At 68.6% G+C, this 225280-nt stretch carries 206 protein-coding genes and 19 pseudogenes (1 of these 225 only partly in view); 118 read left to right on the top strand and 107 right to left on the bottom strand.

The genetic code is table 11. The features are described 5' to 3' along the window. Positions 1-81 carry the 5' portion of a histone deacetylase family protein gene (locus M6G65_RS16330; RefSeq protein WP_238195208.1) on the bottom strand. Its footprint begins 849 nt before the window's first position, so the window shows 81 of its 930 coding nt (coding positions 1-81); the start codon lies at positions 79-81; its stop codon lies off the left edge, out of view. A 183-nt stretch (positions 82-264) separates the two neighbouring features. On the opposite strand from M6G65_RS16330, the gene M6G65_RS16325 reads away from it, so the two are divergent. The 11 genes and pseudogenes from M6G65_RS16325 (at position 265) to M6G65_RS16285 (ending at position 6879) form a co-directional block, all read left to right on the top strand. Then, positions 265-843 carry a L,D-transpeptidase gene (locus M6G65_RS16325; RefSeq protein ID WP_238195209.1) on the top strand — a complete coding sequence of 193 codons (579 nt, stop codon included), beginning with the start codon at positions 265-267 and terminating at the stop codon, positions 841-843. A gap of 162 nt (positions 844-1005) precedes the next feature. Beyond that, positions 1006-1446, top strand: coding sequence for a hypothetical protein (locus M6G65_RS16320; RefSeq protein WP_250104184.1), 441 nt, complete (start codon positions 1006-1008; stop codon positions 1444-1446). Between the two features lie 100 nt (positions 1447-1546). Continuing rightward, positions 1547-3372: pseudogene (locus M6G65_RS16315) on the top strand (acetyl-CoA carboxylase biotin carboxylase subunit). After that, complete coding sequence (locus tag M6G65_RS34015; protein WP_430929566.1) at positions 3369-3548, top strand: acyl-CoA carboxylase biotin carboxyl carrier protein subunit; 180 nt, start codon at positions 3369-3371, stop codon at positions 3546-3548. The pseudogene M6G65_RS16315 and the gene M6G65_RS34015 overlap by 4 nt, the downstream one beginning before the upstream one ends. Before the next feature lie 18 nt (positions 3549-3566). Next, complete coding sequence (locus M6G65_RS16310; protein ID WP_238195211.1) at positions 3567-3797, top strand: hypothetical protein; 231 nt, start codon at positions 3567-3569, stop codon at positions 3795-3797. After that, positions 3794-3916 (top strand): hypothetical protein, encoded by a 123-nt coding sequence (locus tag M6G65_RS33490; protein WP_283214834.1) that lies wholly within the window; start codon positions 3794-3796, stop codon positions 3914-3916. The genes M6G65_RS16310 and M6G65_RS33490 overlap by 4 nt, the downstream gene beginning before the upstream one ends. A 31-nt stretch (positions 3917-3947) precedes the next feature. Further along, the gene (locus M6G65_RS16305; protein WP_250104183.1) at positions 3948-4379 is read left to right on the top strand and encodes a gamma-glutamylcyclotransferase family protein; all 432 of its coding nucleotides are present in this window, start codon (positions 3948-3950) and stop codon (positions 4377-4379) included. 146 nt (positions 4380-4525) lie between these two features. Next, positions 4526-5371: a formate/nitrite transporter family protein gene (locus tag M6G65_RS16300; protein WP_238195213.1), complete on the top strand. Its 846-nt coding sequence runs from the start codon at positions 4526-4528 to the stop codon at positions 5369-5371. Positions 5372-5428: 57 nt separating this feature from the next. After that, positions 5429-5713: an acylphosphatase gene (locus tag M6G65_RS16295; protein ID WP_238195214.1), complete on the top strand. Its 285-nt coding sequence runs from the start codon at positions 5429-5431 to the stop codon at positions 5711-5713. A gap of 105 nt (positions 5714-5818) precedes the next feature. After that, positions 5819-6580 (top strand): DUF599 domain-containing protein, encoded by a 762-nt coding sequence (locus M6G65_RS16290; RefSeq protein WP_250104182.1) that lies wholly within the window; start codon positions 5819-5821, stop codon positions 6578-6580. Beyond that, positions 6577-6879, top strand: coding sequence for a DUF3253 domain-containing protein (locus M6G65_RS16285; RefSeq protein WP_238195216.1), 303 nt, complete (start codon positions 6577-6579; stop codon positions 6877-6879). The genes M6G65_RS16290 and M6G65_RS16285 overlap by 4 nt, the downstream gene beginning before the upstream one ends. Here the strand turns inward: M6G65_RS16285 and M6G65_RS16280 are convergent. The 5 genes and pseudogenes from M6G65_RS16280 to epmA all read right to left on the bottom strand — a co-directional run bounded on the left by M6G65_RS16280 (position 6822) and on the right by epmA (position 11039). Next, complete coding sequence (locus M6G65_RS16280; protein ID WP_238195348.1) at positions 6822-7643, bottom strand: YdcF family protein; 822 nt, start codon at positions 7641-7643, stop codon at positions 6822-6824. The two genes, M6G65_RS16285 and M6G65_RS16280, sit on opposite strands and share 58 nt — an antisense overlap. 5 nt (positions 7644-7648) lie before the next feature. After that, entirely contained in the window at positions 7649-8296 is a 648-nt protein-coding gene (locus M6G65_RS16275) for an RraA family protein (RefSeq protein WP_238195217.1), read from the bottom strand. Positions 8297-8382: 86 nt separating this feature from the next. Next, a complete protein-coding gene (locus M6G65_RS16270) occupies positions 8383-8994 on the bottom strand; it encodes a glutathione S-transferase family protein (RefSeq protein WP_238195218.1) in 612 nt (203 codons plus the stop codon). A 16-nt stretch (positions 8995-9010) separates the two neighbouring features. Beyond that, a pseudogene (locus M6G65_RS16265) lies at positions 9011-10053 on the bottom strand (lysine-2,3-aminomutase-like protein). Continuing rightward, the gene (gene epmA, locus M6G65_RS16260; protein WP_373323675.1) at positions 10050-11039 is read right to left on the bottom strand and encodes an EF-P lysine aminoacylase EpmA; all 990 of its coding nucleotides are present in this window, start codon (positions 11037-11039) and stop codon (positions 10050-10052) included. Before epmA ends, M6G65_RS16265 begins: the two are co-directional and overlap by 4 nt. A 283-nt stretch (positions 11040-11322) precedes the next feature. Here epmA and efp point away from each other — a divergent pair, with 283 nt between their 5' ends. Next, positions 11323-11946, top strand: a complete 624-nt coding sequence (gene efp, locus M6G65_RS16255) for an elongation factor P (protein WP_250104254.1) — start codon at positions 11323-11325, stop codon at positions 11944-11946. Between the two features lie 39 nt (positions 11947-11985). On the opposite strand, the gene M6G65_RS16250 is transcribed toward efp, so the two are convergent. Beyond that, positions 11986-12999 (bottom strand): heparan-alpha-glucosaminide N-acetyltransferase, encoded by a 1014-nt coding sequence (locus tag M6G65_RS16250; RefSeq protein ID WP_238195349.1) that lies wholly within the window; start codon positions 12997-12999, stop codon positions 11986-11988. 351 nt (positions 13000-13350) lie between these two features. On the opposite strand from M6G65_RS16250, the gene M6G65_RS16245 reads away from it, so the two are divergent. The 8 genes from M6G65_RS16245 to M6G65_RS16210 all read left to right on the top strand — a co-directional run bounded on the left by M6G65_RS16245 (position 13351) and on the right by M6G65_RS16210 (position 18590). Continuing rightward, entirely contained in the window at positions 13351-13956 is a 606-nt protein-coding gene (locus M6G65_RS16245) for a cold-shock protein (protein ID WP_250104181.1), read from the top strand. A gap of 142 nt (positions 13957-14098) precedes the next feature. Further along, positions 14099-14587, top strand: a complete 489-nt coding sequence (locus M6G65_RS16240; RefSeq protein WP_238195222.1) for a DUF192 domain-containing protein — start codon at positions 14099-14101, stop codon at positions 14585-14587. A gap of 118 nt (positions 14588-14705) precedes the next feature. Continuing rightward, positions 14706-15107: a hypothetical protein gene (locus M6G65_RS16235; protein ID WP_238195223.1), complete on the top strand. Its 402-nt coding sequence runs from the start codon at positions 14706-14708 to the stop codon at positions 15105-15107. 82 nt (positions 15108-15189) lie between these two features. Further along, positions 15190-16062: a dienelactone hydrolase family protein gene (locus tag M6G65_RS16230; RefSeq protein WP_250104180.1), complete on the top strand. Its 873-nt coding sequence runs from the start codon at positions 15190-15192 to the stop codon at positions 16060-16062. 188 nt (positions 16063-16250) lie between these two features. After that, on the top strand, positions 16251-16706 hold the full coding sequence (locus M6G65_RS16225) for a response regulator (protein WP_192707739.1): 456 nt from the start codon (positions 16251-16253) through the stop codon (positions 16704-16706). Positions 16707-16785: 79 nt separating this feature from the next. After that, positions 16786-16986, top strand: coding sequence for a hypothetical protein (locus M6G65_RS16220; RefSeq protein WP_238195225.1), 201 nt, complete (start codon positions 16786-16788; stop codon positions 16984-16986). Positions 16987-17130: 144 nt separating this feature from the next. Then, positions 17131-18300, top strand: coding sequence for a poly(ethylene terephthalate) hydrolase family protein (locus M6G65_RS16215; protein ID WP_238195226.1), 1170 nt, complete (start codon positions 17131-17133; stop codon positions 18298-18300). Between the two features lie 89 nt (positions 18301-18389). Further along, entirely contained in the window at positions 18390-18590 is a 201-nt protein-coding gene (locus M6G65_RS16210) for a hypothetical protein (RefSeq protein ID WP_238195227.1), read from the top strand. 73 nt (positions 18591-18663) lie between these two features. On the opposite strand, the gene M6G65_RS16205 is transcribed toward M6G65_RS16210, so the two are convergent. The 7 genes and pseudogenes from M6G65_RS16205 to M6G65_RS16175 form a co-directional block, all read right to left on the bottom strand. Then, complete coding sequence (locus M6G65_RS16205; protein ID WP_238195228.1) at positions 18664-19620, bottom strand: YncE family protein; 957 nt, start codon at positions 19618-19620, stop codon at positions 18664-18666. Next, the gene (locus M6G65_RS16200; RefSeq protein WP_192707744.1) at positions 19617-20150 is read right to left on the bottom strand and encodes an SRPBCC family protein; all 534 of its coding nucleotides are present in this window, start codon (positions 20148-20150) and stop codon (positions 19617-19619) included. Before M6G65_RS16200 ends, M6G65_RS16205 begins: the two co-directional genes overlap by 4 nt. A 21-nt stretch (positions 20151-20171) precedes the next feature. Beyond that, the gene (locus tag M6G65_RS16195) at positions 20172-20762 is read right to left on the bottom strand and encodes a DUF447 domain-containing protein (RefSeq protein ID WP_238195229.1); all 591 of its coding nucleotides are present in this window, start codon (positions 20760-20762) and stop codon (positions 20172-20174) included. Between the two features lie 4 nt (positions 20763-20766). Further along, positions 20767-22328 (bottom strand): annotated as a pseudogene (locus M6G65_RS16190) (DUF6513 domain-containing protein). After that, positions 22325-22900, bottom strand: coding sequence for an amino acid kinase family protein (locus M6G65_RS16185; protein WP_238195231.1), 576 nt, complete (start codon positions 22898-22900; stop codon positions 22325-22327). Before M6G65_RS16185 ends, M6G65_RS16190 begins: the two are co-directional and overlap by 4 nt. Next, positions 22897-23599, bottom strand: a pseudogene (locus M6G65_RS16180) ((5-formylfuran-3-yl)methyl phosphate synthase). The gene M6G65_RS16185 and the pseudogene M6G65_RS16180 overlap by 4 nt, the downstream one beginning before the upstream one ends. Before the next feature lie 27 nt (positions 23600-23626). Next, entirely contained in the window at positions 23627-24145 is a 519-nt protein-coding gene (locus tag M6G65_RS16175) for a DUF3280 domain-containing protein (protein ID WP_373323676.1), read from the bottom strand. A 192-nt stretch (positions 24146-24337) separates the two neighbouring features. Between M6G65_RS16175 and M6G65_RS16170 the strand changes: the two genes are divergently transcribed. From M6G65_RS16170 to M6G65_RS16130, 9 genes and pseudogenes are all read left to right on the top strand, one after another. Then, entirely contained in the window at positions 24338-25573 is a 1236-nt protein-coding gene (locus tag M6G65_RS16170; protein ID WP_238195234.1) for an ABC transporter substrate-binding protein, read from the top strand. Between the two features lie 121 nt (positions 25574-25694). Further along, positions 25695-26678, top strand: coding sequence for a YVTN family beta-propeller repeat protein (locus M6G65_RS16165; protein ID WP_238195235.1), 984 nt, complete (start codon positions 25695-25697; stop codon positions 26676-26678). A 68-nt stretch (positions 26679-26746) separates the two neighbouring features. Further along, positions 26747-27182: pseudogene (locus M6G65_RS16160) on the top strand (cupredoxin domain-containing protein). After that, a complete protein-coding gene (locus M6G65_RS16155; RefSeq protein WP_238195350.1) occupies positions 27182-27424 on the top strand; it encodes a hypothetical protein in 243 nt (80 codons plus the stop codon). The pseudogene M6G65_RS16160 and the gene M6G65_RS16155 overlap by 1 nt, the downstream one beginning before the upstream one ends. Further along, a complete protein-coding gene (locus M6G65_RS16150) occupies positions 27421-28170 on the top strand; it encodes an ABC transporter ATP-binding protein (RefSeq protein WP_238195237.1) in 750 nt (249 codons plus the stop codon). The genes M6G65_RS16155 and M6G65_RS16150 overlap by 4 nt, the downstream gene beginning before the upstream one ends. Beyond that, positions 28167-29060: an ABC transporter permease gene (locus M6G65_RS16145; protein WP_238195238.1), complete on the top strand. Its 894-nt coding sequence runs from the start codon at positions 28167-28169 to the stop codon at positions 29058-29060. The genes M6G65_RS16150 and M6G65_RS16145 overlap by 4 nt, the downstream gene beginning before the upstream one ends. Before the next feature lie 14 nt (positions 29061-29074). Then, entirely contained in the window at positions 29075-29713 is a 639-nt protein-coding gene (locus M6G65_RS16140) for a hypothetical protein (protein WP_192707754.1), read from the top strand. 256 nt (positions 29714-29969) lie between these two features. Further along, a complete protein-coding gene (locus M6G65_RS16135; protein ID WP_250104179.1) occupies positions 29970-32540 on the top strand; it encodes a TonB-dependent receptor domain-containing protein in 2571 nt (856 codons plus the stop codon). Between the two features lie 212 nt (positions 32541-32752). Further along, positions 32753-33106: a hypothetical protein gene (locus M6G65_RS16130; protein WP_238195240.1), complete on the top strand. Its 354-nt coding sequence runs from the start codon at positions 32753-32755 to the stop codon at positions 33104-33106. Between the two features lie 47 nt (positions 33107-33153). On the opposite strand, the gene M6G65_RS16125 is transcribed toward M6G65_RS16130, so the two are convergent. The 4 genes from M6G65_RS16125 to M6G65_RS16110 form a co-directional block, all read right to left on the bottom strand. Continuing rightward, positions 33154-34674: an undecaprenyl-phosphate glucose phosphotransferase gene (locus M6G65_RS16125; RefSeq protein ID WP_250104178.1), complete on the bottom strand. Its 1521-nt coding sequence runs from the start codon at positions 34672-34674 to the stop codon at positions 33154-33156. 144 nt (positions 34675-34818) lie between these two features. Continuing rightward, a complete protein-coding gene (locus M6G65_RS16120) occupies positions 34819-36018 on the bottom strand; it encodes a glycosyltransferase family 4 protein (protein ID WP_238195242.1) in 1200 nt (399 codons plus the stop codon). A 130-nt stretch (positions 36019-36148) separates the two neighbouring features. Beyond that, positions 36149-36832 carry a PAQR family membrane homeostasis protein TrhA gene (trhA, locus tag M6G65_RS16115; protein ID WP_238195243.1) on the bottom strand — a complete coding sequence of 228 codons (684 nt, stop codon included), beginning with the start codon at positions 36830-36832 and terminating at the stop codon, positions 36149-36151. 150 nt (positions 36833-36982) lie between these two features. Beyond that, positions 36983-38086 carry a COX15/CtaA family protein gene (locus M6G65_RS16110; protein WP_238195244.1) on the bottom strand — a complete coding sequence of 368 codons (1104 nt, stop codon included), beginning with the start codon at positions 38084-38086 and terminating at the stop codon, positions 36983-36985. Positions 38087-38273: 187 nt separating this feature from the next. Here M6G65_RS16110 and M6G65_RS16105 point away from each other — a divergent pair, with 187 nt between their 5' ends. After that, entirely contained in the window at positions 38274-38480 is a 207-nt protein-coding gene (locus tag M6G65_RS16105) for a DUF2842 domain-containing protein (protein ID WP_238195245.1), read from the top strand. A gap of 86 nt (positions 38481-38566) precedes the next feature. Next, positions 38567-38929, top strand: coding sequence for a hypothetical protein (locus tag M6G65_RS16100; protein ID WP_373323683.1), 363 nt, complete (start codon positions 38567-38569; stop codon positions 38927-38929). A 15-nt stretch (positions 38930-38944) separates the two neighbouring features. Here the strand turns inward: M6G65_RS16100 and M6G65_RS16095 are convergent, their stop codons facing one another. Further along, positions 38945-40006, bottom strand: coding sequence for a polysaccharide deacetylase family protein (locus M6G65_RS16095; RefSeq protein WP_250104177.1), 1062 nt, complete (start codon positions 40004-40006; stop codon positions 38945-38947). Between the two features lie 249 nt (positions 40007-40255). Between M6G65_RS16095 and M6G65_RS16090 the strand changes: the two genes are divergently transcribed. Beyond that, positions 40256-41440: a GNAT family N-acetyltransferase gene (locus M6G65_RS16090; RefSeq protein WP_250104176.1), complete on the top strand. Its 1185-nt coding sequence runs from the start codon at positions 40256-40258 to the stop codon at positions 41438-41440. 108 nt (positions 41441-41548) lie between these two features. Here M6G65_RS16090 and M6G65_RS16085 read toward each other — a convergent pair. Further along, positions 41549-43773, bottom strand: a pseudogene (locus M6G65_RS16085) (GumC family protein). 188 nt (positions 43774-43961) lie between these two features. Here M6G65_RS16085 and M6G65_RS16080 point away from each other — a divergent pair. Next, on the top strand, positions 43962-44540 hold the full coding sequence (locus M6G65_RS16080) for a polysaccharide biosynthesis/export family protein (RefSeq protein WP_192707826.1): 579 nt from the start codon (positions 43962-43964) through the stop codon (positions 44538-44540). Positions 44541-44556: 16 nt separating this feature from the next. On the opposite strand, the gene M6G65_RS16075 is transcribed toward M6G65_RS16080, so the two are convergent. Further along, positions 44557-45171, bottom strand: coding sequence for a hypothetical protein (locus tag M6G65_RS16075; protein WP_250104175.1), 615 nt, complete (start codon positions 45169-45171; stop codon positions 44557-44559). A 207-nt stretch (positions 45172-45378) separates the two neighbouring features. Then, positions 45379-45627 carry a hypothetical protein gene (locus M6G65_RS16070; RefSeq protein WP_192707766.1) on the bottom strand — a complete coding sequence of 83 codons (249 nt, stop codon included), beginning with the start codon at positions 45625-45627 and terminating at the stop codon, positions 45379-45381. A 268-nt stretch (positions 45628-45895) separates the two neighbouring features. On the opposite strand from M6G65_RS16070, the gene M6G65_RS16065 reads away from it, so the two are divergent. Beyond that, entirely contained in the window at positions 45896-46111 is a 216-nt protein-coding gene (locus tag M6G65_RS16065) for a hypothetical protein (protein WP_238195251.1), read from the top strand. A 19-nt stretch (positions 46112-46130) separates the two neighbouring features. Here the strand turns inward: M6G65_RS16065 and M6G65_RS16060 are convergent, their stop codons facing one another. After that, positions 46131-47192, bottom strand: a complete 1062-nt coding sequence (locus M6G65_RS16060; RefSeq protein WP_373323677.1) for a hypothetical protein — start codon at positions 47190-47192, stop codon at positions 46131-46133. A 16-nt stretch (positions 47193-47208) separates the two neighbouring features. Further along, entirely contained in the window at positions 47209-50244 is a 3036-nt protein-coding gene (locus M6G65_RS16055; RefSeq protein WP_250104174.1) for a penicillin-binding protein 1A, read from the bottom strand. Between the two features lie 157 nt (positions 50245-50401). Here M6G65_RS16055 and M6G65_RS16050 point away from each other — a divergent pair, with 157 nt between their 5' ends. The 4 genes from M6G65_RS16050 to gyrB all read left to right on the top strand — a co-directional run bounded on the left by M6G65_RS16050 (position 50402) and on the right by gyrB (position 56393). After that, entirely contained in the window at positions 50402-52069 is a 1668-nt protein-coding gene (locus tag M6G65_RS16050; protein ID WP_238195253.1) for an alpha-amylase family protein, read from the top strand. 88 nt (positions 52070-52157) lie between these two features. Beyond that, positions 52158-52802, top strand: coding sequence for an MBL fold metallo-hydrolase (locus M6G65_RS16045; protein WP_250104173.1), 645 nt, complete (start codon positions 52158-52160; stop codon positions 52800-52802). Between the two features lie 5 nt (positions 52803-52807). Beyond that, positions 52808-53770 (top strand): aldo/keto reductase, encoded by a 963-nt coding sequence (locus M6G65_RS16040; protein WP_250104172.1) that lies wholly within the window; start codon positions 52808-52810, stop codon positions 53768-53770. 178 nt (positions 53771-53948) lie between these two features. Next, positions 53949-56393 (top strand): DNA topoisomerase (ATP-hydrolyzing) subunit B, encoded by a 2445-nt coding sequence (gyrB, locus tag M6G65_RS16035; RefSeq protein ID WP_250104171.1) that lies wholly within the window; start codon positions 53949-53951, stop codon positions 56391-56393. A gap of 423 nt (positions 56394-56816) precedes the next feature. Here the strand turns inward: gyrB and M6G65_RS16030 are convergent, their stop codons facing one another. The 15 genes and pseudogenes from M6G65_RS16030 to M6G65_RS15960 all read right to left on the bottom strand — a co-directional run bounded on the left by M6G65_RS16030 (position 56817) and on the right by M6G65_RS15960 (position 71248). Then, the gene (locus M6G65_RS16030; protein ID WP_250104170.1) at positions 56817-57650 is read right to left on the bottom strand and encodes a Uma2 family endonuclease; all 834 of its coding nucleotides are present in this window, start codon (positions 57648-57650) and stop codon (positions 56817-56819) included. 105 nt (positions 57651-57755) lie between these two features. Then, positions 57756-58534 (bottom strand): annotated as a pseudogene (locus M6G65_RS16025) (COG4705 family protein). Between the two features lie 29 nt (positions 58535-58563). Further along, positions 58564-59346: a COG4705 family protein gene (locus M6G65_RS16020; RefSeq protein WP_050733498.1), complete on the bottom strand. Its 783-nt coding sequence runs from the start codon at positions 59344-59346 to the stop codon at positions 58564-58566. Positions 59347-59375: 29 nt separating this feature from the next. Beyond that, positions 59376-59783 carry a histidine kinase gene (locus M6G65_RS16015; protein WP_250104169.1) on the bottom strand — a complete coding sequence of 136 codons (408 nt, stop codon included), beginning with the start codon at positions 59781-59783 and terminating at the stop codon, positions 59376-59378. Positions 59784-59851: 68 nt separating this feature from the next. Further along, positions 59852-60628: a COG4705 family protein gene (locus tag M6G65_RS16010; protein ID WP_050733499.1), complete on the bottom strand. Its 777-nt coding sequence runs from the start codon at positions 60626-60628 to the stop codon at positions 59852-59854. A gap of 92 nt (positions 60629-60720) precedes the next feature. Further along, entirely contained in the window at positions 60721-62013 is a 1293-nt protein-coding gene (locus tag M6G65_RS16005) for a sensor histidine kinase (protein WP_250104168.1), read from the bottom strand. Continuing rightward, positions 62010-62669: a response regulator transcription factor gene (locus M6G65_RS16000; RefSeq protein WP_050733500.1), complete on the bottom strand. Its 660-nt coding sequence runs from the start codon at positions 62667-62669 to the stop codon at positions 62010-62012. The genes M6G65_RS16005 and M6G65_RS16000 overlap by 4 nt, the downstream gene beginning before the upstream one ends. A 67-nt stretch (positions 62670-62736) precedes the next feature. Next, positions 62737-63174, bottom strand: coding sequence for an EamA family transporter (locus M6G65_RS15995; RefSeq protein ID WP_050733501.1), 438 nt, complete (start codon positions 63172-63174; stop codon positions 62737-62739). A 129-nt stretch (positions 63175-63303) separates the two neighbouring features. Continuing rightward, on the bottom strand, positions 63304-63912 hold the full coding sequence (locus M6G65_RS15990; RefSeq protein ID WP_007563927.1) for an MFS transporter: 609 nt from the start codon (positions 63910-63912) through the stop codon (positions 63304-63306). A gap of 184 nt (positions 63913-64096) precedes the next feature. Then, entirely contained in the window at positions 64097-64375 is a 279-nt protein-coding gene (locus M6G65_RS15985) for a hypothetical protein (RefSeq protein WP_124262910.1), read from the bottom strand. A 225-nt stretch (positions 64376-64600) separates the two neighbouring features. Next, on the bottom strand, positions 64601-65542 hold the full coding sequence (locus M6G65_RS15980; protein WP_250104167.1) for a cation diffusion facilitator family transporter: 942 nt from the start codon (positions 65540-65542) through the stop codon (positions 64601-64603). Positions 65543-65582: 40 nt separating this feature from the next. Continuing rightward, entirely contained in the window at positions 65583-66140 is a 558-nt protein-coding gene (locus M6G65_RS15975; protein WP_007563933.1) for a hypothetical protein, read from the bottom strand. 5 nt (positions 66141-66145) lie between these two features. After that, a pseudogene (locus M6G65_RS15970) lies at positions 66146-69393 on the bottom strand (efflux RND transporter permease subunit). 11 nt (positions 69394-69404) lie between these two features. Continuing rightward, positions 69405-70756 (bottom strand): annotated as a pseudogene (locus M6G65_RS15965) (efflux RND transporter periplasmic adaptor subunit). A 120-nt stretch (positions 70757-70876) separates the two neighbouring features. Continuing rightward, a complete protein-coding gene (locus tag M6G65_RS15960) occupies positions 70877-71248 on the bottom strand; it encodes a hypothetical protein (protein WP_039902985.1) in 372 nt (123 codons plus the stop codon). Between the two features lie 229 nt (positions 71249-71477). On the opposite strand from M6G65_RS15960, the gene M6G65_RS15955 reads away from it, so the two are divergent. Together M6G65_RS15955 and M6G65_RS15950 are read left to right on the top strand one after the other, a co-directional pair. Next, positions 71478-71714, top strand: coding sequence for a hypothetical protein (locus tag M6G65_RS15955; RefSeq protein WP_007563940.1), 237 nt, complete (start codon positions 71478-71480; stop codon positions 71712-71714). Positions 71715-71886: 172 nt separating this feature from the next. After that, on the top strand, positions 71887-72126 hold the full coding sequence (locus M6G65_RS15950) for a hypothetical protein (RefSeq protein WP_250104166.1): 240 nt from the start codon (positions 71887-71889) through the stop codon (positions 72124-72126). A gap of 213 nt (positions 72127-72339) precedes the next feature. Here M6G65_RS15950 and M6G65_RS15945 read toward each other — a convergent pair whose 3' ends face one another. The 7 genes and pseudogenes from M6G65_RS15945 to M6G65_RS15915 form a co-directional block, all read right to left on the bottom strand. Beyond that, complete coding sequence (locus M6G65_RS15945; protein ID WP_007563945.1) at positions 72340-72603, bottom strand: hypothetical protein; 264 nt, start codon at positions 72601-72603, stop codon at positions 72340-72342. Positions 72604-72702: 99 nt separating this feature from the next. Then, on the bottom strand, positions 72703-73530 hold the full coding sequence (locus tag M6G65_RS15940; protein ID WP_250104165.1) for an ATP-binding protein: 828 nt from the start codon (positions 73528-73530) through the stop codon (positions 72703-72705). A gap of 143 nt (positions 73531-73673) precedes the next feature. Then, positions 73674-74036, bottom strand: a complete 363-nt coding sequence (locus tag M6G65_RS15935) for a hypothetical protein (protein WP_250104164.1) — start codon at positions 74034-74036, stop codon at positions 73674-73676. Beyond that, positions 74033-74778: pseudogene (locus M6G65_RS15930) on the bottom strand (response regulator transcription factor). Before M6G65_RS15930 ends, M6G65_RS15935 begins: the two are co-directional and overlap by 4 nt. Positions 74779-74790: 12 nt before the next feature. Further along, on the bottom strand, positions 74791-75477 hold the full coding sequence (locus tag M6G65_RS15925; protein WP_007563950.1) for a ZIP family metal transporter: 687 nt from the start codon (positions 75475-75477) through the stop codon (positions 74791-74793). Positions 75478-75484: 7 nt separating this feature from the next. Then, positions 75485-76471 carry a cation diffusion facilitator family transporter gene (locus M6G65_RS15920; protein WP_250104163.1) on the bottom strand — a complete coding sequence of 329 codons (987 nt, stop codon included), beginning with the start codon at positions 76469-76471 and terminating at the stop codon, positions 75485-75487. 47 nt (positions 76472-76518) lie between these two features. Then, the gene (locus M6G65_RS15915; RefSeq protein ID WP_050735098.1) at positions 76519-77274 is read right to left on the bottom strand and encodes a cation efflux transmembrane domain-containing protein; all 756 of its coding nucleotides are present in this window, start codon (positions 77272-77274) and stop codon (positions 76519-76521) included. 67 nt (positions 77275-77341) lie between these two features. On the opposite strand from M6G65_RS15915, the gene M6G65_RS15910 reads away from it, so the two are divergent. Next, entirely contained in the window at positions 77342-77887 is a 546-nt protein-coding gene (locus M6G65_RS15910) for a MerR family transcriptional regulator (protein ID WP_347710489.1), read from the top strand. A 145-nt stretch (positions 77888-78032) separates the two neighbouring features. On the opposite strand, the gene M6G65_RS15905 is transcribed toward M6G65_RS15910, so the two are convergent. Beyond that, complete coding sequence (locus tag M6G65_RS15905; RefSeq protein WP_007563956.1) at positions 78033-78458, bottom strand: MerR family transcriptional regulator; 426 nt, start codon at positions 78456-78458, stop codon at positions 78033-78035. 365 nt (positions 78459-78823) lie between these two features. On the opposite strand from M6G65_RS15905, the gene M6G65_RS33485 reads away from it, so the two are divergent. Continuing rightward, positions 78824-78949 carry a hypothetical protein gene (locus tag M6G65_RS33485; RefSeq protein ID WP_284042382.1) on the top strand — a complete coding sequence of 42 codons (126 nt, stop codon included), beginning with the start codon at positions 78824-78826 and terminating at the stop codon, positions 78947-78949. Next, a complete protein-coding gene (locus M6G65_RS15900; protein ID WP_007563961.1) occupies positions 78949-79173 on the top strand; it encodes a GDCCVxC domain-containing (seleno)protein in 225 nt (74 codons plus the stop codon). Before M6G65_RS33485 ends, M6G65_RS15900 begins: the two co-directional genes overlap by 1 nt. A gap of 129 nt (positions 79174-79302) precedes the next feature. Here the strand turns inward: M6G65_RS15900 and M6G65_RS15895 are convergent, their stop codons facing one another. The 12 genes from M6G65_RS15895 to M6G65_RS15840 all read right to left on the bottom strand — a co-directional run bounded on the left by M6G65_RS15895 (position 79303) and on the right by M6G65_RS15840 (position 88935). Next, positions 79303-79533 carry a MerR family transcriptional regulator gene (locus M6G65_RS15895; RefSeq protein WP_230364969.1) on the bottom strand — a complete coding sequence of 77 codons (231 nt, stop codon included), beginning with the start codon at positions 79531-79533 and terminating at the stop codon, positions 79303-79305. 372 nt (positions 79534-79905) lie between these two features. Further along, positions 79906-81210 carry an ABC transporter ATP-binding protein gene (locus M6G65_RS15890; RefSeq protein ID WP_250104162.1) on the bottom strand — a complete coding sequence of 435 codons (1305 nt, stop codon included), beginning with the start codon at positions 81208-81210 and terminating at the stop codon, positions 79906-79908. 66 nt (positions 81211-81276) lie between these two features. Next, positions 81277-82074, bottom strand: a complete 798-nt coding sequence (locus M6G65_RS15885; RefSeq protein ID WP_050735099.1) for a GNAT family N-acetyltransferase — start codon at positions 82072-82074, stop codon at positions 81277-81279. A 121-nt stretch (positions 82075-82195) separates the two neighbouring features. Then, a complete protein-coding gene (locus M6G65_RS15880; RefSeq protein ID WP_050735100.1) occupies positions 82196-82906 on the bottom strand; it encodes a transglycosylase SLT domain-containing protein in 711 nt (236 codons plus the stop codon). After that, entirely contained in the window at positions 82906-83616 is a 711-nt protein-coding gene (locus M6G65_RS15875; protein ID WP_250104161.1) for a copper-binding protein, read from the bottom strand. The genes M6G65_RS15880 and M6G65_RS15875 overlap by 1 nt, the downstream gene beginning before the upstream one ends. Positions 83617-83691: 75 nt before the next feature. After that, positions 83692-83982, bottom strand: a complete 291-nt coding sequence (locus M6G65_RS15870) for a copper-binding protein (protein ID WP_050735102.1) — start codon at positions 83980-83982, stop codon at positions 83692-83694. 163 nt (positions 83983-84145) lie between these two features. Continuing rightward, positions 84146-85564, bottom strand: a complete 1419-nt coding sequence (locus M6G65_RS15865) for a multicopper oxidase family protein (protein WP_043380886.1) — start codon at positions 85562-85564, stop codon at positions 84146-84148. A gap of 41 nt (positions 85565-85605) precedes the next feature. Beyond that, positions 85606-85935 carry a hypothetical protein gene (locus M6G65_RS15860; protein ID WP_488600468.1) on the bottom strand — a complete coding sequence of 110 codons (330 nt, stop codon included), beginning with the start codon at positions 85933-85935 and terminating at the stop codon, positions 85606-85608. A 128-nt stretch (positions 85936-86063) separates the two neighbouring features. Then, the gene (locus tag M6G65_RS15855) at positions 86064-87137 is read right to left on the bottom strand and encodes a TolC family protein (RefSeq protein ID WP_250104160.1); all 1074 of its coding nucleotides are present in this window, start codon (positions 87135-87137) and stop codon (positions 86064-86066) included. Positions 87138-87184: 47 nt separating this feature from the next. Continuing rightward, the gene (locus M6G65_RS15850; protein ID WP_250104159.1) at positions 87185-87481 is read right to left on the bottom strand and encodes a hypothetical protein; all 297 of its coding nucleotides are present in this window, start codon (positions 87479-87481) and stop codon (positions 87185-87187) included. Between the two features lie 168 nt (positions 87482-87649). Beyond that, on the bottom strand, positions 87650-88087 hold the full coding sequence (locus tag M6G65_RS15845) for a hypothetical protein (RefSeq protein WP_064774651.1): 438 nt from the start codon (positions 88085-88087) through the stop codon (positions 87650-87652). Positions 88088-88323: 236 nt separating this feature from the next. Beyond that, positions 88324-88935, bottom strand: coding sequence for a DUF2231 domain-containing protein (locus M6G65_RS15840; RefSeq protein ID WP_050735106.1), 612 nt, complete (start codon positions 88933-88935; stop codon positions 88324-88326). A 522-nt stretch (positions 88936-89457) separates the two neighbouring features. On the opposite strand from M6G65_RS15840, the pseudogene M6G65_RS15835 reads away from it, so the two are divergent. The 7 genes and pseudogenes from M6G65_RS15835 to M6G65_RS15805 all read left to right on the top strand — a co-directional run bounded on the left by M6G65_RS15835 (position 89458) and on the right by M6G65_RS15805 (position 97903). Further along, positions 89458-90013 (top strand): annotated as a pseudogene (locus M6G65_RS15835) (sigma-70 family RNA polymerase sigma factor). Then, the gene (locus M6G65_RS15830; RefSeq protein WP_050735107.1) at positions 90010-90660 is read left to right on the top strand and encodes an NrsF family protein; all 651 of its coding nucleotides are present in this window, start codon (positions 90010-90012) and stop codon (positions 90658-90660) included. Before M6G65_RS15835 ends, M6G65_RS15830 begins: the two are co-directional and overlap by 4 nt. 1178 nt (positions 90661-91838) lie before the next feature. Beyond that, positions 91839-92243 (top strand): annotated as a pseudogene (locus M6G65_RS15825) (hypothetical protein); the annotation flags it as partial. An 89-nt stretch (positions 92244-92332) separates the two neighbouring features. Continuing rightward, complete coding sequence (locus M6G65_RS15820) at positions 92333-92737, top strand: FixH family protein (RefSeq protein ID WP_250104158.1); 405 nt, start codon at positions 92333-92335, stop codon at positions 92735-92737. Further along, positions 92734-94257: an efflux RND transporter periplasmic adaptor subunit gene (locus tag M6G65_RS15815; RefSeq protein WP_050735109.1), complete on the top strand. Its 1524-nt coding sequence runs from the start codon at positions 92734-92736 to the stop codon at positions 94255-94257. Before M6G65_RS15820 ends, M6G65_RS15815 begins: the two co-directional genes overlap by 4 nt. Next, positions 94254-97406, top strand: a complete 3153-nt coding sequence (locus M6G65_RS15810) for an efflux RND transporter permease subunit (protein ID WP_250104157.1) — start codon at positions 94254-94256, stop codon at positions 97404-97406. The genes M6G65_RS15815 and M6G65_RS15810 overlap by 4 nt, the downstream gene beginning before the upstream one ends. 20 nt (positions 97407-97426) lie before the next feature. Then, positions 97427-97903: a DUF411 domain-containing protein gene (locus tag M6G65_RS15805; RefSeq protein ID WP_050735156.1), complete on the top strand. Its 477-nt coding sequence runs from the start codon at positions 97427-97429 to the stop codon at positions 97901-97903. A gap of 242 nt (positions 97904-98145) precedes the next feature. Here M6G65_RS15805 and M6G65_RS15800 read toward each other — a convergent pair whose 3' ends face one another. The 5 genes and pseudogenes from M6G65_RS15800 to M6G65_RS15780 form a co-directional block, all read right to left on the bottom strand. Continuing rightward, complete coding sequence (locus tag M6G65_RS15800) at positions 98146-99306, bottom strand: MFS transporter (protein WP_050735111.1); 1161 nt, start codon at positions 99304-99306, stop codon at positions 98146-98148. A gap of 7 nt (positions 99307-99313) precedes the next feature. Beyond that, positions 99314-100609 (bottom strand): arsenic transporter, encoded by a 1296-nt coding sequence (locus tag M6G65_RS15795; RefSeq protein ID WP_050735112.1) that lies wholly within the window; start codon positions 100607-100609, stop codon positions 99314-99316. 35 nt (positions 100610-100644) lie between these two features. Beyond that, complete coding sequence (gene arsC, locus M6G65_RS15790) at positions 100645-101070, bottom strand: arsenate reductase (glutaredoxin) (RefSeq protein WP_050735113.1); 426 nt, start codon at positions 101068-101070, stop codon at positions 100645-100647. Continuing rightward, positions 101070-101597, bottom strand: coding sequence for an arsenate reductase ArsC (locus tag M6G65_RS15785; RefSeq protein WP_050735114.1), 528 nt, complete (start codon positions 101595-101597; stop codon positions 101070-101072). Before M6G65_RS15785 ends, arsC begins: the two co-directional genes overlap by 1 nt. After that, positions 101590-101948, bottom strand: a pseudogene (locus M6G65_RS15780) (ArsR/SmtB family transcription factor). The gene M6G65_RS15785 and the pseudogene M6G65_RS15780 overlap by 8 nt, the downstream one beginning before the upstream one ends. Before the next feature lie 50 nt (positions 101949-101998). Here M6G65_RS15780 and arsH point away from each other — a divergent pair. The 9 genes from arsH (at position 101999) to M6G65_RS15735 (ending at position 110284) form a co-directional block, all read left to right on the top strand. Beyond that, entirely contained in the window at positions 101999-102745 is a 747-nt protein-coding gene (gene arsH, locus M6G65_RS15775; protein ID WP_050735116.1) for an arsenical resistance protein ArsH, read from the top strand. A 35-nt stretch (positions 102746-102780) separates the two neighbouring features. Then, the gene (locus tag M6G65_RS15770; protein ID WP_124262909.1) at positions 102781-103086 is read left to right on the top strand and encodes a hypothetical protein; all 306 of its coding nucleotides are present in this window, start codon (positions 102781-102783) and stop codon (positions 103084-103086) included. 131 nt (positions 103087-103217) lie between these two features. Next, the gene (locus M6G65_RS15765) at positions 103218-103430 is read left to right on the top strand and encodes a heavy-metal-associated domain-containing protein (RefSeq protein ID WP_050735117.1); all 213 of its coding nucleotides are present in this window, start codon (positions 103218-103220) and stop codon (positions 103428-103430) included. A 94-nt stretch (positions 103431-103524) separates the two neighbouring features. Then, a complete protein-coding gene (locus M6G65_RS15760; protein ID WP_050735118.1) occupies positions 103525-104001 on the top strand; it encodes a hypothetical protein in 477 nt (158 codons plus the stop codon). A 371-nt stretch (positions 104002-104372) separates the two neighbouring features. Next, entirely contained in the window at positions 104373-104705 is a 333-nt protein-coding gene (locus M6G65_RS15755) for a four-helix bundle copper-binding protein (protein WP_250104156.1), read from the top strand. Then, positions 104663-105259, top strand: a complete 597-nt coding sequence (locus tag M6G65_RS15750) for a DUF305 domain-containing protein (RefSeq protein WP_236961632.1) — start codon at positions 104663-104665, stop codon at positions 105257-105259. Before M6G65_RS15755 ends, M6G65_RS15750 begins: the two co-directional genes overlap by 43 nt. Before the next feature lie 84 nt (positions 105260-105343). After that, positions 105344-107785, top strand: coding sequence for a heavy metal translocating P-type ATPase (locus M6G65_RS15745; RefSeq protein WP_430929565.1), 2442 nt, complete (start codon positions 105344-105346; stop codon positions 107783-107785). Positions 107786-107793: 8 nt separating this feature from the next. After that, positions 107794-108528: a DUF4396 domain-containing protein gene (locus M6G65_RS15740; RefSeq protein ID WP_050735121.1), complete on the top strand. Its 735-nt coding sequence runs from the start codon at positions 107794-107796 to the stop codon at positions 108526-108528. 637 nt (positions 108529-109165) lie between these two features. Continuing rightward, positions 109166-110284, top strand: coding sequence for a DNA-binding protein (locus tag M6G65_RS15735; RefSeq protein WP_050735158.1), 1119 nt, complete (start codon positions 109166-109168; stop codon positions 110282-110284). A gap of 464 nt (positions 110285-110748) precedes the next feature. Here M6G65_RS15735 and M6G65_RS15730 read toward each other — a convergent pair whose 3' ends face one another. The 3 genes from M6G65_RS15730 to M6G65_RS15720 all read right to left on the bottom strand — a co-directional run bounded on the left by M6G65_RS15730 (position 110749) and on the right by M6G65_RS15720 (position 113534). Then, positions 110749-112071, bottom strand: coding sequence for a hypothetical protein (locus tag M6G65_RS15730; protein ID WP_050735159.1), 1323 nt, complete (start codon positions 112069-112071; stop codon positions 110749-110751). Between the two features lie 188 nt (positions 112072-112259). Continuing rightward, positions 112260-112574: an ArsR/SmtB family transcription factor gene (locus tag M6G65_RS15725; RefSeq protein WP_050735123.1), complete on the bottom strand. Its 315-nt coding sequence runs from the start codon at positions 112572-112574 to the stop codon at positions 112260-112262. A 627-nt stretch (positions 112575-113201) separates the two neighbouring features. Further along, a complete protein-coding gene (locus M6G65_RS15720) occupies positions 113202-113534 on the bottom strand; it encodes a hypothetical protein (RefSeq protein ID WP_050735124.1) in 333 nt (110 codons plus the stop codon). A 1560-nt stretch (positions 113535-115094) separates the two neighbouring features. On the opposite strand from M6G65_RS15720, the gene M6G65_RS15715 reads away from it, so the two are divergent. The 15 genes from M6G65_RS15715 (at position 115095) to M6G65_RS15645 (ending at position 132478) form a co-directional block, all read left to right on the top strand. Continuing rightward, positions 115095-116123 (top strand): hypothetical protein, encoded by a 1029-nt coding sequence (locus M6G65_RS15715; protein WP_007565570.1) that lies wholly within the window; start codon positions 115095-115097, stop codon positions 116121-116123. 574 nt (positions 116124-116697) lie between these two features. Continuing rightward, entirely contained in the window at positions 116698-117489 is a 792-nt protein-coding gene (locus tag M6G65_RS15710; RefSeq protein ID WP_250104155.1) for a metallophosphoesterase, read from the top strand. A gap of 84 nt (positions 117490-117573) precedes the next feature. Further along, positions 117574-118005 carry a hypothetical protein gene (locus M6G65_RS15705; protein ID WP_250104154.1) on the top strand — a complete coding sequence of 144 codons (432 nt, stop codon included), beginning with the start codon at positions 117574-117576 and terminating at the stop codon, positions 118003-118005. Beyond that, positions 117906-119516 carry an AAA family ATPase gene (locus tag M6G65_RS15700; RefSeq protein ID WP_250104251.1) on the top strand — a complete coding sequence of 537 codons (1611 nt, stop codon included), beginning with the start codon at positions 117906-117908 and terminating at the stop codon, positions 119514-119516. Before M6G65_RS15705 ends, M6G65_RS15700 begins: the two co-directional genes overlap by 100 nt. After that, positions 119513-120493: a metallophosphoesterase family protein gene (locus tag M6G65_RS15695; protein WP_050735129.1), complete on the top strand. Its 981-nt coding sequence runs from the start codon at positions 119513-119515 to the stop codon at positions 120491-120493. The genes M6G65_RS15700 and M6G65_RS15695 overlap by 4 nt, the downstream gene beginning before the upstream one ends. Positions 120494-120561: 68 nt before the next feature. After that, positions 120562-121440 carry a 3'-5' exonuclease gene (locus tag M6G65_RS15690; protein WP_250104153.1) on the top strand — a complete coding sequence of 293 codons (879 nt, stop codon included), beginning with the start codon at positions 120562-120564 and terminating at the stop codon, positions 121438-121440. Between the two features lie 503 nt (positions 121441-121943). Next, on the top strand, positions 121944-123350 hold the full coding sequence (locus tag M6G65_RS15685; RefSeq protein ID WP_111473126.1) for a serine/threonine-protein kinase: 1407 nt from the start codon (positions 121944-121946) through the stop codon (positions 123348-123350). Between the two features lie 528 nt (positions 123351-123878). Beyond that, positions 123879-124379 carry a hypothetical protein gene (locus tag M6G65_RS15680; RefSeq protein ID WP_250104152.1) on the top strand — a complete coding sequence of 167 codons (501 nt, stop codon included), beginning with the start codon at positions 123879-123881 and terminating at the stop codon, positions 124377-124379. 472 nt (positions 124380-124851) lie between these two features. Continuing rightward, complete coding sequence (locus M6G65_RS15675) at positions 124852-125022, top strand: hypothetical protein (protein ID WP_160320619.1); 171 nt, start codon at positions 124852-124854, stop codon at positions 125020-125022. 92 nt (positions 125023-125114) lie between these two features. Beyond that, positions 125115-126314, top strand: a complete 1200-nt coding sequence (locus tag M6G65_RS15670; RefSeq protein ID WP_050735133.1) for a hypothetical protein — start codon at positions 125115-125117, stop codon at positions 126312-126314. Then, positions 126314-127009 carry a TnsA endonuclease N-terminal domain-containing protein gene (locus M6G65_RS15665; protein WP_050735134.1) on the top strand — a complete coding sequence of 232 codons (696 nt, stop codon included), beginning with the start codon at positions 126314-126316 and terminating at the stop codon, positions 127007-127009. Before M6G65_RS15670 ends, M6G65_RS15665 begins: the two co-directional genes overlap by 1 nt. After that, a complete protein-coding gene (locus M6G65_RS15660; protein ID WP_250104151.1) occupies positions 127006-127227 on the top strand; it encodes a hypothetical protein in 222 nt (73 codons plus the stop codon). The genes M6G65_RS15665 and M6G65_RS15660 overlap by 4 nt, the downstream gene beginning before the upstream one ends. Next, positions 127209-129470, top strand: a complete 2262-nt coding sequence (locus M6G65_RS15655; protein WP_250104150.1) for a DDE-type integrase/transposase/recombinase — start codon at positions 127209-127211, stop codon at positions 129468-129470. The genes M6G65_RS15660 and M6G65_RS15655 overlap by 19 nt, the downstream gene beginning before the upstream one ends. 10 nt (positions 129471-129480) lie before the next feature. Next, positions 129481-130608, top strand: coding sequence for an ATP-binding protein (locus M6G65_RS15650; protein ID WP_050735137.1), 1128 nt, complete (start codon positions 129481-129483; stop codon positions 130606-130608). 10 nt (positions 130609-130618) lie between these two features. Beyond that, on the top strand, positions 130619-132478 hold the full coding sequence (locus M6G65_RS15645; protein ID WP_050735138.1) for a TniQ family protein: 1860 nt from the start codon (positions 130619-130621) through the stop codon (positions 132476-132478). A gap of 784 nt (positions 132479-133262) precedes the next feature. On the opposite strand, the gene M6G65_RS15640 is transcribed toward M6G65_RS15645, so the two are convergent. Continuing rightward, entirely contained in the window at positions 133263-133478 is a 216-nt protein-coding gene (locus M6G65_RS15640; RefSeq protein ID WP_050735139.1) for a DUF1289 domain-containing protein, read from the bottom strand. Between the two features lie 87 nt (positions 133479-133565). Here M6G65_RS15640 and M6G65_RS15635 point away from each other — a divergent pair, with 87 nt between their 5' ends. Beyond that, positions 133566-133844 (top strand): metal/formaldehyde-sensitive transcriptional repressor, encoded by a 279-nt coding sequence (locus M6G65_RS15635; protein ID WP_050735140.1) that lies wholly within the window; start codon positions 133566-133568, stop codon positions 133842-133844. Between the two features lie 13 nt (positions 133845-133857). Further along, positions 133858-134982: a nickel/cobalt efflux transporter gene (locus M6G65_RS15630; RefSeq protein ID WP_050735141.1), complete on the top strand. Its 1125-nt coding sequence runs from the start codon at positions 133858-133860 to the stop codon at positions 134980-134982. A gap of 299 nt (positions 134983-135281) precedes the next feature. Here M6G65_RS15630 and M6G65_RS15625 read toward each other — a convergent pair whose 3' ends face one another. Further along, the gene (locus tag M6G65_RS15625) at positions 135282-136616 is read right to left on the bottom strand and encodes an MFS transporter (RefSeq protein WP_250104149.1); all 1335 of its coding nucleotides are present in this window, start codon (positions 136614-136616) and stop codon (positions 135282-135284) included. Positions 136617-136624: 8 nt separating this feature from the next. Next, positions 136625-136897 carry a metal-sensing transcriptional repressor gene (locus M6G65_RS15620; protein WP_050735142.1) on the bottom strand — a complete coding sequence of 91 codons (273 nt, stop codon included), beginning with the start codon at positions 136895-136897 and terminating at the stop codon, positions 136625-136627. Between the two features lie 107 nt (positions 136898-137004). Between M6G65_RS15620 and M6G65_RS15615 the strand changes: the two genes are divergently transcribed. The 4 genes from M6G65_RS15615 (at position 137005) to M6G65_RS15600 (ending at position 141912) form a co-directional block, all read left to right on the top strand. Further along, positions 137005-137316 carry a hypothetical protein gene (locus tag M6G65_RS15615; RefSeq protein ID WP_050735143.1) on the top strand — a complete coding sequence of 104 codons (312 nt, stop codon included), beginning with the start codon at positions 137005-137007 and terminating at the stop codon, positions 137314-137316. Positions 137317-137386: 70 nt separating this feature from the next. Next, a complete protein-coding gene (locus tag M6G65_RS15610) occupies positions 137387-138379 on the top strand; it encodes an efflux RND transporter periplasmic adaptor subunit (RefSeq protein ID WP_250104148.1) in 993 nt (330 codons plus the stop codon). After that, the gene (locus M6G65_RS15605; RefSeq protein ID WP_250104147.1) at positions 138361-138615 is read left to right on the top strand and encodes a permuted SH3 domain-containing protein; all 255 of its coding nucleotides are present in this window, start codon (positions 138361-138363) and stop codon (positions 138613-138615) included. The genes M6G65_RS15610 and M6G65_RS15605 overlap by 19 nt, the downstream gene beginning before the upstream one ends. A 3-nt stretch (positions 138616-138618) precedes the next feature. Next, the gene (locus M6G65_RS15600; RefSeq protein ID WP_250104146.1) at positions 138619-141912 is read left to right on the top strand and encodes an efflux RND transporter permease subunit; all 3294 of its coding nucleotides are present in this window, start codon (positions 138619-138621) and stop codon (positions 141910-141912) included. 603 nt (positions 141913-142515) lie between these two features. Here M6G65_RS15600 and M6G65_RS15595 read toward each other — a convergent pair. Together M6G65_RS15595 and M6G65_RS15590 are read right to left on the bottom strand one after the other, a co-directional pair. Next, positions 142516-143109 carry an Nmad2 family putative nucleotide modification protein gene (locus M6G65_RS15595; RefSeq protein ID WP_050735145.1) on the bottom strand — a complete coding sequence of 198 codons (594 nt, stop codon included), beginning with the start codon at positions 143107-143109 and terminating at the stop codon, positions 142516-142518. Between the two features lie 7 nt (positions 143110-143116). Further along, positions 143117-143644, bottom strand: coding sequence for a hypothetical protein (locus M6G65_RS15590; RefSeq protein WP_250104145.1), 528 nt, complete (start codon positions 143642-143644; stop codon positions 143117-143119). Between the two features lie 528 nt (positions 143645-144172). Between M6G65_RS15590 and M6G65_RS15585 the strand changes: the two genes are divergently transcribed. From M6G65_RS15585 to M6G65_RS15560, 6 genes are all read left to right on the top strand, one after another. Continuing rightward, on the top strand, positions 144173-145003 hold the full coding sequence (locus tag M6G65_RS15585; RefSeq protein WP_250104144.1) for a hypothetical protein: 831 nt from the start codon (positions 144173-144175) through the stop codon (positions 145001-145003). After that, positions 145000-145668, top strand: a complete 669-nt coding sequence (locus M6G65_RS15580) for a uracil-DNA glycosylase (RefSeq protein ID WP_050735148.1) — start codon at positions 145000-145002, stop codon at positions 145666-145668. The genes M6G65_RS15585 and M6G65_RS15580 overlap by 4 nt, the downstream gene beginning before the upstream one ends. Positions 145669-145979: 311 nt before the next feature. Then, complete coding sequence (locus M6G65_RS15575) at positions 145980-147263, top strand: SIR2 family protein (protein WP_050735162.1); 1284 nt, start codon at positions 145980-145982, stop codon at positions 147261-147263. Next, on the top strand, positions 147263-147793 hold the full coding sequence (locus M6G65_RS15570) for a hypothetical protein (protein WP_050735149.1): 531 nt from the start codon (positions 147263-147265) through the stop codon (positions 147791-147793). The genes M6G65_RS15575 and M6G65_RS15570 overlap by 1 nt, the downstream gene beginning before the upstream one ends. Next, on the top strand, positions 147790-149847 hold the full coding sequence (locus M6G65_RS15565; RefSeq protein WP_250104143.1) for an AAA family ATPase: 2058 nt from the start codon (positions 147790-147792) through the stop codon (positions 149845-149847). The genes M6G65_RS15570 and M6G65_RS15565 overlap by 4 nt, the downstream gene beginning before the upstream one ends. A gap of 1787 nt (positions 149848-151634) precedes the next feature. Further along, on the top strand, positions 151635-153302 hold the full coding sequence (locus M6G65_RS15560; protein WP_238195259.1) for a methyl-accepting chemotaxis protein: 1668 nt from the start codon (positions 151635-151637) through the stop codon (positions 153300-153302). Between the two features lie 7 nt (positions 153303-153309). On the opposite strand, the gene asd is transcribed toward M6G65_RS15560, so the two are convergent. Next, positions 153310-154209 carry an archaetidylserine decarboxylase gene (gene asd, locus M6G65_RS15555; RefSeq protein ID WP_238195260.1) on the bottom strand — a complete coding sequence of 300 codons (900 nt, stop codon included), beginning with the start codon at positions 154207-154209 and terminating at the stop codon, positions 153310-153312. A gap of 32 nt (positions 154210-154241) precedes the next feature. Here asd and M6G65_RS15550 point away from each other — a divergent pair, with 32 nt between their 5' ends. Then, positions 154242-155924: an aminotransferase class III-fold pyridoxal phosphate-dependent enzyme gene (locus M6G65_RS15550; protein ID WP_250104142.1), complete on the top strand. Its 1683-nt coding sequence runs from the start codon at positions 154242-154244 to the stop codon at positions 155922-155924. Between the two features lie 46 nt (positions 155925-155970). Here M6G65_RS15550 and M6G65_RS15545 read toward each other — a convergent pair whose 3' ends face one another. Then, entirely contained in the window at positions 155971-156582 is a 612-nt protein-coding gene (locus M6G65_RS15545; protein WP_238195262.1) for a hypothetical protein, read from the bottom strand. 53 nt (positions 156583-156635) lie between these two features. Continuing rightward, positions 156636-157322: a class I SAM-dependent methyltransferase gene (locus M6G65_RS15540; RefSeq protein ID WP_238195263.1), complete on the bottom strand. Its 687-nt coding sequence runs from the start codon at positions 157320-157322 to the stop codon at positions 156636-156638. A 631-nt stretch (positions 157323-157953) separates the two neighbouring features. Between M6G65_RS15540 and M6G65_RS15535 the strand changes: the two are divergent. From M6G65_RS15535 to mqo, 5 genes and pseudogenes are all read left to right on the top strand, one after another. Beyond that, positions 157954-158737, top strand: a pseudogene (locus tag M6G65_RS15535) (lytic murein transglycosylase). 236 nt (positions 158738-158973) lie between these two features. Beyond that, entirely contained in the window at positions 158974-160080 is a 1107-nt protein-coding gene (locus M6G65_RS15530) for a tlde1 domain-containing protein (protein ID WP_238195265.1), read from the top strand. A 128-nt stretch (positions 160081-160208) separates the two neighbouring features. Next, entirely contained in the window at positions 160209-160757 is a 549-nt protein-coding gene (locus M6G65_RS15525; RefSeq protein ID WP_238195266.1) for a lipocalin-like domain-containing protein, read from the top strand. A 530-nt stretch (positions 160758-161287) separates the two neighbouring features. Then, positions 161288-161614, top strand: a complete 327-nt coding sequence (locus tag M6G65_RS15520; protein ID WP_238195267.1) for a hypothetical protein — start codon at positions 161288-161290, stop codon at positions 161612-161614. 114 nt (positions 161615-161728) lie between these two features. Continuing rightward, positions 161729-163456 (top strand): malate dehydrogenase (quinone), encoded by a 1728-nt coding sequence (gene mqo, locus M6G65_RS15515; RefSeq protein WP_250104141.1) that lies wholly within the window; start codon positions 161729-161731, stop codon positions 163454-163456. A gap of 76 nt (positions 163457-163532) precedes the next feature. Here the strand turns inward: mqo and M6G65_RS15510 are convergent, their stop codons facing one another. From M6G65_RS15510 to M6G65_RS15500, 3 genes are all read right to left on the bottom strand, one after another. Next, entirely contained in the window at positions 163533-164267 is a 735-nt protein-coding gene (locus tag M6G65_RS15510; protein ID WP_238195352.1) for a DUF3750 domain-containing protein, read from the bottom strand. Positions 164268-164361: 94 nt separating this feature from the next. Continuing rightward, positions 164362-165300 carry a triphosphoribosyl-dephospho-CoA synthase MdcB gene (gene mdcB, locus M6G65_RS15505; RefSeq protein ID WP_238195269.1) on the bottom strand — a complete coding sequence of 313 codons (939 nt, stop codon included), beginning with the start codon at positions 165298-165300 and terminating at the stop codon, positions 164362-164364. Positions 165301-165373: 73 nt separating this feature from the next. Next, complete coding sequence (locus M6G65_RS15500; protein ID WP_250104140.1) at positions 165374-167356, bottom strand: acyl CoA:acetate/3-ketoacid CoA transferase; 1983 nt, start codon at positions 167354-167356, stop codon at positions 165374-165376. A gap of 607 nt (positions 167357-167963) precedes the next feature. Between M6G65_RS15500 and M6G65_RS15495 the strand changes: the two genes are divergently transcribed. Next, a complete protein-coding gene (locus M6G65_RS15495; protein WP_238195271.1) occupies positions 167964-168221 on the top strand; it encodes a hypothetical protein in 258 nt (85 codons plus the stop codon). Between the two features lie 45 nt (positions 168222-168266). Here the strand turns inward: M6G65_RS15495 and M6G65_RS15490 are convergent, their stop codons facing one another. From M6G65_RS15490 to M6G65_RS15470, 5 genes are read right to left on the bottom strand one after another with little or no spacing between them, the layout of a single operon-like run. Continuing rightward, complete coding sequence (locus tag M6G65_RS15490) at positions 168267-169595, bottom strand: LLM class flavin-dependent oxidoreductase (protein ID WP_250104139.1); 1329 nt, start codon at positions 169593-169595, stop codon at positions 168267-168269. A gap of 19 nt (positions 169596-169614) precedes the next feature. Further along, complete coding sequence (locus M6G65_RS15485; protein ID WP_238195273.1) at positions 169615-170142, bottom strand: cupin domain-containing protein; 528 nt, start codon at positions 170140-170142, stop codon at positions 169615-169617. 19 nt (positions 170143-170161) lie between these two features. Then, positions 170162-171103 (bottom strand): ABC transporter substrate-binding protein, encoded by a 942-nt coding sequence (locus M6G65_RS15480; protein ID WP_238195274.1) that lies wholly within the window; start codon positions 171101-171103, stop codon positions 170162-170164. Beyond that, the gene (locus tag M6G65_RS15475) at positions 171103-172206 is read right to left on the bottom strand and encodes an LLM class flavin-dependent oxidoreductase (protein ID WP_238195275.1); all 1104 of its coding nucleotides are present in this window, start codon (positions 172204-172206) and stop codon (positions 171103-171105) included. Before M6G65_RS15475 ends, M6G65_RS15480 begins: the two co-directional genes overlap by 1 nt. A gap of 29 nt (positions 172207-172235) precedes the next feature. Continuing rightward, the gene (locus tag M6G65_RS15470; protein WP_250104138.1) at positions 172236-173381 is read right to left on the bottom strand and encodes an acyl-CoA dehydrogenase family protein; all 1146 of its coding nucleotides are present in this window, start codon (positions 173379-173381) and stop codon (positions 172236-172238) included. Between the two features lie 540 nt (positions 173382-173921). Here M6G65_RS15470 and M6G65_RS15465 point away from each other — a divergent pair. The 3 genes and pseudogenes from M6G65_RS15465 (at position 173922) to M6G65_RS15455 (ending at position 176811) form a co-directional block, all read left to right on the top strand. After that, positions 173922-175005 (top strand): annotated as a pseudogene (locus M6G65_RS15465) (ABC transporter substrate-binding protein). A gap of 10 nt (positions 175006-175015) precedes the next feature. Beyond that, positions 175016-176017: an ABC transporter permease gene (locus M6G65_RS15460; RefSeq protein WP_373323678.1), complete on the top strand. Its 1002-nt coding sequence runs from the start codon at positions 175016-175018 to the stop codon at positions 176015-176017. Next, positions 176011-176811 carry an ABC transporter ATP-binding protein gene (locus M6G65_RS15455; protein WP_238195278.1) on the top strand — a complete coding sequence of 267 codons (801 nt, stop codon included), beginning with the start codon at positions 176011-176013 and terminating at the stop codon, positions 176809-176811. Before M6G65_RS15460 ends, M6G65_RS15455 begins: the two co-directional genes overlap by 7 nt. Positions 176812-177075: 264 nt before the next feature. Here M6G65_RS15455 and M6G65_RS15450 read toward each other — a convergent pair whose 3' ends face one another. Both M6G65_RS15450 and M6G65_RS15445 read right to left on the bottom strand, forming a co-directional pair. Beyond that, positions 177076-178767: an AMP-binding protein gene (locus tag M6G65_RS15450; RefSeq protein WP_250104137.1), complete on the bottom strand. Its 1692-nt coding sequence runs from the start codon at positions 178765-178767 to the stop codon at positions 177076-177078. Positions 178768-179177: 410 nt separating this feature from the next. Beyond that, positions 179178-180725 carry a winged helix-turn-helix domain-containing protein gene (locus tag M6G65_RS15445; RefSeq protein WP_238195280.1) on the bottom strand — a complete coding sequence of 516 codons (1548 nt, stop codon included), beginning with the start codon at positions 180723-180725 and terminating at the stop codon, positions 179178-179180. A gap of 518 nt (positions 180726-181243) precedes the next feature. Between M6G65_RS15445 and M6G65_RS15440 the strand changes: the two genes are divergently transcribed. Then, a complete protein-coding gene (locus M6G65_RS15440) occupies positions 181244-181795 on the top strand; it encodes a hypothetical protein (protein WP_373323679.1) in 552 nt (183 codons plus the stop codon). Positions 181796-183008: 1213 nt separating this feature from the next. Here the strand turns inward: M6G65_RS15440 and M6G65_RS15435 are convergent. Continuing rightward, positions 183009-183206, bottom strand: coding sequence for a hypothetical protein (locus M6G65_RS15435; RefSeq protein ID WP_238195281.1), 198 nt, complete (start codon positions 183204-183206; stop codon positions 183009-183011). A gap of 46 nt (positions 183207-183252) precedes the next feature. On the opposite strand from M6G65_RS15435, the gene M6G65_RS15430 reads away from it, so the two are divergent. Next, positions 183253-183522 carry a hypothetical protein gene (locus M6G65_RS15430; protein ID WP_238195282.1) on the top strand — a complete coding sequence of 90 codons (270 nt, stop codon included), beginning with the start codon at positions 183253-183255 and terminating at the stop codon, positions 183520-183522. Between the two features lie 197 nt (positions 183523-183719). On the opposite strand, the gene M6G65_RS15425 is transcribed toward M6G65_RS15430, so the two are convergent. Then, positions 183720-183944 (bottom strand): hypothetical protein, encoded by a 225-nt coding sequence (locus tag M6G65_RS15425; RefSeq protein ID WP_238195283.1) that lies wholly within the window; start codon positions 183942-183944, stop codon positions 183720-183722. A 608-nt stretch (positions 183945-184552) separates the two neighbouring features. On the opposite strand from M6G65_RS15425, the gene M6G65_RS15420 reads away from it, so the two are divergent. Further along, positions 184553-185128 (top strand): helix-turn-helix transcriptional regulator, encoded by a 576-nt coding sequence (locus tag M6G65_RS15420; protein ID WP_238195284.1) that lies wholly within the window; start codon positions 184553-184555, stop codon positions 185126-185128. A 14-nt stretch (positions 185129-185142) separates the two neighbouring features. On the opposite strand, the gene M6G65_RS15415 is transcribed toward M6G65_RS15420, so the two are convergent. Then, complete coding sequence (locus tag M6G65_RS15415) at positions 185143-185376, bottom strand: hypothetical protein (protein WP_238195285.1); 234 nt, start codon at positions 185374-185376, stop codon at positions 185143-185145. 686 nt (positions 185377-186062) lie between these two features. Between M6G65_RS15415 and M6G65_RS15410 the strand changes: the two genes are divergently transcribed. The 5 genes from M6G65_RS15410 (at position 186063) to M6G65_RS15390 (ending at position 191595) form a co-directional block, all read left to right on the top strand. After that, a complete protein-coding gene (locus tag M6G65_RS15410) occupies positions 186063-186527 on the top strand; it encodes a response regulator (RefSeq protein WP_238195286.1) in 465 nt (154 codons plus the stop codon). 137 nt (positions 186528-186664) lie between these two features. After that, complete coding sequence (locus M6G65_RS15405; RefSeq protein WP_238195287.1) at positions 186665-186835, top strand: hypothetical protein; 171 nt, start codon at positions 186665-186667, stop codon at positions 186833-186835. A gap of 143 nt (positions 186836-186978) precedes the next feature. After that, the gene (locus M6G65_RS15400) at positions 186979-188055 is read left to right on the top strand and encodes a patatin-like phospholipase family protein (RefSeq protein WP_238195288.1); all 1077 of its coding nucleotides are present in this window, start codon (positions 186979-186981) and stop codon (positions 188053-188055) included. A 2390-nt stretch (positions 188056-190445) separates the two neighbouring features. Beyond that, positions 190446-190973, top strand: coding sequence for a DUF4142 domain-containing protein (locus M6G65_RS15395; protein WP_238195289.1), 528 nt, complete (start codon positions 190446-190448; stop codon positions 190971-190973). A 226-nt stretch (positions 190974-191199) separates the two neighbouring features. Next, complete coding sequence (locus M6G65_RS15390) at positions 191200-191595, top strand: response regulator (RefSeq protein WP_238195290.1); 396 nt, start codon at positions 191200-191202, stop codon at positions 191593-191595. Between the two features lie 51 nt (positions 191596-191646). On the opposite strand, the gene M6G65_RS15385 is transcribed toward M6G65_RS15390, so the two are convergent. Together M6G65_RS15385 and M6G65_RS34010 are read right to left on the bottom strand one after the other, a co-directional pair. Beyond that, positions 191647-191865: an OTU domain-containing protein gene (locus M6G65_RS15385; RefSeq protein WP_238195291.1), complete on the bottom strand. Its 219-nt coding sequence runs from the start codon at positions 191863-191865 to the stop codon at positions 191647-191649. A 461-nt stretch (positions 191866-192326) separates the two neighbouring features. Beyond that, a complete protein-coding gene (locus M6G65_RS34010) occupies positions 192327-192482 on the bottom strand; it encodes a hypothetical protein (RefSeq protein ID WP_373323680.1) in 156 nt (51 codons plus the stop codon). A 2073-nt stretch (positions 192483-194555) separates the two neighbouring features. Between M6G65_RS34010 and M6G65_RS15375 the strand changes: the two genes are divergently transcribed. Continuing rightward, positions 194556-195929 (top strand): glycoside hydrolase 5 family protein, encoded by a 1374-nt coding sequence (locus M6G65_RS15375; protein WP_238195292.1) that lies wholly within the window; start codon positions 194556-194558, stop codon positions 195927-195929. A 63-nt stretch (positions 195930-195992) separates the two neighbouring features. On the opposite strand, the gene M6G65_RS15370 is transcribed toward M6G65_RS15375, so the two are convergent. Continuing rightward, positions 195993-196346, bottom strand: coding sequence for a DUF4267 domain-containing protein (locus tag M6G65_RS15370; protein WP_238195293.1), 354 nt, complete (start codon positions 196344-196346; stop codon positions 195993-195995). A gap of 175 nt (positions 196347-196521) precedes the next feature. After that, the gene (locus M6G65_RS15365) at positions 196522-197385 is read right to left on the bottom strand and encodes an alpha/beta fold hydrolase (protein WP_238195294.1); all 864 of its coding nucleotides are present in this window, start codon (positions 197383-197385) and stop codon (positions 196522-196524) included. Positions 197386-197564: 179 nt separating this feature from the next. On the opposite strand from M6G65_RS15365, the pseudogene M6G65_RS15360 reads away from it, so the two are divergent. Further along, positions 197565-197772: pseudogene (locus tag M6G65_RS15360) on the top strand (NADH-quinone oxidoreductase subunit D-related protein); the annotation flags it as partial. Positions 197773-198156: 384 nt separating this feature from the next. Here M6G65_RS15360 and M6G65_RS15350 read toward each other — a convergent pair. Beyond that, entirely contained in the window at positions 198157-199239 is a 1083-nt protein-coding gene (locus M6G65_RS15350) for an SDR family oxidoreductase (protein WP_238195295.1), read from the bottom strand. A gap of 443 nt (positions 199240-199682) precedes the next feature. On the opposite strand from M6G65_RS15350, the gene M6G65_RS15345 reads away from it, so the two are divergent. Then, positions 199683-201272, top strand: coding sequence for a Na+/H+ antiporter (locus M6G65_RS15345; RefSeq protein WP_238195296.1), 1590 nt, complete (start codon positions 199683-199685; stop codon positions 201270-201272). Between the two features lie 41 nt (positions 201273-201313). Here the strand turns inward: M6G65_RS15345 and M6G65_RS15340 are convergent, their stop codons facing one another. From M6G65_RS15340 to M6G65_RS15325, 4 genes and pseudogenes are all read right to left on the bottom strand, one after another. Continuing rightward, positions 201314-201601 (bottom strand): acyl-CoA thioesterase, encoded by a 288-nt coding sequence (locus M6G65_RS15340; protein ID WP_238195356.1) that lies wholly within the window; start codon positions 201599-201601, stop codon positions 201314-201316. Positions 201602-201958: 357 nt separating this feature from the next. After that, positions 201959-203237: pseudogene (locus tag M6G65_RS15335) on the bottom strand (cytochrome P450). 21 nt (positions 203238-203258) lie between these two features. Beyond that, the gene (locus M6G65_RS15330) at positions 203259-204548 is read right to left on the bottom strand and encodes an NAD(P)/FAD-dependent oxidoreductase (RefSeq protein ID WP_250104136.1); all 1290 of its coding nucleotides are present in this window, start codon (positions 204546-204548) and stop codon (positions 203259-203261) included. Further along, positions 204535-204768 (bottom strand): ferredoxin, encoded by a 234-nt coding sequence (locus tag M6G65_RS15325; RefSeq protein ID WP_238195299.1) that lies wholly within the window; start codon positions 204766-204768, stop codon positions 204535-204537. The genes M6G65_RS15330 and M6G65_RS15325 overlap by 14 nt, the downstream gene beginning before the upstream one ends. A 1156-nt stretch (positions 204769-205924) precedes the next feature. On the opposite strand from M6G65_RS15325, the gene M6G65_RS15320 reads away from it, so the two are divergent. The 3 genes from M6G65_RS15320 (at position 205925) to M6G65_RS15310 (ending at position 207043) form a co-directional block, all read left to right on the top strand. After that, on the top strand, positions 205925-206248 hold the full coding sequence (locus tag M6G65_RS15320) for a hypothetical protein (protein WP_238195300.1): 324 nt from the start codon (positions 205925-205927) through the stop codon (positions 206246-206248). Between the two features lie 112 nt (positions 206249-206360). Continuing rightward, the gene (locus tag M6G65_RS15315; RefSeq protein WP_238195360.1) at positions 206361-206546 is read left to right on the top strand and encodes a hypothetical protein; all 186 of its coding nucleotides are present in this window, start codon (positions 206361-206363) and stop codon (positions 206544-206546) included. A gap of 254 nt (positions 206547-206800) precedes the next feature. Further along, positions 206801-207043 (top strand): PilZ domain-containing protein, encoded by a 243-nt coding sequence (locus M6G65_RS15310; RefSeq protein WP_238195301.1) that lies wholly within the window; start codon positions 206801-206803, stop codon positions 207041-207043. A gap of 1424 nt (positions 207044-208467) precedes the next feature. Here the strand turns inward: M6G65_RS15310 and M6G65_RS15305 are convergent. Both M6G65_RS15305 and M6G65_RS15300 read right to left on the bottom strand, forming a co-directional pair. After that, the gene (locus M6G65_RS15305) at positions 208468-209034 is read right to left on the bottom strand and encodes a DUF1003 domain-containing protein (protein WP_238195357.1); all 567 of its coding nucleotides are present in this window, start codon (positions 209032-209034) and stop codon (positions 208468-208470) included. 328 nt (positions 209035-209362) lie between these two features. Further along, positions 209363-211272: pseudogene (locus M6G65_RS15300) on the bottom strand (potassium transporter Kup). 100 nt (positions 211273-211372) lie between these two features. Between M6G65_RS15300 and M6G65_RS15295 the strand changes: the two are divergent. From M6G65_RS15295 to M6G65_RS15285, 3 genes and pseudogenes are all read left to right on the top strand, one after another. Continuing rightward, complete coding sequence (locus M6G65_RS15295) at positions 211373-211705, top strand: hypothetical protein (protein ID WP_238195303.1); 333 nt, start codon at positions 211373-211375, stop codon at positions 211703-211705. A 550-nt stretch (positions 211706-212255) separates the two neighbouring features. After that, positions 212256-213501: pseudogene (locus tag M6G65_RS15290) on the top strand (cation:proton antiporter). Positions 213502-213593: 92 nt separating this feature from the next. Next, positions 213594-214274, top strand: a complete 681-nt coding sequence (locus tag M6G65_RS15285) for a haloacid dehalogenase type II (RefSeq protein ID WP_238195305.1) — start codon at positions 213594-213596, stop codon at positions 214272-214274. A 405-nt stretch (positions 214275-214679) separates the two neighbouring features. Here M6G65_RS15285 and M6G65_RS15280 read toward each other — a convergent pair whose 3' ends face one another. Further along, positions 214680-214868, bottom strand: coding sequence for a hypothetical protein (locus M6G65_RS15280; RefSeq protein WP_238195306.1), 189 nt, complete (start codon positions 214866-214868; stop codon positions 214680-214682). Positions 214869-215468: 600 nt separating this feature from the next. Here M6G65_RS15280 and M6G65_RS15275 point away from each other — a divergent pair. Beyond that, positions 215469-215660: a hypothetical protein gene (locus M6G65_RS15275; RefSeq protein WP_238195307.1), complete on the top strand. Its 192-nt coding sequence runs from the start codon at positions 215469-215471 to the stop codon at positions 215658-215660. Positions 215661-215666: 6 nt separating this feature from the next. Here M6G65_RS15275 and M6G65_RS15270 read toward each other — a convergent pair whose 3' ends face one another. Both M6G65_RS15270 and M6G65_RS15265 read right to left on the bottom strand, forming a co-directional pair. Further along, complete coding sequence (locus M6G65_RS15270; protein ID WP_238195308.1) at positions 215667-216089, bottom strand: DUF1236 domain-containing protein; 423 nt, start codon at positions 216087-216089, stop codon at positions 215667-215669. A 128-nt stretch (positions 216090-216217) separates the two neighbouring features. Next, positions 216218-216508, bottom strand: coding sequence for a DUF2312 domain-containing protein (locus tag M6G65_RS15265; RefSeq protein ID WP_238195309.1), 291 nt, complete (start codon positions 216506-216508; stop codon positions 216218-216220). A gap of 247 nt (positions 216509-216755) precedes the next feature. Between M6G65_RS15265 and M6G65_RS15260 the strand changes: the two genes are divergently transcribed. Further along, on the top strand, positions 216756-217442 hold the full coding sequence (locus M6G65_RS15260) for an antibiotic biosynthesis monooxygenase family protein (RefSeq protein ID WP_238195310.1): 687 nt from the start codon (positions 216756-216758) through the stop codon (positions 217440-217442). Positions 217443-217475: 33 nt separating this feature from the next. Here M6G65_RS15260 and M6G65_RS15255 read toward each other — a convergent pair whose 3' ends face one another. Beyond that, the gene (locus M6G65_RS15255) at positions 217476-217655 is read right to left on the bottom strand and encodes a hypothetical protein (RefSeq protein WP_238195311.1); all 180 of its coding nucleotides are present in this window, start codon (positions 217653-217655) and stop codon (positions 217476-217478) included. Positions 217656-217727: 72 nt separating this feature from the next. Beyond that, a complete protein-coding gene (locus tag M6G65_RS15250; protein WP_238195312.1) occupies positions 217728-217889 on the bottom strand; it encodes a hypothetical protein in 162 nt (53 codons plus the stop codon). 339 nt (positions 217890-218228) lie between these two features. Between M6G65_RS15250 and M6G65_RS15245 the strand changes: the two genes are divergently transcribed. Beyond that, the gene (locus M6G65_RS15245; protein ID WP_238195313.1) at positions 218229-218444 is read left to right on the top strand and encodes a hypothetical protein; all 216 of its coding nucleotides are present in this window, start codon (positions 218229-218231) and stop codon (positions 218442-218444) included. A 208-nt stretch (positions 218445-218652) separates the two neighbouring features. Beyond that, positions 218653-219054, top strand: a complete 402-nt coding sequence (locus tag M6G65_RS15240; protein WP_238195314.1) for a SpoIIAA family protein — start codon at positions 218653-218655, stop codon at positions 219052-219054. A gap of 1067 nt (positions 219055-220121) precedes the next feature. Here the strand turns inward: M6G65_RS15240 and M6G65_RS15235 are convergent. From M6G65_RS15235 to M6G65_RS15225, 3 genes are all read right to left on the bottom strand, one after another. Next, positions 220122-220985 (bottom strand): class II aldolase/adducin family protein, encoded by an 864-nt coding sequence (locus tag M6G65_RS15235; RefSeq protein ID WP_238195315.1) that lies wholly within the window; start codon positions 220983-220985, stop codon positions 220122-220124. 154 nt (positions 220986-221139) lie between these two features. Next, positions 221140-222444: an MFS transporter gene (locus M6G65_RS15230; RefSeq protein WP_238195316.1), complete on the bottom strand. Its 1305-nt coding sequence runs from the start codon at positions 222442-222444 to the stop codon at positions 221140-221142. Positions 222445-222553: 109 nt separating this feature from the next. Further along, positions 222554-223930 (bottom strand): NAD(P)H-dependent oxidoreductase, encoded by a 1377-nt coding sequence (locus M6G65_RS15225; RefSeq protein WP_238195317.1) that lies wholly within the window; start codon positions 223928-223930, stop codon positions 222554-222556. A 170-nt stretch (positions 223931-224100) separates the two neighbouring features. Here M6G65_RS15225 and M6G65_RS15220 point away from each other — a divergent pair, with 170 nt between their 5' ends. Beyond that, positions 224101-225003 carry a LysR family transcriptional regulator gene (locus M6G65_RS15220; protein ID WP_238195318.1) on the top strand — a complete coding sequence of 301 codons (903 nt, stop codon included), beginning with the start codon at positions 224101-224103 and terminating at the stop codon, positions 225001-225003. Positions 225004-225280: the final 277 nt, after the last annotated feature.

The following is a 225280-nucleotide window of genomic DNA, read 5'->3' as shown; positions in this document are numbered from 1 at the left end:
CATCCGCGCCGGCCGCTCCGGGTGCCCCTCCGGAACCTCGTGGTCGAAGCTGGCGGGATGGCTCACGTACAGAGTGGTCACGACGGTCGCTCCCGGATCCATTCCTGTCGCGCGCCTGCAACAGGAGCCGGCAATGTGCCATGGGCGCAACGCGCGGACTACGGCGGGGTGCCCGCCACCCCTATGGTTCACCGAATCTTCTCAACGGCGAGGCCGGGCCTTTCGCACGCCCGGGCTCGCGGACCGAACCCGGAGAGCGGGCGCATGCGCATCATACCGGTTCTTGCCTGCGCGCTGCTGCTGACGGGCTGCAACTTCAAGGGCGTGCCCGATCCGGCGCTCTCGGCGCGCGACGCGGAATTCATGGCGCTCGTCCCGAACGCCGAATTCGACCCGCACTTCGCCCGCTATCAGGTGAGCGATCCGACCCACGAGCCGCCCGGCACGATCGTGGTCGAGACGAAGGAGCGTCAGCTCTACCTCGTCCTGCCGGACGGGAAGGCGATCCGCTACGGCGTCTCCGTGGGCGACGAGGCCTATGGCTGGACCGGTACGGCCCGGATCGACCGCAAAGCGGAGTGGCCAGCCTGGAACCCGCCGGCCGAGATGATCAAGCGCTGGCCGCACGTCCACGGCATGCAGGGCGGCCCGATGAATCCTCTCGGCGCCCGCGCCCTTTACCTCTCGGATCACGGCAAGGACACGCTGTACCGGATCCACGGCACCAACGAGCCCGAGAAGATCGGGCAGGCGGTCTCCTCGGGCTGCATCCGCATGCGCAACATCGACGTGGTCGACCTCTACAACCGCGTCCCGGTCGGGGCGACGGTCATCGTCCGGTAACGCAACCGGTCAACCTCCCAATAAGCCTGCTTGCTCGTGGGGTGTTTACCTGAACTTCCGTTCAGATCTGGCCATTAACTTCTGGCAGGGAAGCCGTCCCGTAAGTTGAAGACACACAGGGACAAGCACCGACCGCAGCAAAGGTCGGAGGAGCAGGCGACCATGACCATGATTTCCGTTCAACAGTTCTGCAACCATGCGGTCTCGGCCGGCACGATCAGCGACGAGGACCTGCTGGTCCTGAAGCGCGAGGTTCTCCCGGACGGCCTGATGAGCCGGGAGGATGCCGACCTGCTGATCGCCCTGGAGCGGGCGGTGATCGGCTCCGACGCCTTCGCCGACTTCCTCGTCGCCTCCGTCGCCGACTTCGCCGTTTGGGGCACCCGCCCGACGGGCTACATCGACCGCGACGTCGCCACCTGGCTCGCGTCCTCGCTCAGCGGCCGCGACGGCCCGAGCCCGGTCGGCGCCCGGATCGCCATGGAAGTCGTCCGTGAGGCGCAGGGCAGCGCCGAATCGCTGATGGCCTTCGCCCTCGAGGCCAACCGCTGGATCCGCGACGCGGTCCAGGCTCCCCGGATGACCTTCGCCCTCGCGGCCTGAGTCTCCGACAAAGGCGCAGCTTCCGTCCGCGGCGCAACTGATCTATCGGGACAGTCAAGCCGGTGTGCAATCCGGCGATCTCGAAAGCAGTGCGCCAGCGATGTTCGACAAGATCCTGATTGCCAACCGGGGCGAGATCGCCTGCCGGGTCATCAAGACCGCCCGGAGAATGGGCATCAGGACCGTAGCGGTCTACTCCGATGCCGACCGCGACGCCGTCCACGTCGCGATGGCTGACGAGGCGGTCCATATCGGCCCCGCCGCAGCGTCCGAATCCTATCTCGTCATCGACAAGATCGTCGCTGCCTGCAAGCAGACCGGCGCGCAGGCCGTTCACCCCGGCTACGGCTTCCTGTCGGAGCGCGAGGCGTTCCCGAAGGCGCTCGAGGCCGCCGGCATCGTCTTCATCGGCCCGAATCCGGGCGCCATCGCCGCCATGGGCGACAAAATCGAATCGAAGAAGGCGGCTGCGGCCGCCGAAGTCTCGACCGTGCCGGGCTTCCTCGGCGTGATCGAGTCGCCTGAGCACGCCAAGAAGATCGCCGACGAGATCGGCTACCCGGTGATGATCAAGGCCTCCGCGGGCGGCGGCGGCAAGGGCATGCGATCGCCTTCTCGGGCGACGAGGTGGCGGAGGGCTTCGCCCGCGCCAAGTCGGAGGCGGCGTCCTCTTTCGGCGATGACCGCGTCTTCATCGAGAAATTCATCACCGATCCGCGGCACATCGAGATCCAGCTGATCGGCGATAAGCACGGCAACGTCGTGTATCTCGGCGAGCGCGAGTGCTCGATTCAGCGGCGTAACCAGAAGGTGATCGAGGAAGCGCCGTCGCCGCTCCTCGACAAGAAGACCCGCCGGAAGATGGGCGAGCAGGCCGTCGCGCTGGCGAAGGCGGTGAACTACGATTCGGCCGGCACGGTCGAGTTTGTCGCCGGCCAGGACAAGTCGTTCTACTTCCTGGAGATGAACACCCGCCTGCAGGTGGAACACCCGGTGACCGAGATGATCACCGGCCTCGACCTCGCCGAACTGATGATCCGCGTCGCGGCCGGCGAGAAGCTGCCGATCACCCAGGACGACGTGAAGCTCAACGGCTGGGCGGTGGAGAGCCGCGTCTATGCCGAGGACCCGACCCGCAACTTCCTGCCCTCGATCGGTCGGCTGACCACCTACCGGCCGCCGGAGGAGGGGCAGCAGGGCAAGGCGATCGTGCGCAACGATACCGGCGTGGAGGAGGGCGGCGAGATCGCGATCCACTACGACCCGATGATCGCCAAGCTCGTCACCTGGGCGCCGACCCGCGCCGAGGCGATCGCCGCGCAGGGCGAGGCGCTGGATGCTTTCGCCATCGACGGGATCCGCCACAACATCCCGTTCCTGTCGGCCCTGATGGCGCATCCGCGCTGGCAGGAGGGACGCCTCTCCACGGGCTTCATCGCCGAGGAGTTTCCGAATGGCTTCGCGCCGCCCGAGCCGGCCGGACCTGTGGCTCTCCGCATGATGGCGGCGGCGGCCGCGATCGACCACAAGCTCAACCAGCGCAAGCGCGGGATTTCCGGGCAGATGCGTGCGCCGGGCCTCTTCGCCTTCGAGCACGACCGCGTCGTGATCCTGGCCGGTGAATCCTATCCGATCACCGTAGAGCCGGAGGGCGAGGACCTGCTGGTCACTCAGCCGGACGGCACCGCCCACACGGTCGCGAGCACGTGGCGTCCGGGTCAGCCGGTCTGGATCGGCACGATCGGATCGGAGCGAGTGGCGATCCAAGTGCGAAGCCTGCTCAACGGTGTGTTCCTGCAGCACGCCGGCGCGGCCGCCGAGGCGCGGGTCTACACCCGTCGCGAAGCCGAGCTCGCCGCCCTGATGCCGGTCAAGGAGCAGGCGGGCTCGGGCAAGCAGGTGCTCTGCCCGATGCCGGGCCGGTGAAGCAGATCCTGGTCACCGAGGGCCAAGAGGTGAAGAACGGCGAGCCGATCGCGGTCGTCGAGGCGATGAAGATGGAGAACGTCCTCCGCGCCGAGCGCGATGCCACGGTCAGTAAGATTCACGCCAAGGAGGGCGACAGCCTCGCGGTGGACGCGGTGATTCTCGAATTCGCCTGAGGCCGTCGGGCGTTCGGCGTGAGCGCAGTTCACAACGAGCAGACCAAGCTGCTGGCGACGGCGCTGAACAACGTCGCAGTGGCATTTGCGGTGATCGGTTTCGTGACGCCGATCACCGCAATGAGCTTCGGGATCGCGAATGCGCCTGTGCTGCGGCCGGCAACCGCGTTCTTCGCGACGATCTGGCTTTGTGCGGCGATCGGCTTACATTTAATCGGTCGGCGCGTGCTGCGGAGCATCAGGCCATGAGTTCGGGTGAGATCTTTGTGACATTCGTAATCCCGGCCATTACGCTGGCGCTCGCCTACGTCGCCATGCGCGCGAACGAGTGGTCGGTGCGGCGCGACGAGCGTAAAGCCGGACGGTGAGCCGGTCGGCCGGCAGGCGAATCGCGGCTGCGTGCCCCTCTACTTCGCCTACGGCGCCAACATGGATGCCGCCGCGATGGCGCCGCGGTGCCCGGTTTCGCGGCTGGTCGGCGGCGGCCATCTTCCAGGCTATCGTTTCATCATCATGCGCGAAGGCTACGCCTCGGTGGTGCGCGCGCCCGGCCGCATCGTCCGGGGCGTGCTCTGGGACTTGGCCGTCGGCGACATCCCGGCCCTCGATCGATATGAGGGCGTGTCGGGCGGCCTGTACACGAAGGCCAGCCTCCCGGTCCGCACCACGGGCGGCGTGAAGCGCGCGCTGATCTATCTCGGAGGCTCCGCTGCACCGGGCCGCCCGCGGCCGGGCTACCTGGAAGCCGTCGTCGCGGCGGCACGCGCGGCGCAGCTGCCGCCCGCCTACGTCCGGGAACTCAGCAGTTGGTCGCGCGGGCTGCCGGCCTGATCGGCGGCCAAGTGGTACGCAACATGCTTGGGCACGACCGAGCCGGGGGGCGACGGGCAGTCCCGCACCCTGCCGGCCATTCGTGATTGCGCAGCGCGCCCGTCGGTCAACGACGATTGCCGGCCGCCTGCGAGGGAGAGTTGTGCATGTCGTATCTGGCGCCCGCCGATTTCGTGAAGAAGGCCGTCGATGCCGGTGAGGCGAAGGTCTTCATGGCTACCAAGGACACGTTCATCCGGGCCTACATGGCCGGCGCGATCCTGGCGCTCGCCGCGGCCTTCGCGGTCACGATCAACCAGACCACCGGACAGCCGCTGGTTGCGGCCCTGCTGTTCCCGGTCGGCTTCTCGATGCTCTACCTGCTGGGCTACGACCTGTTCACCGGCGTCTGCGTGCTCACGCCGCTCGCCCTGATCGACAAGCGCCCCGGCGTCACGGTGGCGGGGGTCGCGCGCAATTGGGTCCTCGTCTTCTTCGGCAACTTCGCGGGCGCGCTGACCACGGCCGTGATGATGTCGATCGTGTTCACCTTCGGCTTCGCCACCGAGCCGAACGCCGTCGGCAAGCTGATCGCCGGGATCGGCGAGGCCCGGACGCTGGGCTACGAGAAGTACGGCGCCTCCGGCATGCTGACGCTCTTCGTCCGCGCCATGCTGTGCAACTGGATGGTGTCGACCGGCGTCATCGGCGCGATGCTGTCCACCTCCGTGCCCGGCAAGGTGATCGCGATGTGGATGCCGATCACGGTGTTCTTCTTCATGACCTTCGAGCACTCGGTGGTGAACATGTTCCTGTTCCCGTCGGCGATCCTCATGGGCGGCCACCTGACGGTCATGGATTACCTGCTCTGGAACGAGATCCCGACGCTCATCGGAAACATCGTCGGCGGCATCGCCTTCACCGGCCTGATGCTCTACTCCACCCACGTCCGGACCGGGGCGACCCGGACGGTGGTCGATGCCGGGCTCCGTCGCCCCATCGCGGCCGAGTAGGATCACACGGGCCCGTGCGCATGCCGCGCGGGCCCCGTTCGGTAGGCACAGGCTCAGATGAGCGAGACACGGACGATCGCCGTCGTCATCACAGGCCGCGTGCAGGGCGTGTCGTACCGGGCCTGGACACAGTCCGAGGCCCGCGCGCGCAATCTCGTCGGCACCGTGCGCAATCGCGACGACGGTGCGGTCGAGGCAATGTTCAGCGGGCCGAGCGAGGCCGTGGCACAGATGGAGACGCTGTGCTGGTCAGGGCCGCCCGGCGCCCGCGTGACCGACGTCGCGGTTCGGAACTGCGATGATATCCCGACGCTGAGCGGCTTCGAGATCCTGCGCGGCTGACTTCGCGGTCTCGGCGGACCCGACGACCGCACCGGGTGGGTTCTGCATCGGCATGCAGGCTGGTATGGCATCGCGGCTCATCGCCGAGCCCGCGATCCGGAGATCATGCCCGACCTGTCCGCCGGCAGTGCCGCCTTCTCGCCCCTGGACCTCGGGGCGCTCGTCTACTTCATCGTGGCCTGGATGGCGTACGGGCTCTCCGTGGGACGGCTGCGCGGGCGCATGCTGTCCCTGAGCCAGATCATGAACGGCCATCGCTCGAACTGGGCGCGGCAGGTTATCAGCCGCGAAAATCGCGTCGCCGACACCCAGATCAACGCCTCGCTGCAGAACGGCACCGCCTTCTTCGCATCGACCTCCCTGATCGCCCTCGGATCGGTGCTGACCCTGTCGCGCTCCGGCGACGATGTGCTGAACCTCTTCGCGACCCTCCCGTTCGGGACCGTGGCGAACCGGCTGACCTGGGAGTTGAAGGTCGCGGGTTTGGCGCTGGTCTTCGTCTACGCCTTCTTCAAGTTCGCCTGGGCCTACAGGCTGTTCAATTACGCGGCGATCCTGCTGGGCACCGTGCCGTCGAAGGGCTCCGGTGCGAGCGAAGCCGAGATGCTCCGGGCGGTTCGTCGCCTCGCCGCGATGAATGTCAGCGCGGGCCGGCATTTCGCGCGGGGCCAGCGGGCCTTCTTCTTCGCGCTTGCCTATCTCGGCTGGTTCGTGAGCCCCTACGTGCTCGTCGTCTCGACATCCGCGGTCGTGGTCATCATGTGGCGCCGTCAGTTCGCCTCGGAGATCCGCAAAACGTTGCTTGAAGTCGGGGAAGGTCCGCACGAGGGACCGCTCGGAGCTTCGGCGGAGCAGGCACGGACATGACCGATACCAAACCCGATGACGCGGTCATCGAGACGACGATGCTCGACCTGGTGACCGCGCGTGGCGCGGACAAGACCGTCTGTCCGTCGGAAGTCGCCCGAGCTCTGGGCGGACCGCATCCCGACGGCTGGGGCCCGCTGATGCAGCCGGTGCGTCGGGTCGCCGTGCGCCTCGCCCATGCCGGCCGGATCGCGATCCTGCGGAAGGGCAAGCCCGTGGATCCGGACGATTTCCGCGGAATCTATCGGCTCGCGCTGCCGGCCGGATCTTCGGGGCCGGGCAGCCAGTCCGGCGTGTAGCCGGACCACCGATACACCACGAGCCCGATCCACTCCTTCACGGCGAGGTCGAGCTGAAACAATCCATCCGAGGCGAAACCGTTGAAGCGCGTCAGGTCGCTCCAGCCGCGCGTCCGGTAGTCGACCGGGAACGCATCCACCGTGAAGCCGGCCTGCCGAAAACAGCCGACAGCGCGGGGCATGTGCCAGGCCGAGGTGACGAGCAGCCAACGCTCCCCCGGCTTCGGCTGGACGAGGGATGCGGAGAAGGCCGCGTTCTCCTGGGTGTTGCGGGAGCGGTTCTCCAGGATCAGGCGCGTGCGCGGGACGCCGATGACATCGGCCTGACGGCTGAGGATGTCGGCTTCCGCAATGCCGCCGCGGATGAACCCGCTGCCGCCCGAGAACACGAGCCGCGCGGTCGGGAAGCGGCGCGCCAGGTCGGCAAGGTAGATCGGCCGCTCGGCCGCGTCGTTGACGACGATCTGATCGCGCGCTTCGGACAGGCCGGCCTCGATGCCGCCGCCCAGCACGATGATACCGGCCGGGGCAGGACCGTCCGGCGGGTAGGCCGGGAAGCGCTGTTCCAGGGGAAGCAGGACCGCCTCCGACAGCGGCGACAAACCACCCAGCGCGAGGCCGAGGCCCCCGATGATGGTGAGGCCGAAGCCGGTGCGGCGCAGGCGCGTGACCGCCAGGAGCAGCAGGCCGGCCAGAACGGCGAAGATGAAGAAGTTCGAAGGGGTGATCACGAAGTAGACCACCTTCGAGAGCGGGAAGAACACGGCGTTCACGCCGGCTTCGTCTCGGCCTCGAACCGGGCCAGCGCCGCTTCGTCCGGCGGCAACAGGGTGGCGAGGCTCTCGCCTTTCTCGACCTCGCGCTGGATCCACAGATCGAGGCGCTGCTGTTCCACAGCCTCCAGGGCGACCCGTTCGGCGAGCGCGGCGGGTACCGCGACGATGCCGCCGTCGGCGCAGACCACGATGTCGCCCGGATGGATCGCGGCGCCTCCGCAGGAGACCGGCTGCTGCGTGCCGACCAGCGCGAGCGTTCCGATCGCGGCCTCAGGCACGGACCAGACTGGCAGCCCAACCTCGGCCGGAAGGGCGCCGTCGGTCACCAAGCCCGCGACGCCACGGTGCGCGAGACGCGCCGCCAGGATGGACCCGAACGGCAGGGCCAAGCCGGACTGGGCCGCATCGATCACCACGATCGCGCCTTCGGGGATCGTGTCGATCGCCGCCGCAAGATCACCCACGGCATCATCGCGGGCCGGGATCATCCGCAACGTGTAGGCTGTGCCGATCGCGCTCCCACCCGGTCCGGTCAGCCCCTGGACGCTATGAGCCTTCACGCCGGCTCGGGTCAGGGCACGGGCGAGACTCGCCGGCGTCACGGCGGACAGCGCGTCGCGCAGGGTCGGGTCGATGGCCATCAGGGACTCCGTGGGGTGCAGCCCCGTTCCGGCGGCGCTCCGCCAAGGTGGATCTCACGGGCCCTTCGGCAAGCCCGCTCGCGACCTCAGCCGATGGGTTCGCCGAGAGCCCGGCCAGCGGCCGGCCGGGCCGCAATGCGCGCGTACCAGCGGCGCAGGGCCGGACGCTCGACCCGTTCGGCGGGCAGGTTCAACCAGCGATGTGCCGCACAGCCGAGGGCGATGTCGGCGATGCCGAATTGCTCGCCGACCACGTAGGTCCGATCGGCCAGATGGGCGTCGAGGATCGCGGCCATCGCCTCGCTCTTCTTCAGCGAAGCCGCGATCACGGCGCGATCGGGCTCGGCGGTCCGGAAAAGCTGCCAGAACGCGTCGCGCATCGCGGGCGTAAAGCTCGTGGCCTGCCAATCGACCCATTGCTCCACATGGGCGCGCATCTGCGGATCCGCCGGTAGCGCGAGGGCAGGGGCGATGGTCGCGAGGTAGCGCAGGATCGCGTTCGATTCCCAGAGAGCGAAGCCATCCTCCTCCAGGGTCGGGACGAGCCCGTTCGGGTTCATCGCGCGGTACGCGGGATCGTCGACGACGCCGTGAGCACCGCCGGCCTCCACGCGCTCGTAATCCAGCCCGGCCTCATCCAGTCCCCAGACCGCCTTCTGCACGTTTACCGAGGTGAGGCGTCCCCAAAGCCTGCGCATCGTCAAACAATCTCCCTTACGCCTTCGGTGGATAGGCGTGGTCACAGCCGTTCGGGTCCGTCACCCGGGCGCCCGCGCCGGTCTCGCGCAGGTAGTTCGGCCCGACCGGCACCTTGCCGTGGCCGCCCGGGATGTCGAGCACGTAGGTCGGTTGGGCGAGGCCCGAGAGGCGCCCGCGCAGGGTGCGCATCAGGTCCTGACCTTCCGCCAACCCGGTGCGCATGTGTCCGGTGCCGGGGGCGAGGTCGCCGTGATGCAGGTAATAGGGCTTGATTCGGTTCTCCACGAAGGTCCGCATCAGGGCCTCGAGCGTCGCCGCGTCGTCGTTGATGCCACGCAGCAGCACGGATTGGCTGACCATCGGGATACCGGCATCGACCAGCCGGCACAGGCGGTACGGGCAGAGGGCGTGAACTCGCGCGGGTGATTGGCGTGCAGGGCGACGAACACCGCGCCCCCGAAAAGCTGCAGCGCCTGGACAAGGGTCTCGGTGACCAGTTCGGGCTTCACCACCGGAACGCGCGTGTGAAGCCGCATCACGCGCACATGATCGATGCGCGACAGGCGTTGCGCGATGATGCCGAGCCGCCGGCTCGAGAGCGCGAACGGGTCACCGCCGGTGAGGACCACTTCCCAGATGCGCGGATCCCGCTCGATATACGCGAAGGCCGCTTCGAGCTCGGCATCGGTCAAGGTTCCGAGCCCGTCCGGCCCCACCGTCTCGCGGCGGAAGCAGAAGCGGCAGTAAACCGGGCAGACATGCAGCGGCTTCAGCAGCACGCGGTCGGGATAGCGGTGCACGATGCCGGTTACCGGCGCGTGGGCCGCGTCGCCGATCGGGTCGGCGCGCTCCTCCGGCGCCGTCGCGCACTCTCGGGGATCCGGGATGAACTGGCGGGCGATCGGGTCTTCGGGATCAGCGGGGTCGATGAGCTCGGCCATGTCGGCCGTCACCGAGACGGCGTAGCGCGCGAGCACCGCCCGCAGCGCGTCGGCCTCCGCGGCCGAGATCAGGCCTGCTTCCGCCAGATCTTCGGCGCTCCGGAGAACACGGTTCACGGCGCCGTCTCCGCGACCGGGGTCCAGATCACGTCTTCGACGCGGGTGCGGCCGCAGGCCAGCATCGCCAGCCGGTCGAACCCGAGGGCGATGCCGGAGGCTTCCGGCATGACCGCCAGCGCGGCGAGAAAATCGTCGTCGATCGGATACGCCTCACCGTAGACCCGGAGCTTTTCCGCCATCTCCGCCTCGAAACGGCGGCGCTGTTCGACTGGATCGGTGAGTTCACCGAAGGCGTTGGCGAGTTCGACCCCGCAGGCGTAGAGCTCGAAGCGCTCGGCGACACGGGGATCGTGCGGGGCCGGCCGGGCGAGGGCCGCCTCGCTCACCGGGTATTCGCACAAAAGGGTCGGCCGCCCGACGCCCAGATGCGGCTCGATCCGCGCGACCAGCACGCGGGAGACCAGATCGGCCCAGGTATCGTCCGAAGCGACCCGCAGGTCCGCGCCCGACACGGCGGCGGCGAGTCCATCGCGGTCCGTCTCGCCGCTCCGCGCGACGGTGGCGAGCAGGTCTATGCCGGCGAAGCGGTCGAAGGCCTCAGCCAGCGTCAGCCGCTCCGGTTCGGCGAACGGGTCAGTCTCCCGGCCACGATAGGTGAACCGGCGCATCCCGGCGGTCTCGGCCGCAAGTGTCAGCAGGTCGGCGCAATCCTCCATCAGCACGCTGTAGGGCGCGCCGACGCGGTACCATTCCAGCATCGTGAATTCGGGATGATGCAGCGGCCCCCGCTCGCGGTTGCGGAACACGCGCGCGACACTGAACAGCCTCGTCTCCCCGGCCGCCAGCAGCTTCTTGCAGGCGAATTCCGGCGACGTGTGAAGAAACAGGGGCGTTCGTGCCCCGCTCGCCCCGATGGCCTCGGTGGCGAAGGCCGACAGATGCGCCTCGTTGCCCGGCGAGACCTGGAGGCAGGCCGCGTCAGCCTCGACGAAATCCCGCGCGCTGAACCAGGCACGGAACGCCGACAGAACCCGGTTGCGCATGAGAAGCGCCGGCCTGCGATCGACGTGACGCTCCGGGGACCACCAAACGGTGCCCTGTGCCGTCACGGCCGGCCCAGCCGATCACACCGACGCGACGCCACCTGGCATCGGCGGGCACGGCTTCGCACAGGCAGCTCGTTCCGGAGCACACGCATCCTCTGGCCCTGTTCCACCCTCGGCTTCAGAACGGAGCGTCGCGATCTGGAAGAGAGTACACTCGGACAACCGTTCCTGCCGGCCCGCTGGCAACCGGAACGGAGATGCGATAGTGGCGGGGTCCGAGATGCAGCGCCCGCGCTTGGCGCGTGCGGTCCCCCTTGTCAATGCAGGACGCTATTCCGTGAAGGTTATCGCCTCAACGCTCCGTAAGGGCAACGTCGCCGAGAAGGACGGCAAGCTCTACGTGATCCTGTTCGCCGAGAACATCCACCCCGGCAAGGGCACGCCTGTGACCCAGCTGGACATGCGCCGCATTACCGACGGCGTGAAGGTTTCGGAGCGCTACCGGACGACCGAGCAGGTCGAGCGCGCCTTCGTGGAGGATCGCGAGCACACCTTCCTGTACAGCGACGGCGAGGGGTTCCACTTCATGAACCCCGAGAATTACGAGCAGATCGCCGTGCCGGAAGACGTGGTCGGGGATGCCGCTCCTTACCTTCAGGAGGGCATGGCCGTCATGCTCTCGGTCCACAATGGCGTGCCGCTGACCATCGAGCTGCCCCAGCGCGTGACGCTGGAGGTTGCCGAGACCGAGCCGGTCCTGAAGGGTCAGACGGCCTCGTCCTCCTACAAGCCCGCGACGCTCTCGAACGGCGTGCGGACGACCGTGCCACCCCACATCGCCGCCGGCACCCGCGTCGTCGTCATGACGGCCGATGGGTCCTACGTCGAGCGCGCCAAGGACTGAGCGGATCTTCGGAAAGCCGCCCGCAGGTGGCGGAGCGCATCAGCGCTCCGTCCGGGCCGCCTGCTCAAGGGTCGCGTAGCATTGCTGTGAGAGGGCCTGCGCGCGCAGGCGCTCCGGCCCGCTGAACGGCCGTCCATCCTCGCGGAAGAGATCCTCGCGGAGGAGCGCTTCGGAGGTGCAGCGCGCCGCGATGCGGCACAGGGGCCGCTCGCCACCCGTCCGCGTGCAGATCGTCACGTAATCCGCCCGGAAGGCCCGCAGGCCCGCCCGCGGGTTGGCGCCCGTGAGCGTCACGATTCCGGTGAGGAGCGCCAGCAGCACGGGCTGGTGGATCAGGTAGATCGCCAGGCTGTGGCGTCCGGCCCAGGTCGCGGCCCGGCCGATCGCCGAACGGGGTGCCCAGGCGCCCAATGCCGAGCGCGCGAAACGGGGCAGGCCGATCCTGCCGACCGCGATCCCCGCCAGCACGAGCCCGAACCAGGGAAAGAGCGGAACGTAATCGTTGGTCCGGGGCGTCCCCGATCCGAGGCCGAGGAAGTAGAGGGCCGGCGCGTCGAGGATCGGCGCGTGCACGACGTGCGGCGCGGCGATGAACGCGGCGGCTGTCAACACAGTCACGGCGACCGGCGCGAACAGGAACGGGAGGCCCAGCAGGCTCGCCACGGTGATGCAGTGCAGGACGCCGAAGAACACGAACGCGTCCGGGAACACGATCCATGTTCCGAGGGTGACGAGAAGGGCAGCGCCGCCGATCCGCGCGAGGCGCAGGAGTGTCGGTCTCGGCCGCACGCCCCGGCCGTTCATCAAGACCAGCCCGATGCCGACGAGGACGAGGAAGCTGCCGGCGATCATCTCGGCCGCGATCCGCCCCGCCGGGGTCAGCGCGTAGTTCTCGGCCGTCAGCCGCAGGAACCCGAGATCCCAGAGCGTGTGATAGCTCGCCATCGCGGCGAGGGCGGCCGCGCGCGCCGCGTCGATCATCGGGAAGCGCCGCGGCTGAACGGCCGCATCCGGCGTTGCGGCGGCACGGTCGCGAGTGAGGTCGATGGCCATCATGCCGAACCCAAACCACGCCGGTGCCGGACATGCCAACCGGCTCGCCGCGCGCTGCGCCGTCAGCCAACGCCGGGTCGTGGCGCTCTCGCAAACGTGACACCGGCCGAGTTTCGCCCGGCGGGCGGCGCGTCCGACCCTCGGCGCGCAAATTCTGCACGCCGGACCCGGCGCTTAAACGCTGCTTTCGCCGCCGACTGCGACCAATCGACTGTTGCCGGCTCGCCTCCCAGCGCCAAGATTGCATCTCGCTGGGGCTCGGCTGCCGGTGAAATGGGCTTCCCGGGAATCAGGACTTCGTTAATCTTGCCGGGAGAGCGCACGGCGTGATTCGGTGTAGGTTGCTCGGCCATGTCTGACGAACGCGGCTTCGGGCCGGAGGACCCCGATCGGGCGGCGAGCCCGCGGACCGGCGAGACTGCCCAGCGCGAAGACGAAGCCCTGGATTTCGCCGAGGTGGCGGGCCGCATCAAATGGTTCGACGTGTCGAAGGGCTTCGGCTTCATCGTACCGGATGACGGGTCGCCGGACGTCCTGCTGCACGTGACCTGCCTGCGGCGGGACGGCTTCCAGGCGGCCAGCGAAGGTGCGCGCATCGTCGTGGAAGCGGTGGAGCGTCCGCGGGGCTGGCAGGCGTTCCGGGTAATCTCGCTGGATCAGGCGACGGCGGTCCATCCCTCCGAGATGCCGCTGCCGCGCACGCACGTGACCGTGACCCCGACGAGCGGGCTCGAGACCGCCGTGGTGAAATGGTTCAACCGGCTGCGCGGCTTCGGCTTCCTAACCCGGGGTGACGGGACGCCGGACATCTTCGTGCACATGGAGACTCTGCGCCGCTACGGGATCGCGGAGCTGAAGCCGGGCGAGGCGGTCCTGGTGCGCTACGGGGACGGCTCGAAGGGCGTCATGGCCGCCGAGATCCGGTTGATCGACGGCGCCCTCCCAGCCTCGCACTGAACGGCCGGGCGCGGCACGGCATCTATGTCGCTGTCGCACCTGAGCATTTCCGCACGCGGTTTCCCACGGCCCGTATCCTGGTCTATGGCTGCGTGGCGAGCCCGACCGGCGCGCCTGTCCCCCTGAAAGGCCCGAGCCTGTGATGTTCTCGACCCGTTTCGTGTCGGCCGCCGCCGTCGCATGCCTGATGGTCATGGCCGCCCCCGTTCCCGCCGTCCTTGCGCAGGCACCGGCCCGGGCTGCTGCCACCGCGGGCGAGCCGCTGACCATCGTCACCAAGGCGGGGCCGAAGCGATTCAACGTCGAGGTGATGCGCGACGATGCCGGGCGCTCCCGCGGCCTCATGTTCCGGCGGCACATGGCGGCCGATCACGGGATGCTGTTCGACTTCGAGCGCGAAGAGCCCGTCACGATGTGGATGAAGAACACCTATCTTCCGCTCGATATGGTGTTCATCCGTCCGGACGGGACGATCAGCCGGATCGCCGCCGATACCGAGCCGCTGTCGACCGCGATCATCCCGTCGGGAAGCCCCGTTTCCGCCGTGCTGGAGCTCAACGCCGGGACGGCGGCGAAGCTCGGCATCCAGCCGGGCGACCGCATCGAGCATCCGCTGTTCAAGGCACGTTGAGGCCGCCTCAGACACCCGCGAACGCATCGGGAACAATCGCTTGACCGCCGCCGTGATCCGCGCCAGTGTTCCGGCAATGTTCCGGTGCGCCGGGACGCCGGACAGGGCGGAGGACCCGATGAGCGACGTGGCCGTGGCCGAGCTGTTCGGCAATGACGACTGGTCCGTTCAGCCGGACGGGATCGAGCATCGTGACACCGGCTACTTCATCGCCCGCGATGTGCTGGCTGCGCGGCGGGCGGAGGGGCTCTGGGACTGGCCGCTGCAGATGGCCGAGAAGCGCTGGTGCCGGCCGAGCCTGTTCCGCGAGGCGTTCCTAGCCGCGCTCGAGCGCTTCGGCATCGCCCGCGACGCGGAGCTGATCCGCTCGTTCGCGCTGGGCTACGGCATCCGCGCCGTGGTGGCGCCGGCCGCCGACACGTTCGTGACGCTGGCCGACATGCTGCAGCCGCGCGAGGTCGTGGATGCGGGACGGGCCTTCGCCCGCCCGGCACGGACGCTCGTTGCTGCGGGGGCGTGACGTCCCGACGATCCGGCCGGTGATTTGACCGCGCATACCAGGCCCGGATAGCCCTCCGCGACGCAGCGCGGGAGAGATCATCATGGCGGATCAGGATCAAGCGGGGCTCGACGGACTGATCACGCCCCCCTTCTCGCGGCGCGGCTTCGTGATGACCAGTCTGATCAGTGGCCTGACCCTGGCGACGAGCCGGGTCGAGGCGCAGGTGATCCACACGGACAGCAGCGGCATCGAGGCCGGCGAGGTGAAGATTCCGGCCGCCGACGGGCCGATGCCGGCCTACCGGGCGGTGCCGGACGGCGCGGGACCCTTCCCGATCGTGCTGGTGATCGAGGAGATCTTCGGCGTCCACGACTACATCAAGGACATCTGTCGTCGCTTGGCCAAGGCCGGCTACTGTGCGGTCGCCCCGGAGCTGTACGCGCGGCAGGGCGATCTCTCGGCGATGACCGATGCCAAGCTGATCATCCGGGATGTCATCTCGAAAACACCCGACGCACAGTGGATCGGCGACCTCGATGCCACCGTGGCCTGGGCCGGATCGGCCGCGAAAGGCGATCCGAGCCGGCTCGGCGTCATGGGCTGGTGTCGCGGTGGCCGGGACGTGTGGCTCTACGCGGCGCATCGCCGCGATCTGAAGGCGGCGGTCGCTTGGTATGGCCCTGTCGGCGGCGATCGCACGGACATCCAGCCCCGCACGGCTGGCGACGTCGCTGCGGAGATCCACGCGCCGCTGCTCGGCCTCTACGGCGGCGCCGACACGGGCATTCCGGTTGCCTCCGTCGAGGCAGCGCGCGACCGCGCAAAAGCAGCGGGGAAGATCGTCGAACTGATGATTTACCCGGACGCGCCGCACGGCTTCCATGCCGATTACCGGCCAAGCTATCGCCGGGAAGCCGCCGAGGACGGGTGGAAACGGGCGCTCGCCTTCCTGAAGGCGAACGGCGTCGGCTGATTCAGCCGGTTTTGCTTCTGTCCGGGACGTTCCTGATCGGCTGTGTTACTCAAGACACGGCCACAACTTTCCGATTATGCAAGGATCCAGGGAGGATCTGTGCCCGCGCGGGTCCGGCCTACCGCGGCGATCGGTCCGTGAACCGATCGCCGCGGCCGCCGTTCAGCCCCTGTAGAGTGTCCTGGCCTATGAGCGATTCGGTGCAGCCCGGCCAGAAGCCCGTCATCCTCGTCGTGGAGGACCAACCCGACGAGCGCTTCCTTGCGGCCACGTTGCTGGAAGACACCGGCTTCACGGTCATCGAGGCCGAGACCGCCGACCGCGCCCTCGCCATCCTCAACGACCGGGCTGACGAAGTCAGCGTCGTCTTCTCGGACGTGCGGACGCCCGGGCCCATCGGCGGTTTCGAACTGGCGCGGATCATCGGCGTGACTTGGCCGCGGGTACGGGTGCTCCTGACCTCGGGCGATGCCGGCGACCAGCCGAGCGATCTGCGAGTCTCGGCGACGTTCATCCCGAAACCCTGGCGCGCCGAGGACATCCTGGCCTGGGTGGAGCAAGCCGCGGGACGCCCGTCGGAGGGCAAGGGCCCGGCGGTGATCGGACCGGGCGGAAAAATTATCAGCCCTGGATTGGAAACCTGACGCGCGGATCGGGTTGTACGCCACTCCCGGAGCGGATGGCGCCCGGGGTCCCGCAATACAGTTGAACCCGACCTTGGCCATGCAGATTGTCGCCGCCAACTATGCCGATACGCTCCGCCGATCCGGCTCATGGAACACGGCCGAATCCGCCGTGCTGGATACGGTGCGCCACGAGCTTCGCGGCGTCTTCGGCGAGGCGGACGATGACCTTCCGGCAGAGCTGACCGCGCTGGTGCGCCGGCTCGACCGGGCGGACACGGGACGGGGCGCTTCCGTCTGAGCGTTGCGCTCCCGGCGCGCTGTGCTGGCCTTGAAGCTGTGTGCCGCGCGCGGAGACTGCCGCGGCGAGTCGCCAAGACGACAAAATCTGCTATTCAGCGCTCCCTGACCTGCTGACGCATCGCGTCTCTCTGCCGAGCCCTTCATGCGTCTCACGCTCATCCGCGGACCGCTCGCTGCGGCCGCGATCATGACCCTTGCCGGCCTCGTCTCCGCGCAGGCTGCCGCGCCGCCGCCGCAGCCTGCCGAGGGGCCGGGCGGTGTCGGCGACCGCAAGATGACGATCACCAAGCGCCTGCTCGGGCGCGGGACCGCCAGCAGCTTCGCTTTCTACGCTGCCGGCGCTGCTCCGGAGGCCGGCAGGCCCGTGGCGATCTTCCTGCACGGTTGGGGTGTGGTGAATCCGCAGAGCTACGGCGCCTGGATCGACCATCTGGCGCGCCAGGGTTGGCTCGTGCTGTTTCCGCGCTTCCAGGAGGTGAACCGGACGCGCCCGGCCGACGCGCCGGGCATCGCCGAAACCCTCGTGAAGGCGGCACTGGCCGATCTGTCCGCGGACGGCGAGGCCAAGCCGGATCTCGGCCGCGTTGCGATGATCGGCCATCTGGCCGGCGCTCCGCTCGCGATGGATCTCGCCGCCGATGCCAAGACGCACGGGCTGCCCACACCGAAGCTGATTTTCGCCGTGACGCCCGGAGGGATCGCCAGCGGGCCGAAATCGCGCGGTATCGCGCTCGGCGAGTTGTCGGCGATCGATCCCGCGACGCTCATCGTGACCATGGTCGGCGACAAGGACACGCGGGCCGCCGACCTCGCCGCGAAGCGCCTGCTGCGCGAGGCCAGCGCCGTGCCTCTGGATCGGAAGCTCTTCGTGCGGGCGCTCTCGGACGACCACGGCTTCCCGGCACTGACCGCAACCCTCGCGGCGCCGGCCGGCCTCGATACGGCCTATGACGGCGGTGCGATCAAGCCCGGCCCCGAACCCAAGGACGCGGCGAAGGATGCGCCGAAGCCGCCGCCGTTCCGTTGGTCCGCCGACATGGCGCTGTCGGGCGAGCAGCAGACCCTGGTCTCGCAGGTCAACCTCGCGCGCGTCGACGCCCTGGATTACCTCGGGTTCTGGAAGACGTTCGACCTCGCGGCCGCAGCCGCATTCGCGGGCTCGGACGCCTCGGCGCTCAAGAACAATCCGCGGCTCGCCGACATGGAGCGGTGGAGCGACGGCTGGCCGGTGAAGCGGCTCGCGGTGGAGACGCCTCGCCCGGCGCCGGCCGTCCAGGCCGGTTCTCCGCCGGCCACCACGCGCAAGCGCTGATCTGGCGATTACTGACTTGGCCGTTCAGGCAGCTTGGCCTTGGCGCGAGGCTTGCTAATCTGCTCCCGTTCGACACGGGAAGCCCAGCCATGCCCGAGTTCGTTGCCAGCCTGCTCGCCGCGGCGGCCTTCTGCCTGACTTTGCTCGCGCTGAACGCGCTGACCCGGGTTCTGATCCAGATCCATCTCACGCCGTCCGACCTGGGCGAGAGCGGCTTTCTCCAGATCGGCGCAGCACTGTTGCTGGCGTGGGTGGCGTACCGTCGGGCGCCTGTCCGCCGGACCGTCTGACGGTTCCCGGGCAGAAGCGGCTCCGGAGCGGTCGGGCGGGTCCCTCAGGAGAGATCCCGCACCCGGGCCCGTGTCAGCGCAGAAAGGTACCGAAGGAGCGCGGGCCGTTCCCGGTGGGGATCGTCTTGATCACCTTCAGCGTCCGCGCGTCGAGGACGCTCAGCGTGTTGTCACCCCAATTCGCAACGTAGAGGCGCCCGTCCTCATCGGCGGCGATGCCCTCCGGGTGGTCACCGACGTCGATGTCGGCGATAGGCTTAAGCGTCGCGAGGTCGAAGGCGGTGACGCTGCCGGCATATTGATCGGTGACGAAGCCGCGACCCTGCGCCAGCGCGATCACGTAGGGCCTTCGACCCGTCTGCACGCGGCCGATCTCGCGTCCCGCAGCGAGATCGATGACGGAGACGTCGTCCCCGGTCACGTTGGCCGTGTAGGCCCGGCCCGCGGCGGCATCCAGGGTAATGCCGAACGGGTGCTGCCCCACCGGAATGACCGTCGTCTCGCGGCGAGCTTTGGCATCCACCACCGAGACCGTGTCAGCTTCGCGGTTCGCCACGTAGAGGGTCGCCCCGTCGGGGCTCACGGCGATGCCGGAGGGTGAGGCTCCGACGCCGATCTCGCCATCCGGGCTCAGCGTGCCGTCACGCTCGGTCAGCACGAACAGGCGGTGGCCGTACCAGTCGGCCACGTAGACCGTGCCGCCGCGCGGGTCGGTCGCGATGCCGAGCGGACCGCCGGGCAGCGCAACCTCCGACAGGACTCGCCCGGCGTCGAGGTCGATGATCGCGATCCCATGCCCCTCGGGCCGCGTGACGTAGGCGCGCTTGCGGTCGGCCGACAGCGCGATTCCGGCGGGCGCCCCGTCGACGGGCACGCGCCGCAGGACCGTGCCGGCGGCAAGGTCGATGATCTCGACCGCGCCGCCCAGCTGAGCCGTGACGATCGCCTCCCGCGCCGGCTCGGCCGAGGCAGCCGACGCGAGGAGGGTGAGGCCGGCGGCGAGCGCCGCGCGACCCCGGTACGACGTCACGAGCCCTTCTCGACCTTGGCCTTCAGGTTCGCGAGGCTGGCCTTGATCCAGTCGCCGACGCCCTTCTCGGACGCCTCGTCGTTCAGCTCGGGCGGCGGGTCATTGTTCATGTAGCCCCGGTAGAAGGCTGCCTTCCACTCGACCTTCGACTTGGCGTCGCCCGCGGGCTCGACCGTAATCGTCGCCGAGTAATCGTTGGCCGGCAGGTCCTTCACGTCGACCTTGTCGATGTAGTACGAGAACAGCTTGTCGTCAGGCTTCAGCTTGTTGCTGGTCTCCTGGATCTGATCGCCGTTCTTGAGCGTCAGCACGCGCTTGAACTTGCCCGCCGGATCGCCGGTGAACTCGGTCTTGGTGACGTTCTGAACCCAGTCGGCGTTCTTCACGTCGCCGACCACGGCCCAGACCTTATCGGCCGGCGCGTTGATCTCGATCGACTCCGTGATCTTGCGCCGAGTCGGGCCGTGCGCCTGAGCCGTCGCGGCCACGAGGGCCGCGGTGGCCGCCAGGGCCAGGGTGATTTTCTTCATCTTGTCCTTCTCCTCCCGCCGTCAGCGGTCGTCACGATCGAGAACGCGCGCCTCGGGGCCGAGCGCCGCCGCGACCTTGTCCTCGATCCAGCCCCAGGCCTCGCGCTCGCGGGGTCCCGCGGTCTTGCCGATGGCGATGGCGAGGTAGGCCATCTCCGTCAACACCTTGTCCGGCTCGAGCATGTGCAGCCGGGTTGAAAGAATGGCGGCTTCCAGGACCGCGGCCTGCGCCCGGTTGTAGCCGATGAACGGCGCGTGCGCGGCGCTGTGGACCAGCCGCCCGCGAAAGCGCGGGCGCGTCGCGTGCGGCTCGACCGCTGCCACCTCGAACTCGGCATGTCCGAAACTGTCGGCGAGGCGCCGCCCCGGGATCGCCGTGCACGCCTCCGTCGGCCACTCGCGCCGGCCCGTCACCGCGCCCGCGATGACGCGGATGTCGCGGGGGCTCGACGCCGCGAAGTACGGACTGGCCTCCAGGTTGACGATGGTCGGCGACGGCCGGAACGGCGCCAGCACGTAGCCCGCGTCCTCGCCGATCAGCCCGAACGGCACGAGGTGCAGCTCGCCCGCCGGCGACAGGGTCGTGACGATCGTCTCGAGGATCAGCGGCATCGGCTCACGCCCTGTCGACCGGCACGAGCCGTCCGCAGACCAGCTTGGCCTTCGGGTCCTGCGGTTGCTCGGGCGACGCTTCCGCGCGCGCGCCCTCTTCGGGGATGATCTCGGGCGCGCGCGCGTCAGCCTCGGGCTTCACAAGGCGGGCGTCCCGCGTGCCGGGCGGCGGCGCGTCCGGCCCGGAATGGCGCGTGTGACCGGCCTTCTTGAAGGCGGTGGCATCCTCCACCTCGGCGTCGGCCGCGCAGCCCCAATCGAGGGGCTCGTCCTGCACGTAGCGCTTTCCGAGCCGCCAGGCGGTCTCGGCCTTGGCGAGCTCCGCGCCGAGATAGAAGGCATGCGCCCCGTCGCTGGCGACATCGAGGTCGGGGAAAAAGGCCATCGCGTCGGTGCCGACCCTGTGGATGTCGCGGTTGTAGACGTGGATCCCGTCCTCGGCGACCGCGATCCGGTAATTGGGATCGCGCACCTCGGCGGCCGCCTGGGCGACCTCCTCGGCGGTCTGCACGAAGGGACGCTTGTCGTGAAGGGCGAGCAGCGCGCGACCATACCCTTTGGGCAGCGCGGAATCGGCCTTGGCGGCGTACATGACCCGGCGGGCGGCGTCGTGCTCCTCGACGGTGCGGCGGGTGTGGTTGGAGACCTGCACGATCAGAACGTTGCGGATCGAAAGCTCCGAGCACATGCCGACGAGGAGGGCGGTCACGCCCAGCGAGTCGGCCTCGGTCAACTCGGTGAGATTGCCGGTGCCCATCATCATCTCGATCTCCGGCCAGCGGGCGCGGGTCTCGCGATAGCGGGCGATCGATCCACGAAGCCGTGATGGATCGGCTCCAGGATCGGATCTGCCAGGAACGGCCGCCCGGCCTTCAGCATCCGCTCGATCGCCCGGTCGAGGGACGGCAGGTCGTCGGGCCGCAGCGGCACGAGAATCGGCACCGCGTCGGTCTCGAAGGCGAGATCGAGGGTCTCCTCGTTGAGGCTCAGCAGGTAGTCGGCCCCGGCGCCGGCGCCCCGGGCGAGCTCCTCGCGGGAGAAGGAATCGACACTGACCGTGAGGCCGGCGTCTTTCATGGCCTTCACGGCGTCCTCGAGGTGGGGAAACAGCGTGTCGGGCAGCCCGCCCAGATCGATGACATCGGCGCCTCGCCGGGCGAGGTCGAGGCCCTTGGTCAGGATCGCGTCGACGCTCATCTTCGAGGCGTCGGCGATCTCCGAGAAGATCCGCAGATCGTGCCGGGAGAGGTCCACCTTCCGGGCCGACAGGCCGAGCCACGCGGGCAGGTCCACGACCTCGTCGGGGCCGCGCTCGACCGGGACGCCGAAATGTGCGGCGAGGTGCTCGGGATTGGCGCGGCACCGGCCCGGCAGGATCACCCGGGTCGCGCCCTCGGGCAGCGTGACACGGCGGCGGATGATCTCCTCGGTCATCAGCGCGGCGACCTTCACGCCGGCATCGGCTATGCTCCACCGGAACCGGTCCGGCAGGCCGGCCGCGACCTTCTCCAGCCGCGCCCGCGCGAGGCGGCCGGTGACGAACACGATATGCTCGGGCACGCTCACGCGGCATCCTTCAGGGCGACCGTCACCTTCTCGGCCGGCCCCCAGATCTCGATCGGTCCGCCGAAGCGCGCGGCGAAGTCCGGGAAGGCAACATCCACCAGGCCGACGCGCGCAAGGGCGGCGGCATCGTGACCGCCGGGCGCATCGACGGACTTCACCAGCACGCAGCGTTCGGCCCTAACCTGTACGGCGAGCCAGAGCGCGAGGCTGTCGGAGGTGACGTCCCAGGTCTCGGGTATGTCCGGATGACCCGCGCGCAGACGGCGCGGGTTCCACACCCGTGCCCGGGCCGGCGCAGCCTCGGTCCAGGGCTCCAGGCTCTGCACCAGGCGCGGCTCGATTCCGCGGAAGATGCCGGCCGCATCGCTCATGGCGTCGAGTGCGCGGCGATGGGCTTCAGCGTCGCTGAAACCCTCGCGCGCCTGCGCGGCCCGCACGGCGCCCGCGAAGGTGCCGCCGCCCGGCACGACGATGCAGCGCCCGAGCACGCCGTCTGCGAGCGCGGTCAGCAGCGCGCGGCGGCGATGGGGGTCCGCCTCGAGGCTGCCGCCGACCTTGACGACGGCGGTCACGCGGCGTCCCGCCGGCTCGGCCGCAGGGCGCGCAGCGCCTCGGCGACCCGCAGGGGATCGATGCCGTTGCGGCGATCGAAGTCGCGGCACAGGCCTCCGCGGAAACCCAGATAATCCGGTGCGTACGCGCTGAGGCTCGGGATATCGATGACCCGCAGCGAGCCCGCGAGGCCGCTCATCAGCCCGTTGTCGCGGCAGGCCGCGGTGAAGGCCGCAAGATCCGCCGGCGCCGCGAGATCGGGAAGACGCGCGCCCCGCTTGCCGGCCGTGTCGATCATCGCGCCCGCGAATCCGGCTTCGGCGAGGTGCGGGACGAGGGCGGCGGCCGGGCCGTCCTCGGCGAACAGCACGGCGATCAGCCGTCCGGGCGCCGCCGCGGCGAGAGCCGCCAGGGCGGCGCCATCCCCGCGTGGTGCCGGGCCGATGCCGGTCTTGACCCAGTCCACCCCCGACGCCGCCATGGCGGCCACGTCGCGCGGCGTCGGCTCGGCGACCGCGCTGGTCACGGCACCGCCGGACACCCGGGCGACGATCTCCCGCACGGTCCGGGTGTCGAGCGCGCCGAGCGCCCCGCGCTCGGGATCCTTGGCGTCGGACGAGGTCGACCCCGGCCAGCCGCGCAGCCTCGGCCTCGGCCGGATCACGGACACTGACGAGAAGACGGGGCAGGGGAGTGGCTTGGGCAGGGGACGCGGACACGGATGACTCGGGACTCGACGGAAGGCCTCATGACTTTCCGGGCAGCGGCTCGGCGAGCAGGCGGTTCTTCACCACCCACCGCATGGCGTGGGCCCAGGTATCGTCGGTGTCGGCCCGGATCGTCACCTGCCCGCCGCGCACCACCTTGCCGGTCTCGGCCTCGGCGATGGTGACGTTCAGGTTGAAGATCTGACCGGACCCCTTCTCCACATAACCCGTCACGACGAGGTCCGCACCCAGGCTCTTGCCGATGTCCGCCGCGCAACCGTTGCACTTGTAGAGCGGACCATCCTTGGCCACGGTGTCGGCCTTCGGCGTCGTATCGACGATGTCCAGCCCGGCTTGATCGTGGAGAGCCTTGCGCAGCTCGTCGGTGACCAGCGTGAGCTTCTTGGTGTCGGCCGGCCGTGCACGGGCGCCGTAGGACGCACCGGGATCGAACAGCTCGACGGGGAACACCGCAGCTTTCTCGGCCGCCAGAGCCGCACCGGGCAGGGTAGCCCCGAGGGCGACAAAACCGCATGCGGTCGCTGCACGGAGAGACATGTGGCGCATCGGCGGGGCTTCCTCTCGACAGTCCGGCCGCCCTTCCGGCGACATCGCTGCCGGCATAGGTCGGGCGAAGGGACAATTTGGCAATGTACTTCGCAGCCTGCGTATTCCACGACGGGAACGTGAACGTCGGGACGACAGGCCGCGGTTGAGCGGTCGGAGCGGAAGCTGTTAGAGGCCGCGCATATGCAAGATCCTGCACCCGACACGGTTGTCCTGCGCCAGACGCTCCCGGTCTGGCTGCGCGCCGGGCTGGCTGCGCTGGCGCTGCTGCCGCTATCGGCGCAGGCCCAGCAACCCGCCCCAGAACCGATCGACACCCATATCGGCCTGATCTATCGGCCACAGCCCGCCCCGTCCTCCTACGACGCCGAGGCGGCGCCGGAGGACGAGGGCTTGGCGGGCGCCAAGATGGGCATCGCCGACAACAACACGACCGGCCGCTTCACCAAGCAGACCTACGCGCTCGACGAGATCGCGCTGACCGACGACAAGCCGGATCCCGTCGCGGCGGCCAAGGAGCTGGTCGCCAAGGGCGCGCGCTACCTCGTCCTGGCTCTGCCGGCCGACGCGGTGCTGGCGGTGGCGGATGCCGTCAAGGAGACCGGCGCCGTGGTGCTGAACGCCGGGGCCCCGGACGATCGCCTCCGCGGGGCCGACTGCCGGGCCAACGTGTTCCACATCCTCCCATCGCGGGCGATGCTGACCGACGCGCTGGCGCAATACATGACGGTGATGCGCTGGCGGAAGATTTTCCTGATCGTCGGCCCGACCGACGCCGACAAGGCCTATGCCGACGCGGTCCGCAACTCGGCCCGGAAGTTCGCGCTCAAGATCACGGCCGAGAAGCCCTGGACCTTCGGGCCGCTGGCTAAGGCGCGGGGCGATACCCCGACCCGGGCCGAGGCGATGGTCTTCACCCGGGGGCTCGACTACGACCTGGCGATCGTGGCCGACGAGGAGGGCGACTGGGGCGATTACGTGCCCTACCGCACCGTCGATCCGCGGCCGGTCGGCGGCACGCAGGCGCTGACGCCCACGACTTGGTCGCCCGTGCTGGAGACCTGGGGGGCCGCCCAGGCGCAGAACCGGTTCCGGCGGCTTGCCGGACGCCTGATGCGCCCGCTGGACTATCAGGTCTGGGCCGCGGTGCGGACCGTCGGCGAGGCCGTGACGGGCAAGAAGACCAACGATCCGGCCGTGATCGGGCCGTATCTCGCCGATCCCGCCTTCACGCTGCCCGCCTACAAGGGCGTGCCGCTCAGCTTCCGGCCCTGGGACCACCAGCTCCGGCAGGCGATCATCGTGGTGCAGCCGAAGGCGCTGGTCTCGGTGGCTCCCGAGCAGGGCTTCCTGCATCAGCGCACCCCGCTCGACACGCTCGGGGTGGATCTTCCGGAAACCACCTGCAAGTTCAAGTGAGGCCTCCGCCTGCGGCGTTGGTGAGCGGCCGGCGCTCTCGCAACGCGCGGAAATCGCACTACAATTGTCCTCCGAGAACGTCCTTCGAGGACGCCGGGAAGTCGCAAGGGAAGGGAATGGTATGAACCGCCGCGTCGAGGCAGGCCTGAGTGTGTGCGCCCTCGGAGCGTGGCTCGCCCTGTGCGGGCCGGCCGCCGCCTTCACCGCCTACGTCACCAACGAGAAGGGCAACTCGGTCAGCGTCATCGACACAAACACGATGGCGGTGACGGCGACCTGGAAGGTCGGCCGGCGCCCGCGGGGCGTGACCGTGTCGAAGGACGGCAAGGAGCTGTTCGTCTGCGCGAGCGACGACGACCGCATCGACGTGCTCGATACGAGTTCCGGCAAGGTGGTGCGCTCCCTGCGCTCGGGCCCGGATCCGGAGCAGTTCATCCTCGATGCGTCCGGCAACCCGCTCTACGTCGCCAATGAGGATGACAGCCAGGTCACGATCATCGACATCGAGAAGAACAAGGTCCTGGCCGAGGTGCCGGTCGGCGTCGAGCCGGAGGGGATGGGCCTGTCGCCGGACGGCAAGATCCTGGTCAACACCTCCGAAACGACCAACATGGCCCATTTCATTGACACCAAGACCTTCCAGGTCATCGACAATGTGCTGGTCGATGCCCGGCCGCGCTTCGCCGAGTTCACCGCCGACGGCAAGTTCCTGTGGGTGTCGGCGGAGGTCGGCGGCACGGTGAGCGTGATCGACGTGGCCCAGCGCCGGGTGATCAAGAAGATCAGCTTCAAGATCCCGAGCGTGAACGACGAGGCGATCCAGCCCGTCGGCATCCGGATCACCAAGGACGGGACGAAAGCCTTCGTGGCGCTCGGCCCGGCCAACCGGGTCGCGGTCATCGACGCCAAGACCTACGAGGTCGAGAAGTACCTGCCGGTCGGCCAGCGCGTCTGGCAGCTCGCCTTCACGCCGGACCAGAAGCAGCTCTTCACCACGAACGGGACGTCCAACGACGTCTCGGTGATCGACGTCGCCGCCGAGAAGGTGGTCAAGAGCATCCCGGTCGGCCTGCTGCCATGGGGCGTGGCGATCTCGCCGAACTGATCCGGCGCGGATTCGGGATCCGAAGCGAACGAGGCGCTCTGCGGGGGCGCCCGAGGGTAGGAAGCGACATGACGCGGATGTTTCGAACGGCAGCCCTCGCCCTGGCGGGGCTGCTCGCGGCCGGTCCGGCGCTGGCCATGGACCTCACCAAGAAGCGGGAGAACCTGCCCGACCTTGTCCTGGGCGACGATCAGGGCAACGACTTCGTCGCCGAGAACAAGGACATCACGCTGGAATCCGGCAAGGCTTACCGGCTGCGCATCGTCGCCAAGGGCCGTCAGGAATACAAATTCTACGCACCGGAGTTCTTCCGATACATCTGGTTCAACCAGATCGTGATCGAGCACAAGGAGATCCACGGCGGCGGCCCGCCCGACCACCTGGAATTCGGACGATCCCGGCGAGATCGCCATCGAGTTCGTCGCGATCAAGCCCGGCACCTACACCTGGTCGGTGCACGGCCTGGAGGCCAAGGGCATGACCGGCACGCTGACGGTGAAATGATGCGCATCCTCCTGCTCGCCGCCTGCCTGCTCGCCGCCGGTCCGGCCCTCGCGGCCGACGACGCCTCGTCCTGCGCCGAGGGCATCACGATGATCCGCGACGCGCTCGCCCTGAACCCGCCCGAGGCGGCAGTGCCGAAGCTCAAGAAGGCCCTGCGGGTCGCCGAGCGGGAGCAGAAGGAGGGCGAGTTCGACGAGTGCCTCGACGCGGTCGCCGATGCCCGAAAGGTGCTGGGGCGATGAGCGCGTCGGAAGCGGCCGCCCTCCAAGTCGACCATGTCGGCCACCGGTTCGGAGCGCGGGCGGCGCTCGACGACGTCTCGATTACGGTGGAGCGCGGGCGCTTCGCCGCCCTGCTCGGCCCGAACGGTGCCGGCAAGACGACGTTGTTCTCGGTGATCACCCGGCTCTACAACAACCAGACCGGCCAAGTCGCGATCTTCGGCCATGCCCTGGACCGGGAGCCCTCGCGCGCGCTCGCCCGGCTCGGCGTCGTGTTCCAGGCGCGCACCCTCGACACCGACCTCACCGTCGAGCAGAACCTGCTGTACCACGCGAGCCTTCACGGCATCGCCCGCGGCGCCGGGAAGGCGCGCGTCGGGGCGTTGCTCGACCGGGTCGGCCTCGCGGACCGGCGGCACGACAAGGTCCGCACCCTGTCGGGCGGCCAGTCGCGGCGCATCGAGATCGCCCGCTCGCTGATCCATCGCCCGGATCTGCTGCTCCTCGATGAGCCGACCGTCGGGCTGGACCTCGAATCTCGCGCCGACATCGTGGCGATCGTGCGCGCGCTGGTGCGGGAGGAGGGGCTGTCAGTCCTCTGGGCGACCCATATCTTCGAGGAGATCGCGCCCGAGGACGACGCCGTCGTGCTGCACCGGGGCCGGATCATCGCCCGCGGCTGGGCCGGGGATATCGGCAGCCCGGGCGAGTCCCTGGCCGATGCCTTCCGCCGCCTCGTGGCCGAGCCGGGGAGGGCCGCGGCATGAGCGCACCGATACAGGTCTCGTCCGCCCCTGCCGCCGTCACGGCACGCGGTGCCCAGCAGCGGATCGGGCGGCTCGATGCGGTCGGGTACCTGATCTGCCTCGGCGGCATCGTCCGCCGGGAATTGCTGCGTTTCTTCAATCAGAAGGAGCGGTTCTTCTCGGCACTGGTCCGCCCGCTCGTCTGGCTGTTCATCTTCGCGGCGGGCTTCCGCAACACGCTGGGCGTCTCCATCGAGCCGCCGTACCAGACCTACGTGCTCTACGAGGTCTACGTGGTGCCCGGGCTGGCGGTGATGATCCAGCTCTTCAACGGCATGCAATCGTCGCTCTCGATGGTCTACGACCGCGAGGTGGGGTCGATGAAGGTGCTGCTGACCTCGCCCTATCCGCGCTGGCTGCTGCTGCTCGCCAAGCTGATCGCGGGCGTGGCCGTGTCGATCGTGCAGGCCTATGCCTTCCTGGCGGTGGCCTACTTCTGGGAGACCGACATCCCGCCGCTCGGCTACCTGACGGCGCTGCCGGCGTTCCTGGCCTCGGGCCTGATGCTCGGGGCGATCGGGCTGTTCCTGTCCTCTCTGGTGCGCCAGCTCGAGAACTTCGCCAGCGTGATGAACTTCGTGATCTTCCCGATGTTCTTTGCCTCCTCGGCCCTCTACCCCCTGTGGCGGATCCGGGAATCCTCGGAGACGCTGTACTGGATCTGCGAGCTGAACCCGTTCAGCCACGCGGTGCAGCTCGTCCGCTACGCCCTCTACGTCCAGTTCGAGCCGGTCGCCTGCGCCGTCGTGGTCGGCGTGACGCTCGCCTTCTTCGGCGCCGCCGTCGTCGCCTACGATCCCGGCCGCGGCATCATGGCCCGGCGCGGCGGCCCGGCCGGCGAGACCCCCTGATGGAGCCCGTTCCGATGAACCGTCTTGTCTCCCGCATCCTGGGCAGCGCGCTCGGGCTGAGCCTCCTCGCCGGACCGGCGCTGGCGCAGCCGCGCCAAGATCCGGACTGGCCCTGTGTCCAGCGCAAGGTCGCCACCCTGAGCCCCGGCCAGTTCTGGACGGGCCCGGACATCGCCGCGGCCGGCGATTGGGGCAGCGACAACGATGCGGCGGTGCTCGCCCAGAAGATCGCCTCGCGGCGCACCGATCTTCCGCAGGTCGGACCGCTCCTCGATGAGTTCGCCGGCAAGTTCGGCACCGACAAGGACGCCAAGGACAAGGCCCTGACCCGGGTCTACGCGGGCGTGTTCGAGGTGATCAACGGCGAGCGCGACAAGGTCGTCGGCGGCATCGCCCGCTACGCCCAGGGCCAGCGCCGGATGGCGGAGCGGATCCGCGACGAGGCCGACAAGATCAGCCAGGTCAAGGACGCGCCGAGCGCCTCCGACGCGACGGAGCTCCCGAAGGATCAATCGGAGCTGGAGACGAAGTTCGCCTGGGACCGGCGCATCTTTCAGGAGCGCAGCCAGTCGCTCACCTATGTCTGCGAGGTTCCGCAGCTCCTTGAGCAACGGCTCGGCGAGATCGCGCGGATGATCCAGGCACGGCTGTAAGCCCTTCTCCCGTCGCGCGAAACTCTTGCCACATCATCCCGGGATGTTTGCCGAAATCTCCCTAAGTGCTTGATCGCGTTCAAGAAACTGTTGCGGTTTGATCACGTCGGGTCGGCATCCACATCCCAGCGCGTGAAATGCGGCGAAAACAGCGCGATCGCGGTTCCAGCACAATTGTGCACTTCCCCGCCTCTCGGCATGAGGGATCACAAGCTCGTCAAGAACGAGCATGGGTCTTGGGCCACGGGGGTTGGGAATGTCACTTCGCGCGTTGCGGAGCAGCTTGGTCGCGTCTGCATCGGTTGTCGCTGGAACGGTCCTTTCGGGGGCCGTTCAGGCTCAGCAATCGGTGACACTGGGTGAGATCAGCGTGGTGTCCACGACGCCGGTCGGCTCCGGCGGCGGCAGCTCGAGCCAGGCGCAGACCTTCAACGGTCCCGGCCCGGTGCCGCCGCTCGGGTCCGTGCCGCCGACCGGCCTGACCCGCCTGCGCGGCAGCGAGCAGCCCCTCTACAAGATCCCGAGCACGGTGGAATCGGTCACGGCGAGCGACCTCGCCATCGATCAGGCCAACAACAATCTCGTCACGACGCTGGCCCGGCGCACGCCCGGCATCAACATCTCCGACTCGCAGGGCAACAACAACCGCGTGGACGTGACCTATCGCGGCTTCACGGCCTCGCCGGTGCAGGGCGTGCCGCAGGGGCTGGCCGTCTACCAGAACGGCGTGCGCATCAACGAGGCCTTCGGCGACGTCGTCAATTTCGACCTGATCCCGCAGCAGGCGATCCAGCGGATCGACGTGGTCACCGGCAACCCGGTCTTCGGCCTCAACGCGCTGGGCGGCGCGGTCAACATCCAGATGAAGAATGGCTTCACCTGGCAGGGTACCGAGATCGCCGCCTGGGGCGGCTCCGATGCCCGCACCGCCGGCTATCTGCAATATGGCAAGGTCGCCGACAACTGGAGCGTGTACTTCACCGGCGATGGGCTGAACGATCGCGGCTGGCGCTACGAGAGCCCGAGCACGATCGGCCGTCTCTACGCCGATCTCGGCTACCGCTCCCAGGATTCGGAGTTCCACCTGATCGGCTTGGCCGCGCGCAGCTTCTACGGCGCCGCCGCCGCGACGCCGGTGGACTTCACCCATCGCGACCCGCGGGCGATCTTCACCTTCCCGCAGACCACCACCACCGAGGTCGGCTCGCTGCAACTCACCGGCCGCGTCGACATCTCACCGACCTGGGACCTCGCCGGAAACGCCTATTTCCGCCGCTTCAGCCAGACCTACGTGGATGGCAACGACGGCAACTTCGAGAATTGCAGCACGCGCTCCAGCTTCCGCGGCAATCTCTGCTTCGAGGATGACGGGTTCAGCCCGTCGGCCGGCCAGTCACAGCTCGCGTTCCGCAACCAGTTCCTGATCCTGGGCCAGCAGAACCAGCGCATCCCGTTCCGGGCCAACATCCCCTACGGCACCCTGGACACGACCCAAACCCAGGCCACGGGCTTCGGCGGCTCGCTGCAGGCGTCGAACCGCGACCAGGTGTTCGGCCTGCCCAACACCTTCGTGATCGGCGGCAGCATCGACACGGCGAACTACTCGTTCAAGTCGTCCAGCACCCTCGGGGTCATCAACCCCGACCTGTCGATCACCACCAACCCGAACAATCCCTATTACGGCAACATCCCGGGGCTCGGCACGCCGCAATTGCGGACCGCCGGTGCCCTCGGCATCGCGCCGAGCTCGGTCAACGGCTCGAACCTCTATATGGGGCTCTATACCCTCGATACGCTCGACGTGACCGACCGGCTGTCGCTGACGGCCGGGGCGCGCCTCAACTTCGCGCGCATCCAGAGCGAGGATCTCACCGGCTTTTCGCCGGACGTGACCGGCACGCATTACTACAACAAGATCAACCCGGTCGCCGGCCTGACCTACCGCTTCTTCGACGCGCTGAACCTCTACGGCAGCTACTCGGAGTCGAACCGCGCGCCGACCCCGCTGGAACTGGCTTGCGCCAACCCGGACCGGCCGTGCCTCCTGCCGAACTCGCTGGTTGCCGATCCGCCGCTGAAGCAGGTGACGGCGCGGACCTACGAGGTCGGCTTCCGGGGCCAGCTGCCGAACACCTATGACGGCGGCGTCATCACCTACAAGATCGGTGCGTTCCGCACGGATCTCAGCAACGACATCCTGTCGCTCGCCACGCCCGGCAACACGGCGCGCGCCTATTTCGTCAACGTGCCCTCGACGCAGCGGCAGGGGATCGAGGTCGGCAGCGAGTACACGGCCGATTACCTGCGGGTCTACGCCAACTACGCGCTGGTCGACGCCACCTTCCAGTTCAACGGCACCCTGTCGTCGCCCAACAACCCGCTCGCGGATGACGGCGCCATCCAAGTGCGCAAGGGCAACATCGTGCCCCTGGTGCCGGCGCACCAGATCAAGGCCGGCTTCGACTACTTCATCACACCCGACTGGCAGCTCGGCCTCTATCTCCAGGCCTTCTCCTCGTCCTACTTCCGCGGCGACGAGTCGAACCTGAACCGCAAGCTTCCGGCCTACTACACGTTGAACCTGCAGACGAAGTATCAGGTGACGAAGAACCTCGAGGTCTTCGGGCTGATCACCAACCTGACCAACAACCGCTACGCGACGTTCGGCACCTTCGCGGAGCCGGGCCCGGTGGCCGGGAACCTGCGGATCAGCGATCCGCGGACCACGACACTGGCACAGCCGTTCTCAATCTACGCCGGCATCCGCTACGCGTTCGGCGCCGACCCGGTGCCGATGTCGCCGGAGCCGATCATCCGCAAGTACTGACGGACGGCACGGCTCGATGCGGGCGCTCCCGGCGGCTTCCAGGCCGCGCGAGGGCGCCCGCTTCCGTTTCCGACGGCGCGGTGCGGCCTCCTGTCTCAGGAACGGCCCGATGCGCCCGGCGTCTCCAGGGTAGTCGCAACCGGACATGGCGGCCCGCGTCGTCGCGGGCAACCGGAGCCGGTCGCGCTCAGGTGCAGTGGAGAAACGCCTCAATGATGATCAGATTCGCCCTCGCAGCCCTGGCCCTCGCCGCAGCCACGCCGGCCCTGGCGACCCCGTGCTCCGACGAGGTCGACACCTTGCAGCGGCGGCTCGACAGTGCCGGTGCAGCCTCCGTGACGGGCGCGACGCCGCCCGGCGGCCCGACCTCTTCGAATTCTCCGAAGGCCCTCGACAAGCCGCCGGCCCTCACCAAGTCGGACGCCGACGTGAAGCCGACCGCCTCGGGCGTCGAGGAGGCCAAGAAGCTGGTCGCCCAGGCCCGTCAGCAGGACAAGTCCGGCGACGCCCAGGGCTGCCGCGACACGATCATGAAGGCCAAGGAGAAGGCCGGCGCGCTGCCGTAGGCGGCGCGGGGCGGCCGGTGCCTCAGGGACGCCGGCCGCCACTCTGCTCAGTACGCGTTCTCGGTCTTCAGAAGCGCGAACGGCGTCGTCAGCAGGATCTGGAGGTCCAGCAGGACCGACCAGTTCTCGATGTAATAGAGGTCGTGCTCGACGCGCCGTTGCAGCTTCTCGGACGTGTCGGTCTCGCCGCGCCAGCCATTGATCTGCGCCCACCCGGTGATGCCGGGCTTGACCTTGTGGCGGGCGAAATAGCCGTCGGCGACTTGGTCGTACAGGGTGTTGGCCGCCTTCGCCTGCAGGGCGTGAGGCCGGGGGCCCACCAGGGAGAGATCGCCCTTCAGCACGTTGAACAGCTGCGGCAGCTCGTCGAGCGAGGTCTTGCGGATGAAGCGGCCGACTGGCGTCACGCGCGGATCACCCTTGGTGACCATCTTGGCCGCGCCGGCATCGCATTGATCGACGTACATCGAGCGGAACTTGTAGACTTCGATCAGCTCGTTGTTGAAGCCGTGACGCTTCTGCCGGAACAGGATCGGACCGCGCGAGGTGAGGCGGACGGCAAGCGCAACGGCCAGCATGACCGGCGACAGGGCGAGCAGCATCAGCAGGCCGACGCCGCGATCGAACAGCGCCTTCACCACGACATCCCAACCGGCGATCGGCCGGTCGAAGACGTCGAGCACCGGCACCGAGCCGAGATACGAGTAGCTGCGCGGGCGCAGGCGCAGCTTGGCGGCGTGCGCCGACAGGCGGATGTCGATCGGCAGAACCCAGAGCTTGGCGAGCATCTGGAGGATGCGCGCTTCGGCCGTGATCGGGATGGTGAAGACGATCAGGTCCAGGCGGGCATGCCGCGCGTAGGCCACGAGGTCGTCCACGTTGCCGAGCTTCGGATGGCCGGCCACCACGTCCGACGAGCGGTCGGTGTTGCGGTCGTCGAACACCCCGACGATGCGGATGCCGCTGTCGCTCTGCGTCTCCAGGGCGGCGATCAGATCCTCGGCCGGCTTGCCGCCGCCCACGATCGCGGTGCGCCGGTCGAAACGGCCGGCGCGGGTCTGTGCCTCGATGATCTGGAACAGGACGAAGCGGCCGACCAGAAGCGCGCCGAGGCCGGTGGCGAAGAAGGTCCCAAGCCACAGCCGCGAGTAGTGGTCGGCCACCTTGGCGAGGACCAGACCGGCGGCAACCATCAGGAAGGTCATCGACCAGGCGGCGATCAGCCGGATCGCGGTCTTGAAGAAGGCCCGGAAGGCGGCGATCCGGTAGCCGCCCGCGGCCTGGATCAGCGCAACCGTCATCACGGCGATCAGGCCGATGGCCCCGGCATAGGTCAGCCCATAAGGGACCCGCCCGCGCAGCATCATCAGGTGCAGCAGCGAGCCGAGGCCGAAGATCAGCGCGCATTCGAGCGTCCGAACGATCCCGGCGACCACCACGGGTGAGATCGCCGCCGCTTCCGGCGCTGAGGTCTCGGCGAGCGGCACCGCCTCCGCGCGAATCGCGGCCGGCTGGGCTTCGAAGGGCCCGGTCGCTTCGAGAAGATCCCGGATGTCGAACGCGCTCATCGATTGGCTCCCCCCTGCGCCAGTCTGCGGGTGCATCAACTGCAGCTTGGCACGGAGCGTTGTCGGAAGACTTAAGGGCGAGCCGACCGCCGCAGCTTTGTCGCGGCGTGTGCGGCGGCGGCCATCACGTTCCCGCCACCGGGCTCAGGCGGTCCGTGGTCCGGCGATTTCGCGACGCCCGGCGCTGCGGCGGCCTTCCCGAGCCTGGAATGCCGCCGCGTAGCCGGAGACGACCTCGCTACCCATCCGGTCCAGCGAGAAGCGCTGCCGGATCGACGCGCTGAGCCCGCCCACCTTGGCGGCAAGCCTCTCAGGCGAGTCGTCCAGCACCTTTCGGATGCCAGCCGCGAGCGCCTCCGAATCCCGGGCGGGGACGAGGTCGTGTGCGGCCGAACCGAAGATCTCCGGAATGCCGCCGACCCGCGTGGCGACAAGGGGCTGGGCCGCAGCAGCGGCCTCCAGAACGACGTAGGGCAGCGACTCCGCGAGCGACGGGACCACGAGGATGCGGCCCCGCGCCAGCACGGAACGGATCGCCTGCGGAGGCTCGAAGGAGACCGCGCCGGCTAGCCCGAGGCGCGCCACGGTCTCGCGCAGGATCTCGGCATCCGGACCTGAGCCGACCAGCAGCAGGCGCAGCGCCCGGCCCTCGGCCCGCAAGCGGACCAGAGCCTTGAGCAGGTAGGGCAGGCCCTTGGCCTCCCGCAGCTCGCCGACATACAGCAGGTCGAACGGATCCTGGACCCGTTCGACCGGCGCGAATTCCGCCTCCGAGATGCCGTTGTGCACGATTCGCGTCACGCGCTCGGGTCCGCCGACAAAGGCCCTGTGCCGGCCGGCGACGTACTCGCTCTCGAACAGGAAGGCGTCCGTGCGCCGGGCGAGCACGCCCTCGGCGCCCATGTAGAGGCGATGCAGCAGGCTGCCCGGCCGGTAATTGTAGCTGCCGCCATGCGGGGTGTAGGCGCGGATCGTGGATCCGGCCGCGGCGAGCCGTGCGTAGGCGCCGCCCTTGGCGCCGTGCCCGTGCAGGACGTCAGCGCCCACCTGTGCGGCCCGCTCACCGACCGTCCGGAGGCAGGCCCAGTCCGTCAGGTGCGGATTGCGCCGCATCGGGATCCGGATCAGACCGAGCTCGAGGCTCGGCATCAGCTCCGCAAGGGCACGCGCGCCGCGCTCGCCGCCGGTGGTCGAATCGCACACGATGCCGACGGCGTGCCCCGATCCAGCCTGGAGGCGGGCGAGATCCACGACGTGGCGGAACAAGCCGCCGACGGGCGCCCGGAACACGTGCAGGATCCGGTACCGCTGAGCGCTGCGGGCGTCGTTCGTTGTGGCGTCCACGATATCGGTCCCGGCAAGATCAATCCCGGAACGATGCTCCACCGGATGTCGATGGGAACTTAAAGGAAAGCAGATCGCGTCGACCTTTCCCTTGGAACGGTAACCGGAATTCTACCGGACGAATGTCAATTCAGGTCACAGACATCCCGTTCAGGCTGGCCCAGATGGTTCCGTAATGGCACGCCGTCGCAGCCAGCACGAAGCCGTGCCAGATTGCGTTCTGGAATGGCAGCGTCCGCCAGACATGGAACAGCACGCCGATCGAGTAGAGAGCCCCGCCAATCGCCAGGAGCCACAGAGCCGTCGGCTGGAGCGCCGCGATGACAGACTCGTAGGCGAACAGGCCGCTCCAGCCGAGCATCAGGTAGAGCCCGATCGAGAGGCGGTCGAAGCGACCCGGAAGCAGCAGCTTCACGACGATCCCGACCAGCGCCACGGCCCAGATCATCGCCAGCAGCGCGTAGGCGCGGGGTCCCGATCCGACGAGGGCGACGAGCGGTGTATAGGTGCCGGCGATCATCAGGTAGATCAGGGCGTGGTCGGCGCGGCGCAGCAGCCACTTGCGCGGGCTGACCGGGTACAGGTTGTAGAGGGCGGAAACGCCGAGCATCAGCACGAGCGCCGTGGCGTAGACCACGACCGCGGCCCGCTCGCCGAGACCGAGATGCGCCGTGACCGCCGTCGCCACCAGCGCCACGGCGCCCGCGAGCCCGAGCACCACGCCGAGCCCGTGTATCACGCCGTCTGCCATGATCTCCCGGGGCGTGTAGTGCCAGGTCAGGGAGAGTGGCCGACCATCTTCCGCGAGAGACATCTTGAAGCCTCCTGCAACGCGTGCAGCTTAAGGCTTGAGAAGTCTTGATCGTTCCATGCGCGGAATGCGGAGATGGAGTTTTCCCAGAGTTTCTGTCCTTTGGGTAAAAGTCTCGTGCGACGCAACGTCTCTGCTGCGCCGCACGAAAGCCTAGATCCCGCGCCCGGCCAGGCCTTCGAACCCGAGCGGCAGCCCGGCCGCGGCCGGCTGAACCCGCCCGCTCCCCCGGCTAAGGCGGGCATGAACGGTCGCCATCGTCAGGATCGCCATCGCTAGAACCTGATGGGCGAGCGCCGCCCAGAGAGGCACCGCGAGCAGGAGCGTTGCGATCCCGAGCCCGGCCTGTGCCAGCACTAAGACCGCAACCCCGGTCGACCGGCGGGCAACGCCGGCCGGGCCCGCCAGCCGAGCATCGATCGCGTGCAGGAACGCGACGACGATGACGAGATAGGCCGTCATCCGATGGTCGAACTGCACCAGCGCGTGATTGTCGACAAAGTTCTCGATCCACGGGCGGATGGCGAACAGGGTGTCCATCGGCGGCACCAGAACGCCGTCCATCGTCGGCCACGTGTTGTAGACGAGGCCCGCATGCGATCCCGCGACGAGACCACCCAGGAAGATCTGCAGCAGGATCAGGACCGGCAGCAGCGCGGCGGCGGCGCGGAGGCGCGGCGCGGCCGGCGCCAGGACGTCACCGCGCTCGCCGGCCGCGAGCCAGACGAGGCCGGCCAGGATCAGGCTCGCGGTCGTCAGATGCAGAGCAAGCTTGAGCGGCGCCACCGCGGTCATGCCGGGCTGGAGACCGGACGCGACCATGATCCAGCCGATCGCCCCCTGCAATCCGCCGAGCACGCCGAGGCCGAGAAGGCCGAGGCCGAGGCGACGGCTGATCCGACCCTGCCACCAGAACACGATCAGCGGCAGGAAGAACACGAGGCCGATGAGCCGGCCGAGCAGGCGATGGCCCCACTCCCAGCCGTAGAGCACCTTGAAGGCGGACAGCCCCATCCCCTGGTTGAGGATGTTGTATTGCGGCGTGTCCTTGTACTTGGCGAACTCGGCGGCCCAATCCGCCTCCGAGAGCGGCGGGATGGCGCCCGTGACGGGACGCCACTCGGTAATCGACAGGCCCGACCCGGTCAGCCGCGTGGCCCCGCCCACCGCCACCATGGCGATCACGAGAGCCGCGACGATGTAGAGCCAGGTCCGCACGGCCCCCGATCGCTGATCGCCCGCGAGTCTCATGACCATCCAAAATCCTTCTGCGGAGACCGGGACGCCCCGGCCGCAGCGCCCGGGTTAGGGGATGCGCGCCGCGCCAGCAACGTCGGCGGCGCCGCAGCCTGCGGCAGCGGGCGCGTTGCCAACCGAACCGCGGAACGGTAGCCGTCGAGCCGCACAGCGCCGCCGCGCCGGTCGCGATCTTCCGGAACCTGCCATGCGCCGCCGCACCCGTACCCTGATCGGCACCCTCGCGATCCTGGTCTTCGTCTGCCTCTACGGGCCCCTGGCGATGACGCTGGCCGACAGCCGCATCGCCGAGACGCCGGCGGTTGTTCAGGCCGTGCTGTACTCGATCCTGGGGATTGCCTGGATTTTCCCGCTGATGCCGCTGATCCGATGGATGGAGCGGCCGGATCGCTGAGCCGGACAACTCGATTTTGCCGCACTCGGGCGCCACAGGTCTTCCGGTCCGCCTCCGAGACCTCCCCCTCCGTGTACCGCTCGTCCATGCGCCTCAAGCCCCTGGCTGCTCTCGTCGTGCTGCTCGCCCCCTTGCCGGCCCTGGCACAGGGGACGCCCCGATCGATCGGTGAGTGCGAGAGGCTGAAGAACGACCTCGCCTTCAACCAGTGCCTCGCGATGTTCGGCCCAGCGGCCAAGAACGTGGCGGGCGGCTACGCCTCGGCGGATTTCGCCGCGGCACCGGCCGTGACAGCCGCAGCCACACCCGCCGCCGCGATGGCGGAGCCGATCCCGCAGATCGACGAGGCGGCCGAGCCGACCACATCCGGCCGACGGCGCTACCGGTCGCATCGCGGACGGCAATACGCCTCGTTCTCCACGGGCTACCGGCATCGACGCCGGCGGTAACGAGAGCGGCTCGCCTCAGGCGACGTTCAGGCGCCGGCCGCGATTCCAGGCCAGGAACGGCACACCCGACAACAGACCCGCCAGCGCCGCCCGCGTCTGGTGACACCCGTTCACCGAGACACGCGGCAGGGCGTGCAGGTGATCGGCATGCGCGGCGAAGAGGTGGCCCGGACGGGTTGTCACCGCGGTCGCGAAGCCCATGTCCCGGGCGAGTGCGAATTCCCGCGGGCCGGCCGAGCCCGGATCCCCGACCGGGAAGGACAGGTGCCGCACGGACCGTCCCAGCTCCATCTCGATCCTGGCGCGGCCGTCGGCGATTTCCCGCACGGCCGTGTCAGCCCCGTGCTTGGCCAGCATCGGATGGCTGACCGTGTGCGCCCCGATTGTGACCGCCGGATCTTGCGCCAGATCGCGCAATTCCGCCCAGGACAGGCACAGCTCGGACGCCACGCCACCCGCCTGGAATCCGGCTCGGCTGCAGAGGTCGGCGATCCGGTCGAGGAGGTCGGCCTCACTGCCCCGGCGCAGATCGCGGTAGACCGCGTCGAAGGCGAGCGCCTTCTCCTCCGGGCTTCGGGCCGGAAGGTCCAGCGCGCGCGATCCGATGCCGACGCGCACGTGATCGAGGCGCGCGATGGCGCGCTCCAGCTCGACCCACCACAGGCGGCCGCTCTGGTCCGCGAAGGCACTGGTCACGAACAGGGTCCACGGGGCGCCGTGGCGCGCAAGCACCGGACGTGCGTGCACGACATTGTCGCGATAACCGTCGCCGAACGTCAGCACGGCGAAGGGCGGCCCGTAATCAGGCTCGGCGAGACGCTCCGGCACGGCGTCGAGGCCGATCACGTCGAAGCCGCGCGCATCGAGCTCGCGCAGGGTCAGGTCGAGGAAATCGGGTGTGATGCCGAGCAGCCGATTGGGCGCGAAGGCCGGCGCGGGGTTGGGGCTGACATGATGGAACGTCAGGATCACGCCGAGACCGCGGGCTGCAGGGGACAGCCACCGATCCGCCCCGAGGGCCTGGATGGTACGGAACCCGGTCGCGAAGACTCGATGCTTGGTACGCGACGACAGCATGGTCCTGAACCGATCGGGCGGAGCGGCCCGGATCCGCGAAGCCTTGCCGCGTTGCAGTAAAGAAACCTGAAATCACCGTCGCGCCACGGTCCATGACGCAAGGACTTATTAGCCAAAGGGCCGATTATTGGGGGCTTGCACCTGTTGAAGCGGGCTTCGGCGGCTCGAGGTCACGGCCTGTTCAGCGCATCCCGGACAGGGTCCCTGTTCGACAGTGGATCGCGCGCGGTCCGACAGGGGATCGACACCATGGCGGTCGGCGTCCACGCGACGGGAACGGGCATGATCGACGCGCGAACGAGTGGCGCGCTGGTCGCCGAGATCATCCCCGATCTGGCATCGGCCGAGGCGCTGTGGCGCCGCCTCGAAACGGATCCGGCGAGCCTCCAGACCCCTTACCAACGGTTCGACTGGACGAGCGCGTATCTCCGCGGAACCGGGCACCTCGACACGGCGCGCGTCGTGGTCCTGCGCGACGCGGCCGGCCGGGCGCGGATCCTGCTGCCGCTGACGTTGCAGCGCAGGCACGGCGTCTGCGTGGCGCAAACCATCGGCGACACGCACGCAAATTACCACATGCCGCTGTTCGCGACCCGCGACGCGGCCGCGATCCCGCACGACGCGATCGTCGGAGCCTTGATCGAGGCCGGTCGGCAAGCCGGCATCGATGTCTACGCGCTGCGGCATCAGCCGCGCATGTGGGAGGCTGTCGCCAACCCGCTGGCGCTGTGGGGCGAGCCAGAGGCGAGCGACGCCTACGGGCTGATGCTCGGGCCGGATCCCGACGGTACCGTCCGCCGCGTGTTCAGCGCCGACGCTCGCAAGAAGTTGCGTTCGAAGGAGAAACGCCTCGCCGAGACCAAGGGCGCGATCGTGTATCGACGTGCCGAGACGGCCGAGGAGGCGGCTCGCTTTCTGGCGGCGTTCTACGCCCAGAAGTCGGCCCGGTTCGCCGGGATGGGCATCGCCGATCCCTACGCCGACCCGTCGATCCAGGCCTTTCTCGCGGCAGCGGCGTCCGGTGCGGATCCGGCGCTCGAAATGCACGCGCTGTGCTTGGCCGAGAGCGGCCGGGTGCTCGCGACCTTCGGGGGCGCCGTGAACGAGCGGCGATTCAGCGGCATGATGACCGCGTTCGATGCCGATCCCGAGATTGCCCGATGCAGCCCGGGCGACCTGCTTCTGCAGCACCTGGTGCGCGATCAGACCGCGCGCGGCCGGCAGGGCTTCGATCTCGGCGTCGGCGAGGCCCGCTATAAGGCCAGCATCTGCGACGAGACGATCAGCCTCATGGAGGCGTTGATACCGGTCACCGTCGTCGGGAAGACCTACGCCGCCGCGCGGCGAAGCCTCACGCGCACGAAGCGCCGGATCAAGCGCGACCCGCGGCTGTACGCGGTCGTCCGGCGTCTGCGGTCACTGCGACGGTCCTGAAAACCGCGATCGTGGATGTCTAGGGAAGGGCATCGCCTTCGACATTGTCCGCACCGAGTGCCTCATGCCTGACGGCGGCTCACGCGGCACGCGTGCGCTCCGCCGCCCCTAGGCGGCGTTGAGGCGCAGTTCGGCCCGCGGATCCCCGCCGACCACGTCCGGCACCGCGGGACGATCCTGGGCCACAAGGATCTGCCCGGCGCCGGCCTCCTCGGCGATGGCGTAGAGATCGCCCAGGGCCGGATCCTCCGCTGAGGCGTTCGAGGCGATGACCACATTGTCCATGTAGCCGGCCACGAGCTCCAGCAGACCGACGGCGCCCGGAGCGGCGTGGAGCTGGCAGACGACCCAGTCATAGGCCTCCGCCATCGCCTCGAAGGTCAGCGCCAGGGCGTCCGGTTCGTCGAAGAGCACCGACATGGCGCGTTGTCCGGCCTCGATGCGATGGAGGCCCCTGTCGCGGCGCGCCTGGATCACGTCGAGGAAGGCGGCCGGCCGGCGACGAGATCGGTGAAGCCGAGCTTCGGATCCGCGCCGACCGGCATGTTCAGATCGACCGCGACGAGGCTGCCGGCCTCGCCGAAGGCCCGAGTCAGAGCATCGGAGAGCCCGTGCGCGCCGCGCGTCTCCTCAGTCTCCATGATCAGCACCAAGCGCCCGGAGCGCGCTTCCTCGCGCCGCGGACCGGACGTGATCCGGGCGACCAGCGGCGCCAGGTCAAATTCGTCCGCGCTCGGAGCGGGCGCTTTCGGATGCGCGGCGGAAGGCTGGCTGCCGTCCGCCTTCCCCGACCATCGCGCCAGCGGCATCGCCTCCGGGAACGCGAAGTCTGGGCGCTCCACGACCGGCTGCCGCCGTGCATGATCGTCCGCCGCTTCGAAAGCGGCGTCGCGCTCGGCCGCGTTCCGGGCGGATTCAGCCAGCAGGGCGCGGGCGAGGACGCCGCCAGCCGCGAGCATCAGGGTCAGCAGCGTGGCGAATCCGATGATCGGCAGCTTCTTCGGGAAGGACGGCAGCTCCGGGGTCACCGCCCGCGACACGATGCGGGCATCGGCCGGCGTGGCGCTCTCGCCGTCGCGCGCCGCCGCCTCGCGGTAGCGCGACAGATAGGATTCGAGCTGGTCACGCTGCGCCTTGGCCTCGCGCTCGAGGGCGCGGAGCTGGATCTCGTTGGAGTTGCCGCGCACGACAACCTCCTGCTGACCGTCGACGGCCGCCTGGAGGCTCTCGACCCGGGCACCCGCGATCTTCGCATCGTTGTCCATCGTGCGCACGACGCGCTCGGCGGACGCCTTGATCTGCGCGTCGAGGTCCTCGAGCTGCGCGTTCAGCTCCTTGATGCGCGGATGGGCCGGCAGCAGCGTGCGCGATTCCAGGGCGAGCTGGGCGCGCACCGAGATGCGGTTCTCGACGATGCGCCGGATCACCTCGTTGTTGGCGACATCCGGGATCTCGAAGGCGCGCCCGTCCTTGATCAGGTCCTTGATGGCCTTCACCTTGCCGGCGAGATCGGCCTTGAGGATCCGGGCCGCGGAGAGCTGGCTGGACAGCTCCCCGAGCTGCTGGGCGGTCAGGGGCCGGCCGGTCGCGCCGGTGCTGCCCACGAGGCCGTTCTTGGCGCGGAATGCCTCGACCTTCGCCTCCGCCTCGGCCACGCGCTTGCGCAACCCGTCGATATTGCCGCCGAGCCACGTCGACGCATACCGGGCGGTATCGACCTTATCGGCCTCGAGCGAGCCGATGTAGAGCTGGGCGATGGTGTTGGCGCCGTCTGCGGCGAGCTTCGCATCCTTCGACCGGAACTCGATGGTCAGGATGCGGGACTTGCCGGCCGGGTAGACCAGGAGATGGTCGAAATAGGCGTCGAGCACCCGATCTTCGGCCGGACGGTCGAGGGGGTTGGCGCCGACGCCGAGCATCATCAGGACACGCTTCACCGGCCCGATGCTGTCCGCGCCCGGATCGAATTCCGGGTTGCCGACCAGCTTCAGCCGGCGGATCGCCTCCCGGGCGAGGTCGCGCGACATGACCACCTGGACCTGGCTCGCCACCGCCTGCTCGTCGATGGGTGCCAGCTGCTCGCCGCGTTCCTGCGTGGTGCGGGCGAAGGCCGGATCGCGGCTTTCGAGGAGCAGCTTCGCTTCGCCGGTGTAGCGCGGGCTCACCACGTTGACGAAGACGCTGGCCCCCAGCGCCACCACGAGGGTCGGTCCGACGATCCATCCGATCGAGCGGCGCAGGATGCGCGGCACCTGAGCGAGGCTGAGGCCTTCCTCCGCGCCGGGCTGGGTCCCCGGAACGACGTGGATCGAGCGTTGACGGATACGGGACATGCGGACGCTCTGGACACGGAGGCAGGCCGGGCGGCCATCGAAGCCATCCGCCGCTATTAGTGGATGTTAAGGTTGCTCAAGAGTTAAGGCACCGATTCTGCGGCCGAGTGCGGTCGAGTCCGCCCGCTTGATCAAGTTTCATTAACCTTAACGGCCTACACCACGCCGCAACCGCATCCATGACGGCGATGGTGATGAACCGGCGCGCTCTGCTCCTCTCACTCGGCACGACTCTGGCGCTCGGCGGCTGCCTGCGCCCGACCTTCCGTACCGATGAACTCGATGCCACCGGCACCGGGTCGATCGCCGCGCGCTACACGCTGGCCGCGGGCGACAAGCTGCGCGTCATCGTGTTCGGGCAGGACAATTTGTCGAACATCTACGCGGTCGACGGCGCGGGGCGGATCGCGATGCCGCTGATCGGCACCGTTCAGGTCGGCGGACAGACGACCGGCCAAGCCGCCAAAGCCATCGAGGCCAAGCTGGCCTCCGGCTTCGTGCGCGAGCCGCACGTGACCGTGGAGGTGGATAGCTACCGGCCGTTCTACATCCTCGGCGAAGTCACCACCTCCGGCCAATACCCGTTCGTGAACGGCATGACGGTGGAGACCGCGGTCGCGATCGCGGCGGGTTTCGGACCGCGCGCGGCCAGGGATTACGCCGTGCTGACCCGTGATACGAGCGGGAACCTCGCGTCCGGCATCGTGCCGATGACCTACCCGGTCCGCCCGGGCGACACGATCGTGATCAAGGAACGGTTCTTCTGAGCGACGTTCCAGGCGTTCACTGAGCGCTCTGCCACGGGTTGATCACCCGCATGGCCGTTCTCTCGGCTGGAATCGGCGTCGCGACCGGTGACGCGGCCTTGCTCGACTGAGCGACCATGCGGCGCGCCGCTTGAGCCGGGGTCACGCCGACCGGCGTGAACAGGCCGGCCAGAACCTTCCGGGTGCCCTTGCTGACGTAGCGTGAGGACTGGATGGGCTCGAAATCCCGGATCGCGTGGCGCTTGTCGGGATCGCCCGTGAACACCCGGGCGCCCGAATTCAGCACCACGATGTCGCCTGGCCGGAGCGTCTCATCCTTCAGCAAAGCCGCCGTGGCTCCGCCCTTCATGTCGATCGACACCTGCCGCGGGCTGACGTCGGCTTCCTTGACGCGGATTCGCACCGGCAACGCCGCGTAACGGGTCTGGAAGTGCCGCCGGGCGGCTCCGAGCCGCGGCGTGTAACGACGGCTGTAGGAGGGCGCATAGGCCGGAGCCGCAGACGGTGCCGGCTGCGCCTGTTGTGGCGCCGGTCGTGCGCCGAACAGCATCTCCAGGAAGCCCACCTCGGCCGCCTGGGCGCGGATCGCGGTCCCGGCGAGAAGCCCGGCGGCGGCGATGACAGCCAGCATGCTGCTCGTGCGAAGCCTCATAGCGTCCTCCGGATACGACGCCCGACGCGAGCATCCGACCCTCAACCGCAAGCTGCGCGATCGGGTTCCGGAATATTGCCGCTGTGCTGAGGCTCGAAGAGATGTTGTGCCGACAGTCGGGTATTCGACAGATCGGTTCGGCGATCGATTGTGCCAGATCGGCAGCGTTGCGCGCCCGACGCGCGTTCAGGCCGGAGCGGATTGCTCGCCTTCGCCGATGCAGTCGAGGGCGCGCTCGACGGCGCTGACGGCGTCGAGGAGATGCTGGACCGTGCGCTCAACCTCGAGCGCGGGACGGCCCATCGCGGCGGCGCGGGCGCTGACATCCTCGAGCTGCTCGAGAAGGGTCAGCAGATCACCGGCGACGGTCACGACTTCGCAGCGGGCGAGCCGGGTGACGGGCGGGCGCGGTCGGAAGGGCAAGACGTTGCTCATTGCCGAGGGTTGTCGCCCGAAAGGACCCGGATTCGCCAGAGGGGGCGGGCCGTGCTCAACACGATTGCCGGCCCCTATCCGCGGTTAAGCGGAGGCAAGGTGGATTTTCCGTGGCCGCTGCGCATCGGAGGCGGCAGAACGAATTTACGGTTGGCGGCCGCCCTTGACGGATCCTTTGGGGCTCTGACCATGCGGCGACGTCCCCAACTTCGGCACCGGCCGGGCGATACCAATTCATCGCCGGACCCGGAACCTGTCAGGATCCAGAATGCGCTTCACCCTTCTCGCCCTCACCGTGCTGACGATCGGCGGCCTCGGCGCCTGCGCGACCGACGGTCCGGATTCCCGCAGCGGCCTCGCCGAGAGCTTCAACCTCGACAATTACCGGGCCTCCGGCAACACCAACGGCACCCAGACCCGCCGCGACGTGAACCGCGCCTACACGCAGCCGACTCTGCCGACGATCGGCAACCGCGGCATGTGAGCGAGGCTCGGCGGGCGCATCACCGTTTGGCGAGGGCGTCCGCGAAGGTTGTGATCCGGTTCCGCGCGTAGACCGGCAGGCCGGCGCTGATCGAGTTTCCGGTGTTGAAGCTCGAATTGCCCATCAGCACCTGCGCGGGGAGCAGGTTCTTGAGGACGGGCACGCGCGCGTACTCGGCCTTGCGGTCGAGGACGTCGCCCTTGATCGCCAGCGCCATGTACGTCGTGACCAACGTCTTGGTCGGATCGTTCGGCATCGGCTGGAACACGGCCAGGAACTTGCCGAAGCGCAGGATCTGGTTGACCCAGAAGATCGTCTGCTCCAGCCCGCCGGTCACCGAGCTGTCCACCTTGGTGAGCGCCTTCAGCGGCGCGCCCTGATCGGGCCCCAGCACCCTGAGCTCACTCTGGAACGAAACGTACTCGGCGATCTTCTTGGCCGAGCCTTCCTCGAGCTTGTTGGCGAGCTTCACGCCGAGCGGCAGCTTGCCTTCGAGATCGTAGCGAGACTCGATGCAGGCGCCCGCGCCCTCGCACCAGGGGCGGTCGGGCCGCTTGGCGAAGGCCGCGGCCGGATCCTTGTTGGGCGTGACGTCGGATACCGACACGGCGCGGTGCTTGATCGCCGGATCCATCTTCTGGACGAAGGCGAGATTGGCAAAGGACGCGATGTCGATCGCCTCCGGGGGACGCGGAACAATGAAGCGTCCCTCCGCCACGTAGATCTTCAGGGTCTCGTGCCGCGGCTTGGTCACGCCGTTCACTGTGACGGTGTAGTCGGGCTCCTTGTAGCCGGGGTAGGGCGCGAGCGCCGCGGCTTCGGCCGGCCGGGCCTTCTGCCAGTCGAGATACGGGATCAGGCCGTTCTCCGGCGCGGTCGGGTTATCGCGATGATCCGTGAACAGGATCTGGCCCGGCTTGATCGTCGCCGGATCGACGGCGGAAACCGAGGGCACCTCCTTGATCCGCTCGGATCCCGGCGCCGCCGTGCTGGCGGCGGGCGTCTGGGCGCAGACCGGAGCGGCCGCCATGAGGGCGAGGGCGAGGGCGGCAGGAAACTGCGTTCGCAACGGGGTTCTCATCACTGGGAGAGGGCGGTCAGTAGCCGGGATCTTCGCCGAACAGGTAGTCCGGATCGCGGCGCCGCGGCCGACGGACCTCGTCATCGCCGAAGGGCGTGCGCGTGGTCTGGCCCGGCCAGGGCTTGTAGCTGTCCCTGTAGGGATCCTGGCCATAGGGGTCCAGATCACCCTGCGCACGGCGGCTGCGCGGCGCCGCCGGACGCTCGCCGAACGGGTCGAGCAGATCGGGGCGCGCCCGCTCGCCGGTCATGTTGCCATAATAGTCGCCCGTGACGCTGGCGCCGTCCTCGCCGCCGTTGAGGTCGCCATCCTCGGCATCGGGGCGCATGGCGTAGAGCGTCTCGCGCGGCACGAGGCGGTACTGCGTGTCGGCCATCTTGCCGTCTCCGCTGGTGCGGAAATGCTCGAGGAAGCCGCCGCCCGCGACCCGCACGCCGCTGCGCGGATCGACGGCCATGTCGGCGATGAACGGCCGGGCCTCGGAGGAGGGCCCCCGCAACGGCGTCTTCGCGACCCCGTTCGCCCACGCCGCCTGGAGGATCGCCGAGGCGATCGGAACGGAGACGTGGCCGCCGGTCTGGCCGCGGCCGAGCGTCTTGCGGCTGCCGTCGGCATTGTCGTAGCCGACCCAGACCACGACGGTGATCTCGTTGGTCAGGCCGGCGAACCAGGCGTCGTTCTCGTTCTCCGAGGTGCCGGTCTTGCCGGCCACGTACGGCGAGAATTTCGCCAGCGCCGCGGCGGTGCCGTGCTGGGTCACGCCCTGAAGCATGGTCTTGAGCTGGTAGAAGGCGACGCGATCGGCCGAGCCGATGCGGACGGGCTCGCGGGCCGCGTGGGTGTAGAGCGCCTTGCCGTCGCGCTCCACGGATTCGAGCGCGTACGGCGCCGGCCGCGCGCCCTCGTTGGCGACAGCCGCGTAGAAGCCCGCGAGGTCGAGCATCCGCACCGGCTGGGCCCCGAGGACGAAGGGATAATAGGGCTCGCACTCGGCGTAGATCTGCGCCTCCAGGGCGATGTCGCAGACCCGCTTCAGGCTCGCCGGCGCCTTCGGGGCGATGCCGCCCTGAAGCAGGCGCGCCGTGACGAGGTTCTTCGAGAATTCGAGGCCGCGCCGCAGGGTCGTCGGTCCGGATCCGCCGCCCTCGTAATTCTTCGGCGACCACGAATCGCCGGCCGCGCCGATCGGCGGCAGGGTGACGGGTGAGTCCAGCACCAGGGTGTTGGGCTGCAGACCGGCGTTGAGGGCAGCGAGATAGGTAAGTGGCTTCAGCGTCGAGCCGGGCTGGCGCACGGTCTGGGTGACGCGGTTGAGCTGGCTCAGCGGATACGAGAATCCACCGGCCATCGCGAGGATCCGGCCGGTCTGATTCTCCAGGACCAGCGCGGCGCCCTGCACGGTGGGCCGCACGCGGATCTGGGCCCGCAGGCCGCCCTTGCCTCCGGAGAGCTTCACCCGCACCACATCGTAGGGCTGCAGTCGTCCGCGGGCGATGCCCGGATCCAGGCTGGCGATGCGGCCGTCGGCGAGCCCGACCCGGACCGCGCCGCGTCCTGTCTCCAGCACCACCGCCATCGGCCAGCGGACGTCGTAGAGCACCGGGCGCGCGCTCTCGAGCGCGCGCAGCCATGCCGGCTTCGGCGCCGGCGCGGCGGCGGCCTTCTCGGCCTTCAAGGTCTTGGCATCCGGCTTGACCGCGTCCGACCGCGCGCCGGTGACACCCGGCGCGGCCTGCGGCGACCCCTCCGGCGCCGGCGTCGCGGCCTGGATGCGCCGGACGCTGTCGGCGAGGTTGAGTTCGGGGCCCGTATAGGTCTGCCGCCCCGTCGCGCGCTCGTAATTCGCGAGCCCGTCCTGCAGCGCCTCCTCGACCGCACGCTGCAACCCGGCATTGATCGCCGAGCGGACCGTCATCGAGCCGGAAGTCAGGGAATCCACCCCCGCGAAGGTGCGGGCCTCCCGGTTGAGGAAGTCGGCGAGGTAGAAGCCGGAATCGCGGCGCGCCGTCTCGATCGGCTTCAGGCCGAGATCGGCCTTGATGGCGGCGTTCATCTCGGCTTCCGTGATCGTGCCTTCCTCCTTGAGCCGGGCCAGCACGTAGGCGCGCCGCTCCCGCGCCCGGTCCGGGTACTTATCGGGGCTGTAGAAGTTCGGCCCCTTGGGCATGCCGGCGAGCAGCGCGGCCTCCGGCAGGGTCAGCTGTCCGACCGGCTTCCCGAAATAGCTCTCCGCCGCCATCTCGATGCCATAGGCGCCGCGCCCGAGATAGATGCCGTTGAGGTAGAGCCCGAGAATCTGCGGCTTGGTGAGAATGCGCTCCAGCCGCGACGCGACGATCATCTCGCGGATCTTGCGCTCGTAGGTGACGTCGTCGCCCACCGACAGGTTCTTCACCACCTGCTGGGTGATGGTCGATCCGCCCGCGGGCCGGCCCGGCGAGGCGAGATTGCCGATGAAGGCGCGGATCACGCCGCGCTCGTCGATGCCGTGGTGGCTCTCGAACCGCTTGTCCTCGGCGGCGATGAACGCCTTCTGCACCAGTGTCGGGACCGTGGTGATCGGCACCACGATTCGCCGGCCATTCGGCTCCGAAGCCTCGGCGAAGGGTTTGCCGGCACCGTCGAGGATCCGGGTCATGCCGGGCAGCGCCTTGTCGCGCAGGGCCTCAGCGCTCGGCAGGTCCTTGGTCGCGTTGTCGTAAAACTCGATGACCGCTTTCGCGTCGAACGGCGAATTCGGCGGGTTCTCAGCCTTGCAGAACTGCTTGTAGCTCGTGTTGAGCTCGTTCAGATCGAGCCCGTGAAGGATCTTGGGCGCCGACGGCCCGGCGACGCTCGACGGATCCTCCATCGCGGTGGTGATCAGCTCGTCGAGATTGATGTCCTCGATGTCGAAGGCCTTGCGCATGTGGGCGCAGCCGTCGCGCAGCAGGCGCACCACCTCGGGCCCGTCGGTGGCGGGATCGAACTGAGTCCGGACCGCGTCCGGCCGGGTCGTGACCTGGCTCAGCGTGAGGGCGGTCGCGAACAGCTTGATCAGGATGGCGTTCATTCGGGCCGGATTCGGGGGCGCAACGGGGCGGGCGCGGACCTTCCGAGCACGCGCCTGAACAGGGCGTGCACAACGCGGCTGTTTTAAGGACGCGGCGAACGGCAACGCTTTCGCGGCGTCCTACGTTCGTCATGCGCGCAGTTGCCGGGGGGCCCGCATGATCACCGACCTGTGGTACAAGAACGCCGTCATCTACTGCCTGTCCGTCGGCACCTTCATGGACGCCAACGGTGACGGGATCGGCGACTTCGCCGGGCTCGAGCGCCGCCTCGATTACATCCAGAGCCTGGGCGCCACCGCGGTGTGGCTGATGCCGTTCCAGCCCTCGCCCAAGAAGGACGGCGGCTACGACATCGCCGACTATTATGGCGTCGATCCGGATTACGGCTCGCTCGGCGATTTCGTCGCCTTCACCCATGCGGCCAAGCAGCGGGGGCTGCGCGTCCTCATCGACCTCGTGGTCAACCACACGTCGGACCAGCATCCCTGGTTCCAGTCGGCCCGGTCCGACCCGGACTCGCCGTTCCGCGACTGGTACGTCTGGTCGAAGGAGCGTCCCGCCACCGCCGACGAGGGCATGGTCTTCCCCGGCATCCAGAAGACGACCTGGACCTACGATGCCAAGGCCAAGGCCTGGTACTTCCACCGCTTCTTCAACTTCCAGCCGGATCTGAACACCGCCAATCCCGAAGTCCTGGCCGAGATCCTGAAGATTATGGGCTTCTGGATCCAGCTCGGCGTCTCCGGCTTCCGCATGGATGCGGTGCCGTTCGTGATTGCCGAGAAGGGGGCCGATGTCGGCGGCAAGCCGCGCGAGCAGTTCGAGATGCTGCGCGACCTGCGCGAGTTCCTCCAGTGGCGCCAGGGCGACGCGATCATCCTGGCCGAAGCCAACATCCTGCCGAAGCAGGACCTCGACTATTTCGGCGACGACGCCGACCGCATGCACATGATGTTCAACTTCCAAGTGAACCAAGCCACCTTCTACGCCCTGGCGGCGCATGATGCCCGGCCGCTCGTCAAGGCGATCGAGCAGACGAAGCCGCGCCCGCTCTCGTGCCAATGGGGCATCTTCCTGCGGAACCACGACGAGCTCGATCTGGGGCGCCTGACCGGCAAGCAGCGGCAGGCCGTGTTCGACGCGTTCGGTCCCGAGAAGGGGATGCAGCTCTACGATCGCGGCATCCGCCGCCGCTTCGCGCCGATGCTGGCCGGTGATCCCCGCCGCATCCGGCTCGCCTACTCGCTGATGTTCACGCTGCCGGGGACGCCGGTCCTGCGCTACGGCGACGAGATCGGCATGGGCGACGAGCTGTCGCTCAAGGAGCGGGACTGCGCCCGCACGCCGATGCAGTGGACCAGTGAGCACCAGGCTGGCTTCTCCACGGCCGCGCGCACCGTGCTGCCGCTGATCGACCACGGGCCCTACGGCTATGCCCACGTGAACGTCGCCGATCAGCGCCACGAGGAAGGCTCGCTGCTCAACTGGATGCAGAGCATGATCCGGCAGCGCAAGGAGGCGCCGGAGATCGGCTGGGGCGACGTCGTCGCGATGGAGACGGAACGCCCGTCGGTGCTGGCGCTCCGCTACGAATGGCGCGGCAACGCCATCCTGTGCGTCCACAACCTCGCACCGGAGCCGGTCGAGGTCGCCATCGCGTCCGGAAAGGACGATCCCGAACACGATATCCTCGTCGATCTGCTCACCGGCGCCCGGAGCGAGGTCGGCGAGGACGGTCGCCACTGCCTGTTCCTTGAGGGCTACGGGTATCATTGGTTCCGGGTCGGAGGTCTCGACGCGCTGCTCAAGCGGCGGGCCGCCTGAGCGCCTGCTTGCGGGTGGGCCCAGGGCCGCGATCGCGCTATCACAGACGGGACCGCGCCCGCCGGGCGCCATCAGGACAGATTTCGCGATGCCAGGAACGCCCCGCGCCGGGATCATCCCGGTCACGCCCTTCCAGCAGAACTGCACCCTGATCTGGGACGACGCGACCAAGGTCGGCGCCGTGGTCGATCCCGGCGGCGATCTGAACCGGATCGAGGCGGCGATCCGGGAGCAGGGCGTGCAGGTCGAGAAGATCCTGCTGACCCACGGCCATGTCGATCACGCGGCCGGCGCCGACGAGCTGCGCGAGCGCCTCGGCGTGCCGATCGAAGGGCCGCACCAAGCCGACAAGTTCCTGCTCGATTCCCTGCCCGAGACGGCAGCGAATTACGGCCTCGGCGAAGCCCGGGCGGTGACGCCGGACCGCTGGCTCGGCGAGGGCGACGCGGTCACGGTGGGCGGTCTCGGCTTCGACATCCTCCATTGTCCAGGCCACTCGCCCGGAAGCGTCGTGTTCGTGAGCCGGGACGCGCGCTTCGCCCTGGTCGGCGACGTGGTATTCAAGGGTTCGGTCGGCCGCACGGACCTGCCCGGCGGCAACCACGAGCAGCTGATTCGGGCGATCAAGGAGAAGGTCCTGCCACTGGGCGACGACATCGCCTTCATCCCGGGCCATGGACCGACCAGCACGCTCGGCGAGGAGCGGGCCACGAACCCGTTCCTGCAGGATTAAGGACCATGGACAAGCGCCGCATCGGCCGCTCTGACCTGACGGTCGCGCCATTCTGCCTGGGCGGCAACGTCTTCGGCTGGACCGCCGACGAGGCGGCCTCCTTCGCGATCCTCGACCGTTTCGTCGAGCGCGGCTTCGACTTCATCGACACCGCCGACGTCTACTCGCGCTGGGTGCCCGGCCATGTCGGCGGCGAATCGGAAGCGGTGATCGGCCGCTGGCTCTCGGTGCGGCCGGGGGCGCGGGACCGGATCGTCCTGGCTACCAAGGTCGGCATGGACCTGGGCGAGGCCGGCAAGGGCCTGTCGGCCCGGCACATCGAGCGGGCCTGCGAGGCCTCCCTGCGGCGCCTGCGGACCGACCGGATCGACCTCTATCAATCCCATCTCGGCGATGCCGAGGTCCCGCTGGAGGAGACCCTGAGGGCCCACGAGCGCCTGATCGCGGCCGGGAAGGTCCGGGTCATCGGCGCCTCGAATTACAGCGCGGCGCGGCTCGCCGAGGCGCTCGACGTCGCGGCGTCGTCCGGCCTGCACCGCTACGAGTGCCTGCAGCCCGATTACAGCCTTGCCGAGCGCGGCTACGAGGCCGAGCTCGAGCCGCTCTGCCGCAAGGAGCAGATCGGCGTAATCGGCTATTTCTCGCTGGCGGCGGGCTTCCTGACGGGCAAGTACCGCGCCGCGCAGGACGCCGCCGGCCGTGCCCGCGAGAACCGCGTCGCCAAGTACCTCAACCCGCGCGGCCTGGCGCTGCTCGACGTGCTCGATTCGGTGGCGGCGGCCCAGGGTGCGAGCCCGGCCCAGGTCGCGCTGGCCTGGATCATCGCCCGGCCAAGCATCACCGCGCCGATCGCGAGCGCCACCACGGTGGCGCAGCTCGGCGAGCTTCTCGGGGCCGCGAGCCTGACCCTGACGGCAGATGCGGTCGCCCGCTTGGATGATGCCAGCGCAGGCGGTATCCAGGGCTAACGCGGCGTTAAGCCGGGAGCGTCAGAAAAGCGAGGATCCGGTCCCGCCTCGAGCCGGTAAAATCGTGCAATCTCAACGCGGAACCCCTATATCAGGCGGACCAAAGAGAGCGCAGGCATGGGCGCCCGACGGCGCGAGTTCCTCCGTCGCGACAAGGCCCGCCTGCCCGAGGACATCCATGGCCGACACCCCACAGACCGAGCCCGCCGATTACGGCGCGGAATCCATCCGCGTGCTGAAGGGCCTCGACGCCGTCCGCAAGCGGCCCGGCATGTATATCGGCGACACCGACGACGGCTCAGGCCTCCACCACATGGTCTACGAGGTGGTGGACAACGCCATCGGCGAGGCCCTGGCGGGCCACGCCGATCTCGTGACCGTCACCCTCAACGCCGACGGCTCCTGCACGGTGTCCGACAACGGGCGCGGCATCCCGGTGGACATCCACAAGGAGGAGGGCGTGTCCGCGGCCGAGGTCATCATGACCCAGCTGCACGCGGGCGGTAAGTTCGACCAGAATTCCTACAAGGTCTCCGGCGGCCTACACGGCGTCGGCGTCTCGGTGGTCAACGCCCTGTCATCGTGGCTCCGCCTGCGCATCTGGCGCAACGATACGGAGCACGCGATGGAGTTCCGCCACGGCGACGCGGTGGCACCCCTCGAAGTGGTTGGGCCCGGCAACGGAAGGCGCGGCACGGAAGTCACCTTCCTGCCGTCGACTGAGACCTTCACGATGATCGAGTTCGATTACGGCACGCTGGAGAAGCGGCTGCGCGAACTCGCCTTCCTCAATTCCGGCGTGCGTATCGTGCTGACCGACGCGCGCCATGCCGAGAAGAAGCGTGAGGAGCTGTATTACGAGGGCGGTATCGAGGCCTTCGTCCGCTATCTCGACCGCTCCCGGAAGCCGATCGACGGCATGACGAGCCCTGTCGTCGTCAGCTCCGAGCGCGACGGGATCCGCGTCGAGGTCGCGTTCTGGTGGAACGATTCGTTCAACGAGACGGTCCTGCCCTTCACCAATAACATTCCGCAGCGGGATGGCGGCACCCATATGGCCGGCTTCCGCGCGGCCCTGACCCGGCAGATCACCGGCTACGCCGAATCGTCGGGCATCGCCAAGAAGGAGAAGGTCTCGCTCACAGGCGAGGATTGCCGCGAGGGCCTCACCGCGGTCATCTCCGTGCAGGTGCCGGATCCAAAATTCTCGTCGCAGACCAAGGACAAGCTCGTCTCCTCCGAGGTTCGGCCGGCGGTGGAGAACGTCCTCAACGAGGGCCTGTCGACCTGGCTCGAGGAGAATCCGAGCCAGGCGCGCTCGGTGATGGGCAAGGTCGTGCTCGCGGCCTCGGCCCGCGAGGCGGCCCGCAAGGCTCGCGAGACCGTGACCCGCAAGGGCGCGCTCGACATCGCCTCGCTGCCCGGCAAGCTCGCCGATTGCCAGGAACGTGACCCGACCAAGTGCGAGATCCTGCTGGTGGAGGGCGATTCCGCCGGCGGCTCGGCCAAGCAGGGCCGCGACCGAGCCTTCCAGGCGGTGCTGCCGCTGCGCGGCAAGATCCTGAACGTCGAGCGGGTGCGCGCCGACCGGATGCTGTCCTCGGCCGAGATCGGCACACTGATCACCGCGCTCGGCGCCGGTATCGGCCGCTCGTCCACTGACCGCGAGGGCTTCAACCCGGAGAAGCTGCGCTATCACCGCATCATCATCATGACCGATGCCGACGTGGACGGCTCGCACATCCGGACGCTGCTGCTGACCTTCTTCTTCCGGCAGATGCCGGAGCTGATCGAGCGCGGCCACCTCTACATCGCGCAGCCGCCGCTCTACAAAGCCGAGCGCGGCCGCCGGGCGATCTACCTGAAGGACGAGCGCGCCCTCGAGGATTACCTGATCGACCAGGGCACCGACGGCGCGGTTCTGCGCCTCTCCACGGGAGCGGAGTTCGCCGGGGCCCAGCTCAAGAGCCTCGTCGAGGAGGCCCGGACCTTCCGGAACATCCTCCAGGGCCTCCACACGCGCTACGACCGCGCCGTGGTCGAGCAGGCGGTCCTGGCCGGCGCCTTCGATGCCGAGGCGGCGTCGCGCGCCGGCGAGGCCGAGGTGCTGGCCGACATGACCGCGCGCCGGCTCGACGCCATCGCCGACGAGATCGAGCGCGGCTGGCAGGGCGAATCGTTCGAGGGCGGCTATCGCCTCAGCCGGACGCTTCGCGGCGTCCGGCAGGTGGCGACGCTCGACGCCGGCCTGATCACCTCGCAGGAGGCCCGCCGCCTGTCCGAGCGTGCCGACGCGTTCCGGGAGATCTACGGCGAGCCCGCCACCCTGATGCGCAAGTCCGACGAGACCGTGCTGCACGGGCCCGTGGCCCTGTTCGAGGCCGTGATGGCGTTCGGCCGCAAGGGCCTGCAGCTCCAGCGCTACAAGGGCCTCGGCGAGATGACCGCTCAGCAGCTCTGGGAGACCACGCTGGACCGCGACATCCGCTCGCTGCTGCAGGTCAAGGTGAAGGACGTGACCGATGCCGACGACCTGTTCGTCAAGCTGATGGGCGACGTCGTGGAGCCGCGGCGCGAATTCATCCAGGAGAACGCGCTGAGCGTGGCCAATCTCGACGTGTAGGGCATAGCCGGTGTAATTTCTCAGTAAAATATGTCCCGGGAAGCGAATTATGTGGACCGATTTACTGAGAAGCCTGACCTCGCCGGCGTATCGGCAGGTTTTCAGGTTGGGAGAGCATTGATTCAGAGATGCTCTCCGCTGTCAACATCAAGCTTTCGTCAGTGCCCTTTGGTGACCGAGATCCAACGCTTTGAGGTCGGTTACCTGCTGAGCGCCATGGCCGCCCTAGCCGTCGGGGTACGGACCGCTTAGGTTCGGAGTGGGTAATGAAGACGGGGTTCCATCCGGCGTTGGTCGTCGCGGCGGGTGCCAGAGCGGGCAAACACCCCCGCAACGTCGACCGGGCGTTGGAGGACGCCCAAGCCCTCATGGGGCCGCCCCCCTTCGGTTATGATTAAGCCGCCCGGCTCCTGAAAGGACTGCCTAATAGTAAGTGCTGGCGCTCAGAACAGCATCCAGCCGGTTCTGCAGCCGCTCCGGCAGTACGGACTTCCAATCCACCATCGCGGGCGTACCGACCAAGCCGACGATGGCAGCTACGGCCGCCTCACACTCGCCGGCGTCCATCTCCGTAACCATGGCGTAGATGTCCGGCGAGCGTGGAAGACCCTTCATCCCCGCAATGCCCGATACCTGAACGGTGGCAAACGTGGCTTGGGTAGCGAGGTCGCCGCCCTCCGTGGCTAGCAGCGGGATGGACGAGTAGAAATCGTCGAGCCTCAACTCGACCCCGATGGCCGCTAGCCGAAGGACGGCGTCCGGTCCTTGTAGGAGTTCGTAGTGCCATCCGTCTCCCTGACGGTGGAAGAATCCGACCCGGCGTTGGTCCTGCGCGACATGGACGAAATGCATGAGGTCGTGCAGCGTCTGGTATTCGAGCCATTTCCCGCCGCGGTCGTACCGTTCGGTCGCGGGGGGCAGAACCTCCACGATGACGGTCGCCGAACGGACGCTGTTGGTCTCCGGATCCGGTTCGACGGTATCCCCGCAGGCGACGAAGACATCCGGGTAGACGCGTGCCGTTCCCGCTTGGAGCCGCATCGTCTGACGTAATGACGCGCACGGCCCGCCGGGGAGGCGGTCGGCAATCAGGTTATCGAGGCACCGGGTCAAGGCATGGTGGGCGATGGAGCCGCCGACCAGCATGCGGACAACCTGCCCGTCGATGTACTCCAGCCGCTCCCCTTCCTCCGCCGCTTCGCAGAGGCGTTCGTACTCATCCAGCCCGATGAAGTCGTCGCGTAATGCAGCGGGCATGCTTTGGCACTATAGGTTCCCCCTCATCATACGCTTGGACGTGGCGATCCGGAAGCTTTGGGCAAGGCACGGTGGCCGTTCGGCGCTCGCACGGGAACGTCCGGGTCAGCGCGACGCCTGTGCTCCCTCTGTCGGATGCTGACCGGCCCTTTGCGGGAGGAGGACGATGAGCGCGACGATGAAGGCCGCGATCACGGCGGAGGCGAGCGGCCGGCTCAGGTTCAACCCGCCGTCGGCGACCGGCTTGTCGAGGAAATCGCCCACCGTGGCCCCGAGCGGGCGGGTCAGGATGAACGCCGCCCAGAAGAGCGTGACGCGCGAAACCGAGGTCCGGTAGTAAAGGGCGACGACGACCGCGAGCGCCGCCGCGAAGACGAGGGCGCCGCCCTCGTAGCCGAGGCCGCCGGTGTCCGCGAGCCAGTCGCCGAGCGCGGTGCCCAACGTCTGCGAGAAGGTGATCGCCCCCCAATAGAACGCTTCGACCCGGGGGTCGAAACCGTGTTCACCGACACGGTGCCCTCGGTCGCGTACCAGAGCCCGAGCACGGCCGCGAGGCAAACGAGGAGCAGGGTCGACCCGCCGGTGTACCCGATGCCGAGCGAGCGGTCGGCGAAGTCCGCCATCGTCGTACCGAAGGTGGTCGAGGCGACGATCGTGGACCAGTACAGGACCGGGTGGAACCGCTTCGACATGACCTGGGCGACCACGAGCGCGACCAGCAGCACGGCGAACAGGGCGGTACCGGCGAGGTAGCCCCAATTGAGGGTCATGGTGACGGTATCGCCGCCGGTCTCCCCGAGCGTCGTGGCCAGGATCTTGATGATCCAAAAGCCCAGCGTGACCTCCGGCACCTTGCTCAGAGCGCGTTCGTAACGGTCGTCCATCGGACCTGCTCCTTCTTCGAGGGGAAACCTCACGGCGCGTCGGCGCAGGCCGCCCGGCGACCGGCACGCTGCGGGATGAGGAGGACGAGCCCGGCCATGACGAGCGCGAGCACGCCGGAGATCGTGATGTCGTCGATGCCCAGGCCGCCGGAAGCGACTGGCTTGTCGAGCGAGTTGGCGAGGGTGGCGCCGAGCGGCCGCGTCAGGACGAACGCCGTCCAGAACAGCATCGGCCTGGAAACGCGCGTTCGCAGTTGGAGGGCCGTGACCACGACCAGCGCGACGAGGATGAGGAGCGCGCTCCCGTTGTACCCGAGTCCGCTGCTGTCGGCCATCCAGTCGCCCAACGCGGTGCCGAGCGTCTGGGAGAACATGACCGTGGCCCAATAGAAACCTTCGGCCCGCGGGGACCGTACCGTCTCCACGGCGACCGTGCCGAGCGTGCGCTTCCACAGGATCAGGGTCGCGACGACCAATCCGAGCAACACCAGGGACCCGCCCGCGTAGCCGATGCCGAGGGACCGGTCGCAGAAGTCGGCGAGGGTCGTGCCTGCGAGCGTCGTCGCGGTGACCACGGCCCAGTACAGGAGCGGCTGGAAGCGGTCCGCCCGGACCTGTGCGGCGAGCAGCACCGCCAGGGCGGCCCCGAAGATCGCCGTGCCGGCGAGATAGCCGAGACCGAGCGTCAACGTGACCGCGTTGCCGCCGACCTCGCCCAACGTCGTGGCCACGATCTTGATGGCCCAGAACCCGGCGGTGGCTTCTGGCACTTTGGCGGGTTCGACGTGTCCGGGTCGCTCGGTCGGTTGCATCGGGCTGCCGTGGGAAAGCGAGGGCTGGCTCACGCGGTGTGGGTCTGGTCGATGATGGCGAGCAGGTCGTCGACCGCGCGACGGCAGGCGGCCGGATCGGGGTTCGAAGCCCGCAACGCGTCGAGGGTGCGGTCGATGGCCTTGTCCACGACGTGCCAGTCGGCGGCGGCTCGCGGCTTCAGGCCGGCCTCGGACGCGTCCCAGGACAATTCCAGGTCCTTGATGCGCGTCTTGGCGGCGGCGAGGTCGCCCCGGTCGGTCATCGCCTTTACGTCGGCGACGATGGTCCGGAACTTGGAGAGGTCGCCGAGCTTCGAGGCCGCCATCGCCTTGGGCGTCGCTCCGACGGCGGCGTCCTGCATCGCCTGCAGGCCCAGGGGGGCGGCCGTGGCGCCGATGACCGTCGCGGCGATGGCGGCGAGGAGGATGTTTCGCATGGTCATTCGCTCCGTGTCGTGCGGCGTTGGAAGGACTGGAGGATGGGGATGCGGGAGGCGGCGGACGGTCAGGCCCGCCGCTGTCCGGCCGGCTCGCCAGGGCGTCCGGAGACGAGGCTCAGGGACGTCACCAGGGCGACGATGACGGCGAAGAAGGCGAGGCTGGTGGAGGCCGTGCCGAAGCCGAGGCCGCCGTATTCCCGTGCCTGCGACAGCAGATCGCCCAGCGATGCGCCGAGGGGGCGCGTGACGATGTAGGCGAGCCAGAAGATCGTCACCGGGTTCGTGCCGAGGCGCCAGGCGAGGGCGAGGGCGGCCAGCATCGTGCCGAAGATGACGACGCCGAGATTGAAGCCGAGCCCCAGCGCCTCGGTAGCGAGGTCGCCCGCGGCCGTGCCGAGCGCGAAGGTCAGGAGGATGGCGAGCCAGTAGAACGCCTCGCGGCGCCGGGTCACGATGGCGTGGATCGAGAGCGTCCGCTCGGTCGCGTACCAAAGGGCGAACACGGTGGCGAGGGCGGCCGCGAACACGCCGGTGCTGACGAAGAGGCTCACGCCGAGCTTGTCGGTCAGGATGTCGGTAACCTGCGTGCCGACCACGCTGACGAGGACGACGGTCGACCAATAGGTCCAGGGCAAGTAGCGCCACTCGCGCACCTGCAGGGCGAGGACGGCCGCGAGGAGGCCGGCCGTGAGGGTGGCGGTGACGGCGGCACCCAGGCCGACGTTCACCGCGAGGTAGTCCGCGCCGGTCTCGCCGACGGTCGTGGACAGTATCTTGATGACCCAGAAGACCGCGGTGACCTCCGGTACCTTGTTCAAGATCTGGCGCTGGATCTCGCTCATCCCCGTCTCCCGTCCGTCATGGTCGGGCACCGTGATAGCGAGCCATAATGAGGGCAGAATGAGCTTCGTCCAAAGGAGCCGCAGGCTCGGCCTCAGGCCGGCAGTCTGACGGTTGCGAGGGTCCCCTGCCCGTCACGTCGGTTTTCGACCGTCAGGCCGAGGTCGTTGCGCTCCGCGATGCGGCGGGCGATGGCGAGCCCGAGCCCTGTGCCTTCGACTTCCGGTGGCGCGGCCCGGAAGAAGCGGTCGAACAGGCGGCCCTCGCTTCCCGGCGGCAGCCCGCAGCCGGTGTCCCGAACCGTGACGACGCACGCACCGTCCCGGTTCAGCAGACGGACGTCGACCTGGCCTCCGGACGGCGTGTAGCGCAGGGCGTTGTCGGCGAGGTTGGCGAACAGGACGCGGACCTCGTCCTCCGACGCGTGAAGCGTCGCGGGTGTCTCGATATGCACGCCCAGGTCGATGTCCTTGCGCTCGGCGAGCACGACGTGGTCGGCGACGCAGTCGAGCAGGAGCTGGCCGAGGTCGACGGATGCAGGACGCGCCTCGGCACCGTCGTCGAGCCGGGCGAGACGGAGCAGTTGATCCACCAGCCGGTTCGCCCTCCGGAGGCCGTCCGCCAGCGCCGTACGCCGCGCGTCGCTCCCGCCACCGGCAGGCCCGCCGAGGTCGAGTTGGATCTGCATCGCGGCGAGCGGCGTACGCAGTTCGTGCGCCGCGTCGGCGACGAACCGCTTCTGGGCGGCCAGAGCGGCCTGCAGGCGAAGGATGAGCCCGTTCATGGCCTCGGCGAGGGGCGCCACCTCCGTCGGCACGCCGCGCGTCGGCAAGGGGCCTTGGGCGGCGGCGCCGCGCCCGGCGAGGTCATGCACCAAGCCGTCGAGCCGCCCGAGCGCCCGGTTCATCGCCCAGCCGACGACGATCCACGACAGCGGGACGAGGAGCAGCAGGGGGGCCACGGCACCGAGCGCCGCATTGCGTGCGAACTCCGCCCTCACGACGTCGCGCTGGGCGACCCGGACCGTCGTTGTGCCGTTGGCGGTCGTGTATGTGCGCCAGAGCTCGCCGCCCATGACGACGTTCGCATATCCCGTGCGGCCGGGGTGGCGGACGTCGACGCCGCGGTCGTCGCGCAGGACCTGCCCGTCCTTCCAGATGGTGACGGCGAGTTGGTCCTCCGGGTCCTGGTCGGCGGCGGGCGGCGCGTCCGCGTCCGTTAGCCCGGGACCGGCGTTGAGGGCGACTTGCCGCAACTGCCCGTCGAGGAAATCGGCCGCCTCGATCCGCGCGAGGGCATAGGCCGCGACCATCGCGGCCAAGCCGATTCCGGCGAGCAGGGCGGTCATCCAGACGAGCGTCGTGCGGCGCAGGGAGGCGGCCCTCATGGCTTGGGTACCATCCAACCTGCGCCGCGGACATTCAGGATCACGCCCTTGCCGACCTTTCGACGGACCGTGAGGATCAGGGCGTCCACCGCGTTGCTCTCGACCTCCTCGCCCCACCCGTAGATGCGTTCCTCGATCTGCGCACGAGAGAGGATGCGCCCCGGTCGCTCCATCAGGGCGTGCATGAGGGCGTATTCGCGCGCCGACAGGACCGCGACGGTCCCGGCGTGGGACAGGACGTGGCTTTCCGTGTCGAGTTCGGTCTCGGCGGCCACGAGCCGCGCGCTCGCCCGCCCGGCCCGACGGCGCAGGATGGCCCGCATCCTGGCGAGCAGCTCGCGCATCTCGAACGGCTTGACCAGGTAATCGTCCGCCCCGAGGTCGAGGCCTGCGACGCGGCTTTCGAGGCCGTCCCGCGCCGTGATGATGAGCACCGACGTGTCGATCCCGGCCGCCCGGGCGGATCGAAGCACCCGAAGTCCGTCCCCGCCCGGCAGGCCGAGGTCGAGCAGCGCGAGCGCGTGGCCGCCGTTGAGCAGGGCCGTCTCGGCCTCGCCGCCGTCGCGGACCCAATCGACGGAATAGCCCTCGGCCGAGAGGCCGTTCGACAGCCCTTCGCCGATCATCCGGTCGTCCTCGATCAACAGCACGCGCATCGGTCGGTCCGTCCGGTTTCGAGCCCTCGCCCTGGACTGCGCCGCGACGCATCCCTTCCCGCCGGCTTCATCCTCGATAGGCGACGAGCACGGCCCCGGCGGCGATGAGGGCGACGCCGAGCCAATTCGGTGGAGATAGACGTTCGCCGAGGAAGACGACCCCGAAGACGGCCACCAGCACGACGCTGAGCTTGTCGACCGGGGCCACGCGGCTGGCCTCGCCGAGCTTGAGGGCGCGGAAGTAGCAGATCCATGAGCCGCCCGTGGCGAGGCCCGAGAGCACCAGGAACACGTAGGTCCTGGCCGAGACCGACCCGACCGGTACCCACTGGACCGTGCCGACCAGGATGGCGCCGAGGGCGCAGAGTATGACGACCGTGCGGATGAAGGTGGCGAAGTCGGAATTGACGTTCTCGATGCCGACCTTGGCGAAGATCGCGGTCAACGCCGCGAAGGCGGCAGAAAGCAGCGCCCACAGCTGCCAGGATCCGAGCAACGTCCTCATGCCGTGTTCCCCTCGATGCGGACCTGCCGCGACGCAATCCTCACGGCCCCCGACAGACCATCGGATGAGGGATGTCCGGCACCCGACGCCCCCCTGAGCGTCGCCGTTCCAACGCTCGCCGTGTGGTTCCTAATTCGCCCTGGACGGCCATTGCCGATGCAGGTCGTCGATGACGAAAGCATGCTCGTGCCGGCCCTGACCGATCCCCCGCACGTGGGGGTGGGACGGGTCGAGGTCCGCGTGGGCATGTGCGACGACGTCCGGGTCGGATGCAGGCCAAAGCATGGCCGCCGCCGCGACGCCCGCGACGGTCAGGGCGCCGAGTGCCGCCAGGGTCGCGGGCATCCCGACGGCAGCGCCGAGGCAGCCCGCCAGCGGGTAAGTGAGGAGCCACGACGCGTGCGAGAGCGCGAACTGGGCGGCGGAGTAGCCGATCCCAAGGACGAGCCAGGTCCCGAGCAGTACGGGCCAGCCGATGGCCCCGCACCAGGTCAGGGCAGCGACCCCGACGAGGACGACTCCGAGGAAGGCGGCGGACGGCAGCATCACACCCCTGTCGGACAGGCGGTCCAGGACCCGCGGTAGGACCAGGGCGGCGGCCATCGAGCCCGCGCCGAAGGGTCCAAGGGCAAGGGCGACGTCGTGCTGGGGGCGTCCGAGCAGGGCCTGGACGATTACCACGGTATTGACGATGACCATGGCGCCGGCCGCCGCGACGGCGAAATTCAGGGCGAGCAACCCGCGCAGGCGCGGTGTCGCCAGGAAGATCCGCCATGCCCAGTTGGCACTCGATACGGAGACGCCTAAGCCTCAGTGACGGGCCGGGCACCGAGCACAGAAAAGGCGACAGGCGCGTCAGGTCCGCGGGACCTCTGCTCTCCGTCACCAACACTCGATAACTGATAAATGGTCTCATCGGATTTCAACCAAGAGATCTACGCAAATCTTGGACGAATGCCTTCGCGAGCGCCGGCGCCTCGGCCACCACCTCTTCGTAGAACTTGGTCCCCACGGGGCCTGCCTGGGAATAATCCGGGGGCAACTCACCGATTGTCGCCGCGATCTCTGCGAAAACCTCTTCCCGTTCAGGTGCTGAAAGTTTTTGCATGAGAAGGGTCATCATGGCGATGGTCGATGTTCTCAGAACCGCAAGCATCGCCGTTGTCGTCACGGCAAAATGGTGCGTTTGTAGATCATTCATTGAAAACACCTTGCATAGTCAAGCATCATTACTCAGGCATCACTTCATGAGGTGCTTGAAGTATTGGAGAAACAATACGGCCAGAGGCAATCCGATACAGATCGCTATCATCATTCGATCCGCGGCTTTGCGGACGTATGGCCTGACCCGTCGCTTGCGCCGAGGATTTGGCGCCCACTCGCTCTGCAGCCGCGCCGATTTCTTGCTCATGCCGGATGCTCGCCGTCACACGGGCAGGCGCGCGGCCTCGGCCGAAAGCGCCTCGTCCTCGACCTGGACGGTGACGTGCTCGATGCCGTGTCGCTCCTTCACCAGACGCCGGACCGCGCGGATGAGGTCGGGTCCGGCGGCGACGTCGTCCATGACCACGTGGCCGCTCATCGCGTCGAAGCCGGAGGTCAGCGTCCAGGCATGAAGGTCGTAGGCGCGCCGCACGCCGTGCATCGCCTCGATCTCCGTTCGTAGCGCGGCAAGATCGACACCCAGAGGCGTTCCCTCCAGCAGGATGTGAAGCGCCTCGCTCAACAGGCGCCAGGTGCGCGGCACGATGAACAGGCCGATGCCGGCGCCGACCAGCGGATCGACCCATCGCCAGCCCGTCGCCATCACCACGAGGGCCGCGGCGATGACGCCGACCGAACCCAGCATGTCGGAGAAGACCTCGAAGTAGGCGCCCTTGACGTTGAGGCTTTCCGACGATCCGCCCGCGAGGAGTCTCATGCTGGCGAGGTTCACCCCGAGGCCGACGAACGCGACCAGCATCATCGGCCAGCCGAGGATCTCGGTCGGCTCGAAGAAGCGCCGGTAGGCCTCGTACAGGATGTAGGCCGTCACCCCGAGCAGCACGACGGCGTTGGCGAGGGCCGCCAGGATCTCGAAGCGCATGTAGCCGAAGCTCTTGCCCGGCGACGGCGCCTTGGCCGCGTAGTGGATGGCGAGCAGCGACAGCGCGAGGCCGCCGGCATCCGTGACCATGTGGGCGGCATCGGCCAGCAGCGCGAGGCTGCCGGTGAGCAGGCCGCCGACGACCTCCGCGGCCATGTAGGTCAGCGTCAGGGCGAGCGCCCAGGCTAGGCGCCCCTTGTTCCTGCCCGCCGCCGAGCCCGCGGGTATGCCGCCGCCGTGCGAATGCCCGTGGCCGCCGCCGTGCGCGTGTCCGTGTCCCATGTCGCTCCCAGTCTTTCGTTGCCGTCCCGGACCGGCCGCCTCAGGGGCCGGAGGAGCCGATGAGCTCGGCCACGTGCGCGCCGGCGGGGTGTCCGGTCGCGGCGAGGTGGGCGGCCGAGCAGGCCGCGTAGCCGGGACCGAACGCCGCCATGACGAGCTCGTGCCGCCCGTCCGGAGCCTCGCGGCTGGCCAGGAGAGCCCGACCGCCGGGCCAGAGCTCGGAATCGGCCGATGGCCCCGGTGTCGGCTCGCCGTAGCGGCGCACCCCTTCGTCGTGGATGGCGCGGCGCACGCGCGCGAGTTCCTCGCCCGCCAGGGGGAGCCCCACCCAGACGACCTCCTGCAGACCCTCCTCGCGGCAGACCACCAGCACGACCTCGGCCGTTGCCGACCCGACGGCCGGCCGCCAGCCACGCGGGTAGTACAGCGCGGTCAGGTTGGCCTCGCGGTCGGCCTTGAGCGGGCGCGGCACGTCGGCGACGGGCCCCCACGCGAGGCCGAACGGAGCCTCGCCGACGCCTCCGTCCGCGCCCGGAGCCGCACCCGTCAGCGCGAGGAAGGCGAAAGGAGCCGCCAACCAGGTTGGGACGCGTCGCATCTCGTCTACTCCGCCGCCTTGAGGTGTCGTGGCCCCGGCTCCCGCGGCCGCTCCGCGACCTTCGGGACGACAACCTTGCCGAACCGGGCGTACAGGGCCGGCAGCACGATCAGGGTCAGCAGGGTGGCGCTGATCAGGCCACCGATGACCACGGTGGCGAGCGGCCGCTGGATCTCGGCGCCGGTCTCGGTGGCGATGGCCATGGGCACGAAGCCGAGCGAGGCGACCAGCGCCGTCATCGCCACCGGCCGCAACCGGGTCATGGCGCCCTCCAGGATGGCCTCGCGCTTCGGCCGGCCCTCCGCCACGAGCTGCTTGATGAAGGTCAGCATGACGAGGCCGTTGAGGACCGCAACGCCCGAGAGCGCGATGAACCCGACCGCCGCCGGTACCGAGACCGGCATGCCGCGCAGCCAAAGCGCGAAGATGCCCCCGGTGAGGGCAAGCGGCACCGCGCTGAACACCAGCAGCGCGTCCCGCGGCGAGCCCAGGGCCGAGTACAGCAACAGGAAGATCAGGAAGAAGCAGACCGGTACCACCACCATCAGCCGCCGCTTGGCCGAGGCGAGGTTCTCGAACTGCCCGCCCCAGGTGAGGTAGGAACTGGCGGCAGCTGCACCTCGGCTTCCAACCTTCGCCTGCGCCTCCGCGACGAGCGAGCCGATGTCCCGCCCGCGCACGTTGGCCGTGACCACGACCCGCCGCTTGCCGTTCTCGCGCGAGATCTGGTTCGGTCCCTCGGTGACCGAAAAGCTCGCCACCTGCTTGAGCAGGACCGAGCTCGCCCGGCCGTTCGGGCCCGCCGGCAGCGGCACCGGGATGTTCTCCAGGGCCTCCCGGTCCTCGCGGACCTTGTCGGTCAGGCGCACGACGATGGGGAAGCGACGGTCGCCCTCGAACACGACGCCGGCGTCCCGTCCCCCGATGGCCGCGCCGATGACCTCCTGGATCGCCCCGGTGCTCAGGCCGTAGCGCGCCGCCTCGGCCTTGTTGATCTTGATCTCCAGGAACGGCAGGCCCGCCGTCTGCTCGACCTTGACGTCCTCGGCGCCGTCGATGCCCTTCAGGACCGCCGCGACCTGGTTGGCCGCCTTCAGCATCGGCTCGAACTCGTCGCCGAACACCTTCACGGCGAGGTCGCCCCGGGTGCCGGCGAGCAGCTCGTTGAAGCGCAGCTGGATCGGCTGGGAGAACTCGTAGACGTTGCCGGCGAGCGCCCCGACCGCCTTCTCGATCTGCTCCTGCAACTCGGCCTTGGACAGGCTCGGCTCGGGCCACTCCTCCTGGGGTTTCAGGATGACGAAGGTGTCTGAGGAGTTCGGCGGCATCGGGTCGGAGGCGACCTCGGCGGTGCCGGTCTTCGAGAAGACGTAGGCCACCTGCGGGAATTTCGAGACCACCTTCTCGACCTTGAGCTGCATCGCCTGCGACTGGGTGAGGGAGGTCGATGGGATTCGGGTGGCGTTGAGGGCGATGCTCTTCTCGTCGAGCTGCGGGATGAACTCGGTCCCGAGGCGGGTGAACAGGATGCCCGCCCCGACGAGCAGCAGGAGCGCCGCGCCGACGAAGACGAACGGCGCCCGGACCGCCGCGCCGAGCACCGGGCGGTAAGCGGCCTTGAGCGCCCGGATGATGAGGTTGTCCTTCTCCGTGACCTTGCCGGTGATGACGATGGCGATGAGCGCCGGCACGAAGGTCAGCGACAGCACGAAGGCCGCCACGAGCGCGATGATCACGGTCAGCGCCATCGGCTCGAACATCTTGCCCTCGACCCCCGTGAAGGTCAGGAGCGGGACGTAGACCAAGATGATGATCGCCTGCCCGTAGAGCGACGGCTTGATCATCTCCTCGGCTGAGGCGCGGACCGTCTGGAGGCGCTCCTCGGTGTCGAGCCCCTGCCCAGCTCCTGCTGCTTCTCTGCGAGGTGGCGCAGGGCGTTCTCGGTGATGATCACCGCCCCGTCGACGATCAGCCCGAAATCGAGGGCGCCGAGGCTCATCAAGTTGGCCGAGATCTTCGCCTCGACCATGCCGGTCATGGTCATCAGCATGGCGACCGGGATGACCAGGGCCGTGATGATGGCGGCCCGGATGTTGCCGAGCAGCAGGAACAGGATGACGATGACGAGAGCCGCGCCCTCGGACAGGTTCTTCACCACCGTCTTCACGGTCGCCTCGGCGAGCCGGGTCCGGTCGAGGACGGTCTGGACCTCGACGCCGGGCGGCAGGCTCTTGCGGATCTGTTCCATGCGCGCGTCGACCGCGGCAGCCACCGTGCGGCTGTTCTCGCCGATCAGCATCAGGGCGGTGCCGACGACGACCTCCTGGCCGTCCTCGCTGCCCGAGCCCGTGCGCAGGTCGCGCCCGATGCGGACCTCGGCGATGTCCTTGATCCGCACCGGCACGCCGCCCCGGGTGGCGACGACCACGTCGCCGATCTCGTCCATGCTCTCCAGGCGGCCGGCGGCGCGCACGACGTAGCCCTCGCCGTTGTCCTCCAGGTAGCGGGCGCCCTGGTTGGCGTTGTTGGCCTCCAGCGCCCGGGCGACGTCCGAGAAGGACAGGTCGAGGGACGCGAGCCGCGTCGGGTCGGGCTGGACGTGGTACTGCTTCTCGAAGCCGCCGATGCCGTCGACCCCGGCCACGCCGGACACGGTCTTGACTAGGGGGCGGATGATCCAGTCCTGGACGGTGCGCAGGTAGGCGGTCTGCTCCAGCTCGGTCTTCAGGCGCTGGCCCTCGGGGGTCAGGTAGCTGCCATCGGGCTGCCAGCCGGGCTTGCCCGCCTTCGAGACCGTGCGCTCGCCGGGCTTCGCGTAATGGATCGACCACATGTAGATCTCGCCCAGCCCGGTCGAGATCGGCCCCATGCTGGGCTCGGTGCCGGGCGGCAGGTCCCGCCTCACCTGCGCGAGGCGCTCGGCGACCTGCTGGCGGGCGAAGTAGATGTCGAGCTTCTCCGCGAAGACCGCGGTGACCTGCGAGAAGCCGTTGCGCGAGAGCGAGCGGGTGTATTCGAGCCCCTTGATGCCCGCGAGCGCGGTCTCGACCGGGTAGGTGACCTGCTTCTCGATGTCGACGGGCGAGAGCGACGGCGCCGTCGTGTTGATCTGCACCTGGTTGTTGGTGATGTCGGGCACCGCGTCTATCGGCAGCTTGGTGACCGAGTAGCCGCCGAAGCCGGCGGCCAGCAGCGACAGGAGCAGAACCAGCCAGCGCTGGTGCACGGAGAAGTCGAGGATGCGGCTGATCATGTCGGGCTTCCTCAATGGTCGTGGTCGGCTTCGCTCTTCCCGAGCTCGGCCTTGAGGAGGAAGGTGTTGGCCACCGCGATGGTCTCGCCGGGCTTGAGGCCCGAGACGACCTCGAAGCCGTCGTCGTCGGAGCGCCCGAGCTCGACCTCGCGCTTTTCGAAGCCCTCGTCCGTGCGCACGAAGACGACGCGCTTGCCCTCGACGGTCTGGAGCGCCGACTTGGCGACCCGCACCGGCACTTGGTCCGTCGCGGTCTCGACCTCGGCGGTGACGTAGGTGCCGGGCCTCCAGGCCATGTCCTTGTTGGGCAGCGAGACCACGACCCGGGCGGACCGGGTGTCGGCGTTCAGCAGCGGGCTGACGAACACCACCTTGCCCTGCTCGCTGCGGCCGCCGCGGTTCACGGTGACCCGCGCGCCCTCCCGGACCTCGGCGAGGTCGGAGGTGGGGACCGCGAGCTCGATCCAGACGGTCGAGAGGTCGGCGACGGTGTAGACGTCGGCAGGGTCGCCCTCCTTGCCCACCGCCGTGCCGACATCGACCTTGCGCTCCACGATGCGGCCGGCGATGGGCGCCCGCAGCTCGTACTGGCGCAGCGTCGAGGCGTTCGGCGTCGCCTCGTCGCGTTTCTGCGCGGCGGCGACCTCGGCGGCGTTCAGGCCCAGCGCCGAGAGCTTCTGGCGGGCGAGGTCGACGCGCAGCTGGTTCTCCTGGAACACGGCCTTGGCGTTGTCGAACGCCGCCTGGGATGCCGCCGCCGACGCCAAGAGTTTCTGCTGGCGCTCGAAGTTGATCTTCTGGAGGTCGGACTGGACCATCGCGGTGAGGTACTCGCTCTTGGCGTCGGCGACTTCCCGGCTGTCGAGGAGGGCGACCACCTCGCCCTTCCTGACGTCGTCGCCCAGGCGCTTGCGCATCTCGGACACCGTGCCGACGACGCGGGCGGGGACGCGGGCGATCCGGTCGGTATCGGGCGTGATGGTGCCGGGCACCAGGACGTGTCGCGAGAGCGTCCCGCCCTCGGCCTTGGCGACGCCGATGTCCTGCCCCTCGACCTGCTCGGCCGTCATCTTGACGTGGCCTTCCTCGCCCTCCGCCTCGGAATGCTCGTGCTCGCCGTGAGCGTGGGCTCCCTCGGCCTTCGGCGCGGCGGCCTTGCCGTGGTCGTGGCCGTCGCCTTCGGCATGGTCGGCCTCATCCTTCGGCGCCTTCCCGCCAGGGGCGGGCCGGCGGCGAAGGTGAGGATGGCCGGCGGCAGCCCGGCCGATGTCAGGAGGCCGCGGACGAACGCGGATATGGCGGGGACGGCGGCGCCGACGACGATGCCGGCGGCCACGAGGACCGCGGTGATGAGGATGCGCATGAGACCTGCTCGGCCGGGATCGGGCGCCGTTCGGACGGACGCGGCAGTCCCGCTTCTGTGGCGTGAGGAGTGGCCCGGAGCGCGGGCTCCGGGTTCGGGACGCGCCTCTGCGGCGTCACCTCAGGCGCGGGGGGGCCTCGGCAGGCGGTCCGGCGAGACGGAGGAAACCGTCTGGCTCAAATGCGCATAGGCCAGCCGGGCGACCCCGAAGACCGGCTCCGAGAAGTCCGCCACGGCGGGTGCCGCCTGGTGGCAGCCACAATGGAGGTGGCAGGCCATGCCGGGGTCGGTCGCGCCGGTGTCGGGCGCGGCCTCAATGCTCGCGATCTCCGTGACGTGCCTGCCGCCGCCATCGTGGTACGCGACGTCGGCGGCGAGGCCGGCGGCGGGCGCGACGAGGGACAGGGCGAGGGCGAGCGCGAGCAGGCGTGCGGCGAACGCCCACCATCCCCGTGCCGCCCACCTGCGGCTATGCCCGCGTCCTGAACCCATCTCCGGCCTTATGCGCGATTTATCCCGGATCGGACAAGGCATCGTCCTGGCCTCTTGAACCCGGTCTGAACAGATTTTGTGGCCGCCATGCAAGGTCAGCCGCGGTCACGACGCGAAAGCGGCCAAGCCGTTTCTCGCTCGGCCGAGACGAATACCGGGCGAGGAAAATCCGGGAACGGTTTCGCGGGGGCCGCATTCCCGGCCGACCGCGAAACATGGAGATCCTTGGATGAAGATCATGTTCGCCGCCGCCGCCGCGGCCGCCCTGGCCCTCGCGCCGGTCGGTGCGCTCGCCCAGCACGTGGACGTCGGCCCCGGCGGAGTCGGGGTTCACGGCGACGGCCACCGCCGCGATGTCGACCATACGCACACCACCGTCGAGGAGAACCATCGCGACCGGCCGGTCGTGCACGAACATCATGACGACCATCACGAGAAGACCGTCGTGGAAGAGCACCGCCACTGAGCGGCTGACATCGCGACGGGGCCGGGCCGGGGGCAGCGACGTCCGGCCCGGCCCCTCGCATTTCGAGGACGTCGGCGAACCTGGGGTGACGGCTTCCTGAACGACGGTCTCAGAACCTGTTCAACGGCCGCCGCGCAAACCGCCGCAATAGGAATCCCCGGAGGAGACAGCGATGCGACGGCACCTAGCAGGCTTGATGGCGGCGGCCATCCTCCTCGCGCCGGCCGCGGCCTCGGCCCAGTATTACGAGCGCGGCTACGGCTACGGCGAGCGGCGGCCGCACGACCATGTCGATGTCTACCGCCACGGCAACCATGACGACGTCGTGGTCCGGCACCATCACCCGCGCCGCGAGGATTACGGGCCGGGCCGGTTCGAGCGGCACCATCACCATCACGACTTCGGCGACTGAGGTCGCCGCCTGGCGTCGAGAAGAGGTCGCCCGCACCGGCTCGCGCCGGTGCGGGCGCATCACGACGCGCGAGGGGTCGGCGCATCGTGAACGACGTGCCGAGCAGGCTCGGCGAGCGCGTAGCCGATCACCGCGGCCAGGAGCGCGAAGACGACGAGCAGGGGCAGCATCCGCATGTCCGCGCCTCCCGCCCCCGCGGCCTGCCCGGCGAGCTCACTTCTTGCCGGGCTTGTCGTGGCTGTGCCCGTGGGCATGCCCGTCGTTGTCCGAATGCGCCGGCTTGCCGTCGGGCCGCTTCTCACGGGCCTCGCTGACGCGCGGGTCGTCGCGATGGGCCGGGCCGCCCGACACGCCACCGGTGTTCGGGACGGCGCGCTCGGGGTTCGAGGCATTGCCGTGGCTGTCCACGGCGAAGGCGGACCCCGTGGCCGCGGCCAGCATCCCGGCGGCGAGGACGGCGGCGAGCGTGCGCTTCATCTGTCGGTCTCCTGTTCGGCGCCGACCGCGTCGGCCGCTTCGAAGTCCGAGATAGCCAAGCCGTTTGTCTCCGGGACGCCGCGTTCGTGACGAAGTGTGTCAGCCGCCGCGCCCAGCCCGGGGCACGCGGATCTCGGCCCGCAATCCGCCCTCCGGCCTCGTGGTCAGGATGAGCGTGCCTCCCTCCGCTTCCACGGCCCGCCGCGCGATGGTCAGGCCGAGTCCGGTCCCGCCGGTGTTTCGGTTGCGCGACCCCTCCAGGCGGGTGAAGGGCTCGAAGGCGCAGGCGACGTCGCATGCCGGGATGCCGGGCCCGTCGTCGCCGATGCGCAAGACCAGCGCTGTCTCTTCGGCCGCCAGGGCGATGCGCACCCGCGCGCCGTAGCGCACGCCGTTGTCCACGAGGTTCTCCAGCGCCCGCCGGAAGGCGACTGGGCGCACCGTCGCCAGGGCCCGGCCGGGTCCTCCGTATGCGACCGCCCGGCCGGCATCCGCGGAGGCGTCGGCGACCCCCATCAAAATGCTCGCGACGTTGGTGACCTGCCGCGGCTCCGGGTCGGCGTCGCCCCCCAGGTAGGCCAGCGTCGCGTCGACCATCGCCTGCATGTCGCCGAGGTCGGAGGCCATGGCGCGGCGCCCGGCCGGGTCCTCGACGTGGTCGAGGCGCAGGCGGAGCCGGGTGATGGGCGTTCGCAGGTCGTGGGACACGGCGGCGAGCGCCTGCGTCCGCTCGCCGACCAGCCGGTGGATGCGCTCCTGCATCGCGTTGAGGGCACGGCCGATCCCTCGGGTCTCGTCGGGACCAATCTCGGGAACCCGGACGGGGGCGCCGTGGCCGATCCGTCCGGTGGCCCGGGTCAGCTCCCGCAAGGGGCCGGCGATCCGATGCATCAGGACGACCGCGGCCACCCCGACGAGGATGGCCATGGCGGTGGCGAGCGAGGCCCAGGGCGCGACGGGGACGAGGCTCGGGGCGTGCGCGGACCGGAAGGTCAGCGCGCTCCCGTCCGGAAGCGGGATGATCCCGCGCAGGTCCTGCCGGTGGAGCGGCTCGTCCGGCGCCTCCAGGTTCAGGGCGAGCCCCGCCCCGAGGACCGGTTCGAGGGCGAGGAGGCGGTCGCGCAGGTCCGGGAGCGCGGGATCGGTCGCCCCGGGGGGCGAGCCGGCGCTGGGGCGTCCCAGCCGATCTCGAAATGGTTCGACGAGAGGGCCTCGGCCTCGTCAGCCCGCTCCTCCGGCGGGCGCCGCGACACGGCCTCGCGCGCGATGACGAGTTGGCGGGCGACCTCGGTGGCGAAGGCCTCGTCGGCGGCGGCCGCCGCCGAGAGGCGGTAGATCGCCAGCGCGCCGCCATGGACGAGGAGCACGGCCAGGAGCAGGACGACGACGGTGCGCCCCTCCAGGCTGCGGGCGAGGCCGAGGACGCCCCTCATGCCCGCTCGACCTTGGCGGCCAGCATGTAGCCGGTGCCCCGCACCGTCTTGATGACGGCGGCCGTCCCCGCGGGCGGTTCGAGCTTGCGCCGCAGCCGGCTGACCAGGGTGTCGACGCTGCGGTCCGACGGCGCGGAGAGGCGCCCGCGGCCCATCTCCAGGATCTGCTCGCGGCCGAGCACCCGGCCCGGGTGTTCCAGGAACACCAGCAGCAGGTCGTGCTCGGCGCCCGACAGGTCGACGGCGGCGCCTTCGGGATCGGTCAGGGCGCGGCTGCGCAGGTCGAGCCGCCAGCCGGCGAAGGCGAGGATTCCGGCCGCGACGCCGCGCTCGGCACCGGCGCGAGCGCCGACCGGCGGAGCACCGCCCGGATCCGGGCGAGGAGTTCTGGGCGCCCGAACGGCTTGGCGACGTAGTCGTCGGCGCCCAGTTCCAGGCCGAGCACCCGGTCCGCCTCCTCGTTGCGGGCGCTCAGCATGATGACCGGGACGGTGCCCTTCGCCCGCAGGGCCCTGAGCAGGTCGAACCCGGACGCGCCCGGCAGCATGACGTCGAGGAGGACGAGGTCAACCGGCGTGTCGGGCAGGAGCGACCACATCTCGGCGCCGCCGCGGCAGCCCGTGACCCGGAAGCCGCTCTCCCGCAGGATGCGGCCGACGAGCACGCGCATGCCGTCGTCGTCCTCGGCGAGCAGGATGTGGGCCTCGTCCGGGAGGGACCTGGTTTCGCCCGCGGCAAGCATTCCGGATACAGCCTAGCCGATCATCCCGTCGAGCAGGAGCAGCAGCAGGAAGCCCGCGAAGAACATCGCCGTCACCCAGGGGCGGTCCTCGGTCTCGTGCGCCTCGATGAGGAGTTCCTCGGTCACGAGGTACAGCAAGGCGATCAGGCCGAAGGAGAGGAAGCCGGCCTGGACGGCGGCGGGCAGCGAGCCGACGGGCCCGCCGAGCAGGGCTCCGAGCGGGAGCAGCAGCACGAGGGCGGCCGTCAGGCCGACCACCTTGCCCTTCGACGCGCCGCCCTCGCCGAGTTCGTTCGCCACGGTTAGTCCCAGGAACAGCACCTCGATGGTCAGCGCGACGGTGAGCAGGATGCCGGCCTTCGCCCCGGCCGCGAAGGCGATGCCGAGGACGAGGCCGTCCACCAGGATGTCGATGCCGGTGACCGACATCAGCCCGGCCGGCCCCTTCACCCGCTTCTCCAGGATACGGACGAGGAGCATCGCGGCGACGCCGAGCGCGCCCCCGACCAGCATGGCCCAGGGCGATCCGGCATGCTTGACGTCGGGCAGGATCTCGCCCGCGGCCGCCGCGAAGACGACGCCCGCGGCGAAGTGCTGGATGGCGCTGACCAGGACGGGGCCCGGCCGCAGGTTGACCGCCACCGCCGCGCCGACGACGGCGGCCGCGGCGGGGATCAGGGTATAGGACCAGGCTTGCATGCCGCGCTCAGACCACGTGGTCCGGAGCCAGGGCGCAGGCGGTGGCCTCGCTCGTCTCCACCTGGAGGGTCGTGTGGCTGATGCCGAACCGCTCCCTGATGCCGGTGGCCGCCGCCATCAGGAAGGCGTCGTCGGGACGGCCGCCGGGCATGAGGAGGTGCGCCGTGAGGCAGGTGTCCGTGGTGCTCATCGCCCAGATGTGCAGGTCGTGCAGGGCCGCGACGCCGGGCAGCCCTTCGAGGTGGCGGCGTACGGCGACCGGGTCGATGCCCGGCGGGACGGCGGCGAGGGACAGCGTAAGACTGTCTCGCAGGAGCCCCCACGTGCTCCAGACGATGACGGCCACGATGGCGAGGCTCACCACCGGATCGAGCCACGTCCATCCGGTGTAGAGGATGACGAGGCCGGCGATGACCACCCCGGCCGAGACGGCGGCGTCGGCCGCCATGTGCAGGAACGCCCCGCGGATGTTGATGTCGCCCTTGGCCCCGGAGGCGAACAGCCACGCGGTGATGCCGTTCACCAGGATGCCGATTGCGGCCACGACCATCACGGTCTTGCCTGCGACCGGGACGGGCTCACCGAACCTCTGGATCGCCTCCCACGCGATGGCGCCGACGGCGACCAGCAGGAACACGGCGTTGAAAAGGGCCGCCAGGATCGACGAGGCCTTCATCCCATAGGTAAACCGCGCGCTCGGGGCCCGCACGGCCAGCACCGTCGCGATCCAGGCCACGATGAGGCCGAGCACGTCCGAGAGGTTGTGGCCGGCATCGGCGAGCAGGGCCACCGAGTTCGCCAGGACCCCGTAGGTCGCCTCGACGGCCACGAAGCCGACGTTGAGCGCGATGCCGATGGCGAATGCCGTCCCGAAGCTTGCGGGGGCATGGCTGTGCCCTGGCCCATGGGAATGCCCGGCATGGTCGTGACCCGCCTCGCCGTCGTGGTCATGCGATCCGTGATCATGTCCTGCGCGTGCGTCGTGTGATGTCATGGTCGTCCCTGTATCCGTCTTGGTCTGTACGCGGATCGGTGCGCGCCTTATCCGGACGCCGCGGTTCGCGTCGTGACGGCGCCTTCGCGATACTCCGCCCAGGCCTGCCGCAGGATCTGCACCGACGAGGTCAGGAAGATGCCGGCCATCACCGCCGCGACGGCGAGGTCGGGCCAGGCCGACGCGGAACCCCAGACACCGAGCGCAGCCACCATCACCACGACGTTGCCGATGGCGTCGTTGCGCGAGCACAGCCAGACCGAGCGCACGTTGGCGTCGCCGTCCTTGTAGGGGCGCAGCAGCAGTACCGAGCCGAGGTTGGCTGCCAGGGCCATCAGCCCGATGACGCCCATGACCTCGGCCTTGGGCACCCCGAGCACCAGGACGTGGTAGGCAGTCGAGCCAAAGACCCAGACTGCCATCACGCTGAGGGACAGCCCCTTGGCGAGCGCCGCCGTGGCCCGAGCCCTGAGGGACGCTCCGATGACCGCGAGGCTCAGGCCGTAGGTGACCGTGTCGCCCAGGAAGTCGAGGGCGTCGGCCTGGAGCGCCTGCGAGCCGGCAAGGTGCCCGGCGGCCATCTCGGTCAGGAACATGGCGCCGTTGACGGCGATGACCGTCCACAGCACGCGCTTGTAGCGCGGGTCGACCCCGTCGAAGACGGGCACGCCCCCAGAGCAGCCGCAGGCATCCCCCGTGCCGCAATCGCCCCCCGCGACGACCTGCGGCGGCGCCGCCGGATGCGCACGTTCCGCCCTCGATGCCTGACAGCCAACGGTCGAGCCGCAGCACTCCTTGGCCATGACGCCTCCTTTCCAAGTCGTGGACGACTGCCTACTTCCTCCAGCGACTAGAGGAGCAAGCGGAAAAATGGAGCTGTCGATAGGCGAGCTGTCGCGGCGTACCGGCGTGCTCGCCACGACCATCCGCTACTACGAGACGGCCGACTTGATGCCGCCGCCGCCGCGGACGGAAGGCGGCCGCCGCCGCTATGGGCGGGCTGACATCGAGCGCCTGGCCTTCATCCGCCACGCGCGCGAGCTCGGCTTCGAGGTGGACGCCATCCGTGAGTTACTGGCGCTGGCCGCCCAGCCCGACCGCTCCTGCGCCGAGGTCGACAAGATCGCCCGGCGTCACATGGCCGAGGTCGAGCGCCGCATCGAGCGGCTCATGGCCCTGAAGGGCGAGCTCGCCCGCATGACCGACGCGTGCGGCCAAGGCCGGGTCGGCGAGTGCCGTGTCATCGAGGTCCTCTCGGACCATGCCTGCTGCGAGGATGAGGGCCACCGCGCTACCCGGAGCCGGCGTCCCACAAGGCCGGAAGCGAAGCAGGGAGCCCGGCCCCGGAGCGCATCGTCGCCGACATTCGATCAGGAAGACGACATGATATTTCGGGAGGGCCGGGCTCAGCCGTGATTGGGACTTCCGAACATTCGAGGTTTGAAGCAACCGAATGCCAGGACCGCTTCCTGTAACCGCTCTGGTTCGCGGCCGGAGCGGACCGACGGTGGGGGCCTCTGGGTCTACCGAGGATGCAGGCGTCGGATGGGTGCTCCGAAGCTCACTCGGCGGGGTCGATCATATCGAGCACCGGGCATCCAGGAGCCGCCCCACCGGGGCACTGCTCGATGGTTTCGGCCAGGAGACGTTCGAGCCTTGACAGGTCCGCGATCTTCGCACGCACCCGGTCAAGGTGGTGCCTCGCGATCCCCTGTCCCTCGCGGCAGGTTGCCTTACCAGGCCGACGCAGTTCGAGCAGCGCCCGAACCTCGTTCGGCGTGAAGCCAAGTTCGCGTCCGCGACGGATGAAGGCCAGGGTGCGCTCGTGCTCGACGCCGTAGGACCGATGGCCACCCTCGGTGCGCGGGGGCGAAGGGAGTAGGCCGACCTTCTCGAAGTACCGGATGTTCTCGATGTTGACGCCGGTCCGCAGCGACAATTGACCGATGGTCAGGGCCCCGCTTCGCGCCCCCTTAGCCGTACCCATGAAGATCGCCCTTGATCCTGTAGTGGCTACAGGATGCAGGGTAGCCGAGGATCACGATGGATACGAGACATGACCCTCGATCAGACACCGCCTGCCGAACGACCCGTCCACGAACCGGCCGCGGTCAGCGTTGGCAGCATCGCTGCGCTCGGCGCCATCACGGGGCTCGGTGCCCTGGCGGCCTCGTCGTGCTGCGTGCTGCCCATAGTCTTGGGCGGCCTCGGGATCGGTGCTGGGGTCTTCACGGTCCTCGGCGTGCTCGCCTCTCTTCGCACGCCGCTGATGCTCGTCAGCGTCCTGGCGGTCATCGCCGGCTGGTTCTTCTACGCGCGGCGGCGACGGGCTGCTTGCGGGCCGGATGGATCATGCCCAGCTCCGCGTCGGTCATCCGCCCCCTGGTGCTTCTCAGCCTCGCCACGCTGTTCATCGCCGCCGCTGCGGCCGGGAGCTACTTTGAGCCCGCCCTGATCAAGATGCTGCGGACAGCCTGATGAAGCTGATCTCGATCCTGACCTGTCCGCATTGTGGGCACCGGGCTTCGGAAACGATGCCGACCGACGCCTGCCAGTTCTTCTACGAATGCCCTGGCTGCGGCACTCTGCTCCGCCCGAAGAAGGGCGATTGCTGTGTATTCTGCTCGTACGGCGATGTCCCGTGCCCGCCGATCCAGGAAGCTCAGGAACGAAATGAACCGGCGAGCTGCTGCAAGGGCTGAGCAGCCATACTGTTTAGCTCCATCACGCCCACCCGGTGAGTGGCGCTGCGCCAAAACCGAGGTCGGCTTGCGCAAACCCATCCGAACGCCGTGCGGGTCGCCTGATGCAAAGCGTCCCAGTCTGGCGCGCTAAGGACAAAAACACTGCCGGCGCAGCAGCCAGAAACCTGCCCAGAATCGTAGGATTGTGAACGTGGCGCACGCGCGCCCCATGGCAGCCAGCGGCGGCGCGACTATCGACGGATGCCGCGCGTGCACGAACCGCAGCCTGCGCACCTCGTCCTCGGCGTAAACCCGAAGGCCCGACACCGACCGGGTCGGTGTCGGGATCAGGCCCGTCCGCACGTAGTAGCGGATCATCTTGGGCGAGATCCCGCAGGCGCGTGCCACCTCCCCGATCCTCATCGCCCCACTCCTAGTTCCGTCGAGGCACGTCGGCGCACCCGGATGAGTCTGGACGCCGCGACCGACCCGGCCCCGCGACCGCTTCGCTCGGCTCGAACGCCGGTGTGATCCGGAGCGTGCTCGCATCGCCGCCGGCCGAGCCGCGCCGGACGGCCTTAGGGCACGCGACGTCGCCGTGGCCGGAAGCACCGACGGTGGAGCCCCGAGGGCCGCGGTCGCCTTCGCTACCGGGGGCGGCCGCGCCAGGACCTCGTATGGTGCGGGCCCCGGGAGGCGGAGCGGGGGGAGGCCGCGGTCGGGGAACGGCACAGGTTGGGCGCCCGTCGGCTAGGCCGCCTCCCGTGCCGAAACCGACCTCGTGATGCCTGGCTGAACGGCAGCCGGAAGGTCGACGGCCCGCGTGACCTCGGCGAAGCGCGCCGCCGCGTCCGACCAATCCTGGGCGAAATCGAACAGCTCCCTGAGGGCGGGCGCGATCTCCTTGTAGGCCGCGAGCGCCGCCACCAGGGCGCCGAGCGTGAGGCGGCCTTGCACGACGAGATAGCCGCCGATCAGGAAGAAGAAGAACGGCGTGAGGTTGGACGTGTAATTGTACAGGCTCTTGATGCCGCCCTTCATGTCGTTGATGGCGACGCGGAGCCGCTCAAGCTCCTCGACGTGCGCCATGTGGCGCCGCAACGACGAGGCGGATGCATCGCGCTCCGCCGCGGAAGGGGCGAGGCCCGGACGCCCGGCGACCTCGGGCGTGGTGACGAGGGCGCCCAGCGTCCGCGTGGCGAGGACGCGCTGCCGGACCTTCGCGTTCAGACGCCTTTGGAGGCGCGGCAGGACCGTAAGCTGCACCGGCAGCATGATCAGCGCGGCGAAGGCAAGGGCGACGTCCTGGAGCAGGAGGAAGGCGACGCTCGTGACCAGCACGCCCCCCTGCACGATGGGGACCGCGACGAGGCTGCCGCCGAAGTAGCCGATGGGCTCGACTTCCTGGACCGCCACGGCGGAGAGCGTCGTGCGGCGTTCGACCGAGCGCTCCGTCCGCACGCGCCGCAGGACGGCCAGGCGCAGGCGTCGCACGACCCGCTCGTTGACGCGTCCGCGGACCCGGTTCGCCGCGTACTTCAGGAGGCCGTTCACGGTGAGGACGGCGAGGTAGCCGGCGCACAGCGCGAACAGGAGTTCCGTGCGGCCGAGGGGGAGTCCCAGGAACGTCATGCCGGGATGCCCGTCGCCCCGCGCGTCGCCGAGCGTGTGGTTGACGATGTGCTTGGGTATCTCAAGGGTCAGCCAGGCGGCCGGCAGCGTGGCGAGAGACAGGAAGACCAAGCGGACCTGGATGCCCGCCGTGGCACCCAGGACGTATGCCTCCAGGCGCCGTCCCGGCCGGAGCGCGAAGCCGCGATGCCGACGGCCACGGGACGGGGCGTCCCGCAGGGCATCGGTGGCTCCCGCCGCGGCGACAGCATCCGCCGTCCGCCGACGGCGGCGCAGCGCGGCGCGGCCGACGAGCCACGCGGTCCACACAGGCGCCACGACGAAGACGAGGAGGGCATCGGCGACGATCCACCAGTGGCCGTGTGGGTAGTCGAGGCCCGTGAGCCTGTGGGCGAGGGCGTGGATGGCTTCGATTGCCGTCACGGGGCGGATCGGTCCGAATGTCCGGGAGGGGAGGGCGCGCTTCGCGGCCCGGCGTGATTGATGGGCTCAGTCGGCATCCGGCGGCTCCGCCTCTCGTGCGTCCACCTCCGACTGGATGCCGTCCCCTGGGTGAGCGCCGTAGCCCTCGTCCCGCGGCGTGGCGCGCGCGCCGCGACCCACGGCCCCCGCCCGCGGTTCGAATCGGACGGTTCGGAACGTCCCGAAGGCGAACTGGCGTCTCGTGCGGATCGAACAGGGTCTGAAGCCCGCCCGTTCGACCGCCTTGAGGGAGGCGGCGTTGTCGGCGTCGACGAAGGCCACCAAGTGTCCCTTGCCCAGTGACCGGGCGCGTTCGGCGATCAGGTACACGGCGGCGGCCATGGCGCCCAGGCCGCGGAAGCCCTTCGGCGTGAAGGCGTTCTCCAGCATGGCCTCGTCGGCTGCCAGAACCGGCAGGGCCCCGGACCGACGGACCGCGTCGCCGTAACCCGGGTCGGTGAGCCACTGGACGTGGCACGGGCGGCCCGACCTGACCTCTTCGAGCACGTAGCAGCGGCTCGGCAGGACGCCGTGCGCGGCGGCACGCAATCGCCACTCGACGTCATCGCGTTCGCGTTTCGCCGCCTCGTCGCCGCCGGAGGGGAAGAGGGCCGCGAGGTCGTCCGGCCGGAAGTCGCGCAATCGCACCGGGATTTTGGCGACCGGCGGTTCGATGGCGACCGACAGGTTCCGCCCAAAACCTATCGAGACCCGCCTGGAGTAGGGGCCCAGGGCGATGCGCCGGGCCACCCTGGCGCGCAGCATCGCCAAGCCATCGCCGAGGGAGCCGTCGCCGCGCGCGTGCGGGTAAGGCTTGAACGTCATGCCGAGCCTCCCTCCATTCGCCGCCGGCGCACCAGGGCGGCCATGCGTCGACGCGCACGGGTGACCGGCGCCTTCCGGCGCACCCAGGGGAGCGGCGGGAGCGCCGCCCATTCGGGCCGCATCAGCCGCCCTCCATGATCCGGGCGGTCCGGATCTCGACGGCCCGGACGCGCGCGACGTGCGCGGCCCAGAACCGGTTCGCGAGGAACATGACGGCCGTCGGCGCCGCGCGGGTTTTCGATGCGGATGTCCGCGGGATGCCGGGACCGGCCGTCGCCGCGACCGCCGCGAGCGGCGACCCCATGGCGGCCAGCCGGTCGTGGGCGCGCCGGCAGTGATCGACGGAGTGCGGCGTCATGCGCTCCTCGCCGTGGCCGGCACGATACTTGGCCAGGGCACGGCAGACATCGCCGCCCGCGAGGCTCCAGGCCCGTGCGAGGTAGGCGACGCCGAAGCGGATGTTCGTGGCAGGGTCGAGAAGTTCCGCGGCCGGCCCGCGATGACCGAGCATCGCCGCCGTGGCCGGCCGGACCTGCATCAACCCGAGTTCGCCGACCGTTCCGACCGCCCCGGCGTCGTAGCCGCTCTCGACGAACGCGACCGCCTCGGCGAGCGCGGGCGGGACCCCGCGTGCCGTCGCCTCCCGCATGAGGAGTTCGCCATAGGCGGTGCGACCGCGGGCCTTGGCGTTCCCGGGGGCCGTGGCCGTCGCGGATGGTCCCGCGGTGCCCTCCGCCGCGGCCGCCCCGGCGCCGGCAACGGCGGCGAGGCCGAGGAGGACGCCCAGGGCGCGAGGTGCCGCCGGGCGTGGGACGTTCCGGCCGTATCCCACTACTTGGCTTTCTGGATGCGGGTGACGGCGATCGAACCGTTCACGCGGTCGGCCGAGAACCGCACCCGCTCGCCGGGCCTCAGGCCCTTGAGCATGGCCGGGTCCTGGACCTTGTAGGCCATCGTCATCGCGTCCATCCCGATGTTCGGGATGGTCTCGTGGTCGAGGGTCACCTTGCCCGCGGCGTCGCCGACCTTCTTGACGGTTCCGGCGACGAGCGGGGCGTTCGACGGCGTCGCCTGCGGAGCCGGCTGCGGGGCCGCCTTCTCCGCGGGGGGCGTTTCCGGCTGACCCTGGGCCGGGTCGCCCTTCGCTCGACGGTCCAACGGTCCCTCGCCCGACGGCGTCTGGTTCGGCTGCGGCCGGTAGCCGGCCTCGCGGCTGCGGACCTGCCACTGCTTCAGGGCGTCGATCTTGGCCTGCTGCTCGTCCTGGATCTTCTGCGCGAGCTCGCGCAGCTGCCGGTCACCGCCGTAGTCGAGCTGCGTCTTGGCCAGGAACAACGTCTCCTCGTAGCTGGCGATCAGCAGCTCCGCGAAGTCCCGGTCCGGGTCGCCGGTCAGCTTCGTGTCCCGGAAACGGTTCGACATCGTTTCGCGCGCCCGCTCCAGGGCTGCGGGCGCGCCCTTGGCGGGCTGCGCGCCGGCGTGCTGCGGGATCGGGGCGACGAGCGCGGCCGCGAGCGCGGTGGACAGGATCAGGCGTCGCATGGTTGCTCCATCTCAGGGCTCCGAAGCCCTCGCGCGGGACCGGGCGGAAGCCGCACGGGGCTTCCCTCCAGGGCGCTACTTCGTCTTCTGGATCTTCGTGACGGTGTACGCGCCGCCGGCCTCCGCGACGTCGAAATCGACCTTGTCGCCGGCCTTCAGATCCTTGAGCATCGCGGGATCCTTGACGGGGTACGCCATCGTCATCGCATCCATGTCGAGCTTCGGGATCGCCGCGTGGTCGAGCGTGACCTTGCCCGCGGCCGGGTCTACCTTCGTCACCGTCCCCTTCACGGACTGCGCCCATGCAGGCGCCGCGACCGCCAGGAAGGCCGCCGAAAGGACGGCGAGCGGGAACTTGCTTCTCATGGTTTCTTCTCCTCAGGTCGATTGAACCGCCACGCCGGCGCCGTTGAGGGGATCGGCGACCGGCGCGGCGGACTTCGGACGGGATCGCTCCCGTTCCGAACGGGTTCGCCTGCCTCGCTCGTGGCGATTCCGGCAGGCCGTCTGGCGCGTTGTGGGCGTCCGCCTAGTGCTCGTGGCCGCCCGCGTTCGAGGCCGTGCGGCGCGTCCGCGGATCGACGACCCGCAGGTCGGTCTGCCGGGCGCGCCGGGCCTTCGGGGTGTCCGGGGCGCGGGCCGGCTCCGGCATCGGCTCGCCGGTCCACTCGTATGCGAGGGTGCCTTCCGGATGCCTGTACCAACCGGGGTCGCGGTAATCGCCGGCCGCCAGTCCCGGACGGACCTTCAGGACCGTGAACATCCCGCCCATCTCGACCGACCCGAACGGGCCCGCGCCGGTCATCATGGGCAGCGTGTTCTCGGGCAGCGGCATCTCCATCTCGGACATCATGCCACCGCCCGTCGAACCCATCGGCATGTAACCTGGGGCGATCTTCTGGATCTGCTTGGCCGTGCTCTTCAGGTTCACGCCGATGTAGGTCCGCACGTTGTGGCCCATGGCGTTCATGGTGTGGTGCGACTTGTGGCAGTGGATCGCCCAGTCGCCCGGGTTGTCGGCGTTGAACTCGATGGCCCGCATCTGCCCGACCGCGACGTCGACCGACACCTCCGGCAACTGATAGTTTTCGTTGATCCAGCCGCCGTCCGTGCCGGTGACCTTGAAGTCGACGCCGTGGACGTGGATCGGGTGGTTGGTCATGGTCAGGTTGCCGAAGCGCATCCGGACCTTGTCGCCCTGGCGCGCGACCATCGGATCGATGCCCGGCCACACCCGGCTGTTGAAGCACCACATGTTCATGTTGAGCATCGTGTTGACCTTGGGCACATAGGACCCGGCCTCGATGTCGTAGGCGTTCAGCAGCCAGACGAAGTCGCGGTCGACCCGCCGCTCGGCCGGATCGCGCGGATGCACGACGAAGAAGCCCATCATGCCCATCGCCATCTGGACCATCTCGTCCGAGTGCGGGTGGTACATGAAGGTGCCGGAGCGCCGGAGGATGAACTCGTAGACGAACGTCTTGCCCGGCGGGATGCCGGGTTGGGTCAGGCCGGCGACCCCGTCCATGCCGTTGGGCAGCGTCTGCCCGTGCCAGTGCACGGCGGTCGCCTCCGGCAGGCGGTTGGTGACGAAGATGCGGACCTTGTCGCCCTCGACCGCCTCGATGGTCGGTCCCGGCGACTGGCCGTTGTAGCCCCAGAGCCGCGCGTCCATGCCGGGCGCCATCTCGCGCACGACCGGCTCGGCGATGAGGTGGAACTCCTTCCAGTCGCCGCGCATGCGCCACGGCAGCGTCCAGCCGTTGAGCGTCACCACCGGCTGGTAGTCCGGCCCGCTCGTCGGATAGAGCGGGGGCTGCATGGTCGCCTTGTCCATGATCGGGGCTTCCGGAAGCCCGGCGGCCTGGACGCGCCCGCTGATCATGGAGGTGCCGGCGAGCACGAGGCCGCCCGCACCCAGGATCCCCCTGCGCGAAATGTCTGTCATGGTTTCCCTCCGAATGTCATGGGCGGTCCGGGGTCCGGATCTCAGCCGCCGGGCGTCGCGACGGCGAGGCTCGTCCCCGGGGTGCCCCCGGCGGCCTCGCCGCCGAAGTTGCCCCCCGAGAAACCGCCGCCGACAGTCGCCGCCTTGAGGTCGGTCGCCGCGATCCAGAAGTCGCGCTGCGCCTCGATCGCCTGGATGTTGCTGAGGATCCTGGCCCGGGCGTCGACGATCAGCGTCGTGACGTCCAGCAGCATGCCGCTGTACTGGAGCAGCGCCTGGTCCTGGATCGTCCGCCGCAGGGGCAGGACGCTCGTCTGGTAATGCCGGGTGATGTCGTACTGGCCGCGATAGCGCTGGTACGCCTCGCGCACCTCGGAGCGGGCGTTGACCGCGCGCTCCGCCAGGCGGTTGGCGCTGGCGATGTAGCTTTCCTGCGCCCCCCGGACAGCGGTGGCCCCGAAGTCGTAGATCGGGATGACGAGATCCGCCGAGAACCCGTTCAGGCTGGCCTTGTCGACCTTCGGGGCACCGCCCTCGCCCCCGCGGTCCTCGACCGCGAGAACCGGTTCGCGAAGCCCGCATCGAAGACGCTGACGAAGCCGCTGGCCTGGTTCAGCCCGAACTGCCCCACGAGCGATTGCAGCTCGAAGCGGGCGGCCTGCACGTCGGCCCGCTTGCTCATCGCCTCGGCCTCGATGGCGTGCCCGTCGACGAGCCTCCCAGGCAGGGGCGGCAGGCCGTTAGGCAGGCGGAAATCGATGTCCCGCCCCCAGAGACCGAGCAGTCGGGTGAGCCGCTCCCGTTCGGCGCGTTGCTGCACCCGCGCCTTGGCGAGCTGCGCGCCCAACTCGCTGTAGAAGGCGTGCTCGCGCGCCTGCTCCAGCTTGTTCAGCGCGCCCGTCTCGCCCAGCTGCTTGGCCAGCGTCGAGGCGGATTCCGCGCCGGCCAGCGCCTGTTCGAGGAAGGCGGTCGCCTGGTTGGCCGCCACGGTCCGGTAGAATTGCCGGCGCGCCTCGCCCCCGAGCCGCAGGACCTGCTCCGCCGCGTTGTACTGGTCGGCCGTGAACCGCTGCCGCGCGATCTCGGCGCGCACCGGGAGCGTCGCCAACTCCAGCACGCTGGCGGCGACGGCGCGCTCGATCTCCGTGTTGAACCCCAATCCCCACTGCGTGATCGAGAGGCGCGGCGAGGGCGGCAGCGTGGCCTGCACGTACTGCGCCTCGGAGACGCCGAGGTCGTTGAAGGCGGCCTGCAAGCCCCGGTTCCTCAGGAGTGCGACCTGCACCGCGCCGTCGGCGGTCAGGGGACGGCGCAGCAACGCGTCCACGCGCGCGTCCGCGCTCGGCGCGACGCCCTGGTCGTCCGCCTTCACGATGTCCTTGCGCAGTTCCAACGCTGCGTAGCCGCCTGCGACGGAGAGGCCCGCGTCCGGCGAGAAGCTCGCGCAGCCCCCCAAGGCGAGGCCGAGGCCGGTAACGCTCGCGGCCACGCGCACGAACCGCCCCCGGACGGCCTCGTCCGGCGGTCGCGCGGTCGTACCGGCGTGTCCCGGCGCGGTCGTCGTGCCACTCATGTCCGGTAGTCCGGCGCCGCCGCCCGTTTGGTTACAGCGACGGGCCATCACCGCCCCCCCGAATCGCGCTTGCCGCCCATGCCGGGCATCCCGTCCATGCCCGGCATGCCCCCCATCCCGCCGGACCCGGCCTTCGGCGCGACCTGACGATTGAGCTCGCGCCAATCCTTAGGGTCGGCGACGCCGAAATCCTTCACGCCCTGCGTCACCTTGGCGTAGCGGGGCGGCCGGACCGGGATGTCCGGCTCCGAGGGCAGGACGAGCCCGGCGGGAACGGCGGCGGGCAAGCAGCCGGCGAGCGGCAGGACCGCCGCGAGCGCGGCCGGTCTCGGCAGCTTGAACATCTTGGATTTCCCGAATTGAGGCGGACGGCCGAAGGCAGTCCCAGGCGTTGCACGGGCCGCGGGCCGAGCGGCGACGGCGTCGCGCCCAGCGAAGGCGTCGGCTCGTTGTGGGTGTGCGAGGCCGTCCCTTCGGAGCGGCCGGGGGCGGGCGCTAGATCCGCCCGCGCGTCACGCTTGGCGCCTCGGCGGCCGCTCGATCCGTAGCGGATGCGCGTCGACGGCCCCGTCCACCTGGACGATCAGGACCCGCTCGGACGGATGAAATTCCAGGGTGATGCTCGCCCATGGCAGGGTGGGAAGCGCGGCTTGGCACGCGAGCGGGCAGCAGGTCGCCGGGCAGGGAGGATGCTTGGGGCGATGCCGATGGCCGGGGCATCCTTCGTCGGCGGCCGCCGCCGGCACGGCGAGGGAAGTCCCCCGTATCCCAGCCTCGTCCGGCTCGTTCTGGCCGCCCAAGGCGCCGGCGGCGTGCGCGAGAGGCGTCGCCGCGGCGGCTGCTATATGGCGGTGAGCCATCGACTGCCGGCCCATGGTGCACGGCGCTGCCGGCGCGATGGCCAAGGCCAAGGCGAGTACGGCAAGCAGCAATGCGCGCACGACATTCACTGATCAGGGCCCCTGCCTAATCTTCGCGGACATTCTCACGCCGGGGTGGAAGCTGCAATCCGTGGTGCTCGACCGATGTCCCACAAACTCAGCGTGTTGGAAGTTCGCCACATGCCGGTGTCGACGGCGAAGCCGCACTCGGCGGATTGACCGCCACACCGGTGCCAGGACCCCCGCCGCGTTCATGCGACGGGCGCTTGGGGGTACCCGGGACGGGTATCACCGCGGCCCGTCCGTCAATGAGCGTGTTCGTGCGGTGTGGAGGGGGCGTCCGGCGCCGGGCGCGTCACTACCTTGCCCGCGGCGGCATCGGGCGTCTTTGGGGCGTCCGCGGTCTCGTGGTCGTGGCCGTGCTCATGGGGATGGCCGCCGCTTGCGGGGTGGACGTGGTCGCCCGATCTCGGGAGCGCCATGACGCCCAGGCCGTAACGGTAGACGTTCTCGCCGCCGAGCCAGCCCGTGACCACGAGGGCCCCGGAACCTCCGGCGAGGAGCACCAGCAGCAGGACGCCCGCGCCTGCGACCTTCCGGCGCTCCAGCCAGGCGACGCCGGCGGCGGCGAGGAACACGAGCGCGGTGGCGACGGCCCAGCGAAGGTGGACGGTCATGTTCGCGTGCGAGGGCGCGTCGTGATCGACCGTGTTGTACGCCGACCAACCCGTGGCGAGGGTCGCGACCGTGACTGCCGCGCCGATCGCGAGGTTCCATCGGGCGGCGGCCGTGAGCGCGCCTCCCGATGCCGCTTTCCTGAACAGGGTCCCCGCGGCGAAGAGGACGCTGGCCGTGATGAGGAGGGCGACCGTGAAATGGACCGCGACCGGATGCCAGTTCGGGATCACCTCGATCATGATCGTACTCCTAGGAAAACGTCGATGGCGGGACGGGCCGGCTTCTTGCCCGGACCGCCCGCGGTGAGGGGAAAAGCGATGGCGCCGAACGCCGGCCCCGGGCCGAGCCCGCCGTCTTCCCCGGATCGGAGACCGCCCTCTCCGCGGCGCTCTCGGCAAGCCTGTCCATGCGAAGGGAGAGCGCCGGCGGCGAGGCTCCGGAGGCTTCCCGCCCGGCCCGTGGCGTCGGGTACGGCTGGGTCTAAGATCGGGGCATAGGCTTGGCAATTATGCGCGGCACATGCCTACGCTCCCGGGCATGCCGCGAGCGCTGTAACGTTTCGGCGGCCGCTTGCGGATTGTTCTCCGAGCGGCGCGGCCGATCATACGTCGCTTTCGGCCGACGAGCCTCAGGGCGCAGATCGCCGTACGACACGCTCCTACAGGATGGTGCTGCGGTCGTGAGGACACGGTGGGGTGGCGGAACATGCGACGTATCTCTGACATCCGCTCAGCGGCTACGAACCGGCCCGCCTAGTCCCGGTGCTGCAGGTGGAAGAGGAACTGCGCGCGCTGCTCATCGCCAGCCTTGCGGGCAGCGCGGCCGACTACCGGCGCTTCCTGGGGCGGCTCGGGTCGCACCTACGCGCGTATTACAAAGGCAAGCTGGCTCGCTCCGGCCGTACCGACACCGAGGCGGAGGATCTCGTCCAGGAGACGCTGATGGTGATCCATGTGCGGCGGCACACCTATGACGTCACGCAACCGGTGACGCCGTGGATCCACGCCATCGCCCGCTACAAGCTCATCGACCATTTTCGGCGTACGCGTACGGCCGCGGCCGACGTCCCGGTCGAGGATGCCGGCGTGCTGGTGGCTCGCGACGATCATGTCGCGGCGGAGAGCTCGCTCGACGTCGAGCGCCTCCTGGCGCACCTACCGCCCAAGATGAGGAACGCGATCCTCTCGGACGAAGGTCGAGGGCCTGAGCGCCGCCGAGGCGGCCGAACGTGCCGGGATGTCCGAGACCGCGATCAAGGTGAGCGTCCACCGCGGCCTGAAGACCCTGGCCAATCTCGTGGGAGGCAAGGCGAGATGAAGACCGACGAACTCATCGGCCTGCTGGGCGCCAGCTTCGAGCGCGAACCGGTCGGGGCCCCCTGGATGACCCGCCGGCTCGCGCTGGCGGTCGCGGTCGGCGCGACGGCCGCGCTGTGCCTGGCGCTGGCGTTTCTGGGCCTGCGTCCCGGCCTGACCGAGGTCCGGCCGCTCCTGTTCCTCGCGTTCAAGTTCTCGTTCGCGGCCGCGGTCGGGAGTCTCGCGCTCCGGTATCTCGTCAGGGCGGTCAGGCCCGGCGGCGAGAGCCGCGTCCATCTCGGGGTCGCCGCCTTGCCGTTCCTCGTGGTCGCGGCGCTGGCGTGCGTGAGCCTTTTGATGGCGCCGACCGAACATTGGCACGGCATGGTATCCGGTCACACCTGGCTCGAATGCCTCATCTCGATCCCCGTGATCGCCGTCGTGCCGTTCGCCGTCGTCACCTGGGCGGTTCGACGGTTCGGAGCGCCGACGGATCTCGTGCGGGCGGGTGCCCTGGTCGGCCTCTCCGCGGGAGCCGTGAGCGCGCTCGGCTATTCACTGCACTGCATGGACGATACCGTACCGTTCGTCGCCGTCTGGTACGGGGGGACGATCGCGATGTGCACGCTCGTCGGAGCGCTCCTGGGACCGCGCCTCCTTCGCTGGTAGCGAGCCGGTTCGGAACATCCTCCGGATCGCCTGCCGGGGTTCAAGGGGCGACGCGACGGTTTGGGGGCCTGTCGCCGGCCGACGCTTCATGTCACGGGCCTCGCTGCGGTATCGCCGCGGATGGGATCCGGCACGACGACGGGCATGACCCTCCCACCCGCCCGGCCGCGCGAGGCAATGCGGCCGCCGCGCATCCCACAATCGCTTGCAGGATCATCCCCCCGGTGAGCGAGGCGCCGCGCCGGGCGACCCCGGCCCAACCCCACAAAGGTTCGCAGCGCGCTGTAACGGTACGTCCAAGACATCCGGACTTAAAGACAAGGAGCGGCAAGCTTCTCGTCAGATCAACGGGTTCCGCCATGAAAAGCAAGATCATCCCCGCCTTTGCAGGAATCGCCATGCTCGCCGGACTGCCGGGTTACGCGCTCGCGGGATGGATGGACAACGTCCCACCCCGTTTTCTGCCCCAGACGCATCAATCGCAACGGACCGAAACGCCTCAGGTCGAAGCTCCGGACGTCGGCCTGACGACCGGATCGATCAGCGCGGTGCCCCGTCGCCCTGCCGCCGCCCGGTCGGCACCCCCGCCCAGCACTTCTGAACCTCCCGCGGGGTCCGAACCGCCGGACCGGCCGATTGGGGTTGTACGGGGTGAGGTTTGGCGCGCCGCCCTGCACCGCCTACCGCGCGGAGGGCCAAGTGTGCGGTAGGTTTCCCAGATGCCCGGACAGCACGCGCGCGGATGCCGGGAGCCCGGAACCTGCGCCCTTGCGATGGGCGGCCAGCGCAACAGCCCGAGGGCGACGACCGGCTCACGCCTGCGATGCACGCGACCATTCCCCTGTTGACCGCCTTCCAGATTGCGCGCCCGGCAGACGGCCACCCCATGTCCGCGGGCTTGCCAGGGGACCGACGGTGTCGATGCGGCTTCCATGGGTAGCGGCCTCGATCCGGCCTCTGCCTGCCGTTCGGGGACGGCCATGGCACGGCAGGCCGGACGCGCCATGGCGCGGTCCGGCGGGCTCACGAGAAACGGGTCGCCGAGACGCCCGCCCGGCGAGGTCGGTCGGCGGATCGACCGCCCGACGGAACGAAACCTTGACCCTCAAGACTTGAGACGCGCCGTCTCCCGTGACACTGGCCTTCCGCCCGGATCGAAAAGCTGGCATCGTACCTGCGTGACGTTCTTGATCGCCCTTCGGCGACTGTTGCCGCTCCTGGCGGTACTCAGCCTCGCCCTGACGCCGGTGGCCGCGCCCGCGGCCGCCGCGGGGATGCGCGCGTTCATCATGGCGCAAGCCGCGCCTGAGGCGACCTCGGCCATTGCCCATGCCGAGATGGAGGGGATGGACGTGGGCGACGCGGACATGGCCGACATGCCGTGCTGCCCGCCCGGGAAGGTGGCGAAGCCCGACTGCGCCAAGGCCGGCTGTCCGCTTTTGGCGCTCTGCCTCGCCAGCGTCGCCTCCCTCCTGCCGACCGCGGCGTCCGTCCCGGCCCCGGTGGCGACGCGGACGAGCCGGGTGTGGCCCGATGCGGCGTCCTTCGCCAGCCTGTCCGGCCGCCCCCTACCTGAGCCCCCCGAGCCTGAGCCCGATACCGCCGGCGTGAACGCCGGCACGACGCCGCGCGTCCGCGCGTGGCCATCCATCGCGTTCAGGAGACGAAATCCGTGACCACGTACCCCTTCGCGCGCGCCCTCGGTGCCGCGCTGCTCGGCGCCGCGCTGTCGGTCCCGGCCCTGCCGGCGCTCGCCGGCATCAAGGACTACGCCTTCGAGCCGACCCGGACGGAGGCGAAGGTCGGCGAGACCATCCTCTCGGTGCGCCTCATGGACAAGCGCACCGGCAAGCCCGTTCCGGACGCGGTGATCTTCGCCAAGCGCATCGACATGGCGCCCGACAGCATGGACGAGATGACCTCGGCGATCGAGCAGGTCCCGTCGACGGAGCACGGCATCTACCGCTTCAAGGCGAAGCTCACGATGGCCGGGGGCTGGCGGCTCTCGCTGGGGGCGAAGGTCCAGGGCGAAACCGGCACCGTCGAGGACAGGCTCGTCTTCCAGGCGGTCAAGTGAGCCGCTCGGCATGGCTCGCCGGGATCCTCGCCGCGTTGGCGGCGGGGGGCACCGGGTACTGGGCGGGGCGCGATGGCAGCCCCGTTCCGGTCCTCGTCGAGCGCGCACGGACCGAGTTCGCCCACTGGCTGCCGACCGGCATGCCGGGTCCGCAGGCACCGGCGCCGCCGAAGGTCACGGGTCCGGTGGTCTACTACCAGGATCCGGATGGGAAGCCGGTCTACTCCGCGTCGCCGAGAACGACTGCGGAGGGGCACGACTTCCGGGCGGTTCGGGCCAGCGAGGACGTGCGCTTCGACCAGGCACAAGGGAGCGAGACGACATCCCCCGACATGGCCGGCCACGACGTGACCGGGCACGGCATGGCGGCGCCTGGAACGGCGGCGGCCGGAAAGCCCGACCGGGGCACGCGCAAGGTGCTCTACTACCGCAACCCGATGGGCCTGCCGGACACCTCGGCGACCCCGAAAAAGGATTCGATGGGGATGGACTACATCCCCGTCTACGCGGGCGAGGACGAGGGCGGCAACGTCGTGACGGTCTCCCCCGGCAAGGTCCAGCGGACCGGCGTCCGAACCGAAACCGTGGAGCGGCGGGTGGTGGCGCAGCCGGTGCGCGTGCCCGGTACCGTCGCCCTCGACGAGCGGCGCGTGACGGTCATCGCGACCCGGTCGGACGCGTACGTCGACCATGTCGAGGACGTCACCACCGGCGACCGCGTCCGCAAGGGCCAGCCGCTGGTCCACGTCTACTCCCCCGACATCAATTCCGCCGCCGCGCAGCTCATCGCCAACCCCGGCTTCGACGGAGCTCGGCGACGCCTGCAGAACCTCAACGTCTCCGAGGCCGTCATCGACGACATGGAGCGCACCCGGAAGGTGCCGATGGCCATCACTTGGTCGTCGGCCCGGGACGGCTTGGTGCTGCAGCGCTCGGCCGTCGAGGGCATGAAGGCCGCGGCCGGCGACACCCTGTTCCGGATCGGCGACATCTCGGTCATGTGGGTGCTGGCCGACGTGCCCGAGCGCGACCTGGCCGGGGTTCGCGCCGGACAGGCCGTGACCGTGCGCCTGCGTTCGGCCCCGGGCCGGACCTTCTCCGGCAAGGTCGGGGTGATCTATCCGCAGGTAAACCCGGACACCCGGGCCACGCGGGTGCGCATCGAGCTGCCGAACCCGGACGGCGCGCTCCTGCCGGACATGTACGCCGAGGTCGAGATCGCCACGGGGGCGGGCAAGCCCGTCGTGGCGGTGCCCGACGACGCGGTCATCGACACAGGTGCACGGCAGGTGGTGCTGCTCGACAGGGGCGGGGGGCGCTTCGAGCCCCGCGAGGTCAAGGTCGGGGTTCGCGGCACGGGCTACGTCGAGGTCCGCGAGGGCGTCGACGCCGGCGACCGGGTCGTCACGGCGGCGAACTTCCTGATCGACGCCGAGAGCAACCTGAAGGCGGCGCTTCAGTCCATGTCCGCCCCGAAGGCGAGCGACCGGCAGGCCTCGAACCTTGAGGGCAAGCCATGATCGCGCGCCTCATCGGCTGGTCGGCCCGCAACCTCGTCCTGGTGCTGGTCGGCACCGTGTTCGCCGTGGCCGCTGGCGTCATGGCGCTGCGAACGCTGCCGCTCGACGCCATCCCCGACCTCTCGGACGTGCAGGCCATCGTCTACACCGAGTACCCGGGCGAGGCCCCGCAGGTGGTCGAGGATCAGGTCACCTATCCTCTCACGACCGCCATGCTGACGGTCCCGAAGGCGAAGGTGGTGCGCGGCTTCTCGTTCTTCGGGGTCAGCTTCGTCTACGTGATCTTCGAGGACGGCACCGATCCCTACTGGGGCCGTAGTCGAGTGCTGGAGTACCTCAACGCGGCCGCCAGCCGCTTGCCGGCGGGCGTGACCCCGACCCTCGGTCCGGACGCCACCGGCGTCGGCTGGGTCTACCAGTACGTGGTCGTGGCCAAGGAGCGCACGCTCGCGGAATTGCGCTCCCTCCAGGACTGGGTGGTCCGTTTCGGGGCGTCGCGGGCCGAGGGCGTGGCCGAGGTCGCGGGCGTCGGCGGCTTCGTCAAGCAGTACAACGTCGTGGTCGACCCGAACCGCCTACGGGCGCAGGGGATCTCGCTCAACAAGCTCCGGGACGCGATCCGGGCGAGCAACGCCGACGTCGGCGGCCGCACGGTCGAGCTCTCCGAGTTCGAGTTCATAGTGCGCGGACGCGGCTACCTGCGGAGCGTGGCCGACATCGACAACATCGTCCTGAAGACCACCGGTGGTGCTCCCCTGCGGGTGCGGGACGTCGCCCGGGTCGAACTCGGGCCTGACGAGCGGCGGGGCATCACCGAGATGAATGGTGACGGCGAGGTCGCCGGCGGCATCGTCCTGCAGCGGTTCGGCGCGAACGCCCTGACCGTCATCGAGAACGCGAAGGCGAAGCTCGCGGAGGTGGCGAAAAGCCTGCCGGCCGGCACCGAGATCCTGCCGGTCTACGACCGCTCGCAACTCATCGACGCGGCCATCGAGACGCTGCGGCACACGCTTGTCGAGGAGAGCGTCGTCGTCTCCCTCGTATGCATCGTGTTCCTCCTACACGTCCGAAGCGCGCTGGTCGCCATCCTGATGCTGCCCGTCGGCATCCTGATGGCGTTCGCCGGGATGAAGGCGCTGGGGCTGGGCGCCAACATCATGTCGCTCGGCGGCATCGCCATCGCGGTCGGCGCCATGATCGACGCGGCCATCGTGATGATCGAGAACGCCCACAAGCACCTGGAGCGGGCGCCGCCGGACAAGCCGCGGGTCGAGATCTTGGTCGAGGCGGCGGGCGAGGTCGGCCCCTCGCTGTTCTTCTCACTCCTCATCATCACCGTGAGCTTCCTGCCCATCTTCACCCTGGAGGGCGAGGAGGGGCGCCTGTTCGGGCCGCTCGCGCTCACCAAGACCTTCGCCATGGCGGCGGCGGCGCTCCTGTCGGTGACCCTGGTGCCGGCGCTGATGGTGTTGTTCGTGCGCGGACGGATCGTCCCGGAGCATCGCAACCCGGTGAACCGGCTCCTGATCTGGCTCTATCGCCCGGTCATCGCGGGCGTACTGCGGGCGCGGTTGCCCACGATCCTGCTCGCCCTCGGCGTCCTGGCGGTCACCGTCTGGCCGGCGCGCCAGCTCGGCTCGGAGTTCATGCCGGAACTCGACGAGGGGACGCTGATGTACATGCCGACGACCCTGCCCGGCATCTCGGTGACGAAGGCGGGCGAGTTGCTGGCGACCCAGGACCGGATCATCAAGTCCTTCGCGGAGGTCGCCTCGGTCTACGGCAAGGCCGGGCGCGCCAGCACCGCGACCGACCCGGCGCCGATGGAGATGGCCGAGACCATCATCAGCCTCAAGCCGAAGGCCGAGTGGCGCCCGGGCGTGACGCTCGCGAGCCTCAAGGCGGAGATGGACCGGGCGCTGCAGTTCCCGGGCGTCTCGAATGCTTGGACGCAGCCGATCCGCGCCCGCATCGACATGCTTTCGACCGGCATCCGGACCCCGGTCGGCATCAAGGTGCTCGGCACCGACCTCGGCGCCATGGAGAAGGTCGCCCGTCAGGTCGAGGCGGTGGTGCGCGACGTGCCGGGCACGTCGAGTGCCTACGCGGAGCGGGTCATCGGCGGGTACTTCCTCGACATCACGCCCGACCGGGAGGCGCTCGGCCGCTACGGGCTCATGGTGGGCGACGTCCAGGACGTGGTCGCCTCGGCTCTCGGCGGGCAGAGCGTCACCAACACGGTCGAGGGCCGCGAGCGCTACACCGTCAACGTGCGCTACCCGCGCGCCTTCCGCTCCGACCCGCGGGCCATCGCCGACGAGGTGCAGGTGCCGCTGCCGGCCGGCGGGACGGTGCCGCTCGGTGAGGTCGCGAAGGTCGAGCTCACCCGGGGGCCGACCTCGATCCGGACCGAGAACGGCCAGCTCGCGGTCTACATCTTCGCCGACCTCACGGGGCGCGACCTCGGCGGCTACGTGGCCGACGCGCGGGCCGCGGTCGACAGGGAGGTCAGGTTGCCCCAGGGCACGACCCTGCAGTGGAGCGGGCAGTACGAGTACCTGGAGCGCGCCGAAGCCCGCCTCAGGATCGTTGTGCCGCTGACGCTGCTCGTCGTGTTCCTGCTCCTCTACCTGAACTTCCGCCGTCTGACCGAGACCCTCATCGTCATGCTCTCGCTGCCGTTCGCGCTCGTCGGCGGCGTCTGGCTGATGTGGTGGATGGGCTTCAACATGTCGGTGGCGGTGGCGGTCGGCTTCATCGCGCTCGCCGGCGTCGCAGCCGAGACCGGCGTGATCATGCTGGTCTACCTCGACCACGCCCTCGACGAGGTCCGGGCAGGGTGCCGGCGTGAGGGACGCCCCCTCACGCGCGAGGACCTGCGGCAGGCCATCATGGTCGGCGCCGTCGAGCGGGTGCGGCCCAAGATGATGACGGTGGTCGCCATCATGGCGGGTCTCCTGCCCATCCTCTGGAGCACCGGTTCGGGCTCCGAGGTCATGCAGCGCATCGCCGTGCCGATGATCGGCGGGATGGTGTCCTCGACCGTGCTGACCCTCGTCGTGATTCCGGCCGTCTACGCGTTGGTGAAAGGTCGCGGGTTGCCGGAGGCCGCCGCGGAGGGTGCACGGATGCCTCTGGCGGCCGAATGAGGAATCAACAGGAGCGAATGATGAAGTCAGACATGATGCCGTCCCGGCGTGCCGTGCTCGCGGGCTTGGCGGCGGGAGTGTCGCTCGGACGACCCGTGATGGGGGAGAGCCTGCCGACCGTCGCCGTGACGAAGGACCCGAGTTGCGGCTGCTGCGCGAAGTGGGTGGACCACCTGCGACAGGCCGGCTTCACGGTGACGGTGACCGAGGGTCCCGTGAACCCGGTCAAGGCGCGTCTCGGCGTGCCGAGGGACCTCGCCTCCTGCCACACCGCTCTCGTGGACGGCTACGTGGTCGAGGGACACGTTCCGGCGGACGCCATCAGGCGGCTGCTGGCGGAGCGGCCGAAGGTGACGGGACTGGCCGTTCCGGGCATGCCGGCAGGGTCGCCCGGCATGGAGGTCGAGGGCAGGGAGCCCGACATCTACGAGGTGGTCCTGTTCGGGCCGGAGGGGCGCGGCGCCTTCGCCCGTTATCGTGGAGGCGCGCCGGCTTGAGCGCAGCCGTCGCGCGGGCGCTCGCCGTCACCGTACTCGTTCGGGGCGGTGAACCGACGTTGAGGCATCCCCCCAGGAGCCGATGCCCGGCTTCTCGCGGAGCTTGGTCGGCCGGCCGGTCCGCCCACCCTGGCCGAAGCGGACGGACGGCGTGGGGGGCGATTGTCCCGGGGACTGGGAAGTCGAAGCCAAGGATGCTGAAGCGCGACCGAGTTCCCATAGCTGCCGAAGCGGTGGAGCGATTACCGTGTCCGCCACAACCCGCCGACAAGTCCGAGGTTGGCGAGGCCGAGGATGAGCAGGAGCCACCAAAGGGCATCCGGGCTGGCGTAGGTCAGCACGAAAGCGCCGGCCGGCGGCGCTAGCGCCTGCGCGATCAGCCCCGGCCGTGCCAAGCGGCCGACGACCAGCGGATAGCGAACGGGGCCGAACAGGGCCAAGGGCACCGTGCCCCGCGCAATCGAATAGATGCCGTTGCCGCCGCCGTAGAGGACCAGCCAGACCCCGACGCCGGGCAGGCCGCCGGCGAGCAGCACCAGGCCGAGGGCGACGAGGCCAAGGGCTGCGGTCGGGGTCCACAGGGGATGGTGCCGGCCCTTGAACGACATTTCCGCGACGCGGGCGCCGACCTGAGCCGGGCCGATCAGCGCCCCGTAGGAGACGGCCGAAGCGAGCGCCACGCCCCGCGCCTGCAGGAGCGTCAGCAGGTGCACCGAAACAAGCGACATGATCGCGCCGCCGATTATCAGCACGCCGGCGAACAGCCGGAACGCCCGCCGTTCCTTCGCGGACAGCGGGCCGGTTCGGTCCTGGTGATGCCCCGCCGACGGCGGTGCCGGGGCCTTGGGGATCAGAAGGAGGACAAGCGGTAGCGTCACCGCGAGGTGCAGGCCGGCATAGGCCAGGCAGGCACCGCGCCATCCGAAATGCGCGACCAGGAAGGCGGAAAGTGGCCAGCAAACGGTGCTGGCGAACCCGCCCCACAGGGTCAGGGTGGTGATCGCCGGCCGCGCCGCCGCGCCGTAGAGCCGGCCGAGGGTCGCGAATGCCGGATCGTACAGGCCGCAACCCATGCCGAGGCCGAGCAGCAGCCAGCCGGCGAGGTAGACCGGCAGGATCGGAGCCAGCGCCAGCATGGTCAGCCCGGCAGCCAGCAGCAGCGCGGCCAGCGCCAGGATGGGCCGGCCGCCGTGGCGGTGGATCGCCGTCCCGATATGCGGCGAGGCGAACGCGGCGACCAGCAGGCCGAGTGACAGTCCGCCGACGACCCAGGCGAGCGGCCAGCCGGTGCTTTCGGCGACCGGGCCGGCAAGCACCGCCGGCAGGTAGAACGACGAGCCCCAGGTGAGGATCTGCACGACGCCGAGGGCGGAGATCACCGGCCAGCGGCGGGCCTCGGACACGGGCTGCCTACCGGGTGCCGAGAAGCGGCAGCCAAGCCGCCAGCGCCACGAGCGTGACCAGCAGCACGGGCGGGGTGATGACAAGCCCGACCTTCATATACTGGCCCCAGGTGATTTTCTGGCCCTTGCTGTCAAGGACGTGCAGCCAGAGCAGCGTGGCGAGGCTGCCGATTGGCGTGAACTTCGGGCCGAGGTCGCAACCGATCACGTTGGCATAGACCATTAGCTCGCGCGTCAGCGGGGACAGGTCCGGCGCCTGCTGGATCGAGAGCGCCCCGATCAGCACAGATGGCATGTTGTTCATCACGGACGACAGGATCGCCGCCGCGAAGCCGGTGCCGACCGTGGCGACCCACGGGCCATGGCCGGCGAGCCAGACCAAGCCCGTGGCCAGCTCGTCGGTCAGGCCGGCGTTCCGCAGGCCGTAGACCACGAGGTACATGCCGAGGCTGAACAGCACGATCTGCCAGGGGGCGCCGGTCAGCACCTTGCGGATCGGGATGACCCTGCCCCGGTCGGCAAGCAGTAGAAGAACGGCCGCACCGGCACAGGTGACGGCCGCCACCGGCACGCCGAACGGCGCGGTGACGAAGTAGGCGAGCAGGAGCACGCCAAGCAGCGGGAACGCCGCCCGGAACACCAGCGGATCGCGGATGGCCCCGACCGGGCGCTCCAAGGCGGCCGCCGGGTAGGCCGCCGGCACGTCGCGCCGGAAGAAAGCCCAAAGCACCACCAGGGTCGCCGCCAGGGACACCAGGTTCACCGGCACCATGACGGCCGCATACCTGCCGAAGGTCACGTCGAAGAAGTTGGCGGAGACGATGTTGACCAGGTTGGAGATCACCAGCGGCAGGGAGGTGCTGTCGGCCACGAACCCGCAGGCGACGATGAATGCCAGCGCCGCCGCCGGCTTGAAGTCGAGCCGGAGCAGGATCGCCAGCACAATCGGCGTCAGCAGCAGCGCCGCGCCGTCGTTGGCGAACACCGCAGCGATGGCCGCGCCGAGCAACACGACAAGCGGAAAGAGCCGCCGGCCGGACCCACTGCCCCAGCGGGCGACGTGCAGCGCCGCCCAATGGAAGAAACCGGCCTCATCGAGCAGCAGCGAGATGATGATGAGCGCCACGAAGGTGAAGGTGGCGTCCCAGACGATATGCCAGACCACCGGAATATCGCCCGGATGGATCACCCCCGTGGCGAGCGCGACCGCCGCGCCTGCCAGCGCGCTCCATCCGATCCCGAGGCCCCTTGGCTGCCAGATGACGAAGACGAGGGTGACGAGGAAGATGGCGAGCGCGAGCATCCGGGCGTTTTCTTCTTATGGGTCTGGGTTGGGGTTCAGGCAGTGCCGACGCGGCGGCCGTGCTCGTCCACGACCCGCTCGCCATCCTCTTTGACGAACTCGCCTTGCTGCCCCGGCAGGAGGTCCAGCACGGCTTCGGACGGCCGGCACAGCCGCACGCCCTTGGGGCTGACCACCAGCGGGCGGTTGAGAAGGATCGGATGCGCCTCGATGGCATCGAGCAGCTGCGCATCGGTCAATGCCGGATCGCCAAGGCCCAGCTCGGCGAACGGCGCGCCCTTCTCCCGCAGTGCGTCGCGGACGGGCAGGCCGGCCCGGGCGAGGAGCTGCACCAGCAGCGCCCGGGCGGGCGGCGTCTTCAGATACTCGATCACATGAGGCTCGATTCCGGCGTTGCGGATCATCGCCAGGGTGTTGCGGGACGTGCCGCAGTCCGGGTTGTGGTAGATGATGACGTCCATCAAGCGACCTCCGGCCGGAGCGCGGTGGCACCGGCTTGTTGGCCGATCTCTCTGACTTTGGCCGACAGGGCCGCCTGGTCGAGGCTGCCGAGCGGCAGGGCGATAAAGGCCGCGATGCGGTTCTTCAGGTAGCGCTGCGCTGTCACGAAGGCGCGCTTGCGCTCGATCTCCGAGCCTTCCGCAGCGGCAGGGTCCTCGATGCCCCAATGAGCGGTCACGGGCTGACCAGTCCAGAAGGGGCAGGGTTCGCCGGCTGCGTTGTCACAGACCGTGAACACGAAATCCATCACCGGAGCACCGGGCGCGGCGAACTCGTCCCAGGACTTCGAGCGCAGCCCGTGCACGGGGTAGTCGCTCTCCCGTAGCGTCTGCAACGCCAGCGGATGCGGCTCGCCCTTGGGCTGGCTACCGGCGGAGTAGGACCGGAAGCGGCCTTGCCCATCCTGGTTCAGCATCGCTTCCGCCAGGATCGAGCGGGCCGAGTTGCCGGTGCAGAGAAACAGGACGTTGTAGACGCGATCAGGCATAGAGGGTGTCTCCGGGTGGGCAGTTGCAGGCGGCGAGGGCGGCGACGGCCGGGGTGCAGACCTCCGGGTGGCCCTGACAGCAGTCGCGCATCAGGAACTGGATCAGGTCGGACAGGGCCGGATAGGCAGCACTGTAGATGATCGAACGGCCCTCGCGCCGCGAGGCGACCAAGCCCGCATGGCTCAGCTCCTTGAGATGGTGGGATACGGTCGCGGCAGAGACGCCGACCGCCTCGGCCAGAACGCCGGAGGCGAGGCCGCTGGTCCGGCGGTCACGAGCGACCGCACCAGACGCAGGCGGTGTTCCTGCGCCAGGGCCGCAAAGGCGGCGAGGGCTTGCGGTTCATCCATTTTCGTTACAATCTTCAAACGATATTTTGAACGTACAAGAAAGACGTCCCTTGGACAAGCTCAGCCAGCCCTTCAAAGATGGCCTGCCGAACCTCAGCCAAGCGCATTTCGAGGTGCCGACCCGCGACAGCCTAGACGCGGCGGCGCCGTTCACCCATGCGCCCCGCTTCCTGATCCTCTACGGCTCGCTGCGGGAGCGCTCGTTCAGCCGCTGCCTCGCGTACGAGGCCGCCCGGCTCCTCGAAGCCATGGGCGGCGAGGTGCGGATCTTCCACGCGGACGGCCTGCCCCTGCCGGACGATGCGACCGCCGACCACTTAAAGGTGCAGGAGCTGCGCAATCTCTCGATCTGGTCCGAGGGCCAGGTGTGGGTCTCACCGGAGCGGCACGGTACCCTGACCGGCGTGATGAAAAGTCAGATCGACTGGCTGCCCTTGAGCGAGGGCAGCGTGCGGCCGACCCAGGGGCGCACCCTTGCCGTGATGCAGGTCTCCGGCGGCTCGCAGAGCTTCAACGCCGTGAACGCCTTGCGCGTGCTCGGCCGCTGGATGCGGATGATCACCATCCCGAATCAATCGTCCGTGCCGATGGCCTACAAGGAGTTTGACGACGCGGGCCGGATGAAGCCGGGGCCGCTCTACGAGCGGGTCGTGGACGTGTGCGAGGAGCTGGTGAAGTTCACGCTCCTGACCCGAGAGCGGGCCGACTACCTGGTGGACCGCTACAGCGAGCGGAAGGAGCGCGCGCCGGAGCGGCTGAGCGCGGTGGCCGCCGACATTGGCTTTGTGAAGCGCTGAGACCAGTCCCGGGAAACAACCCGAGGAGCATGCCGATGCTGACCCTTGAACGCCCGCACACGATGGCACCGGCCGCCGCCAGCGACATACCGCTGGGTGCCCTGCGCGCTGCCTGCGATACGCAGCCGGAGACGCCCATGGGTGTTCAGTCACGCCAGGCGGACGATCCAACGCGGCTGCCACGTCGCCGAGGTGAAGGCCGAACGGTTCGCCGCCCTCGAACGCGGCGCAAGCCCGGAAGCTTGATCGGATACCCTCATCCTCTCCGGGACGTGACCGAGGGCGACCGCACGCAAATGACCGTCGGCAAGTTCGCCGCGATCATCCGCACGGTGTCCTAACACGTCGGCCCCGACCTGGGCGCCCGCCCGAATCGACGCCATTCCCACCTGGCGGGAGGCATTCCGCGACCCTTGACCTTCCCACCATGGGAAGCCCCATCTGTGCGGGACGCCACCACAGGGAGAGCGTCATGTACCGCTACAAGGTCGACAGGATGGGTTGCGGAGGCTGCGCCAAGTCCGTGACCCGGGCCATCGCCGGCATCGAGCCGGGCGCCCTGGTCGAGGTGGACCTCGGGGCCAAGCTCGTGACCGTGTCCGGCGCGACCGGCCCTGCGGACCGCATTGCCGAGACCATAGTCGCCGCAGGCTTCCCCGCCGAGCCGCTGAGCCCGACGGCGTGAGTCGGGGGGACGAGCCGCAACCAAACCCGAATGCGCGCATTCACGTCCCAGGGACGACGCCGTCCCTACGTTTGGGCCGAGGTTGGCGACCGGCATGGGTTTCGACCGGCATATCGTGCGTCTGATGGCGGCGATGATCCTCGCGATCATCGCCCATGTCGCGCCGTCCGCCGTCCAGGCTCACGAGGGGCACGTCCACTGCGGCCACCGCGGTCGCATGGTCTCGGATGCCGCCACGGCGTCCCTTCCCGCGGCGAACCCGGGTCTCGACAAGGCGTCGGGCATCGCCGAGTTGGCGGTGACGCTGTTGACCGCGCCTCGCCTACGCGTGACCACCGGCAAGTCGACGGCATCCGTTCGGGCGGTCGATGCCGACCGATGCTGCTGCCCCGGCCCCTGCAAGCGACGCTGCTGTGGGACGACGGTGGGCGGCACATTCGGTGTTTTTGCCGGACCCGCATCACCCGCCATGCCCATGTTTCGGGCGGCCATGTTAATCCCGGATAATGTCGCCGGACGCGCGGGTATCGCTCCCGAGGCGCTGCGCAAGCCCCCACGAACCCTCGCGTGAGATGAGGCGCGCCCGAGGCGCGCGACGCCCGAGGTGCGACCGCAGTCGTGGCGTGCACCGACTATCCCGTGGCGAGGCCCATCTCTCATCTCGCGTTGATCCGGCGCCGCTGACGTAGGGTCCCTCTGCCGCTGTCTCAGCGGGATGCTCGCCCACGCTCAGCACAAGGTCGGCGACGCCTCGGCGAGCCTCGCCGCCGCGTGCCCTCATTGCAGACCCGCGCCTAGACATACAGAAATATTATAGACAATAAATTGAACGTAATCCGACGAATATGGTTATGGATCTGATCGCAATTCAGCAAAAACGCAAATTACGTCTATGTATTTGCTGAACTTATGGCAGCACCCATCAACTTAAGGAGAACAAGGATGCACAAAATGTCTGGCGAGATGCAATCTTGCATCGGCGAGTGCCTGCGCTGCTATCAAAGCTGCCTTGGCATGGCCTCCAACCACTGTCTCCCCGCCGGCGGCAAGCACGTCGAGCCGGAGCATTTTCGCCTGATGATGGCCTGCGCGGAAATATGCCGAACCTCGGCGCACTTCATGCTGATCGGCCTGCCCGAGCACACGCACACCTGTCGAGCCTGCGCCGAGGTCTGCGAGGCCTGCGCGCGGAGCTGTGAGGCGGTCGGCGACATGCAGGACTGCGTCGCGCAGTGCCGCCGGTGTGCCGAGACCTGCCGGAAAATGACCGCTTGAACCCTGACGGGGCGGCCGAGCCGGCCGTCCCGATTGATCAATTGGAGGAGATGATCATGAACGTTCGTACCCTGACACTCGCGATGACCCTGGCGCTGACCGGCATCGGCGCGGCCCTCGCCGCGGATAACGACCATGGCTCCAACGACCACGGCTCCATGCAGGCCCCGTCGTTCGAGCTGCCCGCAACCTGCAAGGCGGCGTCGGCCGGCAAGGAGTCCTCGATGAAGGACATGCAGGGCCACATGTCGATGGCGATGCAGGGCATGTCCGGTCAGGCGACCGACACCCAGAAGGGCCTGCAGCACGCCATGATGCAGATGAACGGCCCGATGATGGAAGGCATGATGGCCGGCGACCCCGACGTCGCCTGGATCTGCGCGATGATCCCGCATCACATGGGCGCCATCGCCATGGCCCAGGTCGGCCTGAGGAACGGCGACAATCCCGAGGCTAAGAAGATCGCCGAGAAGAGCATCCAGGAACAGGAGAAGAGCATCAAGGAGCTCACTGCCTGGCTCGACAAGAACGCCCGTAAGGAAGGCAAGCAGTAAGCCTGAGAGAACCACTTGTCCGCGGCCCAAATCGCGTCCGCTCTCGCGGGCCGCGGAGATCGAAGTCGCGCGGAGGGACCGGTCATGAGCAATTCGTCGAAAACGCATCTCGCCCCGGCGGCCCGCGCCTGCTCCGAAGGACACGGGCATGACCACTCCGTCGCTTCCCATGCGCACGACCATGCCGGCATGGCCGCGGATGACGCGGGTGCGTCCCGCGTGAAGGACCCGGTCTGCGGGATGATGGTCGACCCGCACGCGACCGAGCACCGGGCCGAGCACGACGGGCATCCCTACTACTTCTGCTCGAACGGCTGCCGGACGAAGTTCGTGGCCGAGCCGGTCCGCTACCTCGACCCCGGCCAGTCCGCAGCCAAGTCCGACCCGGTGCCGGAAGGCTCGATCTACACCTGTCCGATGCACCCGGAGATCAGGCAGGTCGGCCCCGGGGCATGCCCGATCTGCGGCATGGGGCTTGAGCCGGCGATGGTCGGCGCCGACGACGGCCCCAGCGAGGAGCTCGTCGATATGACCCGCCGGTTCCGGGTCGGGCTGGTCCTGACCCTGCCGGTGTTCGTGCTGGAGATGGGCGGGCACCTCTTCGGCCTGACCGAACGGCTCGGGCAGCAGACCTCGAATTGGATCCAGTTCGCGCTCGCCACCCCGGTGGTGCTCTGGGCCGGCTGGCCCTTCTTCGTTCGGGCACGGCACTCCGTCCTGTCTCGGAACCTGAACATGTTCACCCTGGTCGCCCTCGGGACGGGCACGGCCTACCTCTACAGCGTGGTGGCGACCCTTGCCCCGGGGCTGTTCCCGGAAGCGCTACGCGGGCACGGCGGGGCGGTGCCGGCCTACTTCGAGGCGGCGGCGGTGATCACCGTGCTCGTGCTGCTCGGACAGGTCCTGGAGCTTCGCGCCCGCGAGAGCACCGGCGGCGCGCTGCGGGCGCTCCTCGACCTCGCGCCGAAAACCGCCCGCCGCATCCGGCCCGACGGCGAGGACGAGGAGGTGCAGCTCGATGCCATCGCCATCGGCGACCGGCTGCGCGTGCGCCCCGGCGAGAAGGTCCCGGTCGACGGCGCGGTGGTGGAGGGCCGCAGCGCCGTCGGCGAGAGCCTCGTGACGGGGGAATCGATGCCCGTCACCAAGGAGGTCGGCGGCGCGGTGATCGGCGGCAGCCTCAACCAGTCCGGCTCGCTCGTGGTCGAGGCGACCAGGGTCGGGCGCGACACCATGCTGGCGCGCATCGTCCAGATGGTGGCCGAGGCGCAGCGTTCGCGGGCCCCGATCCAGCGCCTCGCCGATCAAGTCGCGGGCTGGTTCGTGCCGGCGGTCATTGGCGTGGCGGCGCTGGCCTTCGCCGCCTGGATGGCGTTCGGGCCGGAGCCGCGCTTCACCTTCGCGCTCCTCGCCGCGGTGGCGGTGCTGATCATCGCCTGCCCGTGCGCGCTCGGTCTCGCGACGCCGATGTCGATCATGGTCGGCGTCGGTCGCGGCGCCGGGGCCGGGGTGCTCGTCAAGAATGCGGAGGCACTGGAGCGGATGGAGCGGGTCACGACTCTTGTGGTCGACAAGACCGGCACCCTGACCGAAGGCAAGCCGGCCGTGACGCGGGTCGTGGCGGCGGCCGGGTTCGGCGAGGACACGCTCCTGCGCCTCGCGGCGAGCGTCGAGCGGGCGAGCGAGCACCCGCTCGCCCTGGCCATCGTGGCGGCCGCCGGGAAGCGCGGGATCGCGACCGGCCCCGTCGCGGATTTCGACAGCCCGACCGGGAAGGGCGCGCTCGGCACCGTTGAGGGCCGCCGCGTGGCGCTGGGCAACGCCGCCTTCCTGCAGGAGCAAGGGGTCGACGTATCGACCCATGCGACCGAAGCCGACGAACTCCGGCGTGACGGCGCGACGGCGATCTTCGCCGGCGTCGATGGCCGGGTGGCCGGCGTCATCGCCATCGCCGACCCGGTCAAGGCCACGACGGCCGAGGCGCTGGCGGCGCTTCGGGCCGAGGGCATCCGGGTGGTGATGCTGACCGGTGACAACCGCACCACCGCCGAGGCGGTGGCACGCCGGCTCGGCATCGAAGAGGTCGAGGCGGAGGTGTTGCCCGACCAGAAGGCTGCGGTGGTCGAGCGCCACAAGGCGGCCGGGCAGGTGGTCGCGATGGCCGGCGACGGCGTGAACGACGCCCCGGCGCTCGCGGCGGCGGATGTCGGCATCGCCATGGGCACCGGGACGGACGTCGCCATCGAGAGCGCCGGGTTGACCCTGCTGAAGGGCGATCTCCTCGGCATCGTGCGGGCACGGCGGCTGTCGCGGGCGGTGATGGGCAACATCCGCCAGAACCTGTTCTTCGCCTTCATCTACAACGCCGCGGGCGTGCCCGTGGCGGCGGGCATCCTCTACCCGTTCCTCGGCATCCTGCTCTCGCCGGTCATCGCCGCGGCCGCCATGGCGCTCTCCTCGGTGAGCGTCATTGGCAATGCCCTGCGCCTGCGGGCGGCCAACCTCGACCCTTCCTCGGCCCGCTAGGAGCGCGCATGTTCCCGACCTGGCTCCATGCCATCTCGATCGCCGCGCTGCTGCTCGGGGCGGCCTGCTCGCTGCTGCTGTCGGCGCAGGTGATCCGTCACCCGCAGCACATGACCGTGATGAACGTGGTCTGGCCGATCAGCGCCCTGTTCGGGACGGTGGTCGTGGTCTGGGCCTATTTCAGTTACGGCCGGCTCGCGACCATGGAGGCGCACCACGACGCGAAGGAGCGGGGCGAGAAGCCGCCGAACACGACGGGGATGCCCTTCCCGGTGATGGTCGGCAAGGGTGCGCTCCACTGCGGCAGCGGCTGCCTGCTGGGCGATGTCGCCGCCGAGTGGCTCGCCTTCGTGGTGCCGGCCGTCGCCGTCTGGTTCGGCTGGCACTCCCTCTTCGATGAGAAGATGTACGCGGTCTGGGTCCTGGATTTCGTGTTCGCGTACGCGCTCGGGATCGCGTTCCAGTATTACGCCATCGTGCCGATGCGCGGGCTATCCCCCGGCGAGGGTCTGGTGGCGGCCGTGAAGGCGGACACCGTCTCGCTGATCGCCTGGCAGGTCGGCATGTACGGCTTCATGGCGTTCGCCCAATTCTTCCTGTTCCCGCACTGGGCCGGCCAGCGCGCCCCGGTGAACTCGGTCGAGTTCTGGTTCGCCATGCAGGTCGCGATGGTGGCGGGATTCCTGACCAGCTACCCGGTGAACTGGTGGCTCGTCGGCTCCGGCATCAAGGAGCGGATGTAGGCCGGTCCGCGCCTATCGGCGGATCACGAGGAGCCAGAAGAGGACGGCGCACGCGTCCGCGAGCATGCAGATCCGGTATGCCGCCTCGTTCGGGGAAGGGCGCATGCCCGCCCCGGTTGCGGCGCGACAGCTCGGGCACCTCGTCGCGTCGGTGCGAACCGTCCGCCCGCAGCAACCGCACTTGGATAAGAGCATGGGCGCCCCTGCCGTCCCGTGCCGAGATCTCGCGGGCCGCCGCACCTCGGTGAGGCCCCTGCGTACGGGCCGACAGGATCACCTTCTGGTCGGCCGCGACGGTCCTGAATGGCTTCGTAGTGCGGCGAGGCAGGCCGACGAAGTACGTCTTCGGTGGTAGCGAGGTTTCCGGCGGCTCAAGGCGGGATGGCGGCTGCTGCCGCCGGCGGTTGGCACGCGACTCCGAGGCGTACGCATAACGGGTAACGTTATGCGTACGCGTTACACGATGGGGGCGTTCGCCGACCGGGCGTTCCTCAATCCGAAGGCCTCCCGCGGCCTATCTGTCCGGTCGCCTTCGGGTCCGGCTCGCGCTCGCGCCCACACCGAGCCTCCACGCGGACCGCGACCGTTTCTTCACCGCTCGCGGCGATGATACCGGTAACGGCTTGGGATGGCGGGCATGGTGACGGAGAACGGGGTCTGGACAGCCGCGGATCGGATACGGGCCAGGCCGGCACCGCCCGGTGGCACCAAGGAGCGGGTCTCGGTCCGCACGGTCCGGAGGGAGCTCGGCGGCGGGTCGTTCGGCGACATCGCTCGCGAGCTCAGGAAGTGGAAGGACAGGGAGGACTACCGGCCGGCCATCGAACGGGCGGACCTGCCGGAGGCGTTCGAGAGGCGGCTTACGGTGATCGGGCGGGAGCTGCTTGAGTTGGCCCGGGTCGAAGCGGCCCGGGCGGGTCTGGCGGACTTCGTCGGAGCCGAGGATTGCAGGGCCGCGGCGAGGGATCTGCTCGACGAGGCGCTGGACCGGGTCGATCTCTTGGAGGAGCGGGTCGCGGCGTTGCAGGTCGAGCTCGACCGGGTGCGGGCCGTCGGCACTCAGGCCGGCGGGGCCGCGCCGCCCGTTTCCGCCGCGGGAGAGGCGGACTCCCTCGCGCAGGGTCGCGCCGGGCCCGGGTTTGTCGATACCGCGCACGGGCTCAAGCTGGCGCGAGAGGCGAACGACTTCTGGGGGCAGGTGCGGGACGCGGTCGAAGCGGCGGTGCGCCAACGCGGCCCCATGGCGGTCCACCCGCTCCTGAGAGCGCTCCCGACCCGGCTCAAGCAGGAGGGCGAGCGGGCGGGTTTCCCGCTCACCGAGGCGTGGCTGCGCTATCACCTCCTGCGCCTGGTGCAGGACGGCAACGGGCTGACCCTCGTCGGCCATCGGTTCGGGCTGGCCGAGCCCGAGCCGGACGTCGCGGCGACGCCCGAGCCGCCACTCGCCGAGGCGGTCGCGGCGATGGGAAAGCGGCCGTTCTGGCGCTTGTTCATGCGGGAGGTCCACGCCCTTCTCGCCAGAGGCGGGGCACAGACGGCGGAAGGCATCCTCGGCGGCCTGGATCCTGAGTTGGTCGCGGCGACGGGGCGCTTCCAGAGGATCACGCCCCGGCTGCTCCGGTGGAAGCTGCGCCAGCGCATAGCGGAGCGGAGGCCGTTCGAGGAACTCCCGGACGAGCGCTTCGCCGCCCTCGTGGGCGAGGCTCCCTGGGACGGTGAGAGCCCGGCCGAGGCCCCGGCGGCGAGGGCCGGATGACGCCCGCGGCCGAGGCCCGCGGCGAGCGGGGCCACCGCGACGCGACAGCCGACTTATCCGACGCCCGCTCGAAGGCTACGCCGCGGGGTCCGGCCGCACCGGCGGAGTTCGTTGTCGTGGGGCCACCGGCATCCCGGCCGACGGCGGAACATCGGCCGCGCCGCGAACGTCTTCGGTGACCGTCGGGATCCGCGCGTGCGGTCCGGCGCCCTCGGAACCCGCGCCCGCGGCTGGACGCCCGATGACGACGGCGGCCACCCGTGACACGGTGCTCGCCCATCGCGCGATGGTCGGACGGCACCAGCGGATCGGGTCCAGGGCGTCGGCGTGGTGGTTGGTCGGTCCCTCGTCGAGGACGGCGCGATAGTGGCCGATGCGGTTGCGCGACCTCCGGACGCTCTCGGCCAGCCGCTGGAATGACGACCGAATCCCTCCGGCCGGCTTCGTCGCGCCGGTCACCGGGGTCAGCGCGGACGCCCGACGGGCTTAGCGATGGCGAGCACGCCCTTCAGGCCGCTCCCGAAGCGGGCGATCGTCTCCCGGTGCCCGCGCAGCTCGCTGTAGGGCAGGTAGCGCAGGTCGAGCTCGGCCACCCGCGAGAAGGCGGGCCGGGCGAACTGCGCGCGCACGTCCTCCTCGCGGTTGTCGGGCGCCACCAGGAAGAAGTTGCGCGCGGCCCCGCCCTCGACCCCGAGCGCCAGGTCGAGCATCCGCACGATGCCCGAGTAGATGCTCGTCGTGTGCTCGACCTCGAAGGCGGCCGCGACGTCGCCGTCCGCCTTGTCCAGCCAGATCACGTCGATGAGCCGGACCATCTCGGCCGACCCATTCGCCGTCAGCCGCCCGGGCAGGCGGTCGAGGCAGCCGTCGGACAGGCGGCCGGAGGCATAGGGGCGGTTGCCGTCGTTCGACGCGATCCAGACGTCGAAGCCGAGGGCGAGGCCGAGGTCGCGCAGCCAGCCCTGGACCTCGGTGTGGGTGTGGTCCGCCTCACGCGCGGCGAGCGCCGCCTTGGAGGCCGTGGCCGCGGCCTCCGCCCGCACTCGGTCGAGATCCTCGCGCCAGCGCGCCAGCGCGGCGGCCCCGTCGCGCTCCGGCAGCGGGTATCGCCCGGACCCGACGTCGAACAGGAAGCCCGCGATGGCGCCGTAATCGTTGGAGAGCAGGCCGCGATGGGCGGCGTTGAGGGCGACGATGCCCCGGCGCATGGCGAGGTACTCGTCCCACTTGCCGAGCTTCACATTGGCGCCGGCGATGGCGTTGTAGCCCTTCACGATGGCCGTGTTGAACGGGGGCACAAGTGTGGGGTGCAGGAAGTACAGCAGGTTCGCCGCGGCCGGACCCAGCCCCTTGATGCGTTGCCGGTCGAGGCCGTGGATGGCGGCCAGCACCCCGTCCTCTGCACTGCAGCACAGGCAGGCGTCGAGGAACCGGCCGAACGCAACCTGGTTGGCGCGGTCTTCGTAGATGTCGGGGATGCGCAGCTTAGGCTTCCAGAGGAATGCGTGGTCGGCGCCCTTGAAGACCTGGCGCTGCTCCGCGATGGAGTGGACCACCGTTTCCAAGGACGAGCCGCGATAGGCGTTGCCGAACGCGTCGGCCCGGATCTCGTCTATCACCGCCTGGAGGCCGCGCCGGATCGAGCGGAAGTTCTTGATGCGCTCCTCCCACAGGAACCAGGTCCGATAGGAGGCGCCGGGGTCCTCGCGCCAATGCCGGATCAGGTTGCCGATCCAGGCCTCGTCCGAGGGGCGGTGATCCGTCCCGGTCTCTTCCGTCAGGCGCATCGGCGCGGCATTCCCAAAATCCGGATTCGGGCCGGAGCATACCATCGCCGCCCCGATCGGCGCTGTCGTCGGCAAGTCTCAGCGGCGCGCCTCCGCCGGGCAAGGCCGCGCGGGCCCGGACGGGTCGCGGCGGTCGGAACGGCGCCGGTCGAGCGAAGGTTGCATGCCCGGTCGCGGACAACGGTCGATCAGGCCGACATCGACGCGGGACCGGCCGACCGCTCCCGATGCCCACCCTCATCGAGGAAGCCGATCAGGGCGTTCATCGCCGGATCGACCGCCCGGCAGACCAGTGTCGTGGCTTGGCGTTCCTGGGCGACCAGACCGGTCTGGATCAGACGGTGGAGATGATGGGAGAGCGTCGAGGCCGGGACATCGACGCGCCGCTGGAGGGCACCGACCGGCAGGCCGTCTCGGCCCGCCCGCGCGAGCGTACGGTACACCCTCAGGCGGGTCAGATTGCCGAGGGCCTCCAACTGTCGTGCCGCGAGTTCGAGCTCCATGGAAGCACCATGGAGACGCGGCACGGGGTGCGCAACCCTTATTTCTGTATATCTAGAACTATGGCCGCGGCATGGGCGTCCGACCGCGCGCGCCGACGCACGGAGGTTCCGCTCCCTCGTGACCGGCCGCTGCGTCCCTGCACGCTCGCCAGTCCCGCCCCATCAGCGCGGCGCGGTGCCGTGGGGCAGCGGATGCATCGGCACCGGCGCCGAGACCGGTCGCGAGGCGCGTGACAACGGTGACCGGCTCCATCCTCCGGCACGCCCGGCGGACCCGAACCACCTCCGGTGCCTCCGCCTGCCGGGGCGTCCGGCCGCGGCGCGGCATCCTCGATGCGGCGTCGCCTCGTCCCTCCCGGAGACAACCTGGGCGGCTCGACCGACCGCTCCCCGACCATGCCACAACCCCGTGTCCCGGCTTCCCGATCAAGCCGAAGGGTCGACGCCCGTAACGCGTCACGCATAACGATACCCGCTACGCGTTCGCCGAGACGCCGCGTCCGAGACGATTTCTGAGGCTCCGAAAGCCGGTCCTTCGCCGTGCGCCGGCTCCCGCTGCGACGCGGAAGCCGGTCCGTGCCGGCTCGCATCCCCCGGGCGCCCTCGCCGTGGGGCCCCGGGAAGCGGTCACGCGTCGTCCGGCTCGTCGCCGCGGTACGGCGACAGCCCGACGAGGACGCACGGGTCCAAGTCCCAGTCGTCGAAACCGGGGTCGAGCAGGCCGACACCGTCCGCCGACAAGGCGTAGAACGCCTCGTAGGGGTTCGCGTCCCGGTGCGGGGGCGCCGTCGGCGCCCGGTCGCGGGAGAGGTCGCCCTGTCCGATCCGGGCGCGGGAGAAGCCCGCCCCGGCGCGCGCCCGGCGGGCGCTTCCGGAGCGACCGGGACGAGCGGTCCCGGGCGAGGCGACGCGCGGCCGGGGCGCTGGCGAGAGGCGGTTCGGTTTCGTGCGGTTGATCATCGCTCTGGTCCTTTCCGTCAGGCGCGAAGGCGGGCGGGTTGCGTTGCGCGGAGGCGAGCGGTCGCCACCGGCGTCGGGCGGGCTTTGCGGATTCGGTCGCCCGCGGCCTCGGCGGTGCCGACGGGGGCGTCTCGGAGAACCGGGTCGGCCAGGGCGGCAGCGCAGTCGAGGAGCCGCTCGTGCAGGGCACGGTCCCGGGCCGGGGAAAGCGGCGACATGAGCGCGGCAGGTCACCCGCCTCGAAGCGCTCGGCGTCCGGATCCGCCGAGACGGCGAGGAGGGTGGCGGCGAGCGCGACCGCCGCGTACCGCATGCCGCCGCCGAGATCTCCCGCGAGCAGCCGCATCTGTTCCAGCGGCGAGAGCCTCGGCAGCCGGAGGGGCAGGACGCGCGGGGCGATCCGCCAGGCCGGCTGGCCGAGCCCGCTGTCGCAGCGAAGGTGCCACGCCCCCGACGCGGTCGCGTGCAGGGCCTGGGCCGCGGTCAGCCGGCACGCCGTGGCCACGACGCGAAGGTGCCCGGGTTCGCCCGGACCGCCCTCGCGAAGCAGGTCCGTCGGCAGGACGGCGATCACGTCGCCTTCCGACCGTGCCGCCAGTCCCGACAGGACGGCCGCCGCGTCGCCGGGATCGGGGCGGAGCAGGTCGAACGAACCCGAGAGGCGTGCCAGGCCACAGGCCTGGGCGCCGTTGGCGCCGACGGCGACGACGGTGGGACGGGAGCCGGCGGCGGTCAGGCCGCCGGCCACCAACGCTGCGGCCAGGAGGCCGGTGCGGTCGTTGGAATGGATGGTCGCGATCACGGCGTCCTCCTTTGGGCCGATGCATCGAGGGAATCTTGCCATCTGTATTTCTATAAGTCTAGAAATACAGAAATTACTGGTTATCGGATCCCTGGTCGCTCCCGGCGCACTGTCTATCGCGCGTCGCGCGGTCCCGCGCTCGTGCCGACCGCCGTCGGCGTCCCGCCCTCCTCGGGGCCGGGCCGCGGGCACGGCCCCTTGTCGCGTCCGTCAGCGCCCGCGAGATCCGCACCCGTCAATTCCTGAACTGCCTGAGGCGTGGTCCCCCCTTGCGACCCGGCCGCCGGCTCGTCCCGGCATCGGTGCTGACCGGGCGACCGTCGCGCCGAACCGGCGGTCACGGCGGTCGGTCAAGCCCGGCTCTCAGGGGCGCAGCGGGTCATCTGCGCGACGACGGCATGGGGCGTGGGGATCCAAGCACCGGCCGGCTTCGACCGCAGGTCGCCGCTCGGGTCGCCGGGCGCGGTCCGGACGTGTCACACGGGGCCCCGTGCCGGTCGCAGGAAGCGTACCTCCGGCACCGTCACGCCGGTCCACCTCGCGCGTATGCGTAAGTAATCCGAAGCGCCCAAGACTATATGCCACGACGCCGTTAACCATCCCGAAAATATGGCTCTTGATAATAGTCAGATTATGCTGTTCATTTCCGCTCTTTTGCCTTAAGATTCACGGATCAATCACAACGTGTCCGACGTCGCGCGCCCGGTGGCCATTCCACCGGGCGCGCCGGCGTCCGGATTCCGTCATGGAGATTGCCCTTGATCTCTGCCTTCTTCGGTTCCGCTGGCCGGACCCATGCCGCCTACGCCGCGCTCCTCCTCGCCGACGCCTATGGCGTTCTCGGCCGCCCCGTCACGCTCCTGCGCGTCAGGTTCCCCGAGGAGGCCCCGTTGCCGGGCCGGACGGTCACGGAGGAGGGCCTCACCGTCAGCGAGCGCGAGGCGCGCGACGCACGGGAGGCGGGAGAGATCGCGGCCGAGGCCGTGGGGCGGGACGACGATCTCGTCCTCGACCTGCCGGCGGCGTGCCTGGGGAACCTCGGGCTGAGGGCGCGCATCGACGCGCCGGTGCTGCCGGTGGGCCCGACCCCCTTCGAGGAGCATGCCGCGGCGTCGGCGCTCGCGGGCATGAACCCGTCGGAGGATTTCGGTCTGGACGTGGTCTCGCCGCCCTGGCTCCTCGGGTGCGGGCGCAGCGGCGGAGCCGCCGCTGCCGACGCGTTCGGCCGCGTCATGCGTGGGCACGAGGCGCTCGTGCCGGGTCGAGGCCGTGTCCGGACCCTGCCGACGGTCGTGCCGGCGTTCGGCCGCGGGGAGGCACAGCGCATCGCCGAAGGGGATCGCACGAGCCGCAGCCTCGGGGCCTCCGTCACGCTGCTCGCCGCCCTGCGCGCCGCCGCCGCGAACCCGCACGCCGCCGAGGTCGACCCCGCCGCGTTCGCCGCGAACCTCGGTGTCGACGTCGAACAGGCTCGGGCGCCGGACGAGCGCGAGGCCGGCGACCGGCTGCGCGACCTCGCCGACGAGCTCCAGGGGATCCGCGACCAGGTCAAGCCGACGCGGGAGGACCTGCACGGCGCCCCGCGCCTTGAGCGGTGGCGGGCCTCCACCCGGTCCGTGAGGGTGCTCACCGGCGAGGTCCACGGGCATCCGAACTTCCCCGACGGCCGCCGCATCACCACCAGCGATCTGTACGCCTCCGATGGCCGGCGCTGGGCGCGCACCCTGTCGAGGTACTTCGTCCTGGGCCAACCCGACACGGGCGCCGAGCGCCTCGACCGGCACTAGCCACCGCCATCCCGTCCGAACGAACCCCGCCCGCGCGCCTCGGCGCGCGGGAGCGGGTCCGTCTTGCCCGTCACGAGCCCGGAGGACGCATGCGCGCGAGCGACGATTCCCATCCCCGCGACCGGACCCTCCCGCGCCGCGAGCCGCCCGCGGGAAGCCATCCGCTCGCGCTCTGGCGCACGGCACGGCTTCCGGACATCGAGGCCTCCGCGATCCGGGAGGTCCGCCGAGCCCTCGCCGGCGGCGTCTGCCTGCATCATCGGTCCTGGCCCGCGGCCCGGAGGGGTGAGGCCGCGGCCGCCATCGCCGTCACGCTCGACCTCACGCGGCGCGCCGAACCGGACCCCGCCGTCGTGGACCTCGCGCTCTCGACGGTGCTCGTCGCCGCCTGGCGGGGCGATGCGGCGGCCCGCACCGTCCTCGCCCACGTCCTCGCCGGCCTACCGCCGGACGTGCGCGGCGGGCGTCCGGGCCGACCCGGAAGGCGGCGGGCCGGGCGCCGCCCCCGCCTCGGCGGTGACCGCCGCCGCATCCCGAAGAGCGAGAAGTTCCCGAGAACCCCGGAGTCGATCACGTGCGGATCTGGATCTTCAGCGACTTGCATCGCGACCTGTCGGGGGCGCCGTGGACGCCCGGGCACATCCCCGAAGCCGACGTCGCCGTCGTCGCGGGCGACGTCGGCCAGGGTCTGGCGGACACCATCCTCTGGCTGGGCGAGGCCATCCGACCGATCATGCCGGTCGTAGTCGTGCCGGGAAACCATGAATTCTACGGCTCGGCCGTTGACGAGGAGCGCGCGCTCGGACGCCGGGCCGCGGAACGGCACGGCGTAACCCTGCTCGGCGACGACACCGTCGAGATCGGCGGCGTCGCCTTCTCCGGCGGCACGCTCTGGACCGACTACGGCATCGACGGCGCGGGCAACCGCCGGCGGGCCATGGCGGCCGCGCAGGCCGGCCTCAACGATCACCGTTGCATCGCGACGACCCGCAACCCGGGCTGGCGCACATTCCGGCCGGGGGACGCGGCGGCCCTGCACGCCGCCAGCCGCGCCTTCCTGGAGCGCGCGCTGCTGGAGGTCGACCCGCCGGGCACGCGGGCGCGACCGCACGTCGTGGTCACGCACCACGCCCCCGCCCGTGCCTCGCTCGACCCGGGCTTCGCCGGCAGCGTGCTGAACCCGGCCTTCGCGAGCGACCTCGGCAGCCTCATCGCCGCCGGCCGCCCGGACCTCTGGCTTCACGGCCACGTCCACGCCCGCCGCGACCACCGGATCGGTCCGACCCGGATCCTGTGCAACCCCCTCGGCTACGACGGCGAGAACCCCGCCTTCGACCCGGCCTGCGTCGTCGAGGTGCCGTCGTAGGCCGTCGCCGGCGGATGCGTGCCGCGACCCGGGCCCGCCGTAACCCGGCCCCGGACCTCGACCCACCCTCGGAGCAAGGCGACCATGCCCCACCTGACATTCCTGCGCGACGACCTGAACGAGGCGGAGACCGGGGACGTCGCCGCCGACGAGCGCCGTCCCGCGACCGAGACGCTCGCGGCCTTCGCGCTCGAAGCGGCGCTCTCGCCCGCCCAGCGCCGCCGCATCGCCGCCGACCCCGCCTTCGCCCTCGTCGTCCAGGTTCCGGCCGCAGACTGGGTCGAGCCGGTCCGCGAGGCGTGCGGGCGCCGGCGGCGTGGGGTTACGTGGCGGCGCGCACCGGCGCTTCGAGAAGCGAGGACCGTGCGGACCGCGGAAACGACCGGGTGGCGGACCGGCTCGCCCGCGGCGACCGGGTGCTCGGCGTCTCGCAATCGCCCGCGCGCTACCTGCCTTCGGCCCTCGTCGCCGCGGCGGACCTGCACGTGCGGCTCCCGGGCGCGACCGACGCCGTGATCGCGCGGGTCGTCCGGGCCGCCACGGGGCGGCGTCCGACCCTGCCGCCCGGGATCGCGCGCGGGCTGGACTTCTTCGAGATCGCCGCCGCGGTGCGCGGGACGACGGCGCGGGCCTGCGTCGCGCGCCTCGCCGCGGCGGCGCGCTCGAAGGCCACCGCGGATCCCGCCGTCGGGTCGGCGCCCGATTTCGCGACCCTGGTCGGCTTCGGCGATGCCCACGCCTGGGGCACGCGCCTCATCGACGAGATCGCGACCTGGCGCGCCTCCGGCGGCGCGCCCGCGTTCCAGCGGCTCGACAGGCACGTCGCCCTCAGCTCCGCCCCGGGACTAGGAAAATCATCTTTCGTCCGCTCGCTCGCGAAGGCCGCGGGCCTGCCGCTGGTCGCGACCTCGGTCGGCGCCTGGTTCACCGGATCCGACGGACATCTGGGTGGCGTGCTCCGCGCATGGGATGCCGCGTACACGCACGCGTGCGCTCTGGCGCCGAGTATTTTATTCCTAGATGAAGCTGACAGTATTCCTAATAGGGCCACGATGGACAACCACGCACGCGAGTGGTGGACCCCCTTGTGCACGAGCATTTTGCTCGGTTTCGATGCGCTCAACGCGCCCGGCGCCCCCGAGGTGTGCATCATCGCGGCGACGAACCACGGCGATAGGCTCGATCCCGCCTTGATCAGGCCCGGACGGCTGGGCCGGGTGATCGAGATCAAGCCGCCCTCGGCCGCCGACCTGGCGGTCATCTTCCGGCAACACCTCGGCGACGGCGAGGTGCCCGACATGGACCTCGCGCCGCTCGGCGCGCTTGCGCTCGGCGCCAGCGGCGCCCAGGTCGCCGGGTGGGTGTCCGAGGCCCGTGCCGCCGCGCGCGCCGCCGGACGGCCGATGCGCCCGGAGGACCTGCTCGGCCGCGTCGCGCCGCCGGATCAAGGGAGCCCGGCGGACCGACGTCGGAGCGCGTACCACGAGGCGGGGCACGCCGTGGCGTTCGAGCGGATCGGCGCCCGCGTCGCCCAGGTCGACCTGGTCCCGCGCCGGGATTCGCTCGGCGCGACCTCCGTGGCGACCCGCCTCGGCCAGTCCCCGACCCGCGCGGAGATCGAGGGCCTCGCGGTCGCGCTCCTGTGCGGACGGGCCGCCGAGATCCTGTTCCTCGGGGAGCCGAGCGCCGGGGCGGGCGGCGATAGCCGCTCGGACCTCGCGCGCGTGACGACCCTGCTCGCCGGCAACCACGCCTCGCTCGGCCTCGGCGACCGGTTGGCGTATCGCGGCGCCCCCCACGAAGTGGCGGTCGCGCTGTCGCTCGACCCCACCCTTCTCGGGGCGGTCGAGCGCGACCTCGACCGGCTGAGCGGCGAGGCCTTGGCCGTCATGGAGGCGAACCGCACCGCCGTGGCGGCCGTCGCCGAGCTGCTGATCGCGCGGCGCCTGGTCTCGGGCGACGCGCTCCGGGCGCTGATCGCCGAGGCGGACCAACACCGCGCCGCGCAGGACGGAGGACAGCCGTGACGCTCCACGTTCCCGATCCGGTGGCCCGGGCCGAGGTGCATGCACCGGCACCGACGGAAGGCCCGTCCGCCGTGCCGGCCGCCCCCGGGGCGCGGTCCGCCCCGCCGAAGCCCGTCCCGTTCCGTCTATGGACCCTGTCCGACCTGAGGATTGACCGGGCGCCGCACGTGCTGCCGGACCCGCTGCCGGACTTCGACGCCTTGCTCGTCCCGGGCGGGATCGCGCCCGGCCTGTGCCGGTCCGTGCGCTGGCTTGCGGACGCGCTCGGCGGCCGCCAGGGTCGGCGGCCGGTCGTCCTCGTCCCGGGACCGGCGGAGTACCTCGACGGCGAACCCGTGGGCGAGGCGCTCGCCGAGGCCGTGCCGCTTGGGGCGGCGCTGGGCATCACCGTGCTCCACGACGGCGCCGTTCGCCTCGGCGATCCGCTCCGGCCCGGCCTGATCATCCTGGGGGCGACGCTCTGGACCGACTTCGCCCTGGACGGCGTCGAGAACGCCCGGACCGCCCGCGCGCACGCCCGCAGCCGCTGGACGGTGTCTGACAAGGCGGCGAGCGCACCCGGGGTGCCCTTCTTCCCGCACGACGCGGCCGGCGCGCATGCACGCTCGCGGGCGTTCATCGAGGATGGGCTCAACGCCGTCGCCGTCGGTGCCGGCCTGTATGGCCATATGCCGAACCCGGTCCTGCGTGACATCGGCCCGGGCGACCGCGCCGCGGTCGTCACCGCCTTCGCCCCGTCCCGGTCCTGCCTGCCGCCAGCCCTGGCGAGGCCCGTGCTCGACCCGTGGCGGGTCTGCTGGCACGCCTCCGCCCTGGACCCCGTGATGGAGGGGTGGGGCGCCCCGGCCGTCTGGATCCACGGGAACGTGCCGCAGGCCTGCGACCTGCGGCTCGGGCGCACGCGCGTCGTGAGCAACCCCTACGACCCGGACGACCCGACGAACGGGTTCGACGCCAGCCGCACGATCCTGGTCTGACAGCCGCCCCGGAGAACCGCCCCATGCACCAGACCCGCTCCCCGTCGCCCCGGCTTCGGCTCCCCTCCATGTCCGACGCGAGCGCACCCGCGGCCGGCGCGCGCTCCGCCGTCCGCCACGACCGTCGGCCGGCGGCGGAAACCGGCGTCGATGCGGACGCGCTCCTCGTCGTCGATATCGAGACCGTGCCGGACGAAACCCTGATGCCGCCGCCCGAGGTGTGGGCCAGGGACAGGTTTCCGAAATGCGCGTGGCACGCCGTGGTCGCCGTCAGCTTCGTGCAGGCGGAGATCCTGCGCGACGGCGATACGGGACTGGAGGAATATCGGGTCACCGCCTGCAGGAGCGGCGGCGAGGCGGGCTGGGACGAGGCCCGCATCCTGCGCGGCTTCTGGCGGCATTTCGCCTCCGGCAGGTTCCGGCTCGTCACCTGGAACGGCCGCGGCTTCGACATGCCGACGCTGCTCCACCGCACGATGCTCCACGGCATCTCGGCGGAAGCCTGGTTCCGGCGCGGCACGCGCTGGTCAAGCTACGGCAACCGGTACGGCGGCGCCCACGTCGACGTCATGGACGAGATGTCCGGGTTCGGGTGCGCCAGCCGGCTCACCCTGGAGGAGGCCGCCGCGCTGGTCGGCATGCCGGGCAAACTCGGCGAGCACGGGTCGCTGGTGGCCGACATGGTCGCAGCCGGACAGATCGAGCGCGTCCGGGCGTATTGCGAGACCGACACGATGACGACCTTCGGCATCTACGTCCGCCATGCGTATCTCGCCGGGCGGACCGACGCCGCGGCCCACGACAGGGCGATCGCGGGCCTCCAGGATTACCTGGAGCTGGAGCGGACCCGCAGACCGCATCTCGGCGCCTACCTCGACGCCTGGCGACGCCTGTCCGACACGCGGCCGGCGTTCGTCGTCGCCGACAGGGACCGCCGGGGCGGATGACCCTCGCCCTCGGGTCCCGGCCCCGTCTCCCGAGGGCGCGGGGCGCGGCACCCGGATCGGGCTCGGGGCCCCGGTCCGAATCGCCGCGTCTCGGGCCCGGGCCGCGCGGCGTCGCCGGCACAACGGACCGGCCGGCGGCGCCCGCGCCCGGACCGGTGACGCCCACCGCGAGCGCCGTCGTGCGACGGATGCCGAAGCGGCGCGCCGCGGTCCGGCGCCCCGTGCATTCGCGCCGGGCCGCCTGAGGCGGCCCGGTCCCCGAGAACCCCTGGATGTCGAGGCGGGACATGGCGGAACGCGCGAGCGGAACTTCACCGGGCTTGCCGTCGGGAACGTCGCGGCCGACGGCGGCGCGGCGGCACGTCCCGGCAGGGTCGGGGAGGGCGTTTGTGCCTTGCCGCGCGCCTCGCACAATGGGCTGTGCGCCCGATTCCCGGGCGCCGTCCAAGGACAGGACCGACCCGGCCCGGCCTCCGCGCACAATCCCGGTGCGAGGCCGTGCCGTGCGCCTCGACCGGACGCCCGCGCGCCTGGGGCACCGTCCGGCCATGCATCCCGACCCCGACTTCCCGCTTTCCCCCGCCGACGTCCGCCCGATGCGGGCGGACGTGCACGAACTCGCGCGGGCGCGGCAGGCCATCTCCGCCCTTGCCCATCCCGACACGCGGCCCATCGTCGACACGGCCATGGGCACCCTGCATGCGGCGCTTTCCGGGGGCGGTCTCCAGGTCTCCAAGATCCCCGGGCTGCAGAGCGCCATCCGCAAACACGTCAGGCAGGCCTGGATGGACGGCATCGTCGCCCCCCTAGCCCGGTCGCGCCATCCGGCCGACCGCGCCGTGCTCGACGCGATCCCGAAGGATTTCGCCCTGAGGGCCCACGCCGAGGTGCTGGCCGCCCTGGAACGGATCGCCCGTTGGGTCCCCGAGGATGCCGACGGCACGCGGGCGCACCTCGGGCGGGCCTTCGAGTACCTGCGGATGCTGCCGCTCATCCTACAGGCCCTCGCCGATCTCGAAGGCCTCGCGCCGGGCGCCACACGAACGGGCCGCCCCGCATCCGGACCCGGTTCGTCGGCCCTCGCCGACGCCGCCGCACTGGTCCAGCGCCGGCTCAAGGCGGCGCTGTCGCCGGGCCTTCCATCCTTGATCGGCGACCTGGCCGACCTGGTTCACCGCGGCCCCGCGGCCGCGGCCGACGTCCCCGCGCTGCGCTGGACGGCCGCCGCGCTCCTCGCGCCGCCCGCGCGCGGCACACGGACATCGGACTGGGGCGGTCCGCAATGGCGCCGGAGCCTCGCCGGCGCGCTCTCCCGCGACCTGATCGACGAGGCGCTCGCGCCGGCCGCAGTACGACTGCTGCGCCGGCATGCCGGCCTGGAGATCGGGGACGCCCGCTATGCCCGGGGCGAGAGACACGGAGGCCGGCTGGACCTCGCCCTGTCCCGCGCCGGCGTCAGGCTGCTCCTGGCGGTCCGCTTCGACGTCGCCGCCGGGCGGTTCGAGCAATCATCCGCGGTCGTCTCGTCGGACGGCGCGCCGACGACGCTCGCGCCCGAAGACGCCGATGCGCTCCTCGATGCGTCCATCCCCGACGAGCTCAACACGCCCGCACATCGCGCGATGCGTCGCCTCTCGCGGCTGGACGGCGCATCACTCCTCCCCATGCATGTCAACGGGACCGGCGAGCTCCAGGTCGCTCCTGAGGCGGTTCGGACGCAGGATGCCGGGTTGCTGGAGGAGCTTGTCCGCACCGCCGACGAGGAGGGAAGCGCCGTGAGGTTCGACCCGGTCCGCGACCTCGTGCTGGCGTCCGGCCTGGTCGAGATCGGCTTCGAGTGGCACGACGGGCCGGCCGGTCGGTGCCTGATCCGCGCCCCGGCCCAACCCACCGGTCGGCCAGGCCCGTGACGACCAGGTCCGGGACGGCCGGGTCGCCGGCCGGATCGGGGGCCCTGTCGACGGCAATGCCGCTCGGCCAATGCGAGGGTCGCGCTACCCGCCGACCCGCGGGGGCCAGCTCGATGAAATGCGGCATACGCCTTCGTCTCGGCGCCGATGCTGATCAGAATACGGAGACCGACATTTGTTACGGCGGCCTGTGCTCGAATGAATGCTTCGTCGATTTGAAGATCCACGAACGCGGACGTCGCGTTTGCGGGTGTCCTAGGGTACGTCGACGGCCGCCCGCCGTTGGAGACAAGCGACACTCGGCCGGAGGATGACCCGGGGACGGGACGGACAAGGTTGGCCGGGGGCGCGACCCGGTTTTATTCAGCCACTCAACCGGGTCGACCGGGTCAGCTTCCGTTTACCACGTCCGGTGGACCTGGGCGAAAGAACTTGCGGCTGGGCGGGCACCCGGTCTATGGTCCGATCATCAGGTCGCGGAGCTCCTCCGGACCTGGATGCGGACCTGGACCTGGTCGGGGGTGCCGAATGGATGTGATCACCCAGATGTGCCAGGAGCGCGACCGGGCCCGGCAAGCCGCCGCGGACAGGACGCGGCAGCTTCAGGAGCTCATGTTGGAACACGTGAGCGCCATCGCGGCGGAGACCGCCAAGGCGGCCCGCCTCGACCAGATGATCGCGACCCTGCAGCAAGGGGCGGCATACGCCCCGGAACCGGCCCAGGCGGCCGACCAGGCCGAGACGAAAGCGGAGGCCCGGCCGGCGCCGGACGACGAGCCGGTACCGGACGAGGCCGAACGGATGCCGGCGCCGAAAGTCTCCGGCCTGGTCGCCCAGGTCATCGCCGACGCTCTCGCGAAGGCTGGCGCCAAGGGGTTGTCGGGGACTGAAGTCAACGACGCGGTCCGGGACGCCGGCTACACGCTCGATGCCTCGGAGAAAAATAAGACCCGTCTTAAGAATAAAAACCTCGTTTACCATGATCGGAAGGCACAACATTGGTATCTGAAAGATCCAACGAAGGCCTGAGCGTCATAAGATCAGTCTAGATCCAACAACTCATCAATTATCGAGGAGAATTTCGATGCGCAACCGATATCGCGCAGCCCTCCGCGCGCGCTCCCGCGACCCTCCGGGCCAGGCAGTGATCGCCGAGGAAAAATAAAAGCGCACGGCCCGATCCGGGCCGCACGCTTTGAGCTTGCCCGCTACGCAGCCGAAAGGCTGTAGCGGGTAAGGTCCGGCACGCCGGACGAGAGCTTGAGCCCTCTCGACCACGTCACCGCCGGACCTCGTGATCACGACCGCCGCATACCAAACCGGCCAACCACCGGGACAAGGCCGACATTCGAGACCGATGACGTATGCCAGCTCTCGCCTGCGAAAGCAAGCGGGCTGCGCTCCGCCTCCTCGGGATCCGCCGGCCCAAGCCGGCCGCGCCCGGACCGTCCCCGCGACGGATCCGGACCGGCCCCGCGCGACCCCATCCGAGGAGAGCACCATGAACGAGCCGTACCGCGTCGAGACCCTCACGGCCGACTTCCAGCCGCCCCTCGCCCCCCTGATCGACCGGGCCTTCGATGCCTGGGACGGGGACGTCGCCGCGCTGCTCGGCGTCCCGCGGGGGACGTTCGAGCCGGAGACCGAGGCCAGCGAGCCCACCGAGTTCTGAGCCGCCGCCGAAGCCCCGGCCTCCGGGCCGGGGTCACCGCCCATCCCACCACCAAGGCTGGCTCCGTCCGCCTTTCGAGGACCCGCGCGATCATGAAGCAGCTAGAACTCTTTCCCGCGACGACCGCCGACACCGACCGGCTCCGGGCCGAGATCCAGGCCCTCAACGAGATGACGGAGCGCGAGCGCGCCGCCGCGCTGCGCCGCCACCGTTACGTGCGGGCGGTCGAGGACCTCCCGCCAGGACGGCGGGGCGACCGCCACCTGCGGGTCGCGATCCGCGCCGTCTGCGAGCTGAGCGACGACGTCGATCCGCCCACGCCGCGCCAGGTCAGGGCATGGGAAGCGCGGCTCCGGGAGGCCGACGGCAACCCGGCCGGCCTCGCCCACCGGCGGATGGCGCGGTCGCCCCGGCAGCAGACCCACTGGGCCCCGTGGATCGGCGAGCTTGTCGACCAGGTCGTGGCCGAGGCCGACCCGCGCCGGGGCGTCACTCTGACGGCCATGGCCCGCCTCGCACAGGCGAGGTGCCTGGAAGCGTCGCATGCGCGGGGAGGCGCGGCCGCTGACGTTCCCGCTTTCCGCACCCTCGTGCGGATGGTGGGCGACCGTCTGCGTCCCCTGCAGCAGGCGTACCGGTTCCGGCACCTCTCGTGCGGGCGTCCTCTCGCCGAGGTCGTCGTCGCCCGGGAAGCCCTGCGGGTCGCCGTCCCGGAACTCGGCGCCGACCGCGTTCACCTGGTCACCGCACGCGACAGCTACAGCGGCGTGATCGTGGCGGCGGCGCTCGGCACCGCGCCGCCGGACGGGGAGGACCTGCTCGGCCTGTTCGGGGCGCAAACCGCGACGGCGGCCCCGGAGCCGCTCGGCGCCGCCCGCCTGTGCATGGGGCTGCCGGAGGTGATCGTGCTGGACCGGGATCCCGCCTTCCTCGGCGCCACGTTCCGGCATTCCGCGGCGGCGCTCGGCATCCGGCTGCACTTCGCCGCGGTCGACGATCCGGGCGCTCCCTGCCGGGTGGCGGGTCTGCAGCGCTGGCTGACGGCCCGGGGGGAGGTGGTCGAGGACGCAGGAGGCTTGATGGCGGCCGCGCACGCCTGGCTCGCCGATCTCGACGTCCGCCGCTCCGGACCGGACCGGTCGACCCCGCTGGACCGCTGGCAGGAGGGGGTCGCGCGCTATCCGATCCGGCTGTCGCCCGGGGCCACCCCCGCGATCCCGACCGGCGAGGAATCGGGTGGCGCCGACGCGGCCGAGGGACCTGACGGCCCTGACGCCCGGCGGAGGTCCTGATGCCGGCGACCCTGCGAAGCCGCCATGTCGGCAAGCCGAGCCCGTCGCGCCCGATCGTCACCGGCCGACGGGACTGCATCACGGGCGAGGTCCCATCCGGCAAGGCGGGGATGGGCTACCGCATGGTGGCCTACGAGGGCCTCCTCGCGCGGGACTTCATCCTGATCCTGGAGCAGGACGATGCCGTCCTGCGCTACCAGGAGGAGCCCGCACCCTTCCGTTGGCACGACGGCGTCCGGTGGCGCAGCTACACGGCCGACTTCGGCGTCGAGATCGACGACGGGCGGCGCCTCGCCGTCGAGGTCAAGCCGCGGAAGAGGGTGATCAGGCTGGGCTGGGACGGGATCCGGCACCGCATCGAGGCCGGCGCCAGGGCCGCCGGCTACGACGGCTTCGAGCTCTGGACCGAGGTCGAGATCGACGCGCTCCGCGTCGCGAACGCCGCGCTCGTCGCGAGCGAGCGCACCTTCATGGTCGACGAGGCGGAGCAGCACACCATGCGCGTGGTCCTCGACCGCTTCGGCGGCCGGGGTCTCGTCCGGGAACTCCGGGCGGCGTCGGGGCTCCAGGCCCGCGCCTTCCGGGCCGTCGTGGCCCTGGTCGCGCGCGGCGAGGCCGAGCTGGCCGACCCCGGCCGACCCTTCGACGACCACGCCATGATCCGCCGCCCCGCGAACCTCAGGAGTGCACCTTGAACAGGCTCGACCAGCAGTTCCGCCTTCCCATCGGCGCGGTCGTCGTCGCCGACGGCGTCCCCTACGCCTCCGTCGCCCGCGAGCGGGCGGGCCTCGCCCTGCGCAGGCTCGCGGGCGGTTCCGAGACCGTCTTGCTGAGCGACGCCGTCCTGGTGGACCTCCACCGCGGCGGGAGGGTGCGCATGGCGGGACCCGGCGCATGCGGGGGGCTGCGCTGACCATGGGCGCGTGCCAGATCCGTCTCCAAGCGGACGCGCTCGTCATCGCCGAGGGCGTCTACCACAAGGTGCTCTCGCGCGACGAGGCCGGCGTCACGCTGCGCACGCTCGGGGCGAGGCCGGTCACGGTCACGAAGACCCATGCCGAGTTGGCCGACCTCTACTTCGGCGAGCCCAGGCGGCTCCAACTGGTGGAGGACACCGCCGCCGGGCTCCCCCAAGGCGTCAGGGACAACCTCCTTCGCAACATCGACACCTTCGACGTTCGCCAGCAGGACGCGGCGCTGATGCGCCTCGACTACGTGCAGGCCTGCGACCGGTGCTTCGCCGAGCGGACCCATAGGAAGGTCCCGAAGGGCTACGCCGATATCGCGAGGCTCGTCGCGGCCGAGCGCCGGCAGCGGGCCATCGAGAACGAGGGCTCCCATCCCGACGACGTGCCGCTCGAACGGGTGAGCGGCTCCTCGCTGAAGGGTTGGTACGGGCGTTGGCGCAAGGGCGGCAAGTCCATCGTGGCGCTGATCCCGCTGGACGACCTGAAGGGACGGGCGGGTTTCCGCCTCGATCCCGAGGTCGAGATGATCATCGCGGAGCGCGTGCGCGAGGACTGGCTCACCCGGAACGGACCGCCGCTGAGCCATGTCATCGTCTTCATCCAGGGCAGGATCGAGCGCGAGAACAAGACGCGCACCGTGCCCTTCGACGTGCCCGATGGCATGACGATCCGGCGTTGGGTGAAGGCGAACGTCAGCCAGTTCGACGTGATCTACCATCGCGAGGGCCCCGCGGCGGCGGAGCAGGCCTTCCGGCACGTCAAGAAGGCCCCCCAGGCGACGCGGCCGCTCGAAATCGCCGAGGTCGACCACACGCCGCTCGACGTGCTGGTCCTGGAGGGCGACGGCACGCCGGCGCGGGACCGGCGCCGCAAGGACAAGCGCACGAGGCGGGTCTGGCTCACGGTCGCGATCTGCGCCGCGACCCGCATGATCGTGGGATTCCACCTCAGTGACGAGCGTCCCTCCTGGACTTCGGTGATGCACTGCCTGCGCATGGCGGTGCTGCCGAAGGACCTGACCGGCATCCGGGTCGACACGGCGTGGCCCGTGTTCGGCGTGCCGGAGGTCGTCAAGCTCGATAACGGGAAGGAATTCCACTCCCGGTCGATGAAGGCGGCCGCCGGACAGCTGCGGTTCGAGCTCCGCTACATGCCCCGGCGCAAGCCCCACCTGAAGGGCAAGGTCGAGCGCGCCCTCGGCACCATCGCGCGCGACTTCTGCGCCTACCTTCCCGGCCGGACCTTCCGCGACGTGCGCGAGCGCGGCGACTACGACAGCGTCGGGCAGGCCGCCCTGACCCTGGCCCAACTCGCCGAGTTCTTCACGATCTGGGTCGCCGACATCTACCACAACCGCAAGCATGGCGGGCTGCTCGGACGAACGCCCCTGCTGCGCTGGCAGGACCTGGCGGGCTACGGCACGCGCCTGCCGCCGTCGGCCGACGACCTCGACCCGCTCATCGCCCTGGTGGTCCCGCGGACCATTCAGCGGAACGGGATCACCTTCCTCGGCCTCACCTACCAGTCCGACGAACTGAAGGGCGTCCGTCGCAGGAAGGGCTTCCACTTCGGCGACGAATTCCTCGTCAAGGCCGACGCGTCCGATCTCGGCCACCTCCTCGTCCTGGTGGACGAGGAGGCCGGTTGGATCAAGGTCCCTTGCGAGGACGGGTTGGCCGACGGGACCTCCCTGGCGGAGTGGCGAGACGTGGTCCGCACGGCGCGTCGGATGACGCAGGAAGGCCAGCGCGTCGCTCGCGCGACGCTCGTCCGCGCGATGGAGCTGTTGCGCGCCGAATGCCGCAAGGCCGGCGTCAAGCCGAAGCGCCTGGCGAGCGCCGACGTCGACTGGTTCCGCGACCACGCCGACGACCCGATGTTCGAGGTCGCCTGGGACGTCGCGGACGAGGGCGCCCACGAGGAAGAGCGGCTGCGGACCCGGCGCCCGCGGAAGGCCGCGCCGCCGGCCGCGGCCGACGCGGCACCCGCGCCCCGGGTCGGGCAGGGTGGCCGCAAGACCGCGCCGCGCCCGGCCAGCGCCCCGCAGGACGCCCCGCAGGACGCCGCGCCGGCGGCCCGGCCGGCCGGTCCGAGGCCCGTCGCCGCCGAGGCCGATCCGCGGAGCGTGACGGCGGACGTCGGCGCCGAGTTCGACCCCGACGATCCCGATAACTGGACTGCCGAGTGAGGGCCATCGCATGCCGCAAAGCCAGGACGGGGAGACCTTCCGCCCCGACGTCACCATCCTTCCCGGCCCCCAGGCCGCCCCGGTCCGCCGTGAGCGGTTCGCGATCCGCTTGAGCCCGCAGGACCTCGAACGGCGGGCCTGGAAGCGACGCGTCGACACCATCCACGTCAACACCGACGTGGTGATCAAGACCGTCGCGCGCTTCGACGAGATGCTCAAGGACCTCGGCGACGATGTCGAGGGTCAGTGCCTCGTCATCCCGGCCGCTTCCGGGGCCGGGAAGTCGCATCTGCTCGCCCGGTTGCAGCTCCGCCCGGCGCTCGTGCCGTTCCGCGACGAGTTCGGCCCCGTGCGGCCGCTGGTCTACATCAAGGCGCCGAGCCCCTGCACGCTGAAGACGCTGGGTCTCGCGCTGTACCTCGCCATGACGGAGAAGGAGCTCAGCGCCAACCTGAAGGAGCACGATATCTGGACCCGGGTGCGCCACCAGATGCACGCCCAACTCGTCTCCATCATCATGATCGACGAATTCCACCATGCCTTCCGCGGACGCACCGGTGACGAGCGGCGCACCCTGGTCGAGACGCTGAAGAACCTCGTCATCCCGGATCCGGACGATCCGCTTCGGCCGCCCGGTGCGGAGTTGCGCCCCGTCTCCCTCGTGCTCTCGGGCATGCCCTGGCTCAAGAAGGTGCTGAAGGAGGATTTCCAGCTCCTCCGGCGCTGCGTCTTCAAGCCGATCAAGCCGCTGGGTCACTCGGAAGCCTGCGTGAAGAAGGCCACGAAATTCCTGTCGCTGGTCGAGGCAAGGCTCGGCTTCCCGGCCGCGTGCGGCCTGTCGGAGCACGACATGGTTCAGCGCATGCTCAAGGCTTCGAACGGCTACACCGGTCGCATGATGCACCTCGTCAAGAAGGCGGCCTTCCGCGCCATCCAGTCGGGCAAGCCGAGCATCGGGCAGGTCGACCACCTCGGCTTCGTCTTCGAGGAGATCTTCGAGCTCGGTCCGCGCAGGAACCCGTTCCTGGTGGTCGACATCTCGACCCTGCCGAAGATGAAGGAGATCGAGTTCGAGAGGCTCACGCGCCTGACGGGGACCGCCGAGGCCGGGGTCGAGACGCAAGCCGACGACGCGTAGGGGGAAACCGATGCGGCTGACCATCATCCCGCCCGTCATCGACGGGGAATCCGCCGCGGCGCACCTGCTGCGCGCCTTCGACGTCAACGGCGAGCCGTGGAGCCGCGAACGCCTCAGGACCGCGGGCCATTCCATGAGCGACATCCTGCAGGGCCGCGCCGCCGGCCCCCTCGCGGATCGGCTCGGCCGTGGCGAGGACGCGTTCCGGGGTTGGACGCCCACCGAGATCACCAAGAAAAAGGTCGTGATCGCGGACGAGGTGGTCCACCGGGACGATTGGACGACGAACGTGCGGCGGTGGTGCCCCTGCTGTTGGCAGGACGACCTTCGCAGGACGCCGTCGGGACGACACGCGCACTGGAACATCCACCGGCGCTTCTGGTGGGACGTGGCCGCCGTCGGCACCTGTCCCCTCCATCATGTCCGCCTGGAGGGGTCCTGCCCGATTTGCCGGACGGGCGTCACCTGGGAAGCCGGCTCACTGACCCGTTGCAGGAACGGCCATTCCCTTCTCGCCTGCGACGGCGCCAGGGTCCCGCCCGCGACGACGCTGGCGGACGCCTACGTGGTCGGCCGCCTCGGCGGCATGGCCCGGACCAGCGTGCCCCTCCTCGACGGCCTGACGCTCGCCGAGGCCTGCGACGCCATGGAGCGGTTCGGCGTCGCCCTGCTCGGGGGCGCCGACGGGGCCCTCTCGAAGTTTCCGGCGGAGCGCCATCCGGAGGTGTTCTCGGCCGGTCTCGCCGCCGCCCGGGACTGGCCGCACGCCTTCGACGCCCTGCTCGACGGGATGGCCAGAGCCGACCATGTCGGCCTCGGCGCCTGGGGGGCCGAACAGGTCTATGGCTACCTGTATCTCTGGGCGAAGCGGCTGCCGGCGGGAGCGAGCGGGGATGCGGTTCGGGCGGCCCTATACGCGCATCACGCCGGTCGGGGCCCGGTTCACAAGACCTCGGTGGTGATCCGGCATGCCGACGTCCCGTTGGTCAGCCTCGCCGACATCGCCGCGGAATGCGGCCGAAGGCCGGAGTTCATCGCCGGCTACGTCAAGGCCCTGGGCGCCTGGCCGCAACGGACGAGGAGGGGTACGCCCATCGGCATCGCCCGCGAGACCGCCGCCCAGATCCGGGCGATCCTCGACCGCGCGCTCCGCGCGGAGGATCTGCCGGCGGCGCTCGGGCTGGCGAAGCGCCAGACGCGGATGTTGGTCGCGGCGCGGATCGTTCCGCCCGCCGAGATCCACGCGCGCGCCGGCATCAAGGCCGACGTCTTCGACCGGGATGCCGTGGCCGCCGTGCTATCCCGGATCCGTGGTTCGGCGCCGACCGTCGGGGCCATGCCCGCCGGCCTCCTTCCGCTCGCGCGAGCCAGCCAGCACGGCAAGGTCGACGGCGTGCGCGGCACCTGCGACATGATCCTGGCCGGCCAGCTTCGGGTCAGGGCGGTCCTGCGGGACGTACCCGGCCTCGCGGGCTTCCTGGTCGACCCGGAGGACATCAGGGTCGCGCGGCGTTCGCGCGAAGGTGGGGGTCTCACCCTCGAAGAGGTCGGCCGGCGGCTCACGGTCCCGACGGACAGCGTCGGCCTGATCGTCCGGGCAGGCCTCATGGCGGGGACAGCAATGCCGTGCGGGGAGATCCTGGTGCGGGACGATGCGCTCGCGGCTTACGAGGCCGAGTACGCCACCACGGGTGCGCTCGCCAGGGAGATGGGATCCGGCGCGCGGTGGGTGCGGGAAGCCTTGGATCGGGCCGGCGTCAGGCCAGCCTTCGCGATCACGGGCCGAAAGACCACGACGGTATGGCGCCGGATGGATGTCCCGACGGACCTTCGGCGCCGCATCGCAAGGACCCACACGCCGCGACCCTAGGAGCACGCCGGGACCGCCGTGCCGCGCGAGCGCCGTCGGCGCAAAGCCATGAGCGGGGCGATGAGGATCTGCGCGGGGCGTCGACCGAGGAAGGATGTGACGTCGTCTTGGTTCGGGGACCCCGTCGCCTTCCAGGGGACGTGAACAGATCGGATCATCGCCGCGACCGTGATCGCGGCGGCGGCCCACCGGTTCGGCTGGCGCGGCCTCGCGCTCGGATCCGTCCTCGGTGCGACCGGCGTCGCGGTGCTGGCGGCGCTGGCGGCGCTGCAGGCGGCGACCTGCCGGATCGCCCGGCATTGGCTGGATCGGATCTCCGTCCTGCCGCCGCTCGGGTTCGGCCTCCAACGCGCTTATGAGATCACCGCCGGCCTGCGAGGCCGAGACGGTGCCGACGTCCACCCTCGCGGTCAGGCTTTCACCTGCCCATCGACGCCGGCGGGCTCGGTTCGCGCCTCGGGCATCGGCAGCGGCGGGGCTGGTCAGCCTCGTGGTCTGGCCCGGCGTGTCCCGGCGCAAAAAGACGGCGACCGCGACCGCCGGAAACGGATCGGGGCTCGCCGTCCTCGTCCGCCGGGCTTGCTGCTGCGGGATGGAGCGCATCGTCCGACGCATGCCGCCCGACGTGCCGGACGCAATCGCGGCGGTGACGGTCACCGGTCACGACGCCTTTCGATTCCGGCTCGGCTACACTGGGGTGGCTTGACGGGGCGTCCGGCTGGACGAAACCCATGTCGGGGACGATCTGACCGGGGCCGCCGTTCCGCCCGGCAGATCCTGCGATCTAGGAGCGGCTCGGGGTCCTGCCGGGCTCGGCTTCGACCTGCGCGACGGCGACCTGCCGAACGCGCCGCGGCAGTTCGCGAGCGAGGGCGGCCTTCCTGTACGGCGTCATCTTCCGCCACGCGCGTATTTCCGGGACCGTGCGGCCGCAACCGAGGCACCAGCCGGTCCGCCCATCCCACTGGCAAACCCCGATGCAGGGGTCGTCCTTCCTCATGCTAGGGCCTCCCCGCCACGCGACGCATCGGTCGCTGGACACAGATAGGGTACCCCCCTATGTATTGCGAGGACGAGGACGCCATTCATGGCTCACACGATCAAGGACAGGACCAAGCTGCTGGCGCGGGTGCGCCGGATCAAGGGACAGGCGGAGGCGGTCGAGCGGGCCCTGGAGGCCGAGCACGGCTGCGCCGACGTGCTGATGCTGGTCGCCTCGATGCGCGGGGCCATCAACGGGCTGACCGCCGAGCTGATGGAAGACCACATCCGCCACCACGTCGTGAACCCGGACGCCGAGCCGGACGCCGAGCGCGCCCGGGGCGCCGCCGAGCTGATCGAGGTGGTGCGGACCTACCTCAAATGACGAGAGCCGCCCCATGACCCCGTTCGCCGACCTGCTGCAGCAGGGGACCGCGCATGCCTGGCTGTTCGTGCCGAGCGCCATCCTGCTCGGCGCCCTGCACGGCCTGGAGCCCGGCCATTCGAAGACGATGATGGCCGCCTTCATCATCGCGGTCCGGGGCACGGTCACGCAGGCGGTCCTGCTCGGGCTGGCGGCGACGCTCTCGCACACCGCGGTCGTCTGGGTGATCGCGCTGGGCGGACAGTATCTCGGCCAGGAATGGGGTGGCGACACGGCCGAGCCGTATTTCCAGCTGGCGTCGGCGGTGCTCATCGTCGGCATCGCGCTCTGGATGGCGTGGCGGACCTGGCGCGAGCAGCACCACGGTCACCATCATCACCATGGCGAGCACCGGCACGTCGTGACCGGCGACGGCCGGTTGACGCTGGAGGTGTACGAGGACGGCGTGCCGCCGCGCTGGCGCCTCCGGGCCGGGACGGGTCCGCTGCCCGCGCCGGGTGCGGTCACCGTCGAGACGGTCCGTCCGGACGGCGGGCGGCAGACGTTCGCCTTCGCCGATGGGGGCGACTTCCTGGAGAGCCTGGAGGAGATCCCCGAGCCGCACGCCTTCACGGCGCGACTGCGCCTTGACGGGCCCGCGGGTGCGGAAACCCACGAGGTCGCGTTCGAGGAGCAGGATCACGACCACGGTCACATGAACCTGGGCGACGAGGACGACGCCCATGCCCGAGCGCATGCGGAGGACATCCGGCGGCGCTTCGCCGGGCGTCAGGTGACGACGGGACAGATCGTGCTGTTCGGGCTGACCGGCGGCCTGATCCCGTGCCCGGCCGCCATCACGGTCCTGCTCCTGTGCATCCAGCTCAAGCAGTTCAGCCTCGGCTTCGCGCTGGTCGTCTGCTTCAGCATCGGCCTCGCGGTCACGATGGTCTCGGCCGGGGTGCTGGCCGCCCTCAGCGTCAAGCACGTCGCGTCGCGGTGGTCCGGGTTCGGTGCCTTCGCCCGTCGGGCGCCCTACGCCTCGGCAGCCCTGATCGTGCTCGTCGGCCTCTACACCGGCTGGCTTGGCTGGCAGGGCATCCATCCCGACCCCGCGGCGCACGCGGTCGGGATCGACCCATCGATCAGCCCATCGTAAGCGCGGTCCCGGCGGGCTTGGTCGCCCCGCCGGTCCTCGCCGCGAAAGCCCACAGCCGTCGAAGCGCCGGTGCATCGGCGGATGTGGCCGAGATGGACGCGGCTGCCCGCTCGGAGCGAACCGGTCGAGCCTCCTGACGCGTGGGGCAAGTCGACGGACTGACCGGGCTGCCACTGCGAAGACCCGCATGGCGGGGTTCCGGCGGCGCATAGCCCCGCACCTTCGCCATTCGGTTAGAGCCGCGGCGCGTGGCATCCACGGCCTCGGGACCGAAGCGCCCGACGAACATCCGGGTCGGTTCATCCCGGCCGGGCCGCGGGCCAGCGTTGGTGCAGGTCGCCGATGACGAAGGCGTGGGCATGCCGGCGCGTCCCGACGCCGTCCAGGTGCGGATGGCCAAATTCGAGGCCGGGGTGCGCGTGCTCGGCGACGTCCGGGTCCGAGGCCGGCCAGAGCGCCGCCGCCGCGGCGACGGCGACCAAGGTCAGCGCGCCCAGCACCGCCAGCGTGACCGGCATGCCCGCCTTCGCGCCGAGCCAGCCGGCAAGTGGATAGGTCAAGAGCCAGGCGACGTGCGAGAGCGCGAACTGGGCGGCGAACACGGCCGGGCGGTCGCCGGGCGTCGCGGAGCGCCGGAGCAGCCGTCCGGTCGGGGTCTGCGCGGCGGAGTACCCGATCCCGAGCGCCAGCCAGGCGGCCAGCAGCATAGGCCAGCCGATGACGCCGCCCCAGGTCGTAGCGGCAAAGCCGAGCAGCACGACGCCGAGGAACGCCGCCGCCGGGAGCATGACCGTGCGGTCGGGCAGCCGGTCGAGCACCCGCGGCAGCAGCAGAGCCGCCAGCATCGAGCCGCCCCCGAACAGCCCGAGCGCCACCGCGACGTCGTTCTGGGGCCGTTGCAGGAGGGCCTGCACGATCACCACCGTGTTGACGATGACCATGGAGCCGGCCGCCGCCACCGCGAGGTTCAGGGCGAGAAGCCCGCGCAGCCGCGGCGTGGCGAGGTAGATCCGCAGCCCCCGCATGGTGCGCTCGTACACCCCCGCTTGGCGCTCGGGCGGCGTCGGGGACGGGAGCGCCACCGAGACGACCAGGGCGGCCGAACACAGGAATCCGACGACCGTGCCGCCGAACAGCCAGTGGAAGTCGATGACCGTCAGCAGCAAGGCGGCCAGTGTCGGACTGAGCAGGTTCTCCAGGTCGTAGGCGAGGCGCGAGAGCGACAGCGCCCGGGTGTAGTCACGCTCGTCCGGGAGGATGTCCGGGATGGTCGCCTGGAAGGTCGGCGTGAAGGCCGCCGAGCAGGCTTGCAGCACGAACACCAGTAGGTAGACCTGCCAGACCTGGTCGACGAAGGGCAGGATCAGGGCGACGCCGGCCCGGACGAGGTCGGTCGCAACCAGGAAAGCGCGGCGGGGCAACTGCCCGGTGAAGGCGTTCGCGATGGGCGCCACCAGCACGTAGGCCACCATCTTGATGGCGAGCGCCGTGCCCAGCACCGCCCCGGCCTCTGCCCCGGCCAACCGGTAGGCGAGCAGGCCGAGGGCCACCGTCAGCAGGCCGGTGCCGACCAGGGCGATGACCTGCGCGGCGAACAGGTGCCGGTAGGTGCGGTTCGCGAGGACGCTCAGCAACGGGGCCTTCACAGGTACTTGGCCAGCGCCTTGAACTCGGCCAGCGCCGCTTTGGCGGACTTGCCGCCGTCCGCGACGCCGTCGCCGATGCAGTGCTCCATGTGGTCCTCGATCAGCGTGCGCTTCGCGTTGGCGATGGCGCTCTCGACCGCCTGCAACTGCTGGGCGAGGTCCACGCAGGGGCGGCCCTCCTCGATCATCGCGATGACGCCGGCGAGATGGCCGTGGGCGCGCCTCAGCCGCTTGATGATCTCCGGGTGGGAGGCGTGAACGTGATCCATGTTGACATGCTATCCTCCCGGAGGGGATAAGGGAAGGGTGTTCGACGCGCCGGGATGGACGGCGCTCGCCGGGAAGAGGGTGTCGGGTGTCATTCGGACGGCGTCTCATGACGGTGGCCGTCGCGTTGCTCCTGGCGGGCGTGACGGTGATGCCGTTGCTCGCCGAGGCCCGGCACGCGGCCTCCGGTCCCGTCGCGCTCGCCATGCCGCCGGTGGCGGGACAGGACCACGCCAAGGCCCACCAGGATGCCGATGACCTGGTCCACCACGCGCAATCGCACGCGCAGGGCGTGATGCCCGTCGCCGCCAAGGCTCCCGCGAGCGTGGCCACGTCGGCGGCGCGGTCGTTCGCCCGCCTGGACGACGTCTTCCGAGCCGGGGGCGGGGCGCAGGGACCGTTCGAGCCTCCGAGGGCCTGAGGCTTTCCGCCACTTCCCATCCTCGAACGACGGCGCCGTGCGCGTGCGGCCGCCCGTCCATGGCACCGACATGTCCAGACGTCTCATCCCCGTTCTGCTGGCCCTCGCCGGCGGCGTCCTGATCGCGACCTGGTGGCCCGGCGCTCCCGATGCGGTCCGCACCATGCTGGCGGGCGCCAGGGGGGCCGCCGCGCCTGCCAAGCCCGAACCGCACGCGGCGGCCGGTCCGGAGCCGGAGAGATCCGGCCTCGTCAAGCTGACGGACGACCAAGTCGGCAAAGCCGGCATCCGCACGGACGGGGTCGGTGGCGGGAACCTCTCGCGCCACCTGCACGTGCCGGGCACCATCGTCCCGAACGCCAACCTGACCGCCCGCATCGCGGTGAAGACCACCGGCACGGTGGTGGAGCTGCGCAAGGGGCTCGGCGACAAGGTCGCCAAGGGCGAGGTCGTGGCGCTCCTCGACAGCCGCGAGATCGCCGACGCCAAGGGAGAATACTTGGCGGCACGCGTGTCGGCCGCCCTGCAGAAGACGCTCTACGAGCGCGACAAGGAGCTCTGGGACAGGCGCATCTCGTCCGAGCAGCAGTACCTGCGCTCGCAGGCGAGCTACCAGGACCTGAAGGTCAAGGAGGACGCGGCCCGCCGCAAGCTGACCTTCCTCGGCCTCAGCCAAGCCGAGATCCAGGCGTTGCCGAACCAGCCGGAGGCGCAGTTCGAGCGCCAGGAGATCCGCTCGCCGCTCGGTGGCAAGGTCGTGGAGCGGCGCGTCGACCTCGGGGCGGCCGTCGGCCGGGACAACCTGGAGACCGAGCTCTACAGCGTCGTAGACCTGTCGACGGTCTGGGTCGATCTCGCGGTGAGCCCCGGCGACCTGCCGCTGGTCCGCGAGGGCCAGGCGGTGGCCGTGCGGGCCGAGGCGACCGGCGAGGCCGCGCGCGGTCGCATCGTCATCATCGTGCCCGTCCTCGACCAGGCCACGCGCGCGGCGCGGGTCGTCGCGGAACTGGCCAACCCGGACGAGACCGGCGGCCCGGGTCTTTCGTGGGTGCCGAGATCGTGATCTCCGACAAGCCGGTGCGGGTGCTCATCCCGGCCTCGGCCATCCAGACCTTGGAGGGCAGACCGAACGTCTTCGTGCGGGTGGCCGCGGGCTTCGAGGCTAGGCCGGTGAAGCTCGGGCGGTCGGACGACGCCGCCGTGGAGGTGACGGAGGGGCTGGAGCCCGGCGAGGCCGTGGCGGTGGCCAACACCTTCACGCTGAAGTCCGAGCTCGGCAAGGCCGCGGCGGAGGACTGAACCGTGATCCGCCCGATCCTCGCCTTCTCCGTCGCCAACCGCTACGCGGTCATCCTGGTGACGCTCATCGCCACCGCCTTCGGGGCCTGGTCGCTCGCGCGGCTGCCAATCGACGCGGTGCCGGACGTCACCAACAACCAGGTCCAGGTCAACGCCATCGCGCCGGCGCTGACGCCGGTCGAGATCGAGAAGCAGGTCACGGTCCTGGTCGAGCGGGCGCTCGCCGGCACGCCGGGCCTGGAGAGCTTGCGCTCCTTCTCGCGCAACGGCTTCGCCCAGCTCACGGCCGTGTTCAGCGACAAGGTCGACGTCTACTTCGCCGTGCAACAGGTGAACGAGCGCCTGGGCGAGGTGCGCAACACCCTGCCACCCGGGGTCGAGGTCAGGCTCGGGCCGATCTCGACCGGCCTCGGCGAGATTTACTGGTGGGCGGTCGAGTACCGTGCCGCCGGCGACGGCGCCCCGGTCCGCGATGGCCTGCCGGGCTGGCAGTCGGACGGCAGCTACCTGACGCCCGAGGGCGAGCGGCTGAGGTCCGACTTCGAGCGCACGGTCTACCTGCGCACGGTCCAGGATTGGATCATCCGGCCACAGATGAAGAGCGTGCCGGGCGTGGCCGGTGCCGATGCCATCGGCGGCTTCGTCAAGGAGTACCAGGTCAAGCCCGACCCGATGAAGCTCGTCGGCTACGGCCTGGGCTTCGCCGACCTGACCCGGGCCATCGGAGCCAACAACGTGACCCGAGGCGCCAACTACGTCGAGCGCAACGGCGAGGGCTATGTCGTCCGGGCCGGAGGGCTGATCGAGAACGTCGACCAGATCCGCGATGTCGTCGTGGCGACCCGGGCCGGGATACCGATCCTGGTGAGGGACGTCGCCGAGGTCGGGATCGGCCGCGAGCTCCGGACCGGCTCGGCCAGCGAGAACGGCCGCGAGGTCGTGCTGGGCACCGCCCTCATGCTCATCGGCGAGAACAGCCGAACCGTCTCGGCGGCCGCGGACGCCAAGATCAAGGAGATCAACAAGCTTCTCCCGCCGGGCATCCAGGCCCGGACGCTGCTCAGCCGGACCGACCTCGCCGACGCCACGATCCGGACGGTGTCCAGGAACCTGGCCGAGGGTGCGCTGCTGGTCGTCGCGGTGCTGTTCCTGGCGCTCGGCAACATCCGGGCGGCGATCATCACGGCCCTGGTCATCCCCGTCGCCATGATGCTGACGGCGACCGGCATGCTTGCGGGCCGCATCAGCGCCAACCTGATGAGCCTCGGCGCGCTCGACTTCGGGCTCATCGTCGACGGCGCGGTCATCATCGCCGAGAACAGCCTGCGCCACCTGGCCGAGCGCCAGCACGCGCTGGGACGGACGCTGAGCCTCGACGAGCGGCTGGAGACCGTGCGCGTCTCGGCCGAGGAGATGATCAAGCCGAGCGTCTACGGGCAGGCCATCATCATCCTGGTCTACGTGCCGCTGCTGACGTTCACCGGCGTGGAGGGCAAGACCTTCGCACCCATGGCGCTGACGGTGCTGATCGCGCTCGTGGCGGCCTTCGTGCTGTCCCTGACCTTCGTCCCGGCGATGGTCGCGACCTTCATCACCGGGCGGGTCGGCGAGGGCGACAACCTGCTGATCCGAGGACTGAAGGCGGCCTATCGACCGGTGCTGGGCGGGGCGGTCCGGACGCCCTTGGCTTTCATAGGCGGCGCGGTGGTCGTCCTCGGGCTGGCCGGGGCCCTGGCGACGCGGCTCGGCCAGGAGTTCACCCCGACGCTCGACGAGAAGAACATCGTCATGGAGGCGCGGCGCATCCCCTCGACGGCTATCTCGCAGTCGCAGGCCATGCAGCTCGGCGTCGAGGACGCCATGAGCAAGTTCCCGGAGGTGGCCTTCGTCTACTCGCGCTGCGGCACGCCCGACATCGCCGCCGACCCGATGCCGCCGAACGCCTGTGACACCTACCTGATCCTGAGGCCCCAAGCGGAGTGGCCGGACCCGTCCGAGGCGAAGGAATCGTTGATCGCCCGCATGGACGCCGAGGCGAAGCTGATCCCGGGCACGCTGCTCGGGTTCTCGCAGCCCATCCAGATGCGCTTCAACGAGCTGATCGCGGGCGTTCGCGACGACCTCGCGGTGAAGGTGTTCGGCGAGGAGTTCGGCCCGATGGTCGACGGCGCCCGCAAGATCGCCGGCATCCTGCGCAGCCTGGAGGGCGCCGCCGACGTGAAGGTCGAGGAGGCGGTCGGGCTGCCGTTCCTGGAGATCAAGGTCGACCGGCGCGAGATCGCCCGGCGCGGCTTGAGCATGGCGGACGTGCAGGACGTCATCGGCACGGCGGTCGGCGGCAAGGACGCCGGGCTGGTGTTCGAGGGCGACCGTCGCTTCGCCATCGTGGTCCGGTTGGCCGACGACGCCCGGGGCGACGTCGAGGCGTTGAGGAACCTGCCGGTGCCGCTACCGCCCTCGCAGGCCGCGCCCGCGCGGACGGGCACCGGGGTCCCGGCCGCTCCCGGGCCGGCCGGCGGTACGAGCGTGCCGCTGCGGCAGCTCGCCTCGTTCGCCTTGGGCGAGGGGCCGAACCAGGTGAGCCGCGAGAACGGCCGCCGCCGCGTCGTGGTCACCGCGAACGTGCGCGGGCGCGACATCGGCTCGCTGGTGGCCGAGGCGCAGGCGCGCATCGCCGCCGAGGTGCGGCTGCCGCCCGGTTACGAGGTGAAGTGGGGCGGGCAGTTCGAGAACCTGACGGCCGCTCGCCAGCGCTTGGCGGCGGTCGTGCCGGCCTGCTTCGCGCTGATCTTCCTCCTGCTCCTCGGGGCGCTAGGGTCCGGGCGCGACGCGCTGATCGTGTTCAGCGCCGTGCCGATGGCCCTGACCGGCGGCGTTGCGGCCCTGTGGCTGCGCGACATGCCCTTCTCGGTCTCGGCCGCGGTCGGGTTCATCGCGCTCTCGGGCGTCGCGGTCCTGAACGGCTTGGTGCTGCTGAACCACATCCGCGCGCTCGTGGCGGAGGGGACGGCGATTCCGGATGCCGTCCGCGAGGGCGCCCTGACCCGGCTGCGGCCGGTGGCTATGACGGCCTTGGTCGCCGCCCTGGGCTTCGTGCCGATGGCTTTGGCGACGGGCACAGGTGCGGAGGTGCAGCGGCCGCTGGCGACCGTCGTCATCGGCGGCTTGGCCAGCGCGACCGTCCTGACGCTGCTGGTCCTTCCGGCGCTCTACGTCCGGTTCGGCAAGGCCAAGGCGTCCCTCCCGTCCGCTCCACGAGGCCATGTCGTGGCGTGGGCCGACCCACGAACACCTTAGCCGGACGGCCCCGCGAGCGGTCGGATCGGGGCGTCCGCATCGCGGCGGGACAAGGTTCCGGGCAAATCGGGACAAGCTGTGTTGAGAGCGCCGCTGTCGCGGTGCTGCAAACGGGACAAGCTTTCTTGAGAGCGTGTCCTGCGCAGCCGCGCGCAAGGATCGGCATCACCGAGGTTGCCACGGACCGAGTGAGACGGCGCGCACGCGGCGGGACGACGTAACCCGATGTGTGCCGCCGCCATTCAACGCCTTTGGGAACGCCTGGTCTCGGCTCGCGTCCCGCCACCGTGGCTCGACGGATCGAGGCCAGATCCATGGCCACGAGCGGCTGTCCGCCCGGACTTCCGACCGGCTCGGATGAAAGGTCGCCGCCCGTCACCCCTACTCGAAAGCCCCTTGGCATCGCACGGGACAAGTCGGCGGTAGAGGCTTCTGAGCCAGGCTCATTCCGGCAAGCGCCGCCTTCCTAGCCGCCCGTCGGGGGCAGCCGGCGCGCGGCGTCGATGTCGCCGAAGGACCGGGGCGAGGCCACCTCGTAGCGGGTCACGCCCATGGCCTCGTGGCCGGGTTCGCCGGCGGTGGGGCCGCCGGGGCGCTCGGCTCTCAGGCTGGCCAGTTCGCCGGCCGACCCAGCAAGCCGCGGCCCGGCATGCCGCGGAGCCATGTCACGAAGGCGCTCACCCGCTCGGGCGTGAACTGGTTTCGATGGCCCTGCGTGCTGTGCACGAGATCGCTCAGTTCCTGGGGGACCAGCGGGCCCGAACCGCCCCAGTAGGCGTATTCGCGCCCGAGAAGCACCCGGTCCGTCCGACCGGTGTCGCGCACCAGGTTCGGCAGGCTGGTGACGCCCCCGGGCTCGCTATGGAAGGAATCGGCCTGGACGAAGGTGCCGTCGGCCGAGCGGCGATAGATGTTGTCGCCGTAGATCTGCATGCGGCTGCCGGACATCACCGGTCGCTTGGCGCCGAAGCGAGCGTCGTCCCAGTACCGGTCGAAGGTGAGGATCTCGTCGACCCGCATCCAGTAGACGACACGGTCCTTGATCCCGTTCGGGATCGAGCCGGTCCCGACCACGAAGTCCCCGACGCTCGCGTGCTGCCGGATCAGCGGTTTGCACGCGCTCAGCGTGCACACCCGGTGGAACGGATTGGGCGCGAACCCGAGGTCGTGGTCGATCACGTAGGAGTGGACGCGCACGCCGGCCTCAGCACTTGTTCCGCTTGGTCTGGCGCTCCGCCCGCGGCTGGGCGTCGGGCTTCAACCACTCGGGCTTCGCGTTCCTCCGCGGTAGGGCGCCCCGCAGGCTGCCCGCATCCCAGGGGACGGTATCCCCGCCGTAATCCTCGAACGCGCGCGGCAGCGTCTCGTCCTGGGTTCCAGGAGGCCAGATCCCGATCACGCGACGACCCTGGGCGGCGGCCCGCTGCATCACGCGCCCCAGCTCCTCGTCCGCGAGGCAATCGGGAGACAGCACGATCACCCCCAAGTCCTCGTCCGGCGTCTCGGCGTGACCGGCGGGGGCCTCGTCATCCGCGGGTGCGGGCTCGTCGTCTTCCGGCGCAACGGGATCCTCGACGTGCTCGCCGTCTTCCCCCTCGTCGTCCTCCCCTTCGCCGGGCTCGACGGCGGCGACCTCCTCGTCCACGACATCGCAGCCCGCCTCGGCCAAGAGCTTGAGCAGGGCCGTGCGTTCCTCGTCGCCGACAGGACCGAGCACGCAAACCTTCGGCATGTGCGGCTTCTCCCCGGTGCCCAGGTCCTTCCGTCGCGCATTACGCCCGGGAGCCTGGCTCAGTAAAGCTTAGGTGGTCAGCCGCGGTCGGTATGGCAAGGGTCCGTCCGCGGCGGCGCGGGTGGGCACCGGCACCCTGGACTGAGCGCCGGAAAGGTCCGACGATGGCAACCTGAGGATAGGCCAACCTGGAGCGGGGAGGGGACATGGATACGGCGCCGCTTAGCCTGAACGGTTATCAAGCCGGGGCGGTCCGGACGGACCGGACGCGAGGGAAGGGCACCGGCCTCGACCTGGCCGTGCTCGGCCTCTTCGGCGAGACGGGCAGCCTGCTGAGCGAGACCAAGAAGAAGCAGCGCGACGCGCGGTCCTATCTCGGCTACGAGGCGAGCGTCGTCGAGGAGATGGGCGACGCGCTCTGGTACCTGGCGGTGATCGCCGATCACGCCGGGCTGCGCTTGGGGGATCTCGCCGGCCGGGACCTCGCCGGGGGACCCGAGCCGACCTTCGCGGACGTGCAGCCGCAGCGTGCCTTGCCTTTGCACGTCCCGACCGTCGCCTTCGAGCACACCCTGCTACAGCTGGCCGGGGCCGTCGGCCGGCTGGCCGCGCTGGGGGCGCGGGGCGACCTCGCGGGAAGCCCGGACCTCCTGGAGCGTCTCTCCGCAGTGTTCGGCCTTCTCGTCGCGGCCGCGAACGAGGCCGGCGTCACCCTGGAGCAGGCCGCCATGCGCAACCTCGCGAAGGCCGAGGACCGTTGGCCGGCGACGCGCGTCGCCCCGCCGCTGTTCGGACGAGGCGTTCCCGGACGAAGAGCGCCTACCCCGCGCGTTGACCATCGACATCTTCGAGCGCACCGGCGGGAACGACAGGCGGTACGTCGTGCAGCGATGCAACGGCATCTTCATCGGCGACCGCCTGACCGACAACATCATGAAGCCGGACGATTACCGGTTCCACGACGCCTTCCACTATGCCTACGCCGCCGTCCTCGGCTGGTCGCCGGTGACGCGCGCGCTGTTCCGCCTGAAGAGGAAAAGCGAGGCCCGCGTCGACGAGGGGCAGGACGGAGCGCGCGCGATCCTGATCGAGGAGGGCGTGGCGACGTTCGTCTTCGGTGAGGCGAAGCAGCTCGGCTTCTTCGAAGGACAGCGCCCGGGCGACCTGGGCTTCGCCTTCCTGAAATCGGTGAGGCAATTCGTGCGCGGCTACGAGGTCGAGGCCTGCCCGCTCTGGCTTTGGGAAGAGGCCATCCTCGCCGGTAACGAAGCGTTTCGTTTCTTGCGGGAGAAGCGCCGCGGGCGCCTTCGGCTCGATCTGGTCGGGCGGAAGATGCTGGTCGAGGACCTGCCGACATGACACCTGGCGCCTTCATCGAGGCCCTCGCGGCGCTTCGCTTCAGCGACACCTTCAACCCCTACGCCGAGGCCTGCCCGGACCACGACGGCGTCGGTGCGCCCCAGGTCCGGCGTGAGAACCTGCGCCTCGTGCTGGAGGCGGCCCTCGCCGGAGGCGTCGACTCGATCTGGATCGCGCGCGACCTCGGGTACCGTGGCGGGCGGCGCACGGGCCTGGCGCTCACGGACGAGGCCCACCTCTCCGCCCATGCCGGCCTCTACGGTCAATTGCCGCTGGCGCGGGCAACCCGCGGCCCCGCGATGACCGAGCGCACGGCGACGGTGATCTGGCAGGTTCTCCGGGACCTGCGACGTCCGATCTTCCTCTGGAACGTCTTCCCGCTCCATCCGCACGCGTCGGGCGACCCGCTGTCCAATCGCTGCCACACCCGTCGGGAACGGCAGGCGTCCCGCCACCTCCTCGAATGGCTGGTGTCGGAATTGCGGCCCCGGGTCCTGGTCGCCATCGGGAGGGATGCCGAGGCGGCGTTGGCGGACTTGGGTATGGCGGCCGAGCGGGTCCGGCATCCCAGCTACGGAGGTCAGACCGAGTTCGTCGCTCGGATGGGCGAGTTGTACGGCCTACCCGCCAAAGCTCCGCACGCGGTGCAACTCACGCTGCCGTAAGGAAACCGCAGCCGGATCTTCCCGACGTTGGTCTGGCGGGCCTCCAAGTCAGGCATGACGCACCAGCACGTGTTCGTATGCTGGCCCGGGATGAGACGCCTCGAACCTTCCCATCGCCCCGGCGGCCACGCGCACCTATGCCGGCGAGACTTCCAGGGTGCGACGCACCGGTGAACCCTCGGGGCGGGCAACGGGAAGCCGGATCACCTTGCTTTACCTTAGGCGTGCCTCCGGTCTATCGCCTTGGCGAAGATCCGGCGGACGAAGGGGGCGGTTTGGACGCGGCGGTTCGTGCGCGATTGCTCGCCTCCATGGAAGCCGGGCGCCTCGTCCTCCTCTGCGGCGCCGGCCTGTCGATGGCGCCGCCGAGTTCCCTGCCGTCGGCCTGGACCGTGGCCGCCAGGTGCTACGACCGCTATGTCATGAGCATCGATCCGGAGTGCCCGCAGGAACTGCGCGGCGACCTGGAGTCCCTGGCGGAGATCTTCGCCAAGGAGGACATGCTCGGGTCGGTCTTCATCGACGCTCTCGTGCCCTGGGAGGATTTCGTCCGGCCGCCCAACGTCGGGCACGCCGCGGTGGCGGACTTCCTGATCACGCGCTTGGCCGCCGGTGTCGTGTCGGCGAATTACGACACCCTGATCGAGCGCCGCGCGCAGGAATACGGGTTCGATCTCCTCGCCTCCCTCGACGGCGACGAGGCAAAGGTCCAGGCCCGCAAGCACGCGCCCCTGCTCAAGTTTCATGGCTGCTCCGTCCGCGAGCGGCGCGCCACGGTCTGGACGGCCTCACAGCTCACCGAGGACCGGGTGATCGCCGCGCGCATCGAGAAGACGAAGACGTGGATGGCCCACCACCTCCGCGAGAGCGACCTGCTCGTCGTCGGCTTCTGGTCGGATTGGTCCTATCTCAACACCGTTCTCGCCGAGGCATTGACGGGCGTCGCGCCGCTGTCGGTGACGCTGGTCGATTTGGCGCCCGAGGACGTCCTGCAGGCCAAGGCGCCCGAACTCTGGACCCTGGCCAATTCGGAGAACGTCCGGTTCACGCATGTTCAGCGTTCGGGGGCCGAAGTCCTAGACGAACTCCGGAGGGCGTTTTCCCAGGCGTACCTACGCAAGGTCCTGCACGCCGGGCGCGCCGCGTTGGAGAGCGAGCTCGGAGCGGAGTGTGAGGCGGGCTGGCTCGATCCGCCCGACCTGGGCAGCGAGGAACTCTACGACCTTCGACGGGACGCCGAGGGCGTGCCGGCCACCGCCGCGGCGACCTTGCGGAACCCGGGGCCGTCCGAGGTCCTGGGCTACGCGCACCTGTTGCTGCGGCGTGCCGGTGCCAGCCAGACCCCCGTCGGCTATGATCTCGCGGGCCGCCGGATCAGGGTCGTGAACGGTTCGGGCATGCTGCTCCAGACGGTGCAGGACCGGTTCAGGGAGACGCCGTTCGAGGTCGCCGACATCGTGGTCTGCGCCGGAGCCACCGACGTCGGCCTGCCGTTGAACGTCGTTCGGGAAGGGCGACCGGGCGACATAATCCGGCCGAGCGCCTCCGCGGCATGGCTCGACCTTCCCGCCGCCCGCAGGGAGCTCGACGTGTGATGGACATAGCGACTCAATCCGAGGTGCTCCTCCGGTCGGCAGGCTATGAGACTTGGACCTGGCCGGGCGGCAGCGTGCCGGTCGTCTGCTTCGAGAACGCGGCGGTCGTCGGATTCCTGCACGTCTTCGCGAGCGGCGAGAGCCTGCTCGCCGATTGGCAGCAAATCCAGCAGGCCACGCTCGGCCGGCATGCGGCCTCGTTGCGCTCTGCAGGCACAAAGGCCTGGAACGTTTACGCCTTGTTCCTGGCTTGCGGCTCCGAACCGGCCCTCGCGCGGCGGATCGAGCGGATCGAGGAGGACTTCTCCATGACCCGCAAGATCGCGCGCGGCGACTTGCGCACGGTGGCCGATTTGCGAAGAACGTTGTTGCCCCTCCTGCCGGTCCTCAGCGCACCCGAGATCGGCGGGGCCGATTACCGGGCCCGTCTGCGGGCGCGCTTGAGCGACCTGCCGGACGACGCTGTGGCCGCGTTCCTGGGCGCGGCGAGCGCTTCCGAGGTGGCGCGCATCCTGGTGGATGCGCCATGAGGCTCGACTACCTCGAACTGTGCGGCTTCCGGGGCTTCCTGGAGCGCCAGCGGGTCGATTTCGGCACTGGCTTCACCGTGATCTGCGGACGCAACGGCGTCGGGAAGAGCACGCTGTGCGACGCGGTCGAGTTCGCCCTCACCGGCCAAATCGACAAGTACCTCGTCGACAAGGCGGCGAAGGAAAGCCTCGACGACTACGTCTGGTGGCGCGGCGAAGGCCACCCGGAGGCGCACTTCGTCACCGTGGGATTCCGCGCCGATGACGGGAGCGGCTTCGCAGTGACGCGCTCGCGCGAGACCGGCGCCGACCGGGACGCGGCACGCATCGAGGCGATGCTCTGCGTTCCGGGCGCGCAGCCCGAGCGGGCCCTCCAGCAGGTCTGCAGGACATCCATCATTCGCGACGAATGGATCGCTGCGCTCAGCCTCGACCTGACGGAAACGCAACGGTTCGAGTTCGTGCGCGCGGCGCTGGGCGCCATCGAGGGTCCGGATTACGCCGCCAAGGCTCGCGAGGCCCTGTCCTCCGCCGAGGCCGTACACAATGCCGCCGCGCAGGCCTATGAGGAGGCGCGCGCACGTCTGACCGCGGCGCTGACCGACTTGGAGCAGATCCGGGACGTCGCCCTGCAGGCCGGGGACGTCGCGGCCGTCCTTGCCACCCTGGACGAGCTTACGCCTGGGGCCGGCCCCGACCTGGGAGCTCGGGTCGCGGCAGCTCGGAAGACGCTGGCCGGGCGCCGTTCGAACCTCGGCGAGATGGGATGGGTCGCCGACGAGGCTCGCGCGGTGGCCGCATTGCGCGACACGGTCGCGCGACACGGCGACAGCGCAGGCCGGGACGCGGTGGCGGTGGCCGAAGCCGAGGTCGCGGTCCAGGAAGCCCGCCGCCAGCTGCAGGCCGCCGAGGCGCGCCTGGACCGTGAACAGGAAAGCGACGGCCTCGCCGCGTCGCTCGCGATCCTGGTCGATCACGGCAGCCGGATCGGCCTGCATGACGACCGTTGCCCGCTATGCCGCGCGCCGCAGGGCGCCCCCGAGTTCGAGACGGGGCTCGCATCCGCGCGCCAGCGCCTCGCCGCCCGGCGGTCGGCAGTGCCGGAGGCGCGAGGCGAGGTCGCGGCGGCCCGAACCCGGGTCGAGGATGCCGGCGAGATCCTGAAGCAGGCCGAGACGGTCGTCCATCGCCTCGCGTCCGCCCAAGCCGAGCTGGAAGCCCGGGAAGAGGCGCTTTCGGCCGAGCTCGTGCGACGTTCCCTGGATGGAGAGCTGGCCTACGACCCAGAGGCCCTGGAGGAGGTGGTGGAGGCCGAAAGGAGTCGGTTGATCGACCTGGAACGGAGCATCCTCACCTTGGAAGCTTCGCAGGCGGTGGAACGCGTAACGGAGCTCGAAGCGCGCCTCGAAGCGCTTCGGGCAGAGGCCGACGACGCGAGCGACCGGCTCGCGCGCGCCCACGCTGCGGTGACGACCGCCCGGACGCTGGATCGTACGGTCCGCAGGACGAATGCCGAGATCATCGGCGAGCGCCTGGCGGTTATCAGCCCGCTGCTGAACGAGCTGTACCAGCGGCTTCGCCCGCATTCCGAGTGGCGGACCATCGATTACGGCATACGCGGCGACGTCAGGCGTTTCCTGAGCCTGCGGGTCGGCAACGGCTTGAACCCGCAATTCGTGTTCAGCAGCGGGCAGAGGCGTGCGGCCGGGCTGGCCTTCCTCCTCTCCGTTCACCTGTCCCGGCCATGGTGCAATTGGCGGACGCTCATGCTCGGCGACCCGGTCCAGCACATCGATGATTTCCGGGCCTTGCACTTGGTCGAGGTCCTGTCGGCCCTGCAGCGGTCGGGCCGGCAGATCGTCTGTGCCGTCGAGGATCCGTCGTTGGCGGAATTGCTGTGCCGGCGCCTCATGAGCGAGCCCACGGCGCTCGGTCGCCGCCACGACCTGGATCTTGTTCCCGGCGGGGGTGCCTCGGTCACTCGCTCGACGGACATCGAACCAGCCATGGTCGGCGTGCTCAGGAGGGCAAGGGACCTGAGCGCGGCGAGCTGAGACGGCCTCGATGACCGACGGCGTCGGGGCTGTGCCCGCCCAGGACCGGTGTTTCGACCCGCGGTCCCCGATTTCGTGACCTCGGAAGGAAGAGGGCAGGGAGCTCGACGACCGCCTCGCAAACGCTCCCCGCTCTCCGCAGACCCCGTCCGACGTGGGTGTCGCCCTGCCCGTCGAAAGCGGAGAGCATTCCTGCGCGCGGCAATTCCGGGGAGTGGATGCCCGATCAGGCCGCGAAACCGAAAAGGTTTCGTCCCGGCCAGCGGTCCTGGCTCAGGCCCAACACGGGAATCATCATGTCCGCAGAGGGGCGGCGCGGTCACGGGCGCCCCTCTGCGGAGGCCACCCCCTCTGCGGAGGCCACCGGCTTCAAGCACATCCCGGGCGTGAGGACAGGCTTCCCTGACAATCGGGATAAGCTCTCTTGAGTGCGTACCATTGGCAGGGCCGTAAATCGGGACACGCTTTCATGATAGTCTGCCTCGGCTGTCCCAGCCGTCCGGCTCGCCTCGTCCCGAGGCGGCTTCCTCGTGCATGCCGGGCCGCCGTCCAGATCATCGTGGAGCGGCCGATCCGAACACGTGAGGACCGCAGCGACGGTATCGGCGAAGCCAGCCGAGCCGACCGCCAGGGCGCCTCCTCGGACCTGAACGATCAGGGCGCTCGACCGGATGCCCCCGGCGTTGGGGGCCGGTGGTGTCCTCGCGGCCATTCCGAAAAGAAAGTACGGCAACCCGAAGGGCATGGTCCGGTCCGCAGATCACGCTAAGGACGCGGTCTGGACCCATCGGCCCTATGATCGAGCCGGCATCGGGTTTGATGCCGGCCTCTGTTTCCAAGGGTTGGACCAGGCATCCGCGCCTGGGCATGTCGGGTCTAGGGAGCGAGGCGGATCACGTTCCCTACAAATCGGGATAAACTTAAATGAGACCGCCCCTCCAGAGGTAACAGAAATCAAGACAAATTCTCATGTTAGCGTGCACCAAGGCGGGTTGTCGGATCTGCTGCGGACTGTGCTGCGCAGATTCTTTTCCGGAACCAGGCTGTGGTACTGCCGCCTCAATCCGAAAAACCGTGACGGTGAGACGGTGAGACGGTGAGACGAGGGCAATTTGTTATCCTCCGAGCCATCGCGGAAGCCGCAGTCGGTCGAGAACACGGAAACGCGAAGCTGAGCGGACGTGAGGGGCCGTTCGCGAACAAGGTCAAACTTCTCTGTAAGCACGGATCTGTATGGACAGAGTTCCGTGTGCTTTAGGCCAAGCTCATTTGAGAGCACTCCCTGTGGGGATTCCTCAAATCAGGACAAGCTTTGCCGAGAAATGACAGCCGGACCGTCCCGACAAACTGCGCCGTCCGCTTCGCAAGGAAGCGGGCGGCGCGTCGCATGTTCAGCCGGCCTTTGCCCGCCGGACTGTGTTTCCGACGAGCTGTTCTACCCTCCGTGTCATCCAGAGGTGGCGCGCGAGTCGACTGACGGCGCTGGCCTCCGCGTCGGGCATTTCGGACAGGACTGCCGACCGGCAGTGACAGTCGCGCACATTTGACTCCCGGCTTTTGGCTCCGGTTCAGTCGCAGCAAACGATCTTAGGAGATTGCAAACCCCGGACGGGAGCGATCGCTCGGATCTCAAGACGATCTAGAGCCATCTTCGCGGCCATCGAACTGAACATCTGTTTTTATTGCCGCTCCATTGCGACTTGCCGCATCGTACACTTGAAGCGCGCTGACACGATGCTAGATCGACAGAGCATTTCGGGCTCAGTTCGGCAACGCGATCACCCTCGATGAAGATCTCGATCAAGGCTCGGCTCATTGCGCTCCTCGCGATGCTGGGCGCTCTCCTCTTTTCGTCGGTCGCGCTCGGAACCTATGCGTTGCGCAGCAACTCCGAGAGCCTGGAGACCATCTTCAAAGATCGGGTTGTGCCGCTCAGCCAGTTCAGCATGCTGCGGGATGCGTACGACGCCATCCTTGTCGTGGTGCGCACGGTCGATACGCCCGCGGCCGATAAGGTCGCGGCTGCTGAGGTTGTGGATCGAGAGCTCGCGCGCGCGAAGCGGGTCTGGACCGAATACCTGGCCACCTATCTGACACCGGAAGAGCAGCAGCTGATCGCGGACCTCGAGCCCCAGCTTGAACGAAACGCGGCCATCCTCACCGGCCTCAGCCGAGCGGCCAGAGCGCAGGAGCCGGACGCGATCGCGGCCGCAAAGGCCGAGCTGCTCAACGCCATGGGGCCGACGTCGACCGGCGTCAGCAAGCTGACCGACCTGCAAGTCCGCGAGGCCCGCGCCGAATTCGATCGCGCGGACGCAATGGCGCAGCGCCTTCGGATCCTGCTCCTCATCATGCTCGCTGCCGCCGCGATCGCCGTCGCGTACGGCGTCGTCGTGGTCCTCGTCCAGGTGACGCGGCCCATCGGCGAGACGACAGCGACGATGACCCGCCTCGCCTCGGGGGATCTCACAGTCCGCGTCGGCGGTGCGGAGCGCCACGACGAGATCGGCGCCATGGTCAAGGCCGTCCAGGTCTTCAAGGATGCCCTCGTCGCCAAGCGCGCGGCGGACGACGCGGCCGCAACCGAGCAGGCGGTGAAGACCCGTCGCGCGGAAACGCTCGATCGCGCCACGCAAGCGTTCCGGCTCCAGGTCGAACGCATGACGCACACGCTCGCGAATGCCGCCGGCGAGATGGAGGCTGCGGCCCGGGTCATGAGCCGCAATGCCGATCAGACCGCCGCCCAGTCGGTCAATGTCTCGTCGGCAGCCGAGCAGACGTCCGCGAACGTACAGACCGTGGCGGCAGCCAGTGAAGAGCTGGCGGTCTCGATCGGCGCGATCAATGGCCAGATCGCTCGGTCCACCGACATGGCGGAACGGGCCGCCGCCGATGCCGCCGAAACGAACACGCTGGTGATGGGGCTGGCCGACGGCGCCGAACGGATCGGGACCGTGATCAGCCTGATCTCCGGCATTGCCGCGCAGACCAGCCTGCTGGCCCTCAACGCGACCATCGAGGCCGCCAGGGCCGGGGAGGCCGGGCAGGGCTTCGCGGTGGTGGCGGGCGAAGTCAAGGACCTGGCGGCCCAGACAGCCAAGGCGACGGAGACGATCGCCGCACAGGTCGCGGCCATCCAAGGCGAGACCCACCGTGCGGTCAATGCCATCCAGGCCATCACGACCGTGGTCCTGGATCTCAGGACGATCGCCGTCGGCGTAGCGGCCTCGATGGAAGAGCAGGGGGCGGTCACGCAGGAGATCGTGCGCAACGTCAATCAGGCCGCGGACGGGACTCAGGCGGTCACCCTCAATATCGGCGCCGTGACCCAGGCCGCGGCGGAGACCGGCACCGCCGCAGCCCAGGTGCTGGAAGCCGCCTCGGACCTGTCACGGCAGTCGGGCGAACTCAGCACCGCGGTCACGGAGTTTCTGGCGGCGGTTCACGCAGCGTGACGGCTCCTCAGGCCGGACCGTCCGGCAGGCGCATCAAAGGCTCGCCCATGCGCAGGCGCGCGCCCTCGCGCAGGGCCGGCCAGAGCGTGAAACCCGGTGGCGCGAGCACCACGATGGTCGATCCGTGCTCGAACCAGCCCATCTCCGCGCCCTTGCGGAGCCGGGTCGTGCAGGGGAGCGTCCGGCCTCTCGTAGACCGCAGATCGACCGCCTCCGGGAGAAAGCCGAGACGCAGACCCGCCACCAGGATCGCGGCCACCGGCACCAGCGTGACGGGATGGCCGCGCTCGCCCACGCGCAGACGCAAGACCGCCCGCTCGTTGCGGCAGAACAGGGCCTCGACGCGCTTCAGCGCGATCGGGTTCACGTTCCAGGTGTCGCCCCAGATGTGCCGGACCGAATCGACGCGCAGGTCATGCGGCGCGTGGAAGCGATGGTACATCCCGGCGGTCAGGCGCAGGGTCGCGTAGGTGCCGCCCTCATGAAGGCGCGACAGCGCCTCATCGCCGCCGAGCAGGTCCGCGAGCCGGTAGGACAGGCCCTTGATCTGGTACAGGCGTCCCGCCTCGATCCGCCCGTGCGCACCCAGGATCGCGTCGCTCGGGCTCGTCAGGATCGCGGGATCGGCCTCGACCGGCCGGGCGCCGGGTCGCAGGGCGCGCACGAAGGCCGCGTGGAGGCTCGGGAACCGCGTGTCCCGCGCGTCGCTGAGATCGACGTCGCAGAACAGGCGCCACGTCGCGATCGAGAGATCGCGCACCCAGGGCTGCTCGATGCGGCTGAACCAGCCCATGAAGCGGGTGGCGAGGCGACGGGGAATGCGGTTGGTCAGGAGGAAGTTCAGATCCTCCTGCGCGCCCACGCGCGCCAGGGCCGAGCGCAGCCGCGATCCGGGAACCGTCATCATGCCGTGAACCGCCTCCGATAGGCGGCGGGGCGATGTCTGCCCTCCTCGCCGCCCTGTCCGCCACCACTGCCGTCGCGCTCCTCGCCCTGCCGCGGGCGGCGCAGCGCCTGCAGCTGTCCCGGGCGAAGCACCCCTCGCTCACCGGCCATGGGCGGATGGCGCGGCGCGTCGCAGGGCTGATCCCGCACTACGCCTATTCCGAGCACGCCTTCTTCCGCTCCGACGATCCGGACGAGGCCGTAGCCCTGCGCCGCGAGGCGGGGTTCGCGCGGCTCGCCGACCTGTTCCGCGCGCGCTTTCCCCGGACCCGGGCCGAGACCGCAGCTGTTCGCGACGGCCTGTCGGACCTCCAGTTCACCGGGCTCTACCGGGTGCCGTTCCAGTATGCCCGGCACGTCCGCGATCACCTGGGCACCGGTGCCTTCGCGGCCGCTTCCGAAGGCGTGACCGTCACGGATCTCGACGGGAACGTGTTCTACGACCTCGCCGGCTCCTACGGCGTGAACCTGTTCGGGGTCGATTTTTACCGAGCCTGCCTGGAGGAGGGGGCTGCGCGAGTCTCGGCGCTCGGCCCCGTGCTGGGCCCGCTCCATCCGGTCGTCACCGGCAACGTGGCGCGGCTGAAGGCGCTCTCGGGCCTCGGCGAGGTGTCGTTCCACATGTCCGGCACCGAGGCGGTGATGCAGGCGGTGCGGCTCGCTCGCTATCACACCGGCCGGCGACGCATCGTGCGCCTGTGCGGCGCATATCACGGCTGGTGGGGCGAGGTGCAGCCGGGCATCGGCAACCCGGTCCCGACGCGCGACACGCTGACTCTGGCCGACATGTCCGAGCGGACCTTGCGGGTGCTGTCGACGCGCCGGGACGTCGCCTGCGTGCTGGTCAACCCGCTCCAGGCCCTGCATCCCAATGCCGGGGCGCCGGCCGATTCCGCGCTGGTCGACAGCGCCCGCAAGGCGGCCTTCGACCGGGCCGCCTACACACGGTGGCTGCACGAGCTGCGGGCGGTTTGCACGGCCCGCGGCATCGTGTTGATCCTCGGCGAGGTCTTCCTGGGCTTCCGCTTGGCCCGCGGCGGGGCGCAGGACTATTTCGGCTTGCGCGCCGACATGGTCACCTACGGCAAGACGCTGGGCGGCGGCCTGCCGGTCGGCGTCCTGTGCGGCCGTGCCGAGCTCATGCGCCGCTACCGGGACGACCGACCGGTCGACATCTGCTTCGCGCGAGGCACCTTCAACGCCCACCCCTACGTGATGGGTGCCATGAGCGCGTTCCTCGACCGCCTGGACACGCCTGAGGTCGCCGGGCTGTACCGCGGCCTCGACGCGACCTGGGATGCGCGGGCGGCGCGCCTCAACGGGATGCTTGCGGAAGCGGGTCTGCCGGTGCGGGTGGCCCACATGTCCACGGTCTGGACGGTCCTGTACACCAAGCCGTCCCGCTACAATTGGATGCTGCAATTTTACCTGCGCGCCGAGGGGCTGGCCCTGTCGTGGGTCGGGACCGGCCGGATGATCTTCAGCCTCGCTTATGACGATGCCGCCTTCGCGGCCGTCGCGGACCGGTTCGTGGCGGCGGCGCGCGCCATGCAGGCGGATGGCTGGTGGGACGGGACGGCGCCCAGCGACAAGGCGATCCGTAGGTCGATCCTGCGCGAGGTCGCGGCGGTCAGGCTGGGCGGCTGGCTGGGACTGCGCGCGCCGAACCAGGCCTGATCCAAGCGCGCCGGGCCGATACGCGGCCCGGCGCATGGATCCTTATTCAGGCGCCGCGCTCGTGCGGCTCGTGATCCTCGACCCACTCGCCGTGCAGCAGCGCCAGGGGCGCCCTGTGATAGAGCTTGATGTCGTGGAACGGGTCGGTGAGGATCTTCGCCACCCACACCAGGCCGGTCTGCATGTCGCGCTGGACGAACAGCTGGACCATGCGGAACAGCAGGCCCGCGATGGCGAGCCACAGCCAGATCCAGCCGATATTGCGGATCAGATCGGTCGTGGTCTGATGCGGCGCGATCAGGCCGAACAGGCTCGGATCGAAGTAGAGCGGCAGCGGCGAGAGGGCCCAGATCGCCAGCAGCACGATCTTGCGCTGAAGGTTGTAGCCGACCTTGATCTCCTCTTTGTGCTCGTGGGTGGCCTCGTTGACGTGATCATAGCCCTTCGGCTCGAAGAACAGGTGTCCCGCCTGCCGGGAGGTCATGGCCAACAGCCAGCCGATCAGCGCGGCCGTTGCCGGATCCTTGAACGCCAGCGCGTACGCCACCAGGAAGCTGATCGCGCTGACCACGTGCAAGCTCTGGTTGACGCGGTTGTGGTGGTAGTAACGGTGGTCGTCCCAGCGCTGGACGCGCAGCGCCTCCAGAAAGCTCGCCATGATGTGCTTCCCCGATCGGATCATTGTGGGCAGGTGAGAGACTTTGCGCGGCCTCAGGCGTCGCGCTTGCGCAGGCGGACCAGCGAGAAGTGCCCGAGCGGCGGCAGCGCCCGGCGCTCGACAATCTCGACCGGGGCCTTGGCGGCCCAGGCGGCGTAGCGGTGCCAAGCAAATTCGGTCCGCCAGCCGAGGCGGCTCGTCACCGGGGCCAGGGCGTGCTCGACGGCCCGGCGCAGGCCGGCCTCGGCGCCGATCCGGGTGGTGATGACGATCTCCCCGCCGGGGCGCAGCACGCGGGCGAACTCGTCGAGGGCCGCCTCGGGGTTGGGCACCGCCGTGACCACATATTGCGCCACGACCACGTCGAAGGACGCATCCTCGAAATCGAGGTGCTCCGCATCCATGACGGCGAGGCGCTCGACATTGCGCAGGCCGAGCCGCGCGACCCGCCGGCGCGCCTTTTCCAGCATGGGCGCCGAGATATCGATCCCGACGATGCTGCGGGCCCGGCGATAGGCCGGCAGGGAGAGGCCCGTCCCGACGCCGACCTCCAGGATCCGGCCGCCGACCCGCTCGGCCGCGGCTGCCGCTAGGGTCCGCCCCTGCGCGAAGACCGGTCCGAAGACCAGATCATAGACCGGTGCCCAGCGGCCATATGCCTTGGCGACCCCGTCGCGGTCGAGGTCGGGACCGAGCGAGGCCGCGCGCGATGAGCCGGTGCCGTGCATTCCGAGGGCCATGATTGTCCTGTCTCGCTGTCTGTCAGGTCGGCGTGCCTGCGCCGCTCCGCGAGCGCTGGTCCTTGCAGCGCGTGGCGCGGGTCAGTACCTTTTGAGGGACGATGGTCCCTGCGAAGGCAGGCCGGATTTCGGAAGCATGGCCGCTCTCGCGAAGAACCCGGGAGCCGGTCAGGAGAGACGAAGCAACGGAAGGCGCCGCATTGGCCTGCAGGTTGTGAAGCCCACACCGGTTCTCCAGCAAAATCTTTCCGCCGGCAAAGCTATGACTGTCGTTTGACAGGGTTGTGACAGTAAATTCGCAGATTTCCGCTCGATAAAGTTCGTTGGCAAAGCGTTCGGCAATTCGGCCGCCTCGAATGAGAACGCTGCAACACTGTCGTTGATGAAACTTGGTGTGCGGGCGCACGCCCGGCGCGAGCAGAAGCGCGACACGTCTTGTTCATGATGCGGACAGGGCTTGGCCGCTGCCATCTCGCCGTAAAGCCGCGAATGCGCGATGATTTGAAGACCTGACGGCCGGAGGTCGCGCCTTCGACATCTTCTCGCCCTGATATCGGCGAGATGTGACCCGGTATCGCCATGAGGACGGGGCGCGGTTGCGCGCCAAGGAGTGTTTCGCGTGACAGACAAGATGCGGCGTCAGACCCTGGCGGTGGCGGCAATCGCCGGGCTCGCCTTCAGCGCCGGCCAGGTCCAGGCGGCCCAGTGCGGCAGCAACGCGGCCGGCTTCGAGACCTGGAAGCGGCAATTCTCCGAGGAGGCGCGCGGGCGGGCCAGCGCGGCGAGCACTGGCGGCGCTCCAAAATACCACCTACTCCACGGCCACCATCTCGGCCGATCGCGGGCAGCACAGCTTCAAGCTGTCGCTGGAGCAGTTCCTCGCCAAGCGTGGCGGTCCGGCGATCGTCTCGCGCGGCCGGGCGCTCAAGCGGCAGAACGCGGCCCTGTTCGACTCGATCGAGCAGCGCTACGGCGTTCCGCCGGGCCCGCTCCTGGCGATCTGGGGCATGGAGACCGGCTTCGGCGCGGTGCGGGGCAACGTCAACACGCTTTCGGCCGTTGCGACGCTCGCCTACGATTGCCGCCGGTCTGAGTACTTCACCGACCAGCTCTACGCCGCCCTGACGCTGATCGACCGAGGTCTGCTGACGCCGAGCACCCGCGGCGCGGCCCACGGCGAGGTCGGCCACACGCAGTTCCTGCCGAAGAACGTGCTGGCCTACGGCACCGGCGACCTGAACAATGTCGGCGCGGCCCTGTCGTCCACCGCCAACTTCCTGAAGGCGCATGGCTGGCGCGCGGGTGCGGGCTACCAGCCGGGCGAGCCGAACTTCGCGGCGATCCAGGGCTGGAATGCCGCTCCGGTCTACGAGCGGGCGATCGCGCTGCTCGGACGTCAGATCGACAACGATTAATGGTCATCGGCCGCCTATTCGGCGGCCGAAACCCTCGGGAAGAGGTTCGATCTCGCCCGAAAATGGTCCCACTCGATCCAAGATCGACCATGGAGCCGCCCCAGAAAAGCCGGCCCGGCCCCGCTGTTTCACGGTGAGCGGGGCCGGTCGGTCCGTCGCGATTTCTCGGGATTTGCCCGTCGGGGTTGCGATGATTGGTCGAGTGTCCGCTCCGCGACGAGGAGCCTGGGCAACACATGGCCACCGATTCCGTGCCGCTGGACGGTTCTGAAACCCGGAGTGCGCGCCGCTCCTGTGCGGCGCCCCTCGCGGTGCTGACCGGGGCGCTGGTGATGGCTGCCGTCGGAAGCGGCCACCTGCATCGCGGGGCGCCGCCCGACGAATCGCCGAACAAGACGGCCGCATCCGTCGCGCCCGCCGAACCGCTGGAGGAGTCGCCGCGCGCGGAGGCTAGGTCCGACGCGCCGCCTCTTGAGGCGCCCGCCGTTGAGGCCTGGCGCGATGCCTCCGCTGGCTCTCTGTCGCGCTGGGCCTGGGCGCAGATCGCACTGCCCGCAATTCCGCCGTCACCCGATAGCGCTACTGAGGCGGACGCCCAGAGTGCCGCGCCGCCGCGCGAGGCGATGATCATTCCTCTCCCGGTCCCGCGTCCGCCCGAGTTTCGAACCCCGGGAGGCTCCGGTTACGCCCGCAGGTCGGACCGGCGGATGGCGCGCCGCGAGCAGCCGGCCGCCCAGCCGGTCGCGCCGCCGAGCGACGAGCGCTCGTTCCTCGAGAAGCTGTTCGGCATCGAGCAAGGCCCGGCCCTGGCCTACACGGCGCTGGAGAGCAAGCCGGCAGATCTCGTGCCGCAGCGGCGCATCTCGCCGCCGCTCCCCCTGTCCCGGGAGCCGAGTGCCTCGGCCGGAGTCGCGGTCTACAACATCGCCGCACGCACGGTGACGCTGCCGAACGGCGAGCGCCTGGAGGCGCATTCCGGCCTCGGCGAAGGCCTGGACGAGCCCCGTCTGGTCAATGTGCGGATGCGCGGCCCGACCCCGCCCGGCACCTACGACCTGACCGAGCGCGAGGCACTGTTCCACGGCGTGCGGGCGATCCGGCTCTCACCGGTCGGCGGCAGCGAGGCCGTCTACGGCCGTGTCGGCCTGCTGGCCCACACCTACATGCTGGGACCGCGCGGCGATTCGAATGGCTGCGTGTCGTTCCGCGATTACGACCGCTTCCTCCAGGCCTTCCTGCGGGGCGAAGTCCAGCGCCTCGTGGTCGTGTCCGGCACGCAGGATCCGCTCCCGACGGTCGCGGATGGCGGCGGACGCACCCGAATGGCCCGCGCCGGCAACTGAGAGCGCGCCGGCAGGCGTGCAGATCCGGTCTGGCTGCCAAGCGCGTGCAGTGGTTGGACGGGCGGACGCCTGTCCGCATAGCGGCGCTGCGCGATCCCGCGCCCCCTCTGCAGCGTCGTGGTCGAAGCATGCGCATCTCGAGATCTGTCGCCAGGGCCTTTCAGGTCTCGTTCCTCCTGACCCTTGCGCTGGGCGGTCCCGCGGCGCTGGGTGCGCCCGATCAGACCGACCGGCCGTCGCCCCAGGCCGGCCCTTCCCTTGCCGAGCAGATCGTCGGGACGTGGGAGCTCGTCTCCTACCGGGTCGAGGACAAGGAGACGGGCAAGATCGTCGACGCGATGGGCAGCGCACCGCGCGGGCGCGTCATCTTCACCCGTGACGGCTGGGTCGCGTTCAATCTCGAAGGCAGCGACCGCAAGCCGGCAGCCTCGGAGGCCGATCGCGCGGCGCTGATGAAGACCCTGGTCGCCTATATCGGCCGCTACCGAATCGAAGGCGATCAGTGGGTTACCGCTGTGCAGACCGCCTGGGCGCCGGAATGGGTCGGCACCGAGCAGAGACGGTCGATCACGATCGACGGGGCCTATGCCGACGTCGTCACGCCCTGGCGGGCGATGCCGAACTGGGATGAGGGCCGCCTCTCGCGCAGCATTATCCGGTTCAAGCGCGCCCCGTAGCGAACTTTGGGGATTGCAGGCCGGGCGTTTGGGGTCGGTCGGCGGGCAGCCGTTTCGGCTCATGCGGCTCAGCCGAGACTGAGCAGGACCAGATTTCCGCCCACGGACGACAACGCCGTCGTTCCGGGACTGCGAAGCAGGGCCCGGAACCCAGATCCGCCGACAGTGCCCTGCAGGCACGCGGTGTGGGTCTGGCTTCCGGGCTCGCCTGCGGCGCCCCGGAATGACAAGGCGGGTGTTGCGAAGCCCATCGGGCCTTTGATCCGGTTTGCGCCTGAGGCCACCGAGTGACGGACCCTCTCCGTCATCACGAGCGCAGCGAAGTGACCCAGGGTCGCGCGACCTCGGAGAGCTTGGCGCTGCCCTGGATTGCTTCGCTCCGCTCGCAAAGACGGTGAGGCCGACGCAATCACCGCGACTCGGTATCAGAGCCGGTGCTGATCCACAGGCGGATAGCGCAGCAGTTCCGGTCCGCCGCGCGCGGGCGGCAAGTCTCTCGCAGTCCACGGAGAATCCAACGCGACGCGCGCATGTCTTCGTCGGCACGGGTCCGGGATTCGAACGAGCCTGACAAGGCTGTGCCCTTTGCAACCCAGGCCGAGATTGTCGTTTCCGACCCCATCCTCTATGAGGCCGGCATCGAACCGCCGAGCCGGACCGGCCAGCATCTTCTCGACCCCGACGGCCGCTCTCCTGCCGGTCGAACCATATCCTGGCGGGGGTTGAGGGGAGAGATCGTCGATCCGGCCAATGCTGCCACGCGCCGCGCTCCTTCGAGCATCGGCGCGCGCGCCGGAAACCCCCTGTCTGCCGAAACGGGTCCGCCAAGAGACCTCGGCTGGCGGCTTCTGTCCTGAGGAAACGATCCTGAAGGCTTGGCGGTGAGCGCAGTGCCTCGCCCCCCTGATACGCCTTCCCGTACGCGGACCTGCTCGCCGAGCAGGCCCGGTACGCAAACAAGGGATCCGGCCATGCGTGCCGACGACAAGAACCAGCACCTGCGCAACCTGCAGCCGCAGGCAGCGCTGCCCCTGAGCCGGCGGCAGATCCTCGGCACCGCGGCGGCCGGTCTCGCGGCGGCGCTGCCGGGGTCCTTGGCCCTGGCCGAGGGCGTCGACAGCCGGGTCGACGTGCTGCTGATCGGCGGCGGCATCATGAGCGCGACGCTCGGCGTCTGGCTGAACGAGCTGGAGCCGAACTGGTCGATCGAGATGGTCGAGCGCCTGGATCAGGTGGCTCTGGAGAGCTCCAACGGCTGGAACAATGCCGGCACCGGCCACTCGGCCCTGGCCGAGCTGAACTACACGCCCGAGAAGAAGAACGGGCAGATCGAGATCGCCAAGGCAGTGGAGATCAACGAGGCCTTTCAGGTCACCCGTCAGTTCCTGGCCTATCAGGTCAAGACCGGCGTGATGAAGGACCCGCGCTCATTCATCAACGCCACGCCGCACATGAGCTTCGTCTGGGGCGACGATAACATCGCCTATCTGCGGAAGCGTTGGGAGGCCCTAAAGGCGAGCCCGCTCTTCGCCGGCATGGCGTATTCCGAGGATCCGGAGCAGCTGCGCAAGTGGGTGCCCCTGATGATGGAAGGGCGCGACCCGAAGCAGAAGGTCGCCGCCACCTGGTCGCCGCTCGGCACCGACTGCGAGTGGGGCGAAGTGACCCGCCAGTACGTGGCCTACTTGCAGAAGCAGCCGAGCTTCCAGCTCCGGCTCTCGACCGAGGTCGAGACCATCACCAAGAACGTCGACGGCTCGTGGCGCGTGACCGCCAAGAACCTCAAGGACGGCAGCCGCCGGACGGTCGACGCCAAGTTCGTGTTCATCGGTGCCGGCGGCGGCGCCCTGCACCTGCTGCAGAAATCCGGCATCCCGGAAGGCCAGGATTATGCCGGCTTCCCCGTGGGCGGCTCGTTCCTGATCAACGACAATCCCGACGTCGCCACGCTCCACCTCGCCAAGGCCTACGGCAAGGCGTCGGTCGGCTCGCCGCCCATGTCGGTGCCGCATCTCGACACACGAGTCCTCGGCGGCAAGCGCGTGATCCTGTTCGGGCCCTTCGCGACCTTCTCGACCAAGTTCCTGAAGGAGGGCTCCTACTTCGACCTCCTCAGCTCGACCACGACCAGCAACATCTGGCCGATGATGAAGGTCGGCGTCGGCGAATTCCCGCTGGTCGAGTACCTCGCCGGGCAGCTGATGTTGTCGGATGACGACCGGATCGCGGCGCTGCGCGAATACTTCCCGAAGGCCAAGAAGGAGGAATGGCGCCTCTGGCAGGCGGGTCAGCGCGTGCAGATCATCAAGCGCGACGCGGACATGGGCGGCGTGCTGAAGCTCGGGACCGAGATCGTCAACGCCAAGGACGGTAGCATCGCGGCGCTGCTCGGAGCCTCCCCCGGCGCGTCCACGGCGGCGCCGATCATGTTGCAGGTGCTGGAGAAGGTCTTCGCCCGGAAGGTCGCCACGCCAGAATGGCAGGCTAAGATCCGCGAGATCGTCCCAAGCTACGGCACCAAGCTCAACGACGATCCCGACCGCGTCGCGCAGGAATGGGCCGACACGAGCGTGCAGCTCCAGCTCCCGACACCCCCGCAGATTGACCGGACACTGCTGAAGCCGGTCTCGACCGGCAGCACCGTGCTGAACAGCAGTGCCACGCCGGTCAAGGAGCCTGTCCACGACCTCGCACCGTGAGCGCACGGGCGCGGCCCGCACAGGGCTGCGCCCGGCCCCGGTCACACCTGACGCTTCGCGACGCGCCCGCAGTCCTTCAGATTCCGAGCCGTCCAAGAGCCGGCAGCTTGATCCCCGGCCGGCGCAGATCGATCCCCGCCACGCCCCCGAGCAGGTTCACTTCGAGTCCCTCGACCCAGCCGAGCGTCAGGCCGGCATAGCCGCCGAGATTGATCCGGATGCCGGTGCCCGACGGCGTCCGGCCGATCCAGCGGCCATCGTAGGGGAAGTCCTTGCCGATCGCCGTGGTCGGCAGCGTGGCCCGCATCTCGGGAACCGCCGCCATGATCGCGGCGACGAACGTGTTCGAGTTCGGACCCGGCCAGACGACGTAGTCGCCGGGGCGGGCGAAGCGGTACTCGGCCACGGCCTTGCGGATCCGCGGCAGCATGGCCTCGGCCTCGGGACCGTCCGCGGCGAACACCACGTCGGGCGGGTTCCCGAACCAGCGGCCATCGGGCACGAACCGGTCGACCCAGATCGGCTGGCCCCAGGCGGTGTAGTCGAACCGGCGATAGCTGCGTTCGTCGCGGCCCTTGATGACGATCCAGCTGTGCGTCGCGACGATGCCGCGCCAGCTGACGGTCCGGGCGGAGAAGATGCGCACCACCGCGCCGGGATGCCGATCCGCCGGCGGCAACAATCCCGCGCTCGACCGGTCGGCGAGCCGCCAGTCGCCGCTCGCGCGCAACCAGTAGAGCGTGGCCGAGATGGCGATCGGCACAAGGAAGAAGGCAACCAGCGCGAGAAGCGCGATCCGGAAGAAGGTCACGGGCGGGCCGAGGCAGGGGCGGGAGACCGACCCCATGTGGGGATCGATCGGCCGCGCTTGAATGCGACCGGACGGTCCATTCTCGCGTGGTCAGCTATGCACCGCGCCCGGGAGGTCGCGCGAGCGCGTCCAGCAACAGCGTCGCGGCGAGGAGGTCGGCACAGCCGCCCGGGCTGAGGCGCGCCGCGACGAAGGCTCGGTGGATCGCGACGGCCCGATCGCGCCAGCCGGGCGCCGCGATGCCGCCCTCGGCCATGAAATCGGCGGCCGCCGACCGGGCGCCGGCCAGCCCTTCCGCTCCGCCGCGGTGCAGCAGATTGGTGTCGTCGACAACCGCCAGGAGGGCGAAGAAGCACTGGACCCGAGCCGCCTCGGCATCGCCGGGTGCGCAGCCGCGGCCGTGGCGCAGGGCCGGCAGGCCGACGCTGCGGATCGTCGGGAACCCGGCCGCCGCCTCGGCACTCGCCCCGCCGACGCCGTAGCGGCGCGCCGCCCGTCCGCCGTGGCTCACCGGCGAGGCCGGCGCCTCGGCGATCGCGTCGCCCCAGCGGTGGCGCACGGTGTCGGCGCAGGCTTCAGCCGTTTCGGGCGCTTCGCCGATCGCGCCCGCCGCCGCGCAGATCAGGCCCAGCGAGAAGATCGCGCCGCGATGGGCATTGATGCCGGAGGTGGCACGCATCATCGCGGCTTCGGCCCGCATCCCGATCGTCCGGAGCTGCGCCATGGCGGCAGCCCGCGCACCGGCCTCGACCAGCTCGGCGAAGTACGGCCGGATCGCCGCCGCGCTCCGGCGCAGGGTGTCGGCATCCATGTCGTCGTGGCTGCCGGAATCGACCGGGCTGACGAGTCCCGGCTTCGGCCAAGTCTCCAGCTCGCCGATGAGGGCGTCGTGGGCCAGCGCCGCGACCTGCGCGGCCCAATCCGCACCGGAGACCGCGTCTCGCTCGACCGGTGCCGCGAGATCGCGGTGGTGCAGGTGCAGGGCGGAGCTCCTCGCGACGCTCACCCGCAGGACCCGGGACGCGGATGGCATCAGGCTCGTATATCAGAACGGAGCGGTGCCGCACCCACCGGCAATGCGCAGCCCCTGGGCGCCTGCCGCGGTCTCAGGCAGCGGAGGCGACGGCGGGCGAGATCCGTTTGCGCGCCTTCTTGTCCTCGGTGCTGCTGACGAAGGCATGCGCTTCCTCCTTCCGCTCGAAGACATGCGGGGCGACCCCACGCTTGTTCAGCGCCTCCTCCATCTTCAGGCGCAGGAAGGCACTCGTCGCGTAGCGGGTCGTGGTCGCGTAGTAGTTCGCCTGCAGGTACTGAACCATCCCGGCATAGTCGTCGACCAGGTTCTCGTTGAGTCTGAATCCGTCGTGGTTGATCACGGCGTTGACCCGTTGGCCGGCCTTCCGGCAGGCCTCGGCGATGGTCATGCGCAGCTCGTCCATGTCGCCCTTTACCCGGCAGTACCAGCCTTCAAGGTTGACGAAGAGGATGTTGCGCTCGCCGTCGTAGCTGACGCGGGACTTGAGATCGAGGTTGAGCAGGTCCGAAATCAGCTCCATCGGCTCCTCGCGGAAGATCCGCGGATCCATCGGCACCGGGTTCCGCACCACCGGCTTGAAATCCATGTGGGCGAGGATGTCGCGCTCGATGTCGATGCCGGGCGCAACTTCGATCAGTTCGAGGCCCTCCGGGGTGAGCTGGAAGACGCAGCGCTCGGTCACGTAGAGGACCGGCTGGGAGCGCTCGACCGCGTAGGGTCCCGAGAAGGTATTCTGCTGCACATTGCCGACGAACTTGCGGGCCTTGCCCTCGGTCACGATCCGGACCTGGCCGTCGTTGACCGCGATCTCCAGACCGCCCGCCGTGAAGGTTCCGGCGAACACCACGGTTCGGGCGTTCTGCGAGATGTTGATGAAGCCGCCGCAGCCATTCAGCTTGCCGCCGAATCGCGACGTGTTGACGTTGCCGGCCTCGTCGCACTCGGCCATGCCGAGGCAGGTCATGTCGAGACCGCCGCCGTCGTAGAAGTCGAACATCTGGTTCTGGTCGATGATGCAATCGGCGTTCGTGGCCGCGCCGAAGCTCGAGCCGGAGGCCAGCACGCCGCCGACCGCGCCCGCCTCTGTGGTGAGCGTGATGTAGGGAGTGATCTTCTCCTCGTTGGCGACCGACGAGATGCCTTCCGGAGCCCCGACGCCGAGATTGACCACGCCGTTCGGCGGCAGCTCGAAGGCGGCGCGCCGGGCGATGATCTTGCGCTCGTTGAGCGCCATGCGCTTGATCCCGGTGACCGGCACGCGGATCTCGCCGGCGAGCGCGGCGTCGTGCATGACGCCGTAGTTCATCCGGTGCATCTCGGGCTGTGCGACGACGACGCAATCGGCGAGAATGCCGGGTACTCGGACGTCCTTGGGCAGCAAATAGCCGTCATCGGCGATGCGCTCGACCTGCGCGATGACGATGCCGCCGTTGTTGCGGGCCGCCATGGCCTGGGCGAGGCAGTCGAGGGTGAGCGCCTCCTTCTCGTAGGACAGGTTGCCCGACGGATCGGCCGAGGTGGCGCGGATGAAGGCCACATCGATCTTGGTGGCCGTGTAAAACAGCCATTCCTCGCCATCGACCTCCACGAGCTTGACGATGTCCTCGGTGGTCAGCTCATTGACCTTGGCGCCGCCGTGACGCGGATCGACATAGGTCTTGAGGCCGACCTTCGAGAACAGGCCCGGCTGGCCCGCGGCACAGGCCCGGTAGAGCTGCGAGATCACACCTTGGGGTAGGTTATAGCCGCGGATCAGGTTGTCCTGGGCCGCTTTGGCGACTTTGGGCATGCGGCCGAAATTCGCCGCGATCACCCGCGCGAGCAGGCCGTCATGGTGCAGCCGGCCGGTGCCGAGACCTTTGCTGTCACCGGCGCCCGCCGTCATGATCAGGGTTAGCCCGCGCGGCGAGCCGGTCTCGATGTAGCGCCTCTCCAGAGCCGCGTGCAGCGCCTCCGGGATGCAGCTCTGGACGAACCCTGTGGTGGTCACGACGTCGTTCTCGCGGATCAGCGCGATGGCCTCGTCCGCCGAGATGACCTTGTTCTTCCTCATGGAGCCCGTGATCCTCCCTGGGGTCCGGACCGGCAACCTGGCGCAGAGCCGGTCGTCTCCGAGACTGTCATCGGCCGAGTGCGCCCGGCTTGTTTTCGTATGATCGTGTTATTGCAACGCATCAATATTTGCGGCATCGCACGAAGGCGGTGTCGCTCCGGGGACAGTATCGCAAAAGTGCATGGGTTTGCTGCTGAAAAACTCTTCGCTGAACGATCAGAAAAATTGCGCCGCCTCGAGCATCGCCCTGCTCCGCGGCGGCGGCCCGGCAGGCTCATCTCCGCGCATCGTCTGCCGCGCCCGAACCGGTCCTGCTCCGACTGAGGAGCGGCCGAATTCGACGCTTCCGCCATCTCGAAAGCCTGATGAGGCCTGGAACGCGGGAGCAGGAGAATGCGCGTGTCGAACGCTGTGCCCGCGCCGGCTGGACGCCGCCTGAGCGGGCCGATTCCGGAAGCACAGCAGCGCCATCATAGGTTATAATTTCCACAAGCGATTGACGCCCTGCGAACACTTAACATCAGACCGATTTACAATCTTAAAATCGCGATATATAGAACCTGCGTTCTGGGGAGCGTGTTTTAGTCAGGAACACGCCATGACCGATATGACACCGATCGCGGATGAAGCCGCGACACGCTTTGCCTTCAGCCTCCTCCGGAGTGCTTATCTTGATCTCGCGCAGACGCTGCTTCGCATCGAGGCGGAACCGGCGCGCGAGTTGCTGCAGGCCGTCGAGCATCGAATCGCCTACAGGCTCGGCTCTCTGGCGCAGGACGAGTCGGATGGCGCCCCGCAGGAGACGGCGCTCGCCATCGCCGCCGGTCAGGTGCGGGCGGTCCTGCGCGACGCGCAGGGGCGCTGAGTCCGACGCGGCCGGCCTCTTCCGTGCCGGCCGACAGAACAGGCCTCAATCGGCGAAGAAGCGGTTCGCGGGCCGCTTCAGGCCGAGGTGATCGCGCAGAGTGGTGCCCGAATAGGCGGTGCGGAACAGGCCGCGGCGCTGCAGCTCGGGCACCAGGCGGTCGGCCACGTCGTCGAGCCCCTCCGGCACGAAGGGGAACATCACGTTGAAGCCGTCGCAGGCGCGGGTTTCCAGCCACTCCTCCATGCGGTCGGCGACCTGCGCCGGAGTAGCGACCATCTGCAGACCGCCGTAGCCGCCGACCTTGCGGGCGAGCTCCCGCACGGTCGCACCGGTGCGGCGGGCGTAATCGGCGATCTGCGCCTGTCCGCTCTTGCTGGCATTGGTCTCGGGCAGGTCGGGCAGCGGCGCGTCGAGGTCGAAACCCGTGGCATCGACGCCGAGGCGCACCGACAGGTTGGCGAGCCCGCTGTCGGGATGGACGAGATCGTCGAGGCGCGCCTTCTTGGCCTGCGCCTCGGCCTCGGTCTCGCCCAGAACCACGAAGCAGCCGGGCAGGATCTTCAGACCGTCCGGATCGCGCCCGGCCGCCGGCATCCGGCCCTTCACGTCCGCGTAGAAGGCCTGGGCTGCCTCCAGGGTCGAGCCGGAGCCGAACACCATCTCGGCGGTCTCGGCCGCGATCTGCCTGCCCGCCTCCGAGGCGCCGGCCTGGACGATCACCGGCCAGCCTTGAACCGGGCGGGCGATGTTGAGCGGGCCCTTCACCTTGAGGAATTCGCCCCGGTGGTCAAGGACATGGATCTTCGCCGGATCCACGAACAGGCCGCTCTCCGGGTCCATCGGGAAGGCGTCGTCGGCGAAGGAATCCCACAGCCCGGTCACCACGTCGAAGAACTCGCGTGCCCGCGCGTAGCGCGTGGCGTGATCGACATGCGCGTCGCGGCCGAAATTCAGGGCCTCATCCGGGTTGCCGGATGTGACTAGATTCCAGCCGGCCCGCCCGTTCGAGATGTGGTCGAGGGACGCGAACTTGCGGGCGATGTGGTACGGCTCGTTGTAGGTGGTCGAGGCGGTCGCGATCAGCCCGATCCGCTCGGTCAGCACGGCGAGCGCCGGCAGCAGGGTCAGGGGATCGAACGACGTCACGGTGGCCGAGCGGCGCAGCGCCGCCATCGGCATGTTCATCACCGCCAGATGGTCGGCCATGAAGAACGCGTCGAATTTCGCCGCCTCGAGCCGCCGCGCGAACTGCGCCAGATGCGCGAAGTTGAAATTGGCGTCCGGGTAGCCGCCGGGATAGCGCCACCACGCCGTGTGGATCCCGACCGGGCGCATGAACGCGCCGAGATGCAGCTGACGGTCCCGGCTCATCGGTGCGGTCTCCGGCGTCTCACGGGTGCTTGTGGATGGGGTCGACCCAGTACACCGTCTCGGGCCGCTCGGCCGCCTGGACGTCGGGCAGGTTGACCACCACCGCCTCGTTGTCGGAGCGCACCAGCACGCAGTGCAGGGGCTCGTCGGTCGAGGCGTTGATCTCTTGGTGCGGCACGAAGGGCGGCACGAAGATGAAGTCGCCCGGGCCGGCCTCGGCGACGTATTCGAGGCTGTCGCCCCAGCGCATGCGGGCGCGGCCCGACACCACGTAGATCACGCTCTCCAGCGCGCCGTGATGGTGCACGCCGGTCTTGGCGTCGGGCTGTATCGCCACCGTGCCGGCCCAGATCTTCTGCGCGCCGACCCGGGCGGCGTTGATCGCCGCCTGCCGGAACATGCCGGGTGTCTGCGCCGTATTGGAATCCAGCCGGTCGCCGGGAATGACCCGGACGCCGTCGTGCTTCCACCGCTCGGCACTGCCGTGGTGGTGCTCCGCCGTCGCCGGCTCGTGGGCGTGGCTGTGCTCGTCGCCGCTGTCGTGCATGTCGGGTCCTCCGCCGCCATCATCGCACGGCGATCAGCGCTTCGGAAAATCCGGGATCGAGGATCGCCTCCGCCCGTGGCGCCCGCGCCTGCGGGATCAGTCCGGCGCGGACGTAGAGATCGATGATCCGCTGCTCGCCCGCGACCACGTCCGCGTCGATCGGGACGGTGCGGTACTGCGCCCGGCCGAACCAGCGCAGCGGGACCGCCTCCGGCAGGCCGATGAGCTTCGACCAGACGGCGGCATACGGGGCGGGATCGCGCAGCGCCCAGGCGCGGGCCCGAGCGAGGCGGGCCGCGTAATCGGCCAGCAGGGCGCGCTTGGCCTTCAGCGCGGTCTCGCTGGCCACGGCGTAGCTGAGGCCGGGGGTGATGCCGTTGCCGTCGCGCACGACGCGCACCAGCCCGGCGAGCTCGGCCGCCGAGGTATAGGGCTCCCAGGTCGACCACGCGTCGACGGCGCCGGAGGCCAGGGCGAGCTTCGCGTCCGCCGGCGGCAGGAAGCTGAAGGTGACGCTGTCGGCGGGTAGCCCGGCTTCTTCGAGGGCGGCCAGCACGACCTGATGGCCGATGGAACCCCGGTTGGTCGCGATGCGCCGGCCCTTCAGATCCGCCACGGCGCGGATCGGCGAATCCGGCCGCACCAGGATCGCGAGGCCGTCCTGCCGGTTGCGGAAGGCCAGGAAGGCCTTGACCGGCACGCCCGCGGCGGCCGCGAAGGTGAAGGGCGCATCGCCGACGCCGCCCGCGTCGATGGCGCCGGCGTTCAGCGCCTCCAGAAGCGGGGCGGCGGCGGGAAACTCGCTCCATTCGAGGCGATAGGGCAGGCCCTCGAGCACGCCGGCCGCCTCCATCAGGGCGCGGGCATTGCCGCGCTGGTCACCGACCCGCAGCACGTCCTCGGCCCGGGCGGGGAGGGCGGCGAGGAGCGTCAGCAGCGCGAGGGCGAGCAGCCGGCGCATCACGCGGCCTCCGCGGCGCGGCCGCGCCGGGCGAGCAGATCCCGGAACGCCGGGAGCAGCTCGCGCCCGTACTGGATCGCGTCCTCCAGCGGATCGAAGCCGCGGATCAGGAAGGTGCGGATTCCGAGGTCATGGTAGTCGAGCAGCGCTTCGGCGACCTGCTCGGGGGTGCCGACCAGGGCCGTGGAATTGCCCGCCGCGCCGGTCTCAACGGCGATCGCCGTGTAGAGCCGCCTGTCGAGGCGCGACCCGTGCGCCGCGGCCGCGAGCAGGCGCCGCGATCCCTCGTTCTGCGGCGTGCCGGCCGGGCCGAGGCCTCGCGCCGCCCGGACCGCCCGGGTCCGGGCCAGGATCCATTCGGCCCGCGCCCAGGCCTGCTCCTCCGTGGCGGCGAGGATCGGTCGGAAGGACAGGCTGAAGCGGGGCGATCGGCCATGCGGCGCGGCAGCCGCCCGGACCCGGGCGATCAGGTCGCGCACCTGCTCCTGCGTCTCGCCCCAGAGCGCGTAGGTGTCGGCATGCCGACCTGCCACCGCGAGCGCCGCCGGCGAAGCGCCGCCGAAATAAACCGGAATGCCCGCCGGATTGACCGGCTTCACCTCGGAAAAGCCGCCCGCGATCCGGTAATAGGTGCCCGTGTAGTCGAACGGCCCGGCGGCGTCCCAGCTCAGCCGGGCGATGTCGAGGAACTCCCGCGTCCGGGCGTAGCGCTCGTCCTTGGTCAGATGGTCGCCGTCCTGCGCGAGTTCGCGGTCGTCGCCACCCGTGATCACATGGACCGCAACGCGGCCGCCAGTGAGATGGTCGAGGGTCGCGAGCTGGCGCGCCGCGACGGTGGGCGCCGTGAAGCCAGGGCGGTGTGCGATCATCAGCCCGAGCCGTTCCGTCACCGCGGCGATCTGCGCCGCCAGCAGGATCGAATCCGGCGACGTCGAGTGGAACGCTACCAGCACCCGGTCGAAGCCGCCCCATTCGTGGGCCTGGGCGAGCAGGCGCAGATAGTCCCGATCGATCACCGGGCCGGAAGCCGAGTGGATCTCTGAGACGTGGCGCGGCGCGACGAAGCCGATGAACTCGATCGCGTCGGGGGGCAGCAGGCTCATCACGGGCTCCTGGACGATGTTGGTTCGAATCAGGCACCGAACGCGGCACGGCCGGCCGCAGCGCGCACCGCATCGCCCTGGGGCCAGTGGATCCGGGCGCAGAGGACGTCGCGCAAATGCCGCTCCAGCGGGTTGCGCCGCGACAGGCCGGCATTGCCGCAGAGCTCGGCCGCCTGCTGCACAACCGCGATCGCGTTCTCGGTGACGGTGAGCTTCACAAAGCCCGAATCCTGCGGCGGCGGCGGACGGCCGCCATCGGTCTCGGCGGCGAGGCCCGCGAGGAGCCGGGCATTGACGGCGAGCAGACGCTCGCACTCGCCGACGGCATCATGGAAGCGCGGCAGGCTCGCCAGGGGCGCCCCGAGGCTGCCCGGGACGCGCGCCCGCAAAAAACCGATGAACCAAGCCTGCGCCGCCCGCGCGACGCCGTCGTACAAGGCCGCGATCAAGGTACAGCTCCAGGCCTGCTGCCACGAATCGGGCTTCCGCCAAGCCTCGGGCGGCCGCAGGTCCACTGCGTGGTCGCCCGACACGGGGACGTCCTCGAAGACCACGTCGTGGCTGGCCGAGGCGCGCAGCCCCAGATGGTCCCAGGTCTCGACGATGCGGATGCCGGGTGCGTCGAACGGCACCAACAGCTTGCCAATTCGTGGCTCGGCTTCGTCGGTGCGGGCGAAGACGACGCCGTAGCCGAGAGCCGGCGCGCCGGTGGCGTAGATCTTCCGGCCGGTGATCCGCCACCCCGCACCGTCACGTCGCGCGATCGTCGCCGGGAGGCCGCCCCGCGCCGGGGTGCCGAGTTCCGGCTCGACCCGCAGGGCGTTGATGAGGGTCCCGCGCGTCACGGCATCCCGGCCGACCGCGTCGGCCACAAGGCGCGGCCAGGGCGAGTCGTCCCGGTGGATCACCGCGTGGTGCAGCAGGGTCATCGCCCGGACCAGGGCGGTCGCGGGCTCGCCGGCCCCGATCCGCCCCACCGCCTCGGCCGAAAGCGCGAGCACGGCGCCACCGCCACCGAGCCGCCGCGGAACCGTGAGGCCCAGGAACCCGGCCGCCCGCAAAGCCGCGATGTTGGCGTGCGGGAAGGCGCCGGACCGGTCGAGTTCAGACGCTTCAGCGGCGAAACGCTCGGCGAGTGCGCAGGCGACGGCGGCGGGCGGGACGGCGATGGTCATCGGGATCCGGGCGCGTGCGGGGCAGGGCGGAACGCCAGCCGCCCCCATGGAACGCAGTTAAGCGTCCACCGAGCGCGAGCGATCGTCAATGAAGCGCAGTACTAAAAATCGACCGCTGAAAAGAAGATCGATCCATATGATTCGACAAATCCAGCACCGTTAAACCCGCCGCGTCAATCGATACACGGACTTCCCCCGCATACGGGTTCGCCAGCCTGTTCCGGGCAGGACTTTCGGCGCGAAGGTACGCGATCACCCGTACGCCGTGCACGGCGGTCGCCTCTGTAAGCATGACCGCGTGCAAATAAATCGTTCTTCCAACGCGGTCGTCGGCGCCCGATTCGTGCCGTACAAGGCCATTATTTCAAAACAGCGTTTTATTGACTTCCCGTCGGCGGGATTGAACATTGGATACATAGGCCGCCCTGAACGGCTGTCCCCAAATGATCGCTGCACGCTGATGCCCCGGCTGTGAGGTCGGGCGCAGAAGCGCGCCGCCACACCCTCCGCCGCGCGTGCCGCGGCGCTTCGGAGAGCGTCATGCGTGAAATGGCCCCGCGGCCCGGCTCAAACCCGTCGCGACGATTCCTGCTGCGTGCGGGGGCCGCGGCGGCAGCTCTGCCCTTCGGCTTCGCCGCGAGCAGCGGCCGCGCCTGGGCGCCGGGCCCGGGCACGCCGTTCGATCCCGGCCCCCTGTGCCGCCCGGCCGCCGCGGAGAACGCGCCCGGTCCGCTTAAGCCGATCAAGCTCGCCTGGAACGCCACCGCGATCTGCACAGCCGCGGCGCCGCTCGCCAAGGAGCGCGGGATCTTCGCGCAGCACGGCCTCGACGTGGAATTCGTCAATTTCGGCGGCTCCACCGAGGCCCTGCTGGAAGCCATCGCCACCGGCAAGGCCGATGCCGGCATCGGCATGGCCCTGCGCTGGCTCAAGCCGCTGGAACAGGGCTTCGACGTGAAGATCACCGCCGGCCTGCACGGCGGCTGCCTGCGGCTCCTGGGGGCGAAATCGGCTGGCGTCACCGACGTCGCCTCGCTCAAGGGCAAGACCATCGCCATCAGCGATCAGGCGAGCCCGGCCAAGAACTTCTTCGGCCTGTTGCTGGCGAAGGCCGGCATCAATCCCGAGACCGGTGTCGTGTGGCGGCAATATCCGGTGGACCTTCTGAACCTCGCCGTCGAGAAGGGCGAAGCCCAGGCGCTCGCCGATTCCGACCCGCGGACCTGGATCTGGCTGAAGGACCCGCGCTTCACCGAGGTCGCGACCAATCTGTCCGGCGAGTTCGCCGACCGCACCTGCTGCGTCGTGGCGGTGCGCGGCAGCCTGATCCGGAACGACCGCGCCGCCGCGGCGGCGTTCACCCGCGCCATCCTCGAAGGCGGGCACCGGGTCCATGCCGATCCGGAGGACGCGGCCCGCATCTTCTCCAGCTACGGCGGCAAAGGCTCGGAGGCGGATCTCGCGGCGATGCTGCGCAGCCAGCACCACGGCGCGCAACCCGTCGGAACCGACCTCAAGCGGCAGCTCCTCCTCTATAGAGGAGCTGAAGCAGGTGAACGTTTTCCGGCGTACCACCGACACGGCGAAATTCGCCGAGCGGGTCTACGCCGACGTGCTGAGCTGAGGACGCGGCGGTGGCGAGCCTGACCGACACCGCGGGTACCGCCCCGCTCCGCACCGCGCGCGCCCTGCCGGTGCCGCCCCTGCGGGCTCTCGGCGCCGGCGCGGCTTGGCTGGCGGTTGCTCTCGCAACCTTCCTCCTGCCGGAGGCAGGCGACTTCCCCGAGACGACCCGGTTCGCCGCCGTTGCGCTGGGCATCGGCGTGGCACTGCCGGTACTCGCCACCATCGCCGACCGCTTGGGCGGCCTGGGCATCCGCCTCGTCTACTGGACACCCTGGCTCACCGCTTTGGGCGTGGCGTTCCTCACCTGGGAGCTGGTTACAGCCAAGTTCGATCTCCTGCCGATGCCGTTCTTCCCACCGCCGCAGGCGATCCTGGAGGTGTTCATCGGGGACTGGCCGAAGCTCGGCGGCAGCATTCTGGCCTCGCTGGAGCTGCTCGCGGGCGGCTATCTGATCGGGGCGGCCGTAGGCTTCACCCTCGGCGTCGCGGTCGGCTGGTCTAAGGCGGTCGGATACTGGGCTCATCCGATCCTGCGCTTCCTCGGGCCGCTGCCCGCGACGGCCTGGCTGCCGATGGCGTTCTTCGTCTTCCCGTCCTCGTGGTCGGCGAGCACCTTCCTGATCGCCCTCGCGTCGGGCTTCCCGGTCACCGTGCTCACATGGTCGGGCGTCGCCGGCGTGAACAAGGCGTATCTCGACGTCGCCCGGACGCTCGGCGCCTCCCGGTTCTTCCTGATCCTGCGGGTCGCGATCCCGGCGGCTCTGCCGCATGTCTTCGTGGGCCTGTTCATGGGCCTGGGAGCGTCCTTCGCGGTGCTGGTCGTGGCCGAGATGCTCGGCGTGAAGTCCGGTCTCGGCTGGTACCTGCAATGGGCCCAAGGCTGGGCCGCCTACGCCAACATGGATGCTGCGCTGATCGTGATGGCGCTGATGTGCTCCGGACTGATCACCCTGCTGTTCCGCCTGCGGGACCGGGTGCTGTCGTGGCAGAAGGGGCTGGTGCAATGGTAGCGGCGATCCTGGAGCGGCCGGGCGTACAGCCGAAGCGCGACGCGGGCGGCAGCCGCCTGACGATCGAGGCGGTCAGTCACGCCTTCTCGATCCGCGGGGCCGCGCTCCCGGTGCTCGACCGGATCGGCCTCGACGTGCAGCCCGGCGAGTTCGTGGCCCTGCTCGGCGCCTCGGGCTGCGGCAAGTCCACCCTGCTGCGCCTCGTGGCCGGGCTGGAACCTCCGGATGCGGGTCGCATCACCGTCGACGGCGTCCCGGTGACCGGTCCGGATCCGGCCCGGCTCCTCGTGTTCCAGGACCCGACGCTCTACCCGTGGCGCACCTTGCGCGGGAACGTGCGCCTCGGCCTGGAGGCGCGGGGCATCGCCCGCGAGCGGGCGGCCCGGACCGATGCGGCCCTGCGCCTGGTCGGGCTCGAAGGCTTCGCCGATGTGTATCCGCACCAGCTCTCGGGCGGCATGGCGCAGCGGGCGGCTCTCGCCCGCGCGCTGGTGAACGAGCCGCGCCTGTTGCTCCTTGACGAGCCGCTGGGCAAGCTCGACGCGCTGACCCGCCTCGCCATGCAGGCGGAGCTGCTGCGGCTCTGGCAGGAGCAGCGCTTCACGGCGCTTCTGGTCACGCACGACGTGGAGGAAGCGCTCGTCCTGGCCCAGCGGGTGATCGTCCTGTCCCCACGCCCCGCTGCGTTCCGTGCCGAGATCCGGGTCGACCAGCGCTATCCGCGCCACCGGGACGATCCGGCCTTGGTCGCGCTGCGCCGGGAGATCCTCGGGATCCTGGGCCAAGCCGTGTGAGGCTTCCGCGCCGAACCCCGTCAGCCGTGTGACCGAGAAGCTCGCCGTCGCGCGTTTCGACCGGTTGCATTCGCGGGTCCTAGCGAGGCACGCAGCCCGAACGCCCCTGCGGCGATTCCGCCCGCCGAAGCGCAAATCAACATCCCGTCGGTCTCGACGCCACCGGCGCCCGTTAGGAACACGCGCCCGAGCTTGCCGATCGCGCGTCGATTCGATGATCGCCGAGAGCCGAGAGTGAACGTTATGACAGGGCCCGCTCGGCGCTTATGGCTGCGGGCGGCTGCCGAGTTCCAGGACGCGCTCGCGAAGAGCGCGGCGCAAGACTTTGCCGACCGGCGTCTTTGGGAGCGCGTCGAGAAAAATTACGCGGCGCGGCACCTTGTAAGCTGTCAACGAGGTCCGGGCGTGCGCGATCACAGCGGCTTCCGTGAGTTCGGGATCGCCCCGCACCACGCAGGCGACGATCGCCTCGCCCGAGCGCGCGTCCGGCACTGCGACCGCTGCCGCTTCCCGGATTCCCGGGTGGCGCAGTAGGACATCGTCGACTTCGCGCGGATACACATTGAACCCGCTGACGATCGCCATGTCCTTCTTCCGGTCCACGAGCGTGAGATACCCATCTGCGCTCATCGCCGCGATATCGCCCGTCGCCAAGAAGCCGCGGCTGTCAAGAACGCGGGCGGTCTCCTCCGGTTGCTTGTAATAGCCGCGCATGACCTGAGGGCCGCGAATGTGGATCTCACCGGGCTCGTCCGGCATCGCAGGCGTTCCATCGTCTCGGCGGATCTCGATCTCAGTCGAGCAGACCGGATAGCCGATTCCACCGCGCGGCACGCGGTGTCCGAACAGGTTCATGGCAGCAACACCAGCCACTTCGGTCAGCCCGTAGCCATCGATGATCGAGAGCCCGGTCGCCGCCCGCCAGGCTTCGGCAATGGCAGGCGGGAGGGGTGCCCCGCCGGAACAGCAGACAGCCGTCTCGCTGAAATCGACCTTCCGGATGCCAGGGTGTTGCGACAGCGCCTGATACAGGCTCGGCACGCCTGCGATGCTCCGCAAGCGGTGCCGTTGCATCTCCGCGACGAGACCATCGAGATCACGCGGGTTGGCGATCAGCACGCCGCAGCCGCCCAGGATGAAACGGTGAATGACTTGGCAAATGAGTGCGAGGGCGTGGTAGAGCGGCAGAGCAACGAGATACGTCTCTCCGCGCTCGGTCCCGATGGCCGCGAACCACGTTCCCAGGATCAGGGCATTCGCCAGCACGTTTCCGTGGGTCAGGATCGCGCCCTTGGCGAGTCCTGTTGTGCCGCCCGTGTATTGAAGCAGGGCAGCATCGTCGCTTCCGACCTCGACCTGCGGCACCCTAACTGCGGCCCGCGTCGAGACGATGCGGCGCCACCGGTGTGCGCTACTGATTTGCCAGGGCGGGATGATTTTTCGGACCCGGCGCACGACAAAGTTCGTCAGCATCCCCTTCGTGCGCCCGAGCTCATCGCCGATGCACGTGACGATCACGTTCGGTACTTCGACGAGGCGCAAAGCCTCCTGAAGCGTTGCACAGAAGTTTTCGAGCACGATGATCGTCTTCGCGCCGCTGTCGCGCAGTTGATGCGTCAGCTCGGGCGCGGTGTAGAGCGGGTTCACGTTGACGACGACGAGACCAGCCCTGACCACGCCGAAGAAGGCGATCGGGTATTGCAGCAGGTTCGGCAGCATGATCGCGACACGATCGCCCGCTCGCAACTTGAGGTCCCAGCGAAGATGATAGGCGAGCCGCGCTGAGGCTTCGTCCAGGCCACCGTAGGGGAGTTTGCGACCCATGCTGCTGAAGGCAGGGCGATCTCGGAAGCGAGCGACCGTTGCCTCGAACATTTGGACGAGCGAGGAGAACTGCGCGACGTCCGCATGTTCGGGAACCCCGGGATCGTAATGGGCGAGCCAAGCTTTGCTCATGCCAGCCTCCTTGAGAACGCGATGGCGCGTCAGCTCCGCTGACTAGCGGCGGCATCCGCCGCACGTCCTGAAAGGATCCTGATGCTTTTCTGATCTTCCCAGAAGGACTGAACTCCTCTGATGTTCAGCCAAGCGGGTTGTACCGAGGTGGACTAAGCGGTCCGGCTTGGCAGGTCCGGCTCGCTGTCTGGAGCAACCGCAAAGTATCGGCTCATCATCGTGCCGTGGGCCGGGACCGTCGCCATGAGCGCGGAGAAGCCGACGGGCCTGCCGATGTCGGCACAGCCTCCATGCCCCCATGTGGTAGGTCTCGTGCCAGAAGCCGGTCCGATAGCCGGCAAACCGGCTGACGCTTCGGCAGGCGTCCCGATCGGTCGTGTCGAGGCGCGATCCCAAAGCCGGCGCGGTCCTCAGCCGGGTAGCCCGGCCACGCGCAGGTGGTGGCTGAACCGTTCCGCCATGCCTGGGTCATGCCGGTAAGCGTTCGCCACCCTCGGAAGAGCGAGGCTGAACTTTGCGCTCCGGTGCAAGAGATCCGAGATCCATGTTGACGCTTCATCCCTGCGTCCCAGAGCGACGCACGAGGCGGCTGCCATGACGTAAGCCATAAGGTAGCTCGGACTCCTGAAGCTGGCCTCGGTCGCGTTCCGGACCGCCTCATCGAAGCGGTCCAGAGCATAGAGGGGGCTTGCGGCCACGCCCTGGAAGAAGCCGGGTGCCAAGGGGCTTAGGCCGATGGCGCGATCGATGCTGGCGAGAGCGGCGGCGTAGCGGCCCATCGCGGTTTGGGCCAGGCTGAGGAAGGCCAGAGCCAGGGCATCGCCCGGACTGAGAGCAACGCCGCGTTCGGCAGCAATCAAAGCCTCTTCGCACCGGCCTGTCACCAGGAGAGCATAGCTCAGGGCGCGGTGGCCGATCGGTAGCGAAGAGTCGAGCTCCAGCCCATGACGGATTGCCTGCACGGCGTCTGCCAGCCGCTCCGGACCAGCTTCACCGGAGATCGCCATGCCGGCATCCGTCGCGATACAGAAGCCACGCGCGATGTGCCCCGGCGCATAGGTGGGATCCAGGGCAACAGCCCGCTCGACCTCCTCCAGCGCCGCCATGACGCCAGCGTGGCTGAACTGCAGCATGTGCGCGAGTGCTTGGAGCGTGAGCTCGTAGACGTCGAGGCTTGCCGGCGGGCGACGCAGGCTTGCAGCCTGCTCGTGGCTCTGAAGGCCCGAGAACAAGGTACCGGCGATCCGTGCCACCAGCTCATCCTGCACCTCGTAGACCTCGCCCGCCGCAAAGGCGTAGCGTTCTGCCCAAACGTGGCTATTCGAGGAGCCCTCCACGAGCTGCGCGTTGACGATCATACGCTCGCCGGCGCGCCGAATGCTGCCTTCAAGCACGTAGCGCACGTCGAGGAGTCGCGCGACATCCGCCGCCGTTCCGCCGCTCGACTTGGCTGCGAAGGAGCTTTGGCGCGCGATGACGGTGATGTTCCGATTGCGGGCAAGCTCCGTGATGATGTCCTCGGCAAAGCCCGCCCCCAAAGCCCCGAAGGTGCCTGGACCGTCCGTGAACTCATCGAAGGGCAGAACGGCGATGCTCGGCCAGAAGCTCATTGGAGCCCGGACTTCGATGCGTACGGCGTCTGCGGGCTTTGGCGCGTCGGGCAGCACCAGCATGTAGCCGCGCCGTGGGATGGTTCGGATGAGGTTCCGCGCATCCGAGCCCAAAACCTTGCGGATCTCCGAGATGCAGCGGGTAAGAGAGTCTTCCGTGACGATGACGCCGGGCCAGCAATCGGTGAGGAGCGCATCCTTACTGACGAGATCGCCCGCGCTTGCAGCAAGTCGCCGCAACACGTCGAAGGAGCGGGGACGCAGTTCCCGCCGCTGGCCGTCCTTCCCGATGACCTGCTCGCGCCGGAGATCGATTGCGACATCGAAGAGCGTGATGCTGTCGATCATCGAGGACCGATCCATGTCCACCGTTTTGCTGATAGCAATCACCATATGTTCAGAAACTCAAGGCGAGCGGCCGACATCCGAGTGTCAGGAAGCAGACTTCCAGATGCCCCTAGCCGCCGATGATACTGCCACTCGACAACAGTCATAATCGGTTCAACCAAAGCGCCGCTCTGACCGGCTAAATCGATTGCTCCTCGCCCGTGGCGCCAGCAGTGTTCTGCCTTTGCGGCCAAGCTGACGCCTTCTCGGCTACTGGTGCGAGAGGCCAACGGCGAAGCCCCCCAATTCGTGCGGTGCGCACCACGGGCAGCAGACCCGAAGAGGGTGCGCAGCGAAAGTCCCGGAATCTCGACGCGAGTTCGGAAGCTTTCAGAACATTTCAGCGATCCTGCCGGGACGTTCAGCGCCATCCATGGTGATTTGCATCCTGAAGGTTCACCGAATGTGCCTTCATGCCCAGTGTGCAGGTCGCGCCGGAACAGCGTTTGCGATTTGCACCAACCGATATAGGAGGTCGCATGAGCAAGGATCTGTTGCTGCCCGCGATGTTGCTTGGACAGCGCCGCCCTCCGAGGGGCCGCACAATGACGCTTGCCGCTATCGTCGGCGCTGCGATAGCTTTCGTGGCCCCTGCGCTCGCAATGCCGATGGGCGGTCATTACACGGGGCACGTCGATAATCAGACACCCCGCCCGGTCGGGCTGAATGAGGTGGAGATCCAGCAGACGGCGTCCGGAATGAATACGGGCCCCGGTACGCCGCTCGACGGCGCCAAGGTGCAGTGGGTCGAGACGGTGACGCTCAAGAATGGGCAGGGGCCCGTCCGTGGCACCATCACGTTCACAACGCCTTCCGGTGCAACATCAAGCGCCTACAAAGGCGTAGCCACGACCGATCCTCAGGGGCGGGTCAGTGCGCGAGGCACTTACCAAGTCACCAGTGGCACCGGTGACTTAGCCGGGGTGAAGGGCAATGGTGATTTTTCGGTTGCTTACACGTCGAAGGCGGACTTCGCGGGAGAGTGGCGGGGCGAGGTTCAATTGCCCGGGCAGAAATCATCGAAGCGGTGATCACAAAAACGGTTCTCTGCAGGACAACGCAAAGGGCCGTCTATGTGCCGGCCAGTCGGCTCCGACGAACAGCCTTGCGCACAGTGTAATCATTATGACCTGCAGCCAAGCCCATGATCTTCAGGGCCGCGGTGTAGACCACGCGTCTTGGTGGGCACGTAGCGGCTGATCGAACTTGGCCGAAAGCAGCTCGGTGCTCCTCCGGTAAGGCGTGCAGGAATACGGGCCGGAGAGGCTGAGCCGCTTTCGACCCGGCGCGGGCCAGACGGCAGCAAAGATGATTCCTGCTTCAGAGCAGCCTGTCAGACCGCATGTATGGCCGAATTGGGCGCAAAGCAGATCATCGGCTTTTCGGCGGCAGCTCAATGACAGCTCAACACCTCGAACCAACCTTGATTAGCGGCCTGTATGTCACCGGTTTTGGGAGACCACGGCGATCTTCGGCATGCCTGACAAGGGTCGGAAATAAACTGTCCTGTGTGGATGGCTTTCGAAGTGCATGGGGATTTGTGACGAATCAGCGTTTCGATCGGGCGCCGTGCGGGCCGCTACATCGGCAATTGGCTGTTCTAAGCGGCAGTGGCTCAGCGGATCTTGAATACCCCCGTGGTCGCGACGAACCGGGTGCCCTTCGGATATGCCTGGTCGGCCCTCCGGACTCATGCACAAATCTTCGGTCGGCTGGGGGGCGACGTCATCGCGTTCAGCGAGTGACCCTGCACAACTTTGAAAATGGACCACCCCGTGGGTGCCGATCAGGTGCAATTCGATAGAGGCGAGCGCCGCGCCCTCGGCTTGATGCTCAGACGAAGACATCAGTTCGCCCCCTCAGGATCCTCTGGGCTGCACGTAGCCCTGGCCGATGAGCCTTTTCAGCGTTCGCCATTCTCGCGCGCCAGTCGCATCGCTCGCAACTTTGCCGTCCGCTCGTCCACCGCGCGTTGCTCAACCTCGACCTGCGGCCAGACCCTGCCGGCGTTCTTCTGCCGAGCCTCCTTCCTCGCCCGCATGGTCTCGCGATGGCCTACGACGTGGCCTGGCAGCTCTGACATCGATGCTCCTCTCAACCTGTGGGCGAGGGAAGTAGGGCGCAATTCTACTCTCTCGGCAGGCCGACCAAATTAGGCTGGATCGGCTATAAGGTTCCTCAGCCGCACGGCCGACTGTCAGCCCGTCCCGTCAATGAAGGGGACGCCGGGAGCTTCTAGGACGACTACCACGCCCGCAGCAGGTGCCCACCGGCCAGCACGACGACAATGAGGGTCACGACTGTGACGGCGACCTTCTCCAGGCCGGCCACGTGGTAGGGGCTACGCCGACGGGTCCGGGGCCTCAGGGCGACGATCTTCGGATTCGACAGGTGCTGGGTCAGGCTATCAGGCAGCCTACGCTTCGTTCGTCCACGGCGCATGCTCACCTCCCTATGGGCGCTTCGTCGCGTTGGAGCCCTGCTTCAGGTGCACCACGACGTCATCGCCCCTCGTTACAGGGCCGGCCTCTTCAAGCCGTTCGGCGACCCGCATTATCACGTGCTCGACCGATTGCGGCCAAGCCACATCGTTGTCCAGAAGCATCCTGGCGGCGCGGACGAGCATCCTGAACTGCTCTGGCGGTATCGACGTACCCGCCTCGTGCTGTTGAAGGATGCGGTCGGCAATGGCTGCCGCCAGTCCGGCAACCTCAGCCATCTTCTCGGGCTGACCGCTGCCGCTGGTCATTTCACGTAGCCCCTCGCCTTTAGGTGATCGGCGAGGATCTCGAGGATTGCCTCCGGTCGGAGCAGTTTAGGATCTGCCATGCCCGCGATCCGGGCGCGGAGATGAGGCTTAAGACATGACGGCAGATGTGTCGCTGCTGCGTGGCCTTCATGGGTCACTAAGTCGCTCTGGCGCCTCAAGAGATCTTCAGAAAAGTCTTTCACGCTTCAGACTTCCGTGCCGAAGCTGCCCGCGCCATGACCCGCACGAACCTGTTCATGCTCGTCGGTAAGGGCGAGCTCAATGTTGCCGATAGCCGTCTGGATCCGCAGAAACTCGGAAATGAATGAGGATGCGTTGGTTGCGACAAGCATGGTGTCGATCACCTGCCGGCGTTCCTCGCGGAGCTTGTCCCGGACCTTGTGCAGCTTGCCGACGTGATCCTCGGCCATCGCCCTCTTGCTCCAACAGGATCGTGTTCCATCCGTGTTGCGTGGACCAGCCTACGCCCAGTTGTGACTCGTTGTAAAACCACAACTCGTATTGCAGCGCGTTGCAGGCCTTGCGGAACGCGTTGAGGCAACGAAAAACCCGCCAAGTCATTGACCGGGGGGTAAAGATTGTGGTAGCGAGGGAGGGATTTGAACCCCCGACACAAGGATTATGATTCGAACGCGAGCACGGCTAAGTCATTGATAGGGCAGGGGTTGCCAGGGTACTGCGCTAGCACCGCGCTACATCTTAACTGCCACGTCATCCCTTCTTCGGCCCTGAAAGCGCGACGAGTTGGCCGTGCTCAACGCTTTGTGCGGCCACGATGTAAATGTGACCGCGCTGGCACGATGGCCGAAGGCTGTGGCCGGCGGCGCCCCGTAACCGCCAAGGGTGCCAAAGAACAGAGCCGGCTCGCCGGATCAGAACCATGCGCAAACCAGCCCCCGACCGCACTGCCCCCATATCAGTGTACCCTATTTGGGGGATGCGCAGCGGAAATCGCCACGCTCTATCTAATTTTGAACGCTTCTAGAAATTGGGTGGAAGCTGCAAAAGGCCATAGACCATGCTGGTGGGCATGCCCCTGCTGCGTGTGTTCGACCGCATGGGATGCGGTGGCATCATCCTGTCGACCTGTGGTCAAGTCCTTGCGACCAATACCGGCGCCCGGCGCATCCTACAGCAGCTATTTCATCTCGATGAAGCAGCAGTTTCCGCGCTTAACGGCTCTGGACGCGAGGTCGTCAAGCAGTTGCTCGGGCGAGGCCGCACCCGCGTTCACTTCGAAAGCGAGAACTGGATCCTGATCGAGCGAGCCGGTCAGAGACCTTTAATCATGAACTTCGTGCCCGTTCCGGTGCTGAGCGAGGACGGCCCACATTCGGTGCTGCTCCTGATTGACCTCGACGCAACACCACTCCCCAGCACAGGCTGTTTGGAGCAGATCTTCGGCCTGACCCCGGCCGAAGCGAGGCTGACGCTGCTTCTGGTTGGGGGCAAGACACTCGACGAGATAGCGCAGAAGCTGCACCTTAGCGTCGCAACCGTGCGAACTCAGCTCAAGGCCGTGTTCGAGAAGACGCACACACATCGCCAGGCCGAGCTATTGGTACTGGTCTCGCGCTTGGCGGCACTGCCCTGAGCCTTCAGCGGTCCCTACTCTGCAAAGCGCTCCCGCACCCAATTGGCCGCGGATGACAGCGTGTCGAAGAACATGGCTTCGTGATTACAAGGACCGAAGCCAGCCTGCATGAACCAGCCATGATCAGTCGGCAGGAGGACCGCGGCCAAGCATTGATCGGCAAAGACGAGGTGCGCATCCTCGGAAGCCTGCCGTGTCGCAGCGCAGACCTCTGTGAAGCTCACCTCAACACGCCCGTCGACATTCATAGACGCGCTCCCGATCATCGGGCCGGCCCGGCAGCCTCGCTTCGAAACCCAGCTTAGCGCAATCTGACATCTGCCAGATTGATTTGCCATCCATCATTTAGGGCAAAATATGTTGCTGGTCCGTAAGTAGGTGACCGCGCTGAGGCGCCTGCAGTACGATGGCTATCGTCAGACGAAGGCAACCGGCGGCGATCCAGGCCCTGTCACAACTAGGTATGCCGAACAAGAAGATTGCCCAAGCGACCGGGCGTACGCAGCGGCTGATGGTCCAGCTGTTCGCGTTCAGAAGCGGATGAAGTCGGACTCAGGCGGAGGTGGCATGTTCCACCTGGAGGACCAGACGAGGCCGTCCTCTACAGCGTCTGTGAGGATCCCAACTCCCGGCAGGTCAGCCAAGAAAAGACCCATGGCACGGCTGGCGGCCTCAATCGCTTCGCTTACACCGCATGCCTCGATTGTCTCAGAGGCGATGTCGACGCTTCCATGAGCCCGGCTCCGGGCGATGCGCAACCGATATTGCATTCGAATCAATAACTCAAGTTAAATAACTCTATCTGTGACGCGCGTTGCGATCCAAAAATCACGAAAGCAGCATAAAATCAATATTCATAGAGGCTTACGGGCCCTGATCAGTGCGAAATGCCACTAGGGGGCGCATTCTGCAGCCAAACGCAACCTGAAGTCGCTTGATCGTATCCGGCGACACCAGTATTGCTTTGCCGGGAACCGGCCCAGATGGGAGTATTTGGGTAATGTCTCCGGCGCATGATCGCACACACAACGGCAGTCCATCGGTTCTTATTGTCGACGATGAAATTATCGAGAGGACTTCTACGGCGGAGACATTGAAAAATGCCGGATTTTACACCGTTGACGCCTGCAATGTGGCCGAGGCTGTTTTCGCACTCGAAATGGTAAGCGGCATCCGTGTTGTGCTCACAGACATTGATCTACGAGATAGTCTCGATGGGATCGTGTTGGCCGCTTGCGTCGACAGGCGCTGGCCCAGTGTCGGCATCATCATGACGTCGGGCAAGATTGAGCCTATGCCGGGGGATGTGCCGAGCCGGGCATGCTTCCTGCGGAAACCCTACTGCGAAGCGAGAATGCTGGCGACCGTTCGTGGAATGATTGAGCAGAGTGTACCTTGAAGTGTCGGGCTGAAGCGGAAAAGTCGGACGATCGCTCAGCGGCTATCCGGCAGACACTTTCCGAAGCGCTGGAGCAGGCGCCGGCCGGCGGGTTGGCGCGTCCTATCAGCGGATCCGCGATCACCGGGCAGACGCACATGGCGCGCTACATGAGGCCGCTGCTGGAGCCCATCCAGAAGGGCGGGATCGACCCCTCCTTCATCATCTGCCACCGCTCGACGGACCTGGAGGAAGGACCCGCCCTCCACGAGGCGTTCCGGAACAAGACCGACAATCGCACCAAGGTCGTGTTCAAGCCGCACGACTGATGCCAAACCGGGCGTAGACGCGAGAGCGGGTGCCCGCCGGCGGCTGGCGAGGCACCCGCTTCGAGAACCTGCGCGGGCCCGGTGACCTCGGCGGCGCTGTCCGGGTTATGAGCAGGGATAGCCATCAAAGCACGAAAGCTAGGATGCCGGATCACGCACGCGACCTCGCCCTTGTCTTCGCCGGCGGCAACGCCGTCGGCGCCTATCATGCCGGAGCCTACGAGGCGCTGCACGACAGCGGCCTTCGGCCGGATTGGGTCGTCGGCGCCTCCATCGGCGCCGTGACCGCCGCCATCGTCGCGGGCAACGCCCCCGAGGACAGGGTCACCAAGCTCCGGATGTTCTGGGACGAGGCGACGCAAGGTACGGGGCCGAGCCCGACCGGCCTGCTCAAACCACGCCAAGTCTACAACGGACTGCACGCCCTCCTGGCGCTCGCCTGGGGGCGCCCGAGCATCTTCGGCCACCGGCTTCCCGGCCTGTGGTCGGCCTTGCCGTGGGTGCCGAACGACGTGGCGCTGTTCGACAACGCTCCCCTTCTGCGGACTTTGGAGCGTCTCGTCGACTTCGAGCGGCTGAACCGCGGCGGCACGCGCCTGACGGTCGGTTGCGTCGACATCGAAACTGGGGAGGAGGTCTACTTCGACACCGCGCGCCAGGAGGTCCGGCCCGAGCACATCCTCGCGAGTACGGCCATTCTTCCGGCCTTCCCGCCCGTGGAGGTGGACGGGCGCGTCCTGTGCGACGCCGGCTACACGAACAACCTGCCTCTCGACCCGCTCTTCAGGACCGAGCCGGAGCGGGACCTCCTGTGCATCGCCTCGGATCTGTTCAGCCTACAGGCCCGCCGCCCTGCTTCCCTCGATGCGGTGCTGGAACGGGCCAACGACCTCATCTTTGCCAGTGCGCCGCGCCGGGCAATCGCAGGCCTGAGGCGCGAGTACGAGTTGCGGCAACGGCTCGATCCCACCGGGCCTGCGGTCACGCTGCTCCACCTCGTCTACCGTGCAGGCGCGGACCAACTCGCGGCTAAAAGCTTTGACTTCTCGCCCTCCTCGATCCGCGACCGCTGGGCCGCGGGCGGACGCGACGCGGTCCATGGTCTTGGGCTGCTGACCCAGGGCGCGCGCGGAAACGGCCGCTTCGAGTACCTCTCCCTCCTCGACAGCCTCGGTCCAGCCAAGGACGCGAAGCCTCAGGCCGCCTCGTCGAGGCCGTAGCCGCGGCAATGCTGAAGGTAGCCGACCACGTGCCGGCCGGCGAGCACGACCACCCTCTACTACAGCCGGCAGCAGGCGGCCTGAGCATTATGAAGCCAGACTTCCAGCCCGCGCCGCGTCCGCGGCCCTTGATTCCGCTCGAGGACGGCTAGCAACTCGCGGTGGCCACCGGCGACCTGGGCTTCACCCGGCCCTTGTCCGCGGCCGGGCCCGGGCCGAGGAGCTGGTACCGTCACTGGCTGAGCCTGCGCCGGCTGCAGGCCCGTCTACCAGACACCCAGAGCCCCACTTGCCCCACCTGCCGCAGCTAAAGGTACCGCCCCTTGATTCGAAGGGCCGGCTCCGATTTGGACAGCGCTGCGACAGGAGGCGCTAAACCGCCGGGTGACCGTCAAGCACCTGGTGCTCGAGGCGCTGGCCGCGAAGGGCTACACCGTGGATCTAGCCGCGGTGCCAGAGCATGAGAGATGCCTGCGAAGGTCGACGCCGCCATCCTCGCCGCGCTGGTCGTTGCCTTCGGCGCGGCTGCGGCCGGTGCAGTTAGTGGGCCGGGCCCGAATGATCATCGCGTGCTTACTTATCGGCCTGTCCAGCGTATCCGCCGGGATCGGGTCCGCCGTGGCAGCCCTGGAGCGCGCATGGTCCAAATGGGTGCGGAAGGGAAGGGTCTAAGCGCGCGAACGGGCCGCCCCCAGGTTTAAGCTGAGGGCAGCCCGGGGCTTGCAGGGGAAATGTAGTAAGTTCCTCTTTTCTTGTCGGACAATGATCCAAACCCGACAGATCACATCGTATTCCCGCCTTCATCCGCGCTAAAACTACTGTCGATTTCCCATTCTTCACTGTTTAAGACAGCTATGCCATTAGCTAGACTGCATCTAGATGCGTGTGCCGGAGCACCTCCGTCGGAAGCGGAATATGACGGCTTGCCTCCAGGCAGCGAAAACAATGCTGCCAGGAGGAACGACACTGGAATGAGTCGTGATTTCTGTGTTCTCAACCGTTGCCTCGATGGCGGTGGCAACGACCGTCCTGACGCTGATAGCGTCTTAGCAGTTTGGGGAACTATTCGGCCGCGTGCGGGTCTACGAGGTGTCAATCCCCAGAACGAACCCTTTGCCCGCCCGGCTCGCCGCGGCGGGCTCTCTTTTGCTCGGGATCCCGCGCTCCTATCGCCTCGAGCAACTCGCGCCCGGCCGGCCTCACATACCAGAGGAGCCGGCCGTGGCGGCACCTCTTGGGCTACGGCGAGGAGCACGTGCCCGTGGAGTAGCTCTGGGTCAGCGACGGTGGTGCCGGTGATGACGACGATGCCGATGGTAGTAGCTCCGCCCCGGACCAGACCGTACCCCGGCGGTGCGGTCATTTGCTCGGGCCGCTTCAGTGCCACGATCAAGCCCACTGCCAGTGCCTCCACCCGAGGAGTCTTGGGCGAGTGCCGGAGCCGAGACGATCACGCCGAGCGTGAGTGCCATACCGGCCAGGATACCAACGAACCGTGTGCTCACGAAGACCTCACATGATGGATGCACTTGGGACGGGGAACCCCGCTGATCCACCTTGTTTCCCGACTCGATAGAGCGATCGCGAGCCGGCGAGCGGCTCGCGATCGCCCGGTTCGCCGCTGCGGGCTTTCTTGTGTCGGTTCCCTGTCCACCGCCAAGACGACGCGAGGAACGGGGGCAAACTGGCGCGTCGACTCGCATCAACATCCTATCAGTGCCTGCCCTGCCTCACCGCTGTTCATGTTCCTGCCACCCGATGAGCGCCGGATTTATCGGGACTGGGAGCCGCCCAAGCCTGAACCTGATCACGGCAAACGGTAAGGAAATGCCGCGATCGTGCTGATCTTATCAGTGTCCGTGCTCGCCTTGTTCGCGCCGATTGCGGGCGAAACGATCCCCGGGATGTTCGTGGCACTGGTTCAGTTTTGGGGAGGCGCGGGCTGATCCATATCGCGGCGAGCTAGCCCGCACCGTCGCCCCGGCCAGCCCAGTCGGCTCCTCGCCGCAGCTCCGGTTACCCGATAGGCTGTAGCAGATGCCAGAGGTCGGCCCCGAACCTGATGACGAGATCGAGCGCGATCAGCGCAAACATGCCCGCCTGGAATGTGCTGTCTCCTCGATCGTCTGGACCGCGAGGGGCGGGGTTCAGCAACCCGCTCTTCCTCCTCTTCCTCGGTGGCGCGAACGGGCTAACGATCTCCAAGGCCATTCTCCGGCTACGCAACACAGGCGGTGAGGAACGCCGACAGGTGACTGTTCGTGCCCAAGGTACGGCTCGCCAGCCTCTTGCGAGGCCAGTCACGCCGGACCACCGCGGTGGGCCAAATGTTTCGTGCGGAACGGCATCGGCGCTCCACAGTTTCCTGACACAAATCAGGAGGGACCGTTATGAAGAAGCTCACTACCTTAGCTATATGCCTGGTTTTGACGAGCCCAGCTCTCGCCGAGAGCGTGTCCGAGAAGACTGGTCTGAACTCGTTGGTTGGCGCCAGCCCGAATACGCAGGACTTCGTCACTGAGGCTGCTATCAGTGACATGTTCGAAATCCAGTCGAGCAAGCTTGCTCAGGAGAAGAAAGACACGAAGGTCAACGACTTCGCAAACAAGATGATTGCCGATCACACCACATCGAGCGAGACCATGAAAAACCTGGTTCAAAGTGGCAAGGTGAAGGCGGACATTCCGGGTTCTCTCGACAGCAAGCACCAGAGCATGCTCGATAAACTTAAGGGTTTGAACGGCGACGATTTCGAGAAGCAATACCGCTCCGATCAGATTTCGGGCCACAAGGATACGGTCGACCTGTACAGGCGCTACGCAAAGGGCGGCGATAACGCGGATCTGAAGGCGTTTGCGGAGAAGACGCTGCCGATCGTTGAGCACCACCAGAAGATGGCCGAGGATCTCGCCAAGTAAGGCCAACGGGCCTGGACGTACACTTGCCCTGTAGTACGTCAGCTCGGATCTCACTGGCGGAAACGCCAGTGAGCTCACTACCCGGGCGTACCGGGATCGGCACGGCAACGTCACCCAAATGGACCCCGCGCGGATCGGCCGGCAGCAGCCCGAGCCCGGTGCGATCGAGTGACACACAATCAGGGTCAGCTGCGTTGATGCCGCATTGGTTGTGCGGAGATCCTGAATGGCGGACGCCTTCACGCCGCGGCTTGCCGTGCTGATTGTCGAGGACGATCCCGTGCAGCTCATGGAAGCGGCTGCGGCGTTGCGGGATGCTGGGTACGAGGTCGCCGAGGCTTCGACAGTGGAGGCGGCTCAGGCCCACTTGGCGGCCCGTCCCGAGCTCGTGGCCATGGTTGCAGACGTCGACCTCGCCGGTGAGCCTTTGAGCGGCTTCACCCTGGCAAAAGCCGTGGCGGCGCGTTGGCCAGAGGTCGCGATCTTGATTGTGTCGGGAGTGGAGCGGCCGAGCGAGGAGCAGATGCCGATGGGAGCACGCTTCCTGCGTAAGCCGTTCGCGCTCGAAGGGCTCGCACAAGCACTTCGCGCCGTGCTGGCAGCGCGGGGGATTAGCTCGTAAGCCGACCGCCTGCGGCAATCGCGGGTCAGTCTGCCAGTACGGCCAGCGACATCAGGCGTCAGCGCTGGACCACCTGTCCAGCACTTCCGACCCGGCATGCAGCTCGACATGATGGCCGTGGGCGTCGTCGCGGGTCTTGCAGAGGTCAACCGCTGAGGCGAAGCGGGTCCGTGCAGCCACCTCGGTCTCGACATCCTCGGCGATCACCTGCTGCCCGTCACGGAATGTGAGCACGCGAAAGGGCGGTTGCTTCAGGTCATTGGCTTCCACGTGCTGGGTCTCCGATCACATCGTTGCACGTCAGCCAGCGCTATGGCCGCCCTTGGCGTTGTCGGGCCGGGGCATGTCCGGCCGGTTGTCGTACCCGCCGCTCTCAGGTGCCTCGCCAACATCGAGCATTAGGCGTCCTGGAGAGTGCGGGCCGCTGCAGCCCGCTTCCGGCGTGATGTTCTTGTTCTCACGCTGTAGTGGGGGCCTGCGATACGTGCCGAGGGCTTCGCGCGCCGCGTCTACGTCGTGTCCCATGCTGGCCTCCCTTTGCGTTGTGAGAGGAAGGCGTACGGACCACATGGGTTCCGGCAGGCTCGTCCGCTCGCCCCCGCCCCGAACTGCTCACGGGGCGGACGAGCGTCCGATCTCACCAGCGTGACCGAGCCGATACGCAACTTGGCTCGAAAGCACGATGGAGAGGCCTCGGTTACGGGCGCGTGTATGGCGCCCGTGCGTCGCGCTCAGTAGCCGTAGTACCCGTAGCCGTAAGGCCGGCGGTAGTAGCCGTACGGGGCGCCATAGTAGCCCACGGGGGCGTAGCCGTCGTAGCCGTAGCCGCCGTAGGGATAGCCGTACCCGCCAGCGAGGCCGTATCCGAGGGCGGCACCTGTGGCCAAGCCGAGGCCAAGTCCCAGGCCGCCGTAGCCGTATCCACGACCGTATCCGTAGCCGTAACGACCATACCCGCCGCGGAAGCCGCCGTACCCACCCCGAAAGCCTCCAAGGCCACCGCGGAACCCAGCGCCACGGAACCCGCCGCCAAAGCCGCCACCGTGGAAACCACCGCCGCCAAAGCCGCGTGCATCAACACCAGTCGGAACGAAAGCGAGCGCGGCCAGCACCGCCGTTGAGGCAAGAGCAAGACGTTTCATCAGGATCATCTCCTATCCAGAAGCGTGAAGCAAAAACCCGGTTTGCTGCACGCCGGATCCCGTCACGGGAAGCACAAGGCGTCGCAGATTTGTATCTTTGTGTTGCTGACGGACAGAAGAGCCCGACCAAGGAGAGATGATCCTGGGCCGGGCGAAACCAATGTCGAGCACCGTAAGGACGGTTCTGCTCGACACAGTTGCCGGGCCAACCGGTTGTACGGATCAGAGTTCCCCGCTGTCATCTGCTCGAGGGCGAGGACGCCTCAGGGTGCCGTTGCGCCGCGGATTTTACCGAGCCGGTGCCGTGGTGCTTCCTCCTGCGCCGACGCCAGGGCGTGCGGTTCCTGTTCCAGGTACCGCTGCGGCGCCAGCTGCAGGTGAGCGGGTGCTCGTACCCGTCGCCTCTTCGGTTGCCTTCTGCCCCTCGCTCTTCACGGAGCCCGGATTGTTCATATTGCCGGTTGCGCTCCCACCGCCGGCGGGCTGCTGAGCGTAAGCCGAGCCTGTCAGAGCAACGGCAAGAGCGGCCGCCAGGCCGAGAATCTTCGTGTTCATAGGCGTTTCCTCAATTGTCCCGTGTTCGGGATCGAGCACAAACGCCTGTCGAGCCCAAATTGTTCAACAGAGACTTGCCGGTGAGAACTGCGAGAATTGGCGACAGCTCACACCTAATTTACGTGGTGCTCCCGGCAGCAGATCGCACACACTGCCAGTGCAGCGGCCACGGTGTTCGCGGACCATCGCCCGGCTGTGGGAGAAGGCCGAGGCGACCGCCAATGATGCAGCTGCTCTGTTGGCCGCAGGGTGCTGGCAGGACGAGGCGGCGCTTCGCGAGGCTCTCGCCGGGCTTAGAGGGAAGCTGGCGGTCCTTGGGCTGCGCATATGCATGCGGAAAGCCGGCCTGCGGGTTGCGAGTTTGAAGGTGGCGTGAGGCCCGCCCTCTGAGGAGCGGGCCGTCTGCCTTAGTTGAACGAACCTACCGCTGGTAGATCACGGTCTGCCGAAGGGCGGCGCTTGGAAATCTGAACACGTGGTAGCCGCGCCATTGCATCCGCATACCCAGGTGCGACGGCCGCGGGCACGAGAGCGATGCGCGCAGCTGCACGGTCTTTCAAATTCGACATGGGGTACTCCGTAAAGCGCAGGGTCGAGCCCTACGTGCGCTGCAACAGATATGGGGTGCGATGCGATAAGCCGCTGCTGCTTGCGGCGTTGTGTCAGCGCCGTGTGGATCCGATCTTTCCAACGAGAGCAGCCGATGCAGATTTGAACGCGAGCACGGCTAAGTCATTGATAGGAAAGAGGACGTGAGGTTGGTGTGCTAGTACTGCGCTATCTCGCAATTGGGGTGCCCGTCCTCGTTCCGCTCCTTACACGCGAGGCGGTAGCAATGCTCGATGGTGCACTTCTTGAGGTTCCCGCGGTCACGCGGGCATGCCGTCGATCTCTGTCTGATCTGCTGCAATAGTCATTCGTTCGGAGGCCCTAGGGTCGACGCGTTGGCCGTCTCATTCGCCTCCAGCGCGCACGATCGCTTCCGCCCGGCGGCATCCGGCCTGCAGGCCAGATCCCAGGTAGCGGCATCACGAGCTCTCCAGAATGCCACACTGTCTTTGGCATGGGCTCGCTACGAGCCTGTGGCCCCTGTAGTGACGTCGGATGCACGAGCACGATCCCCGCGCCTACCATTTCGCTCTCAGTTCCTCACACGGCGCAGCGCCTCTCCTCACCTCCGATGATGGAGAACTCTCGGGCGCAGACGGCGCCGGGCATCAGAAGTCCGACCCGCTACCTTGGATCCGAGTTGCCGAACCTGGTGTGCCCTACTTCATGACGGAGACCGGCGAGCCCTGGACGCCGATTGGTCAGAACGACGCAATCAGCTGGGACGAGTTGGCCGGCCTCTTCCGACGACGCGACTTGCCTGGAGTTGAGGCACACCTTCGGTACCTCGTTGATCACGGCGTCACGTGCCTGCGCCTCATGCTGGAATATGCACAGGTGCGCCACCGCTACATCGAGCGCCCGCTCGGCCAGTTTGTGCCGGCAATGGTCCGCCTTTGGGATGATCTCTTCGGCCTGTGTGGGAAGGTGGGCTTGCGCATCCTGCTCACCCCCTTCGACACCTTCTGGATGTGGCTCCACTGGCGCCATCACCCCTACAACCAGCGCAACGGCGGGCCGCTGGCCAATCCCTCCCGCTTCCTCCTGGACGAGGCTGTTCGGGGCGCGATCAAGAACCGCCTCACGTTCGCTGTCGAGCGCTGGGGCGGTTCGGGCGTGCTGTTCGGCTGGGATCTCTGGAATGAAATCCACCCCGCACACGCGGAGGGCTGCGCCGACGGCTTCCTGCCCTTCATCGCGGACCTAAGCCAGCACGTCCGCGCCCTGGAGACGAAGCTCTACGGACGCAGTCATCCCCAGACAGTGTCCCTGTTCGGACCCGAACTCGTGTGGCGTCCGCACCTGCCTTTGGCAGAGCCGATCTTCCGCCATCCCGATCTCGATTTTGCGACGATCCATATCTACGCCGAGGGCACGATCGACGATCCGCGCAACACCGTGGACCCTGCCATCGCCATGGGGCGGATCGTTCGCGAGAGCCTCGCTGCGATCCACGACGGCCGGCCGTTTCTCGACACGGAGCACGGTCCGATCCACAGCTTCAAGGACCGGCATGTCACCCTGCCCGAGCCGTTCGACGACGAGTACTTCCGCCACCTGCAATGGGCACATCTGGCCAGCGGCGGGGCTGGCGGCGGGATGCGTTGGCCAAACCGCCATCCACATCGCCTGAGCAACGGGATGCGGGCAGCTCAGCGCAGCCTTGCCGGTTTCCTGCCGTTGATCGACTGGCACCGCTTCCGGCGGCGCAACCTCAGTGAGGAGGTTGACGTCGAAGTGCCGGGAGTCAGGGCTTTTGCCTGCGGAGATGCGGATCAAGCGGTTGTCTGGTGCCTGCGCACGGATGCACTGGCGGCGAACGGGCAGGTGCGTCATGACGCGCCCCCGGTCTCCGGCCGACTGTCGCTTCCCTGTCTGCGAACCGGGCGCTACGCCGTCACCGCGTGGAACACGGAGGCGGGCCACCCACGCGGAACGAATACGGCAATCGCGCACGCTTCTGCGGGACTGCAGGTCGTCCTGCCGCCTTTGATCACGGACGTGGCGCTGGCAATTCGGCGGATCTGATTTCTAGCAGCCCGGTCCGCAGGCACGCTCTCCATGTGTCCCGCCAGCGGCCGCTCGCGGGACTCATGCACGTTTCGCGCTCAGAGATATCAAAGCTGCAATGAGGACCAGACCGGCTCCGCTCACCCCGTGCAGTGCGATCTGCCAGAAGGTTGCGGAATCGGACATCCAGACGAGGATGACGTCGCAGAAGGGAATGAACACGCTCGCCATCAACACCAGGCACACGGCTCGGCGCGTCGAGAAGCAGGCGAGGCCGGCTAGGTAGAGAGCCAGGGCCACATCGCGAAAGCCGATGGCTCGCAGGTAGCCCGCCGGGACGCCGCTCGGCGCCGGGATGCCGAAGATAGCAGCACCGGCGGACGGAGAGACGATGAACAAGCCACCGAGGCAGAGGAACACGGCAGCCAGAGCCATCACAGCCCACATTCCCGGTTCTGACCAGGAGAGATGTTGCTCAACCAAATCTGGATTTCCGCTCATTTGCGGGCCTGTAGCCGCAGGCCAGCGTTGGATCCCTGATCAGCGCGGAACTCGGATTCTGTCCAACGATCCGGCCCAAGTACGAGGTGCAGGCCGAACCGAGCGAGCATTATGAACCGAGAAAGCTGGTCAGCGCGGCGCTGACGCGGTCCGGCTCTTCATGGTGCAACCAGTGTGTTGCGGCCGGCAACCACTCGATCCTGCCCTGCGTGCAGAGGCTGAGGCTTTCCGCGGCGAGACGCGGGCTTAGCGCCGGATCTTTCCTTCCCCACACGATCAGGGTCGGTGCATCGATCGGCGCGCGTTCGGAGCGGTCCTTCAAGCGCAGCGCGCGATACCAGTTCAGCATCCCGGTCAGAGCACCGGGCTGTGCCCACGCTTCACAGTAGCGGTTCAGATCGGCGTGGCTGAACGTACCGGCCTTGCTCGTCAAACGAAGCGCCTGGCGCATGGCCAGGAAGTTGGCCGCTCGGAGGCCAGCTTCCGGCAGCCAAGGCACCTGGAAAGCCCCAAAGTAGAAGACCCGGAGTGCCTGAGTGGGGTGGCGGCGAGCGTAGCTCGCGAGCACATCCGGATGGGGGGCATTCAGGATGACAAGGCGCCGAACGCGCTCCGGAGATCGCGAGGCGAGCCACCATCCGACGATGCCGCCCCAGTCATGCCCCACCACGTCGAACGTGCTCGCCCCGTAACTGTCAGCGAGTGCGATCACGTCGTCTGCCACACGATCCAGGTGGTAGGCAGCAATGTCCACCGGCTTGCTGCTGAGGTTGTACCCGCGCTGGTCTGGAGCAACGACGTGCAGGCCTGCTCGTGCGAGCGCGTCGATCTGATGACGCCAGCCGAACCAGAACTCCGGAAAGCCATGAAGTAGGATGGTGAGTGCACCATCCTTCGGCCCAGCCGAAGCGACGTTGAGCGTAACCTCGGGAAGACGGACGAGAGAGAGGCTGGGTTCGCTCTGGAGCGACATCACCGCATTCCGGCAACAAGGGAGGGCACTCCTGGAACACAGTGAGCGTGCAGCGGGATCCTGGGACGCGCCGGTTGCTCTCCCGCGGGCCGCAGGGTGCCAGAACCGACACCAACTGCATGAAGACTGCATTTGGCAGGGGCAGAGGCCAGTTCAGCAAGCTTCGAGCCGGTCCGGCCGAGGCCTACGTGGCGACCGAGGCGCCGAAGGGCGAGTTCAGCATTCATCTCGTGTCCGACGGGATGACCCGGGCCTTGCGCTGTAAGATCTGATCCCTGCTTCGCGCATCTTTAGGCGATGGACTGGCTATGTCGCGGTCACCTACGGGCCGATGTGTTCTGCGTGCCCGGCACGCTCGACATCATCTTCGGCGAAGTAGACCGCTGACCAGCGGAACGAGGTGTCAGGCCAGCATCGGACAATAAGTTGCTGTCTTCGACGTTCGACGGTTCAGATGAGGCTAGCGAATGAGCGAAGATCCAGCAGCCGATGATGCGGCGGACCCGGTGATTTCGCACGATCAGATCCGGGAGTGCGCCTACGACTTGTGGGACCGAAACACCGGCCTATCGGGTATCAACTGGAGTTTTGGCTCATGGACGAGCGCGAGTTGAGGGCAGAGTGGAGGATTAACCTCGAACACGATGCGGGACCTGCGAGAGATGACGCCAGCCGCTCGAGAACACGAGATGACGCCCGACAACCCAGTTAGATTCCACGTCAATCCGGACTGGCAGCCGTCGCGGTCATGAAGCGCATATACGGCTGATCTCAGCCAACGAGACGTGCAGCTTGCTCTCGCTCAGGTAGACGCCTTGTGGGAGCATGACGACGCCGGTCCACGCCAAACCGGTAGCCGAGCGCTGTCAGGCCGGCTGCGCTTGAAAGAGCGAAAGCAGCGATCAAAATGCGTGCTGACGTTTCCGAAATTGAAAACACTCTTGAGCGGGACTGTTCGCCGAAACGGCCTTCTGCGCCAGGGTCGCCCGCAGGCGCCTCAAACAGGTTATCGGGCCGAGGGTAGGCTGCTTCACCCGTCATCTGACCGGTCCAGGCTCGGCGCGCCATCAGGCGATCCAGTACACGCGGAGCCGCCATGTTGCCCAGAACCGCCTGGATCGTGGGACCTCCTACCCAGAGCTCACGCGGTGCCTCGATCGCAGCACGGACGATCGCCTCTGCGACTGGTGCAGGATTGTGGATTGGGGGCACGGGCTGCAGCCGCTGGGGAAGATGGCTGCGCGCCCAAGCAAACTGCGGTGTATTGACCGCTGGCAGTTGGACCATGGTGAGACGAATACGACTGCGCTCATGCAGGAGCTCACTCCGCAAAGAGTCCGTGAAGCCACGCACAGCAGCTTTCGCAGCGCAGTAGGCGGATTGCAGTGGGATAGACCGATAGGCCAGAGCTGACCCGATCTGCACGATCGTTCCGCGGTTGCGCCTCCGCATGTGCTGCAGGGCCGCGAGCGTGCCGTACACCTGGCCGAGGTATGTTACCTCCGTGACACGTTTGACTTCTTCGGGGCTGATCGCGGCGACCGGTGCATAGACCGTCACCATGGCGCTGTTCACCCAGAAATCAATTCGGCCAAAGGCGCCGACAACCTGTGCTGCCGCAGCCTCAAGCGCTTCAGCGTCGGACACGTCGGCCTGCAGGACGATCGCGCGTCCACCAGCGCGTTCGACCTCGCGCGACGCGCTTTCTAATCGGTCGCGCCCTCGAGCAATTAGGCCTACGGACCAGCCACGGCGGGCGAAAGCGACTGCCACCGCGCGTCCGACCCCGGCGGAGGCACCGGTGACCACAACAACCGGCTGCGTTCCGCTCGTCGCGCTAACACCATCATACATCGGCGACATTCCGTCTGGGGTAAGAGCGGAGCTGATCAGCTGCCCAGGACCCGCCGCCGGCAAAGAGCTAAATTCGCGGCGAGGCTAAGTGTCAGGTCTCACAGAAACCGACCTGCGACAAAGGCGGTTCCTGGCTGGTGGTATCGGACATTAGGTAGCGCAGGATGCGGCCATCCCCCTGTTGGCCAATCAACGTCATCCCGCTCACCGACACGCAGGCAGCTGATTTTGGTTCGAAGCGCTCAGGCGGCCGCCTACCGATCCACCCGTCTTGCGCCTTTGCCGTGGCCTCGGTTGAGGATCACTGGCGGCAAACCGCTCGATGCGCGACGGAGTGCTCCGAAGAGTTGCTGCACATCGCCCTGTGCGGACGCGAACATCGAGCAAGTCGAACGGTTGAACCCCGCGAGGGGAGGTGAGCTTCCTCGCGCGGAGACGCTCGTGTGGAGATCTTTGAAACCCTCCTAGCCCTGCTCGCGGCCTGCGTCGTTCTAGCCCTCGTCGCACGCCGTCTTCAGGTCCCTCTCGCGGTCGTCCTCGTCCTAGGCGGGATGGCCCTCGCACTGATCCCGGGCCTGCCTACCGTCACCCTCGACCCACAACTCGCGCTTGTCCTGTTCTTGCCTCCCTTGCTTCAGGCAAGTGCCTACAGGACCGATTGGCCGGCCTTCCGCTTCAACCTGCGTCCAATCCTGTTCCTCGCGCTTGGTGCCGTCCTGTTCACGGCCGCGGCTGTGGCGGTCACCGCGAAGTTCCTGGTGCCGGACCTGCCCTGGGCCGCCGCCATCGCGCTGGGGGCAATCGTAGCCCCGCCCGATGCGGTTGCGGCCGCGTCAGTGCTGAAGAACTTTCGTATAACAAAGCGGCTCGTCGTCATCCTGGAAGGCGAGAGCCTGCTCAACGACGCATCGTCGCTCGTCCTCTACCGTTTCGCCGTCGCCGCGACGCTGGCTGGCGAAGTCTCGCTTGGCCAAGCCTCCCTCTCGTTCCTATTCGCGGCCGCGGGCGGCACGTTGATCGGCTACGTCGTCGGCCGCATCGCGATGTGGATCTTTAGTCACCTTGAGGATACCCTGCTCGACATCCTCGTCTCATTTCTGGCGGGCTTCGCAGCCTACCTCGCGGCGGAGCAGGTCCATGCCTCGGGCGTACTCGCGGCGGTCACCTGCGGCCTCGTACTCGGCCAGAAGCAGCACGCGGCTTTCACCGCCCGGACCCGTCTCGAGTCGGGTGCGGTCTGGAGCTTTGTCGAGTTCGTCCTGACCGCCCTGGTCTTTGTACTCATCGGCCTACAGTTGCGCGGAATCGGGGAACGTCTCGGCCAGTACGAGTTCCGCCATCTCGCGATCTTGGGCTTGGCGGTGTCCGCTGCCCTCATCGTCAGCCGGTTCATCTGGGTCTTCCCGGCTCTCTGGCTGCCGCGTGCGTTATCGCGCAGCCTGCGGGAGCAAGATCCGATGCCCCCGTGGAGCCACGCCACAATCCTGTCGTGGGCTGGAATGCGTGGCGTCGTGAGCTTAGCTGCCGGCTTGGCTCTTCCGGTCAACTTCCCCGGACGCGACCTCATCCTGTTCCTAGCTTTCTGCGCTATCCTCGCCACGCTGGTGATCCAAGGCACGACCCTCGGTCCCCTGATCCGCTATTACGGTCTGAGCGAGCCAGAAGACCGTGTGACCAATCCGGCAGTCACGCCGCAGGCAATCGAAGCGCGCAGCAAGACCACGGTCGCCGCGATGGCTGCCGTCACCGACAAGCTGGAGGATCTCGGTCCGGAGCAGGCCGCGGCCGCCGAGGACCTGCTCCGCGAGTTGCGCCAGCGTGCCAAGCGTGCCGCTCATGCGAGCGAGGAGAGCGGTATCGGCGTGGAACGTTTATCTGCGAGGCTCGACCTGCGACTGACAGCCATCGAGGCGGCGCGGACGAAGCTACTGGCCGATCACAGGGATGACCTCGAGCACGAGGAGCTGTCCGTACTCATGGCCGAGCTCGATCTAGAAGAGCAGCAAATTAGGATTGCGATGGGCGAGAGGTAGCGGCTGTCTCAATCACATGCCACCAGGATGTGCGCGCTGGCCTAGCTCTGATTTATTCCGCGCAGAGAACGAGGTTTGCCGTCGTCGTCCAGCGCCACGGAGGTGAGCACGCCTTCGGTCACCTTCTCCGGGTTTCTGCCGCTTCGTTCCCGAACCCAGATCTCGACCTTAACCGCCAGTGACGTCTCACCTTCTTCATGCAGCGTACAATAGCAGCTGACCTCATCGCCGACTGAGATCGGACGCAGGAAGCGCATCGCATCGATGCTGACCGTGACGACGCGACCCTGTGCGCGCTGAGCGACGAAGGTACCCCCGGCCAGATCCATCTGCGACACGGTTCACCTTCCGAAGATGGCGCCACTCGCGTTCATATCGCGTGGCATTGCGATGGAACCTAGGTGCGGACCACCAGGGACGTTCGGGATTTGATCACTCATGAGCCACACATCCCGTCGTCGAAGCGCTAGGTCTGTGGCCCCGTTAAAGGCAAACCATCGTCGTGGGCGAGCAGACCTGCCGGATCCCGGTACGTGGCGATGCAGCTTGCCTGCTTCAGCTCCTCGGCCGACCAGCCGACACTGAGCAGCCCGATTGTGCGCACACTGGCCATCCGCGTAGCCTCAGCATCGTAAGAGGTATCACCGATGACGATGGCGTCCGTTGATCCGAGACACTGACGCCCGCTAACGGACCTCCTCGATCTCCACCCGCAAACGCTCCGGTCCGCGCAGGGTTGCTGGGCGGCGATAGGGCGGAGGATCTTCGATCAAGCGGGGAGCCTTCAGGCGGCGTGCTAGCGCAGTGAGCGCGGCCTCAGCCTCAAACCGGCCTAAGGGGGCTCCGACGCAGTAGTGCAGCCCCCCCGAAGCCGAGGTGGCGCGTGCCGACGCGATCCGGGTCAAACCTATCCGGGTCGGGAAACGCGGCCGGGTCGCGATTGCCGGCGGCGAGCATCAGGACGACGGCCTCACCTTCGGGGATCGTAGTGCCGGCGATATCGATGGCGCTGAGGGTCTTGCGGCTGACGAGTTGCACAGGGGGATCGTAGCGCATCACCTCCTCGACCACGCGCGGGGCACGGCCGGGTTCGGCGCGCAGGCGCTCCAACTCGTCCGGGTGGCGCATCAGCGTGAGCCAGGCGTTGCCGATCAGGTTCACCGCGGTCTCGTGGCCGGCGACGAGGATCAGGATCGCGGTCGAAATCAGGTCGAGGTCGCCCATCCTGTAGCCATCAGGCGTGGCGTGATTGGCCAACCCTGAGAGTAGGTCGTCGCGCGGCTGGCGACGCTTCTCAGCTACGAGGTCGGCGAGGTAATCCGAGATGGCGTCGAAGGTCCGGGCGTTTTCGATGCGGGTCTCTTCGCTGACGACAACACCGGGCTCGACCGCCGTAGCGAGCTGGCTCGACCAGTCGTGGAAATTCGCCTCGTCCCCCTCCGGTACGCCGAACAACTCGCAGATTACCGCGACAGGAAGGGGGTAGGCGAGGTCGGCGACGATATCGATCTCGTGCGAGCCGACCTTGCGGTCCAGCATCTCGCTGACCAGCCGCTCCGAGCGGGCGCGCATCGCCTGCACGCGAGCGGGGGTGAACTGATGAACGGTGGCAGCGCGCAGGAGATCGTGCGCGGGCGGGTCGCGGAACAGGAACGGCTGGTGACTGTCGGTGATCCGGTTCTTGACCGGATTGACGAGGTAGTCCGTAACCGGGTTGCCGGTGGACGGGCGCTTCGTCGGCGGCTGGGTCTCGACGCTGAGACGCGGGTCGTTCTGCAAGCGCATGACGGCGTCGTGGCTGGCTGCCACCCACACGCCCCGTGCTTTGTCGCCCGAAGCGCCGTCAATCTGCCCCCCGTCGTTCTGGCACGAGACCGGAGTCTGCCGCAGGCGGGCGTACAGCGGGTACGGGTCGGCGCGGTTGGAGAAGTCCTTGATCTGGCTGAGGAGGGTTGCGTCGGCCATGTCGAGTCCGGTGCCTACGCGTCAGGAAAAGCCAGGCGCCAGGATGGCAAGTGCGCCACCTCGGTCGATCACTGTCTCTTCGGGTGGGAAGGGTGCAGCTGCTGCAATCCGCTCTGCGTAGGCCGGCAGCCAGCGCCCGCAATCGACCGACACGGCCGCGATACACCGTCCCTCTCGGCCGTAGAGCGCGAGGAAGCGGCCTGTGGCTGGATCGCCCTGGGCGATCGTCATCGCGTCCGCCCCCTCGGTCAGCCCGACTGACTTGAGCGTGACGCCCGCCTGCCCTGACCAGAAAGCCGGCAGCGCAGCGTAGTTCCGTTCGGGCTTATCCCCGGCGAGCAGGCGACCGGCATGCACGCCCTGCGCGACCGCATGGCCCCAGTGCTCTACCGCGATGCGGTGTCCGCCGTAGAGCGGGTGGGGGAAACGCGCCACGTCGCCCGCCGCCGCGATCGCGGTGTCGGGGCAGCCATCTTCACCGAGTACGTAACCGTCTGCGTCACAGTCGACGCCGCCCGCGTCGAACGACAGACCGGATCCGTAGAGCCACTCGGTGTTGCGCACTGCGCCGAGCGCCATCACCGCAATGTCCGCCGCGATGGCCGTGCCATCGGCGAGGTGCGCGCGCATGAACCGGCCATTTGCCTCCTCCAGCCACTCGACCTCGCCACCCAGGCGCAGGTCGACGCCGCGAGCCTCGTGCATTGCGCCGACGATCGCTCCAATATACCGGCCGAGCACACGGGCGAGCGGCGCCGGGCCGGGCTGGACCAGGGTCACGGGTAGGCTGAGTTGCCGGCATGCGCTGGCTACCTCGCAGCCGATCAGGCCACCGCCGATCACCAGCACGCGTTTTGGGCCGGAAGTAAGCGCCTTGCGCAAAGCAATTGCGTCGTCGCGGCCGCGCAGGGTGTAGACCCCCGCGAGCCTGCCCTCGTGTGGGTTCGGCCAGGGCCGGGCGCGGGTGCCGGTGGCGATCAGCAGGCGGTCGTAGGGCAGCGCTGTGCCGTCCGCGAGGTGAACCAGGCGGTCTGCGCGATTGAGGCGCACAGCCGGGATGCCGAGGTGCCAGTCAACGTCCTCACCGAAGCTGCTCGGCAGGGTGGTGGCGTCAGGGGCGATCTGACCGGTCAGTACATGCTTTGAGAGCGGCGGCCGGTCGTAGGGACGGTAGGGCTCGGCCCCGACGATCGTGAGGGTGCCAGAGAAGCCTGTATCGCGCATCGCTTCGGCCCCGCGCAGGGCTGCAAGGCCGGCACCGACCACCAACGCACGGCTGGGCTGGCCATGTCCCATCTCATGCGCCTTCATGGCTTTTGTCTTCGACCCGGATCGCCTGAACGGGACAGGCGATCCGTGCCCGTTCGATGTCGGCGCGATCCCGCGCTCCGGGCGCGGGGTCGTAGAACAGCGCCTCGGGCCCCTCGATACGGAAGTGCTGTGGCGCTGCGTAGCAGCACTGAGCGTAGGCTTGGCAGAGGTTGAGATCGACGCTCACGCGAAGACCGGGCTGCGGGGCCGGAGAAGACATAGCTCAGCAACCAAGCCGAAGTGCACCAGTTCCGCTTGGCGGCGGACGCCGTCCAGTCCACGCAGCGCGAAGGCCGAAGCTCGACCGAGCATCAGCTTTCGGAACGACCGCGCGCCAGCAGCCGCGGCGGCCTGGACGACAACACTTGGCCGCAAGCAGAATGACCGCTTCGGAGAAGGCCGGCCGCAAAAGCGGATGCGCGGCTTCCGACCTAACCGAGCCGGCCGGGGCGCCGTCGGCTCTTACTGAAAGCAGCCGTCCGGTAACTCCGGCTATGCGCGGGAGCGGGCTTTCGCGCGGCGCCGGAAATCAGACGGTTCGCCTCGAACCCAAGCTGGTCGTGCAGGTTGCTGCCAGCCCCGCCCGAAAGCAGACGTCAGCCCGGTTTGGAAATTCACCTCCAAGCAGGCGAGTTGGGTCGCCGGCCGCGCATCCGCCGTAGCGGCCGAGCTCAAGAAGGCGGTCCGACAGACGCAGGCGCTGCCAAACGAACAGGGTGAGGGGAGCTGAGGGCGCTGGTATCTTGGTACAGGTCACGTCGTTTGTATGCTTATATGAAGATATACTGCTGAAGTAGGACGAATGTTGCGAGAACCGCGCGGTCATCACGGCGTTTAATTCGAACGCGGTAACCGCATAGCCGCACTGGCAGCCCCAAAAGGCCAGGCGGTGAGGAGAACGCTCATGCCTACAAGGGTTAGACGCGTTGAACTCGCTCAAGCCGCTCTCGACGCTTATCTCCACGCCGAGGGCGCAGACCGACGTTGGACTGGTGGCGTGCCCGCTTGTGAGGTCGTGGACCTGATTACCGACCTGTTACTTTTCGCGAAGGAAAAGGGACACGATCCCTGCTCAGTGCTCGGCAGGGCCAAGAGGCACCTGCAAGCTGAAGCGGGGGAGCGTTGTTGACGGCTCTGCCGCTCGTCTGAGTGGTGATAAGGCGGATGAAAGGCGGGCGCGCTCGTGCGAGCGTGCCCGCCTTATGCCTTACTTGTCTGTCGGGACGCCCTCGCGCTCATCACCGGCCTGACCCGGCTTCAGGCTGACCGCTACGGGGCGGCTATCTCGAGGCAGCACTGATCCGTCCGTCAAAAGCCCTATGAGGATCCGCAACCCTCGATTCATCGTTTCTCCATAAAATCTTGGAGGAACGTCGATGCTGAGAGGCTGCTGGCTTCATGAAACCCCGCAAGGGGTGTTCCGTATCGAATGGACCCGGATCGGCTTCGCCGTCATCTTCGAGCAGGATCTGCTCGGCTGTTATGAGAAGGCCACCATCGCACTGACGCGGCTGATCGAGGGTGAAACCCAGAAACCTCGCTGCGGATTGGACGTCCTGCACCTTGGCCTGCCACCTTCCCTGATCAGCTGGACCTTCTGCCCAGCCGGGGATGAGAGATCCTGGTCGCGGTCGGTATCGCCCCTATCAAGCCACTCCGTAGACGCCATAGCCGAATCCGGAGAGGCCGCGCGCGGTTGAGGATAAGCTGCGCACGCACCCCACCGCACGAAGTCATTCGCGCCGGCTACGGCCGCGCGATGGTTGAACCGGCTAGGTGCGCCGCTCGTTCTCCTCCCGACAGGAGGTCCTTATGAGCGCGCGTATCTACCCGGACGTGAACACCAGCTCGGCGAGCAGCGGGGCCGCCAACCGGCCGATCCACCGCCTGGGTGAGGACGTAGACACCGGCGACCAGCTCGCCAGCCCGGTTCTACTCGGCATGGCCGTAGCTGGCGCGGTCGTGGCACTTCTGCTGGTCTGGCTGGTGATCGGCTAGAGGCGACAAAGAAGCCCGCCGCGGCGGACCGGGCGGGCTGAAGGTGGAGTCGTCCCGTGAATGCCACGTAGACCCGCCGACGGCTGATCAGTTCCCGAGCGGGATCTTAACAGATGTCGGGTGCCAGACTTGTCCGTGGCTGCCAGCGCCACAGACCGGCGCCCAACGGTTCCGCAAGGCGTGGCATCCGGTTGCACCCTTTCCGTCCTGTTAAGGTGAAGGGCGTTAGCTCGTTCGTCCAAAGGCGATGGACGATGGACAACAGGCGAGAGACAACTCGGCGCCGCGTGCTACTTGCCGGCAAGGTCATGCTTCCCGGCGGTGGCGTGATCGACTGCACCCTGCGGGATCGCTCTGAGGGCGGGGCGCGGATCAAGGTGCTGAGCGTGATCGGCATCCCGGACGAGTTCCGGCTGCTCGTCGAGGCGACCGGCGAAATGGTCCAAGCCAAGGTCGTGTGGCGCAGACCCAATGAGATAGGCCTACGCGTTCTCTGACGCGCAACAAAGAAGCCTGCGGTGGCAAACCGGGCGGGCTGATACTTGTCTGGGACAGCTCAGCGCTCACGGTGATGCGGAAGCGTAGGAACGCGCGAGAACACCTCCTCGCACTTCGTTCCGAGGCTGCTCCGCATGAGGTTTCTCGCCCAGATCCTACGCCCGTCGTTCATCAGCTCAACGGCCTTCGGTTCGAGGCTCTTTCGCGCAAGCTTTCATGACCTTCATGAAGGGGTACTCTACCTCCCGGCTGCACGACTTTCTGGCCTGGAGGATTATCCCGTAGTTTTCGATTTTCTTGGGCAGTTATCGCCCGACCATTAGGACGATATAGATCCAGCAAGCATCAGCCTTGCGAAAACTGACCGTCGAAGCACTTCCAACTACCGTACATCCAAGTATTGACAGCAGGCGCTCGCGCCAACGAAAGCCCGCCGCAGCAGGGCCGCGACGGGCACTCTCTCGTTTTGGGACGCCGTAGAGACGTCGGCCGGCGCAAAAGGGTTCCAGACAATTCGGCGAGCTCAGGCGCCTCTGCCAAGCTCCTGGCACCGTTCACTATCCGTCTCAGATCTCGAAGAGGAACGAGGAGAACGGGCGATGGCGCGGCGGGCCGTGTTCGTGAAGGCTGAGGAAACGCACCTCCTTGAGGAAGCCCAGCGCCGGCGCGAGCAGTGCGTCATGGCCCTAACCCGCGCCAACCCTCAGGGGCCACTTCATAAGGCCGTTGCGCAGGTTGTGGACACGATCGACGGCGTGGCCGAGGTTGGGGTCGGCGATCGGAAGCGTTTCCATCAGATCAGCCCGCGGACGCCCAGACCGGATCTGCCGCCAGGTAAGTGGCGAACTGTGGCGTAAGGTGGCCGTGACGGAAACGCTCTGCGGGTTGGACTCACCAATCGAAGAATGAATCCAGGCCGGGCATAAGAAATGCCACCGTTACGAAGGCGCCGAGCGCGCCCGACGCCATGACAGCTATTTCCACCGCGCCGCCCTCCGGATCGCTTGTGCGCAATCAACTCGGGTGAGCAGCAGAAGGTTTCAGGTTGCCGGCTCACCAGCGGATAAAACGGTCGAGAGCTGGCAGCGTGGCAACGATGATCGCGACTGCGCCAATCGCTGCGGCGAGCATGACGACGAGCGCAAGGGACATAGGCGCTCAGCTCCCCTCTGGCTGAGTGGCAGTTGTGGAACTAAACGGATTGGGACGCAAAGCGCGCTGTGTGACAGAATGACCTCGTCGTCGGCCTCGACACGTTTACTGAACAGCGGGGGCCCAGATACGCGATTGTCCCTCGTTTTAGTGCGGAGGACCGAGGTCGGGTGCAGCCTCGATTGCTGAGCAGCTTACGGAGAAGGCTTCGACGGCGAGAGGGCGTGAGTGCGCTGGCGATTGCCCGACCGAACAGTGCGGGTAGGAGGCCTCACGAGCCGCCACTCCGCTCGATCTGGTCGAGCACAGCGTCAGGGGCGACATCCTGTTGAAGTTCGTCAACCTCGCCGTCCGCCTTGGTCTCAAGGCCGAGATGGTCCGTGATTGCAGAGACCATGGTCACCAGCTTGGTCACCTCGTGCTCAGCCAGAAGACTGATGTGCAGGTCAAGGTCAGCGCGCTTGTCAGCGGCGGCCGCCATGCGGTTCTGACTGATCAGCACGAAGGTCGAGAGGAAAATCGCCTCGACGGAAGCCGAGGTGCCGAGGATCACAAACGACTCGTCCCACTTTGGCAGCAGCGTCAGCAGACCCGTGTTCACGAGAACCCAAAAGCCGAACAGCATCACATGCAGGTAGACGAAGGCCATGCTGCCAGTGAAGCGCGTGATCGCCTCGGCGACACGCTCCTGCAGCGATGCCCGTCGCTCCTCATGGCTGCGGCGCTCTCGGAGCGTCTGGATGTTGCGCCTGAGCGCCGGCGACAATCCGCTCGGCTGTGGCGGCGGGAAGGTCGGTTTCGGAATCCGGCGCACATTACGCTCAGATTGAACGACCATCAGCGTGTGCCCCATCAGGATCCTCACCGTTCAACCCTGCCGGCGCCATACCTGATCCCATTGCGGAGGCCGCCCCTTGGGTCTGCCTGGTTTGGAAGGAGATCGCCGAGCGGGTGTCACGTCAACTTTTGAACGTTGCCGCAGACGGAATAGACGATCAGGCGCGGGATACGGCCGACCGCGCAGACATTCACAGGATCCGGAGCACGTTCAGCCTCAACCGGGTTGGCAAACTGGTTTACCGCCTGGCAGCCGAAGAGACGGAGTACACGACAGCCGCGAACGTACCCGCGCCGTTACCCAAGATCACCCGCTCCGCCATCCGGGATCAGATGTCGATTCGTGCCCCGATCTCGACGGCGCGGTCAGCCGGTATGCGAAAGTAACGGGACGCATCTGTCGCCGCCAGGGCCATCGCGATGTAGAGCCGATCCTGCCACACGGGCATGCCGGTCTCAGGCGAGGCCACTAGGACCCGTCGCGTCAGGAAATACGATAGGTTAACCGTGTCGAAGCCGGCCGCGGCCAGAGCGGTCGGCAAGTCGGGCAGCTCCATGAAGCCGAAGCGCAGCGTCACGTAGGAGAAAGCATCCGAGAGCCGCCTGACCGTAACACGATCCGGCTCCGGCACCCGCGGCAGGTCGTCCGTGACCACGTGCAGGATGAGATTGCGGGCGTGCAGCACGTGGTTATGCTTCACATTGTGCATCAAGGCCCCGGGCGCGTCATCGGGAGAGCCCGTCAGGAACACGGCCGTTCCTGGCGCCCGCAGGATTGAGCCGGTCTCGGCCATCCGCGCAAAGTCGGAGAGAGGTACGCGCCGTCGGTGGATCTCGGCGGCGATCAGCGCCGAGCCACGTCTCCAGGTCCACATGGCGGTGACCAGGCCGGCCCCAATGGTCAACGGCACCCAGCCCCCATGGAGAAGCTTCAGCGCGTTGGCCGAGAGGAACACCAACTCGGCGAGCAGGAAGGGGGCGATGACGAGTGCCGCAAGGGCGGGCGACCAGCGCCAGAACCGCCAGGCGACGACGAAGACCAGTGTTGCCGTGATCACCATGTCGCCCGTGACCGCGATGCCATAGGCCGCTGCCAGCGCACTCGGCGACTTGAACAGCACCGCTAGGAACACCACGGCGGCGAGCAGCCACCAGTTCACCCGCGGAATGTAGATCTGTCCCTTCTCGGTCTCGGAGGTGCGCTGGACCCGCATGCGTGGCAACAAACCGAGTTGCATGGCCTGCTGCGTGATCGAGAAGGTGCCGGTGATCACGGCCGGCTGGCGATGATGGTCGCCACGGTGGCGAGCAGGATCATCGGCAGCAGAGCCCAGGACGGGTAGAGCAGGAAGAACGGGTTCTCGATCCGATCGGGGTGGGCCAGCAGCATGGCGCCCTGACCGAGGTAGTTGAGGGCGAGCGCCGGCAGAACGAGGCCGAGCCACGCCGTCCGGATAGGCGAGCGACCGAAATGGCCCATGTCGGCGTAGAGCGCCTCGGCGCCGGTCACGGCCAGGAATACGGCGCCGAGCGCCAAGAGGCCGGCCGTGCCGTGGGTCAGGAGGAAGGCGATGCCGTGGGCCGGGTTGAAGGCTGCCAAAATGCTTGGGTTCTCGACCAGATGGCTGAGGCCGCCGAGAGCCATGACGAGAAACCAGAAGGCTGTGATCGGCCCGAAGAAGGTCGCGACGCGTGCCGTGCCGTGGCTCTGGACGGTGAAAAGGCCGATCAGGATGGCGAGGCTGAGCGGCAGGACATAGGGGTCGAAGGCAGGGGTGGCGAGCTTCAGACCCTCGACGGCGGAGAGCACAGAGATAGCCGGGGTGATGATGGCGTCGCCGTAGAACAGTGAAATGCCGACCATGCCGAGCACGAGCACGAACCCGCCGGAACGGCCGAGGGCGCGCTGCGCGAGGGCCACGAGCGAGGGAGTGCCGCCCTCGCCGTCGTTGTCGGCGCGCATCACGATGAACACGTACTTGAGCGTCACGATGAGGATCAGCGCCCAGAGGATGAGGGAGACCACGCCGAAGACCATCTCGCGCGTGGGGGCCTGCCCCCCACTGGCGGCGTGCAGCGACTCCTTCAGGGCGTAGAGCGGGCTGGTTCCAATGTCGCCGTAGACGACACCGACGGAGCCGAGGGTCAGCGCCCAGAAGGTGGTCTTGGAACCGTGGCCGGTCTCGCTTGGCAGCAGTGTCTGCACCGCCGGGAATTCGGTTTGGGCACCTGCGGGCATCTGCGGCCTCCTCCGGCCCACACTCAGGCAACCTGAAGGGCCAAGATTTCCAACGGACAACGGGCCAGGAACGTTCGCGCACTCTGCAGGGCTATAGATTTTGCCCGATCTCGTGAGTCGATCAGGCAATGCTCTCGGCCAGCAGCTCCAGGCCTCGGACTGTGGCGACGGCGAACCTTGGAAGAAGGACAACGGTCGGGCGGCCGAGTGCCTCCAAGCGCCCGAGCGGTTCCGAGGAGATCATGCGGTATCCGGTATCATGAGAAAGCTGGCCGAGGCCGGTTGCGGAGCGGTGAACGGTTCACCTGAAGATGGCAACCACACCACCAGCTATGAGGCCGGCCACCAGAACGACGAAAGGAGCGTGTTCGAACCCGGCATATTCAAGGAGTTTCACAGACAATGCCGCCACAAGGACCACGCTCAATCCTAGCGTGAGCGGCGGCAACCTCACTTCAAACGGCCAGGGTAGAGCACCGTGGATACCTCCGGCTTCAGTGTTTTGAGCCGTAATCCGGAACCACAGTGCTGCCGAACAACCCGGGGACCAACACCGGGATAACGCTACTTCCGTTCGGCTCCGCCCCGCCTCAGGCGCTCGCCTGCCAGACACTCGCGCATGTAGGCGTCACGTAAGTCGGCAGCCATTTTCAGTTCATCGGCCCTGGTATGGCAAACCTGCTCCTCGCTCTGCTTAGACGCCTCCTGCGCGAAGACCCCGGATGCGGTGCCTAGAACGATGGCGCCGGAAAAGGCGAGTGATAACAGCGGATACATTGCTACCTCTCCGAGAGCATTCGGCCAACGGTGAGGACGGATGCAGGTTCCAGTGTGCCGCTCCAGCCCGGGCATGCCTCGCTCCATCTGCTATCGTGCCAAGTGTCCAGCGATCTGACGGCCTCGATGCACGTTGCCCATCCGAGATGCCCGTCCAGCAATCTCGATTTCTCCCTCACTCCCATGAGTGAAGCCGAGGAAACCGCGTGCTCTCCATCTTCGACCTTGCCGCTCTGCTCCTGACCCTCTCGGCCCTGTTTGGCTGGCTCAACCGCCGCTTCGTCCGCCTACCGCACTCCATCGGCCTGCTCATCCTCGGCCTCCTGGCTTCGCTGCTGCTCGTCCTTCTCGACCTCCTGTTCCCCGCACAGCACCTCTATGAGGAGCTCACGCGAGCGCTCCAGCAGATCGACTTCACCCAGGTGGTGATGAACGGGATGCTGGCCTTCCTGCTCTTTGCCGGTGCGCTCAACCTCAACTTGGAAGCCATGCGCGAACGCGCTTGGCCCATTGCCCTCCTGGCGCTCGTTGCGACCGTGATTTCGACCGCGGTCGTGGGTGCGGGGCTCTGGGGCGCGGCGCAGGCCATAGGGCGTCCGCTCCCGCTATCGTGGGCCCTGGTGTTCGGCGCCCTGATCAGCCCCACCGACCCTGTCGCGGTCCTCAGTACGCTCAAGAATGTGGACGTGCCCAAAGCCCTGGAGATCGAGATGCAGGGCGAGGCCCTGTTCAACGACGGCGTCGGTGTCGTGCTGTTCACGATCCTGCTCGGCTACGCGGCCGGAGCTGGAGGGCGAGCATGGGACCGGCGAGGTGGTGCGGTTATTGGTGCAGGAGGCTGCTGGCGGCCTGCTCCTGGGCGTGATCACCGGCTACATCGCTTATCGCGCAATGCGGGCGGTCGGCGACTTCCCGGTTGAGGTTCTGATCACCCTGGCTCTCGTCGCCGGCACCTATGCGGTCGCGCAGAAGCTCGGGACCAGCGGTCCGCTCGCCGTTGTCGCCGCTGGCCTGCTTGTTGGCGATCGCGCGCCGCGCGACGCCATGAGCCAGCGCACGCAGGGCTACGTGTCCGCCCTCTGGACCTTGGTCGGCGAGGTGCTGAACTCAGTCCTGTTCCTCCTGATCGGTCTTGAGGTGCTGGTCCTGCGGTTTGAGGTGTCTGCGATCATCCTGGCTGCGGCCGCGGTTCCGATTGTGCTGGCGGCCAGAGCCATAGCTGTCGCGATGCCCCTTCTTCTGGTCCGGTGGACTGACCTGTTCTCGGCGCGCAACCTGCCGTTCCTGACCTGGGCCGGCGTGCGTGGGGGCATCTCGGTAGCCCTGGCGCTCTCGCTGCCCGAGGTGCCGGACAAGCCAGCGATCCTGGCCGCTACTTACGCGGTCGTGCTCTTCACCATCATCGTGCAGGGCTCGACGCTCGGCATAGTTGCACGTCGCACTCTCCGCTGACGAGGCAGTTTCCGCTGGTTCACACGTTCGTATCGGCAGATGCACTGTCGCGCCATGCTCGACAGCCGGTGATAACATAAAGGACGGCGTCCATGACACGACCCAAGGTCATCGCGTTCGACATCAACGAGACGGTATTTTCTTTGGAAAGCATCCGTCCGCGGCTCATCGCTCTCGGCCTGCCGGCAACAGCGCTGGAGGTGTGGTTCGCCTCAGCCCTGCGAGACGCGTTTGCCATCGCGATCACGGACCGCTTCGCGCCATTTCGCTCGGTGCTGGACGGGGCGCTTGCCTCCTTGCTGTCCACCCATGGTCTGTCCGGCAATCCCGAGCAAATAGCGGGCGTACTGGACGGCATGACTGAGCTTGAGCCACACGCCGACGCCCTTGCGGCTTTCACTGTGCTGAGGAGTCAGGGCTTTCGCGTGATCGCATTGAGCAACAGCGCGACCGCATCGACCGAGAAGCTGCTCCGCCGCTCCGGCTTGGACCCGTATGTCGAGGCTGTGCTCTCGGTTGATGAGGTACAGCGCTCCAAGCCAAGGCCGGAGGTGTACCGCTACGCGGCAGCAGAAGCGGGCGTCACGCTTGATCAGCTTGCTCTCGTGGCAACCCATGCGTGGGACACGCACGGAGCCAAGGCTGTGGGCCTGACAACCGGCTTCGTAGCGCGCGGACAGACCTACCCGAACGTGCTGCTCCCGCCTGACGTTGAGGGTCAAACCCTACTCGACGTGGCGCATGGCCTCGCGAATTTGCAGCCGCATCCATAAGCGAGGGGCATTGGCCCGCTGCCAAACTGTCGTCCAGCTCTCAAGCCAGGCACGGTCACCGGGATGGGCTTAAGCGTCAGCTGCAGTGAGCAGTGTTTCCCGAGCGACCTCGCGAGAGCCATGGTCGGGGGAGACGCCGTAATTCCCGCCAAAGCTCAGCATGGCTGAGCACGAACTCGCCACGACCGCGTAGGCTCGATGGCCAACCTCTCACACGTCGGCCAGTGACTATGGCCCGTAAGCCGGAACCGCTCGCGCCAAGCCGCCAAACCGGTCGAGGAGCCTGTCTCGCCACTTTAGAACAGGATCTCCTTGTTCGAGTAGCGCAAACGGACTGATGCAGCGCGCCCACTGAATGGGTCCAAACAGGGCCTAGTCCGCGTAGAGCGGCTCAGAACCTCCAAATTACGGCTGTGTTTTGAGCGTGGCGCGCAAGGCGGACAGGCTTTTCCGGAACGCCGGCTGGGCAAACCGGGCCGCGGCCGCGGCGCCGATGCCCATCGCGGCCCCCGTGACGACCGCGACGCGACCCGGGGCGATGATCGAAGCTGTCATGGTTTCTTTCATGGCGGTTGCGGTCGGTTCCATGGACATCAGATTCGCCTTCAGACCGGTCTCCGCCGTGCCGCTCCGGTTGACGGAGCGGTGAGCCGGCCTCAGCGATTGGATGGTCTGCCACCTATCGGCGCTCGACGGCGTAGCAGAGGTGGATCCCGCCGTTCCGGCGGACCTCGCACGAGTCCACGTCGCAGACCTGCGCGGCGTGCGGTGTGGTCGATGTGAGGAGCCGCGAGAGCCAGCGCGCTCCGTCTGCATCCATTGCGGCCACGAGGACCACGCGACGTCAACGCGACGATCGACATCGAACGGCGGTGGAACACACCGTTGCTGCGCATGGAGGGTTCGGGAATAGAAGCGTAGAGGCGACCGGCACAAGTTTCAGCCGGATGAGCCCCTAGGAAACCTCCGGTGTGAGCAGGTTCCTCGGGTTTAGAAAGGACTTGGTGCCCAGGAAGCTTGGAACTGCGTTTTGGCGTCTCGTGGGCGGCCAGTCCAGCCGCCGCTCCGAAGGGCCGCCCTGAGCAATGTTTTCTCGGAAGCAGACCGAGTATGCGTTCGCGCGCGAAGCTGGATGTCGGCTTCTGGGCCATCCTCTTGGTTGGCGCCCGCTGAGGTCGCGCCTACAGTCGCTCGATGTCCGATAAGCTCAACGCCCTTCTCAACCGCCTCAAGTCTCAGCAGCGCGATCTCATCCTGGCGATGGCTGAGCACGACGGGATGGCCGCCGGTAGCGCTCTGCGTCAGGTCGCCGAGTTAGAGAACGTGATCGCGGCCGTCGAGGCCGTGGCTGATGAAGAAGCCAATCGGGAACGGAAGTCAGGCTGACTCGCGTCAGGGCCGCCCGTCATCAATCACCTCCACGACGCGGCGAGTGCGCGGTTCGACCAGCACGAGATGCCCGTTGATGATCGTGTAGCTGTACTCCGGCAGCGCGAACTCCCGCGGCACGTCGTAGTAGACCACACCGTCCTCCGGTAGCACGGTCCCAATCCGCACCGGGCCAGCGAGTGCGACGGACGGGCGGTGTTCGCCTAGCGCGTAGATGCGAAAACGCTCTCGCCGATCGACACCCAGGATCCCGTTGGCGGTGCCCACGGCCGCCCCGATCGCCCCACCGACGATCGCGCCCAGGGGACCGGCGATCTCCTCGCCGCGGGATGCTCCATCCTGGGCGCCTCGTTCCAATCCTTGCGCGTGGACAGCCGCGGTGAAGCCGAACGTGGCTAAGAGCGCGAGCGTGGCTGGGATGCGCATGCGGTATCTTCCTGCTCGGATGCGCAGGTCTTCAGGCAAGCGCCTGAGGGTGCGAAGACCTGCCGGGAGACGGGGCGAACGTCGGACAGTCGGGACAGCGCCTTACACCGTCCCGACTAGACTGTAGCTCAGGCTGCCTCGGCTAGGGGCGCAGGCGACGGCGCGTCCATGGCGCGCAGGTACACGTCGAGCAGCGTCTCCTGTTCGTCGCGCTCATCTTTATCCTGCTTGCGGATCTTTAGGATCTCCTTGAGCACCTTCACGTCCAAGCCCTCACTCTTGGCCTCGGCAAAGATCTCCTTCTTGGCCTCCATGAGGTCCTTGATCTCTTCCTCCAGTCGCTCGACGCGCTCAATAATCGAGCAGATGCGCTCGCCTGCCACGGCCACGGTGTCGGTGACTTCAATCTTCCCAGGCATGCGCTGATCCTTGCTATGAGGCGCGCGACCGTGGCCGGTCAGGGTAAGCGTGGCGTTAAAGGGGACCAAATGGCCGGAGGCCCTGCTGTCCCGCCGCTAGACCGACCCGCTCATGGCAATGGTGGGCGGATCACCTTCCGGTAGCCGGTCAGCAACGGCTGGGACCGGCGTAGAGCCTCGGCCGGATCGGGTGTAAGCCTGATGTCACCATAACGACCAGCAGGACGCCATGCAGAAGGAATGACGCGTGTTCTCCGTGATCTTCGAAGCTCATCCGCGCGCCGAGCAGTGGGACGCCTATCTCGGGCACGCCAAGATCCTGCGGCCCGAGTTGGAGCAGATCGACGGCTTCGTGGAGAATGTCCGCTACCGCAGCCTCACCCGCGAGGGCTGGATTCTGTCGCTCTCAGGTTGGCGCGACGAGAAGGCCGTGGTGCGCTGGCGAACGCGAGTGCGGCACCACGAGGCCCAGGCCACGGGTCGGTCCGAGATCCTGCACGACTACCACCTGCGCGTCGGTCAGGTCACCAAGGACACGCAGGTTCCCACGGGTCACGCGTTGACCGAGCAGCGCCTGGACGAGACCGAGACCGGCTTAGGCACGACCATTAGGCTGATCGATGCAAGCCGCCCGCTTGGCGGGACAGAACAGGCGAGCCCGGACGCGCTCGCCCGATGGCTTGGCCTCAGCCCCAAGACAGATGGCCTCGTCGCCTGGGACGTGTTCGAGGCCATCCTGACGCCAGGTGACTTCGTCCTGCTTCTATCCTGGCGAAATCGTGGGGCCGCCGAAGGGTTCGAGCCGGAGGTCGCGCTGCCGGAAGAAAGCAGGCTGCGCCGCGTCCGCGTGGTACGCGACTACGGCATGTTCGACCGCAGGGAGGCGCCGCAATACTACCCCGACGAAGCAGGTGCGGAGACCATCCACGACTGATGGATTCAGAGTTCAGCAGGGCTGGTCACGCCCTCAGGCATCGTCAGCATCAAGTATGGTCTCCAGATCGCCAACCAGCGCTTCCAGTTGGTCGGCCGTCGCCTTCAGCTTAAGCTTCGTCCCATCCTGCGCCTCGATGGCAATCTCAATGTGGTCCTCGATCCGTGCCGCCAGCGCGTCCTTGATCGTGAAAGTCGTCACGTCGTTGGCCATCATACCTCCTCGATCACTCTTTGACCTGAGCGGAGAGCGCCTCGACGGCGCCCTCACATACGGCGGCTGAGACTACTCCTTGTCGCCGCGGTGGATGCCCTTCTCGCGGTTCTCCTTCAGGCGGCCATCGTCCGAGTGATGGACCGTGCCCTGGTTGTCGTGATTTGGGTCCTTGTTGTTCTTCGTGGAGTGATCAGTATTGCTTGACTGGTTCTGCTGCTTCTTGTCGGTCATCTAGGCAAATCTCCTTCGGCGGCCGCCAGTACCGGCAGTTGTCCCGACAACATGCGGCTACGATACGAGTTCCAGGGACGGTATCAGCTTTATCTCACCTGCACTGCGACACTCCGTCAGACTCGGCGAGGCGCATCGTTGCTTCGAAGAGCATCATGGGTCCACGGAAGCTCTTGTGAGAGTTCGTCAACCGGCGATGGCTGCCATGTCATTGAATGCGCGTCAGCACCTGTCGCCTGCGGCGCACACTCTGGACCGCTCACGGGTCTGTGATCGGTCCGCTCCGATTTCGACTGCATTCTTAATTCGGTATGCCAGGGGTCGGGGTTACGAGACCTCATGAACGAGACGCACCAGATCCTGACGTGCATCGCCAAGGCTCTCGGCGTGCCCGTGGAGACGTTCACGGGCCCATTCGCCGAGTCCGATGCGGCGATGCTCGGCGAGTTGATCTCCATGTGGCTCTCGATCGGCCGGGGGGCAGACCGCAACAAGGTGCTGGGCTACACCCGCGCCATCCTGGCCGCTCAGCAGCAGGTCGAGATGCGTCGCTGAGAGTGTCGTTGGGGACAGTAGCGTCCGGCGTGTACTCACCGGCCCCTTCCACCTCTGACCGGGACAGGGACTGAGATGCCGCAGGTCCGGGCAGGGCCCGGCGAGCCTCTTATCGCGCTTGATGGCCGCAGCCCGAGCATCTGCGGATCCGGACTCACCACCGCGCGGTTTCCGACGATTGCCAAACGATGTAGCCCCGGAGAGCTTCATGAACGCTGCACCAGACGGGTCCGTCATCCAGCGCGACGCGCCGCGGGCTGATCTCATCGCCTTCGAGATCAAGGACAAAATCACGAAGCCGGACATCGAGTGGATGTCCTCGATCACCGACGAGGCCATGAAGGCGCATGGTAAGATCGACATGTTGCTCATTATGTCGAACTACGAAGGCTCGGATCTTGGCGCGAAGTTCGACGGCTACGCGAACGAAGTAAAGGTCCGGTCGGTGGCCCATATTCGGAAGTACGTCGTGGTCGGCGCACCAACGTTCGCTCGCGCCATGATCAAGCTGTCGGGGACGGTCATCCCGGTCGAGACGAAAACGTTCGATCTAGCTGAGGAGGCTGCGGCTTGGGCCTATCTCGTGGAGGCTGGACCAGCCGCGGGTTGAAGGTCTTGGGCAGCGTCACGGGGTTGAACAATCAGGCGTGCTGCCGATTGTCTGGGCTTCTCGAAAGCGGCCAGCTTGAACTGCGACAACCTATGTGCTCGGCCATTGCTACAGTGGCGGCAGCCGTCTCTCCGGGATCCCTGAGGTTGCACGTCCGTCGACGTCGACACCATCATTCATCGTCGACGGCAACGACCAACCGTGACGAAATATTCGTCACCCGCCCATCGCACCTCGCCGAAACTCTATCGGTCGAGATCTGGCGCTTGGCACCTGCCTCGTGGGCTGCTTCCGACCATCCTCAGACTTTCGGAAGGTCCGCTTGCCGAAGGTCTGATCTACCCCGAATGACCGAAAGTGGCCGATCTTGTTGAAAAACTCGGGATCGGGTCGAAGCAGCGTCGTGAAGGGCGTCGGCCGGAGAAAGTTCCACTATGGGATAGCCCAGAACACACTGTTGGAATGGGGATGTATAGTCCGCACGAGACAAACCTTCTCCCGGGCACCACCTTCGATGCCGCTCGAAGCGCTGTCTCCGAGTTTTTCAACAAAATCGGCCTGTTGCGGCTTTTCCGCTTCTGAACAGGAAACCAGAAAAGCGGACGCTGTTGTAACGCCCGCTTACGACCGAGGCCGTGTGAAAACGCGGAAGTGCTAGAAGGACCTTTTCTCGATACCTCTGCTAAATATCGGAACGGGCGCCCTACATACTTCCGGGCCACCGTTTATTAGGCTAGAATGTCTAGCATATATTATATTATCCGCCAATTCCGGAATGTACCTGTGTTTTCACACAGCCTCGACTCTTTGCAGAAGCTCGAAACTTCCGCTTCCAAACGGTCAAATGGATCGAATCCGGTAACTTGTAGCCAGAAGCCGTCCGGGTGCCTCCCGCACCGGAACCGCAGGGACAGCTATCTAGCGCGACCTGGCGTAGCGCGTGAGGAGCAGCGTTATCGCGGAGCACCGCCAGCACCGTAGCCGCCAGGCCGTACTCCCCGCATTGAACTCCGGGGGCGACCTCTGCGACCAGCGGCGAACGCTGGCTACGAAGCCGCCCTCCAACCTTATGCGAACATGTCGGGCTGGGTCTCGGCGATGTGGTTGTACAACGTCTGGAAGTGCAGCCAGCCGATGTAATCGCTTCCGACGTGCTCGCGGCTGTAGCGGGCGGTTTTCTCAGAGAGGAGCTGCGGCTTGATGCCGGAGGCCTCGACCAGGAGCTGCTGCTGGCAGGCACGCTCCAGGGCGATGAACCAGAAGGCCGCGTCGTCGATGCTGTGGCGCGAGCAGGTCAGCAGCCCGTGGTTCTGGTGCAGCACGCCGCGGTTGCGGCCGATCTGCTGGGCCACCGAGAGGCCGCTCTCCTTCTCCACCGCCACGGCGCCCGCCGAGGCGCCAATCACCGCATGGCTGTTATAGAAAGCCGCCGCATCCTGGCTGATCATATCGAGCGGCCGGCCGGTGGCGCACCACGCGGTGCCGTAGGTCGTGTGCGCGTGGCACATCGCCATGACTTCCGGATACTCCTCGTGCACGGCGGCGTGGAGGACGAAGCCGGCCCGATTGATGGCGTGGCGTCCCTCGACCACCCGGCCCGTATGGTCGGCCAGGATCAGATTAGACATTCGCACTTGCGAGAAGTGCACGCACATCGGGTTGGTCCAGTACAGCTCCGGACGCTCCGGGTCGCGGATCGTCAGGTGTCCGGCGAAGCCGTAGTCGAAGCCGTGCATCGCGAAGGCGCGACAGGCGGCCACGAGGTGCTGCTTGCGGTACGCGCGCTCCTCGGCGTGATTGGCGGATTCGGGGATCTCCGGGAAGATCAGGCAGGCCTGCTCGGGCTGGTAGATCGAGGTCCGCTTGCGGCCGGCATCGTTGTTAGGCAGGTCGAGGGCGACGGCCTCGTTGTGGGAATGATCGTCGAGCATGGTGCGACTTCCATTAGAGTAAGGGGTAAGGAAAATGAGGCGATCCGGCCGTACGACAGCTGCTAACGCACGAAGTCAGTAGTAGCCGGTCAACGCCCCTCGCCGCTCGGTCTCAGACGCTATGCAGCTGAGCGAGCTTAGACGGGAGACTAGACTATCGGTCGCCCAGTGAGGCCGGGATGATCCGGATCAGCGCTGCCCCCACCAACATGCAAGCGGCCACCGCGTAGAGGCCGATCGCAGGGTTGCCGGTGAGCACGTTCAGGCCGCCCACCATGTAGGGCGAGACGAACCCGGCGAGGTTGCCGATGCAGTTGATCGTGGCGATGCCGGCCGCCGCCGAGGTGCCCGCCAGGAACGCGCAGGGCACGCCCCAGAACAGTGACAGCGCCGAGAGCATGCCGGCCGTGCCAACGCACAGCCAAGCCACTGCCGCAACCGGGCTTTGGCCGACATAGCCGGCAAGCGCCAAGCCGACGGAGCCGATCGCCAGCGCCACCGAGAAGTGCGCCCGCCGCCGTCGGGTGCGGTCGGCGCTGATGCCGGTGAGGATGATGGTCGGGATCGCGACGAGGTAGGGAATCGATGAGAGCCAGCCGATCGTCGCGACGTCCTTGATGCCGGAGTCCTTCACGATCGACGGCAGCCAGAAGCTGATCCCGTAAAGGCCGATAATCGTCATGAAGTAGACGCCACTGAGCTTCCAGATCCGCGCGTCCCGGAGGAAGGCCGTAGATGATGCGTGCACGACCTTGTCACCGTCCTCCCGGCGGAGCTCCGCACTCACCTCCGCCTTCTCGGCATCGGTGAGCCAGGAGGCCTGCTCGGGCTTGTCGACCATTAGGAAGAGCACGGCGATACCGGCCAGCAGAGAGGGCGCCGCCTCCAGCAGGAACAGCCACTGCCACGCCTTCATCACGCCGGAGCCGGTGAAGTGCTCTAGGATCAGCCCCGAGACCGGTCCGCCGACGACGCCCGCGAGCGGGATTGCGATGTAGTAGAAGCCCAGGGCGAAGCCGCGCTTCTTGGCCGGAAACCAGTAGGTCAGGTAGAGCATGATGCCGGGCGAGAACCCGGCCTCGGCGAGCCCAAGGAAGAAACGCGCTACGTAGAACTGAATCGGCGTTGTCACGAACAGCGTCAGCGCCGAGATGATTGCCCAGCTGATCATGATCCGAGCGATCCAGACCCGGGCGCCGAGCCGGTGCAGGGCGAGGTTGCTGGGGACCTCGAACAGGAAGTAGCCGATGAAGAAGACCCCGGCCCCGAAGCCGTAGACGGCGTCGCTGAAGCCGAGATCGGCCATCATCTGGAGCTTGGCGAAGCCGACATTCACCCGGTCGAGATAGGCGACCAAATAGCAGACGACGATGAACGGCATGATCCGCCACGTGATCTTGCGGTAGACGTTCGTCTCCGCCACCGGGGTGGTCAGGCCGATACTGGCTGCGTGATCCATCGTTTCCTCCGATCGGCCCATTGGCGGGCTCTGTCGCGATGTTGCGAAACCATGGCCGGCCTCGCCGCTACGGGCGGGGCCGGCGCGCGATCAGGGGCGCGACGCTCGGTCAGGCGACCTTGCGCGCGGCGTCAGCTAGGCCGAGCTCCCGCCGGAACAGGGTCTCCATCTCGCGCCGGACGCGGATCGCCTCCTGGCCCGCGTCGAACGCGACGTCGCTCCAGCGCACGGCACGGCCGGCGGGAACGTCGTGCTTGAGCACCATGTTGTGGGCCAGTCCGATCGGCAGGGCGTCCTGCGCCAGCGAGTCCGCCGTCGGCATCAGCTTGCCGTAGACGGTGAACCCGCCCTCGCCGTCGAGCCGCTCGCCGGCCTTGAGGGCCCGTTTGGCGGTGGCCGCCACGTCGCCGCGCCACTCCCCCGTGGCGCCCGTGGCCTCACCGCGGACCGCGATGGAGGCCACCGAGATCCCGAGCTCTAGGCCGATCAGGTGGTAGGGTTTGTAGGTGGCGGCGAAGCGGCCACTGTCGTCGGTCCTGAGCCCGTACTGGGCAAAACAGTCGCGCACGTAGGGGCTCGGCGCCTCAAACACCGCGTAGACGCCCCAGCGCAGGTCACGGAACACCGGCCGGCCGTCTCGCTCGATGGACGAAACCACCTCGACCGTGCCCCGCTCCGCCAGGATGCCGCCGTCGGCCACGGGCCGCAGGACGCTCGGCAGGTCGTCGACGCCGCAGGGCGGGAAGGCGAGGCCGTCGCGCGGAGGGGTGAGTCCGCAGGCATTGGCCACCGCGGCCATCTCCAGCGCCGACTTGGTGCCGTCGAGGAAGGAGTTGAACATCTGCGGATTGAAGTCGCCCCCCGCGACCTGCTCGGCGCTGAAGCCGTAATGGCCCCAGACCGTGTCGGGTGTGGAGGCGTGGTAGGCCGGCAGGTACTTCGTCCCCTTGCCGGCACAGATCACCTCAAGGCCGATGGTGCGCGCCCAGTCGACCAGCTCGGCTATGAGCGCCGGCTGGTCGCCTGAGGCCATGGAGTAGATCACCCCTGCCTCCGCGGCCCGGCGGGCAAGCAGCGGCCCGGCGAGCACGTCCGCCTCGACGTTGACCATCACGATGTGCTTGGCCGCCGCACACGCCTTGAGCGTGTGGTGGATGCCGGCCGCCGGGCTGCCCGTGGCGTCGATCACGATGTCCACGAAGGGGCTCGCGATCATCGCGTCGGCATCCTCGGTGACGAAGGTGGTGCCGGCCCGTGCGGCCTCCTCCATCCCGCGTGCCGCGAAGCGGGCCTCGTCCCAGCCCACCCGCCGCAGGGACTGGCGGGCCCGGTCCGGCGACAGGTCGGCCACCGCGATCAGGTGGATACCCGGGGTGCGCGGCGCCTGCGACAGGTACATGGAGCCGAACTTGCCGGCGCCGATCAGGCCCACCCGGACGGGTCGGCCCTCCTGCGCGCGCTGCTGCAGCTTGGAAAACAAGGCCATTTCGCGATCTCCCTGGGCTTTCCGCGGTCGATCCGGATCCGGGCTCGGTTCCCGCCGCGTTTGCACTTTGTCGCGAGATCGGAATTATCATTCGGATTTGCGCACGCCCATGCGAAGGATTGCAAAGGCGCCGTGCGCAAATTCCCATCCCTGGGGCCCGGCGGCGCTTGATGTCCGACTTCGACCGGAACGACCTGCGCGCTTTCCTTGCCGCCGCCCGGGCCGGACGACTGACGGTGGCGGCCCAGCGCATGGGCGTCGATCATTCGACCCTGAGCCGACGCCTCTCCGCCCTGGAGGGCACCCTCGGCGCGCGCCTATTCGACCGCCGCCCGTCCGGCTTCGCCCTCACCAATGCGGGGGAGCGCCTGCTGGCGGATGCCGAGCGCATGGAGAGCCTGGCGATCGGCCTGCCCGCGCGGTTGGACGCGGACGCGCATCAGGTCGGCGGAACCGTTCGGCTCGGCACGCCCGAGGCCTTCGGGACCTATTTCCTCGCCCCACGCCTCGCCGAACTCTGCACCGCCCAGCCGGCGCTGGAGGTCGAGCTGGTGGCCAACCCGCGCAGCTTCAGCCTGTCGAAGCGAGAAGCAGACCTTGCCATCGGCATGACCCGGCCCGAGACCGGACGGCTCTACGCCCGCAAGCTGGTGGATTACGCGCTGGGCCTCTACGCGGCGCGGCGCTACGTCGAGGCCGCGGAGACGATCCGCAGCGTGGACGATCTGCCGCGCCATCGCTGGGTCGGCTACGTCGAGGATCTGCTCTGGACGAGCGAGCTCAACTACCTGCCGCAGGTCTCGGCGGCGATCCACCCGCAGGCGCGGATCTCGAACGTCATCACTCAGCTGGAGGCGGTGCGCGGCGGCGCCGGCCTCGCCGTTCTGCCGCACTTCCTAGCGCGCGGTTGCCAGGACCTCGTGGCCGTCCTTCCCGAGGTGCACATCGTCCGGGCTTACTGGCTCATCGCCCACGCGGATACGCGTGATCTGCCGCGGGTCCGGCTGGTCTCGGACTTCCTGACCCGGCAGGCCGAGGCGGCCGGCAACGCCTTTTGGCTGGCGCCGCCGTAAAACTCGGGCCCGGACCATTCGAGAACTGCCGGATCAGCTCAGCCTGGACGAGTTGGCCGCCTTGTGGCGGTCGCTGAGGCCGGCAGCTTGGCCAAGGTCACGGAGGCGCAGGGAAGGAACACTTCCGTGCTGTCGCGGCGCGTGAGTTCGTCGATGATGTGGCGTCAGCCATCAAGACTGGGTGGGTGCGATAAGCTGCCCCTGCCTGATGCACCCTGATGTTCGCTTCCGGTGGAAGCGATCACGCGTTTCTACGGCAGGGTCAAGTCGGATGGGG

It is taken from the genome of Methylobacterium tardum (assembly GCF_023546765.1).
GTDB classification, from domain to species: Bacteria; Pseudomonadota; Alphaproteobacteria; order Rhizobiales; family Beijerinckiaceae; genus Methylobacterium; species Methylobacterium tardum.
The sequence above is the reverse complement of the archived record's forward strand: the minus strand, read 5'-3'. Positions and strand labels throughout refer to the sequence as shown.

Coding starts and splice junctions, on each gene's coding strand:
- M6G65_RS15235 (WP_238195315.1), bottom strand. CDS start 220,985: ATGCTCGACGATCATTCCCACAACGAGGCCGTCGCCCTCGACCTGCCT.
- M6G65_RS15975 (WP_007563933.1), bottom strand. CDS start 66,140: ATGCGACGCGTCCCAACCTGGTTGGCGGCTCCTTTCGCCTTCCTCGCG.
- M6G65_RS16285 (WP_238195216.1), top strand. CDS start 6,577: ATGACCGATACCAAACCCGATGACGCGGTCATCGAGACGACGATGCTC.
- M6G65_RS15735 (WP_050735158.1), top strand. CDS start 109,166: ATGGTGACGGAGAACGGGGTCTGGACAGCCGCGGATCGGATACGGGCC.
- M6G65_RS15540 (WP_238195263.1), bottom strand. CDS start 157,322: ATGGCCCTCGGAATGCACGGCACCGGCTCATCGCGCGCGGCCTCGCTC.
- asd (WP_238195260.1), bottom strand. CDS start 154,209: ATGATGACGGTTCCCGGATCGCGGCTGCGCTCGGCCCTGGCGCGCGTG.
- M6G65_RS15765 (WP_050735117.1), top strand. CDS start 103,218: ATGTACCGCTACAAGGTCGACAGGATGGGTTGCGGAGGCTGCGCCAAG.
- M6G65_RS15795 (WP_050735112.1), bottom strand. CDS start 100,609: ATGCTCGCGCTCGCCATCTTCCTCGTCACCCTCGTCTTCGTCATCTGG.
- M6G65_RS15370 (WP_238195293.1), bottom strand. CDS start 196,346: ATGGCTCTGGCTGCCGTGTTCCTCTGCCTCGGTGGCTTGTTCATCGTC.
- M6G65_RS16100 (WP_373323683.1), top strand. CDS start 38,567: ATGCGCCTCAAGCCCCTGGCTGCTCTCGTCGTGCTGCTCGCCCCCTTG.
- M6G65_RS15305 (WP_238195357.1), bottom strand. CDS start 209,034: ATGGTCGTTCAATCTGAGCGTAATGTGCGCCGGATTCCGAAACCGACC.
- M6G65_RS15895 (WP_230364969.1), bottom strand. CDS start 79,533: ATGATCCGCTACTACGTGCGGACGGGCCTGATCCCGACACCGACCCGG.
- M6G65_RS15805 (WP_050735156.1), top strand. CDS start 97,427: ATGAAGTCAGACATGATGCCGTCCCGGCGTGCCGTGCTCGCGGGCTTG.
- M6G65_RS15560 (WP_238195259.1), top strand. CDS start 151,635: ATGAAGATCTCGATCAAGGCTCGGCTCATTGCGCTCCTCGCGATGCTG.
- M6G65_RS15960 (WP_039902985.1), bottom strand. CDS start 71,248: ATGGGTTCAGGACGCGGGCATAGCCGCAGGTGGGCGGCACGGGGATGG.
- M6G65_RS15250 (WP_238195312.1), bottom strand. CDS start 217,889: ATGACCGACAAGAAGCAGCAGAACCAGTCAAGCAATACTGATCACTCC.
- M6G65_RS15705 (WP_250104154.1), top strand. CDS start 117,574: ATGCCCCACCTGACATTCCTGCGCGACGACCTGAACGAGGCGGAGACC.
- M6G65_RS15955 (WP_007563940.1), top strand. CDS start 71,478: ATGAAGATCATGTTCGCCGCCGCCGCCGCGGCCGCCCTGGCCCTCGCG.
- M6G65_RS15885 (WP_050735099.1), bottom strand. CDS start 82,074: ATGACGTTCAAGCCTTACCCGCACGCGCGCGGCGACGGCTCCCTCGGC.
- M6G65_RS15365 (WP_238195294.1), bottom strand. CDS start 197,385: ATGTCGCTCCAGAGCGAACCCAGCCTCTCTCTCGTCCGTCTTCCCGAG.
- efp (WP_250104254.1), top strand. CDS start 11,323: ATGCAGCGCCCGCGCTTGGCGCGTGCGGTCCCCCTTGTCAATGCAGGA.
- M6G65_RS15240 (WP_238195314.1), top strand. CDS start 218,653: ATGAACGCTGCACCAGACGGGTCCGTCATCCAGCGCGACGCGCCGCGG.
- M6G65_RS16250 (WP_238195349.1), bottom strand. CDS start 12,999: ATGGCCATCGACCTCACTCGCGACCGTGCCGCCGCAACGCCGGATGCG.
- M6G65_RS15400 (WP_238195288.1), top strand. CDS start 186,979: ATGCCGGATCACGCACGCGACCTCGCCCTTGTCTTCGCCGGCGGCAAC.
- M6G65_RS15220 (WP_238195318.1), top strand. CDS start 224,101: ATGTCCGACTTCGACCGGAACGACCTGCGCGCTTTCCTTGCCGCCGCC.
- M6G65_RS15680 (WP_250104152.1), top strand. CDS start 123,879: ATGGATGTGATCACCCAGATGTGCCAGGAGCGCGACCGGGCCCGGCAA.
- M6G65_RS15900 (WP_007563961.1), top strand. CDS start 78,949: ATGAAGCTGATCTCGATCCTGACCTGTCCGCATTGTGGGCACCGGGCT.
- M6G65_RS15785 (WP_050735114.1), bottom strand. CDS start 101,597: ATGCCTGATCGCGTCTACAACGTCCTGTTTCTCTGCACCGGCAACTCG.
- M6G65_RS15525 (WP_238195266.1), top strand. CDS start 160,209: ATGCGCATCTCGAGATCTGTCGCCAGGGCCTTTCAGGTCTCGTTCCTC.
- M6G65_RS15590 (WP_250104145.1), bottom strand. CDS start 143,644: ATGCCGAAGGTTTGCGTGCTCGGTCCTGTCGGCGACGAGGAACGCACG.
- M6G65_RS33490 (WP_283214834.1), top strand. CDS start 3,794: ATGAGTTCGGGTGAGATCTTTGTGACATTCGTAATCCCGGCCATTACG.
- M6G65_RS15415 (WP_238195285.1), bottom strand. CDS start 185,376: ATGAATGTCGACGGGCGTGTTGAGGTGAGCTTCACAGAGGTCTGCGCT.
- M6G65_RS16140 (WP_192707754.1), top strand. CDS start 29,075: ATGAACCGTCTTGTCTCCCGCATCCTGGGCAGCGCGCTCGGGCTGAGC.
- M6G65_RS15450 (WP_250104137.1), bottom strand. CDS start 178,767: ATGAGCAAAGCTTGGCTCGCCCATTACGATCCCGGGGTTCCCGAACAT.
- M6G65_RS16020 (WP_050733498.1), bottom strand. CDS start 59,346: ATGCAACCGACCGAGCGACCCGGACACGTCGAACCCGCCAAAGTGCCA.
- M6G65_RS15325 (WP_238195299.1), bottom strand. CDS start 204,768: ATGTCTTCTCCGGCCCCGCAGCCCGGTCTTCGCGTGAGCGTCGATCTC.
- M6G65_RS15830 (WP_050735107.1), top strand. CDS start 90,010: ATGAAGACCGACGAACTCATCGGCCTGCTGGGCGCCAGCTTCGAGCGC.
- M6G65_RS15610 (WP_250104148.1), top strand. CDS start 137,387: ATGTCCAGACGTCTCATCCCCGTTCTGCTGGCCCTCGCCGGCGGCGTC.
- M6G65_RS15980 (WP_250104167.1), bottom strand. CDS start 65,542: ATGGGACACGGACACGCGCACGGCGGCGGCCACGGGCATTCGCACGGC.
- M6G65_RS15565 (WP_250104143.1), top strand. CDS start 147,790: ATGAGGCTCGACTACCTCGAACTGTGCGGCTTCCGGGGCTTCCTGGAG.
- M6G65_RS15925 (WP_007563950.1), bottom strand. CDS start 75,477: ATGCAAGCCTGGTCCTATACCCTGATCCCCGCCGCGGCCGCCGTCGTC.
- M6G65_RS16165 (WP_238195235.1), top strand. CDS start 25,695: ATGAACCGCCGCGTCGAGGCAGGCCTGAGTGTGTGCGCCCTCGGAGCG.
- M6G65_RS16030 (WP_250104170.1), bottom strand. CDS start 57,650: ATGCCCGCTGCATTACGCGACGACTTCATCGGGCTGGATGAGTACGAA.
- M6G65_RS33485 (WP_284042382.1), top strand. CDS start 78,824: ATGCCCAGCTCCGCGTCGGTCATCCGCCCCCTGGTGCTTCTCAGCCTC.
- M6G65_RS15435 (WP_238195281.1), bottom strand. CDS start 183,206: ATGCGCCGTGGACGAACGAAGCGTAGGCTGCCTGATAGCCTGACCCAG.
- M6G65_RS15875 (WP_250104161.1), bottom strand. CDS start 83,616: ATGCGACGCCTGATCCTGTCCACCGCGCTCGCGGCCGCGCTCGTCGCC.
- M6G65_RS15850 (WP_250104159.1), bottom strand. CDS start 87,481: ATGTTCAAGCTGCCGAGACCGGCCGCGCTCGCGGCGGTCCTGCCGCTC.
- M6G65_RS16130 (WP_238195240.1), top strand. CDS start 32,753: ATGATGATCAGATTCGCCCTCGCAGCCCTGGCCCTCGCCGCAGCCACG.
- M6G65_RS15280 (WP_238195306.1), bottom strand. CDS start 214,868: ATGTCCATGGAACCGACCGCAACCGCCATGAAAGAAACCATGACAGCT.
- M6G65_RS16320 (WP_250104184.1), top strand. CDS start 1,006: ATGACCATGATTTCCGTTCAACAGTTCTGCAACCATGCGGTCTCGGCC.
- M6G65_RS16105 (WP_238195245.1), top strand. CDS start 38,274: ATGCGCCGCCGCACCCGTACCCTGATCGGCACCCTCGCGATCCTGGTC.
- M6G65_RS16230 (WP_250104180.1), top strand. CDS start 15,190: ATGGCGGATCAGGATCAAGCGGGGCTCGACGGACTGATCACGCCCCCC.
- M6G65_RS15550 (WP_250104142.1), top strand. CDS start 154,242: ATGTCTGCCCTCCTCGCCGCCCTGTCCGCCACCACTGCCGTCGCGCTC.
- M6G65_RS15520 (WP_238195267.1), top strand. CDS start 161,288: ATGTCTTCGTCGGCACGGGTCCGGGATTCGAACGAGCCTGACAAGGCT.
- M6G65_RS15870 (WP_050735102.1), bottom strand. CDS start 83,982: ATGAGAAGCAAGTTCCCGCTCGCCGTCCTTTCGGCGGCCTTCCTGGCG.
- M6G65_RS16225 (WP_192707739.1), top strand. CDS start 16,251: ATGAGCGATTCGGTGCAGCCCGGCCAGAAGCCCGTCATCCTCGTCGTG.
- M6G65_RS16210 (WP_238195227.1), top strand. CDS start 18,390: ATGCCCGAGTTCGTTGCCAGCCTGCTCGCCGCGGCGGCCTTCTGCCTG.
- M6G65_RS16060 (WP_373323677.1), bottom strand. CDS start 47,192: ATGAGAACCCCGTTGCGAACGCAGTTTCCTGCCGCCCTCGCCCTCGCC.
- M6G65_RS15915 (WP_050735098.1), bottom strand. CDS start 77,274: ATGGCCAAGGAGTGCTGCGGCTCGACCGTTGGCTGTCAGGCATCGAGG.
- M6G65_RS15255 (WP_238195311.1), bottom strand. CDS start 217,655: ATGGCCAACGACGTGACGACTTTCACGATCAAGGACGCGCTGGCGGCA.
- M6G65_RS16145 (WP_238195238.1), top strand. CDS start 28,167: ATGAGCGCACCGATACAGGTCTCGTCCGCCCCTGCCGCCGTCACGGCA.
- M6G65_RS15985 (WP_124262910.1), bottom strand. CDS start 64,375: ATGAATGATCTACAAACGCACCATTTTGCCGTGACGACAACGGCGATG.
- M6G65_RS15615 (WP_050735143.1), top strand. CDS start 137,005: ATGACGGTGGCCGTCGCGTTGCTCCTGGCGGGCGTGACGGTGATGCCG.
- M6G65_RS15575 (WP_050735162.1), top strand. CDS start 145,980: ATGGAAGCCGGGCGCCTCGTCCTCCTCTGCGGCGCCGGCCTGTCGATG.
- M6G65_RS15495 (WP_238195271.1), top strand. CDS start 167,964: ATGACACCGATCGCGGATGAAGCCGCGACACGCTTTGCCTTCAGCCTC.
- M6G65_RS15640 (WP_050735139.1), bottom strand. CDS start 133,478: ATGAGGAAGGACGACCCCTGCATCGGGGTTTGCCAGTGGGATGGGCGG.
- M6G65_RS15905 (WP_007563956.1), bottom strand. CDS start 78,458: ATGGGTACGGCTAAGGGGGCGCGAAGCGGGGCCCTGACCATCGGTCAA.
- M6G65_RS15635 (WP_050735140.1), top strand. CDS start 133,566: ATGGCTCACACGATCAAGGACAGGACCAAGCTGCTGGCGCGGGTGCGC.
- M6G65_RS15340 (WP_238195356.1), bottom strand. CDS start 201,601: ATGGATCTGGCCGGGGGTACCTTCGTCGCTCAGCGCGCACAGGGTCGC.
- M6G65_RS15485 (WP_238195273.1), bottom strand. CDS start 170,142: ATGCACGACAGCGGCGACGAGCACAGCCACGCCCACGAGCCGGCGACG.
- mqo (WP_250104141.1), top strand. CDS start 161,729: ATGCGTGCCGACGACAAGAACCAGCACCTGCGCAACCTGCAGCCGCAG.
- M6G65_RS15545 (WP_238195262.1), bottom strand. CDS start 156,582: ATGGCGAGCTTTCTGGAGGCGCTGCGCGTCCAGCGCTGGGACGACCAC.
- M6G65_RS15995 (WP_050733501.1), bottom strand. CDS start 63,174: ATGAGGACGTTGCTCGGATCCTGGCAGCTGTGGGCGCTGCTTTCTGCC.
- M6G65_RS16195 (WP_238195229.1), bottom strand. CDS start 20,762: ATGCCGCTGATCCTCGAGACGATCGTCACGACCCTGTCGCCGGCGGGC.
- M6G65_RS15580 (WP_050735148.1), top strand. CDS start 145,000: ATGACACCTGGCGCCTTCATCGAGGCCCTCGCGGCGCTTCGCTTCAGC.
- M6G65_RS15725 (WP_050735123.1), bottom strand. CDS start 112,574: ATGGAGCTCGAACTCGCGGCACGACAGTTGGAGGCCCTCGGCAATCTG.
- M6G65_RS15265 (WP_238195309.1), bottom strand. CDS start 216,508: ATGCCTGGGAAGATTGAAGTCACCGACACCGTGGCCGTGGCAGGCGAG.
- M6G65_RS15655 (WP_250104150.1), top strand. CDS start 127,209: ATGCGGGGGGCTGCGCTGACCATGGGCGCGTGCCAGATCCGTCTCCAA.
- M6G65_RS15230 (WP_238195316.1), bottom strand. CDS start 222,444: ATGGATCACGCAGCCAGTATCGGCCTGACCACCCCGGTGGCGGAGACG.
- M6G65_RS15225 (WP_238195317.1), bottom strand. CDS start 223,930: ATGGCCTTGTTTTCCAAGCTGCAGCAGCGCGCGCAGGAGGGCCGACCC.
- M6G65_RS16110 (WP_238195244.1), bottom strand. CDS start 38,086: ATGGTCATGAGACTCGCGGGCGATCAGCGATCGGGGGCCGTGCGGACC.
- M6G65_RS15500 (WP_250104140.1), bottom strand. CDS start 167,356: ATGAGGAAGAACAAGGTCATCTCGGCGGACGAGGCCATCGCGCTGATC.
- M6G65_RS15730 (WP_050735159.1), bottom strand. CDS start 112,071: ATGCGCCTGACGGAAGAGACCGGGACGGATCACCGCCCCTCGGACGAG.
- M6G65_RS15445 (WP_238195280.1), bottom strand. CDS start 180,725: ATGATCGACAGCATCACGCTCTTCGATGTCGCAATCGATCTCCGGCGC.
- M6G65_RS15935 (WP_250104164.1), bottom strand. CDS start 74,036: ATGAGGGGCGTCCTCGGCCTCGCCCGCAGCCTGGAGGGGCGCACCGTC.
- M6G65_RS16175 (WP_373323676.1), bottom strand. CDS start 24,145: ATGTCTCTCCGTGCAGCGACCGCATGCGGTTTTGTCGCCCTCGGGGCT.
- M6G65_RS15405 (WP_238195287.1), top strand. CDS start 186,665: ATGGCGCGCTACATGAGGCCGCTGCTGGAGCCCATCCAGAAGGGCGGG.
- arsC (WP_050735113.1), bottom strand. CDS start 101,070: ATGGACGTCATCATCTACCACAACCCGGACTGCGGCACGTCCCGCAAC.
- M6G65_RS15455 (WP_238195278.1), top strand. CDS start 176,011: ATGGTAGCGGCGATCCTGGAGCGGCCGGGCGTACAGCCGAAGCGCGAC.
- M6G65_RS15770 (WP_124262909.1), top strand. CDS start 102,781: ATGCTGACCCTTGAACGCCCGCACACGATGGCACCGGCCGCCGCCAGC.
- M6G65_RS16240 (WP_238195222.1), top strand. CDS start 14,099: ATGTTCTCGACCCGTTTCGTGTCGGCCGCCGCCGTCGCATGCCTGATG.
- M6G65_RS16295 (WP_238195214.1), top strand. CDS start 5,429: ATGAGCGAGACACGGACGATCGCCGTCGTCATCACAGGCCGCGTGCAG.
- M6G65_RS16125 (WP_250104178.1), bottom strand. CDS start 34,674: ATGAGCGCGTTCGACATCCGGGATCTTCTCGAAGCGACCGGGCCCTTC.
- M6G65_RS16200 (WP_192707744.1), bottom strand. CDS start 20,150: ATGAAGAAAATCACCCTGGCCCTGGCGGCCACCGCGGCCCTCGTGGCC.
- M6G65_RS15470 (WP_250104138.1), bottom strand. CDS start 173,381: ATGACCATCGCCGTCCCGCCCGCCGCCGTCGCCTGCGCACTCGCCGAG.
- M6G65_RS15425 (WP_238195283.1), bottom strand. CDS start 183,944: ATGGCCGAGGATCACGTCGGCAAGCTGCACAAGGTCCGGGACAAGCTC.
- M6G65_RS15530 (WP_238195265.1), top strand. CDS start 158,974: ATGGCCACCGATTCCGTGCCGCTGGACGGTTCTGAAACCCGGAGTGCG.
- M6G65_RS15840 (WP_050735106.1), bottom strand. CDS start 88,935: ATGATCGAGGTGATCCCGAACTGGCATCCGGTCGCGGTCCATTTCACG.
- M6G65_RS16275 (WP_238195217.1), bottom strand. CDS start 8,296: ATGGCCATCGACCCGACCCTGCGCGACGCGCTGTCCGCCGTGACGCCG.
- M6G65_RS15945 (WP_007563945.1), bottom strand. CDS start 72,603: ATGAAGCGCACGCTCGCCGCCGTCCTCGCCGCCGGGATGCTGGCCGCG.
- M6G65_RS15310 (WP_238195301.1), top strand. CDS start 206,801: ATGGACAACAGGCGAGAGACAACTCGGCGCCGCGTGCTACTTGCCGGC.
- M6G65_RS15760 (WP_050735118.1), top strand. CDS start 103,525: ATGGGTTTCGACCGGCATATCGTGCGTCTGATGGCGGCGATGATCCTC.
- M6G65_RS16220 (WP_238195225.1), top strand. CDS start 16,786: ATGCAGATTGTCGCCGCCAACTATGCCGATACGCTCCGCCGATCCGGC.
- M6G65_RS15855 (WP_250104160.1), bottom strand. CDS start 87,137: ATGAGTGGCACGACGACCGCGCCGGGACACGCCGGTACGACCGCGCGA.
- M6G65_RS15320 (WP_238195300.1), top strand. CDS start 205,925: ATGCTGAGAGGCTGCTGGCTTCATGAAACCCCGCAAGGGGTGTTCCGT.
- M6G65_RS15440 (WP_373323679.1), top strand. CDS start 181,244: ATGAGCAAGGATCTGTTGCTGCCCGCGATGTTGCTTGGACAGCGCCGC.
- M6G65_RS15315 (WP_238195360.1), top strand. CDS start 206,361: ATGAGCGCGCGTATCTACCCGGACGTGAACACCAGCTCGGCGAGCAGC.
- M6G65_RS16325 (WP_238195209.1), top strand. CDS start 265: ATGCGCATCATACCGGTTCTTGCCTGCGCGCTGCTGCTGACGGGCTGC.
- M6G65_RS15645 (WP_050735138.1), top strand. CDS start 130,619: ATGCGGCTGACCATCATCCCGCCCGTCATCGACGGGGAATCCGCCGCG.
- M6G65_RS16075 (WP_250104175.1), bottom strand. CDS start 45,171: ATGCTGGCTGTCATCGCCGCCGCCGGGCTTCTCGCCGGGACCGCGATC.
- M6G65_RS15330 (WP_250104136.1), bottom strand. CDS start 204,548: ATGAAGGCGCATGAGATGGGACATGGCCAGCCCAGCCGTGCGTTGGTG.
- M6G65_RS15720 (WP_050735124.1), bottom strand. CDS start 113,534: ATGATCAACCGCACGAAACCGAACCGCCTCTCGCCAGCGCCCCGGCCG.
- M6G65_RS15940 (WP_250104165.1), bottom strand. CDS start 73,530: ATGGCCATCCTCGTCGGGGTGGCCGCGGTCGTCCTGATGCATCGGATC.
- gyrB (WP_250104171.1), top strand. CDS start 53,949: ATGGCCGACACCCCACAGACCGAGCCCGCCGATTACGGCGCGGAATCC.
- M6G65_RS15285 (WP_238195305.1), top strand. CDS start 213,594: ATGACACGACCCAAGGTCATCGCGTTCGACATCAACGAGACGGTATTT.
- M6G65_RS16055 (WP_250104174.1), bottom strand. CDS start 50,244: ATGAACGCCATCCTGATCAAGCTGTTCGCGACCGCCCTCACGCTGAGC.
- M6G65_RS16170 (WP_238195234.1), top strand. CDS start 24,338: ATGCAAGATCCTGCACCCGACACGGTTGTCCTGCGCCAGACGCTCCCG.
- M6G65_RS16040 (WP_250104172.1), top strand. CDS start 52,808: ATGGACAAGCGCCGCATCGGCCGCTCTGACCTGACGGTCGCGCCATTC.
- M6G65_RS15350 (WP_238195295.1), bottom strand. CDS start 199,239: ATGTATGATGGTGTTAGCGCGACGAGCGGAACGCAGCCGGTTGTTGTG.
- M6G65_RS15865 (WP_043380886.1), bottom strand. CDS start 85,564: ATGACAGACATTTCGCGCAGGGGGATCCTGGGTGCGGGCGGCCTCGTG.
- M6G65_RS16245 (WP_250104181.1), top strand. CDS start 13,351: ATGTCTGACGAACGCGGCTTCGGGCCGGAGGACCCCGATCGGGCGGCG.
- M6G65_RS16090 (WP_250104176.1), top strand. CDS start 40,256: ATGGCGGTCGGCGTCCACGCGACGGGAACGGGCATGATCGACGCGCGA.
- M6G65_RS16215 (WP_238195226.1), top strand. CDS start 17,131: ATGCGTCTCACGCTCATCCGCGGACCGCTCGCTGCGGCCGCGATCATG.
- M6G65_RS15570 (WP_050735149.1), top strand. CDS start 147,263: ATGGACATAGCGACTCAATCCGAGGTGCTCCTCCGGTCGGCAGGCTAT.
- M6G65_RS16135 (WP_250104179.1), top strand. CDS start 29,970: ATGTCACTTCGCGCGTTGCGGAGCAGCTTGGTCGCGTCTGCATCGGTT.
- M6G65_RS15650 (WP_050735137.1), top strand. CDS start 129,481: ATGCCGCAAAGCCAGGACGGGGAGACCTTCCGCCCCGACGTCACCATC.
- M6G65_RS16155 (WP_238195350.1), top strand. CDS start 27,182: ATGCGCATCCTCCTGCTCGCCGCCTGCCTGCTCGCCGCCGGTCCGGCC.
- M6G65_RS15270 (WP_238195308.1), bottom strand. CDS start 216,089: ATGCGCATCCCAGCCACGCTCGCGCTCTTAGCCACGTTCGGCTTCACC.
- M6G65_RS15950 (WP_250104166.1), top strand. CDS start 71,887: ATGCGACGGCACCTAGCAGGCTTGATGGCGGCGGCCATCCTCCTCGCG.
- M6G65_RS16290 (WP_250104182.1), top strand. CDS start 5,819: ATGCCCGACCTGTCCGCCGGCAGTGCCGCCTTCTCGCCCCTGGACCTC.
- M6G65_RS16270 (WP_238195218.1), bottom strand. CDS start 8,994: ATGCGCAGGCTTTGGGGACGCCTCACCTCGGTAAACGTGCAGAAGGCG.
- trhA (WP_238195243.1), bottom strand. CDS start 36,832: ATGTCTCTCGCGGAAGATGGTCGGCCACTCTCCCTGACCTGGCACTAC.
- M6G65_RS15480 (WP_238195274.1), bottom strand. CDS start 171,103: ATGCGCCGGCTGCTCGCCCTCGCGCTGCTGACGCTCCTCGCCGCCCTC.
- M6G65_RS16150 (WP_238195237.1), top strand. CDS start 27,421: ATGAGCGCGTCGGAAGCGGCCGCCCTCCAAGTCGACCATGTCGGCCAC.
- M6G65_RS15420 (WP_238195284.1), top strand. CDS start 184,553: ATGCTGGTGGGCATGCCCCTGCTGCGTGTGTTCGACCGCATGGGATGC.
- M6G65_RS16010 (WP_050733499.1), bottom strand. CDS start 60,628: ATGAGCGAGATCCAGCGCCAGATCTTGAACAAGGTACCGGAGGTCACC.
- M6G65_RS15740 (WP_050735121.1), top strand. CDS start 107,794: ATGTTCCCGACCTGGCTCCATGCCATCTCGATCGCCGCGCTGCTGCTC.
- epmA (WP_373323675.1), bottom strand. CDS start 11,039: ATGCGCAACCGGGTTCTGTCGGCGTTCCGTGCCTGGTTCAGCGCGCGG.
- M6G65_RS16000 (WP_050733500.1), bottom strand. CDS start 62,669: ATGCGCGTGCTGTTGATCGAGGACGACCGGATGATCGGCGAAGGGCTG.
- M6G65_RS15745 (WP_430929565.1), top strand. CDS start 105,344: ATGAGCAATTCGTCGAAAACGCATCTCGCCCCGGCGGCCCGCGCCTGC.
- M6G65_RS16015 (WP_250104169.1), bottom strand. CDS start 59,783: ATGCGAAACATCCTCCTCGCCGCCATCGCCGCGACGGTCATCGGCGCC.
- M6G65_RS15275 (WP_238195307.1), top strand. CDS start 215,469: ATGTCCGATAAGCTCAACGCCCTTCTCAACCGCCTCAAGTCTCAGCAG.
- M6G65_RS16235 (WP_238195223.1), top strand. CDS start 14,706: ATGAGCGACGTGGCCGTGGCCGAGCTGTTCGGCAATGACGACTGGTCC.
- M6G65_RS15665 (WP_050735134.1), top strand. CDS start 126,314: ATGCCGGCGACCCTGCGAAGCCGCCATGTCGGCAAGCCGAGCCCGTCG.
- M6G65_RS16300 (WP_238195213.1), top strand. CDS start 4,526: ATGTCGTATCTGGCGCCCGCCGATTTCGTGAAGAAGGCCGTCGATGCC.
- M6G65_RS15620 (WP_050735142.1), bottom strand. CDS start 136,897: ATGGATCACGTTCACGCCTCCCACCCGGAGATCATCAAGCGGCTGAGG.
- M6G65_RS16080 (WP_192707826.1), top strand. CDS start 43,962: ATGGTGATGAACCGGCGCGCTCTGCTCCTCTCACTCGGCACGACTCTG.
- M6G65_RS15920 (WP_250104163.1), bottom strand. CDS start 76,471: ATGACATCACACGACGCACGCGCAGGACATGATCACGGATCGCATGAC.
- M6G65_RS15490 (WP_250104139.1), bottom strand. CDS start 169,595: ATGAGCCGGGACCGTCAGCTGCATCTCGGCGCGTTCATGCGCCCGGTC.
- M6G65_RS15690 (WP_250104153.1), top strand. CDS start 120,562: ATGTCCGACGCGAGCGCACCCGCGGCCGGCGCGCGCTCCGCCGTCCGC.
- M6G65_RS15475 (WP_238195275.1), bottom strand. CDS start 172,206: ATGAGCCTGCTGCCCCCCGACGCGATCGAGTTCATCGGCTTCGTCGCG.
- M6G65_RS15395 (WP_238195289.1), top strand. CDS start 190,446: ATGAAGAAGCTCACTACCTTAGCTATATGCCTGGTTTTGACGAGCCCA.
- M6G65_RS15390 (WP_238195290.1), top strand. CDS start 191,200: ATGGCGGACGCCTTCACGCCGCGGCTTGCCGTGCTGATTGTCGAGGAC.
- M6G65_RS15755 (WP_250104156.1), top strand. CDS start 104,373: ATGCACAAAATGTCTGGCGAGATGCAATCTTGCATCGGCGAGTGCCTG.
- M6G65_RS15675 (WP_160320619.1), top strand. CDS start 124,852: ATGAACGAGCCGTACCGCGTCGAGACCCTCACGGCCGACTTCCAGCCG.
- mdcB (WP_238195269.1), bottom strand. CDS start 165,300: ATGCCATCCGCGTCCCGGGTCCTGCGGGTGAGCGTCGCGAGGAGCTCC.
- M6G65_RS15245 (WP_238195313.1), top strand. CDS start 218,229: ATGAACGAGACGCACCAGATCCTGACGTGCATCGCCAAGGCTCTCGGC.
- M6G65_RS16045 (WP_250104173.1), top strand. CDS start 52,158: ATGCCAGGAACGCCCCGCGCCGGGATCATCCCGGTCACGCCCTTCCAG.
- M6G65_RS15630 (WP_050735141.1), top strand. CDS start 133,858: ATGACCCCGTTCGCCGACCTGCTGCAGCAGGGGACCGCGCATGCCTGG.
- M6G65_RS15910 (WP_347710489.1), top strand. CDS start 77,342: ATGGAGCTGTCGATAGGCGAGCTGTCGCGGCGTACCGGCGTGCTCGCC.
- M6G65_RS16050 (WP_238195253.1), top strand. CDS start 50,402: ATGATCACCGACCTGTGGTACAAGAACGCCGTCATCTACTGCCTGTCC.
- M6G65_RS16005 (WP_250104168.1), bottom strand. CDS start 62,013: ATGAGGGCCGCCTCCCTGCGCCGCACGACGCTCGTCTGGATGACCGCC.
- M6G65_RS15810 (WP_250104157.1), top strand. CDS start 94,254: ATGATCGCGCGCCTCATCGGCTGGTCGGCCCGCAACCTCGTCCTGGTG.
- M6G65_RS15670 (WP_050735133.1), top strand. CDS start 125,115: ATGAAGCAGCTAGAACTCTTTCCCGCGACGACCGCCGACACCGACCGG.
- M6G65_RS16070 (WP_192707766.1), bottom strand. CDS start 45,627: ATGAGCAACGTCTTGCCCTTCCGACCGCGCCCGCCCGTCACCCGGCTC.
- M6G65_RS16065 (WP_238195251.1), top strand. CDS start 45,896: ATGCGCTTCACCCTTCTCGCCCTCACCGTGCTGACGATCGGCGGCCTC.
- M6G65_RS16095 (WP_250104177.1), bottom strand. CDS start 40,006: ATGCTGTCGTCGCGTACCAAGCATCGAGTCTTCGCGACCGGGTTCCGT.